The sequence below is a fragment of the Caballeronia sp. INDeC2 genome, assembly GCF_023631325.1.
GTDB lineage: Bacteria > Pseudomonadota > Gammaproteobacteria > Burkholderiales > Burkholderiaceae > Caballeronia.
This window is the reverse complement of record NZ_JALQDG010000042.1, coordinates 171,243-399,094: the sequence shown is the minus strand read 5'-3', so window position 1 is coordinate 399,094 and position 227,852 is coordinate 171,243. Positions and strand designations below refer to the sequence as shown.

209 protein-coding genes and 4 pseudogenes (1 of these 213 only partly in view) are annotated in these 227,852 nt (G+C 65.0%); 129 read left to right on the top strand and 84 right to left on the bottom strand.

The genetic code is table 11. The features are described 5' to 3' along the window. Together NCS28_RS29045 and prpB are read right to left on the bottom strand one after the other, a co-directional pair. Positions 1-116, bottom strand: a pseudogene (locus NCS28_RS29045) (2-methylcitrate synthase); the annotation flags it as partial. Positions 117-139: 23 nt separating this feature from the next. After that, positions 140-1,027 (bottom strand): methylisocitrate lyase, encoded by an 888-nt coding sequence (gene prpB, locus NCS28_RS29040; RefSeq protein ID WP_250517227.1) that lies wholly within the window; start codon positions 1,025-1,027, stop codon positions 140-142. 188 nt (positions 1,028-1,215) lie between these two features. Between prpB and prpR the strand changes: the two genes are divergently transcribed. Next, positions 1,216-3,162 carry a propionate catabolism operon regulatory protein PrpR gene (prpR, locus tag NCS28_RS29035; RefSeq protein WP_250517226.1) on the top strand — a complete coding sequence of 649 codons (1,947 nt, stop codon included), beginning with the start codon at positions 1,216-1,218 and terminating at the stop codon, positions 3,160-3,162. Here the strand turns inward: prpR and NCS28_RS29030 are convergent. Together NCS28_RS29030 and NCS28_RS29025 are read right to left on the bottom strand one after the other, a co-directional pair. Beyond that, the gene (locus NCS28_RS29030) at positions 3,146-4,942 is read right to left on the bottom strand and encodes an ABC transporter transmembrane domain-containing protein (protein ID WP_250517225.1); all 1,797 of its coding nucleotides are present in this window, start codon (positions 4,940-4,942) and stop codon (positions 3,146-3,148) included. The two genes, prpR and NCS28_RS29030, sit on opposite strands and share 17 nt — an antisense overlap. A gap of 50 nt (positions 4,943-4,992) precedes the next feature. After that, positions 4,993-5,943: a helix-turn-helix domain-containing protein gene (locus NCS28_RS29025; protein ID WP_250517224.1), complete on the bottom strand. Its 951-nt coding sequence runs from the start codon at positions 5,941-5,943 to the stop codon at positions 4,993-4,995. A gap of 93 nt (positions 5,944-6,036) precedes the next feature. Between NCS28_RS29025 and NCS28_RS29020 the strand changes: the two genes are divergently transcribed. Beyond that, the gene (locus NCS28_RS29020; RefSeq protein ID WP_250517223.1) at positions 6,037-7,284 is read left to right on the top strand and encodes a DUF1479 domain-containing protein; all 1,248 of its coding nucleotides are present in this window, start codon (positions 6,037-6,039) and stop codon (positions 7,282-7,284) included. A 19-nt stretch (positions 7,285-7,303) separates the two neighbouring features. Here the strand turns inward: NCS28_RS29020 and NCS28_RS29015 are convergent, their stop codons facing one another. Both NCS28_RS29015 and NCS28_RS33275 read right to left on the bottom strand, forming a co-directional pair. Beyond that, on the bottom strand, positions 7,304-7,750 hold the full coding sequence (locus tag NCS28_RS29015) for a YjjA family protein (RefSeq protein ID WP_250517222.1): 447 nt from the start codon (positions 7,748-7,750) through the stop codon (positions 7,304-7,306). Between the two features lie 97 nt (positions 7,751-7,847). Further along, positions 7,848-7,973: a hypothetical protein gene (locus NCS28_RS33275; protein ID WP_284506308.1), complete on the bottom strand. Its 126-nt coding sequence runs from the start codon at positions 7,971-7,973 to the stop codon at positions 7,848-7,850. Between the two features lie 344 nt (positions 7,974-8,317). Here NCS28_RS33275 and NCS28_RS29010 point away from each other — a divergent pair, with 344 nt between their 5' ends. Next, on the top strand, positions 8,318-8,899 hold the full coding sequence (locus NCS28_RS29010) for a hypothetical protein (protein ID WP_250517221.1): 582 nt from the start codon (positions 8,318-8,320) through the stop codon (positions 8,897-8,899). Between the two features lie 5 nt (positions 8,900-8,904). Here the strand turns inward: NCS28_RS29010 and NCS28_RS29005 are convergent, their stop codons facing one another. The 5 genes from NCS28_RS29005 to NCS28_RS28985 all read right to left on the bottom strand — a co-directional run bounded on the left by NCS28_RS29005 (position 8,905) and on the right by NCS28_RS28985 (position 13,582). Further along, positions 8,905-10,242, bottom strand: a complete 1,338-nt coding sequence (locus tag NCS28_RS29005) for a type II toxin-antitoxin system HipA family toxin (RefSeq protein WP_250517247.1) — start codon at positions 10,240-10,242, stop codon at positions 8,905-8,907. After that, positions 10,242-10,601 (bottom strand): helix-turn-helix domain-containing protein, encoded by a 360-nt coding sequence (locus NCS28_RS29000; protein ID WP_250517220.1) that lies wholly within the window; start codon positions 10,599-10,601, stop codon positions 10,242-10,244. The genes NCS28_RS29005 and NCS28_RS29000 overlap by 1 nt, the downstream gene beginning before the upstream one ends. A 126-nt stretch (positions 10,602-10,727) precedes the next feature. Continuing rightward, positions 10,728-11,315, bottom strand: coding sequence for a HutD/Ves family protein (locus NCS28_RS28995; RefSeq protein WP_250517219.1), 588 nt, complete (start codon positions 11,313-11,315; stop codon positions 10,728-10,730). After that, positions 11,312-12,241: an agmatinase gene (locus tag NCS28_RS28990; RefSeq protein WP_250517218.1), complete on the bottom strand. Its 930-nt coding sequence runs from the start codon at positions 12,239-12,241 to the stop codon at positions 11,312-11,314. The genes NCS28_RS28995 and NCS28_RS28990 overlap by 4 nt, the downstream gene beginning before the upstream one ends. Before the next feature lie 39 nt (positions 12,242-12,280). Next, positions 12,281-13,582, bottom strand: coding sequence for an MFS transporter (locus NCS28_RS28985; protein WP_250517217.1), 1,302 nt, complete (start codon positions 13,580-13,582; stop codon positions 12,281-12,283). A 158-nt stretch (positions 13,583-13,740) separates the two neighbouring features. On the opposite strand from NCS28_RS28985, the gene NCS28_RS28980 reads away from it, so the two are divergent. Next, complete coding sequence (locus tag NCS28_RS28980) at positions 13,741-14,670, top strand: LysR family transcriptional regulator (RefSeq protein WP_250517216.1); 930 nt, start codon at positions 13,741-13,743, stop codon at positions 14,668-14,670. A gap of 14 nt (positions 14,671-14,684) precedes the next feature. Here NCS28_RS28980 and NCS28_RS28975 read toward each other — a convergent pair whose 3' ends face one another. The 3 genes from NCS28_RS28975 to NCS28_RS28965 all read right to left on the bottom strand — a co-directional run bounded on the left by NCS28_RS28975 (position 14,685) and on the right by NCS28_RS28965 (position 18,094). Further along, positions 14,685-16,169, bottom strand: coding sequence for an aldehyde dehydrogenase family protein (locus NCS28_RS28975; RefSeq protein WP_250517215.1), 1,485 nt, complete (start codon positions 16,167-16,169; stop codon positions 14,685-14,687). Between the two features lie 2 nt (positions 16,170-16,171). After that, the gene (gene speB / locus NCS28_RS28970) at positions 16,172-17,137 is read right to left on the bottom strand and encodes an agmatinase (RefSeq protein WP_250517214.1); all 966 of its coding nucleotides are present in this window, start codon (positions 17,135-17,137) and stop codon (positions 16,172-16,174) included. Positions 17,138-17,248: 111 nt separating this feature from the next. Beyond that, a complete protein-coding gene (locus tag NCS28_RS28965; protein WP_250517213.1) occupies positions 17,249-18,094 on the bottom strand; it encodes a LuxR C-terminal-related transcriptional regulator in 846 nt (281 codons plus the stop codon). Between the two features lie 201 nt (positions 18,095-18,295). Here NCS28_RS28965 and NCS28_RS28960 point away from each other — a divergent pair, with 201 nt between their 5' ends. The 5 genes from NCS28_RS28960 to NCS28_RS28940 all read left to right on the top strand — a co-directional run bounded on the left by NCS28_RS28960 (position 18,296) and on the right by NCS28_RS28940 (position 23,988). Continuing rightward, complete coding sequence (locus NCS28_RS28960) at positions 18,296-18,643, top strand: cupin domain-containing protein (protein WP_250517212.1); 348 nt, start codon at positions 18,296-18,298, stop codon at positions 18,641-18,643. Positions 18,644-18,800: 157 nt separating this feature from the next. After that, positions 18,801-20,150: an NAD(P)/FAD-dependent oxidoreductase gene (locus NCS28_RS28955; protein ID WP_250517246.1), complete on the top strand. Its 1,350-nt coding sequence runs from the start codon at positions 18,801-18,803 to the stop codon at positions 20,148-20,150. Between the two features lie 15 nt (positions 20,151-20,165). Further along, positions 20,166-21,119: a LysR family transcriptional regulator gene (locus tag NCS28_RS28950; RefSeq protein ID WP_250517211.1), complete on the top strand. Its 954-nt coding sequence runs from the start codon at positions 20,166-20,168 to the stop codon at positions 21,117-21,119. Between the two features lie 154 nt (positions 21,120-21,273). Next, positions 21,274-22,794 (top strand): purine-cytosine permease family protein, encoded by a 1,521-nt coding sequence (locus tag NCS28_RS28945; RefSeq protein ID WP_250517210.1) that lies wholly within the window; start codon positions 21,274-21,276, stop codon positions 22,792-22,794. Positions 22,795-22,851: 57 nt separating this feature from the next. Continuing rightward, positions 22,852-23,988 carry a porin gene (locus tag NCS28_RS28940; protein WP_250517209.1) on the top strand — a complete coding sequence of 379 codons (1,137 nt, stop codon included), beginning with the start codon at positions 22,852-22,854 and terminating at the stop codon, positions 23,986-23,988. A 102-nt stretch (positions 23,989-24,090) separates the two neighbouring features. Here NCS28_RS28940 and NCS28_RS28935 read toward each other — a convergent pair whose 3' ends face one another. Continuing rightward, entirely contained in the window at positions 24,091-24,351 is a 261-nt protein-coding gene (locus NCS28_RS28935; RefSeq protein WP_250517208.1) for a hypothetical protein, read from the bottom strand. 203 nt (positions 24,352-24,554) lie between these two features. Here NCS28_RS28935 and NCS28_RS28930 point away from each other — a divergent pair, with 203 nt between their 5' ends. From NCS28_RS28930 to NCS28_RS28840, 19 genes are all read left to right on the top strand, one after another. Beyond that, positions 24,555-24,872, top strand: coding sequence for a hypothetical protein (locus NCS28_RS28930; RefSeq protein ID WP_250517207.1), 318 nt, complete (start codon positions 24,555-24,557; stop codon positions 24,870-24,872). A 451-nt stretch (positions 24,873-25,323) separates the two neighbouring features. Continuing rightward, entirely contained in the window at positions 25,324-26,010 is a 687-nt protein-coding gene (locus NCS28_RS28925) for a beta-ketoacyl synthase chain length factor (RefSeq protein ID WP_250517206.1), read from the top strand. Next, a complete protein-coding gene (locus NCS28_RS28920) occupies positions 25,997-26,788 on the top strand; it encodes a lysophospholipid acyltransferase family protein (protein WP_250517205.1) in 792 nt (263 codons plus the stop codon). The genes NCS28_RS28925 and NCS28_RS28920 overlap by 14 nt, the downstream gene beginning before the upstream one ends. Beyond that, positions 26,769-27,068 (top strand): phosphopantetheine-binding protein, encoded by a 300-nt coding sequence (locus NCS28_RS28915; protein ID WP_250517204.1) that lies wholly within the window; start codon positions 26,769-26,771, stop codon positions 27,066-27,068. Before NCS28_RS28920 ends, NCS28_RS28915 begins: the two co-directional genes overlap by 20 nt. Positions 27,069-27,070: 2 nt before the next feature. Then, positions 27,071-27,322: an acyl carrier protein gene (locus NCS28_RS28910; protein ID WP_181291158.1), complete on the top strand. Its 252-nt coding sequence runs from the start codon at positions 27,071-27,073 to the stop codon at positions 27,320-27,322. After that, on the top strand, positions 27,319-27,969 hold the full coding sequence (locus tag NCS28_RS28905; RefSeq protein ID WP_250517203.1) for a COG4648 family protein: 651 nt from the start codon (positions 27,319-27,321) through the stop codon (positions 27,967-27,969). Before NCS28_RS28910 ends, NCS28_RS28905 begins: the two co-directional genes overlap by 4 nt. After that, positions 27,966-29,669, top strand: coding sequence for an ApeI family dehydratase (locus tag NCS28_RS28900; protein ID WP_250517202.1), 1,704 nt, complete (start codon positions 27,966-27,968; stop codon positions 29,667-29,669). Before NCS28_RS28905 ends, NCS28_RS28900 begins: the two co-directional genes overlap by 4 nt. Next, entirely contained in the window at positions 29,666-31,417 is a 1,752-nt protein-coding gene (locus tag NCS28_RS28895) for a glycosyltransferase family 2 protein (RefSeq protein ID WP_250517201.1), read from the top strand. Before NCS28_RS28900 ends, NCS28_RS28895 begins: the two co-directional genes overlap by 4 nt. Beyond that, positions 31,404-32,975 (top strand): HAL/PAL/TAL family ammonia-lyase, encoded by a 1,572-nt coding sequence (locus tag NCS28_RS28890; protein ID WP_250517200.1) that lies wholly within the window; start codon positions 31,404-31,406, stop codon positions 32,973-32,975. The genes NCS28_RS28895 and NCS28_RS28890 overlap by 14 nt, the downstream gene beginning before the upstream one ends. After that, positions 32,975-33,412, top strand: a complete 438-nt coding sequence (locus NCS28_RS28885) for an acyl-CoA thioesterase (protein WP_250517199.1) — start codon at positions 32,975-32,977, stop codon at positions 33,410-33,412. Before NCS28_RS28890 ends, NCS28_RS28885 begins: the two co-directional genes overlap by 1 nt. Next, positions 33,400-34,035: an outer membrane lipoprotein carrier protein LolA gene (locus NCS28_RS28880; protein WP_250517198.1), complete on the top strand. Its 636-nt coding sequence runs from the start codon at positions 33,400-33,402 to the stop codon at positions 34,033-34,035. Before NCS28_RS28885 ends, NCS28_RS28880 begins: the two co-directional genes overlap by 13 nt. Continuing rightward, on the top strand, positions 34,032-36,431 hold the full coding sequence (locus tag NCS28_RS28875) for an MMPL family transporter (protein WP_250517197.1): 2,400 nt from the start codon (positions 34,032-34,034) through the stop codon (positions 36,429-36,431). The genes NCS28_RS28880 and NCS28_RS28875 overlap by 4 nt, the downstream gene beginning before the upstream one ends. Continuing rightward, positions 36,428-37,609, top strand: coding sequence for a beta-ketoacyl-[acyl-carrier-protein] synthase family protein (locus NCS28_RS28870; RefSeq protein ID WP_250517196.1), 1,182 nt, complete (start codon positions 36,428-36,430; stop codon positions 37,607-37,609). Before NCS28_RS28875 ends, NCS28_RS28870 begins: the two co-directional genes overlap by 4 nt. A gap of 5 nt (positions 37,610-37,614) precedes the next feature. Next, positions 37,615-38,106 carry a hotdog family protein gene (locus NCS28_RS28865; RefSeq protein ID WP_250517195.1) on the top strand — a complete coding sequence of 164 codons (492 nt, stop codon included), beginning with the start codon at positions 37,615-37,617 and terminating at the stop codon, positions 38,104-38,106. Further along, the gene (locus NCS28_RS28860; protein ID WP_250517194.1) at positions 38,103-38,828 is read left to right on the top strand and encodes a 3-ketoacyl-ACP reductase FabG2; all 726 of its coding nucleotides are present in this window, start codon (positions 38,103-38,105) and stop codon (positions 38,826-38,828) included. Before NCS28_RS28865 ends, NCS28_RS28860 begins: the two co-directional genes overlap by 4 nt. Beyond that, positions 38,828-40,054 (top strand): beta-ketoacyl-ACP synthase, encoded by a 1,227-nt coding sequence (locus NCS28_RS28855; protein ID WP_250517193.1) that lies wholly within the window; start codon positions 38,828-38,830, stop codon positions 40,052-40,054. The genes NCS28_RS28860 and NCS28_RS28855 overlap by 1 nt, the downstream gene beginning before the upstream one ends. Next, entirely contained in the window at positions 40,051-41,274 is a 1,224-nt protein-coding gene (locus tag NCS28_RS28850; protein ID WP_250517192.1) for a beta-ketoacyl-[acyl-carrier-protein] synthase family protein, read from the top strand. The genes NCS28_RS28855 and NCS28_RS28850 overlap by 4 nt, the downstream gene beginning before the upstream one ends. Positions 41,275-41,333: 59 nt before the next feature. Beyond that, entirely contained in the window at positions 41,334-41,759 is a 426-nt protein-coding gene (locus NCS28_RS28845) for a hypothetical protein (RefSeq protein ID WP_250517191.1), read from the top strand. Positions 41,760-41,783: 24 nt separating this feature from the next. Next, complete coding sequence (locus tag NCS28_RS28840; protein ID WP_250517190.1) at positions 41,784-42,218, top strand: excinuclease ABC subunit A; 435 nt, start codon at positions 41,784-41,786, stop codon at positions 42,216-42,218. A 51-nt stretch (positions 42,219-42,269) separates the two neighbouring features. Here the strand turns inward: NCS28_RS28840 and NCS28_RS28835 are convergent, their stop codons facing one another. Beyond that, the gene (locus NCS28_RS28835) at positions 42,270-42,986 is read right to left on the bottom strand and encodes a class I SAM-dependent methyltransferase (protein ID WP_502801246.1); all 717 of its coding nucleotides are present in this window, start codon (positions 42,984-42,986) and stop codon (positions 42,270-42,272) included. Positions 42,987-43,134: 148 nt separating this feature from the next. Between NCS28_RS28835 and NCS28_RS28830 the strand changes: the two are divergent. Next, positions 43,135-44,381: pseudogene (locus tag NCS28_RS28830) on the top strand (NAD(P)/FAD-dependent oxidoreductase). A gap of 10 nt (positions 44,382-44,391) precedes the next feature. On the opposite strand, the gene NCS28_RS28825 reads toward NCS28_RS28830, so the two are convergent. From NCS28_RS28825 to NCS28_RS28815, 3 genes are all read right to left on the bottom strand, one after another. Further along, the gene (locus tag NCS28_RS28825) at positions 44,392-44,856 is read right to left on the bottom strand and encodes a ribonuclease (RefSeq protein ID WP_250517188.1); all 465 of its coding nucleotides are present in this window, start codon (positions 44,854-44,856) and stop codon (positions 44,392-44,394) included. A gap of 126 nt (positions 44,857-44,982) precedes the next feature. Next, positions 44,983-47,310: a M48 family metalloprotease gene (locus NCS28_RS28820; protein WP_250517187.1), complete on the bottom strand. Its 2,328-nt coding sequence runs from the start codon at positions 47,308-47,310 to the stop codon at positions 44,983-44,985. Positions 47,311-47,317: 7 nt separating this feature from the next. Next, positions 47,318-47,797 (bottom strand): hypothetical protein, encoded by a 480-nt coding sequence (locus tag NCS28_RS28815; RefSeq protein WP_250517186.1) that lies wholly within the window; start codon positions 47,795-47,797, stop codon positions 47,318-47,320. A gap of 282 nt (positions 47,798-48,079) precedes the next feature. On the opposite strand from NCS28_RS28815, the gene bluB reads away from it, so the two are divergent. Continuing rightward, a complete protein-coding gene (gene bluB, locus NCS28_RS28810; protein WP_250517185.1) occupies positions 48,080-48,730 on the top strand; it encodes a 5,6-dimethylbenzimidazole synthase in 651 nt (216 codons plus the stop codon). A gap of 21 nt (positions 48,731-48,751) precedes the next feature. Here bluB and NCS28_RS28805 read toward each other — a convergent pair whose 3' ends face one another. The 3 genes from NCS28_RS28805 to NCS28_RS28795 form a co-directional block, all read right to left on the bottom strand. Continuing rightward, the gene (locus NCS28_RS28805; protein WP_250517184.1) at positions 48,752-49,888 is read right to left on the bottom strand and encodes a branched-chain amino acid ABC transporter substrate-binding protein; all 1,137 of its coding nucleotides are present in this window, start codon (positions 49,886-49,888) and stop codon (positions 48,752-48,754) included. Positions 49,889-50,064: 176 nt separating this feature from the next. After that, on the bottom strand, positions 50,065-50,430 hold the full coding sequence (locus tag NCS28_RS28800) for a BON domain-containing protein (protein WP_502801245.1): 366 nt from the start codon (positions 50,428-50,430) through the stop codon (positions 50,065-50,067). 238 nt (positions 50,431-50,668) lie between these two features. Next, complete coding sequence (locus tag NCS28_RS28795) at positions 50,669-50,899, bottom strand: hypothetical protein (protein ID WP_250517183.1); 231 nt, start codon at positions 50,897-50,899, stop codon at positions 50,669-50,671. A 309-nt stretch (positions 50,900-51,208) separates the two neighbouring features. Between NCS28_RS28795 and NCS28_RS28790 the strand changes: the two genes are divergently transcribed. Beyond that, a complete protein-coding gene (locus NCS28_RS28790) occupies positions 51,209-53,071 on the top strand; it encodes a hybrid sensor histidine kinase/response regulator (RefSeq protein WP_250517182.1) in 1,863 nt (620 codons plus the stop codon). On the opposite strand, the gene NCS28_RS28785 is transcribed toward NCS28_RS28790, so the two are convergent. Further along, positions 53,013-53,825, bottom strand: a complete 813-nt coding sequence (locus NCS28_RS28785) for a response regulator (protein ID WP_250517181.1) — start codon at positions 53,823-53,825, stop codon at positions 53,013-53,015. The two genes, NCS28_RS28790 and NCS28_RS28785, sit on opposite strands and share 59 nt — an antisense overlap. Next, the gene (locus tag NCS28_RS28780) at positions 53,822-54,571 is read right to left on the bottom strand and encodes an SDR family oxidoreductase (protein WP_250517180.1); all 750 of its coding nucleotides are present in this window, start codon (positions 54,569-54,571) and stop codon (positions 53,822-53,824) included. Before NCS28_RS28780 ends, NCS28_RS28785 begins: the two co-directional genes overlap by 4 nt. A 149-nt stretch (positions 54,572-54,720) precedes the next feature. On the opposite strand from NCS28_RS28780, the gene NCS28_RS28775 reads away from it, so the two are divergent. After that, a complete protein-coding gene (locus tag NCS28_RS28775) occupies positions 54,721-55,638 on the top strand; it encodes a LysR family transcriptional regulator (protein WP_250517179.1) in 918 nt (305 codons plus the stop codon). Here NCS28_RS28775 and NCS28_RS28770 read toward each other — a convergent pair. The 6 genes from NCS28_RS28770 to NCS28_RS28745 all read right to left on the bottom strand — a co-directional run bounded on the left by NCS28_RS28770 (position 55,635) and on the right by NCS28_RS28745 (position 62,435). Continuing rightward, complete coding sequence (locus NCS28_RS28770; protein WP_250517178.1) at positions 55,635-57,263, bottom strand: FGGY-family carbohydrate kinase; 1,629 nt, start codon at positions 57,261-57,263, stop codon at positions 55,635-55,637. The genes NCS28_RS28775 and NCS28_RS28770 overlap by 4 nt on opposite strands. Positions 57,264-57,326: 63 nt before the next feature. After that, entirely contained in the window at positions 57,327-58,055 is a 729-nt protein-coding gene (locus NCS28_RS28765; protein ID WP_250517177.1) for an SDR family oxidoreductase, read from the bottom strand. A gap of 51 nt (positions 58,056-58,106) precedes the next feature. Further along, a complete protein-coding gene (locus NCS28_RS28760) occupies positions 58,107-59,390 on the bottom strand; it encodes a sugar ABC transporter permease (protein WP_250517176.1) in 1,284 nt (427 codons plus the stop codon). 28 nt (positions 59,391-59,418) lie between these two features. Continuing rightward, positions 59,419-60,222 (bottom strand): ATP-binding cassette domain-containing protein, encoded by an 804-nt coding sequence (locus NCS28_RS28755; protein WP_250517175.1) that lies wholly within the window; start codon positions 60,220-60,222, stop codon positions 59,419-59,421. Between the two features lie 60 nt (positions 60,223-60,282). After that, positions 60,283-61,341, bottom strand: coding sequence for an ABC transporter substrate-binding protein (locus tag NCS28_RS28750; protein WP_250517174.1), 1,059 nt, complete (start codon positions 61,339-61,341; stop codon positions 60,283-60,285). Positions 61,342-61,475: 134 nt separating this feature from the next. Continuing rightward, positions 61,476-62,435, bottom strand: a complete 960-nt coding sequence (locus tag NCS28_RS28745) for an AraC family transcriptional regulator (protein WP_250517173.1) — start codon at positions 62,433-62,435, stop codon at positions 61,476-61,478. 315 nt (positions 62,436-62,750) lie between these two features. On the opposite strand from NCS28_RS28745, the gene leuC (NCS28_RS28740) reads away from it, so the two are divergent. The 9 genes from leuC (NCS28_RS28740) to NCS28_RS28700 are packed head-to-tail and all read left to right on the top strand — an operon-like array spanning position 62,751 to position 71,369. Then, positions 62,751-64,181, top strand: a complete 1,431-nt coding sequence (leuC, locus tag NCS28_RS28740) for a 3-isopropylmalate dehydratase large subunit (RefSeq protein WP_250517172.1) — start codon at positions 62,751-62,753, stop codon at positions 64,179-64,181. Between the two features lies 1 nt (position 64,182). Further along, the gene (leuD, locus tag NCS28_RS28735) at positions 64,183-64,779 is read left to right on the top strand and encodes a 3-isopropylmalate dehydratase small subunit (RefSeq protein WP_250517171.1); all 597 of its coding nucleotides are present in this window, start codon (positions 64,183-64,185) and stop codon (positions 64,777-64,779) included. A gap of 37 nt (positions 64,780-64,816) precedes the next feature. Further along, positions 64,817-65,887: a 3-isopropylmalate dehydrogenase gene (gene leuB / locus NCS28_RS28730; RefSeq protein WP_250517170.1), complete on the top strand. Its 1,071-nt coding sequence runs from the start codon at positions 64,817-64,819 to the stop codon at positions 65,885-65,887. A gap of 60 nt (positions 65,888-65,947) precedes the next feature. Next, entirely contained in the window at positions 65,948-66,973 is a 1,026-nt protein-coding gene (locus tag NCS28_RS28725) for an ABC transporter substrate-binding protein (protein WP_250517169.1), read from the top strand. Further along, on the top strand, positions 66,970-67,824 hold the full coding sequence (locus tag NCS28_RS28720; protein WP_250517168.1) for an ABC transporter ATP-binding protein: 855 nt from the start codon (positions 66,970-66,972) through the stop codon (positions 67,822-67,824). Before NCS28_RS28725 ends, NCS28_RS28720 begins: the two co-directional genes overlap by 4 nt. Next, positions 67,805-68,611, top strand: coding sequence for an ABC transporter permease (locus NCS28_RS28715; RefSeq protein WP_250517167.1), 807 nt, complete (start codon positions 67,805-67,807; stop codon positions 68,609-68,611). Before NCS28_RS28720 ends, NCS28_RS28715 begins: the two co-directional genes overlap by 20 nt. A 17-nt stretch (positions 68,612-68,628) precedes the next feature. Then, the gene (locus NCS28_RS28710) at positions 68,629-69,384 is read left to right on the top strand and encodes an SDR family NAD(P)-dependent oxidoreductase (protein ID WP_250517166.1); all 756 of its coding nucleotides are present in this window, start codon (positions 68,629-68,631) and stop codon (positions 69,382-69,384) included. Positions 69,385-69,397: 13 nt separating this feature from the next. Further along, entirely contained in the window at positions 69,398-70,426 is a 1,029-nt protein-coding gene (locus NCS28_RS28705) for an ABC transporter substrate-binding protein (RefSeq protein WP_250517165.1), read from the top strand. Between the two features lie 19 nt (positions 70,427-70,445). Continuing rightward, complete coding sequence (locus tag NCS28_RS28700; RefSeq protein ID WP_250517164.1) at positions 70,446-71,369, top strand: SMP-30/gluconolactonase/LRE family protein; 924 nt, start codon at positions 70,446-70,448, stop codon at positions 71,367-71,369. On the opposite strand, the gene NCS28_RS28695 is transcribed toward NCS28_RS28700, so the two are convergent. The 13 genes from NCS28_RS28695 to NCS28_RS28635 form a co-directional block, all read right to left on the bottom strand. Next, positions 71,360-72,277, bottom strand: coding sequence for a LysR family transcriptional regulator (locus NCS28_RS28695; protein ID WP_250517163.1), 918 nt, complete (start codon positions 72,275-72,277; stop codon positions 71,360-71,362). The two genes, NCS28_RS28700 and NCS28_RS28695, sit on opposite strands and share 10 nt — an antisense overlap. A 75-nt stretch (positions 72,278-72,352) precedes the next feature. Further along, positions 72,353-73,285, bottom strand: coding sequence for a LysR family transcriptional regulator (locus tag NCS28_RS28690; protein WP_250517162.1), 933 nt, complete (start codon positions 73,283-73,285; stop codon positions 72,353-72,355). A gap of 105 nt (positions 73,286-73,390) precedes the next feature. Next, the gene (locus tag NCS28_RS28685; protein ID WP_250517161.1) at positions 73,391-74,956 is read right to left on the bottom strand and encodes a UbiD family decarboxylase; all 1,566 of its coding nucleotides are present in this window, start codon (positions 74,954-74,956) and stop codon (positions 73,391-73,393) included. 46 nt (positions 74,957-75,002) lie between these two features. Continuing rightward, positions 75,003-75,728 carry an enoyl-CoA hydratase/isomerase family protein gene (locus tag NCS28_RS28680; RefSeq protein ID WP_250517160.1) on the bottom strand — a complete coding sequence of 242 codons (726 nt, stop codon included), beginning with the start codon at positions 75,726-75,728 and terminating at the stop codon, positions 75,003-75,005. Positions 75,729-75,751: 23 nt separating this feature from the next. After that, a complete protein-coding gene (locus NCS28_RS28675) occupies positions 75,752-78,085 on the bottom strand; it encodes a xanthine dehydrogenase family protein molybdopterin-binding subunit (protein WP_250517159.1) in 2,334 nt (777 codons plus the stop codon). Next, the gene (locus tag NCS28_RS28670; RefSeq protein ID WP_250517158.1) at positions 78,082-78,591 is read right to left on the bottom strand and encodes a (2Fe-2S)-binding protein; all 510 of its coding nucleotides are present in this window, start codon (positions 78,589-78,591) and stop codon (positions 78,082-78,084) included. Before NCS28_RS28670 ends, NCS28_RS28675 begins: the two co-directional genes overlap by 4 nt. Positions 78,592-78,603: 12 nt before the next feature. Then, positions 78,604-79,080, bottom strand: a complete 477-nt coding sequence (locus NCS28_RS28665) for an SRPBCC family protein (RefSeq protein WP_250517157.1) — start codon at positions 79,078-79,080, stop codon at positions 78,604-78,606. A 20-nt stretch (positions 79,081-79,100) separates the two neighbouring features. After that, entirely contained in the window at positions 79,101-79,919 is an 819-nt protein-coding gene (locus NCS28_RS28660) for an FAD binding domain-containing protein (protein ID WP_250517156.1), read from the bottom strand. A 24-nt stretch (positions 79,920-79,943) separates the two neighbouring features. Next, complete coding sequence (locus tag NCS28_RS28655; protein ID WP_250517155.1) at positions 79,944-80,711, bottom strand: alpha/beta fold hydrolase; 768 nt, start codon at positions 80,709-80,711, stop codon at positions 79,944-79,946. Next, a complete protein-coding gene (fahA, locus tag NCS28_RS28650) occupies positions 80,708-82,054 on the bottom strand; it encodes a fumarylacetoacetase (RefSeq protein ID WP_250517154.1) in 1,347 nt (448 codons plus the stop codon). Before fahA ends, NCS28_RS28655 begins: the two co-directional genes overlap by 4 nt. Further along, entirely contained in the window at positions 82,051-82,584 is a 534-nt protein-coding gene (locus NCS28_RS28645; protein ID WP_250517153.1) for a VOC family protein, read from the bottom strand. The genes fahA and NCS28_RS28645 overlap by 4 nt, the downstream gene beginning before the upstream one ends. Positions 82,585-82,648: 64 nt before the next feature. Beyond that, the gene (locus NCS28_RS28640) at positions 82,649-83,836 is read right to left on the bottom strand and encodes an FAD-dependent monooxygenase (protein ID WP_250517152.1); all 1,188 of its coding nucleotides are present in this window, start codon (positions 83,834-83,836) and stop codon (positions 82,649-82,651) included. A gap of 194 nt (positions 83,837-84,030) precedes the next feature. After that, entirely contained in the window at positions 84,031-84,609 is a 579-nt protein-coding gene (locus tag NCS28_RS28635) for a UbiX family flavin prenyltransferase (protein WP_250517151.1), read from the bottom strand. Between the two features lie 278 nt (positions 84,610-84,887). Between NCS28_RS28635 and NCS28_RS28630 the strand changes: the two genes are divergently transcribed. From NCS28_RS28630 to NCS28_RS28585, 10 genes are all read left to right on the top strand, one after another. Continuing rightward, positions 84,888-85,979, top strand: coding sequence for a porin (locus NCS28_RS28630; protein ID WP_250517150.1), 1,092 nt, complete (start codon positions 84,888-84,890; stop codon positions 85,977-85,979). A 237-nt stretch (positions 85,980-86,216) separates the two neighbouring features. Next, the gene (locus tag NCS28_RS28625) at positions 86,217-87,602 is read left to right on the top strand and encodes an MFS transporter (RefSeq protein WP_250517149.1); all 1,386 of its coding nucleotides are present in this window, start codon (positions 86,217-86,219) and stop codon (positions 87,600-87,602) included. A 104-nt stretch (positions 87,603-87,706) separates the two neighbouring features. Continuing rightward, positions 87,707-89,134, top strand: coding sequence for a 3-isopropylmalate dehydratase large subunit (gene leuC, locus NCS28_RS28620; RefSeq protein WP_250517148.1), 1,428 nt, complete (start codon positions 87,707-87,709; stop codon positions 89,132-89,134). Beyond that, positions 89,134-89,766 carry a 3-isopropylmalate dehydratase small subunit gene (gene leuD / locus NCS28_RS28615; protein WP_250517147.1) on the top strand — a complete coding sequence of 211 codons (633 nt, stop codon included), beginning with the start codon at positions 89,134-89,136 and terminating at the stop codon, positions 89,764-89,766. Before leuC (NCS28_RS28620) ends, leuD (NCS28_RS28615) begins: the two co-directional genes overlap by 1 nt. A gap of 37 nt (positions 89,767-89,803) precedes the next feature. Continuing rightward, complete coding sequence (locus tag NCS28_RS28610; RefSeq protein WP_250517146.1) at positions 89,804-91,147, top strand: MFS transporter; 1,344 nt, start codon at positions 89,804-89,806, stop codon at positions 91,145-91,147. A gap of 74 nt (positions 91,148-91,221) precedes the next feature. Further along, positions 91,222-92,706: a sensor histidine kinase gene (locus tag NCS28_RS28605; protein ID WP_250517145.1), complete on the top strand. Its 1,485-nt coding sequence runs from the start codon at positions 91,222-91,224 to the stop codon at positions 92,704-92,706. Further along, complete coding sequence (locus NCS28_RS28600; protein ID WP_250517144.1) at positions 92,691-94,061, top strand: sigma-54-dependent transcriptional regulator; 1,371 nt, start codon at positions 92,691-92,693, stop codon at positions 94,059-94,061. The genes NCS28_RS28605 and NCS28_RS28600 overlap by 16 nt, the downstream gene beginning before the upstream one ends. 142 nt (positions 94,062-94,203) lie before the next feature. Continuing rightward, positions 94,204-94,941, top strand: a complete 738-nt coding sequence (locus NCS28_RS28595) for a hypothetical protein (protein ID WP_250517143.1) — start codon at positions 94,204-94,206, stop codon at positions 94,939-94,941. A 51-nt stretch (positions 94,942-94,992) separates the two neighbouring features. Next, on the top strand, positions 94,993-95,544 hold the full coding sequence (locus NCS28_RS28590; protein ID WP_250517142.1) for a hypothetical protein: 552 nt from the start codon (positions 94,993-94,995) through the stop codon (positions 95,542-95,544). A 25-nt stretch (positions 95,545-95,569) separates the two neighbouring features. Then, positions 95,570-96,871 (top strand): MFS transporter, encoded by a 1,302-nt coding sequence (locus NCS28_RS28585; protein ID WP_250517141.1) that lies wholly within the window; start codon positions 95,570-95,572, stop codon positions 96,869-96,871. On the opposite strand, the gene NCS28_RS28580 is transcribed toward NCS28_RS28585, so the two are convergent. Further along, positions 96,868-98,424: a winged helix-turn-helix domain-containing protein gene (locus NCS28_RS28580; RefSeq protein WP_250517140.1), complete on the bottom strand. Its 1,557-nt coding sequence runs from the start codon at positions 98,422-98,424 to the stop codon at positions 96,868-96,870. The two genes, NCS28_RS28585 and NCS28_RS28580, sit on opposite strands and share 4 nt — an antisense overlap. A 169-nt stretch (positions 98,425-98,593) precedes the next feature. On the opposite strand from NCS28_RS28580, the gene cueO reads away from it, so the two are divergent. The 10 genes from cueO to NCS28_RS28530 all read left to right on the top strand — a co-directional run bounded on the left by cueO (position 98,594) and on the right by NCS28_RS28530 (position 109,247). Further along, entirely contained in the window at positions 98,594-100,291 is a 1,698-nt protein-coding gene (cueO, locus tag NCS28_RS28575; RefSeq protein WP_250517139.1) for a multicopper oxidase CueO, read from the top strand. Positions 100,292-100,457: 166 nt separating this feature from the next. Then, complete coding sequence (locus tag NCS28_RS28570) at positions 100,458-101,108, top strand: SDR family NAD(P)-dependent oxidoreductase (protein WP_250517138.1); 651 nt, start codon at positions 100,458-100,460, stop codon at positions 101,106-101,108. A gap of 23 nt (positions 101,109-101,131) precedes the next feature. Beyond that, a complete protein-coding gene (locus NCS28_RS28565) occupies positions 101,132-102,322 on the top strand; it encodes an MFS transporter (protein ID WP_250517137.1) in 1,191 nt (396 codons plus the stop codon). Between the two features lie 38 nt (positions 102,323-102,360). Further along, the gene (locus NCS28_RS28560; protein ID WP_250517136.1) at positions 102,361-102,741 is read left to right on the top strand and encodes a DUF427 domain-containing protein; all 381 of its coding nucleotides are present in this window, start codon (positions 102,361-102,363) and stop codon (positions 102,739-102,741) included. Positions 102,742-102,754: 13 nt separating this feature from the next. Continuing rightward, positions 102,755-103,504 (top strand): SDR family NAD(P)-dependent oxidoreductase, encoded by a 750-nt coding sequence (locus tag NCS28_RS28555; protein ID WP_250517135.1) that lies wholly within the window; start codon positions 102,755-102,757, stop codon positions 103,502-103,504. Between the two features lie 29 nt (positions 103,505-103,533). Next, positions 103,534-104,028, top strand: coding sequence for a DUF3237 domain-containing protein (locus NCS28_RS28550; protein WP_250517134.1), 495 nt, complete (start codon positions 103,534-103,536; stop codon positions 104,026-104,028). Positions 104,029-104,043: 15 nt separating this feature from the next. Continuing rightward, positions 104,044-104,445, top strand: coding sequence for a nuclear transport factor 2 family protein (locus NCS28_RS28545; protein ID WP_250517133.1), 402 nt, complete (start codon positions 104,044-104,046; stop codon positions 104,443-104,445). Positions 104,446-104,584: 139 nt separating this feature from the next. Then, a complete protein-coding gene (locus NCS28_RS28540) occupies positions 104,585-105,448 on the top strand; it encodes an alpha/beta fold hydrolase (RefSeq protein WP_250517132.1) in 864 nt (287 codons plus the stop codon). A 45-nt stretch (positions 105,449-105,493) separates the two neighbouring features. Continuing rightward, complete coding sequence (locus NCS28_RS28535; protein WP_250517131.1) at positions 105,494-106,240, top strand: SDR family NAD(P)-dependent oxidoreductase; 747 nt, start codon at positions 105,494-105,496, stop codon at positions 106,238-106,240. Between the two features lie 196 nt (positions 106,241-106,436). Then, on the top strand, positions 106,437-109,247 hold the full coding sequence (locus NCS28_RS28530) for an ATP-binding protein (protein ID WP_250517130.1): 2,811 nt from the start codon (positions 106,437-106,439) through the stop codon (positions 109,245-109,247). A 9-nt stretch (positions 109,248-109,256) separates the two neighbouring features. Here NCS28_RS28530 and NCS28_RS28525 read toward each other — a convergent pair whose 3' ends face one another. The 3 genes from NCS28_RS28525 to NCS28_RS28515 form a co-directional block, all read right to left on the bottom strand. Then, the gene (locus NCS28_RS28525; protein ID WP_250517129.1) at positions 109,257-109,904 is read right to left on the bottom strand and encodes a glutathione S-transferase family protein; all 648 of its coding nucleotides are present in this window, start codon (positions 109,902-109,904) and stop codon (positions 109,257-109,259) included. Positions 109,905-109,934: 30 nt separating this feature from the next. Next, the gene (locus tag NCS28_RS28520) at positions 109,935-110,681 is read right to left on the bottom strand and encodes an SDR family NAD(P)-dependent oxidoreductase (protein ID WP_250517128.1); all 747 of its coding nucleotides are present in this window, start codon (positions 110,679-110,681) and stop codon (positions 109,935-109,937) included. Positions 110,682-110,871: 190 nt separating this feature from the next. Beyond that, entirely contained in the window at positions 110,872-111,819 is a 948-nt protein-coding gene (locus NCS28_RS28515) for a LysR family transcriptional regulator (RefSeq protein WP_250517127.1), read from the bottom strand. A gap of 184 nt (positions 111,820-112,003) precedes the next feature. On the opposite strand from NCS28_RS28515, the gene NCS28_RS28510 reads away from it, so the two are divergent. Genes NCS28_RS28510 through NCS28_RS28485 form a run of 6 tightly spaced genes read left to right on the top strand, consistent with a single transcriptional unit; the run spans position 112,004 to position 120,132 of the window. Next, a complete protein-coding gene (locus NCS28_RS28510; RefSeq protein WP_250517126.1) occupies positions 112,004-114,049 on the top strand; it encodes a hydantoinase/oxoprolinase family protein in 2,046 nt (681 codons plus the stop codon). A 4-nt stretch (positions 114,050-114,053) separates the two neighbouring features. After that, the gene (locus tag NCS28_RS28505; RefSeq protein ID WP_250517125.1) at positions 114,054-115,799 is read left to right on the top strand and encodes a hydantoinase B/oxoprolinase family protein; all 1,746 of its coding nucleotides are present in this window, start codon (positions 114,054-114,056) and stop codon (positions 115,797-115,799) included. Next, entirely contained in the window at positions 115,796-116,965 is a 1,170-nt protein-coding gene (locus tag NCS28_RS28500) for a CaiB/BaiF CoA transferase family protein (RefSeq protein ID WP_250517124.1), read from the top strand. Before NCS28_RS28505 ends, NCS28_RS28500 begins: the two co-directional genes overlap by 4 nt. Continuing rightward, on the top strand, positions 116,962-117,774 hold the full coding sequence (locus NCS28_RS28495) for an enoyl-CoA hydratase/isomerase family protein (protein ID WP_250517123.1): 813 nt from the start codon (positions 116,962-116,964) through the stop codon (positions 117,772-117,774). The genes NCS28_RS28500 and NCS28_RS28495 overlap by 4 nt, the downstream gene beginning before the upstream one ends. 49 nt (positions 117,775-117,823) lie before the next feature. Next, entirely contained in the window at positions 117,824-119,185 is a 1,362-nt protein-coding gene (locus tag NCS28_RS28490; RefSeq protein WP_250517122.1) for an MFS transporter, read from the top strand. A gap of 11 nt (positions 119,186-119,196) precedes the next feature. Further along, the gene (locus NCS28_RS28485) at positions 119,197-120,132 is read left to right on the top strand and encodes a hydroxymethylglutaryl-CoA lyase (protein ID WP_250517121.1); all 936 of its coding nucleotides are present in this window, start codon (positions 119,197-119,199) and stop codon (positions 120,130-120,132) included. Positions 120,133-120,145: 13 nt separating this feature from the next. Here NCS28_RS28485 and NCS28_RS28480 read toward each other — a convergent pair whose 3' ends face one another. Continuing rightward, positions 120,146-120,895 (bottom strand): alpha/beta fold hydrolase, encoded by a 750-nt coding sequence (locus NCS28_RS28480; protein ID WP_250517120.1) that lies wholly within the window; start codon positions 120,893-120,895, stop codon positions 120,146-120,148. A gap of 246 nt (positions 120,896-121,141) precedes the next feature. On the opposite strand from NCS28_RS28480, the gene NCS28_RS28475 reads away from it, so the two are divergent. Together NCS28_RS28475 and NCS28_RS28470 are read left to right on the top strand one after the other, a co-directional pair. Further along, on the top strand, positions 121,142-122,503 hold the full coding sequence (locus tag NCS28_RS28475; protein WP_250517119.1) for an MFS transporter: 1,362 nt from the start codon (positions 121,142-121,144) through the stop codon (positions 122,501-122,503). A 31-nt stretch (positions 122,504-122,534) separates the two neighbouring features. After that, positions 122,535-123,524: a D-2-hydroxyacid dehydrogenase family protein gene (locus NCS28_RS28470; RefSeq protein WP_250517118.1), complete on the top strand. Its 990-nt coding sequence runs from the start codon at positions 122,535-122,537 to the stop codon at positions 123,522-123,524. Here NCS28_RS28470 and NCS28_RS28465 read toward each other — a convergent pair. The 8 genes from NCS28_RS28465 to NCS28_RS28430 form a co-directional block, all read right to left on the bottom strand. Further along, the gene (locus tag NCS28_RS28465) at positions 123,508-124,242 is read right to left on the bottom strand and encodes a maleate cis-trans isomerase family protein (RefSeq protein WP_250517117.1); all 735 of its coding nucleotides are present in this window, start codon (positions 124,240-124,242) and stop codon (positions 123,508-123,510) included. The two genes, NCS28_RS28470 and NCS28_RS28465, sit on opposite strands and share 17 nt — an antisense overlap. Positions 124,243-124,308: 66 nt before the next feature. Then, positions 124,309-125,688, bottom strand: a complete 1,380-nt coding sequence (locus NCS28_RS28460) for an isoxanthopterin deaminase (protein WP_502801250.1) — start codon at positions 125,686-125,688, stop codon at positions 124,309-124,311. A gap of 30 nt (positions 125,689-125,718) precedes the next feature. Continuing rightward, positions 125,719-127,059, bottom strand: a complete 1,341-nt coding sequence (locus tag NCS28_RS28455) for a nucleobase:cation symporter-2 family protein (RefSeq protein ID WP_250517115.1) — start codon at positions 127,057-127,059, stop codon at positions 125,719-125,721. 39 nt (positions 127,060-127,098) lie between these two features. After that, positions 127,099-128,151: a CobW family GTP-binding protein gene (locus NCS28_RS28450; RefSeq protein WP_250517114.1), complete on the bottom strand. Its 1,053-nt coding sequence runs from the start codon at positions 128,149-128,151 to the stop codon at positions 127,099-127,101. A 21-nt stretch (positions 128,152-128,172) separates the two neighbouring features. Further along, entirely contained in the window at positions 128,173-128,745 is a 573-nt protein-coding gene (locus NCS28_RS28445) for a UbiX family flavin prenyltransferase (protein WP_250517113.1), read from the bottom strand. Next, positions 128,742-130,127: a UbiD family decarboxylase gene (locus tag NCS28_RS28440; RefSeq protein ID WP_250517112.1), complete on the bottom strand. Its 1,386-nt coding sequence runs from the start codon at positions 130,125-130,127 to the stop codon at positions 128,742-128,744. The genes NCS28_RS28445 and NCS28_RS28440 overlap by 4 nt, the downstream gene beginning before the upstream one ends. A gap of 55 nt (positions 130,128-130,182) precedes the next feature. Next, positions 130,183-131,115 (bottom strand): amidohydrolase family protein, encoded by a 933-nt coding sequence (locus NCS28_RS28435; RefSeq protein WP_250517111.1) that lies wholly within the window; start codon positions 131,113-131,115, stop codon positions 130,183-130,185. Then, complete coding sequence (locus NCS28_RS28430) at positions 131,115-132,047, bottom strand: amidohydrolase family protein (protein ID WP_250517244.1); 933 nt, start codon at positions 132,045-132,047, stop codon at positions 131,115-131,117. Before NCS28_RS28430 ends, NCS28_RS28435 begins: the two co-directional genes overlap by 1 nt. Positions 132,048-132,290: 243 nt before the next feature. Between NCS28_RS28430 and NCS28_RS28425 the strand changes: the two genes are divergently transcribed. Then, positions 132,291-133,184 carry a LysR substrate-binding domain-containing protein gene (locus NCS28_RS28425; protein WP_250517110.1) on the top strand — a complete coding sequence of 298 codons (894 nt, stop codon included), beginning with the start codon at positions 132,291-132,293 and terminating at the stop codon, positions 133,182-133,184. Here the strand turns inward: NCS28_RS28425 and NCS28_RS28420 are convergent. Continuing rightward, positions 133,162-134,067 (bottom strand): LysR substrate-binding domain-containing protein, encoded by a 906-nt coding sequence (locus NCS28_RS28420; protein WP_250517109.1) that lies wholly within the window; start codon positions 134,065-134,067, stop codon positions 133,162-133,164. The two genes, NCS28_RS28425 and NCS28_RS28420, sit on opposite strands and share 23 nt — an antisense overlap. 106 nt (positions 134,068-134,173) lie before the next feature. Between NCS28_RS28420 and NCS28_RS28415 the strand changes: the two genes are divergently transcribed. Together NCS28_RS28415 and NCS28_RS28410 are read left to right on the top strand one after the other, a co-directional pair. Beyond that, positions 134,174-134,629, top strand: coding sequence for a (2Fe-2S)-binding protein (locus NCS28_RS28415; RefSeq protein ID WP_250517108.1), 456 nt, complete (start codon positions 134,174-134,176; stop codon positions 134,627-134,629). Further along, positions 134,630-136,843 carry a xanthine dehydrogenase family protein molybdopterin-binding subunit gene (locus NCS28_RS28410; RefSeq protein WP_250517107.1) on the top strand — a complete coding sequence of 738 codons (2,214 nt, stop codon included), beginning with the start codon at positions 134,630-134,632 and terminating at the stop codon, positions 136,841-136,843. A 7-nt stretch (positions 136,844-136,850) separates the two neighbouring features. Here the strand turns inward: NCS28_RS28410 and NCS28_RS28405 are convergent, their stop codons facing one another. Further along, a complete protein-coding gene (locus NCS28_RS28405; protein ID WP_250517106.1) occupies positions 136,851-137,876 on the bottom strand; it encodes an AraC family transcriptional regulator in 1,026 nt (341 codons plus the stop codon). A 141-nt stretch (positions 137,877-138,017) separates the two neighbouring features. Between NCS28_RS28405 and kce the strand changes: the two genes are divergently transcribed. The 5 genes from kce (at position 138,018) to NCS28_RS28380 (ending at position 142,943) form a co-directional block, all read left to right on the top strand. Further along, positions 138,018-138,956: a 3,5-dioxohexanoate:acetyl-CoA acetone transferase gene (gene kce, locus NCS28_RS28400; RefSeq protein ID WP_250517105.1), complete on the top strand. Its 939-nt coding sequence runs from the start codon at positions 138,018-138,020 to the stop codon at positions 138,954-138,956. Between the two features lie 47 nt (positions 138,957-139,003). Further along, complete coding sequence (locus tag NCS28_RS28395; protein ID WP_250517104.1) at positions 139,004-140,347, top strand: MFS transporter; 1,344 nt, start codon at positions 139,004-139,006, stop codon at positions 140,345-140,347. An 11-nt stretch (positions 140,348-140,358) separates the two neighbouring features. Next, positions 140,359-141,099: a 3-oxoacyl-[acyl-carrier-protein] reductase gene (gene fabG, locus NCS28_RS28390; RefSeq protein ID WP_250517243.1), complete on the top strand. Its 741-nt coding sequence runs from the start codon at positions 140,359-140,361 to the stop codon at positions 141,097-141,099. Positions 141,100-141,238: 139 nt separating this feature from the next. After that, a complete protein-coding gene (locus NCS28_RS28385) occupies positions 141,239-141,505 on the top strand; it encodes a hypothetical protein (protein WP_250517103.1) in 267 nt (88 codons plus the stop codon). 238 nt (positions 141,506-141,743) lie between these two features. Beyond that, positions 141,744-142,943, top strand: a complete 1,200-nt coding sequence (locus NCS28_RS28380; RefSeq protein WP_250517102.1) for an MFS transporter — start codon at positions 141,744-141,746, stop codon at positions 142,941-142,943. Positions 142,944-143,008: 65 nt separating this feature from the next. Here NCS28_RS28380 and NCS28_RS28375 read toward each other — a convergent pair whose 3' ends face one another. The 5 genes from NCS28_RS28375 to NCS28_RS28355 form a co-directional block, all read right to left on the bottom strand. Then, positions 143,009-143,401: a hypothetical protein gene (locus tag NCS28_RS28375; protein ID WP_250517101.1), complete on the bottom strand. Its 393-nt coding sequence runs from the start codon at positions 143,399-143,401 to the stop codon at positions 143,009-143,011. Between the two features lie 62 nt (positions 143,402-143,463). Beyond that, positions 143,464-144,132: an RraA family protein gene (locus tag NCS28_RS28370; protein WP_250517100.1), complete on the bottom strand. Its 669-nt coding sequence runs from the start codon at positions 144,130-144,132 to the stop codon at positions 143,464-143,466. After that, positions 144,129-145,169, bottom strand: a complete 1,041-nt coding sequence (locus NCS28_RS28365) for an amidohydrolase family protein (protein ID WP_250517099.1) — start codon at positions 145,167-145,169, stop codon at positions 144,129-144,131. Before NCS28_RS28365 ends, NCS28_RS28370 begins: the two co-directional genes overlap by 4 nt. A 30-nt stretch (positions 145,170-145,199) precedes the next feature. After that, the gene (locus NCS28_RS28360; protein ID WP_250517098.1) at positions 145,200-146,558 is read right to left on the bottom strand and encodes an MFS transporter; all 1,359 of its coding nucleotides are present in this window, start codon (positions 146,556-146,558) and stop codon (positions 145,200-145,202) included. Positions 146,559-146,744: 186 nt separating this feature from the next. Further along, a complete protein-coding gene (locus NCS28_RS28355) occupies positions 146,745-147,644 on the bottom strand; it encodes a LysR family transcriptional regulator (RefSeq protein ID WP_250517097.1) in 900 nt (299 codons plus the stop codon). 150 nt (positions 147,645-147,794) lie between these two features. On the opposite strand from NCS28_RS28355, the gene NCS28_RS28350 reads away from it, so the two are divergent. Then, entirely contained in the window at positions 147,795-148,922 is a 1,128-nt protein-coding gene (locus NCS28_RS28350) for a pyridoxal-phosphate-dependent aminotransferase family protein (RefSeq protein ID WP_250517096.1), read from the top strand. A gap of 403 nt (positions 148,923-149,325) precedes the next feature. Here the strand turns inward: NCS28_RS28350 and NCS28_RS28345 are convergent, their stop codons facing one another. Continuing rightward, positions 149,326-150,537, bottom strand: coding sequence for an MFS transporter (locus NCS28_RS28345; protein WP_502801243.1), 1,212 nt, complete (start codon positions 150,535-150,537; stop codon positions 149,326-149,328). Between the two features lie 124 nt (positions 150,538-150,661). Here NCS28_RS28345 and NCS28_RS28340 point away from each other — a divergent pair, with 124 nt between their 5' ends. Then, the gene (locus NCS28_RS28340) at positions 150,662-151,609 is read left to right on the top strand and encodes a LysR substrate-binding domain-containing protein (protein WP_250517094.1); all 948 of its coding nucleotides are present in this window, start codon (positions 150,662-150,664) and stop codon (positions 151,607-151,609) included. Between the two features lie 101 nt (positions 151,610-151,710). Here NCS28_RS28340 and NCS28_RS28335 read toward each other — a convergent pair whose 3' ends face one another. After that, complete coding sequence (locus NCS28_RS28335) at positions 151,711-151,932, bottom strand: hypothetical protein (RefSeq protein ID WP_250517093.1); 222 nt, start codon at positions 151,930-151,932, stop codon at positions 151,711-151,713. Between the two features lie 82 nt (positions 151,933-152,014). Then, positions 152,015-152,614: a hypothetical protein gene (locus NCS28_RS28330; RefSeq protein WP_250517092.1), complete on the bottom strand. Its 600-nt coding sequence runs from the start codon at positions 152,612-152,614 to the stop codon at positions 152,015-152,017. A gap of 172 nt (positions 152,615-152,786) precedes the next feature. Between NCS28_RS28330 and NCS28_RS28325 the strand changes: the two genes are divergently transcribed. The 15 genes from NCS28_RS28325 (at position 152,787) to tagF (ending at position 173,245) form a co-directional block, all read left to right on the top strand. Continuing rightward, the gene (locus NCS28_RS28325) at positions 152,787-153,290 is read left to right on the top strand and encodes a DUF3455 domain-containing protein (RefSeq protein WP_250517091.1); all 504 of its coding nucleotides are present in this window, start codon (positions 152,787-152,789) and stop codon (positions 153,288-153,290) included. A 153-nt stretch (positions 153,291-153,443) separates the two neighbouring features. After that, positions 153,444-154,469: a type VI secretion system protein TssA gene (tssA, locus tag NCS28_RS28320; RefSeq protein WP_250517090.1), complete on the top strand. Its 1,026-nt coding sequence runs from the start codon at positions 153,444-153,446 to the stop codon at positions 154,467-154,469. A 44-nt stretch (positions 154,470-154,513) separates the two neighbouring features. Beyond that, on the top strand, positions 154,514-155,032 hold the full coding sequence (gene tssB / locus NCS28_RS28315) for a type VI secretion system contractile sheath small subunit (protein WP_250517089.1): 519 nt from the start codon (positions 154,514-154,516) through the stop codon (positions 155,030-155,032). A gap of 10 nt (positions 155,033-155,042) precedes the next feature. Further along, entirely contained in the window at positions 155,043-156,551 is a 1,509-nt protein-coding gene (gene tssC, locus NCS28_RS28310) for a type VI secretion system contractile sheath large subunit (protein ID WP_250517088.1), read from the top strand. A gap of 51 nt (positions 156,552-156,602) precedes the next feature. After that, a complete protein-coding gene (locus tag NCS28_RS28305) occupies positions 156,603-157,094 on the top strand; it encodes an Hcp family type VI secretion system effector (RefSeq protein ID WP_250517087.1) in 492 nt (163 codons plus the stop codon). 7 nt (positions 157,095-157,101) lie between these two features. Then, a complete protein-coding gene (tssE, locus tag NCS28_RS28300; protein WP_250517086.1) occupies positions 157,102-157,611 on the top strand; it encodes a type VI secretion system baseplate subunit TssE in 510 nt (169 codons plus the stop codon). Next, complete coding sequence (gene tssF / locus NCS28_RS28295; RefSeq protein ID WP_250517085.1) at positions 157,608-159,461, top strand: type VI secretion system baseplate subunit TssF; 1,854 nt, start codon at positions 157,608-157,610, stop codon at positions 159,459-159,461. The genes tssE and tssF overlap by 4 nt, the downstream gene beginning before the upstream one ends. Continuing rightward, positions 159,446-160,462 (top strand): type VI secretion system baseplate subunit TssG, encoded by a 1,017-nt coding sequence (gene tssG, locus NCS28_RS28290; protein WP_250517084.1) that lies wholly within the window; start codon positions 159,446-159,448, stop codon positions 160,460-160,462. Before tssF ends, tssG begins: the two co-directional genes overlap by 16 nt. Positions 160,463-160,466: 4 nt before the next feature. Then, positions 160,467-163,073 carry a type VI secretion system ATPase TssH gene (tssH, locus tag NCS28_RS28285; protein ID WP_250517083.1) on the top strand — a complete coding sequence of 869 codons (2,607 nt, stop codon included), beginning with the start codon at positions 160,467-160,469 and terminating at the stop codon, positions 163,071-163,073. Next, on the top strand, positions 163,060-165,033 hold the full coding sequence (locus NCS28_RS28280) for a type VI secretion system Vgr family protein (protein WP_250517082.1): 1,974 nt from the start codon (positions 163,060-163,062) through the stop codon (positions 165,031-165,033). Before tssH ends, NCS28_RS28280 begins: the two co-directional genes overlap by 14 nt. A 9-nt stretch (positions 165,034-165,042) precedes the next feature. Continuing rightward, the gene (gene tagH, locus NCS28_RS28275; protein ID WP_250517081.1) at positions 165,043-166,446 is read left to right on the top strand and encodes a type VI secretion system-associated FHA domain protein TagH; all 1,404 of its coding nucleotides are present in this window, start codon (positions 165,043-165,045) and stop codon (positions 166,444-166,446) included. 8 nt (positions 166,447-166,454) lie between these two features. Further along, complete coding sequence (tssK, locus tag NCS28_RS28270; protein ID WP_250517080.1) at positions 166,455-167,810, top strand: type VI secretion system baseplate subunit TssK; 1,356 nt, start codon at positions 166,455-166,457, stop codon at positions 167,808-167,810. Between the two features lie 28 nt (positions 167,811-167,838). Next, positions 167,839-169,176, top strand: a complete 1,338-nt coding sequence (gene tssL, locus NCS28_RS28265) for a type VI secretion system protein TssL, long form (protein WP_250517079.1) — start codon at positions 167,839-167,841, stop codon at positions 169,174-169,176. Continuing rightward, a complete protein-coding gene (gene tssM, locus NCS28_RS28260) occupies positions 169,173-172,700 on the top strand; it encodes a type VI secretion system membrane subunit TssM (protein WP_250517078.1) in 3,528 nt (1,175 codons plus the stop codon). Before tssL ends, tssM begins: the two co-directional genes overlap by 4 nt. Further along, positions 172,697-173,245 carry a type VI secretion system-associated protein TagF gene (gene tagF, locus NCS28_RS28255; protein WP_250517077.1) on the top strand — a complete coding sequence of 183 codons (549 nt, stop codon included), beginning with the start codon at positions 172,697-172,699 and terminating at the stop codon, positions 173,243-173,245. Before tssM ends, tagF begins: the two co-directional genes overlap by 4 nt. On the opposite strand, the gene NCS28_RS28250 is transcribed toward tagF, so the two are convergent. The 7 genes from NCS28_RS28250 to NCS28_RS28220 form a co-directional block, all read right to left on the bottom strand. Further along, complete coding sequence (locus tag NCS28_RS28250; protein WP_250517076.1) at positions 173,242-174,603, bottom strand: serine/threonine-protein kinase; 1,362 nt, start codon at positions 174,601-174,603, stop codon at positions 173,242-173,244. The two genes, tagF and NCS28_RS28250, sit on opposite strands and share 4 nt — an antisense overlap. Before the next feature lie 3 nt (positions 174,604-174,606). Then, positions 174,607-175,500: a Tll0287-like and HAMP domain-containing protein gene (locus NCS28_RS28245; protein WP_250517075.1), complete on the bottom strand. Its 894-nt coding sequence runs from the start codon at positions 175,498-175,500 to the stop codon at positions 174,607-174,609. Positions 175,501-175,518: 18 nt separating this feature from the next. Then, on the bottom strand, positions 175,519-176,361 hold the full coding sequence (locus NCS28_RS28240; RefSeq protein ID WP_250517074.1) for a hypothetical protein: 843 nt from the start codon (positions 176,359-176,361) through the stop codon (positions 175,519-175,521). A gap of 107 nt (positions 176,362-176,468) precedes the next feature. Beyond that, positions 176,469-177,419 (bottom strand): anti-sigma factor, encoded by a 951-nt coding sequence (locus NCS28_RS28235; protein ID WP_250517073.1) that lies wholly within the window; start codon positions 177,417-177,419, stop codon positions 176,469-176,471. A gap of 159 nt (positions 177,420-177,578) precedes the next feature. After that, a complete protein-coding gene (locus tag NCS28_RS28230; RefSeq protein WP_250517072.1) occupies positions 177,579-178,487 on the bottom strand; it encodes an anti-sigma factor in 909 nt (302 codons plus the stop codon). Beyond that, positions 178,484-179,029, bottom strand: a complete 546-nt coding sequence (locus NCS28_RS28225; RefSeq protein WP_250517071.1) for an RNA polymerase sigma factor — start codon at positions 179,027-179,029, stop codon at positions 178,484-178,486. The genes NCS28_RS28230 and NCS28_RS28225 overlap by 4 nt, the downstream gene beginning before the upstream one ends. 167 nt (positions 179,030-179,196) lie before the next feature. After that, positions 179,197-180,267 (bottom strand): catalase family peroxidase, encoded by a 1,071-nt coding sequence (locus NCS28_RS28220; RefSeq protein ID WP_250517070.1) that lies wholly within the window; start codon positions 180,265-180,267, stop codon positions 179,197-179,199. A 170-nt stretch (positions 180,268-180,437) separates the two neighbouring features. Here NCS28_RS28220 and NCS28_RS28215 point away from each other — a divergent pair, with 170 nt between their 5' ends. The 3 genes from NCS28_RS28215 (at position 180,438) to NCS28_RS28200 (ending at position 183,019) form a co-directional block, all read left to right on the top strand. Continuing rightward, a complete protein-coding gene (locus NCS28_RS28215) occupies positions 180,438-181,739 on the top strand; it encodes a hypothetical protein (RefSeq protein ID WP_250517069.1) in 1,302 nt (433 codons plus the stop codon). A 19-nt stretch (positions 181,740-181,758) separates the two neighbouring features. Further along, entirely contained in the window at positions 181,759-182,499 is a 741-nt protein-coding gene (locus tag NCS28_RS28210) for a hypothetical protein (RefSeq protein WP_250517068.1), read from the top strand. 214 nt (positions 182,500-182,713) lie between these two features. Further along, complete coding sequence (locus NCS28_RS28200; protein ID WP_250517067.1) at positions 182,714-183,019, top strand: NAD-binding protein; 306 nt, start codon at positions 182,714-182,716, stop codon at positions 183,017-183,019. Here the strand turns inward: NCS28_RS28200 and NCS28_RS28195 are convergent. The 4 genes from NCS28_RS28195 to NCS28_RS28180 all read right to left on the bottom strand — a co-directional run bounded on the left by NCS28_RS28195 (position 182,984) and on the right by NCS28_RS28180 (position 186,833). Continuing rightward, positions 182,984-183,241, bottom strand: a complete 258-nt coding sequence (locus NCS28_RS28195) for a DUF3072 domain-containing protein (protein WP_250517066.1) — start codon at positions 183,239-183,241, stop codon at positions 182,984-182,986. The genes NCS28_RS28200 and NCS28_RS28195 overlap by 36 nt on opposite strands. Positions 183,242-183,415: 174 nt before the next feature. Beyond that, positions 183,416-184,738, bottom strand: a complete 1,323-nt coding sequence (locus NCS28_RS28190) for an MFS transporter (RefSeq protein ID WP_250517065.1) — start codon at positions 184,736-184,738, stop codon at positions 183,416-183,418. Between the two features lie 88 nt (positions 184,739-184,826). Next, positions 184,827-185,807: a 4-hydroxythreonine-4-phosphate dehydrogenase PdxA gene (locus tag NCS28_RS28185; RefSeq protein WP_250517064.1), complete on the bottom strand. Its 981-nt coding sequence runs from the start codon at positions 185,805-185,807 to the stop codon at positions 184,827-184,829. Positions 185,808-185,903: 96 nt separating this feature from the next. Further along, positions 185,904-186,833, bottom strand: a complete 930-nt coding sequence (locus tag NCS28_RS28180) for a LysR family transcriptional regulator (protein ID WP_250517063.1) — start codon at positions 186,831-186,833, stop codon at positions 185,904-185,906. Between the two features lie 173 nt (positions 186,834-187,006). Here NCS28_RS28180 and NCS28_RS28175 point away from each other — a divergent pair, with 173 nt between their 5' ends. From NCS28_RS28175 to NCS28_RS28155, 5 genes are all read left to right on the top strand, one after another. Beyond that, entirely contained in the window at positions 187,007-188,092 is a 1,086-nt protein-coding gene (locus NCS28_RS28175) for a tartrate dehydrogenase (RefSeq protein WP_250517062.1), read from the top strand. Next, a complete protein-coding gene (locus NCS28_RS28170; protein WP_250517061.1) occupies positions 188,089-188,883 on the top strand; it encodes an enoyl-CoA hydratase/isomerase family protein in 795 nt (264 codons plus the stop codon). The genes NCS28_RS28175 and NCS28_RS28170 overlap by 4 nt, the downstream gene beginning before the upstream one ends. Before the next feature lie 247 nt (positions 188,884-189,130). Continuing rightward, positions 189,131-190,150, top strand: a complete 1,020-nt coding sequence (locus NCS28_RS28165) for a TRAP transporter substrate-binding protein (RefSeq protein ID WP_250517060.1) — start codon at positions 189,131-189,133, stop codon at positions 190,148-190,150. After that, positions 190,150-192,036, top strand: a complete 1,887-nt coding sequence (locus NCS28_RS28160) for a TRAP transporter large permease (RefSeq protein WP_250517059.1) — start codon at positions 190,150-190,152, stop codon at positions 192,034-192,036. The genes NCS28_RS28165 and NCS28_RS28160 overlap by 1 nt, the downstream gene beginning before the upstream one ends. After that, the gene (locus tag NCS28_RS28155; RefSeq protein WP_250517058.1) at positions 192,033-192,941 is read left to right on the top strand and encodes an amidohydrolase family protein; all 909 of its coding nucleotides are present in this window, start codon (positions 192,033-192,035) and stop codon (positions 192,939-192,941) included. Before NCS28_RS28160 ends, NCS28_RS28155 begins: the two co-directional genes overlap by 4 nt. A gap of 2 nt (positions 192,942-192,943) precedes the next feature. Here the strand turns inward: NCS28_RS28155 and NCS28_RS28150 are convergent, their stop codons facing one another. Further along, complete coding sequence (locus NCS28_RS28150) at positions 192,944-193,768, bottom strand: FadR/GntR family transcriptional regulator (RefSeq protein ID WP_250517057.1); 825 nt, start codon at positions 193,766-193,768, stop codon at positions 192,944-192,946. Between the two features lie 169 nt (positions 193,769-193,937). Between NCS28_RS28150 and NCS28_RS28145 the strand changes: the two genes are divergently transcribed. From NCS28_RS28145 to NCS28_RS33270, 8 genes and pseudogenes are all read left to right on the top strand, one after another. Continuing rightward, positions 193,938-194,822, top strand: a complete 885-nt coding sequence (locus NCS28_RS28145) for an NAD(P)-dependent oxidoreductase (protein ID WP_250517056.1) — start codon at positions 193,938-193,940, stop codon at positions 194,820-194,822. Continuing rightward, positions 194,822-195,763, top strand: coding sequence for an amidohydrolase family protein (locus NCS28_RS28140; protein ID WP_250517242.1), 942 nt, complete (start codon positions 194,822-194,824; stop codon positions 195,761-195,763). Before NCS28_RS28145 ends, NCS28_RS28140 begins: the two co-directional genes overlap by 1 nt. A gap of 49 nt (positions 195,764-195,812) precedes the next feature. Beyond that, positions 195,813-197,114 (top strand): MFS transporter, encoded by a 1,302-nt coding sequence (locus NCS28_RS28135; RefSeq protein ID WP_250517055.1) that lies wholly within the window; start codon positions 195,813-195,815, stop codon positions 197,112-197,114. A gap of 30 nt (positions 197,115-197,144) precedes the next feature. Beyond that, positions 197,145-198,350: a CaiB/BaiF CoA transferase family protein gene (locus NCS28_RS28130; RefSeq protein ID WP_250517054.1), complete on the top strand. Its 1,206-nt coding sequence runs from the start codon at positions 197,145-197,147 to the stop codon at positions 198,348-198,350. Between the two features lie 34 nt (positions 198,351-198,384). Then, positions 198,385-199,857 carry an NAD-dependent succinate-semialdehyde dehydrogenase gene (locus NCS28_RS28125; RefSeq protein WP_250517053.1) on the top strand — a complete coding sequence of 491 codons (1,473 nt, stop codon included), beginning with the start codon at positions 198,385-198,387 and terminating at the stop codon, positions 199,855-199,857. Then, complete coding sequence (locus NCS28_RS28120; RefSeq protein WP_250517052.1) at positions 199,854-200,795, top strand: LysR family transcriptional regulator; 942 nt, start codon at positions 199,854-199,856, stop codon at positions 200,793-200,795. Before NCS28_RS28125 ends, NCS28_RS28120 begins: the two co-directional genes overlap by 4 nt. Positions 200,796-201,718: 923 nt before the next feature. After that, positions 201,719-201,841: pseudogene (locus NCS28_RS33565) on the top strand (IS110 family transposase); the annotation flags it as partial. 4 nt (positions 201,842-201,845) lie between these two features. Continuing rightward, positions 201,846-201,986, top strand: a pseudogene (locus NCS28_RS33270) (IclR family transcriptional regulator domain-containing protein); the annotation flags it as partial. Between the two features lie 126 nt (positions 201,987-202,112). Here the strand turns inward: NCS28_RS33270 and NCS28_RS28110 are convergent. From NCS28_RS28110 to NCS28_RS28095, 4 genes are all read right to left on the bottom strand, one after another. After that, positions 202,113-203,567, bottom strand: a complete 1,455-nt coding sequence (locus NCS28_RS28110) for an NAD(P)-binding domain-containing protein (RefSeq protein WP_250517051.1) — start codon at positions 203,565-203,567, stop codon at positions 202,113-202,115. Between the two features lie 100 nt (positions 203,568-203,667). After that, positions 203,668-204,702 (bottom strand): ABC transporter substrate-binding protein, encoded by a 1,035-nt coding sequence (locus NCS28_RS28105; protein WP_250517050.1) that lies wholly within the window; start codon positions 204,700-204,702, stop codon positions 203,668-203,670. 42 nt (positions 204,703-204,744) lie between these two features. Next, entirely contained in the window at positions 204,745-205,554 is an 810-nt protein-coding gene (locus NCS28_RS28100; RefSeq protein WP_250517049.1) for an ABC transporter ATP-binding protein, read from the bottom strand. Further along, positions 205,548-206,573 carry an ABC transporter permease gene (locus NCS28_RS28095; RefSeq protein WP_250517048.1) on the bottom strand — a complete coding sequence of 342 codons (1,026 nt, stop codon included), beginning with the start codon at positions 206,571-206,573 and terminating at the stop codon, positions 205,548-205,550. The genes NCS28_RS28100 and NCS28_RS28095 overlap by 7 nt, the downstream gene beginning before the upstream one ends. Before the next feature lie 353 nt (positions 206,574-206,926). Between NCS28_RS28095 and NCS28_RS28090 the strand changes: the two genes are divergently transcribed. The 18 genes from NCS28_RS28090 to NCS28_RS28005 all read left to right on the top strand — a co-directional run bounded on the left by NCS28_RS28090 (position 206,927) and on the right by NCS28_RS28005 (position 224,684). Continuing rightward, positions 206,927-208,447, top strand: coding sequence for an ABC transporter substrate-binding protein (locus NCS28_RS28090; RefSeq protein ID WP_250517047.1), 1,521 nt, complete (start codon positions 206,927-206,929; stop codon positions 208,445-208,447). A 3-nt stretch (positions 208,448-208,450) separates the two neighbouring features. Continuing rightward, the gene (locus NCS28_RS28085; protein ID WP_250517046.1) at positions 208,451-209,371 is read left to right on the top strand and encodes an ABC transporter permease; all 921 of its coding nucleotides are present in this window, start codon (positions 208,451-208,453) and stop codon (positions 209,369-209,371) included. Beyond that, a complete protein-coding gene (locus tag NCS28_RS28080; protein ID WP_250517045.1) occupies positions 209,368-210,168 on the top strand; it encodes an ABC transporter permease in 801 nt (266 codons plus the stop codon). Before NCS28_RS28085 ends, NCS28_RS28080 begins: the two co-directional genes overlap by 4 nt. Continuing rightward, complete coding sequence (locus NCS28_RS28075) at positions 210,165-211,160, top strand: ABC transporter ATP-binding protein (RefSeq protein WP_250517044.1); 996 nt, start codon at positions 210,165-210,167, stop codon at positions 211,158-211,160. The genes NCS28_RS28080 and NCS28_RS28075 overlap by 4 nt, the downstream gene beginning before the upstream one ends. Beyond that, positions 211,157-212,122, top strand: a complete 966-nt coding sequence (locus tag NCS28_RS28070) for an ABC transporter ATP-binding protein (RefSeq protein WP_250517043.1) — start codon at positions 211,157-211,159, stop codon at positions 212,120-212,122. The genes NCS28_RS28075 and NCS28_RS28070 overlap by 4 nt, the downstream gene beginning before the upstream one ends. Positions 212,123-212,125: 3 nt before the next feature. Then, a complete protein-coding gene (locus NCS28_RS28065) occupies positions 212,126-213,517 on the top strand; it encodes an LLM class flavin-dependent oxidoreductase (RefSeq protein ID WP_250517042.1) in 1,392 nt (463 codons plus the stop codon). Further along, on the top strand, positions 213,510-214,349 hold the full coding sequence (locus tag NCS28_RS28060; protein WP_250517041.1) for a TauD/TfdA dioxygenase family protein: 840 nt from the start codon (positions 213,510-213,512) through the stop codon (positions 214,347-214,349). Before NCS28_RS28065 ends, NCS28_RS28060 begins: the two co-directional genes overlap by 8 nt. Then, positions 214,346-215,716, top strand: coding sequence for an LLM class flavin-dependent oxidoreductase (locus tag NCS28_RS28055; RefSeq protein ID WP_250517040.1), 1,371 nt, complete (start codon positions 214,346-214,348; stop codon positions 215,714-215,716). Before NCS28_RS28060 ends, NCS28_RS28055 begins: the two co-directional genes overlap by 4 nt. 23 nt (positions 215,717-215,739) lie before the next feature. Further along, a complete protein-coding gene (locus NCS28_RS28050; protein ID WP_250517039.1) occupies positions 215,740-216,936 on the top strand; it encodes an acyl-CoA dehydrogenase family protein in 1,197 nt (398 codons plus the stop codon). 128 nt (positions 216,937-217,064) lie between these two features. After that, positions 217,065-218,021 carry an AraC family transcriptional regulator gene (locus NCS28_RS28045; protein ID WP_250517038.1) on the top strand — a complete coding sequence of 319 codons (957 nt, stop codon included), beginning with the start codon at positions 217,065-217,067 and terminating at the stop codon, positions 218,019-218,021. 92 nt (positions 218,022-218,113) lie between these two features. Continuing rightward, complete coding sequence (locus NCS28_RS28040; RefSeq protein ID WP_250517037.1) at positions 218,114-218,680, top strand: carboxymuconolactone decarboxylase family protein; 567 nt, start codon at positions 218,114-218,116, stop codon at positions 218,678-218,680. Then, the gene (locus tag NCS28_RS28035) at positions 218,677-219,756 is read left to right on the top strand and encodes an acyl-CoA dehydrogenase family protein (RefSeq protein WP_250517036.1); all 1,080 of its coding nucleotides are present in this window, start codon (positions 218,677-218,679) and stop codon (positions 219,754-219,756) included. Before NCS28_RS28040 ends, NCS28_RS28035 begins: the two co-directional genes overlap by 4 nt. After that, entirely contained in the window at positions 219,756-220,529 is a 774-nt protein-coding gene (locus tag NCS28_RS28030) for an ABC transporter ATP-binding protein (protein ID WP_250517241.1), read from the top strand. The genes NCS28_RS28035 and NCS28_RS28030 overlap by 1 nt, the downstream gene beginning before the upstream one ends. A gap of 19 nt (positions 220,530-220,548) precedes the next feature. Continuing rightward, positions 220,549-221,739 carry an ABC transporter substrate-binding protein gene (locus NCS28_RS28025; protein ID WP_250517035.1) on the top strand — a complete coding sequence of 397 codons (1,191 nt, stop codon included), beginning with the start codon at positions 220,549-220,551 and terminating at the stop codon, positions 221,737-221,739. Continuing rightward, complete coding sequence (locus NCS28_RS28020) at positions 221,732-222,559, top strand: ABC transporter permease (RefSeq protein WP_502801242.1); 828 nt, start codon at positions 221,732-221,734, stop codon at positions 222,557-222,559. Before NCS28_RS28025 ends, NCS28_RS28020 begins: the two co-directional genes overlap by 8 nt. Positions 222,560-223,262: 703 nt before the next feature. Next, complete coding sequence (locus tag NCS28_RS28015; protein WP_250517239.1) at positions 223,263-224,132, top strand: manganese catalase family protein; 870 nt, start codon at positions 223,263-223,265, stop codon at positions 224,130-224,132. A gap of 74 nt (positions 224,133-224,206) precedes the next feature. Next, positions 224,207-224,461 (top strand): DUF378 domain-containing protein, encoded by a 255-nt coding sequence (locus NCS28_RS28010; protein ID WP_250517034.1) that lies wholly within the window; start codon positions 224,207-224,209, stop codon positions 224,459-224,461. A gap of 19 nt (positions 224,462-224,480) precedes the next feature. Next, on the top strand, positions 224,481-224,684 hold the full coding sequence (locus NCS28_RS28005) for a CsbD family protein (RefSeq protein WP_250517033.1): 204 nt from the start codon (positions 224,481-224,483) through the stop codon (positions 224,682-224,684). A gap of 127 nt (positions 224,685-224,811) precedes the next feature. Here NCS28_RS28005 and NCS28_RS28000 read toward each other — a convergent pair whose 3' ends face one another. Then, positions 224,812-225,765 carry an AraC family transcriptional regulator gene (locus tag NCS28_RS28000; RefSeq protein WP_250517032.1) on the bottom strand — a complete coding sequence of 318 codons (954 nt, stop codon included), beginning with the start codon at positions 225,763-225,765 and terminating at the stop codon, positions 224,812-224,814. Between the two features lie 121 nt (positions 225,766-225,886). On the opposite strand from NCS28_RS28000, the gene NCS28_RS27995 reads away from it, so the two are divergent. Further along, positions 225,887-227,263 carry an NAD-dependent succinate-semialdehyde dehydrogenase gene (locus tag NCS28_RS27995; protein ID WP_250517031.1) on the top strand — a complete coding sequence of 459 codons (1,377 nt, stop codon included), beginning with the start codon at positions 225,887-225,889 and terminating at the stop codon, positions 227,261-227,263. A gap of 20 nt (positions 227,264-227,283) precedes the next feature. Here NCS28_RS27995 and NCS28_RS27990 read toward each other — a convergent pair whose 3' ends face one another. Further along, positions 227,284-227,852: the end of an MFS transporter gene (locus NCS28_RS27990; RefSeq protein WP_250517030.1), read on the bottom strand. Its footprint extends 802 nt past the window's final position; the window shows 569 of its 1,371 coding nt (coding positions 803-1,371); the start codon falls outside the window, past its right edge; its stop codon occupies positions 227,284-227,286.

Below are 227,852 nucleotides of genomic sequence, written 5' to 3'. Positions count from 1 at the left end.
CCCGTTTTGCCGACCGTGCACAGCGCGGTATTGCCCGCCGTCACACCGGACAGCGCGACGGATTTCTTCGGCTTGAATGCGCCTGCGGATGCGGTGCTGTTGTCTGCTTCGCTCATCGATTTCGTCTCCTTCACAAGGGTTATTTCTTTGCGGCAAAAAGCTGATCGAGCTTGTCTTCGTACGCGTGATAGCCCAGATACTTGTACAGATCGGCGCGCGTCTGCATCGTTTCGACGGCGGCCTTTTGCGTGCCGTCGCGCTTGACGGTCTCGTAGAAGTTGAGCGCGGCGGCGTTCATCGCGCGATACGCGCCGCAACAATACAACGCGATATCGACGTTCGCTTCCTTCAGTTCATCGACGGTGAAGAAGGGCGTCGAGCCGAACTCGGTCAGATTCGCGAGGATCGGCACGCACACGGCGGCCTTGAAACGGCGATAGTCGTCGAGCGTCTTCATCGCTTCGGGGAAGATCATGTCGGCGCCCGCTTCGACATAGGCAATCGCGCGCTCGATCGCCGCATCGATGCCTTCTGCGGCGGCGGCATCGGTGCGCGCCATGATGACGAACGATGCGTCGGTGCGCGCATCGACGGCGGCCTTTACGCGATCGACCATCTCGCCGGTCGGCACGACTTCCTTGCCCGGCCGATGCCCGCAGCGCTTCTGCCCAACCTGATCCTCGATGTGCACGGCAGCCACGCCCGCCTTGATGAACGAACGGATCGTGCGCGCGATGTTGAAGGCGCCGCCCCAACCCGTGTCGATGTCGACCATCAGCGGCAGCGAGGACGCGTCGGTGATGCGGCGCGCGTCGATGAGCACGTCTTCCATCGTGCTGATGCCGAGGTCGGGCATGCCGAGCGAGTTGGCGGCCACGCCGCCGCCCGACAGATAGAGCGCCTTGAAGCCGACGGCTTCGGCCATCTTCGCAGCGTACGCGGTGATCGCGCCGACGACTTGCAGCGGGGATTCGTCTCGGACGGCCTGGCGAAAGCGCGCGCCTGCGGTCTGATTTTCGGAACTCACGTTTCGTCTCCTTATGAAGTCGGCCCATTTATGCAAGTTGCTTGCCAAGCCGCGCGCCGGTGTTAAGTCGTTGATTTTGCTGGGCAGGGAATCGGGAATCAAGCGGCGCGCTTTTCACCGCTGAAATACCGGATTTCGAATCTGAAATGGCTGTTGCATACTAACGCGTCATCCAACAGCAGAAAACCATGCAAACGGAAAGCGCGTCGCGCCCGCGCATCTGGGCGGTCGGCATCAGCCGGCTCAGGGCTTTGTTCATCGATATCGCCGGCGCCTATGCCGATCGCGCCGAACTCGATGTCGTCCCGCTCGGCTTCGAAGACGCCGCGAACAGCATCGAAGGCGCGCGCGACGAGCGGCCGGATGTCGTCGTGGCCGGCGGCTCCAACGGCGCATATCTCAAGAATCGCGTGTCGGTGCCGGTCGTCGTGATCAGTCCGACCGGCTTCGACGTGATGCACGCGCTCACGAAGGCGCGGCGCGAGGGCGCGAGCGTCGCGCTCGTCACGCACGGCGACACGCCCGCCGAGATTCGCCGGTTCCTCGCGGCATACGGCATCGACATGATCTGCGAGTCGTATCGCTCGGCGCAGGACGCGGAGAGCCTCGTGCTCGACTTGCGCGATCGCGGCGTCGATGTCGTGGTCGGTCCCGGCCTCGTCGCGGACCTCGCGGCGGAGGCGGGCATGAGCTCGGTATTTCTGTACTCGCGCACGTCCGTCGTCGCCGCGTTCGAGACCGCGCTGGAAGTCGCTCAGGCGATGCGCCGCGAAGTCGCGCGGCGCAATCGGCTCGACAACCTGTTGCAGCATCTTCGCGATGGCGTCGTCGCGGTCGATGCGGGCGGGCGCATCGAAGCGATCAATCGACGGCTCGCCGCCGCGCTCGGCATCGCCGATGCATCGCGCGCGGTCGGCCGGGCGCTGCTCGATGTCGCGCCCGAACTCGACGGCGTATTACCCGTCGCCGACGGCGATGGTTTCGGCGCCGTGCGCGGCGTGAGCTACGCGATTCATCGCGGACCGCTCGCGAGCGACGGCGCGTCGGGCGGAACGATCTTCACGTTTCAGGAATCGCGCGCGGTCGAACGACTCGACAGGACGTTGCGATCGCGGCAGGGCGCGCAGGAATTCGTCGCGCGGTATCGGCTGGAAGATGTCGTCGGCGAGTCGGAATCGATCGAGCGCGTGAGAGCGCTCGTGCGCCGTTACGCGAAATCCGATGCGACCGTGCTGATTCTCGGCGAAAGCGGCACGGGCAAGGAAATGGTCGCGCAGAGCATGCATCGCCTGAGCCGTCGCAAAGACTTTCCATTCGTCGCGATGAACTGCGGCGCCTTCCCCGAAGCGCTGTTGGAAAGCGAGCTGTTCGGCTATGAAGAGGGCGCGTTCACGGGCGCGCGCAAGGGCGGCAAGGCGGGCCTGATCGAAGCGGCGCATCGCGGAACCTTGTTTCTCGACGAGATCGGCGAAATGCCGCCTTCGCTGCAAAGCCGCCTGTTGCGCGTGCTGCAAGAGCGAGAAGTCATCCGCCTCGGATCGACGGAGCCGACGCGCGTCGATATTCGCGTGATCGCCGCGACGCATCGCACACTGGCCGAGGGCGTCGCCGATGGCTCGTTTCGCGCCGACCTGTTTTATCGCATCAACATTCTGAGTGTCGCGCTGCCGCCGTTGCGCGCGCGATCCAGCGACATCCTGCCGTTGGCGGCGGAACTGCTGATGCAGGCCGCGCGGCGCGACAAGGCGCTCGCGCTGCGCGTGCCGAGCCGCGACGATGCGGCGCGCATGCTCGCGCCGCTCGAGCAGGCGCTGCGCCGTTATCCGTGGCCGGGCAATGTTCGCGAGTTGCAGAACATCGTCGAGCGGATTGCCGTGGAGATTCCAGATATGGACAGCGACAAGGACCGGCCCATCGCGTTGACGCTCGACGACTTGCGGGCGATCGCGCCGGAGCTGTTCGAAGTCGAGGCCAAAGCCAGCGCCGATCTCTCGCTGCGCGACTTGAGCCGTTCCGTGGAAGCCGATCAGGTCCGCGCGACGCTTGCCGCGTTCGGAGGCGACCGGGACGCTGTCTGCAAGGCGCTCGGCATCAGCAAAACGACTTTATGGCGCAGGCTCAACGCGAAGTGTTGAAGTCCCTGAATGCGGCAACGGGCTGCTCGCCGAACTGCAAGGCCGCGAGCTGCGCATACAGCGGCGAGCTTTGCAGCAACTCCGCGTGACGGCCTTGCGCGACGATGCGCCCCTGTTCCATGACGACGATCCGGTCGGCCCGTTGCACCGTCGCCAGCCGATGCGCGATGACGAGCGTCGTGCGATTCTGCGCGGCGTTGTCGAGCGCCGTTTGCACGAGTCGTTCGCTTGCTGCGTCGAGCGCGCTGGTCGCTTCGTCGAGCAGCAGGATCGGCGGATCGCGGAGGATCGCCCGCGCGATTGCGATGCGCTGACGCTGGCCGCCCGAGAGCCTCACGCCGCGCTCGCCGAGAAACGTGTCGTAGCTTTGGGGAAGCTGCTCGATGAAACCGTCGGCGGCGGCCATGGCGGCGGCGCGTCGCACTTGCGCGAGCGTGGCGTCGGGCATGCCGTAGCGGATGTTGTCGAAAACGCTTCCCGAGAAGATCACCGAATCCTGCAACACGATGCCGACCGCCCCGCGCAACGTGCCGAACGACATGTGCTGCGTCGCGACACCGTTGATCGAAATGCTTCCGGACTGCGGGTCGTAGAACCGCAGCAGCAATTGAAACAGCGTGGTCTTGCCCGCTCCCGATGGCCCGACGAGCGCGACATGCTCGCCGGGACGGACATGGAGCGAGAACCCGGATAACGTCGCGATGCCCTCGCGCGAGGGATAGGAAAAGCTCACGTCAGCGAAGCGGATGCCTTCGCCGGCGGCCGGCATCGGCAGTGTCGTTGCGGCCTGCGTGACGGGCGAGCGCGCGGCCAGAAGCTGCATGAGCCGTTCGGTTGCGCCGGCGGCGCGCTGCAGATCGCCCCACACTTCCGCGAGCGTGCCGACGGCGCCCGCCGTGAACACGGCGTAGAGGATGAACTGCGACAACTGGCCCGCCGTCATCTGTTTTGCCAACACGGCCTGCGCGCCGAGCCAGAGCACGAAGACGACGGCGGCGAACACGAATACGATGACCACGGCCGTCAACCCGGCGCGGGCACGGATGCGCGTGAGCGCCGTATCGAAGGCGGATTCCACCGCTGCGCCGAAGCGCTGCGCCTCGAACGCTTCCTGCGTATACGACTGCACCGTCGGCATGGCGTTGAGCACTTCGCCCGCCAGCGCGCTCGCGTTCGCGACCTTGTCCTGGCTCGCGCGCGACAGCCGACGAACGCGCCGACCGAAGAAGACGATAGGCACGACGACCACGATCAGCACCGCGATGATGTAGCCGGACAGCACGGGACTCGTCGTCACGAGCATCGCGATGCCGCCTATCGTCAGCAACGCATTGCGCAATCCGAGCGACAGGCTCGTGCCTACGACCGTCTGGATCAGCGTCGTATCGGTGGTGAGGCGCGAGAGGACTTCGCCCGTCTGCGTCGTCTCGAAGAACTGCGGGCTCATGCCCATGATGTGATCGTAGACCGCGCGCCGCATGTCGGCCGTCACGCGCTCGCCCAGCCACGATACCCAATAGAAACGCAGCGCCGTTGCGCCCGCGAGGACGAGCGACACGATGAAAAGCGCAATGAAATAGCGATCGATATGCGACCGGTCTCCGCTCGCGAATCCGCGATCGATGAGATATCTGAAGGCCATCGGCAAAGCCAGCGTCGCGCCCGCCGATGTAACGAGCGCCAGGAACGCGAGCGTCCAGCGCCCGGCATACGGCCGCAGAAAGGGAGCGAGGGAGAAGAGCAGGCCGACGCGCGGCAAGGGGGCTGCTGCTGATGACATGGAATCCTGGCGTGGTGGAGGGCGGTCGATCGCATCGTGCGTCGAACAGATTATCTGCTTGCGGCGGCGGCGTGTTTTTCCAGCGAAGGCGATCGGGTTTCCAGAGACGAGGCATCCTGCAACGCCCGATTCGTCCCGGCAAACTCTCGGCGATACGCCGCCGGCGTGGTGTGCTTCAACGCGCGAAATTGCCTGTTGAAATTCGCGACGTTCGGAAATCCCGATTGCGAAGCGATCACCGAAACCGGCCATGAAGTATCGGAGAGCATACGGCACGCATGACCGATGCGAACGCGATTCAAATATTTGCCGACGCTCTCGCCGAGATGTTGCGCGAAGTAGCGGTTCAACGTTCGCTCCGACAGCGTCGCTGCTTCAGCGAGTTCCCGCAGCGTCAAGCGCTCGGCGAACCGGGCGTCGATGACTCCGAGCGCGCGATTGATACGTTCGGGTTCGTGGCCCGATGGTCGTCCCGCCTGCGCTTTGTCGAACGCGCGGGGCGAGGCGAGCGGCGCGGCGTCCATGTCCGCGAGTTCGCACAGGATGTCGAGCACGGCGCCCAGGCGCGCTCTGGGCGATTGCGACAACAGCGCGCCGAGTCTTCGACTGACGGCCTCACCGGCTTCTTGCGTGAACGCGAGCCCGGACGCCCCTCTGCGCAGAAGCCTCCGCAGCGGTTCGTACTCGGGGCAGCAATCCGCGAGACGCCGTGCCCAATCGCCGCTGAACCAGATCACGATCGCCACTTGCGGCGCGCCTGCGTCGATCGACTTGTTCGACGACCACGTATGCGGCAAATCCGGAGGCACCAGCACGAGGTCGTCGCCTTCGTATTCGACGATCGAATCGCCGATATAGCGCTTTCCGCGACTGTTCATCGTAAGCGTGAGCTCGTACTCCGGATGGTGATGCCATTCGAACGGAATCCGGGGCAGCTTGCGATGGAAAACCCGGATCGAACAACCGGCGTCCATCGTGACGTGTTCGTAAGCGGGCTTCATGTCCGGATGTGCAAATAGATTGTCCGGATTCTATCGCAATGAAAATGGGCTCGCGTCTATGCTGTAGGCACACGAAAACATTGGAGACACGCCGTGGAATCCCTGCACATTGAAGATCTGCCCGCTGCAATTCGCGCGGTGAAGAAGCAGCTTCGCGACAATCTGCCTCGCTACAAGGAAGTGTTTCAGGAGGTCGAGGCCGAAATCAAACGCAAGGCGGACGTGATCGCGGAACTGCGCCGAACCGGGCAGCCGGTGATCCCGGAGATCCGATACGCGGACATCGTGGCGCGCCGAGTCGGAGATGATGCGATGGCCGCGATCAGGGAGCGCGGCGCGTGCGTCGTGCGCGGCGTCTTCAGTGCGCAGCGTGCGGCGGCATGGGACGAGGCGATCGCGCGTTACGTCGACGAGAACCGTCTGGACGAGAAGCTCGCGCATCGGGCGGAAGACAAGTATTTCGGCAATCTCGCATCGGGCAAGCCGCAGATTTACGGCATCTACTGGTCCGGTCCGCAGGTCGAGGCGCGCCAGTCGCCGGAACTCACGCAGACGCGCGCGTTTCTGAACCGGCTGTGGAAATGGGAGAGCGAAGGGCGCGTTCACTTCGATCCCGACCAGGTGCCTGTGTATGCGGATCGGTTGCGCCGGCGGCCGCCCGGCTCCGCGTCGCTGGGGCTTTCTCCTCATTGCGATGGCGGCTCCGTCGAACGATGGCTCGACGACGATTTCCGGCGCGTCTATCGGCATGTGTTCAGCGGCGACTGGCGTCGTTACGACCCGTTCGACGCGGCGTATCGTCCTGATGCGCGCGAGATTCCGTCGCCCGCCGTCTGTTCGATGTTCCGCACCTTCCAAGGCTGGACGGCGCTCACCCCGCAAGGGCCGGGCGACGGCACCTTGCAACTGGTGCCGATCGCCAACGCAATGATCTACGTGCTGCTGCGTGCGCTTCAGGACGATATCGCCGACGACGACCTGTGCGGCGCGACGCCGGGCCGCGCGTTATCGATCAGTTCGACATGGCACGCGCCGTTGCATGCAGCGCTCTCGTCCATTCCGCCGATGCAGGCCGGCGATACCGTCTTCTGGCACAGCGACGTGATTCACGCGGTGGAAGACGAACATCGCGGCAAGGGTTACAGCAACGTGATGTACATCGCGGCGGCGCCCGGCTGCCCAAAGAACGACGAATACCTGAAGCGGCAACTGCCGGCATTCATCGACGGCAAGAGCCCGCCCGACTTTCCGGCCGATAACTTCGAGACGGATTTCGTCGGTCGTCCAACCGAAGACAGTCTGACCGCCCTCGGCAAACGGCAACTCGGATTCGATCTCTGATCCGGCCCGCGCGCGGCGTCTACAGCAGGGATTTTCCCTGCGCGAGAATCTTGTCGCAGACCTGCTTCGTGAGTTGTTCCTTCAAGCCGCCGCCGCTCAGATCGACCTGCTTGCCGTTGCCGCCATCGAGGATTCCCTTGGCGCCGTCGGTGTATCCGCCATCGCTCGACGACGATCCGCCGAGCTTGCTCATGAGCCCGTCCTTGACCGACGATGCGCCGCCGCCGAGATAGTTGTTCTTGATGCAGAACTCGAGCACGCCCGCGACATTGCTCGTGCTGCCGGACGATAGGGAGTCCAGCGACAGACCGCTGCCCATTCCGCCGAGATTGCCGAGTGCGCCGCCTGCCGCGCTGTTCTTGCCTTGATCGAGAAGATTGCCGAGTTGGGCGTGGGTAATCGGGAGGTAAAGCAAGGTCGCGGCCAGCACACCGCCGATCAAGAGGTGACGTTTGCACGAGAGCATGGAGCCTCCTTTTTGTGAGCTTCAACTATAGTTCTTCTGAAGGCTCATGCAGGCGTAACAGGATCGAAAGAATCGGCGGCATTGATGCAGACGACGCTCAGCCCCAGGTGTCGATAACGCGGCTGTCGTCGCGTGCGCCGAAGCCCGCATCCTTTGCGTCGTGATAGCGCGCATTGGGACCGACAGCAGCGGAACGTCCGCGCCACGCGCGCGCTGTGCTCACCGGCGTTGCTCGAAGGCGAGCATCCGTTACGCGCGGTCGCGGACTTGCGGCATCACACGCTCATTCATAGCGAGGGGTGTCTCGTCGGCTGGCGCGACTTCATGCGTCTGCATCGCAAGACGCCGATCGATATTTCGCGCGTGCCGCGCTTCGATCGCTCGGAAGTCGTGGGCGGATTTGCCGAAGGTGAGGAGCTTTCAGGATTGGTTGTTCGGGGAGTTGGATGCGGGGTGAGGAGGAGCAGGCAACTGCAGTCACATCGAGCGCCGTTACGCTAGCGCATACAGAAAAATCATCTATAACTCAATGCAGCTTGGCGCAACGTCTTCCGAGAGGAGGAAACAATGGACCGGCCGACGTACCAGAATGGAGCCGCCTCGTTCGAAGAGTCGAAAGACCGGGATTATGCGGACTGGAAGCGATTGCGCCTCGTTATCGAACACGAGAACACGTTGGTCAACCATCGCCTGACCTGGCTGCTTGGATCGCAAACGGTGTTCTTCGCGGCGCTCGCGTTCACGCTGAAGGACTGGGATGCCACCGCCGTCGCCTTACCGCGCTTGCTGTTCTGGCTGTCGTTCGTCGTGGTGGTCATCGGCAGCTCTACCGCGTTGCTAGTGTGGCGCGGTCTCAGTCATGCGCAGGAGCACATTGCCCGAGTGGATCGTTGGTGGTATGCCGACGACAGGGCAAAGGTCAAGATGTTCATCGATAGAAAAGACACGCGCTTTGACCGCACGGAGCGGCAGCTTCGCTCGAAGGATCGCCTTCCGCTGCATCCGCCACTGCAGCATCAAACCGACAGACGGCTCGACTCCATCTTCAATCCGTACAACATACCGGCCTGCTTCTTACTGATCTGGGCGGCGATCCTCGGGTTTCTTTGCACCGCTCATTGGTGGGGTTCAGTGGTCGGCCTGAAATAGCAGCGTTATTCCGCCCGCACGAGCTTGCGCGCGAGCCGCCGCATCCCATCGAAGATCGAATCCGCAACATCCATCGGGAATTCGCTCGGCAGCAGTGCGGCCACTTCGTCGATGACGTGAGGCGTGCGCGCACCGAGTTCATCGATCATCGTCTCGACTTCAGGCGCGGTCAGCCCCACGCGCGACCCCTGCGCCACCCAATGCCGGCGCTGAATCTCGCCGATCAGATAGTGCACGTTCTTGCCGCGCACGGCCATCGCGAGCCGCACGCGTTTGGCGGCGAACTTGTCGTGTCCTCGGCCGATGACCGGATGCGCCGACAGCACGTCGTAAAGCGGCGTCGATTCGTACTCGTTGCCCGGCAGATGCGCGATGCTGAAGTTCTTCGCGTGGCCATCGGTGGCGGCGAGCAGCCAGAAGATCATCTGCGTCAGAAAGAAGTGACGGCGATCCCGCGCGGCGCGCGTCGATCCGGCGAGCACGTCCATGATTCGCTCGATGCCCGGGCCGCCGTCCGATTCGTACTTGTGCAGCGCGGGCGTACCGGTGGCCTGACACATGTCCTCCTGCGGCAAGCGCAGAATCCACGACTTGTCGCTCGACAATCGGCGATCGAAGCGCTCGACGACCAGCACCTTCTGATCCGCGAACTGGTCCATTTCGCAGCGCGCGATCGGCAGGCCGTAAGCGGCGATGATCTTCGAGCAAAGCCATTCGTTCTCGACCGACGTGCGCATGTCGGCGCGCATGTTGCCGACGAGTCCGAGCGGCAGCTTGAAGATATGCGTGGTCGGCGTGCTGCCTTCGGGCAGAAGCCAGCGCCTGCCGTGACGCAGCAGCGCGGTCTTTTCCTGCGCGCCGGCGATCGACAGGCGCAGATCGTCGACCGGTTCGTGCTGGCCGAGCTGCGGCGCGGATGTCGTCTCGCGCAGGAGACGCGCGATCTGCGATTCGGTCAGCGCGCGGCCCTTGATGCTTTCGAGATCGACGGGCTCTTCGCCGGGCGGCAGCATCTGAATGGCGCCGACGCAATCGCGGCCCAACTGCGCGAGCAACTCGAACGGCGTCGTGCCGCCAGTACGGAAGCGCGTCGCGATGCGGCGGCGGATCGGCTCGCTGTCGGGCAGGAGGTTATCGAAGAAATCCGCGACGACTTGCCCGCGCCATGGCTGATTGCCCGGCGTGAAGGGCAGCGACAGCGATAGCGGCCGGCCCTGCGGATCGGCGATCCACTCGTCGCGATAGACGAGGCGTTCGCCGTTGGCGCCGTTTTCCCAGTAACCGACCGGCAGGCCGTTCATCCACAGGTCGAGTCGTCCCGTTTGCGTGCGGCGCGCCATGATTACCACTGCTCCCGTTTCTTCGTGGCGATGGGCGCGGCGCGCTTGCCCGCCGGTTTGGCGTCGGTCTTTCGCGATGCGCGTCGGGAGCGCGCCGGCGTGGCTTTCGCGGCGGCGGCCGGCGCGTCGGCCTTCGCGGTTTCGGTTGCGGCCCGAGTGAGCGCGAGTTCCACATCGAGCGCGCGCAGAACCTTGAACAAGCGCTCGACGCTCACGGCCGCGGGATTGGCTTCGAGTTGCGCGTAGGTCTGCTGCGTGACGCCGAGACGCGCCGCGACCATCGCTTGCGTCATGCCCGCGGCCTTGCGAAAGCCGAGCAGGATCGGCCTGAGCTGGCTCAGTGTTTTCAGGGAATAGTCCATTACGCGCTCCTACAGGCTCAAGACTGTAAATCGATTTTACAGCTTACAGACTGTTTCGGCAAAAAACAGGCTATATACTGTAAATACGATATACAGATTATCGACTGTAGAGGACTCGCGCCAGTCTCATTCGAGCGGACGGAAATCGACGAGCAATGCCACCGAATCGCTTCCCGTTGCGACAGACGTCGCGCCGAGCGGCTCGATGAAATGCGATTCTTCGAGCACGATCGCGTTGCCGTCTTCGAACGCGATACGCGCCGATCCCTGCGCGACGAACAGCAGACGGCATGTCGGTGCCGGCACGACCCGCGCCCTGCCGACGATCCTCAATTCCGCCGCACCGGCGTCGCGGCGGACCATGACGTTGAAATCCAGCACGGGTCCGTCGAGCAGGCGGCACGCGAGCGGCCGTTCTCCCGCGAACGCAACCGATGAAGAGCGGCCGGCAAGCGTGCGCCACACGGTGTTTGCCGGAATGTCGAGGAGGTCCATGCCCGCCCCGCGCAGAATCGCGAGGATTCGATCGATGCCGGGATAGATCGAGAACGCGCCGTCCGCGTCCACATCGGCGACGCTCACGCGCAGCACGAAGTCATCGGGATTGTCGCGCGCCGGCACGCTGAGCAGCTCGCGCGTCACGCCCTTGCCGTTTTTCCATCGTGTCGGCGCGATGTCGGCGAGGCGTTTGCGCGTGGCGTGCGCCGGATTCATGACGTCATCTTGCGCGCGCCGTGACCGATCACGTTGGTCAGGAGACGCACGATCGTCAACGCGGTGATGTCGCCCACGTCCAGCGCGGGATGATGCTCGACGAAATCGATGCCCGCGAGTTGCGTCTTCACGCACAGATGCTTGAGGATGCCGCGCGCCTGAGGAAACGTCAGTCCGCCCGGCAGAGGCGCGACCACGCCCGGTGCGATGCCCGGATCGAGGCCGTCGACATCGAAGGTCACGAACCACGGCGCGTCGTCGACCAGATGCTTCGTGACGGCCGCGATGCCCTCGTCGTGCACCTCTTCCGCCGGAACCAGCACGTTGCCCGAGCGCAGCGCGTCCTCGACATCGCTCGCGCGCGCACTGCCGCTGCCGCGCAAGCCGACCTGGACGATGCGCCTGACGAACGGCATCTCGCGGATACGCCGCATCGGGCTCGAATACCCGTGCCGCTCGCCATTCACTTCATCGCGGAAATCGAGGTGCGCATCGAACTGCAGCACGTTGAGCGGGCCGCGCGATTCGAAGGCGCGCACGCACAGCGGGGGAATGGAATCGTCGCCGCCGAGCACGATCGGAATCGCGCCGCGCGCGAGCAAGGCCGCGACCGCATCCGTCACGGCCGCCGCGTTGCGCGCGACGTCGAGCGTGCCGGGCACGTTGCCGCAGTCGACGCCCGTCGCGCCCGAGTCGCCGAACAGCGTGCCTTGCAGATCGAAGTCGTAGTGCCCGAGCTGCCGTCCATAGCGAAAGCTCCGCTCGCGGATCTTGTCGGGCGCGTTCGATACGTCGCAATGAAGCAGCGCGGGGCCGTAAGGAATGCCGTAGGGCGCGCCGAGCACGGCGAACGTCGCGGCAACCTTGCTCAAGTCCGGCTCGGCGGGAAAGGCGAGAAACGGAACCTTCGGTGAATCGCAAAGCATGATGACCTCGATGAGAAAGACGATTGCGCGAGCCGTGTATCAGTCGGCGACGACGTGGTCCAGCACGCCGGAACGAATCGGCCCGAGCGCGAAGATATAGATGAGGCATCCGACGAGCGCGACGATCGACGCGGACACGAGACCCGGCGTGAACGAGCCCGTCGCGTCCTTGAGGAAACCGACCACGGCCGGGCTTGCGATGCCCGCGAGATTCGCCACGCAGTTCTGGAATCCGGCGACCGTGCCGGCGACCGAGCGGTCGCCGCGCGCGGATACATCCGCAGGCAGGGCCAGAATGCTCGACGTGGCCACGGAAACGCCGAAGAACGCGATCGACAGGAGCAGCAACGCGAGCCATGCCTGCGTGACGATCCCGGCCAGGCCGATGGTCGCGCTCAACGCCATTCCGACGACGATGCAGGACTTGCGCGCGAAGTTCAGGCCGTAGTGGCTCGCGGCGATGCGGTCGGAGATCCAGCCGCCGAACCACGAGCCGACGAGTCCCGCGAGGCCCGGCAGGATGCCGTAGAAGCCGAGCTGGAGCAGCGTGAAGCCGCGCTCCTTCACGAGATAGGTCGGATACCAGGTGATGAAGAAATAGATCACGTAGCCCTGGCACGCGAAGCCTAGCGACATCGCCCAGACGACTTTCGACGTGAACAGCCGGCCCCACTTGATGCGCACGGCAGGGCGCTTCGCGGTGGGCGCGTTCTCTTCGATATGCCTCGCTTCTGCCTCGTTGACGAAGCGGTTCTGTGCGGGAAACTCGCTCGCCACGATGAGCCACGCGACGACCCACACGAGCCCGATCGCGCCCGTGAAGAGGAACGACGCCTTCCAGCCGTAAGCCGTGATGATCGCGGTGCAGATCGGCAGGGCGATCAGCGTGCCGCCGCGCGCGCCGCAATCGTAGATGCCGGAGGCAAGGCCGCGCTCCGTCGGCGGAAACCAGCGTTCGACGAACTTCGTCGCGGCGGGAAAGGCGCCCGCTTCGCCCACGCCCAGCAAGAATCGCAGGCCGAGCAGCGACGCCGCGCCGCGCGCGAGGCCCGTCGCCATCGTGAATATCGACCACCACACGACGGCGGCGGCGAACACGGCTTTTGCGCCGAGCCTGTCGACGAGCATGCCCGCCGGAATCTGGAACGCCGCGTAGGTCCAGAAGAACGCGCCGAGAATCAGCCCCGATTCGCCCGACGTCAGATGCAATTCCGCATTCATGTACGGCAATGCGACCGAGAGATTCGCGCGATCCATGTAATTGGTGACGATCGCGAGAAACGCGAGGAACACCATGAACCATCTGAATTTCGTGGGCTTTTCAGCCCGTGTGATCGGCATTGTCTGCATCGTTCGTCCCCCGGCTCTTTGCGAGCCTGCTGTCATCCTGTAGGTGCTTGCAATTTCAGCGAAAAACGCGCCGGTCCGCCAATACATCTTCGAGCGCGAGTCGATAACCGCAGGTTATGCTCTGGCGATTGCACGCATCCGGAGTAGACATGGCCAGGCCGACGCTCAACTACCATCAGGTCGAGTTGCTGTACGAGGTGGTGCGCTGCCGGACGCTCACCGCCGCGGCGCAGAACATGCACATCTCGCAGCCCGCTGTGACCAAGCAGTTGAAGGCGCTGGAAGAAAGCCTGGGCGTGAGGCTCTTCAAGCGCGAGAAGGGCCGCCTGCTGCCGACGGCCGAAGCGATTCTGCTGTTCGAGCAGACCGAGCGCGCCAACGCCAGTTTGCGCGCCTTGAACGAACTCGCCGATGGACTGCGCACCGGCACGCTCGGGCGCCTGAGCATCTGCGCCTATCCGGCGATCACGGAACGATTGCTGCCCGAAGCGATTGCCGAGTTTCAGGCGCGCTTTCCGAAAGTCTTCGTGGAGGTTGCGATCGAGAACGCGGAGAAGATGCTCGATCTGGTCGAGAGCCAGCAAGTCGATCTGGGTATCTGCGCGCCATTCCGGGAGATGAAGAACGTCACGGAGCAGCATTTGCTCGATTCGACGATCGTCTGCGCGATGCCATCGGATGATCCGCTCGCGAAGCGGCGCTCGGTGCGTATCGCCGAGCTTCACGATGTCGCGCTGACGACCGTGGGCGCGCTCGAAAGCATCCCTGAATTGCAGGCGCTGCTTGCGTCGGGCGATGCCGGCCGCAGGGTTCATGCGCGCGTGTCGAGTTCCGCGCTTGCCTGCCGAATGGTGCAGTCGAAGGGTCAGCGCGCGATCGTCGAAAGTCTCACGGCGGCGTCGATCGATGCCGAAGGACTGGCGTTCGTTCCGCTCGACACGATCCCGCCGCGCCGGATCGCGATGCTGCGCCCGTCGCTTCGGCCAGGCAGCTCGTTCACCGACGCGTTTTGCGGGATCATCGCGGAACAGGCGCGCAAGCTCGGCGTCGAGATGGGGCGGCGAATGCGGGCGCGTTGATGCCGCGCTCGACGTTATCGGCCTGACGCGATGGTGTGGCGCACTTCCTGATAGCTGCGCAACCCCGCAAGACCGAGTTCGCGCCCGATGCCGCTCAAGCCCAGCCCGCCCCAACACACTTGCGGGAAGATCAATTGCGGCGTGTTGATCCACACGAGCCCCGCACGCAGCGCATTGCGATAGCGCCGTGCGGCGTCGTCATCGCGCGTGACGACCGTCGCCACGAGTCCATAGCGCGTGTCGTTGGCGAGCGCGATGGCTTCGTCGTCGGTTCGGAACGACTTCACACACGCGACCGGCCCGAACACTTCGTCCGTCCACAACACGTTCGCCGCATCCGGCTCGGCGATGACGACGGGCGCCATGAAGAACCCGTCCGCACAGGCGCTGTCGAGCGCGCCGCTGAAAGCGATCGTCGCGCCGTCGGCGATGCCTTGCTCCAGCAGCGCTTTCACGCGCGCACGCTGCGCGCTGGAAACGAGCGGGCCCATCGCGACGTTTTCGGTCCGCGGCGACGCGATCACGAGCGCGCGCACCGCCGCTTCGAAGCCGGCCATGAACTTGCGATAGACATCGTCGTGCACGATGATGCGCGAGGTCGCCGAGCACATCTGCCCCGCGTTCGTGAACGCGCCACTGACCGCGAGCGCGACCGCGTGTTCGATGTCCGCATCGGCCCGCACGATCAACGCGGACTTGCCGCCGAGTTCCAGCGTCACACGCTTCATGTCCTGCGCCGCGGCCTGCATCACTTTGCGGCCGACGGCCGTGCTGCCCGTGAACGAAATCTTTTCGATGAGCGGATGCGCCGCGAGTTGCGCGCCCACTTCGCCGCCGCCGTTCACGAGATTCACGACGCCATCGGGCACGCCCGCCGCCGTCATGATCTCCGCGAGCCCGTGCTCGACCGGCGAGGTGAACTCCGACGGTTTCAACACCACCGTACAACCCGCCGCGAGCGCGGGCGCGATCTTCCACGAGGTCGTGACCATCGGGAAGTTCCACGGCACGATCAGCGCGGCCACGCCGACCGCTTCGTAATGGCGCTCGCCTGTCACGGTGTCATCGGGCAAGGCGAGCGTGTCGGCGGCGAAGAGCGACGTGTCTTCGCACAGGCCCGCGTAGTAATCGAACGTGGCGATGGCGTCGCTGACGTCGGTATCGGCTTCGAGCGGAGGCTTGCCGCTCACTTGCTGCTGCATCGCGCTCAGACGCTCGCGGTCCGTTGCGAGCAGTTCGGCAATCTTGCGCAGCACCGCGCCGCGCGCAGCAGGTGTTCTGTTGCGCCACGCATCGAGCGCGGCGCGCGCCGCACGCACGGCGGCATCGATTTGCGCGGCATAGGCATGTTCCTGCCAGCCGATGACCTCGCCCGTCGACGCGTTATGTATTTCATTGCCCGCTTCCCAGTTCGACGCGCCGTAGCGCGTGCCCGCGATCGTCGCGGCGGGCAGCAAGATCGAGCCGTCTTCGGGATGTCGTTCGAGTCGAGCGGCCATGTTCATCCTCGCGTGTTGGACCGATAGGCGACGCCCGGCATCACGCAGAGCATTTCGAACGCGAGATTGGCGCCGACGAGTGCGGTCGTGCCGGCCTGATCGTAAGGCGGCGATACCTCGACGAGATCCGCACCCACGACGTTGAGCCCCTTCATGCCGCGCACGATTTCGAGGCCTTGCTGCACGGTCAGGCCGCCCACTTCGGGCGTGCCGGTGCCGGGCGCGAACGCGGGATCGAGCCCGTCGACATCGAAACTCAGATAGACGGGTGTGTCGCCCACGCGCGCGCGCACTTCTTCCATGAGCGGCGCGAGCGACCGGTTCCAGCAGGCTTCCGCCTGCACGACGGTGAAACCCTGATCGCGGCACCAGTCGAAGTCGTCGGCGTGATAGCCGGTGCCGCGCAGGCCGATTTGCGTGACCTTGTCGCACTGAAGCAGACCGTCTTCCACCGCGCGGCGAAACGGCGTGCCGTGCGCGATCTTTTCGCCGAACATCGTGTCGTTGACGTCGGCGTGCGCATCGACATGCACCACGGCAACCTTCCCGTACTTCTTGTGCAACGCGCGCAGGATCGGCCACGCGATCGTGTGATCGCCGCCGAGCGTGATCGGACGGCAGCCGTTCGCGACGATCGCGTCGTAGGCCGATTCGATCAAGCGGATCGAATCCTTCAAGTCATAGGGATTGGTGGCGACGTCGCCGATATCGGCCACCTGCAGCGAATCGAAGGGCGCGGCGCGCGTCGCCATGTTGTACGGGCGCAGCAGCACGGATTCCGTGCGGATCTGGCGCGGCCCGAAGCGCGCGCCCGAACGGTTCGACGTGCCGATATCGAGCGGCACGCCGACGAAACACGCGTCGAGGCCTTCGGTGCTGGCCGCTTGCGGCAACCGCATCATGGTCGCGATGCCGCCGAAACGCGGCATGTCGTTGCCGCCGAGCGGCTGGTTGAGTTCGCGCTGCATCGGCATCTCCCGTCATCGTTGTATGGACGGGGCGATGTTAGGCGACGAGACGGCCGCGCAAATCACGAAGTCGAAATGTTCACATCGAGCCGATTCGATGTGAGCGGGGCTTCAGGTGGCCGCGAGACGCGGACAAGCCTGCCCCCACGCGATCAGGTCGCGCTTGGTGCGCACGCCGAGCTTCGCGAACGCGCGCTTCACATACGATTCCGCGGTGCCGATGCGCACGCCGATGATCTCCGCAGCCTCGGGCACCGTGCGGCCCGTGATGAGATGCGTGCAGATTTCGTATTCGCGTTTGGACAGGCGCACGTCGTCGGCGGCGATGCGCGCGTCGAATTGCGCGAGCGGATGCAGGAACGACGTGGGATGCGCGACGCGTTTCGCCGCGCTCGTCGATGCGTGCAATTCCAGCAGCGGAAACAGGAATTCGCTCACGTTGCGAAAGCGGTTCATCTCGGCGAGCGTGAACGGCGGCGCGTCGAGCGCACGTTCGAGCGCGATGGAGTCCTGCGCGTGAGGCGTGCCGCGTGCGAGCACGCATTCATGCGCGATGAGCGCTTCGTCGAAGAGTCGCTGACGAAATTCGCCCGGCGGTATTGCGCCGATATCGCGCACCACGAGCAGCGTGCCGATCTTGCCGCGAATGCCGGCGAAGAGCGGATCGCTGTCGTAGAAGCGGTCGTAGTAGAGCGTCATCACTTCGGCAATCACGCCCGTGTCCATGCCCACGCCGCTGCTGCCGATCCACTCGCAGCGAAAGCCCGTGGGCTTGCTGCGGTCCACGCGCGAGCGCTCGATATGCACGACATTGAGCGGCACGACTTCATTGAGAAGCAGCGTGAGACGCGGCACGAAATCCGGTGTGCCGACAGCTTCGATGACTTTGCCAAGCGTCTTGAACGAGAGCGGGAACTCGGCTTGATCGTGATTGAGCGAAGGTACGTTGAGCAGCATGGCGCGCCGCGAAGAAGAGTCCCTCCGATTGTAGACCATGCGTTATAGCCCTTGCCAGAAGGGGTTTTCTGCACATCTAGGTATTTACCCGTGCCTCGCTAAACGCGGCTTGTCCCCCCTGCGGGGGGGCATACCAGGGCGTCGTGAATCGGTAACTTTGGCGCACCGATTCAATGAAAACCGACGCAACCGAGGACGCATATGAGCAAGCTGATTCAGGACATCGCACCGCTGGGCGAGGGCATTGGGCAGTTCACGAGGCTCGACTACGGCATGGATGAAAGCGACTGGCGCGCGGCCGAAGGCCGAAGCGGCAACTACGTGATCGGCTTCTGGGAAGGCAAGGCCGGCGCCGTCGATTTCCCCGCGACGACCGCCGACGAAGCGGTGTGGCTCGTCGAAGGCAAGGTCGCGCTGACCGACGTGAACGGCGGCCGCAAGGAATTCGCGGCGGGGCAGGGCTATCTGCTGCCCGCAGGTTTCGCGGGCCGCTGGGAAACCATCGAGGACGCGAAGAAGTTCTACGTCGTGCTCGAACCGCAGCAATAACCGTCGCGCGCCGCGCCCGAGGAGGAGACACGTCATGAACGAAAGCGCGCAACTTTTCGAAGCGGACATCGCCACGCCCGCGCACGAGGCGCCGCGCGGCGTGCGTCGCACGTCTGCCGAATTGACCGTCCAGGAAGCGCTGGCCCGCACGCGCCTCATGCCTTACTGGCTCGACAATCCCGCCGAGCCGCCCGCCGAACCGGCACTTGCGACCGATACGCGCGCCGATCTGCTGATCGTCGGCGGCGGCTTCACCGGTCTGTGGGCCGCGGTGCAGGCGAAGGAACAGATGCCCGAGCTCGATGTCGTGCTGATCGAAGCGGGCCGCGTCGCGCATGGCGCATCGGGGCGCGCGGGCGGCATCATCTCGACTTCGGTGATGCACGGCCTGCCCAACGCCGTGCGCGTGTTCCCGGACGATATCGCGCAGCTCGAAGCGTTCGGCCAGCGCAATCTCGACGGCTTCGAGGCGACACTCGAGCGCTACGGCATCGACGCCGACATCGAATGGAACGGCGAGATGACGGTGGCCGTCGATCCCGATCATGTCGATCATCTGCGCGCCGATCACGATCTGCATAAATCGTATGGCCACGACGTCGTGCTGCTCGACGCAGCGGCCACGCGCGAACAACTCGATTCCCCCTTGTTCGCGGGCGCGCTCTGGTCGCGCAATCGCAGCGGCATCGTGCATCCGGCCAAGCTCGCGTGGGGCCTCAAGCGCGCGGCGCTCGAACTCGGCGTGCGCCTCTACGAACACAGTCCGCTGACCGGCGTGACCGATGAAGGCGCGAGCGTCTTCGTTAAAACTCCCGAAGGCAGCGTGCGTGCGACGCGCGTGTTGTTCGGCAGCGGGACCGCGAAAGTGGGCATTCCGGATATCAACCGGCGCGTCTTGCAGGTGCGCGATCACGTGCTCGCGACCGAGCCGCTCACCGACGAACAACTGTCGCGCATCGGCTGGAAGCAGCGTCAGGGCATCTACGACACGCGCACGCAGCTTAACTATTTCCGCCTCACGAAGAACAACAACATCATCTTCGGCGGCCTGGTGAGCTATCACTTCGATGGCGATCCGAATCCGCCGCGCGACCAGAAGCGCGACACGTACTACCGTCTCGCGCAAGCGTTCTACACGACCTTTCCGCAATTGAGCGATGTGCGCTTTTCGCACGCGTGGGGCGGCCCGATCGACTATTGCTCGCGCGGTTCGGTGTTTGCAAAACGCTATCTCGGCGACAAGGCCGTGTTCGTCGCGGGCTATACAGGTTTCGGCGTGGCCGCGAGCCGCTTCGGCGCGTTCATGGGCCTGAACATCCTCTTCGATCGCGACAGCCCCGAGCGCGCGCTCGACATCGCCAATCAGAGTCCGACATACATCCCGCCCGAGCCGGTGCGATGGCTGGCCGCCAAGGTGACTTTCCATGCGTTCGACGGCGCCGATGCCGAAGGCGGCTGGAAGCGCGCGTGGATCAAGGGCATCAAGGCGATGGGCTTCCCGATGTGAGCGCGGCGTAACCCTATGTTCTCCAATACCTCCGATCTCGACCTTCGCCTCGTGCGCGTCTTTCTTGCAGTGGTCGACGCGCGCGGCATCACCGCCGCCGAAGCGACGCTCGGCGTGCGCCAGTCGACCATCAGCTCGCAACTCTCCGCACTCGAAGCGCGCATGGGCTTCCGGCTCTGCGAACGCGGGCGCGGCGGCTTTCGGCTCACGTCGAAAGGCGAGCGTTTCGTGGCATCGGCGCGTGCGCTGATCGCGGCGACATCGCAATTCGTTGCGCAGGTGCGCGATATCGATCGCAAGCTCGTCGGCACGTTGTCGATCGGTTTGATCGGGCAGGCATCGCACGTCGAGAACACGCGGCTCGCCGAAGCCATCGGCACATTTCGCAAGCGCGATCAGGCCGTGCGCTTCGCGATGCACGTGGCGCCGCCGCAGGAGCTCGAAGAAAGCCTCGTGAATCAGCAGCTCGATATCGCGATCGGCTACTTCTGGCATCGCGTCGCGGGGCTGTCGTACAGGCGGCTCTTCAGCGAGCGGCAAGTGATTTGTTGCGGGCGCGGGCATCCGCTCTTTCATGCCGATCCGCACGTGACGTTCGACGATCTGCGCGCGCACGACTGGATTTGGCGCAGCTATCCGGTGCCCGAAGAACTCGCGAGCATTGGCGAGCGCCGGGTGACGGCGATTGCGGACAACATCGACGCGGCCACGGTGCTGATTCTTTCGGGCAGCCATATCGGCTATCTGCCCACGCATCACGCTGAACCGTTCGAGCAGCGCGGCCTGATCCGCGTGCTCGGGCGCAGCGCTTTCGGCTTCGACGTGCCGCTGCATCTCGCGATGAAACGCGGCATGGCCGACAAACCGATCGTACGAGCCTTCTGTGAAGACCTTCTCGACGTCTATGGCATGCGGGCAAGCGAGCGCGAATCTCTCATGGATCAACCTGAACACGCAGTGCAGATGTGAGCGCGGCCGAACATTGGCCGTACGTGATGTGAAGGTTTTGACTACGCAATAGGCCGCGCATTCGAGTGCAGCAGAATGACCGCCGATAACGATAGTGCGTCAGCGGGTGCAATGAAGCGAAGCACCGGACGACGCCTCAAAGGAGCGAGACAACATGGCAGACAACGCGAGTGATAACACCAGCATCACGCAAGTAGAAACATTCGGTTTCGAACGCATTCCCGACGCTTCGCGATACGCGCGGCCGATCGATCTGTTCCGCCTGCTGTTCGGCGGCTGCAACACCTTTTCGACCTCGGTGCTCGGCAGCTTTCCGATTCTCGTGGGGCTTTCGTTCGAGGCGAGCCTTTGGGCCATCGTGCTCGGCGTGCTCGCGGGCACCTGCATTCTCGCGCCGATGAGCCTGTTCGGGCCGCGCAACGGCACGAGCGATCCGGTGTCGTCGGGCGCGCACTTCGGCATTCATGGCCGTATCGTCGGTTCGTTTCTCGCGCTGTTGACCTCGGTCGCGTTCTTCTCGCTCGCGGTGTGGAGTTCGGGCGATGCGCTCGTCGGCGGCGCGCACGACATGGTGGGCCTGCCCGTCAATCCCTGGACGCTCGGCACCGCGTACATGGTGTTCGCCGTGCTCGTGTTGATCGTGTGCATTTACGGATTTCGCTTCATGCTGTGGGTGAACAAGATCGCGGTGTGGGCGGCGAGCCTCATGTTCGTGCTCGGCGCGTTCGCGTTCGCGAAGGCTTTCGACATGCACTACGCGGGCACGCTGCATCATGGCGGCGCGGGCTTCTGGGCCGCGTTCATCGGCGCGGCGCTCGTGGCGCTCAGCAATCCCGTATCGTTTGCATCTACGCTTGGCGACTGGGCGCGCTACATTCCGCGATCGACGCCGCGTCATCGCGTGATGGGCGCCGTGTTCGCCGCGCAGATCGCGACGTTCGTGCCGTTCTTCTTCGGCCTCGCGACCGCGACGATCATTGCGACGAACGCGCCGAGCTACATCGGCTCGAACGATTACGTGGGCGGTCTGCTCGCGGTGTCGCCCCGCTGGTTTCTGCTGCCGATGTGTCTCATCGCGATCATCGGCGGCATGTCGACGGGCACGACCGCGCTTTACGGCACGGGCCTCGACATGTCGAGCATGTTCCCGAAGTACCTCAATCGCGTGCGCGCGACGACGCTGATCGGAACGCTCGCCATCGGCTTCATTTTCGTGGGCCGCTTCGCGTTCAATCTCGTGGAAAGCGTGGCGACGTTCTCGACGCTCATCTGCACGTTCAGTTGCCCGTGGATGGCGATCATGGTGATCGGCTTCGTGCAGCGCGGCGGCTTCTATCTCGCGGACGATCTGCAAGTGTTCAATCGCGGCGGGCGCGGCGGCCACTACTGGTTCACGCATGGCTGGAACTGGCGCGCGATGGGCGCGTGGCTGCCGGCGGCGTTCATCGGTCTCGCGTTCGTGAATCTGCCGGGGCAGTTCGTGGGGCCGCTGGGCGCGCTCGCGGGCGGCTGCGATCTCAGCGTGCCGGTGTCGTTCGCCGTGGGCGCTGTGCTCTATCTGACGATGCTGTGGCGCTTTCCCGAACCCGATGCCGTTCACGGTCCGCAAGGACGACGCCTCGTCGGTGTGGCGCGTGTGCGCGATCTTGCGGGGAATCGCGAACAGGCCGAATGACGCTGCTGCAAAGACATCGAACTCAAATCAATGATTAAAACGCTGGAGACAAGCAGCATGAAATCGAAGATGGCCCTCGCGGTTGCAATGCTGTTCGCGTCCGTTGCGGCACATGCGCAAAGCACGGTGACGTTGTTCGGCGTGCTGGACGAAGGCATCAACTTGACGAGCAACGCAGGTGGAAACAAGGCATGGCAGACATCGAGCGTCGATGTAGTGACAAGCCGCTGGGGCCTGAAAGGAAGCGAAGATCTGGGCGACGGCCTGCATGCGATCTTCGATCTGGAAAGCGGCTTCATGCTCGACAATGGCGCCGCTTATTACAGCGGTCGGCTATTCGGTTATCAATCGTATGTCGGGCTGCAATCGGATACGCTCGGGACGCTCACGTTCGGGCGTCAGTTCGATTCGATCACCGATACCATCGGCCTCATGACGGCGAACGGTTACTGGGGCGGCTATCTGTTTTCGCATCCGCTCGATAACGACAATACCGACGCCACGTTTCACGCGAATAACTCGGTCAAGTTCACGAGCAGCGAATACGGCGGCGTATCGGCGACCGCGCTGTACGGATTCGGCAATCAGGCAGGCGCGTTCGCGGGCAATCGCATGGTCAGCGCCGGGCTGAAGTACAGCTATGCGACCTTCACGATCGGCGCCGTTTATGAAGACCTGTCGGCGCCAGGAACGACATCGACCGGCGCTGTGGCTTCCGACGAAGCGAGTTTCGTCGCAGCGAACCATAAGATCTATGGTATCGGCGCAAGTTATGGCGCAGGACCGGCGACGCTGGGTCTCGTCTATACGCATGTGAACGTGCAACAGCCGGTGTCGTCGCTTTATCTCGGCGATCTCGGCGCGAATAGCGCGAGTCTGCGTTTCGATAACATCGAATTCAACGCGAAGTACGACATTCAAGCGGACTTATCGATTGCGGGCATGTACACGTACACGATGGCGCATCTCAAGCATGGCGTTCTCGATAGCTCGCTGCACTGGAATCAGATCGGCGTGATGGCCCAATACTTCTTGTCGAAGCGCACCGGCGTCTATACGCAACTGGTTTATCAGAAGGTGAGCGGCGGCAATACGGGCACGTCGCTGGATACGGCGTTCATTCCGGGCGCGGCGAGCCCATCGTCGAATTCGCATCAGATGGTCGCGCGAATCGGCATGACGCACGCGTTCTGATCCTCGCACGTGCAAGCGTCTATGCACCGTTACAATCCAGTTTCTCTGGATAAGCGAGGTGCCTATGGAATTGATGCTCGTGACGCTGCGAAAGCCGTGAAGTTATCTGCCGATGGCGCGCGTGATTGACGAGCCGTGTCCGCGTTCGAGTGACTCCGACGTATCGCCTGAATCCGCTTCGGTGATCTTTTCGATCCTCGCGAGCAGGTCGGTTACCGCCGAAAACTGGTGGTGAAGCAGGTGACGGCTTCGCAACAACTGCTCCAGACGTCGACGCCAATACAACAACGGAAGCGCCGAATTCGAAGCGTGCAGAACCGCTTCGACGGCGAGTCGAATGTGGGCAATGTCGGCATCGATCATTCGAAGCTCGAATGCACCAACGATGTTGCGATCACAGGTGTCCATACTTTGTTATCGGCGCGGCGTTATCGCTTCTGAAGCGGAATGAAAGCGCCGAATGTATTGAGCGGTTAACGACCCGGCACGCTGATTGCGACGCTCTTGCTCAAGCAGGCGATATTCGTCTGCGTCCATACTTCAGCCCGACTAAGGAGGGACGGAACATGAGCAAGGCAACCAGCACACTTATCGCGGCGGTGGCCGCACTCACGCTGTCGGCGGGCGCTTATGCACAGAGCGCCGGAGGCTCGAACGGCGCCGGCTCGGCAGGCAGCACGGCCAGCCCGTCGAATCAGGTGAACGGTGCAACGGGCGGCTACGGCACGCCGGGCATGACCAACTCGGACAGCGGCATGGGAACCAGAGCGCCGAACTCGGGTTTGCCGAGCAGCAATAGCAATTCGACGCCGGCAACCACCGCGCCGAGCACGAGCAATAACACGCTGGCAACGCCGAGCGTGAAGTCGCCGGCCGCTCAGTAACGGCTGTAAAAATGACAACATGCGCTCATACGGTCTCCACCACGGAGACCGATGAGCGTTTCAGTTCCGTCAGGTCGATGGCGCGAACCTGTCAGGCTCGTCACAATGACGCGCGTCCCTGGATCCACCGATCTCCCCCCGCATCCCTGCACACTCGCGTGCAATTGCCCTGTCGCGGCAATGAGACGAACCCATCCGAAGCAACCAAATTTGATGTTTTCACGCTTGATGCTCGGTAGAATCGCGCCGAGCCAAAAAAAGACCAACGAGCATTCCGGCGTTTTTACCGTCGCACTCTAAATTATTCTTGCGGCGCGCCGTTAACTTGCTCGCAAGAAAACTAATCATTAGATAGGTACCGGGCGGCTTTGCCGTCGGATGGAGCGCATCCACTCGTGCGGCCGTCGGTCGTCCGAGCCTGAGTACCACGTTTCCCAACGCGAACACCGACATGCCCGATTTCCACTGGACCATTCCGGTTGCTCGCTGGTCCTTCTGGCCTGCCGCCGAATCCGCCGCTCCCGACCTTGGCTTCATCGAGCCGTTGACGCGGCGCCGGCTCAGCACGTTGTCGCGAGCCGCGTTGAAGGTCGCACACGACTGCGGCGCGCATGTGCCCGCCGTGCGTCTGGTATTCGCATCGCGTCACGGCGAACTGCGCCGCACGACCGACATCCTGCACACCATCGACGCGGGCAAGACCGTATCGCCCACATCGTTCAGTCTTTCCGTGCTCAATACGATGACCGGCATCCTCGGCATCGTGCGCGGCGACCGCACCGCGGCCAGCGCGCTTTCGGCGGGCAATGAGAGCCTCGGCTACGCGCTGCTCGAAGCGTATGCGCAATACGCGACGGTCGCATCGACTCCGGTGCTGCTCGTCTTCGCCGACGAACCCGCCGATGCCACATACGGTCCTGTCGAAGACGAAGTGCAAGGCGGCGCGCTCGCGATCCTGCTCGATGCATCCGCGCAAACCGGTCGCCTGGAATGCGCACGCAGCGCACTCGATGACGGTAGCAATACATCATTCGCGTCGCAGATCGCGGCCGTGCAGCACTGCCTCGACACGCGGACCTCGGGCGAATGGCAAGGCAAGGCATTCGCCTGGCAATGGTGCTGGCATGAAGGCGCTTGACTACCACTGGCGCCTCGTCGCGACGGCGCTCGCATTCGCGGCGTTCGGCGTCTGCGGGCTCGGCTTTTCGCTGATCCTGTTTCCGCTCGCATCGATCTGGCCGCATCGCGATTCGAAGCAGCGCATCATCGTCGCGGTCATTCACACGTTCTTTCGTGCGCTCGTCGCCGTGCTCGTGCGCGTCGGCGTGATGAAGCTCGACGTGCGCGGCGCTCGCGCATTGAAGCGCAGCACGCAGCGCGCGGCCATCGTCGTGGCCAATCACCCGACATGGCTCGACGTGATGGTGCTTTTGTCCCTGACGCCGCGCGCATGCTGCGTCGTGAAGAGCGCGCACTGGAGCAATCCGTTCTTCTGGGGCGTGATGCGCGCCGCGGAATACGTGAGCAACGCGGACCCTGTCGAACTCGTCGAAGCGGGCGCGCGGCAACTCACGCGCGGCTACACCATGATCATCTTTCCCGAAGGCACGCGCAGCCCCACACGCAACCGGCTGCATGCGTTCTCACGCGGTTTCGCGCACATGGCGCTGCAATCCGGCGCGCCGATCCTTCCCGTGCTGATGGACTGCAATCCGCCCGCATTCACGAAAGACATGCGCTGGCACGACGTGCCCGAGCGCGCCTTCCACATGCAAGTGAACGTGCTCGACGCCCTGAGCGCCGCCGAGCTCGCCGCGCACGACGAGCCGCCCGCGCTCGCCGCACGCACGGTGACGAGCGCGATCCAGGCCCACATTACCCGGCATCTGATCGACTATGGATTCTTTAAAGCTTGAAATCAAAAGGCTTCTGATCGAGGCCCTCGATCTCGAAGACATGCAGCCCGCCGACATCGACGACGATGCGCCTCTCTTCGAAACCGACGGCGTAGGTCTCGATTCGATCGACGCGCTCGAAATCGGCATCGTGTTGCGCGAACACTATCAACTGAACATCGCGTCCAACGACGAGCGCACGCGAGAGCATTTCCGTTCGATCAACACGCTCGTCGCGCTGGTGGCGAGCCAGCGCGAGCTCGCGCATGTTGCGGACGGCACTACGAAAGAAGGGGAATGACCGTGACCGATAACGAGATCCTTGAGCGCATCCGCGCCATCTTCGAAGAGAACTTCGCGATCGCGCCCGAGCGCGTGACGCCCGAAGCGCATCTGTATGAAGAGCTCGATCTGGACAGCATCGACGCCGTCGATCTTGCGATCAAGCTCCAGGAAATGACGGGCCGCCGCATCAAGCCCGAAGAGTTCAAGTCGGTGCGCACCGTCGCGGACGTGGTCGCCGCCGTCGGATCGCTGCTCGTCGAACAGGAATGATCCAGCCGCCGATCGCGCGTGCGCCGGACGCGCAAGCCGTCGATGCAAAGGCGCGCGGCCGGGCCGCTTTCGTGCTGAACGTCGTGCTCAAGCTCGCCTATCCCGCCGTCATTCTGGCGGCGTGGGTGTGGGACGCGCCGCGCTACGCCGGTTGCCTGCTGTTCGCGCTGATCTGGCTGCAACGCTGCATCGGCACGGGCGTGGTCGGCATGTCGCTGCGCAGGCTCACGCGCGTGGACTGGACCGTGGCGTTCATGCTGAGCTTCGCGTCCGCCGCGATCGTGTGGACCGACAGCGAACGCCTGCTGCATATCTATCCGTCGCTCGTGAACCTCGGCTTGCTGATCGCATTCGGTGCGACGCTCGTGCGCGGTCCGTCGATGATCGAGAAATTCGCGCGCATCGGCACGCCTGATCTGAGCGAAGCGGCCGTGCGCCATACGCGCCGCGTCACGCAAATCTGGTGCGCGTTCTTCATGGCGAACGGTCTGTTCTCGCTTTACACCGCGCTGCATTGGCCGCGCGAGGCATGGTCGCTCTACAACGGCGCGATCTCGTATGCGCTCGTCGGCGTGTTGATCGCGGGCGAGATCGTGTGGCGCTATCTCGTGATCCTGCCGCGCGCGCGGCGGGCGGAGGCGGCATGATCGCGTTGCACGACTTGCTGTGCGCGAACCGCGATGCGCTGACGCCCGTCTGCCGCGACGACCGCGCCGACACCGCTAACCACATCGTCACGCATGCGGCTTTTGTCGCGCGCACGGCCACGCTCGCCTGGTGGCTGCGCGAGCAGAACGAGCGGCGCTATGCGTTGTGCATCGACGATCCGTTGGACTTCGCCTGCGCGCTTTTCGCGCTGTTCGCATGCGGCAAGGAGCCGGTGATTCCCGCGAGTTCGGCGCACGGCTATCTCGCCGATCTCGCCCACGCGTACGACGCCATGCTGACGGACGACGACGTCCGCGCGCTGGCCGCAACGCAAACGTGGAGGCCCGCTGCGCCGTCCATGCCGATCGACCCGCATGCACCGCTCACGCTCTACACGTCGGGCAGCAGCGGCACGCCCAAGCCGATCCACAAGACGCTCGCGCAATTCGACGCCGAAGCGCGCACGCTCGAACGCGAGTGGGGCGCGCTCGTCGGCGACGCGACGATGCTCGCGAGCGTGCCGCATCGGCATATCTACGGGCTCTTGTTCCGCGTGATGTGGCCGCTCGCCGCGGGACGCGCTTTCGATCGCGCGTTGTGCGTGGAACCGAAGCAAGTGCAGTCTCGCATCGATCATTGCGGCGCGAGCGTGATGGTGTCGTCGCCGGCGCAACTCGTGCGCTGGGCCGCGCTCGCCGGCTTTGCGGAACTGACGCCCGCGCCGCGTGTGTTCTTTTCGTCGGGCGGGCCGCTCGCGGCGGACGCGGCGCACGACTACGCGAACGTGTTCGGCGATGCGCCCGTCGAGATTTACGGCAGCACGGAAACCGGCGGCATCGCGTGGCGCAGGCAGAACGAAACGTCGGCATGGCGACCGCTCGATGGCGTCGATGTACGTCGCGCGGATGACGGCGCGCTCGAAGTGCGCTCGCCGCATTTGGGCCATGGCGACTGGCATCGCACCGACGACGCGATTCTCCTCGACGACGACGGCCGTTTTCGCCTGCAAGGCCGCCTCGATCGCGTGATCAAGCTCGACGGCAAGCGCGTGTCGCTGCCCGAGATGGAAGCGCGGCTCGCGCTGCATCCGTATGTGACGCAGGCGTGCGTCGTGCCGCTCGCGGGCGCGTCGCGGGAGCGCGTGGGCGCAGTCGTCGCGTTGAGCGATGCAGGCAGTGCCGCGTTGCGCGACGAAGGACGTGTCGCGCTCGCGAAGTCGCTGCGCCGTCATCTCGCCGCGTATTTCGATGTCGTGCTGCTGCCGCGCCGCTGGCGCTTTCGCATCGCGCTGCCTTTCGACGTGCGCGGCAAACTGCCGGTCGCGGCGGTCACGGCGGCGTTCGGCGCGCGTGCCGAAGGCTTCGAAGTGCTCTCCGAAGCACGCGACGGCGACAGCCTGCGTTACGAGCTGCGCGTGCCGCCCACGCTGGTTCACTTCGGCGGCCACTTCCCGGATCTGCCGATCCTGCCCGGCGTGGTGCAGGTCGATTGGGCGATCCGGCTCGCGTCGGAGCACGTCGGGCGCACGCGCGATACGGCATCGATCGATCGTCTCAAGTTCACGGCGCCCGTGCCGCCCGGCGCGGTGCTCGACCTCGAACTCGCGCACGATGCCGCGCGCCGCCGCGTGCGCTTCGCGTATCGGCTGAACGGGCGCGACTGTTCGTCGGGCGTGGTCGTATATCGGGAGCGCGCATGAGCGGCGCGAACATGCGGACGTGCATCGTCATTCCGATCTACAACCACAAGGACGCGATCGGCGGCACGGTCGCGCGCCTCTGCGTGCACGGCTTGCCGATGTTCGTCGTCGACGATGGCAGCGACGCCGCCACGCAAGCGGTCCTCGCGCAACTCGCCGCGGAGTATGGCGAGCAGATGACGCTGCTGCGCCTGCCCGTCAACGGCGGCAAGGGCGCGGCCGTGATGGCGGGTCTGCGCGCGGCGCGGCGCGCGGGCTACACGCATGCGTTGCAGATAGACGCCGACGGCCAGCACGACGCGAACGACGTGCCGTGCTTCGTCGAGGCCGCGCGCGCCGAGCCGGGCGCGGTGATCCTCGGGCGTCCCGTCTACGATGAAAGCGTGCCGAAGTCGCGTCTCTACGGCCGCTACGTGACGCACGTCTGGGTGTGGATCGAAACGTTGTCGTTCACGATCCGCGATTCGATGTGCGGCTTTCGCCTGTATCCGCTCGATGCGGTCTGCGCGCTGATCGACAGCGTGCGCATCGGCACGCGCATGGACTTCGACATCGAAATTCTCGTGCGTCTGCACTGGCGGCGGCTCGCGTTTCGCACCGTGCCGACGCGCGTCACCTACGCGACCGACGGCGTCTCGCACTTCGACGTGCTGTGGGACAACGTGCGCATCAGCGCGAGCCACACGCGGCTCGTGTGCGGCATGCTGCTGCGTTCGCCGATGCTGCTCGCGCACAAGGCGCTGCCGCGTAAAGCGGCCACCGCCGAACGTGTCGACGCGGGCTGGTGGCGCGTCGCGGAGCGCGGCAGCCGGCTCGGCATGGCGCTGCTCTCGCTCAGTTGCCGTCTGTTCGGCGTGCGCTTCACGGGGCTGTGGCTGCATCCGATCGTCGGCTACTTTCTGATGACGGGACGCGATGCGCGCGACGCGTCGCATCGCTATTTCGCACATCTGGAGCACGCCGCGACGGGCGAGCGCACGCCGCGCCCCGGCTGGCGTTCCGCGTATCGGCAGATGCTCGCGTTCGCGCAGTCGGGGCTGGACAAGCTCGCCGCGTGGTCCGGCCGCATCGCCGAAGACGACGTGATCTTCGACGATCCCGCCGCGTTCGAAACGCTCATCGAAAGCGGGCGCGGCGCGCTCGTGATCGGCGCGCATCTCGGCAATCTGGAAATGTCACGCGCGCTCGCGGTGCGCAACGGCCGCGCGAGGGTGACGGCCATCGTCTATACGGAGCACGCGAAGCGCTTCAACAGCGTGCTCTCGGCGGCGAACGGCGACTTCGCCAGCCGCCTCGTGCAGGTGAGCGACTTCGGCCCCGAGACCGCGATGATGATGAAGGCGCGCATCGACGCGGGCGAGCTGCTCGTGATCGTCGGCGATCGCGTGCCCGCGCACGATTCGGGCCGCACGACGTACGCGCGCTTTCTCGGCGCGAGCGCGCCGTTCGCGCAAGGTCCGTACGTGCTCGCGCATGCGCTCGGCTGTCCCGTGTATCTGTTCTTCTGCCTGAAAGAGCATGACGGGCGGCATCGGCTGTATTTCGAGCCGTTCGCGGAGCGCATCGCGTTGCCGCGCCGCGAGCGCGCGCAGCACATCGCGGCGTGGGCGCAGCGCTACGCGTCGCGTCTCGAACACTATTGCCGCAAGGCGCCCTATCAATGGTTCAACTTTTTCGATTTCTGGGCGCGCCCCGGCAAAACGATGACGGAAGCCGCGGCACCCGGAGGAAACGATGTCCGAGCATGATCTGATCGACGGCCTGCGCGCGCAGACGGTGACTTTCGGCGGCCGGCGGCTGACGATCGAAGAAGTCGTGTCGATCGCCACGCGCCGCACGCCGGTCGCGCTGAATCGCGATCCCGCCTGGCGCGCGCGCATCGAGCGCGGCGCGGACTTCCTGCGCCGCCATCTCGCGGCGGGCAAGACCGTGTACGGCGTGAACACCGGTTACGGCGACGCATGCGTTGTCGATGTGCCTATGGCACTCGTCGAAGCGCTGCCGCTGCAACTCACGCGCTATCACGGCTGCGGCATGGGCGCGTATCTGGACGACGAAGCCACGCTCGCCGTGATCGCCGCGCGGCTCAACTCGCTCGCGTATGGGTTTTCCGGCGTGCGTCTCGTGCTGCTCGAACGCCTCGCGGACCTCATCAACCATCGCGTGTTGCCGCGCATTCCGTCGGAAGGCTCGGTCGGCGCGAGCGGCGATCTGACGCCGCTGTCGTATGTGGCGGCGGCGCTCGTCGGCGAACGCGACGTGTTGTTCGACGGCGACTTGCGCGATGCCTCCGGCGTATGGTCCGCGCTCGGCATCGAGCCGCTCACGCTCGCGCCGAAGGAAGGGCTCGCGCTGATGAACGGCACGGCGGTGATGACCGGCCTCGCGTGTCTCGCATTCGCGCGCGCGCGTCATCTGACGCGTCTGGCAGCGCGCCTCACGGCGCTCTCGACGCTCGCGCTCGACGGCCGCGCCGCGCACTTCGACGCGACGATCTTCGCGGTGAAACCGCATGCGGGACAGGCCGAAGCCGCCGCATGGATCCGCGCCGATCTCGCGGGCCGCGACGACACGCCGGGCCATCGCTTGCAGGATCGCTATTCGATACGCTGCGCGCCGCACGTGATCGGCGTGGCGGCCGACGCGCTCACGTGGATGCGCCGCGACATCGAAAACGAGCTGAACAGCGCGAACGACAATCCGCTGATCGACCCGGACGCCGAGCGCGTGCTGCACGGCGGCAACTTCTACGGCGGCCATATCGCGTTCGCGATGGATGCGCTCAAGACGGCCGTCGCCAATCTCGCGGACCTGATGGATCGCCAGCTCGCCTTGATCGTCGACGACAAGTTCAACAACGGCCTGCCGCGCAATCTGACGGGCGCGACGCCCGCACGCGCGCCGATCAATCACGGCTTCAAGGCCGTGCAGATATCAGCGTCGGCGTGGACCGCCGAGGCGCTCAAGCACACGATGCCCGCAAGCGTGTTCTCGCGCTCGACGGAGGCGCACAACCAGGACAAGGTCAGCATGGGCACGATCGCGGCGCGCGACTGCCTGCGCGTGCTCGAACTGACGGAGCAGGTCGCGGCCGCGCATACGCTCGCCGCCGTGCAGGCGCTGAATCTGCGCTTGCGCATCGATCCGAAGACGCCGGTGCCCGCGCCGTTGCGCGAATTCGCGGCGGCGATCGCGTCGGTGTCGCCGTTCGTCGACGAAGACCGCGCGCTCGAACGCGATCTGCGCGCGCTGACGGCACGCATCGCGGCGTGCGCGCTCGTCGATGCGCACGCGGAGGACGCGTGATGGCCGATGTCATGCCGGCGCGCACGCTCAAGGCGAGCGCGATCGTCGAAGTGCCGTTTCACGATGTCGATGCGATGAACGTGTGCTGGCACGGCCACTATCTCAAGTATTTCGAGGCGGGCCGCTCGGCGCTGCAACGCGCGTTCGACTACGACTATCGCGAGATGCAGGCGTCGGGTTACGTGTGGCCGGTCGTCGAGGCGCATCTGAAATACGTGCGTCCCGCGACTTACGGACAGCGCATCGAAGTGCGCGCCGAACTGCTCGAATACGAGAATCGGCTGAAGATCGGCTATGAACTCGTCGATTGCGAAACGGGCCAGCGTCTGACGAAGGGTTACACGATCCAGGTCGCCGTCGATGCGGCCACGCAGGAATTGCAGTTCCTGTCGCCGCCGGTCGTGTTCGAAAAGCTGGAGCGCGTATGGGCGCGTTAAAGATGTTCCGCGCGGCGCTCATCGCGCTGCTGCTTGCCGCAACGTCCGCGCAGGCCGCGAGCGGCAACACGGCGCTCGTCTCGCAAGTGACGGCCCGCCTCGCGCAGATGAAGGGCGTGCGCGCGCAATTCACGCAGACGCAGACGCTCTCCGCGATGAAGCAACCGCTCGTCAGCACGGGCATGCTCGTGTTTCAGCGCGATCGCGGCGTGATCTGGCGCGTGGACACGCCTTATTCGACGACCTACGTCATCACCGATGCGGGCGTCGCCGAAATCGATGCGAACGGCAGCCGCATCCGCACGAAAAGCGCGCAAGGCATGCGCGGCGTCGCGCAAGTATCGAAGATGATGCGCGCGATGCTCGGCGGCGATATGTCCGCGTTGTACTCGCAATTCGATGTCGATGCACAGGGCTCGCCGTCGGACTGGACGCTAAGCCTCAAGCCGAATCAGCCGCAGCTCGCGCAAGCGATCAAGGGCCTGCACATGACGGGCGGCGCGTATCTTCGCAGCCTGCGGATCGATCTCGCCAACGGCGACGTCACGCGCATCGAGTTCACGAAGAGCGAAGCCGCCGACGATCTGTCGTCCGCCGAGCGCGCATTGCTGGGCATGCCGTGAGACCGACGCCTTCGCTGTGGCGCGTCCGCGCCGTCTGGTTCGCGTTCGCGCTCGTCGTGGCGCTGTATTGCGTGCATCGTTTTTCCGGGCCGTCGCCGCTGGAGACGAACCTGCTCGCGCTCTTGCCCGCGACGGAGGCGAATCCCGTTGCCGAAAAAGCCGTCGATCAACTCGCGGGCGCGCTCGGCGACCGCACGGTGTTCCTCGTGTCGAGCCGGGACGCGGAGCGCGCGAAAGCCGCCGCCCGCCAGTTCGGCGCGGCGCTGAAACAAAGCGGCGCGTTCGCATCGGTGACGGCGGAATTGCCGCCCTTCGATATCGCGCAGATCGGGGCGCTCTACATGCCTCATCGCTTCGGCCTGCTGACGCGCGACGATCGCGACGCGCTCACGCACGCGGCCGGCGGCGCGGCATCGCTGCACGACGCGCTGATGCAGCGCCTCTACAACCCCGTGCGCGGTCCGCTCGCGACGCAGCTCGCCGTCGATCCGTTCGGCTGGCTCGAACGCTGGCTCTCCGACCTGCCGCTCGCGACATCGAATCTCGATCTCGAAGACAACATGCTCGTCGCGCATCGCGGCGACGTGACCAGCGTGCTCGTCGTCACGACGCTGAACGGCTCGGCGTACGAATCGCGCGTGCAGCGCGCGGTGCTGTCGGCGGCGTCGCGGGCGGAGGCGTCGTTGCGGCCGGCCTGGCCCGATGCGTCGGTCGCGCGGGCGGGCGCCGTGTTCTACGCGGAGTCGGCGCGGCGCGCATCGGAACGCGAGGTGCATCTGATCGGCATCGCGTCCGCATGCGGCATCGCGCTCTTGATGCTGTGGGTGTTTCGCTCGCCGCGTCTCCTGCTGCTCGGATTTCTGTCGACGGCGCTCGGCGTCGGCGGCGCGCTCGCCGTCACGATGGCCGTGTTCGGCAAGCTGCATCTGCTGACGCTCGTGTTCGGCGCGAGTCTGATCGGCGAGGCCGTCGATTATTCGATTCAATACTTCGTCGTCTATCTCGGCGCGCCGCGCGACTGGGACGCGAAGCAGGGCGCGCGTTCGGTGCGGCCCGCGCTTTCGGTGGCGCTCGCCACCAGTCTGCTCGGCTATGCGATCCTCGCGTGGGCGCCGTTTCCCGCGCTCAAGCAGATCGCCTGTTTCGCGATGACGGGCATCTGCGTCGCGTTCGCGTCCGTCATGTCGCTGCTGCCCGCCATGTTGCCGAAGGGACCGAAGGCCACGCAGCGGCGTCTCTTCGCGCGCGCGGCCGTGCTACTCGCCCGCTGGCAGCGCGCGATCGGTGCCAGGCGCGTGTGGGCCGTCGCCATCGTGCTCGCCGCCGTGTGCGCACCTGGCTGGACGATGCTCGAGAGCGACGACGACATCCATCTGCTGATCCAGCGCGATCCCGTGCTCGTCGCGCAGGAGAATCAGGTGCGCGACGCGGTCGGCATCGACAACACCGCGCAGTTTTTCGTGGTGCAAGGCGCCACGCAGGAACTCGTGTTGCAGCGCGCGGAAGCGCTCGGCGCGAAGCTCGATGCGCTGCCGGGCGCGCAGTCGGTGGACGGCTGGCGCGCGGCCACGCAGTTCGTGCCGTCGGCGCGGCGTCAGGCCGAGGATCGCGCGCTGCTCGATCGACGCGTCTTCGCTCATCCCGCCGCCTTGCGCGAGATGCTGCTGCAAGCGGGTTTCCGCGACGAGATCGCCGACGCGTGGATCGCCTCGTTCGCGCGCACGGACACGCCGCCGCTCTCGGTCGAGCGCTGGCTCGCGGCGAACTGGTCGAAGCCGTTCGCGCATTTGTGGCTCGGCGCGGTCGATGCGCACGGTCAGCGCGGCTACGCGGCCATCGTGATGCCGCGCCGCGTCACGCCGCAGAATCTGCCCGCGCTGATCGAGACCGCGCGCGCGACCGAAGGCGTCGCGTTCGTCGACAAAGCCGCGAGCGTGTCGAAGCTGTTCGGCGAATATCGCGTCGACAGCGCCTTATGGCTCGGCGGCGCGCTGCTGCTCGTGCTCGTGCTGATGTGTGCGCGCTATCGCGTGTGCGGCGGCATCGCGACGATCCTGCCCGTGCTGCTCGCCATCGGCGTGACGCTCGCGGCGTTCGGCTATGCGCGCGTGCCGCTCACTCTGTTCAACTGCCTCGCGCTGATGCTGGTGCTCGGCGTCGGCGCGAATTACGCGGTGTTCCTGCGCGAAGGATGCATGCGCGACGGCGCGGATATCGGCGCGGTCTGGACGGGCGTGCTGCTGTCGGCGGCGACGACGCTGCTGTCGTTCGGCATGCTCGGCATGAGCGCGATGCCCGCGCTCAGGAGCTTCGGCGTCACGCTGACGCTCGGCATTCTGGTGTCGGTGCTGCTCGCGCCGATGGGCATGCCAACCGATAGGAGAAACCACGCATGACGCTGCCGCCCGTCTATTTGAATGCGCTCGGCATGATCAACGCACTCGGCGACGACACCGATGCGATCGCATCCGCGCTCGCCGCATCGCGATCGCCGGGCATGGGACCGATGCTCATGAAAAACGGCGACGCGTTCGTCGGACGCGTGCTCGCGCCGCTCGACATCGCGCCGCCTGAATCGCTCGCCCGCTTCGATTGCCGCAACAACCGCCTGCTGCTCGCGGCGCTCGAACTCATTCGTCCGGAGATCGAAGCGGCGCGCGAACGCTACGGCTCCGCGCGCATCGGCGTGGTGCTCGGCACGAGCACGTCGGGCGTCGGCGCGGCGGAAGAGGCATTCGCGCATCGCACGAAGACGGGCGCGCTGCCGGCGAGCTTCGACTACGGCCAAATGGAAATCGGCACCGCCGCGCCGTTCGCGGCGGCCGCGTTGAACGTGCAAGGCCCGGCGTTCACGATATCGACCGCGTGCACGTCGAGCGCGAAGGCGTTCGCAGCGGCGCGCCGCCTGCTGCAACTGAATCTGTGCGATGCGCTGATCGTCGGCGGCGTCGATACGCTGTGCGAGCTCACCGTGCAGGGCTTCGCATCGCTCGATTCGGTGAGCGCCGCGCGCACCAATCCGATGAGCCGCAACCGCAACGGCATCAATGTCGGCGAAGGCGCGGCCATGTTCCTGATGACGCGCGACGAGAGCGCCGTGCGTCTCGCCGGCGTGGGCGAATCGAGCGATGCGTATCACGTATCGGCACCCGATCCGAAAGGCGTCGCCGGCGAAATGGCGCTGCGCGCGGCGCTCGCGGATGCCGGCGTGACGGCGGGCGGCATCGGCTACGTGAACATGCACGCGACGGCCACGCGCAAGAACGACGAAATGGAAGCGCATCTGATGGCGCGCGTGTTTCCGGGCGGCGTGCCCGCAAGCGGCACCAAGCCGTTCACGGGCCATCTGCTCGGCGCGGCGGGCGCGACGGAGCTGGGCTTCGCGTGGCTCACGCTCGCGCGCGACGATGTGAGCTTGCCGCTGCATCGCTGGGACGGCGAAGCCGATGCCGCGCTGCCCGTTCTCGATCTCGTCGAGACGCAGCGCCGCCTCGCGCCGTCGGGCACGCGATACGCAATGAGCAATTCGTTCGCATTCGGCGGCAGCAATGTCAGCCTGGTTCTCGCGGGTTGACGACGATGACCATCAACAACACGACCGACACGACCGACACGACCTTTCCCGCGATCGAAGCGATCATTCCTCATCGCGGCACGATGCTGCTGCTGGACGCCGTGACCGCGTGCGACGACGAGACGCTGACCGCGCACGCCACCGTGCGCCCCGACGCGTGGTACGCCAACGAGCACGGCGCGATGCCCGTGTGGATCGGCATCGAACTGATGGCGCAGAGCGTGGCCGCCCACGTTTCGCTGATCGCGATACGCGCGGGCGGGCGCGCGCGTCCCGGCGTGCTGCTCGGCACGCGCAGTTATCAGGCGCATGCGAGCGCGTTCGCAAGCGGCGCGCGACTCGCGATCCGCGTGCGCGAAGTGCTGCGCAGCGAAGAAGGCCACGGCGCGTACGAATGCACGATCGAACACGACGGCGAGCGTTACGCCGATGCCGTCATCAAAGTATTTCAGCCCCATGATTTTCAGACGTTCATCGAAGGGAGCGTGAGCGCATGAGCCGTCGAGTTCTCGTAACGGGCGCGAGCCGTGGTATCGGCCGCGCCATTGCTTATCAACTGGCCGCGGACGGCTTCGCCGTTTCCGTGCATTGCCGCACGGGCCGCGCCGAAGCCGAAGCGGTGACCGCGGGCATCGCCGCGCAGGGCGGATCGGCGCGCGTCGTCCAGTTCGACGTGCGCGAGCGCGCCGCCTGCCGCGCGGCGCTCGAAGCCGACGTCGCCGCGCATGGTCCGTACTACGGCGTCGTGTGCAGCGCGGGCGTGACGCGCGACGCCGCGTTTCCCGCGCTGACTGGCGAAGACTGGGACGTCGTGCTCGAAACGGGCCTCGACGCGTTCTACAACGTGATCCATCCGTTGACGATGCCTATGGTCCGCGCGAAGCAGGGCGGGCGCATCGTGACGATCGCATCGGTGTCGGGCGTGATCGGCAATCGCGGGCAGGTGAACTACAGCGCCGCGAAGGCCGGGCTGATCGGCGCGGCCAAGGCGCTCGCGGTCGAACTCGCGTCGCGCAACGTGACGGTCAACTGCGTCGCGCCGGGGCTGATCGAAACGGGCATGCTCGATAACGTGCCCGTCGAACAGGTGTTGAAGACGGTGCCGATGAACCGCGTGGGCCAGCCGGGCGAAGTGGCCGCCGTCGTCGGCTTTCTGATGTCGGATGCGGCGTCTTATGTAACGCGTCAGGTCATCGGCGTGAACGGCGGGATGATCTGATGAAGCGCGTCGTCATTACGGGCATGGGCGGCGTCACGGCGCTGGGCGATTGCTGGAACGATGTCGAAGCCGCGCTGAAGGCGGGCCGCAACGCGGTGCGCCGCATCGACGAATGGGACTTCTTCGAAGCGCTGCATACGCGCCTCGCATGTCCGCTGCCCGCGTTCAGGCAGCCTGCGGACTGGCCGCGCAAGAAGACGCGTTCGATGGGCCTCGTCTCGATGTACGCGGTGCGCGCGAGCGAACTCGCGCTCGCGGACGCGGGCCTCGCCGGCGACACGTCCATCGGCGACGGGCGCATGGGCGTGGCGTACGGTTCGTCGTCCGGCTCGGTCGCGCCGATACGCGCGTTCGGCACGATGCTCAACACCGGCTCGATGACCGAGGTCACGTCGAACAGCTACGTGCAGATGATGCCGCACACGACCGCCGTCAACGTGAGCCTGTTCTGGGATCTGAAGGGGCGGGTGATTCCGGCGTCGTCGGCGTGCGCGTCGGGCAGCCAGGCGATCGGCTTTGCATACGAAGCCATCGCGACGGGCAAGCAGACGATGATGCTCGCGGGCGGCGCGGAAGAATTGTCGGGACCGGCCGTCGCCGTGTTCGACACGCTCTACGCGACGAGCACGCGCAACGAGGAGCCGCAGCTCACGCCGCGCCCGTTCGATGCGAAACGCGACGGCCTCGTGGTCGGGGAAGGCGCGGCGACGCTCGTGCTCGAAGAATACGAACACGCGAAGGCGCGCGGCGCGACGATTCACGCGGAGATCGTCGGCTTCGGCTGCAACTCGGACGGCGCGCACATCACGCAGCCGACCGCGAGCACGATGGCCCGCGCGATGCAGCTCGCACTGGACGACGCGCGGCTCGATGCGCAGGCGATCGCCTATGTGAACGCGCACGGCACATCGACGGATCGCGGAGATATCGCGGAAAGCCAGGCGACCGCGCAGATCTTCGGCGAGCGCATGCCGATCAGCTCGCTCAAGAGCTTTGTCGGGCACACGCTCGGCGCATGCGGCGCGATTGAGGCGTGGTGGACCATCGAGATGATGAAGCGCAACTGGTTTGCGCCAACGCTCAATCTCACCGAGATCGATCCCGCGTGCGCGCCGCTCGATTACATCAGGGGCGAAGCGCGCGCGATCGACGCCGAATACGCGATGAGCAACAATTTCGCGTTCGGCGGCATCAACACGTCGCTGATTTTCCGGCGCGTTCGATGAGCGGCACGCGGGTCATGCAACGCGTCGTCGTGACGGGCATGGGCATCGTCTCGTGTCTCGGCAATTCGCTCGACGACGTGAGCCGCGCCTTGCGCGAAGGCCGAAGCGGCGTCACGCGCATCGACGCGTGGCGCGAGCGCGGCTTTCATTCGCAGGTTGCGGCGGTCGCGTCGGTGGCCGGCGAGCCGCCGTTCAGCCGCAAGCTGGAGCGCTTCATGGGCGACACGGCGCGCTTCGCGTGTCACGCGGCGCTAAAGGCGATCGACGACGCGCGCCTCGACGACGCGACGCTGCATTCGCCCAAGACGGGCGCGGTGATCGGCTCGGGCGTCGGCGCGATGGCGGAGTATGACTTGGCGATGGCCGCCGTGCGCGCGCATGGCGTCGACCGCGCGCCGCCTTATACGATCCCGCGCGCGATGAGCAGCACGGCGTCGGCGAACGTCGTGCAGGCGTTCGGCATCGAGGGCGTCGCGTATTCGCCATCGTCGGCCTGCACGACATCCGCGCTCGCCATCGGGCAGGCGATGCAGCTCATCCAGACGGGCCGACAGCAGGTCGTGCTCGCGGGCGGCAGCGAAGCGCTGCACGACAACATGACGCTGATGTTCGATGCGATGCACGCGTTGTCGCGCAGCTTCAACGACACGCCCGCGCGCGCTTCGCGTCCCTACGACACCTCGCGCGACGGCTTCGTGATCGGCTCGGGCGCGGGCGTGCTGGTGCTCGAATCGCTCGATCACGCGCTTGAGCGCGGCGCACGCGTCTACGCGGAGTTAACCGGTTTCGGCGAGAGCACCGACCACGCAGGCATGGTGACGCCGCACAGCGAGGGCATCGCGCGCGCGTTGCGGATGGCGCTCGGCGTCGATGCATTGCCCGAGTACATCAACACGCAGGCGCCGTCCACGCCGCTCGGCGATGCCGAAGAACTGCGCGCGTTGCGCGACGTATTCGGCGCGCGCGTGCCGCCGTTTTCATCGACCAAGAGCATGACGGGGCATTCGATCGGCGCATGCGGCGCGCAGGAGGCGATCTATACGCTGCTGATGATGCGCGACGGGTTCATCGCGGGAACGGGGCGCGTCGAGTTTCCTGATCCGCTCGTCGAGGGCATGCCGCTCGTGCAGACCACGCGCGAAGCACGCATCGAGCGTGCGATGTCGGTGTCGTTCGGCTTCGGCGGAAGCTGCGTGAGCCTGATGTTCAACAGGGTTTGAGCGCTGCCTGTCGGCGCGGTTACGGGCTTGAATCGATTAACAAACGGAAGTGAAGAAGAATGAAAACAAAGTTCGTGTCAGGGATCATCGCCGGCATTGTGATTTCGCAAGCCGGATGTACGACGCAGATTCGCTCGCTGCCGGTGCCCGCCGACGTGCAGGCGCAAAACAAGCAAGGCGTGCCGCTGTATTTCGGCGATCAGCCGCATGCGAAAGTGAAGACGCTGATCGAAACCAAGGAAGTTCGCGCGCGGGTCGCACGCGAAATGAGCGGACAGGACGCGACGTGCAATACCGCGCTGAATCAGGCGCTCGCACAGTTGCGCGATTACGCGAGCGCGCATCACGCGAACGCGGTCGTCAACGTGACGACGCGCTTTCAACACACGGAAACGTCGTCGTCGAAGGAGTTCACCTGCGGTTCGAGCAATAACGGCTCGACGATCGCAGTGCGCGGCGATGTCGTTCTGCTCGAAACCGAATAATCACGCAAGCACGAGGTTCGGAACATGAAGCGTCAGATGATGTGCGTAGCGTTGATTGCGGGCTTGATGTCGTCGCAAGCGTTTGCCCGCGATACGGTCGCGAACTATTCCGTCGAATCCGCGCTGAAGAGCGAGAGCGGCAAGGTCGATCCGGACATTGCGCTCTATTTCGCGGGACAGAAACATCCGGGCGTCGCGAAGTCGTTCGGCGAATTCGCGACCAACAAGAAGACCAACGCGTTCAACAAGAGCGATGAAGCGGCGTGCCAGCACGTGTTTCTGTCGGCGGTGCGCGAGTTGCAGGATCGCGTGCGCAAGGAGGGCGGCAACGCGGTCATCAACATCAAGAGCAACTACCGCAATGTCGAGTTCGAAAGCGCGACGCAGTTCAGTTGCGGCGCGGGCGCGATGGTCGCGGGCGTCGCGCTGAAGGGCGAAGTGGTGACGCTGAAGAAGTGAGGCAGAGACGAAAGCGCGGCGCGTTGTTCAGATGCGCGCCTCGCTTCGCACTCAGTTGGTTTTGATGGCCGCGACGTTGACGAGCGTTTCGCGCCGCTTGCCGGGCTTGGGCGTGTAGAGGCCGATACGCTCCAGCAGTCCGAAATCTTTCGCGCGGCTCCACCACAAGTAGGGCAGCGAGACGTTTTGGGAACCGAAGCTGAATCCGCCGTTGCGGATCATGTCGAGATAACCGTCCGCGCTCTTTTGCACGTGCATCGGATGGCGGAACAGCAGGCGGATGACCCACGACTTGATATACGCATCCGTGGATTCGGCGAAGAGCAGCACGCCGCCCGGCTTGAGCACGCGGCGGAACTCGGCGAGCGCGCATTCCTGCTCGACGAGATGATGAAACGTCTGGTGACAGAAGACGATATCGGCGCTCGCGTCGCCGAGTGGCAAATTAGCGCAGTCGCCGTGCAGCACTTCGATGCGCGTCGCCGCTGTGGCAGCATCCTGCTCGCACGCGCGCGCGGCCTTGATGGCGAGGTCGAGCGAGGGCTTGTGAAAGTCGATGCCGACGATGCGTCGCGGCGCAAACGCTTTCGCCAGCAGTCGAAACGAAATACCCTGGCCGCAGCCGACATCGACGATGGTGGGGCGAGCGGGCAGGGGGCCGTCGATCAGGCCTTTGAGGTCATCGATGGCGACGCGCAGCACGTGATGTTCCCACGTATGCGTGCGCAGGAACCAGACGCCGAACGCCGTTTCGGAAACGAACGGCACGCTGGATGATTCGGTGTTCTGCACAATTGAATCCGGTAAAAAAAGTAGTAACTCTTTGATGCGGGGGTGGCTGGATTGTAATCGTTGATTCGGCGCGCGAGCGTCGTATTTGCCCTACGGTTCGAAGCCGTCCTCATGAGAAATAGCAATGAATAAGGAATGTTCGATGAATGCCTCCGTCGATGTCGCGATAATCGGAGCCGGCCCTTCGGGCGCGGTCGCAGCGGCGCTGCTGCGAAAAGCGGGACGGTCGGTGCTCGTGCTCGAACGCAGCACTTTCCGCGCTTCTCGATCGGCGAAAGTCTGCTGCCGCAAAGCATGGCGTATCTCGAAGAAGCGGGCATGTTGCAGGACGTCGTCGAGGCGGGCTTTCAGTACAAGAACGGCGCGCAATTCGTCCATCGCGATCAGGCGGCGGCTTACGATTTCCGCGACAAGCACTCGGACGGCTGGGGCACGACATTCCAGGTCGAGCGCGCGGTGTTCGACGATCTGCTGATTCGCCGCGCGGCGAAGCAGGGCGCCGAAGTGCGCTTCGGCCATTCGGTGCTCGCGATGAAGACGGGCGACGCGCCGGTGCTCGAAGTCGCCGACGAAGCCGGCACGCGATATCAAGTGCATGCGCGCTTCGTGTTCGATGCGAGCGGCTTCGGCCGCGTGCTGCCGCGTCTTTTGAATCTCGAAGCGCCGACGCGCCTGCCGACGCGCGCGGCGATCTTCACGCACGTGCGCGACGGCATTCCGCCCGAAGCGCACGATCGCAACAAGATCACGGTCGCCGTGCATCCCGACCATCGCGATGTGTGGTACTGGATGATTCCGCTCGCGAACGGACGTTCGTCCGTCGGATGTGTCGCGGAAGCGGCGTTTCTCGGTGTGGCGGAAGCGCAGCGCGAGGCGAAGCTACGTGCCCTGATCCGCAGCGAGCCGACGCTGAATCGCTTGATCGGCGATGCGCCTTTTCTGATGCCTGTGCGGCATATCGGCGGTTATTCGGCGAACGTCGAGCGGCTGCATGGTCCGGGTTACGCGCTGCTCGGCAATGCGGGCGAGTTTCTGGACCCCGTGTTTTCTTCGGGCGTGACGATCGCGCTGCGATCCGCGCATCTCGCCGTTCAGACGCTGGAGCGTCAGTTGAAGGGCGAGGCCGTCGATTGGCAGGCGCACTACGATAAGCCGTTGCGCAAGGGCATCGATACGTTCCGCGCGTTCGTCGAAAACTGGTACACGGGGAAACTGCAGGACATCATCTTCGCACGCGAACAGACGCCGGCCATCCGCCGGATGATCGCCGCGGTGCTGGCCGGGTACGCGTGGGACGAGACGAATCCTTATGTCGTCGAACCGGTGCGGCGCTTGAACACACTGCACGAGGTATGCACGCGGCGCGATTGACAGGCAGTCTTTATTCGGCGATGCGCTTGAAGCTGACGTAGTAATCGTCGGTGTAATAGCAGTCGCCGGTCTGCTTGCGCGGTCCGCCGCATACGATTCGGCGCTGTCCGCGATCCGTCGAGCCGGGCGTGCGGACCGTGTACGCGTGGTAATAGCCGCGCGGATGCTTCGGCAGCAAAGAAGAACTGTTACGGAACAGGACGCCGTCCTCGCCGAAAGGGAAGGGGCCGCCCGCTTTGATCAGCCGGAGTGTTTCGGCGGCTTCCCTCGGCAACTGCGCCTTCGTGATGTCGCCCAGCAGGCCCGATGCGGCGGTTGCTGCGCTCGCGCCCTGTACCGGCTGTACCGGCGCCTGGCTCGCGGATGCGCCCGATGCGCCCGATGCATCCGTGGCGCTTTGCGATCCGCCCTTGCCGCATCCGCAGAGGATCGCGCTCGAAGCAACGATGCAGGAGAAAAGCCACGCTTTCTTCACGAAACGGTTCCCCATTCGTTGGCGAGAATTCGACGACACGGATGGATGTAAAGGTATCGCTAATAGCGAAGCGAATCAACGTTCGTCTGGGAATTGGCGCTTTTTGTCGGACAAGCGGCGTCCGAATCAAATGTCCGATATCGACTTGATCCATCCCGCGAGCACCGCGAGAGCGAGCGAGACGATAGCGGCCTTTTGCGCGAACGAAAGACCATGGCGCGGCGCGGCGCCGAGCCACTTCCCGCGCACATTCCCGGCACCCGCGCCCGCCATCGCGCCCGGGAATGTCGCGAGCGACGCCACGCACAGATAGAGCAGAACCGATGTCAGACTCGACTCCAGCGTCGAGTTCGCGTTCAGGTCGATTGTCACCAGCCCGCCGATGCTCATCACGATGCCCGCGACCGACCCGGCGCACAGGCCATAGAGCGCATTGAACGCGCCCGGACGCGACGCGGCCGTGATCGCCGCCAGCGCCGCCACGAGCGCGATGGGCACGATGAGCGCATAGCCGCTGCTGCCCGCGCGCTCCGCGATGCGAAGAAGCGCGGAGAACGGCGCGTGGATCGCAACGCCGACGCCAACGGGCAAGAACGTGCGGTATCTCAGCAGTTCGATCCAGAGACAAAACACGAGCCCGGCGACGATGCCTGTCGATATCGCGCGGGCTGGACGGAATTCGGCGAGACGCAGCGAATGTTCGACATGCGGTTCGGCATCGAGAAACACCCAGCCGGATATGGACCGTTCGCGGCGCGCGCGGCCGAACCATCGCGCGGACCAGGGGAAGAGCCATGCCGCGAGCGCCGCTCCGACCAGCGGCGGCGCAATCATGACGAGCGACGTGTAGAACGTATTGTGCGGCCCGAGCGCCACGAGCGATGCCGACGCAAACGCGCCCCACGCGAACATGCCCGCGACCATCGCGACGGAGATGCCGCCCGTCAGCATCAGCACCGGCAACGGCGAGCTGCTCTTCACGGTCACGTCGACCCACGCGGCCGCCGCGCGCGCGATCCAGTCGGATATCAGCCAGCATCCGATCATCGCGAAGAGGAGGGCGATGACATGAACCTCGAGCAGCGTCGTCGCGGTGTCCACGCCGATGCGAGGCACCGATGCGCCGCCCCAGAGAAACTCCGCGCCGATCAACAACTGGTTCAGGAAGTAGCCGAGCGCGAAGACCGCGCCGCAAGCCGCCGTGCCCTTCACGGGATCGCGGCCGTTCAGCACGGCCGCGTAAGCGCCGCGCCAGATGCCGGTGCTGAGTGCGCCGATCGCGAAGGTCATCACGACGAGCGGCATGACCAGCGTCGCCACGACGGACATGCGCGCGAGCGCGACCGTCGAACCGGCAGGAACGAATCCGATCAACAGACCCTGCGCCGTCTCGATGACGACGCTCGCCGCAAAGCCGATGCCGAGCGCATCCCACTTGCCGAGTCGAAAGAGCGGCGTGGTGTCGACGAGCACGGCGCGACGCGCCTCGCCGCGCGGATGCAGACTCAGCCAGGCAGCCGGGCCACGCGGCGCGGCGGCGCCCATGCGCGCGAGCACGCGATCGACCTGCGCGGCCGATCCATCCCATTGCGACGCCTGCACATCCGCATAGAACTCGCGAACGCGCAGCACCGACGCGCCGGAAAGCAGCACGAGCGCGATCCATAACGCGGTCTTCGCGAGCAGGAACAAGGACTCTTGCCAGACGCGCCCGCCGAACAGCGTGATTCCTATCAGGGGAACGACGCTCACGATGACGAACGCGAGGCAGGCCGAGATCGTCATGAAGGTCTTGTCGATGTCCCGATTGCGAATGTGCGCCAGTTCGTGAAGGATGATCGCGCGAAACGCGGACCGGTCGGCGTAAAAGTAGTGCGCAACGAAGGCGCCGCTCAGCGCGACGTAGTAGTCGCCGCGTCGTCCGAATGTCACGGGCAGACCGTTCGCGAGCGGGTTCCAGACGAAGGAAGGCGGCGGCCTCAATTGCGCTTCTTCGCAAAGGCTGATGAGTGCACCGAAGAGGCCGGGAGGATCGTCCTTGCCGATCGGCGCGAGATGTTCCGTCTTCAGCTTCCAGCGGGGAAAGAACCAGTAGACCAGCGCCCCGAACGCGAGCGTGACGATAACCCCGACGATTTTCCACGCCGATTGCGGCCTGAGCAGCGCCATGCAGGTTGCAACCTGCGCAGCGAATCCCGCGCGCAGTTCCGACGCCGCCAGCACGTCCTGCGCGCGCAGGCTGGATTCGAAGACGTTGGTGACGATGTTCGACGCGCAGGCCGTCAGCGCGTCTCTTCCTTCGAGATGGAAGCTCTCCCAGAAATGCGCGTAAAACTGGCTGCTGATGCAGACGACGAGAACGATCAGCAGATCGAATCGCAGCGTAATGTCAGACGGAAAGGGCAGCGGATTGAGCCGCCGCCGACGCCGCGCCGAGACGTCGATTTCCGGCACGGTGCAATCACTCTTTCGGCAACACGAACTGGGCGACGACGGCATCGGCGAGCCGTTGCGTTTGCGCGGATTCGAGACGCAGGCGTTCGCCGGCCGCGATCACGTGCCGATGGACTTCGCCCAATTGCTCGCTCGTCAACGCGGGTGCGGTGTCGGCATCGGCCTCTTCTCGCCGGAACATCTTCCTGACGAGCGTCGAAACCTCTTCGCCGACGGCGGTTTCCGTCGCCTTGAGCGCAATGCCGCCCAGTATCGGCACGATTTCGGAAACGACCTGAAGGATGAGCGGCGTGATGAGGATCGAGAGCGGATCGGTGCCGAAGCCGAGGGCGGCATCGCGGCCTTTCGAGGCCTTCTTCGCGGCGGCCGGATCGGCGAACCAGGCCGCGCTGACCGTCGTGAAGAGAGGAAGCTCTTGCGGCGCGATTTGCGTCAGGACATCGCGAGACAGGTCGCGGATCAGATCGCGTTCAGCGGCATTGTCCATGAGCCGGCCTCCGACTGGGAATCCGTGGTGTTCGGCTTGAACGTTAGGTTTCGCCCTCGCCGATGTCAAAGGGAATTGCTCTGGATAACGGATTGAGTGGGTGATTTGGCCGAATGGGAAAGGGACCGGTCTTTTCCGAAGAGCCGGTTCCGCTGATCGTACGGCTCGCGGGGACGTGGGCACATATCCCGCTCGGGCCTTGGCTGTAGGCGTTATTCCCGGCGACGACCCGAGCCACCGCAGTATCATGCTTGTCGACAAAGTGAACCTTCACCGATATCCATGGAAAAAGCATTCAGCGAGGCGGATCGCGAAGCGGTCTATCGCGCCATTCACGAGCGTCGCGACATGCGTCACTTCGTGAGCGATCCCGTCGCGCCGCCGGTCATGCAGCGGCTCATCGATGCCGCGCTGCATGCGCCGAGCGTCGGCTTCATGCAGCCCTGGCGCATCTTGCGCATCACGTGTGCGGAGATTCGCACGCAGTTGCGGGATGCTGTCGAGCGCGAACGCCTGCTCACCGCCGATGCCCTCGGCGAACGACGCGATGCGTTCATGCGGCTCAAGGTGGAAGGCTTGCGCGACTGTGCCGAGGTGCTCGTCATGGCGCTGATGAACGGTCGCGAAGCGCATGTATTCGGACGACGCACGCTTCCCGAAATGGACCTCGCTTCGGTGGCTTGTGCGATCCAGAACATGTGGCTCGCCGCGCGCGCCGAAGGACTCGGAATGGGCTGGGTTTCCCTCTTCGATCCGCATGAAGTCGCCGCGCTGTTGAACATGCCGGCCGGCGCGAAACCGGTCGCGATTCTTTGCGTGGGGCATGTGGATCGCTACTACGATGCACCGATGCTCGAGACCGAGCATTGGGCGAAGCGGCGTTCCATCGACGAATGTGTGTTCGAGAATGAATGGCCTTCGCCAAGGGATTAGCAAGCGACCAACGGACCCTCTTCACTTCTCCGCGCCGATGGTCGTCACCGGCTGCCACTTCATCGACTTCACCTGATAGAGCGTCGATGTCGGATTATTCAGGTCTCCGTACTTATCGAACGAAATATGTCCGGTGATTCCGTTGTACTGCATCGTACGCAGCGTCTGCATGAATACGGCAGGCTTCACAGAATTCGCCTGTTTCATCGCGGTGATGGCGAGCCACGCGCAGTCGTAGGCGAAGGGCGCATAGGTCAGCGTTTCCGCGCCGAAGCGTTTCTTGAACTTGTCCGCGAATGCGCGGCCTTCGGGCAATGAATCGACGGGCCGGCCGTATTCCCAGGCCATCGCGCCTTCGGCCGCGCTACCGGCGGAACTGATGAAGACGCTATCGGCGATGCCGCCGCTGCCGACGAACTGTGCGCGTATGCCGAGCTGCTTCATGCGCTTGACGATCAGGCCCGCCTGGGCATCGAGCCCGCCGAAGTAAAGAAGATCGGCGTTGGCAGCCTTGATGTTCGTGAGTTGCGCGTTGAACTCCACGGCTTTGTCGTTGGTGTATTCCTCCGATACGACCTGGCCGCCCGCCGCTTGCACGGCCTTCTTGAATTCTTCGACCGCGCCTTGCCCGAAGGCTGTGCGGTCATCCATCACCGCGATCCGCTTCGCTTTCGTGGTCTTGACCGCATACGTGCCTGCATTGCCGGAGTTCTGCGTGTCGGTCGCGATGATGCGGAACACGTTGTTCAAGCCCTGGCGCGTGATGGCCGGATTCGTCGCCGCCGGATCGATCAGCGGAATGCCCGCGCGCGCGAAGATCGGCGATGAGGGCAACGCCACGCCGGAGTTGTAATAACCGACCACGGCGACGACGCCATCGTCCACGAGCTTCTGCGCCACCTGAACGCCGATGCGCGGATCGCCCTGATCGTCGACGGATGCGAGCTCGAACTGAACCGGCTGTCCCCCGATGTTGATGTGCTGCGCGTTCGCCTCTTCCACAGCGAGACGCACGCCGTTTTCGATGTCCTTGCCATTGGCCGCCCCTAGTCCCGTGAGCGGCGCGGAAACGCCGATACGAACGGTTTGCTGCGCACCGGCGACGAGCGGCGCCACGCAGAGCGCGGCCGCCGCGAAGAGGGAAAGGAGCGTTTTCATGACAGGGCGCTCGTCGAGAGGAATGTCACGCGATGCGGGCCACTATATCGCCGACGTCACGGTTGCAAAAATCATTTGCGGCCGAGCTCGGCTTCGTTTTTTAAGCGATTACGTGAGAATCGGCTGCGCGAAAAGACAGCCGCGCAGCCGATCCCACATGGCGCAGAATGCCTTCGTTACTGCCCGATCTCGCGAATCGTCAACGCGTTCCTCACCGACGTCACTCCAGCCGTCGCCTTGGCGGCCTCGGTCGCCTGATCGATTTGCGCGGCATCGGGGACGGTGCCCGCGAGCGTCACCGCGCCGCCTCTCGCACGCACCGATATGTTCGATGTACTCAAGCCCTTAACCTTGGTCAGGCTCTTGCGCACGTCCCTGGCGAGTTGCCGGTTGGCCGCCTTGGTCGATTTCGCGCTCGGCGCAGCCGATGCCGCCGCTGCGGCGTCGCTGCTCTGCGCATACGCGCTGACGATTCCCGCGTTCATCGATACGGCGACGACGAGGACGCCAGCGGCCATCGCAAGTGGTTTTCGTGTATTCATCGTGAGTCTCCCTTTGACGGAGTTATTAAAAACGCACCGGATAACGGACATTGCCGCACGCGCGGCGGCGAGCCCGGAGGGTGGGGTGCGCTGGGGAGTAAAGATACGCCGATCTGCCAAGTGTTGTCAGATGAGCGTCCGATGGGGGAAAGGCTGCGATGGCGTCGCAATTGGTAAGAGGAGATCAGGCCAGCGGCCTCACGGATATTGAGGCGCCGCTGGCCGGATCGCAGTGCTGTCAGCTTTTCTGGTAAAGCTCCTGCACCTGATTAGCCTGAGGGCTGTTCTGAAACTCGATGAGTTCACGCATAACCTGCTCGCGCGTCTTCTCGCCGACGGCGGCCGGCTGTGCCCCGCCGCTCTGCGTTACGGTTTCCTGTTGATTGTTCGATGACTGCGCCAGGCATGTGCCCGACGTGACGCCTGCCGCCAGCACGAGACCGATGGCAATGGATCGATTGAGTTTCACGAGCGCTCTCCCGGGACGTTTGCAACTTTCGCCATTCATGGCGCGGTGGGTGAGAGTGCGGAAGAAGAGAGCTCGACTCTCGATTCCCGGCGCTGTCGTATGGATTCTCGGTCGCGGCGAATATCGTCGACAGCCACACAGGTAGCGAGCGCGGCCTATCCAGGCGCGAAAGATGTAGGTAGCGGAGCGCTTGCGGGCGCATTTGTATCGTTACATTTGTACATGTGACTTCGAATGGCGTCCTGCTATCCTGTTCGAGTTGCACGCTGCCGTGTCCGCGGACGGCGAATTTCCTGAGCGAGCATCGTCATGAGATCGTCAGGCCTCGGGGTGCGCAAGTTCGTATCGGCGACTCAGGAACGCGCATTCCGGCTGGACTACGCGCGGCGCTTCTCCGGGCAGCGACGACTCGCCATTTCGATCTTCACCGCGTTGTGGATCGTGTTTTCCATCCACGACTTCGGGCGGCTGGACCAATTGGATCCCGCCCATCTGCACCATCACGAACTCATATTCCTCAGAATCGCCGGGACGATCGGCATGGCGGTGCCCGTGCTGTTGTGGACTCCGCGCGCATTGGACGAGCGCTGGGCCGTCCGGCTCTTGAGCGTGTGGACGATCAGTTGCTGGTTCGCCATCCTGAGAATGGTGCAGATCTATCCGGGCGATCTGGCCTGGCGCGAAGCTTACCCGATCCTGACATTTTCCCTCTTCATGATCTTCATGGCCTTCCGGCTTCGGGCGGCTACGGCAGCATGGCTGATCGGGTCTTGCATCGTCGGCTATCTGGTCATGCTCTATTTCAAGCCGACCGGACAGAGCGTCGACGTGCGTCTCGCGATGGTGATCGGGCACGCCACGGTGGTGCCGATGATGTATATCGTCGGCGTGCTCGTCAGCATGCCGCTGGAACGGGCCGCGCGGCGCGAATTCGTGTACCGGCGCAACTTGCGCGCGGCCAAGGCGCGTGTCGAGTCGACATCGCGCGCGATCAACGAGCAGAACAAGCGCATGCAGGAACTGATCAAGGAGAAGGAGCGCTTCTTTTCGTCGGCGTATCACGACATTCAGCAACCGCTCGCCGCGATCAACCTGTTCATCCGCAGCGCCCGAACCAGGATCAGGGACGGACACGCGGTGGAGCGCGACCTCGACGTGATCGAAGAAACCGCGTCGGACATTCTCGGCATGTTCAAGGACATTCAGGACTACAGCGAGCTGGGTTCGTACGTTGCGCGTCTCACGCCGGTCAACGCGCATGAGCTGTTGACCGAAGTCTTCGAGCAATATCGGGAGACCGCTCGCGTGCGCGGAATCGATTTCCGGCTCGCCACGCGGCGCGCGCCCGTGACGTTCATCGAGACCGACCGTTCGCTTTTCAAGCGGGCCGTATCCAATCTCGTATCGAACGCGATCAAGAACACGTCGTCGGGCGGCGTCGTGCTCGGCTGGGTGCGACTGGATGGACGGCTGCGCATCGACGTTCGGGATACAGGAACCGGCATCGCGCCCGCACATCGCGAGGCGATTTTCACCGAGTACTACCAGATCAACAATCCGGGACGCGACCGTTCGAAAGGGCTGGGACTGGGCTTGTCGATCGTGCATCGCGTGACGCGGATTCTGCCGGGACACGGCCTGAGCTTCGCATCGGTCGAAGGTCGCGGATCACGCTTCTCTCTTTACGCGACGGTGTCGGCATCGGTTCCGGCGGACGTGTCGAACGATCAGCGCCGCGACATTCTCGCGCCCGATCTCACCGGCACGTTCATGCTCCTGTGCGACGACGAACCGATCGTCCTCGAAGGCCTGCGGCGTCTCTTTTCGAGCGCGGGCGCGCTCGTGCATGCCGCCGAGTCGATGGCCGGATTCGAAGCCATCCTCGCGGACGATAGCCGCATTCCCGATCTCATCGTCACCGATATCCGCCTGCGCGACGGCGTCACCGGCAAGGATGTCGCCGAGCGCATCAGGCGTCATTTCGCGTGGGCGGGCGTCGTTCCCGTCGCGTTCATCACGGGCGAGCTGTTGTCGAATCGCGTGCTGCGCGACTTCCCCGAACCGTTCGTGCTATTGCGCAAATCGTCCGCGCCGAAAGACTTGCTCGCGGACATCAGCGGCTTCGTTGCCGCTCGACGGAAGCTGAATCCCGCTCTCGCGAAGGATCTGTGACGTGAAGCGTCCCGAGCGTAATGCCCTTGTCCGCGAGCATCACGATGAGTTCCGTGCGCCGACGCAGATTGAAGTGCGCGAGCAGATGACTGATGTATTTGCGCACCGTGATGTCTTCGAGGCCCATCTTCGATGCGATGGCCTTGGAAGGAAGACCGCGTGCGAGCCACGCGAGCGTTTCGTACTCGCGCGGCGTGAGTCCGAGGTCCGTCGCGTTCCAAGAGGCCGCCTTCGCCGAGTCTCGTGCGTGCGCCTCGTCCGTGTCGATCGAACGCTTCAGCCCGGCGATGCTCGTCGCGGGCAGATACACGCCGCCCGAAAGCACCGCAACGATCGCGGCATGCAGCGCTTCGGGCGATGACGATTTCGGCACGTAGCCCATGGCGCGGAGTTGGAGGCATCGGCTGACGGTTTCCACGCTTTCATCGGCCGACACTACGACCACGGGCAAGGACGGCCGCGCGTCTTTCAACTGGACGAGCGCGTCGCAACCGTGCCCGTCCGGAAGTTCGAGATCCAGAAAGACAATGTCCGGCTGCTCGCTCATCGCCAGATCGACGCCTTGCGACAACGTGCTCGCATGCAACAGGTCGGCATCCGGGAAAAGCTCTTTCATCAGCAGTGCGAGACCGGCTCTGAAAAGCTCGTGATCGTCGATGAGCAGCACGCGCATCGCATCGTCTCCCGGCAACACGTGATCGAGCAATGTTACACGCGAGACGCCGCGCTCGCCCATCGGCTGCCGTGTCTTCAAACCTGAGCCATGCCGCCGTCGATGAACAGTTCGATGCCGTTGATGAAGCTCGCCGATCCGGAGGCGAGGAAGGCCACGGCCTTGGCAATTTCCGCGGGTTCGCCGAGGCGGCCGAGCGGCACTTGCGAAGCCAGCGCGTCATACAGACCCTGACGCGCTTCCTCGGGCACGAGACCGCCGAGGCCGGGCGTGCGGATCGGGCCCGGGCTCACGACGTTCACGCGGATGCCGCGGTCTTTCAGATCGAGCGCCCAGGAGCGGGCGAAGTTCCGCACGGCTGCCTTGCTGGCGCTGTACACGCTGAAATTCGCCGTACCGGTGACGGACGTGACGGACGAAGTCAGGATCACCGACGCACCGTCGACCAGCAGCGGCAGCGCCTTCTGCACGGTGAAGAGCACGCCGCGCACGTTCGTGCCGAAGATGCGATCGAAGTGTTCCTCGGTGATCGCGCCGAGCGGCATCATGTCTCCGCCGCCGGCGTTCGCGAACAGGATATCGAGCTCGCCGGCGGTCGCGGCGATCTTCGCATAGACCGCATCGAGATCCGACAGCACGGAAGCGTCGGCGCGGATCGCCGTGGCATCCGGCCCGATGTCGGCGACGGCCGCATCCAGTTCCGCCTGACGACGGCCGGTGATGAAGACACGCGCGCCCTGTTCCGCGAGTTCCTTCGCAGCGGCCAGGCCGATGCCCGTGCTGCCGCCCGTAACCAAGGCGATCTTGCCGTTCAGTTGCTTGCTCATGATTTTCTCCATTTAGGTGATTGAATGTTGCCGCTTTCGCGTTCGGCATGAGTGCACTGTAGCGGCCGTGCATTTATTAATAAATGCCGTAAAATAAAATGACTATCCATACACATGGATAATAAGACGCTGAACCGGCGGGAGCAGACATGGATCAGTTATTGGCGATGCGCGCCTTCGCCCGCGTCGTGGAAGCGGGCAGCTTCACGCGCGCGGCGGATTCGCTGAACGTCCCTAATGCCACGATGAGCAAGCTCGTGCAGGAGCTCGAAGCGCATCTCGGCGTGCGACTCCTGCAAAGAACGACACGGCGCGTCACCGTGACGCCGGAAGGCCAGGATTACTACGCGAAAGCCACGCGCGTGCTGCGTGACCTCGAGGACATCGACTCGTCGTTCACCGTCGCCCGGGGCAGCCCGCGCGGCCATCTGCGGATCGATGTCGGCGGATCGCCCGCAAGGGACGTGCTGATCCCGCTGCTTCCGGATTTCGTCGCGCGTTACCCGGACATCCGAATCGATCTCGGGGTGGCCGATCGTCCGGTGGATCTGATCGGCGACAACGTCGACTGCGTCATCCGCGGCGGACCGTTGGACGATTCGTCGCTCATCGCGCGTCATATCGGCGATGCCGTGATGCTGACCTGCGCCGCGCCGGGCTATCTGAAGCAGTTCGGCGTGCCCGCGTATCCGGAGGAGCTGAAGAACGGACATCGGCTGGTGAGCTACATGTCGCCTCAGAACGGCAGGGCCATGCCATTCCGGTTCGAACGCGACGGCGAGAGGATCGAGATCAAGGTCGAACATCGCATCGGCATCAACGAAAGCAATGCGCATCTGGCGGCGGCCGTCGCGGGGCTCGGCATCATTCAGACGTTCGCCTACGCCGCGCGTTCGGCGCTTCGCGATGGGACGCTCGTCGAAGTGATGAAGAAGTGGCGGCCGCCGCTGTATCCGTTTCATGTCGTGTATCCGCAGAACCGCCACGTGACGCACCGGCTGCGGGTGTTCATCGACTGGCTGCTGGAGCGCTTCCCGGAAAGAGTTCGCGGCACCGGGAAGGGCTAGTCGCCGCGAATCTCCCGCGCGCAACGCTGCAACGCGATGAACGCGCGATACCGCGCCTCGTGCAATTGCGCGAGCTTGCCGCTTGCCGGCGTGTACGACGCCTTGACGCGCGCCATGCCGCTCATCGCCGAGCGAACGTCGTCGAACACGCCGCCCGCGACGGCCCCGAGCATCGCGGCGCCGAGCAGCACGGGTTCCTCGGCTTGCGTGGCGAGCACCGGCTTGCCGGTTGCATCGGCGAGCAGTTGGCGGACGAGATCGAGCCGGCCCGCGCCGCCGCTGATCATCACCCGTTCGATGGGCGCGCCCGCCTGCGCCTGCGCCTCGATGATCTGACGCAGCCCGTATCCGATGCTGCACACGCCCGCGACATACAGCGCAACGAGACTGTCGAGACCGGTTTCCATGCCCAGCCCGGCGATGACCGCGCGCGCGTGCGGATCGGCGAAGGGCGCGCGGTTGCCGAGAAATTCGGGAACGATGTGCAGGCCATCGGCGAGCTTCGCCGCGTCCGACAGGCTCCCGGACGCCTCGGCCGCGAGCCCCGCCAGCATGCCCGGCAGCGATTCGCCGCGTTCTTTTGCGCGGCGCCCGGCATCGGCGGCGGCGGGATGCATCGCGAGCAGGCGCTCGATCGCCGCGCCCGCGACCGACTGGCCGCCTTCGTTGAGCCATGCCTGCGGCACCATCGCGGAGAAGTACGGCCCCCAGACGCCGGGCACGAAGACCGGCTCCGCGGTCGTCGTCATCGTGCACGACGAGGTGCCGAACACATAGGCGAGGCACGACTCCGGATCGCCTTGCGCGCCCACGGTGCCGATGCCGCCCGCATGCGCGTCGATCACGCCCGCGCCGACCGGCGTTCCCGCGACGAGGCCGAGTTCGGCGGCGGCATCGTCGGTGAGTCCGTTGCCGAGTCGCGTGCCCGGTTCGACCACATGCTGGCCGATGCGCGCGAAGCCCTCGTCCGCCAGCGCGCCGAGTCCGATGGTCCGAAAATAGCTGTCGTCCCAGCGTCGTTCATGCGCGAGATACGTCCATTTGCAAGTCACGGTGCAGACCGATCTCGACAGATCGCCGGTCGCGCGCCATGTGAGGAAATCGGTGAGATCGAAGAACTGCCATGCGGCCTCGAAGACTTGCGGGCGATTTTCCAGCAGCCACAGCAGCTTCGGCGTCTCCATTTCCGGCGAGATTCTGCCGCCGACGAACTTCAGCACCGCGTGACCCGTTGTATTGATGCGCTCCGTCTGCTCGAGCGCGCGATGATCCATCCACACGACGATATCGCGTTCCGCCTGCTCCGACGGTCCCACGGGCAGCGGCTTGCCGCCATCGCCCAGCACGACGAGCGAACAGGTCGCATCGAAGCTGATGCCGTCGACGGACTCGGGCGCGATCGACGCCTGCGCGAGCGCTTCCTTCACCGCGTGGCAGACCGCGCGCCAGATTTCACCGCTGGATTGCTCGACAATTGCGCCGCTCTCATGGAACAGCGTGATGTCCTTTTTCGCGGAGGCGGTCATGTTCCCGGCGGCATCGAAAATTCCGGCGCGGGCGCTGCCGGTGCCCACGTCGACGCCGATGACATACCGTTCGCCGGCGCTCGGGTTGCTTGCGTTCATCTCTCGGTCCGTGTTTTGAGTAGGATCATGATGGCACGACTCCGTCGCCGGCCTGAAGTACGTTCACAGGTCGACGCTATTCGGCAGGATCACGAGATCGCGAATGGTTACGTTGCGCGGACGCGTCAGCATGAAGAGCACGGCTTCGGCGACCTCGCGCGGCTGCATCAGACTGCCGGAGGCGAGCGCTTCCTCCATCTTCGCTTTCGGCCAGTCGTCGAGCAGGGCGGTGACGACCGGGCCGGGGGCGACGGCGCCCACACGTACGCCATGCTTCGCGACCTGACGCCGCGTGGTGTGCACGAACGCCTGCACGGCGAACTTGGACGCGGTGTAGATCGGCTCCCACACGACCGGCACGATGCCCGCGATCGAACTGGTGAACAGGATATCGCCCGACTTCTGCGCGACCATGTGCGGCAGCACGGCATGCACCGAACGGAACGCGGCATTGATGTTCAGGTTGAGCATGCGATCCCATTCGTCCGGATTGCCCTCCACGATTTCCCCGCCGATATACGCGCCCGCGTTGGCGTGAAAGATGTCGAGACCGCCCGCGAGATCGAGAATCTTCGGCAGCATCGCCGAGACTTCGGAGGGCTTCAGCAGATCGACGGACAAGGGCAGCGCGTTCGCGCCCAGTTCCGCGCAGCAGGCCGCGAGCCGGTCTTGCGCGCGATCGATCAGCACGACCTTCGCGCCTTGCTCGATCAACACGCGCGCGCATTCGAGCCCGATGCCCGACGCCGCGCCGGTGATGGCGGCCACTTTTCCCGCGATGGATACTGACATTGACGATTCTCCTGTGTGAGTCCGCTCAGTGAGTCCGCTCAGTGAGTCCGCTCACGCGCGGCCGTGCGACACGCGCGATTGACGGGCGAGCGAATCGACGATCACCGCGATGGCCAGCACCGCGCCGGTAATCATGAAACGCAACGAAGAAGACAGATTCAGCAGCGTGAGGCCGCTCGCGATCGACTGGATCACGATGATCCCGAGCACAGCCGAATACGCGCTGCCGCGCCCGCCGAACAGACTGGTCCCGCCGATCACCGCCGCGGCGATGGCGTTCAGGTTGACGTCGCCGGTGCCGGCCTGCTGGCTCGCGGACGCGAGGCGGGCCGCGGTGAGAATGCCGCCGAGCGCCGCGAAACTCGCGCACAGCACGAACGCGCTGGTATAGATGCTCGCGACCTTGATGCCCGCGCGCCGCGCGGCTTCGCGGTTGCCGCCGACGGCGTTCATCGAGCGGCCCCAGCGCGTGCGCGTCAACGCGTAGTCCATGAGCACGGTGAGGCCGAGGAAGACGCCGAACATCAGCGGCACGCCGCGCCCCGTGTTCAGGTACGCAACGACGATCTCCAGAAACACCGTGATCGCAATGGCGCGCGCCAGCAGGCTGCCCATCGAGGGCGCGGAGAGACGCGCGGCCTGACGGCGCGCACGCGTGCGCAGACCGAGCACGAGAATCGTCACGCCGGGCAGCAGCGCCAGCACATGCGAGACGAGCGCGGGGATGATCATCAGTTGCCCGAAGTTCACCATCGTCGTGGAATACGGCAGGTTGATGGAGCCGCTCGCGCCCAGCACGTAGAGCTGCATCCCGAGAATCGCGAGCAGTCCCGCGAGCGTCGAGACGAAGCTCGGCATGCCGAGCCGGTTGAGCAGGAGCGCGTACAGCGCGCCGATCACGCCGCCGACCACGATTGCCGCGACGCATGCGAGCAGCACCGGCCAGCCTTCGTTGACCCACAGCGTGCCGACGAGCGCGGAGGCGAAGCCGCTCATCGACCCAACCGACAAGTCGATTTCGCCGACCAGCAGCACGCAGACGATGCCGAGCGAAATGACGCCGACCGTCGAACAATCGAACAGCAGGTTCACGAGATTGTTCGCCGACAGAAAGACCGGATTCAGACTCGTGAACACCGTCCAGATGATGATGAGACCCGCGATGACCGGCAGCGATCCCAGATCGCCGGAGCGCACGCGGTCGACGAACGCGGAGACGCTTTCGCCGAGGCCGCTCGCGTGCTTCACGCGGACGTCGCTGCGATCGAGCAGGTTGGAGGATTGGGGCGCGCTCTGCGTGTCGGGCGGCGCGCTGCCCGGGGTGTGCTTGCTCATGATCGATCCTTTGACCCGATTTCCTGTTTCATGCGTCCTGTTGAGCCTGACGGCGTCCCGCGCGGCGCGACACGGCGTTCTCGGTCGCGCCGGTGATCGCGGCCACCAGCTCCGCGTTCGACGAATCGGGATAGAAGATGCCGTTGTTGCGGCCGAGCCGCAGCACTACGATCCGGTCCGCGACCGCGCGCACGTCCTCCATGTTGTGGCTGATCATGATGACCGCGTGGCCGCGATCGCGCACGCGCTCGATCAGGTTCAGCACTTCCGCCGTCTGCGCGACGCCGAGCGCGGCGGTCGGCTCGTCGAGCATGATGAGCTTCGGGTCGAGCAGCAGCGAACGCGCGATCGCCACCGTCTGGCGCTGTCCGCCCGAGAGCGAGGCGACCACGTCGCGCACGCTCGGAATGCGCGCCGACAGTTCGTTCAAGAGCGTCCAGGCGCGCACTTCCATCGACACTTCGTCGAGACGCATGGGCGCGAGCTCGCGTCCGAGATAGATGTTGGCGACGACATCCAGGTTCTCGCACAGCGCGAGGTCCTGGAAGACCGTCGCGATGCCCAGGTCCAGCGCCATGCCCGGATCGGAGAGCGTCACTTCCTTGCCGCCGAAGGTGATCGTGCCCGCGCTCGGCTGATGCACGCCCGCGAGAATCTTGACGAGCGTCGATTTGCCCGCGCCGTTGTCGCCGACGAGCGCGACGACTTCGCCGGCATGCACGTCGAGTTCGATGTCCGTGAGCGCCGATACCGCGCCGAAATGCTTCGATACGCCGCGCAGGCTCAGCACCAGCTCGCCGCGCCCGGCGTGTGGAGTGGGGTTTGCATTCATGGTGTTCCTCTTCGGCACGACGGAACCCGATCAGCCGGGTCCCGCCGGTATCAATGTGGCTCAGTGCGTGATGCCGAGCTTCTTGCAGCCGTCCGCATAACGGTCCGTGCAAAGCTCCTTCGCGTTCGCGAAGCCCTTGTCGACCACTTCCGTCTTCAGGTTCTGCGCCGTGATGACGGCGGGCTTGAACAACTGCGTCGGCGTGTTGAAGAGCGAGGTTTCGCCCTTCGGCGGTTGTCCCGAGAGAAACCCGACCGCCGCCCTCGCCGCCGCTGCCGCGACGATCTCGCTCGGCTTGAGGATCGTGTTGTACTGATCGCCCGAGATGATGAGTTGCAGGCCGGCGGTGGTCGCGTCGTTGCCGGTCACGGGCGGCACAGGATTGACGCCGGCTGCCTTGAAGGCCGCGATGGTGCCGCCCGCCGTGCCGTCGTTGGCCGCCACCACGCCGACGATCTGCGAGCTGAAGCGCGTGATCTGCCCGCTGACCCACTGCTGCGCCTTGGGCGGCGCCCACTCCGGCGTGTCGTATTCCGCGAGCGTCTTGTAGCCGCCGCTTTGCAGACCCGTGTGAATGCCCTTCTTGATGAGGCCCGCCGCCGCATCCGTCGGCGAGCCATTCACTTCCAGCACGCCGCCCTTGCTCGTCGCGACGCCCGTCGCCTTGAGATGATCGACGAGCGATGTCGCGATCGCCTTGCCGATGCCTTCGTTGTCGAACGAAACGTAATAGTCCGCGGGCGTCGACGGCACCGGCCGGTCATAAGCGATGACCTTGATCCCCTGACTCTGCGCCATATGAACCAGCGACGCGGCGGCCGTGGAATCGACCGGATCGAGAACGATCACCTTCGCGCCTTGCGCGATCACGGAATTGAACTGCTGCTGCTGCGTCGCGACGGCCGCATTGGCGTTCTGATAGAGCACCTTGCAATCGGGACAGAGCTTCGCCATTTCGGCCTTGAAGCCGGGAAAGTCGTGCTGCTCGTAGCGGGTCGAGGCCTGATCGGGCATCAGGAATGCAACCGTGCCGCTCGGCGCGGCCAGCGTCGGCACGCTGCACGAGAGGCCAAGACTCAGCGCGCCCGCACTGATCAATTGGGTTGAGAGCTTTTTCATCGCGTGTCTCCGTGTTCTTGGGATTTGAATGTCGTACTACGGTGGTTCGCTCGTCGCATGTGCATTGAATTTGTTAGGAATCCTTTTCGGGAGACCGGTTGGCGGATGCCCGACGTCACCTTGTCCGCCGCGCGCTAGGCCACGAATTCCGGCGCTTCGACCGGTTCCGCGCTTGCCGCATTGAGCCGCTGATAGGTGCGCCAGCGCGTCGGCGACATCTGCTTGAGCAACAGGAACTGGCGATTGAAATTCGAAAGATTATTGAAGCCGACCTGATAGCAGATATCGGTGACGCTCATCTCGTCGGACATGAGCAACTGACAAGCGAGATTGATGCGCAGCCGGTTCACGTACTGGACGAACGGCACGCCCGTATGGCGGCGAAAATAGCGCGAGAAGGCGCTCGCGCTTTGTCCCGCGAGCTCCGCCAGCTCGGTCTCGCGCAACTCTTGCGAGAGGTTCTTGCCGATGAAGGACAGCACGTGATTGATGCGCGTCTCGCCGTAACGGTCCGGATCGGCGCGATAGGCGGCGCTCGCAAGCCTCGCCGGTTCCTCGCTCTTCACGAGCAATTCGAACAGCGCCGCCAGGAGCGCGATGCGCCGCATGCCTTGCGCGCCGAGCATCTCGCGCATGATCGGCTCGGCGGCCGCGCCCGTTTCCTGCGTGAAGAGCAGACCCCAGCACGATGCATCGAGCAGCGGCTCCATGCGCCTGAACTCGGGAAACGCCCCGGTCGCACGCGCGACGAAGCCGGCATCGAATTGCAGCACGAGGCAGCGTTCCGCGACGCGCTCGCCGCCCGGGACGTTGCTGACCCAGTTGTGCGGCAGGTTCGATCCGACCATCACGAGATTGCCCGGCGCGAAGTTGCCGATGTGATCGCCGACGAAGTATTTGCCCGTCGTCGCCGTAATGAGATGGATTTCGTACTCGGGGTGAAAGTGCCAGCGCACGGTGCGATACGGATAGCCGTGCGACCACACCTTGAACGACTCGTCGCGCGGGACGGCGACCAGCTCCAGATCGGGCTCGGCCGCTTTGGCGCGACGGGCGTCATCGCTGCGCGCCGTGGTGTCGCGGTGTGCTGTCATCCGTCGTCTCCACTGCTTTTTGTAATGTCGGGCGGCGCGTTTCATCGCGCCTTGCCATGACTGAAAAGTAGCCCTTTCGGTGTCATCTAACCACTGAAAATAACACTGTCGGCTGATACTTTCTTGCATCGGGGTTAGTCCTTAGCGTGCAAAAGTCAACTTTTGTGCAAAGCAGCAGGCTGACGAACGACGCTTTCGACGCGTCCCGTCCGCATCGCGATCGGCGATGGTGCCGTTCCAAAAGACCACGAACAAGCCGCTTCGCTTGGTCCATGATGCTCGCAAAAGACACATAGACGGAGCGAGACGAAGCCCATGCAACCCGACCGGCGAAACGATGGTCCGCGGACTCTTTACGACAAGATCTGGGACAGTCACCGCGTGATGTCGCGCGACGATGGACAGGATCTGCTATTCATCGACCGCCATTTCATTCATGACGTCACCGCGCAATCGTTCGACCTGATGCGTCAGCGCGGTCTCACGCCGCGCTCGCCCGAGCGCATCTTCGGCACGGCGGACCACTACGTGTCCAGCACGGCGAACGACATCGCGGCAGTTACCGACCCCGAGCGGCGCGCGATGATCGAAGCGCTGCAACGCGACGCGGCCGAGTCGCGCATCACCCTGTTCGGCATGGCCGATCCGCGGCGCGGCATCGTGCATGTGGTCGGACCGGAGCAGGGGCTGAGCCTGCCCGGCATGACCGTCGTTTGCGCGGACAGCCACACGTCGACGCACGGCGCGGTCGGCGCGCTGGCGTTCGGCATCGGCGCGACCGAGGTGGCGCACGTGCTCGCCACGCAATGCCTGTGGCAGCGCAAGTCGCGAAACATGCGCGTCACGCTCGACGGCAAGCCGGGACCGGGCGTCACCGCCAAAGACCTGATCCTGGCCGTGATCGCGCGGATCGGCGTGGCCGGGGCAGTCGGCCATGTGATCGAATATGCGGGTTCCGCGATCGCTGGTTTGTCGATGGAAGGGCGGCTGACGCTGTGCAACATGACCATCGAGGCGGGCGCTCGCGCCGGCATGATCGCGCCGGACGAAACCACGTTCGCGTATCTGGCGGGACGCCCCTTCGCACCCGCGGACGAACGCTGGCACCGCGCGATGACGCACTGGCGCACCCTGTTCACCGACCCCGAGGCGAGATTCGATCGCGAGGTGTGGATCGACGTCGCCGGCATCGCCCCGATGGTGACGTGGGGCACCACGCCCGAATACGCCTGCGGCATCGACCGCCGCGTGCCCGATCCCGCGATGCAGCCCGATCCCGATCTGCGCGCCGCGATGACGCGTGCGCTCGACTACATGGGATTGGCACCGAACGAAGCGCTGGAAGGCGTGAGCATCGACAGGGTGTTCATCGGCTCGTGCACAAACGGGCGCATCGAGGATATGCGCAGCGCGGCCGAGGTGGCGCAAGGCCGCCACATCGCGTCCGGCGTCGAGGCGTGGGTGGTGCCCGGCTCGCACGAAGTGCGCAAGCAGGCCGAAGCCGAAGGGCTCGACCGCATATTTCAGCAAGCCGGATTCGAATGGCGCTTCCCCGGCTGTTCGATGTGCCTCGCGACCAACGGCGATATCGCCGCGCCCGGCCAGCGTTGCGCGTCCACTTCGAACCGCAATTTCGTGGGCCGCCAGGGGCCTGGCGTGCGCACGCATCTGATGAGCCCGGCGATGGCCGCCGCCGCCGCGGTGACGGGCCGCCTGACCGATGTGCGCCGCCTGCTCGGAGCCTGACATGGAAAGCCTGACGCATCTCGATGCAGTGGCGGCGCCGATCGCCGCGATCAACTGCGATACCGACCAGATCCTGCCCGCGCGCTTCCTGCAAAAACCCCGCTCCGACGATTTCGGCCAGTTCCTGTTTCGCGCGCTGCGCTTCGGCGCTGACGGCGCGGAACAGCCGGACTTCGTGCTCAACAGGGCGCCGTATCGCGAATCGCGCATCGTCGTCGCGAACCATAACTTCGGCTGTGGCTCGTCGCGCGAGCATGCGGTCTGGGCGTTGTACGACTACGGCTTCCGCGCGGCGATCGCACCGAGCTTCGGCGATATCTTTTTCATCAACTGCCTGAAGAACGGCCTGCTGCCGATCGTGTTGCCGGAGGCCGTCGTCCTGCCGCTGCTGGAGACGCTGTCGGCGAGTCCCGGCAGCCGCATCGCCATCGACTTGCCCGCGCAAACCGCGACCTTGCCCGACGGTTCCTCGCATGCCTTCGACATGGAACCGTTCGCGAAAGAGTGTCTGCTGCGCGGCATGGACGAGATCGACTACACGCTTTCGCATCGCGACCGCATCGACGCGTTCGAGCGCAATCGCGACGAAGCCTTTTGAACGCGCTCTTCCCGACAACGACCAAGGAGAAGTACAGATGAAGATTGCAGTCATGCCCGGTGATGGCATCGGCCCCGAAGTGGTGGCGCAGGCGCTCAAGGTGCTGCAAGTGGTCGCGCCTCAGGCCGAGACCGAGGAAGCGCCCATCGGCGGGGCCGGCATCGAGGCGCACGGCGTGCCGCTGCCCGCGCCGACGCTCGAACTGGCGCGTAAGGCCGATGCCATTCTCTTCGGCGCGGTCGGCGTGGCCGATGAAGCCGGCATTCCCCGCGAACATCGTCCCGGAACCGGGTTGCTGCAGCTGCGCGAAGCGCTGACGCTCTACGCCAACTTCCGCCCGGCCTATATGTTCCCGGAACTCATCGGCGCGTCGACGCTGCGGCCCGAAGTCGTCGACGGGCTGGATATCGTGATCGTGCGTGAGCTGAACGGCGACGCCTATTTCGGCCAGCCGCGCGGCTTCGAGACCAATCAGGCGGGCGAGCGGGTAGGCTTCAACACGATGCGCTATTCCGAATCCGAGGTCGAGCGGGTCGCGCATGCCGCCTTCCGGGCCGCGCGCCGCCGTCATCACAAGCTGTGCTCGGTGGACAAGGCGAACGTGCTGGAGGCTAGCCAGTTGTGGCGCGAGGTCGTCACGCGCGTCGGGCGCGATTACCCGGACGTCGAGCTGAGCCATCTCTTCGTCGACGCTGCCGCGATGATGCTGATGCGCCGCCCCAAACAGTTCGACGTGATCGTCACGGGCAATCTGTTCGGCGATATTCTTTCCGACGCCGCCGCCATGCTGACCGGTTCGATCGGCATGCTGCCTTCGGCCTCGCTCGGCTACGACCGCAAGGGGCTGTACGAGCCGGTGCACGGTTCGGCGCCGGACATCGCCGGCAAGGACGTGGCCAATCCGCTTGCCGCGATCCTGTCGCTGGCGATGATGTTGCGCGAGAGCTTCGAAATGGACGATGCGGCGAGCCGCGTCGAACAGGCCGTGCGCGCGGTGCTGGCCGCGGGCTACCGAACCGCCGATATCGTCCAGGACGGCACGCAACGCCTCGGCACCCGCGACATGGGCGATGCGGTGGTCGAGGCGCTGCGCAAGCAGGCGGGCTAGTCCGCATCGCGGCGCAGTATCGCGGCAACCAGAATATTCCCGGAAAGGGAGGAGACAACCATGAAGCTGAAACTTGCCATCACGTTGTGCGCGGCGTTCGAGCTTGCCTTCGGTGCCGCCGCAGCCGTTGCGAAGGATGTGCCCGAGAAGCCCGAGCTGCATATCGCGGCGGCTTCGACGGGCATCACGTATCTGCCGATGCTCGTCGCGAAGACGCGCGGCTACTTCAAGGACGAAGGACTGGACGTGAGCATCGCCGCATTCTCCGGCGGTTCGAAGACGCTGGAAGCGCTCCTGGGCGGCAGCTCCGACATGGTGGCGGGCGCCTATTCCAACACCATCACCATGGCGACCAAGGGCCAGCATCTGGTGGTGGTGGCGGCGCAAGTCATCTGTCCCGGATGGATCTTCGGCGTGTCGCAGAAACGTCAGGCCGAAGTCAAGTCGCCCAAGGATCTGAAGGGCATGCGCATCGGCGTGAGCGCGCCGGGTTCGAGCACGCACATGGCGGTCAACTACATTCTGCACAAGGCGGGGTTGCAGTCTTCGGACGTGTCGATCATCGGCGTGGGGCAAGCGGCGGGCGCGGTGGCGGCGGTGCGCGCGGGGCAGATCGATGCGCTGATCGTCAACGATCCGAGCGCGACGATCCTCGTCAAGGACGGCAGTCTCAAGCCGCTGGAAAACATGCGCACGGCCGACGGCAACATCAAGGTGTTCGGCTCCGACTACCCCGAATCGAGCCTCTTCGCGACTCAGGACTTCGTCAACAGGAATCCGAAGACGGTGCAGGCCGTCGCCAATGCGATCGTGCGGGCCGAGAAGTGGATCGCCAAGGCCACGCCGCAACAGGTCGCGGACAACGTGCCGCCCGAATTCCTCGGCGACAACAAGGCGCTCTATGCCGAGGCCTTCACGAACAGCCGCCGCTGCATCGCGCAGAACGGCGAGATCACGGCGAAGGGCGCGCAGACCGTGCGCGACGTGCTCGCGGCTTTCGATCCGACCGTGGCGTCCGCCAACATCGACCTCGCCGCGACCTATGACAACCGCTTCGTCAGGAAAGCAGCGGAGATCCAGCCATGAGCGCCGCGACCTTGAGTTTCCCGGTCGATAGCGCAAAGACCGGGCTGCGCGAGGCCCTGCGCTTCGACAACGTGACATGCACCTTCGCGGGCAACGGTAGGAACGCGCAGACCTACACCGCGATTTCCGGCGGGAACCTGTCGATCGGCGACGGCGAGTTCGTGTCGATCGTCGGGCCGACGGGCTGCGGCAAGTCCACGCTGCTGAACGTGGCGGCGGGACTCACGCGGCCCTCGTCGGGCAGCCTGAGCGTGTTCGGCGAGAAGCTGACGAACGGCCTGAACAGGCACGCGGCCTATCTGTTCCAGGTCGACGCGCTGATGCCGTGGAAGACGACCGAAGAGAACATTGCGATGGGTCTCGTCTTCCGCGGCACGCCGCGCGACGAGGCGCTGCGCGTGGCGCACGACTGGCTCGTGCGAGTCGGCCTGAACGGGCACGGCAAGAAGTATCCGCATCAGCTCTCCGGTGGCATGCGCAAGCGCGCGGGCCTCGCGCAAGCGCTAGCGCTGAACCCGCGCATCATCCTGATGGACGAGCCATTCAGCGCGCTCGATATCCAGACCCGGCATCTGATGGAAAACGAGCTGCTGCAACTGTGGTCGTACGACCGCAAATCCGTGATGTTCGTGACGCACGATCTGGAAGAGGCCATCTCGTTGTCGGACCGCGTGATCGTGTTGTCGGCGGGGCCGGGAACGCGACCTATCGCCGAGTTCGAGATCGACCTGGAGCGTCCGCGCGAAATGTCGGAAATCCGCATGACGCAGCGTTTCCTGCAACTGCACACCCAGATCTGGGACGTGCTTCGAGGCGAGGTACTCAAAAGCTATGCGCGCAACCGTGTTTGACCCGAACAATCGATTCACGGTGTTGATCACCCGGCTCGCCATCCTGTTCGGCTTCCTGTTCCTGTGGTGGCTCGGCACCGGCCAGAAATGGCTGTCGCCGTTTTTCTTCGGCGATCCGGTCGGCGTGGCGCTGCGCATCGTCGACTGGTTCGTGACGGGCTCGGTGTTTCGCCATCTCTACACGACGCTGATCGAAACCATGCTGGCGTTCGCGATCGGCACGGCGTTCGGCCTCGCGTGCGGTCTGTGGCTCGCGCTCAATCCGTTCCTGGCCGTGGTGTTCGATCCGTTCATCAAGGCCATGAATTCGATGCCGCGCCTCATCTTCGCGCCGATCTTCGCGCTCTGGTTCGGCCTCGGCATCTGGTCCAAGGTGGCGCTGGGCGTGACGCTGGTGTTCTTCGTGGTGTTCTTCAACGTCTTTCAGGGCGTGCGCGAGGTCAGCCCGACGGTGTTGTCCAACACGCGCATGCTGGGCGCCAATTCGCGCCAGTTGCTGCGGCACGTGTACCTGCCATCGGCGACGAGCTGGGTCTTCTCGAGCCTGCATAACGCGATCGGCATTGCCTTCGTCGGCAGCGTGGTGGGCGAGTACCTGGGATCGGAAAAGGGCGTGGGCTATCTGATTCTGCTGGCCGAGGGCGTGTTCGATATCAACTCGGTGATCGCGGGCATTCTGGTGCTGACCGTGTTCGCCCTGCTGCTCGATACCGCCGTGTCGATGGTCGAGGATCACCTGCTGCGCTGGCGCCCCGTCGCCGGACAGACGGTGGCCGCGAGCGCCTGAACATTGAGGAAACCATCTTGCAGACCAACGCGATCAACCTGAAGGACCGCGTCGCCGTCGTGACGGGCGGCGCACAAGGCATCGGCCTCGCGGTCGGCCATCGGCTGTTGGCCTCCGGTGCGCGGCTCGTGATCTGGGACGTCAATCCCGCGGGCATCGAGCAGGCCCGCGCCGAAGTGCGCGAGCACGATGTGCACTTCGAGCAAGTGGATATCGCCGATTACGCGAGCGTGCAGGCCGCCCTCGCGGGGACGCTGAAAGCGACGGGGCGCATCGATATCCTGATCAACAACGCGGCGATCGTCGGCCCCAACGCCACGTTGATCGACTATCCCGTCGACGTGTGGAAGCAGGTGATCGATATCGACGTCAACGGCACGTTTCACTGCTGCCGCGCGGTGGTGCCGGGCATGATCGGCCAGAACTACGGGCGCATCGTGAATCTGGCTTCGGTCGCGGGCAAGGAAGGCAACCCGAATGCGGCGGCCTATAGCTCGGCGAAAGCTGCCGTCATCGCGATGACGAAGTCGCTCGGCAAGGAGCTGGCGAGCCACGATATCGCCGTCAACTGCGTGACGCCTGCCGTCGCGCGCACGCCCGGCGCCATGGAGCAGTCGCCCGAGCATATTCGCTACATGCTGGGCAAGATCCCGCGCGGCCGTTTTCTCGAACTCGACGAAGCCGCCGCGATGATCGCCTGGCTCGCCAGCGAAGAGAATTCGTTCACGACCGGCGCGGTTTTCGATCTGTCCGGCGGACGCGCGACGTATTGAGGCGGGCCTATCCATGAAGCCGAGAGCGTTTTGGCGTCTGCTGTCGCCGGTACTGGCCGCGTGCGCGGTCGTCGTGAATGCGTCGGCCAACGCCGCGCCCGTGCCGGAGAAACCGAAGCTTCATCTCGCCGCGGCGGGCGTGGGCTTTCCCTATCTGCCGTTCGTCATCGCCGATAGCCGCGGCTATTTCAAACAGGCCGGGCTGGAGGTCGAGATCGGCGTGTTCAGCGGCGGCGCGAAGGCGTTGCAGGCGTTGATGGGCGGCAGCGCCGATATCGTCGCGGGCGCCTATTCCAACACCATCACGATGGCCGCGAAAGGGCAGCAACTGGTCTCGTTCGTGACGCTGGCCTCGTGTCCGGGCTGGGTGTTCGGCGTGACCCGCGCGAGCCACGACAAGGTCAGGACGTATGCCGATCTCAAGGGCAAGCGCATCGGCGTGAGCTCGCCCGGATCGAGCTTTCACATGGGCGTGAACTACCTGTTGAGCAAGTCCGGCGTGAAGCCGGGCGATGTGTCGATCATCGGCGTGGGCTCGTCGGCCGGTGCGATTGCGGCGGCGCGCAGCGGGCAGATCGACGCGCTGATGAGCAACGACCCCGTCGCGACCGTGCTGCAGACGAGCGGCGATCTCTTTCCGCTCGCCGTGATGCGCGATCCGGCCGGCACGCGCGCCACGCTGGGCGGCGATTACCCCGAAGCGGCCATCTACACGACGCGGGCGTTCGCCGCCGGCAATCCAAACACGGTGCAGGCGGTGACGAACGCGATCCTCGAAGCCGAACGCTGGATGGCGCAGGCGACGCCCGAGCAGGTCGCCGCCGCCGTGCCGCCGCAATACGCGCTGGCCGAGAAGGATGTCTTCGCCCGCGCCTACGCCAACATGCGAAGCTGCATTTCGCGCGACGGCCTGATGACCGACGCCGCCGCACATACCGTGCACGATGTGCTCGCCGCCTTCGATCCGGACATCGGCAAAGCGTCGATCGACCTGAAGGCGACTTACGACAATCGCTTCGTCGAAAATGCGGGCAAGCATTGACCAACAACGGGGAGCGACGATGGAAGGCGGCATCCGCATTCTGGCCGAAGGCCTGAAATTTCCCGAAGGGCCGGTGGCGATGTCCGATAGCTCGATCGTGCTCGTGGAAATCGAGCGCGAGACGCTCACGCGCGTGGCCGCCGACGGCACCGCGAGCGTCATCGCGGAAGTGGGCGGCGGGCCGAACGGACTGGCGCTGGGGCCGGACGGCGCGTTCTACATCTGCAACAACGGCGGCTTTCTGTTTCGCACCGTCGCCGGGCTGAACCGCACGAAGCCGGGCGTGCATCCGCGTTACACGAGCGGGCGCATCGAGCGCTTCGATCCGCGCACGGGCGCGCTGACGACGCTGTACGACCGCTGCGGCGATCATCCGCTGTGCGGTCCCAACGACATCGTGTTCGACCACGGCGGCGGCTTCTACTTCACCGACTTCGGCAAGAACCGCCTGCGCGATCGCGATCACGCGGGTCTCTATTACGCGCGCGCCGATGGATCGATGATCGTCGAAGTCGCTTATCCGTTGACCACGGCCAATGGCGTCGGCCTGTCGCCGGACGATAGCGTCGTCTATGTGGCGGAAACCGAGACCGCGCGGCTGTGGGCGTTCGATCTGGACGCGCCGGGGCGGGCGCGCAAGCATCCTTATCCGTCGCCGCACGGCGGGCGTCTGGTGTGCGGGTTGCCCGGTTATCAGCGCTTCGACAGCCTCGCAGTGGATGCGGAGGGCAACATCTGCGTGGCCACGCTCGTCACCGGTTGCATTACCGTGGTCGCGCCATCCGGCGAGGTGCTGCGGCAAGTGATGGTGCCGGACGGCATGGTGACCAACATCTGTTTCGGCGGCGCCGACATGAAGACGGCCTACGTCACGCTGTCGGGCACGGGGCGGCTCGGAACCTTGCCCTGGCCGCAGCCCGGATTGAAGCTGGCTTATTCGTGACGGCCAGGCGCCGGATGCGCGCTCTGGCTCGCGAGCAGGTGCTTGAGAAAGAGTTGAACGGGCGCGGGCAGCGATTCGGCCTCGCGTACGCAGATTTTCCAGTGACGCTCGGCCCAGGTTTCGTCGAGCTGCACCGCAACCAACGGCCCCGAGCTGACGTAGCGCTCGGCATGATGCTCGGGCACGAGGCCGATGCCGAGGCGCGCCTCGACCATGCTGCGCACCGGCTCGAAGCCGTTGACGCGGATCGACAGCTTGAGCGGATGATCGAGATCGGCCGCCGCGCGCAACACCAGCGAATTCAGATAGCTGCCCGCTTGCGGCCCTACCAGCGGATATTCGGCCATTTCACGGAACTTCACTCTATCGGTACGGCTGAGGGGATGATCGGGCGGCATGATCACGACGAGCCGGTCGCTGCGATACGGAAACACCTGCAAGCCGGTCGTCACGGTCGTGCCGCCGAACACGCCGATATCGGCCGTGTTTTCAGCGACGGCGCGGACCACCGCCGGACTGAGGCTTTCCTGAAGATCGATGCGCAGCCCCGGATGCATTTCCAGAAATTCGCGGATGTCATTGGCGATGTACTGAACGATCGTCGAGAGGCTGGCATGTAGCCGGATCTGGCCGCGCACGCCCTCGGCATGATCGAGCAGTTCGCTTTCCATCTGCTGGATATCGCGCAGGAGCACGCGTGCATGCTGCAAGAGGGCGGCGGCCGCGGCCGTCAGTTCCAGTCCCTTGTTGCTGCGCATGAAGAGGGCGGTCTTGAGCGTGTCCTCCAGATGCGACATGCGCTTGCTGAGCGCAGAAGGCGCGATGTTTTCGGCCTCCGCCGCGCGGGCGATGCTGCCCTGCTCGCAGACAGCGACGAACAATTTCAGCGATTGCAGATCGAAACGCATCGACTCTCCGAGTAGCCGTTTCCGGTGGGAAGAGTATGCACGCGGGCCGTTGCGCGTGCAAAGCGATGCCGGGCGTCACTCTTCCTCGTCGATATCCGCGTTGCTCGATCCGGTGGGATCTTCCTTCGCGGCTTCGGTGAACATCGTCGTGAACTGATCGAGTGTGGCGAGCGTGTCGCGCCCGGTTCGCGTGATGCGATAAAACGAAAGCGGTACCTCGGGCCGCAACGCGTCGACGCGCACCTTGTAGCGGTAGCAAATATGTTCGCAGAAGGACGGCATGACGGCGGTGCCGAGCCCTTCCTGCGCCATCGCGATAGCGGTCTGCAAATGACCCACGACGATGCGGCGGCTCACCGTGACTTCCTCTTTCGACAGCGTGGCCTCGATCAGCCGTTGCAGCGGATTGTCCTTCGGCAGCGTGATGAGCGGCTGGTCTTCGAGCGCGGTCCAGCGCATGCCCGAGCCACGCAGCGGCGCGCCAGCTTGCGCGGGCGATACGGCGACGAGCCGCGTCGGGAAGATCGGCGTGCGGTCGATGCCGGAAAGCTGCGAGAAGAACACGCCGAACGCGGCGTCGAGATGGCCTTCCTCGACCATCTGTACGAGCTCGGTCGGATTGCGGTCGACGAGTTCGATCTGTGCGTTCGGATAGACAGTCGAGAAGCGCGCGAGCACCGAAGGCATGAGGCTCGCGGCGATCATCGGCGTGCAGCCGAGCAGCAGCGACGACTGTTTCTGCCGCCCCAGCTCGTTGAGTTCGATGACCGATTTTTCCAGCGACTCGACGATCGCCATTGCGGTGGGATAAAACAGGCGGCCGGCTTCGGTCAGGGAGACCGTGCGCGTGGTGCGCTCGAGCAGCCGGCAATCGAGCTGCGTTTCGAGCTCCCGAATGATCGCGGAAAGCGCCGCCTGGCTGAGATGCATGCTCTGCGCGGTCTTCGTGAAGCTCGACGCATTCGCGACGCCAAGAAAAACCTTGAGTTGCTTGAGGGATAGATTCATCGACGACGGCCGTTTGTTTTTCAGGCGTGGAGCATGCCCGATTCTATCCCGTCCGCAGCGGCGGCTGCTGCACCTCGGGACTTTCCGGTGCGGCAGCCGCGGGCGTCACGCGAGGACGTAGCGGCCTTCTTCGTCCCGTGCGATTGCGCGCCGTTGCGACGTGTCTTCGAGCCAGCGGACCACTTCGCGGCCGTCGCGCGTGCCGGTCGCGGCCATCAGCTCGGAGAAGCGCTTCGGTCCGTCTTCGAGCGCGGCTTCGAGCGATTCGAAGCGCGCGCCGCGATATGCGGGCGGCGTCGGCACGCGATGTTCGAGATCGCGCTCGGCCCCCGGCGCGAGCAACGGCAGCGTGAGATCGAAGCCGGCCTTCGCCGTTTTCGTCGCGCCGAGCAGCGACGGATCGAGCGGCATCGCGCGCAGGCTGTCCTGAAGCACCAAATCGCGATCGGCCTGAAAGCGCGTGGCGAGCGCCCAGTCCATCTGCTCGTCCGAGAACACGTCGATGTCGGGATCGACCACGAAAACATGCTTCACGTTTGCAAGCGACGCGAACACGGCCGCGATCGCGTTGCGCGCTTCGCCCGGCACGCGCTGCTGCATGGCGACGCGCACGTTGAACATGCCGCCGGTGGCCGGGTTCGCATAGACGGCCTTCACTTCGCGCACGGCCGTTTCGAGCGCGCGCCACACCGTTACTTCCGTGCGCAGCGCGGCGAGCTGCGCGGTATCGGTGCGCGCCATCGAGCGTCCGCCGATCGTGCACGTCTGAAAGACCGCATCGCGCCGATGCGTGATCGCGGTCAGATGGAACAGCGGGTTCGTCTTCACGCCGCCGTAATAGCCGAGGAATTCGCCGTACGGGCCTTCGGGATCGGCGTGACCGCGTTCGTCGAGATAGCCTTCGAGGATGAACTCCGCGTCGGCGGGCACGAGCAGATCGTTCGTCACGCACTTGACCACGCCCATCGGCGCGCCGCGCAGGGCGGCGACGAGTTCGAGCTCGTCGGCGGGAATGCGCATGGTCGCGCCGACGTGATCGACCGGATGCGTGCCGACGGCGAACGCGATCGGCGTGCGCTCGCCGCGCTTCGCGTGCCCGATCGCGATCGCCCGCAAATCCGACGGCGCGACGAGATCGATGCCCGCCGTGCGCCGCCCGCGCAGCATCAGGCGGCGAATGCCGACGTTGGTCCAGCCCGTGTCCGGATCGACGGCGAAGTCGATCGACGCCGAGATGTACGGCGCGCCGTCCAGATCGTGCTGAAGATGCACGGGCAGCGCGGTGAAGTCGCACGCGTCGCCGGTGAGCACGACTTGCTGCACGGGCGCTTCCTCGCGGCTCACTTCGACGAGCTTGCCTTTCACGCGCAAGCGTTCGCGCACAGTGTCGAGCAGACGTTGCGGCGTCGTATCGAACGCTTTGGCGAGGCGCGTGCGGCTCGCGGCGACGCTGCCCGCGAGCGAGACTGCGCCGCCCGACGGCCGGCTGAACCACACGGCGCGCGGGTTGCCTTCCATGATGCCGGCGATGTCGGCGAGATCGACGCTCGCGTCATGGCGTTCGAGTTCGCTGTCGTCGAGCGATTCGAGGAAGCGGCGCAGGCGGAAGCGTTCGAGGTCGGGCGCGGGCGTGCCGTCGACGGTCGAGGGAATGGCGGTCTTGGGTCTCAATCTGGGTTCCTTGATGCTTGGATGGTGCGACGCGTTCGCGCCGTCGTCAGAAGCGCGCGGAAAGCGCCGTCGCCGCGAGATGCGCGGCAAAACCGCTCGCGCCGCTCGCCGGCATTTCGGGTGCGAGATGCAGGAACTGCTTCACCGCGCGCAGCGTGACCGCGCTGCAGCCGAGCAGCGTGTCGGCGAGCGCGTCTGCTTCGGCGTCGAGGTTTGCTGCCGGCACGACGCGGCTCACGAGCCCGGCGTGCAGCGCTTCGCTCGCGGACAAGCGCACGCGGCAGAGCACCATGTGCGCGACTGTCTTCAGCGGCACGCGGCCGATCAGCGCCGACATCACGAGCGTCGGCGGAATGTCGCGTTCCATTTCGGGGATCTGGAACACGGCATCGTCCGACGCCAGCGCGATATCGCACACGCCCGCGAGCGCGCAGCCCACGCCGAGCGCATCGCCGCGCACGACCGACACCACGGGCACGCGCACGGCCTTGAGCGCGTCGTAGAGCGCGAGCGGCGGCGCGGCGACCACGCGGCGCAGCGTTTCGGCGGACGGCTTCGCGTCCTTCGGCGGCATCGGCGAAAGGCGGCCCTTGCAGAAGTCGGGGCCGCTCGCGAGGATGCGCACGAGCTTCACATCGTCGTCGAGCGTCGTGATGCATTCGATGATCGTCTCGCTCATCGGCGCGTCGATCAGATTGCCGTTCTCGGGATGGTCGAGGACCACGTCCACGAGCGGACCGTTGCGGCGGATAGCAACGTGAGGGCTTGTCATGCCGGTCTCCTTGTCGAGCGTGTTCATGCGTCGCGGTGAATGAATTCCCACACGACTTTCGGCGTGGCGGGCATTGCGAGTTCGTCGGTGCCGTATTCGCCGAGCGCGTCGGCGAGCGCGTTGAAGATCGTCGCGGTGGCGGGCGTGATGCCGCTTTCGCCGCCGCCCTTCACGCGCAGCGGATTGCCGTGCGTCGGGTCTTCGGTCAGTTCGAGGTTGAGTTGCGGAATCACGCCTGCGCGGGGCATGCCGTAATCCATGTACGAACCGCTCAGCACTTGCCCCGTTTCGCGATCGACATAACAGGTTTCCGACAGCGCCTGGCCGATGCCCTGCGCGAGACCGCCGTGCACCTGGCCTTCGACGATGAGCGGATTGATCGGCTGGCCCACATCGTCGACGGATGTGTAATTGACGAGCTTCACGACCCCCGTGTCCGGGTCCACTTCGAGTTCGCACACGGCCGCGCCCGTCGGATGCGCGGGAACGCGCGTGTTCACTTCGGCTTCCGCATAGAGCTTGCGCGTGGCGCGCTCGCCCGGCAGGCCGTCGCGCGCGATGTGGGCGGCCACGTCGAAGAGGCTGATTTCACGCGATGACGCCGTATCGGCAAACGCGCCGTTCGCGAAGCTCACGTTTTCCGGCGCGACATCGAACAGCTCGGCTGCCACGCGCTTGCCTTGCGCCACGATCTGCGCGGCGGTATCGACGAGCAGCATGCCGCCGAGGCGCATAGAGCGGTCCGAATGACTGCCGCCGCCCACGCTCACGAACGCGGTGTCGCCGGTGCGCAGCGTGATCGACGCGATCGGCACGCCGAGATGCTGCGCGACGACCTGTGCGAACGTCGTTTCGTGACCTTGCCCCGTGGACTGCGTGCCGGACACGATATCGATGCGCCCTTCCGGCAGCACCGTCACTTCGATGCGCTCGCGCGGCGCGCCCACGGGCGACTCGATGTAGTTCGCGAGCCCGATGCCGCGCAGCATGCCGTTCGCACGCGAGGCGGTGCGCCGCGCCTCGAAGCCGTCCCATTGCGCGAGCTCCAGCGCGCGCGCCATGTTGCGCGCGAACTCGCCGCTGTCGTAGGTGAGGCCCATCGGGCTGCGATACGGCAGCTTCTCGTGCGCGATCAGATTGCGGCGGCGGATTTCCGCGCGGTCGAGGCCCAGTTCCGCGGCCGCGAGGTCGAGCATGCGCTCGATCACGTGCGTCGCTTCGGGGCGGCCCGCGCCGCGATAGGGCGCGGTCGGCACGGTGTTCGTCAGCACGGCGCTGATGTGCACGGCGGCGATCGGCACGTCGTAGACGGTCGTCATGATGCGCGTGCCGTTCGACATCGGCACATAGGACACCGTATGCGCGCCGACATTGCCGATCCATTCGTTGTCGATGGCGAGGATGCGGCCATCGCGCGAGAAACCGAAAGTCGCGCGCACGATCTGGTCGCGGCCCTGATAGTCGGAGAGAAACGCTTCGCTGCGATCGCTCGTCCACTTCACGGGCCGGCCGACGCGGCGCGCGGCCCACACGACGGCAAGCTGCTCGACGTAGATGAACGAACGCGGGCCGAAGCCGCCGCCGGTGTCGGGACAGACGACGCGCACCTGCGACGGCGGCACCTTCAGCGCGGCGGCGATGCAGAGCTTTTGCCGCACGGCGCCCTGGCTGCCCGAGATCAGCGTGTAGGCGCCGCTTTCCTGATCGAACACGCCGATCGCGCCGCGCGGCTCCATCTGGCAATTCACGACGCGGCTGTGATGTAACTCCCGCGTGAGGACGAACGGCGCATCCGCGATGATGCGGCGCGCTTCGTCGCGATCGCCGATCTGCGTCTGGAAGCAGACGTTGCGCGACGCGCCGTCCCACAGTTGCGGCGCGCCTTCCTGCATCGCATCGGCTGCATTGACGACCGCGCCGAGCACGTCGTAATCGACGTCGATCATCTCCGTCGCGTTGCGCGCGGCGAGCGCGGTGTCGGCGATCACCATCGCGATCGGCTCGCCGACATAACGCACGCGGTCGATCGGCAGCGGAACATGCAACTGGTTGAAGATCTCGCCGGTCAGCGAAGTGAGGAAGGCTTTCTTCGTGGCATCGACGGCGTCGATGGGATTGGGGATGTGATCGACGCCCTGAAAGCCGTCGTCGAGATAATCCTGACCGACGAGCACCGCGATCACGCCGGGCGCCTCGCGCGCGGCCGATACCTCGACCGAGCGCAGCGCGGCATGCGCGTGCGGGGAGCGCAGGAACGCCGCATGCACCTGGCCTTCGACGCGAAAGTCGTCGGTGTATTGGCCGTTGCCGGTGACGAAGCGCCGGTCTTCGAGGCGCGGAATGGGTTGACCGATCATCGTCCGACGTCCTCCGTGGCGGCATCGTCGAGCGACGGATACATCTCGCGCGCCGCATGACGCACGGCCTCGATGATGTTCACGTAACCCGTGCATCGGCAGATGTTGCCTTCGAGCGCGTGGCAAATGCTCTCTTCGTCGAGCTGGGGCTTCTCGCGCAGATAGAAGCTCGACGACATGATCATGCCCGGCGTGCAGAAGCCGCATTGCAGGCCGTGGCACTGCACGAATGCGTTCTGTACCGGATGCAGCGGTGCGCTCACATCTTCACGCAGCCCTTCGACCGTCGTGACCGTGCCGCCGCTCGCCTGCGCCGCGAGCACCGTGCACGACTTCACCGAGACGCCGTCGAGATGCACCGTGCACGCGCCGCATTGACTCGTGTCGCATCCGACGTGCGTGCCCGTGAGACGCAGCGTTTCGCGCAGGAATTCGACGAGCAGCGTCTGGTCGGGCACCTCTCGCGTCACGTCGACGCCGTTCACCCGTAACTGGATTTCAGCCATGATTCACCTCGCTCACTGTGCGGCGGCGTTGGCGCTTGCGTTTGCATTCGCGCTCATCGTCGCGTTGAAGCGCTTGAAGAATTCCGCCGCGAGCTTGTTCGCCACCGATGTGACGAGGCGTGAGCCGATCTGCGCGAGCTTGCCGCCCACTTGCGCATCGGCGACGTAGGTGAGCAGCGTGCCGCCTTCGTCGGCGTCGGCGAGCGTGACCGTCGCCATCATCTTTCCGAAGCCCGCGATGCCGCCTTCGCCTTGACCCAGAATCTTGTAGCCGTTCGGGCCGTCGCGCTCCGAGAGCAGCAGCGTGCCCTTGAAGCGCGCCTTCACGGGCCCGACCGATGCGATCACGACGGCCCTGTATTCGTCGTCGCTCTGTGCGACGAACTCTTCGCAGCCGGGCACGCATGCCTGCAACACCGCGGCATCGTTCAAGCCCTTCCATACCTGCTCGCGCGAGGCGGCGATGGTCTGCGATCCGGTGAACTCCATGTCTTGTCTCCTGAAAACGTTTAGGCTGGCTGGCGCAGCGGCTGCGCCAGAAGCGCCCGCAATGCGCGGCGCGTGTAGGTTTCGATCAGATGGGCGCGATACGCGGACGAACCGTTGGCGTCGTCGGGCAGCGTGGCGGCATCCATCTTCAGCGGGATGAGCGCGGCTTCGGACAGATCGGCGGCAAGCGCGGCTTCGGCATCGAGCCAGCGGAACACCGACGCGCCCGCGCCCGTCACCGCGACGCGAATCACATCGGCGAACTGCGCGATGAACACGCCGACCACGGCATAACCCGAGGCCGGTTGACGGAACTTCGCATAGGCGGCGCGCAATGGAAGCGGATACTCGAAGCCGGTCACGAGTTCGCCCGGTTCGAGCGCGGTTTCGAAGGTGTCGACGAAGAAATCGTCGGCATCGATGCGGCGTTGCGACGTGAGCACTTGCGCCTTCAGCGCGAGCACGGCGCTCGGATAATCGGCGGCGGGATCGTTGTTCGCGACCGAGCCGCCCATCGTGCCGCGGTTGCGCACTTGCGGATCGGCGATCACGTTCGCGAGTTGCGCGAGCGCGGGAATCGCTTCGATCACTACGTTCGATGCGGCCACTTCCGCATGCTTCGTCAGCGCGCCGATGCGCAGCACGCCGCCTTCGACGCGCACGCCGCGCATCGCCTCGATGCGCGTGAGATCGATCAGATGCGAAGGCGCGGCGAGACGCTGCTTGAGCGTGGGAATCAGCGTCATCCCGCCGGAAAGCGGCTTCGCGTCCTCGTGTTCGCTCAGCAGGCCGAGCGCTTCATCGAGCGAGGACGGGCGCAGGTAAAGGGTTTCGTACATGAAGTCTCCTGCGGCCGGCGGCCGTCAGGCCTGTTTCAGCCAGTTTTCCAATGCTGTCGCGAGCGCGACCGGCACTTCGTACATCGGGTAATGACCCGCGTTCGCGAGCGTTTCGACGCTCGCGCGCGGATACCACGCGAGCCAGGTGCGATGCATCACGTCGGCGGTGAGCGTCGGATCGTGCTCGCCGATGAAGAGCTTCACCGGTGTTTCGTTGCCCCTCACATCGGCGGAAAAATCGCTCGCCGCCCAATGCGGCAGATAGCCCGCGAAGGCGTCCGCGCGCGACTGGCGTTGCGATTCGCGCGCGAGATGCGCGGTGAAACGCGGCGCGAGACGATTGCCCGTCGAGAACGCGATGATCGCCGCGCGCCGTTCGATGTCGTCGACAGCCGCGCGAAACCCGGCGAGGCGCGTTTCGTCCATGCGCGAGCCGCACGCGGGCACCGCGCACACGCCCGCCATGCGATCGATGCGTCCGCGCGCGGCGAGCAACACGCGCTGGATCGCGACGCCGCCCATCGAATGACCGATGAGACTGAACCTGTCCCAGCCGAGATGATCGGCGAGCGCGAGCACGTCTTCCGCGGCTTCCTCGAACGTGAATGCGCCACCGCGTTCGCGCGAGCGGCCGTAGCCGCGATAGTCGAAGAACACGTAGGTGAAGGCGTCCGTATCCAGCGCGGGCACGAGCGGCTGCCAGTCCTCGGCGCTGCCGAACCAGCCGCTCATCGCCAGCACCTTGCGCGGGCCGTGGCCGACCTGCGCGTAGCCGTTGAACGCCTGCGTCATGCCGCGACCTCCATTCGCTGCCACACGAACGCCGGCGCGATCCGACCACGGCATTCGCCGAAGCCGATCGATACCGCGCCCGGCTTCGCCGCGCGTGCGCTCAACACGATCTCGTCGCCGTCTTCGAGCGCGGTGCGGGTTTCGCCGTTGGGCAGGCGAAGCGGATCGCGGCCCGCGTTGGTGAGTTCGGTGAGGCAGGCGCGCGCTTCATCGTCCGCTCCGGAAATCGTGCCGCTGCCGAGCAGATCCCCCGCGCGCAGATTGCAGCCGTTGCTCGTGTGATGCGCGACCATCTGCGCAAACGTCCAATAGAGATTGTCGAGGTGCGTGTGCGTGATGCGCACGTCGGCGGCGCCGGCTTCGCGCAGTTGCCGCGTCGACAGATGCGCGCGCAGTTCGAGATGAAGCCCGCCTTCCTGCTGATCGCGCGCGCCGTGCAGATGCGGCATGACGGGCGGATCGCCGGCGGCGCGCGCAACGGGCGCCTTGCGAAACGGCGCGAGCGCCTCCGACGTGACGATCCACGGCGACACGCTCGAATGAAAGCTCTTGCCGAGAAACGGGCCGAGCACTTGTTCGAACCACTGAATGCTCTTCGCGGACCAGTCGTTGAGCAACGAATAACCGAAGATGTGCGCGTGCGCATCGTCGACGGGAATCGGCTGCGTAAGCGCATTGCCCTCGCCGATCCACGCCGCCAATTCCAGCTCGAAATCGAGCGCGGGCGCGGGGCCGAACACGATCTGCCCGTTCGCATCGCGATACTGGCCGTGCGGACGTCGCACGTCGCCGCCGCTCACGCGCAGCGACGAAGCGCGGCCGTGATACGCGATCGGCAGCGACTTGAACGCGGGCGGCAGCGGATCGGCGAGACCCTTGTAGCGTCCGTGGCGCTCGGTGTGATGAAGCGACGTGAGAAAGTCGGTGTAGTCGCCGACTTCGCACGGCAGACGCAGCTCGAGCGTGTCGATGCGCGGCAGCAGCGCGTCGGCGTGTTGCTGCATGTGCGCGCGCTGCGGCGCGTCGCTCTTCAGCAGATCGGAGAGCGCGGCGCGCAAGGCGCTCGCATAGCGCGGCGGCATTGCCATCAGGCGATTGAGCGTGCCGTCCCGTGTGGCTTCGCAGGCGATCGCCGCATCGCTGCCCGAGGCGAGCAGGCCGCTGTCGGCGAGCGCATGCAGGTCCGCCGCATGTTCGCCAATGGCGACGCCCGCACGCCCGACGCCATCGCGCGCGAACGCGCCGAACGGCAGGTTCTGGATCGGAAAGTCCGCGCCGGTGAGATTCGCCGAGTCGATCCAGCTGCGTCGGGCCGGATCATGAGTCGAGTTGAGCGCGGTCATGCGGCGGGCGTCTCCGCTACGGCGCTTTTGTCTTTGCTGGCCCACGCGTCGAGCGCGGGACGCGCTTCCCGACGATACGATGCGAGCGTTTCGGTCGAGGCGACCGGCACCGTCAGTTCGAGCCGCAAGCCGTTCGGATCGAAGAAATAGATCGAGCGCACGAAGTGATGATCGGTGATGCCGAGCACGTCGATGCCATGATCCACGAGACGCTGCTTCATCGTTTCGAGATCGTCGAGCGTGGCAAGACGCAGCGCGATATGGTTCACCCACGGCGGCGTGTTCGGCGAAGGCAGAGCGGCGGTGTCGTCGCCGAGATCGAAGAACGCGATGTTCGAGCCGTCGGCCATCTCGAAGAACAGATGCACGTACGGGCAATATTCGCCCGTGCTCGGTACGCGGTCGAGGCGGATCAGATGAACCAGCGGCAGGCCGAGGATGTCCTCGTAGAAATGGCGCGTTTCTTCGGCATTGCGGCAACGCCACGCGAAATGATGCAGGCCGCGCACCGGCGGCAGATGGTCGGACATGCTGTGTCTCCTTGATGCGGCTTGGTTCGGCGTGATGCAGCTTGATGAGGCGAGCCGTGCCCGCTCAGACTTCGACGGCGTCGACGTCGTATTCGAACAGCCAGTTGTAGCGCTCTTTCACGCGCTCTTCGCTCCACTCGCGATCGACGTAATCCGCCGCGCCTTGCGCATGCGCGAGCGCGGGATTGTGGAAGCGCTTCGTGTTCGCCGCCGAGCCGCGCACGATGCGCGCGGTGCGCTCGAGGCGCAGCGACTCGTAACGTTCGAGCGCATGCGGCAGATCGTTCGCGTGGCGCGCGATGCAACGCGCGATCAGATAACCGTCTTCGAGCGCCATGCCCGCGCCTTGCGCGAGGAAGGGCAGCGTGGGATGACAGGCGTCGCCGAGCAGCGTGGCGTTGCCCGAAGTCCAGCGCGTCATGGGCTCGCGGATCATGAGCGCCCATTTGTATGGGATGTCGATGGCCGAGATCATCGTGCGCACGTCTTCGTGCCAGCCGTCGAAATCGGCGAGACACTCGTCGATGGTGCCGCGCTCCGACCACGACTCGACTTGCCAGCCGTCGCGCTCCACCGCGCCGACGAAGTTGATGAGCTTGTGCCCGCGCAGCGGGTAGTGGATGACGTGCGCGCCCGGCCCGACCCAGTTGGTGCCGTACGGCGTGCGCAGATGTTCGGGCAGTTTCGTGGCGTCGATCACGCCGCGCCATGCCATCACGCCCGAATAGACCGGCTCGTCCGCGCCGAAGAGCGCGCGGCGCACGCGCGAGTGCACGCCGTCCGCGCCGATCAGCAAATCCGCTTCGAAGGTGGCGCCCGAGACGGTCTGCACTTCGACCCGGCCATCGCGCTGCACGATCGACTCGACCTTGTGATCGAGTTTGATCGCATCGGGACGAAACGCGCGCACCGCATCGACGAGCGCTTCGTGGAGATCCGCGCGATGCACGGTCAGATAGGGAAAGCCGTACACCTCACGCGATGCCGCGCCGAGATCGAAGAGCGGCCAGGTCTGCCCCGTGTTCCAGAGACGCACGCGCTTGCCGGGCGGCTCGCATGCGAGGCTTTCGAGGCGCTCACCGACGCCGATCCGGTAAAGCACGCGCGTGGCGTTCGGGCTCAGTTGCACACCCGCGCCTATTTCTCCCAGGGCTTTCGCCTGTTCGAGAATGGTGACCTCGAAACCTGCTTTTAATAATGCGGCTCCCGCCGTCAAGCCGCCGATACCGGCCCCTGCAATGACGATCTTCATTCGACCTTTCGACCTCTTTCGTATTGACGCTGTCTCTTATCGAGAAGATTTATCATTCGATAGATAAATCTTTTAAATGGGGTTTCGTTTTAAAACGGAACCACTTTAAATGAACGTCATCCGCTAAAGAAGCAAAAGAATTCGAACGAGTTATCGATGAAAATTGTTAATGCGCGAGGGCACGCGCACGAGTCTCACATGCCCCAGCGATGCACGACCGAAGTCTCGATGCCGAAGAGATCGAGCACGCGCCCGATGGTGTGATCGACCATGTCGTCGAGCGATTCGGGGTTCGCGTAGAATGCCGGCACCGGCGGATAGACGATTGCTCCGGCTTCGGTCACGCTCGTCATGCTGCGCAAGTGGCCCAGATGCAGCGGCGTTTCCCGAACCATCAGCACGAGCCGGCGACGCTCCTTGAGCGTGACGTCCGCGGCGCGCGAAAGCAGGCCGCTCGTCACGCCCGTGGCGATTTCCGAGAGCGTGCGGATCGAGCAGGGCGCGACGATCATGCCCATCACAGGGAACGATCCGCTCGAAATGGCCGCGCCGATATCCGTGTTCGGATACGTGACGGTGGCGAGCGCGCGGACATCGGCGACGCTGTAGGGCGACTCGTGCGCGAGCGTGACTTGCGCGGAGCGGCTCATCACCAGATGCGATTCGATGTCGAGCTGCCTGAGCAACTGCAGCAGCCGTACACCGTAGACGACGCCCGACGCGCCGCTGATGCCCACGATCATGCGCCTGGGCTGTACTGCGCTGAAATGCATCTGTGCTCTCCGTTTCAACCGAGATGGAATCAAAACGTCGCGGATGTTAGCACGGCGATTCAATCTCCCGGATAACTTATGAGGCTCTTTTTGAATCGATCGGTAAAGACCCTGAGTGAATATTCAAGATGTTCTATTGCTTGATAAATAAGTCGTGATTCAAAACGCGAATTGAAGTGGTTAAACTCGGTTCCGCATCGGGCAAAGCAGCACTGCGGGATGCAAGAAGCCGGCGCCGACGAGCGACCGGCCAACGATAAAAACATTGGAGACTTCGGTTGAGAACTTGTCTGCTCGTCGGCGGCTGCGCCGCGATATTGACTGGCCCCGCGTGGGCGCAGTCGTCTGTGACGCTGTATGGGAGCATCGATGTCGGCGTCGATTTCGTGTCGAACTCTCAGGGCAAACACCTGTACCAGGAATCGGCCGGCAAGCGTCAGCCGGACCGCTGGGGACTGTTGATCAAGGAGGATCTCGGCGGCGGCAACACGGCGTTCGCGCGGCTCGAATCGGGCTTTCTGACCAACACCGGCGCGCAGATCAACCCGACGAGCTTCTTCAATCGCGACGCCTACGTAGGCCTGTCGAACGATCGCTGGGGCTCGCTCAGCTTCGGAAACATCAACGACTACATCTATCAGTACGTCGGGAGGCTGAACAACTCGGTGCCGGGCATCTCGTCGTACTACACGCCCGGCAATCTCGACGGCCTCGCGAACACGCACGCGCTCAACAACGCCGTGAAGTACGAGACGATCGATTTCCACGGCTTCCAGTTCGGCGCGATGAACGCGTTCGGCAATCAGGCGGGCGATTTCAGCGCCGGGCGTCAATACAGCATCGGCGCGCAGTATTCGGGCGGGGCCGTGAACTTCGGCATCGCGTACACGATGTCCCATAACCGCACCGCCGATGTCTTCGGCACCTTCAGCCTGGGCTCGCTGCTCGGCCAGCCGTTGAGACAGGGCACGATGTTCAACGCCAGCCGATACAGCACACTCGCGGCCGGGGCTTCCGTGAAGATCGGCATCTTCACGCCGCACGTCACGTATTCCGGCGTCAAGCTGCAGAACGCGCAGGGCTCGGCCACGCTGAACAACTATCAGGCGGGCGTGAACACGGAACTTGTCGGCGGCCTGGGCTTTTTCATTCTCGGCGTGTCGGCGGATCACTCGTTGTTCCAGGGCCTCACGATCAACCAGTACAACCTGTTCCTGACCGATTACCTTTCGAAGCGCACACAGGTGTATGCGGGCGTGGGCCTGCAACGCGCTTCGGGTCCCGGCGCGCGCGCGGCGCAATTCGGCTATCAGCCCTCGACGAGCGGCAGCCAGACGGTCGCGCGCATCGGCGTCAACCATCTGTTCTGAAGACATGGAGGCGTCATCGTGCGGTGAAACGGAGTGCAAGCGGCGCGCGAACGGGCGTGCGAGGCGGATTCATCACTTATTTCGATCGCTTCATCGTTTCTTTTTGATTGAGCCGCGCGGGGCCGACTCTTATATTGTCACTCCGGCCACGGCGCCGTCATGAGAGACATTCAGCAGCAGTGCGAGCGGACGCGCCCGAGCGGCGCGTCCGTCCGCACGAGGTAAAACGGGACATACATGCAAGCAGACCGGACTTTCAACATTGCGACATTGATAGAAGAGCAGAAGACGGGACGCTTCGCCGCCGGTCTGCTCTTCTGGTGTTTCCTGATCATGCTGATGGACGGCTACGATCAGACGGCCGTGTCGTTCGCGGCGCCCGCCATCATCAAGGACTGGCACGTCGCGCGCGGCGGATTCGGCCCCGTGTTCGGCGCGGGCCTCTTCGGCACCTTGATCGGCTCGTTCATCTTCGGCTATCTGGGCGACCGGCTCGGCCGAAAGAAGGCGATCATCATCGGCAGTCTGTTCTTCGGCGCGCTGACCTACGCTTCGGTGTGGGTCACGTCGCTTCAGGAGCTGATGCTGCTGCGCTTTCTGGCGGGCATCGGCATGGGCGGCGTGGTGCCGAATTCGGTTGCGCTCGTCGCGGAATATGCGCCGAAGCGCCTGCGCGCCACTTGGGTCACGCTGATGTTCTCGGGCTTTTCCATCGGCGCGGGATCGGGCGGGTTGGTATCGTCGTCGCTGATTCATCGCTTCGGCTGGCCCGTCATGTTCGCGGTCGGCGGCGTCGGCTCGGTGCTCGTCGCGTTGCTGCTGATCTTCATGTTGCCGGAGTCCGCGAAACTGCTCGTGATCCGGCAGCGCGATCCGCAAATGTTGCGCAAGCTCATGACGCGCCTGCGTCCCGAGCTGAAGATTCCCGCCGACGCGCTCTTCGTGGCCGGCGAAGTGCGCGAGAAACAGCGCTTCGTGCTGAAGCTCATCTTCTCAGACGGCCTCGCCGCCATCACACCGCTGCTGTGGATCGTGTTCATCGCGAACTCGATGGCGCTCTATTTCCTGCAGAACTGGCTCCCGATTCTGATGGAAGGCATGGGCATCGATCCGCGCGGCGCGGGGCTCATCACGATGATGTTCTCGGTCGGCGGCGTGATCGGCGGCCTCGTGCTGTGCCGCTTTGTCGATCGTCACGGTGTCGCGGCGATCATTTCGCTGCCCGTCATCGGGCTTCCGGTCGTCGCGGCGCTCGGCCACGGCTCGTCGCAGGGCTGGCTCATGCTCGCCGTGTTCGCCACCGGCTTTTGCGTGGTGGGCGCGCAGTACGGGCTCTATGCGGTGGCCGGCATGATCTATCCGACGTCGTTCCGCTCGGCGGGCGTCGGCAGTGCGATTTCGGTGGGCAAGATTGGCTCGGTGTCCGGGCCCGTCATCGGCGGGCTGCTGCTCTCGATGCACTTGCCCGTCACGCAACTGTTCTATGCGGCCTCGCTGCTGTTCCTCATTGCGGCCGTATTCTCGACGATCCTCGCGCTACTTTACCGCGCGCGCTTCGGCGAACCGCGGACCCCCGCGGCGGCAAGCGAACCGGCGCAAGGTTCGCTGGTACAGGACTCGTAATCACGTAATCAAGTAATCACGCCGCCGCGCGAAGGCGCGGCGGCGTTCCCCGCCTGATCCATCGACGCAAACGCTCGTCGTATAGTTCGGATCGCTAAATATCGATGACGAAAACCCTGTACGACAAAATCTTCGACGCGCACGTCGTTCGCACCGATGCGGACGACACGACGCTGCTTTACATCGATCGTCATCTGCTCAACGAGGTCACGAGCCCTCAGGCGTTCGAGGCGCTGCGGCAGGAATCGCGGCCCGTGTGGCGCGCGAAGTCCAATCTCGCGGTCGCCGATCACAACGTGCCGACCACGGCGCGCGATCTCGGCATCGCCGATCCGGTCTCGCGCATTCAGGTCGAAGCGTTGCGCGATAACTGCGCGCGCAACGGCATCGCGCATCACGGCATGGACGACATGCATCAGGGCATCGTCCACGTCGTCGCGCCCGAGCTCGGCAACACGCTGCCCGGCATGACGATCGTGTGCGGCGATTCGCACACCAGCACACACGGCGCGCTCGGCGCGCTCGCGTTCGGCATCGGCACATCGGAGATCGAGCATGTGCTCGCGACGCAAACGCTCATCACGCGACGCAGCCGCACGATGCGCGTGACCATCGACGGCGAAGTGCCCGCCGGATCCTGCGCCAAAGACATCGCGCTCGCGGTGATCGGCGCGCTCGGCACGGCGGGCGCAACGGGCTATGCGATCGAGTTCGCGGGGCCCGTGGTGCGCGCGTTGTCGATGGAAGGGCGCATGACCCTTTGCAACATGTCGATCGAGGCGGGCGCGCGCGCCGGGCTGATCGCGGTCGACGACACTACGCTCGACTATTGCCGCACACGCCCGCATGCGCCGCGAGGCGAGGCATGGGAACGTGCCGCGCATGCATGGCGTTCCCTGCATTCGGACGACGACGCGCGCTTCGACGCCGAGCATGTGTTCGACGTGTCGGCGCTCGTTCCGCAGGTCACGTGGGGCACGTCGCCGGAGATGGTGACGGGCGTCGATGGCCGCGTACCCGATCCCGACGACGCTACCGATGAAGGGCAGCGCGCCGCATGGACACGCGCGCTCGACTACATGGGCCTCAAAGCGGGCACGCCGATGGAAGCGATTGCCATCGACAAGGTTTTCATCGGCTCGTGCACGAACGGGCGCCTCGAAGATTTGCAGGCTGCCGCGCGCGTGTTGCGTGCCGCGGGCGGGCAGATCGCGCCGAACGTGCGGCTCGCGCTCGCTGTCGCGGGCTCGCAGCAAGTGAAGCGCGCAGCGGAGGCGCAAGGGCTGCACGAGATTTTCATCGCCGCGGGATTCGAATGGCGCGAGCCGGGCTGCTCGATGTGCCTCGCGATGAACGCAGACAGGCTCGAAGCCGGCGAGCGCGTCGCGTCCACGTCGAACCGTAACTTCGAGGGACGGCAGGGCGCGGGCGGCCGCTCGCATCTGGTGAGTCCCGCGATGGCGGCGGCGGCTGCGCTCGTGGGCCGTTTCGTCGACGTGCGCCGCATGCCCGGCTTCGAAGGAGATCGCTGATGGAGCCGCTCGTCTGCCACGCGGGGATCGTCGTGCCGCTCGATCGCGACAACATCGACACCGACGCGATCATGCCCAAGCAGTTCATGAAGTCGATCGCGCGAGCCGGCTTCGGCGCTCATCTCTTCGACGAATGGCGTTATCGCGATCCGGGCTACTACGGCAAGCCCGCGCACGAACGCACGCCGGAGCCGGACTTCGTGCTGAATCAGCCGCGCTACGCGGGCGCTTCGGTGCTGCTTGCGCGGCGCAATTTCGGTTGCGGAAGCTCGCGCGAGCATGCGCCGTGGGCGCTTCATCAATACGGCTTTCGCGTGCTGATCGCGGAGAGCTTCGCGGATATCTTCTTCAACAACTGCTGCAAGAACGGGCTGCTGCCGATCCAGCTCGACGCGGCCACGATCGCGCGCCTGATCGGGACGGTGAACGCATCGCCCGGTTATCGGCTGCGCGTCGATCTGACCACGCAAACGCTGTGTGCGCCGGACGATGAGCGCTGGAGCTTCGACATCGCTCCATCGGCCCGAACGCAGTTGCTCGAAGGACTCGACGAAACCGGCGCGACGCTCGCCCATGCCGACGCCATCCGCGCGTTCGAAGCGGCGCATCTCGCGCGTGCGCCGTGGCTGTAGCGCGATACATCGAACGTCGATAAAAAAGGAGACTGATATGAACCCGGGCACCACCGTCAACGTTTCCGCGCTGATCGAGCGCCAGAAGCTCGGCGGCTTCGCGCTCTTTCTGATCATGTGGTGCTTCCTGATCGTATTGATCGATGGCTACGATCAGGTCGCGGCGGCCTTCGCCGCGCCCGCGCTGATCCATGCGTGGCACACGAACGCGGCGGGCTTCGGGCGCGTGTTCGGCGTGGGACTGTTCGGCGTGCTGGTCGGCTCGCTGTTGCTCGGCTTCAGCGGCGACCGCTTCGGGCGGCGGCTCACGATCATCTACGGCTCGCTCTGGTTCGGCATGCTGACGTTCATGTGCGGCTATGCGGACTCGCTCGAACAGCTCACGCTGCTGCGCTTTCTCGCGGGCATCGGCATGGGCGGCGTGGTGCCGAACACGGTCGCGCTCGTGTCCGAATACGCCCCGAAGGCGCGGCGCGCGACCTGGATCACGCTGATGTTCTCCGGCTTCTCGATCGGCGCGGGCGGCGGCGGGGCGGTCGCTTCGTGGCTGCTGCCGCGCTTCGGCTGGCCCGTGCTGTTCACGCTGGGCGGCGCGGCGGCGATCGTCGTGGCGCTGGCGTCGTTCGCGCTGTTGCCCGAATCGATCCGCTTTCTCGTGATGAACAAGCCCGACGCCCGCGGCATTCGACGCATCGCGCGGCGGCTCGGCGCGCAGGCCGAGGGTGAAGGCGTGCGCTATGTCGTCGATGACGAAACGCGCGTGCGCGTGCGTCCGTCCGCGTTGTTCCAGAACGGGCTCGCCCGGGTGACGCCGCTCCTCTGGGCGATCTTCATCCTCAACTCGCTGGCGCTGCACTTCCTGCAAAACTGGCTGCCGATTCTCTTCAGCATGAGCACGCTCGCGCCCGCCCGCGCGGCGCAGGCAGCGATGATGTTTCCGGTCGGCGGCACCGCCGGCGCTTTGGCATTGAGCCGTTGCGTCGATAGATATGGCGTGCGCGTGATCCTGCTGCTTGCGGTGACCGGTTGTCCCATCGCCGCATCGCTCGGACTGCCGATGCCGACCGCCTGGCTCTTCGCGGCCGTGTTCGCGAGCGGCGTGTGCGTCATCGGCAGCCAGTTCGCGCTGTACGCCGTGTCGGGCATGGTCTATCCGACGACGCTGCGCTCGACGGGCGTCGGCTCGGCAATCGGCATCGGCAAGCTCGGCTCGGTGGCGGGATCGTTGCTCGGCGGCGTGCTGCTGTCGATGCATCTGCCGGTCGCGGATTTGTTCTTCGATCTCGCGGCGGTGTTCGTGTTGATCGCGGTGTTATCCGTCTGGCTTGGCGGCGTGCGGCGACGCGAGCCGCGCATGGGCACGGAGCCGACCTTAATGTGAGGCGATGATCGCGGAGGTGGCGAGAGACTTGCTTCCAGACGCGCCAACCCCTCGAATTGGCGCAAAGAGTCATCATGCCGCGACCGTCGTTCTCCACCCAGCTCTTCGCGCTCTGGATTCTCGTCGCTGTCTTGTGCGGGCTGCTGACGGCGGCCGTGTGGCTCATGCTGACGTCGGCGCTCGGCGAGCGTGTCACGGCGGCGAAGCAACAGGCCGCCGCGGCTTGCACGGCGGTCGCATCGCGCTACGATCTGTCGATGCAGCGCCCCGGCGAGACCAACGTCGATCTCATGCACGCGGTGCTCGATCTCGTGCTGATCCGCACCGATGGCATCGAAGGCGGTTTCTGGAACGACACGGCGTCGGCGGGCGCGCCGCGCGGCTTTCTGGCCTACGCGTTTCCGACCTACGAAGGCAGCGGCGTGAAGCGCGATGTCCCCGAGGCCGAGACGCCGCTCATCCTGCGCACGCTGAGAAAAGCGGGAAGCGCGGGCCGGATGCAGGTCGATGTCGTATCGAGCGGCGCCGATGCCGTGATCGCCGTCGCCTGTCCCGTGCCGCGCCACGCGGGCCTGCTGGCGTGGATGCTCACGCGCGCGCGCCCGCCGCTCGGCGCGTACGGCGAGCGCGCCGCGACCATTCTGGCGGGCGTGCTCGCGATCATCGTCGTGCTGGCGCTTTTTCTGGCCGTGGCGCTGAGGCGCTGGCGACGCAACCTGACGCGGCTGGAGCAGGCGCTCGCACCCGATGGCGGATTCGAGCAGGGCCGGCGGCTCGAACGGCTCGGCGAGCGTGATCTGGACCAGATCGTCGATGCGCTCAATCGCTATGTCGAGCGCGCCGAGCGTCTTCAGCGCGACGCGAACGCGCTCTCCGCGCAACTGGCGCAGGCCGAACGATTCGGCGCGCTCGGCAAGATGGCGGCGCAGATCGCGCACGAGATCCGCAACCCCGCGGGCGCGATGCGTCTCAAGGCGGAAAACGCGCTCGCCGGCGACGGCGCGCGGCGCGAAGCCGCGCTGAAGACGATCATCGAGCAGGTAGGGCGCATCGAGTCTCAGGTGACGAGCCTGCTCGCGCTCACGCAGCCGGTGACGATCGATGTCCGCGCGGTCGATCTGCGCGCGTGGCTCGGCGACATCGTTCATACGCACGAAGCGGGCGCGGCGAAGCGCGGGATCGCGTTGCGCGCGCAGATCGAAACGGGCGCGAGGCAGCCGGTCTTCGATCCCGCGCAAATGGCGCGCGCGCTCGACAATCTGATCGTGAACGCGCTGCGTCATGCGCCGCCGGGCGGCCACGTGACGGTGCGTGCGCGGGGCGCACAATGGACGGAGGGCGAACGGCTCCGGCTCGAAGTGACCGACGACGGACCCGGCGTGAGCGCGGCCGAGCGCGAGCGTATCTTCGAGCCGTTCGTAACGGGCCGGCCCGACGGCTCCGGCCTCGGCTTGGCCGTCGTGCGCGAGATCGCGTCGGCGCATGGGGGCCGCGCCTGTCTCGCGGAGGATTCGAACGTGACGTGTTTCGTGATCGACTTGCCATGGCGACCATACTGATCATCGACGACGACGACGCCTTTCGCGAGGGCCTCGCGGAAACCATGCAGGACCTCGGCCACACGCCGCTCGAAGCACGTTCGGGCGAAGCGGCGCTGGAACGCCTGCGCGAGCGCGGCGCGCCCGACTGCATCTTTCTGGACTTTCGCCTGCCGGGCGCGGACGGTCTCGCCGTGCTCGAATCGCTGCGCGGCATGGCGGGCATGCAGAACGTGCCGGTCGTGATGCTGACCGCGCACGCGACGAGCGACAACACCATCGGCGCGATGCGGCTCGGCGCGTTCGAACATCTGACCAAACCCGTCGGCCGCAATGAGATCGCCACGTTGCTCGCACGCATGCTCGCGGCGTATCCCGATGCGGCCGCGACGCCTGTCTTCTCGGACGAAACGCCGTCGCGCGAGCCGCAACTGCTCGGCGTAAGCGATGCCATGCGCGACGTGCAAAAGCGTCTGGGCCGCGCGGCGGGCACGCACTCGACGGTGCTCATCACCGGCGAGACGGGCACCGGCAAGGAAGTGGCGGCGCAGGTGCTGCATCGCGCGTCGGCGCGCTCGGGCGGGCCGTTCGTCGCCGTGAACTGCGCGGCGATTCCGCCGGAGTTGCTCGAAAGCGATCTCTTCGGGCATGGCAAAGGCGCGTTCACCGGCGCGCATGCGGAGCGGCGAGGGCGCTTCGAGCAGGCGCACGGCGGCACGCTCTTTCTCGATGAGGTCGGCGACATGCCGCTCGCGATGCAGGCCAAGCTGCTGCGCGTGCTTCAGGAACGGCAGGTCACGCCGCTCGGCACGAACCGGCCCGTCGCGGTCGATGTGCGCGTGGTGGCGGCGACGCATCGCGATCTGCCGGCGATGGTCGCGGCGGGAACGTTCCGGCAGGATCTCTTGTACAGGCTGAATGTGATTCCGCTGCACTTGCCGCCCTTGCGCGAGCGCATAGCGGATATCCTGCCGCTCGCGGAGCATTTTCTGTCGACGCTGGCGGCATCGCCGGATGCGGCGCACAAGCGTCTGTCCGCCGATGCGCAGCGCATGCTCGTCACCTTCCATTGGCCCGGTAATGTGCGTGAACTCGCGAACGCGATGGAACGGGCGAGCGCGCTCGCGCCGGGCGCGCTGCTCACGCGCGAGGACTTCGCTTTTCTCTTCGACACGAACGCCAGCGGCAACGACGCGATCCCCGTGAGCCTCGCAGAACTCACGCTCAACGACGCGCTCGCGCAACTCGAACGCGCGCTGATCGCCCGCGCCCTCGCGCTCACCGACGGCAATCGCGCCGAAGCGGCACGCAGGCTCGGCATCAGCCGTCAATCGCTCTATACGCGGCTGGCGAATCTCGGGATGTTCGACGCCTGATCGACTGTCAAGGAATCGGACACCCGGCGTCCGATTCCTTGACACCATCGAGCGCTCATCACGCCGATCCCTTGACCGGCAACGCTTTCGTTCGATGGCATAACCCTTGCAAATCACTTCGCGTCAAGGGAGGAAGTGAATCATGCAGTCGACATCGACGAAGCAAGGTCAACGCAACATCGCCCGCGTAGTGAGCGCGATCAATCTCGTCGCGCTGCTGGCGGCGAGCGCGGATTGCGCTGCTCAGCCTCAACCGCCCGTGGCGCCTCCGCCGCCGGTTGCGGCTGCGGGTTTGCCGCCGCCGCTCGCGGATGACGGAACGCGAGTCACCACACAAGCCACGGTCTCGCGCTTTCTCATCAATCCGGATGGCGACGTCGATGGCTTCCTGACCGGCGACGGCGCGCTCGTTCACTTTCCGCCGCACATGAGCGCGCAGCTCACATCGGCGATACATCCGGGCGACAGCGTCCAGATCGACGGATGGCGCGACGCCGGCGGCAATCTCGAGGCGCAACGCATCACCGATGCGAAGAGCGGCCGGCAACTCGCCGATCAGCCGCCGCTGCCGGGCACGCAGCCGTTGCCGCGTGAGTTGCGCGGCGCGGGGCTGTCACGCCTGAGCGCGCAGGGCCGAGTGGCGCACATCACCACCGGGCCGCGCGGCGAGCCCGACGGCGTGATTCTCGCGGATGGCACCGTCATCAAGCTCACGCCTCCCGTCGCCCAGCAATTCCCGGCGCTCGTCCAGGCGGGCGCGCGCGTCTCGGCGCAAGGCTACGGCACGCGCAACCGGTACGGCACCGCGCTTCAGGCGACGTCGTTCGGTGCGCCGGGCAACCTGACGCGGCTCTATGACCGCGTTGCGCCGAGCCCATGAGAGCATCGCTTCACACACACGTTTCATCGACATCACACAAGGATCAACGACATGCATTGGATCGACCCAGAAAGCCTTCCCGAAACGCGCGGCACGGTGACGCGCTTTCTGCTCAACCCGCACGGCGAAATCGACGGACTCGTGCTCGGCGCGCGGCAAGTTCACTTTCCGCCTCATCTGTCGCGACAGATCGCGCGGCAGGTCGCCGTGGGCGATGCAGTTCGCGTGCGTGGCGTGAAGCCGCGCGGCGCGGACATGATCGCGGCGGTCTCGCTCGTGACGAAGAACGGCAAGCTCATCCTCGACGAAGGCCCGCATCGCGATGGCGAAAAGCATCACAAACCGCACGTCGAACACAAGCCGATGGAAGCGAGCGGCGAAGTCGTGTTGTCGCTCCACGGGCCGAAGGGCGAGTTGCGCGGCGCGTTGCTCGACGATGGCACCTCGCTGCGCATGCCCCCGCATGCCGCCGCCGAACTGGCCGCGTATCTCGCGCCGGGCGCGCACGTGCAGGCGTGGGGGCACGGCATCCGCAACCGTCACGGACGCACGATCGAAGTGGATGAGATCGCCGAGCTGATCGACGCGCCGGTCGCCGGCTGATACGGCGAGAACGCACATCCCCGCCATGAATCCTCTCTACGCGCTCGCAGGACTGAACTTCTTCATGGCCGATGTTCAGGCGGGCATCGGCCCTTTCCTCGGCGTCTTTTTGCAGGCGCACGGTTGGCATCCGGAATCGATCGGCACCGTGATGACACTCGGAGGCATCGCCGGCATGCTCGCGACATCGCCCGCCGGCGCGCTCGTCGATGCGACGCATCACAAGCGCGGCCTCATCGTGGCGGCGGGCATCATGACGACGCTCGCGTCGCTCGTGCTGTGGGTGTCGCACGACTTCCGGATGGTCGCCGCCTCGCAGATCCTCACGGCGGTGACCGGCGCCGCGCTCGGTCCGGCGGTCGCGGGCGTGACGCTCGGCATCGTGCGCGAGCGCGGCTTCGACCGGCAGTTCGCGCGCAATCAAATGGCGAATCACGCGGGCAATGTCGTGGGCGCGGCGCTTTCGGGATGGCTCGGCTGGCGCTTCGGCTTCGGCGCGGTGTTCGCGCTCGCGGGCGCATTCGGCGCGATGACGGTCGTATCGACGTCGCTGATCCGCCGCGATGCGATCGATCACGACAGCGCGCGGGGTCTCGGCGCTTCTTCATCGTCGTCTTCTTCTTCCGAGCATGAGCACGCGAGCGGCTTTCGCATGTTGCTCGCGTGCAGGCCGCTGCTGTTGCTCGCCGCTGCGCTCGCGATGTTCCATCTCGGCAATGCGGCCATGTTGCCGCTCTATGGCCTCGCCGTCGTCGCCGCGCATCAGGGCGATCCGAGCGCGTTCACCGCGCAGACGATCGTGGTCGCGCAACTCGTGATGGTCGGCGCGGCGTTCTTCGCGAACCCCCTGATTCAGCGCACCGGCTACTGGGGCGTCATTCTGATCACCTTCCTTGCGCTGCCGATACGCGGTCTGGTCGCGGCGATGTTCATCACCGCATGGGGCGTGTGGCCCGTGCAGGCGCTCGACGGCATCGGCGCGGGGTTGCAAAGCGTGGCCGTTCCCGCGCTCGTCGTGCGTCTGCTGCAAGGCACCGGGCGCGTGAATGTCGGGCAGGGCGTGGTGATGACGGTGCAGGGTATCGGTGCGGCGCTGAGTCCCGCGCTGGGCGGCACGCTCGCACAGCATTTCGGCTACGTGAGCGCGTTTCTCGCGCTGGGCGCCGTATCGACGGGCTCGCTCGCGCTCTGGCTCTGCTTCGGCGCATCGCTCAAGAAGGCGTGCGGCAATTGCCGCGATTCGGCCAACGAATTTGTCTCGGCAGGGAGAAAGCGAGAGTCAGCGGACGATAGAGCATCGCGGACTGGCATCGTCCGAAAGGCTTAACCTCGATCCGCCGCAATCGAAGGACTCACGCAATCCATCACCGGCTCGCCGCAAGCCGCGAAGGCGTTCAGAAAGCGCTCGACGACTTGCCGATCCCGCATGAACGACAGAAATTCCCTCAGGCTGCCCAGCCAGTCCGGATCGATCCGGCGCAGCCGTGCCAGCGCTTCGTGTGCTTCGTCCATCCGCCCGAGTTCGACGGCAGCGACGACCGTGGAACGCAGGCAGGGCGGAAAATCGGGCAGGTGCGCGGCGGCGCGCCGCAGCTCGGCCGCGGCCTCTTCGCGACGTCCTGTCAGCAGCAGCACGGTACCGAGCGCGGACCGCGGTCCTGCCGCGCTGAAGGGATCGAGCGCGATCGCGGGCTGCAAGGCCAGCAGCGCTTCGGCGGCCTCGCCGCTGATCAGCAGCGCGACCGCGGCCATCGTGCGCGGGCCGATGGCGGACAGGGTACTGAGCCGCACCGCCATCCGCGCGTTCTCGATCGCCGTATCCCACAGCTTCGAACGGGCCAGCGCATAGGCGAAGGCCGCCACCGAGAAGCTGGACCGTGGCTTCAACTCGACCGCCTGGCGCGCGAAATCCAGCGCCCTGTGGCGTTCGGCGGCACGGTCGTGCCCCTCCGCGACATGCACGCGGTTCATCAGGATCATCGCGACGAAGGCATGCGCGATCGCGATCCCCGGATCCATCGCGATGGCGCGCAGGAAGTGCTGTTCCGCCTCGTGCTTTTCGGCCTCTCCGCCGCGGCCGTAGAGCGCGGCGCCCAGCCGGACGTAATCGTAGGATCTGAGGGCTTGCGCCGGTTTCTGCCGCGCGCGGCGCAATCCTTCTCCCATGACGAGCGTTTCCAGCCGCGCGAAGAGGACCGCCAAAGCCTCCTCTCGCCGCTGCGGCGCGGGCAAGGTCAACTGATCGGCCCACACGACGCGGCCGTTGTCCGCCTCTTCCAGCAACAATGAAAGTTCCGGTTCCTCGCCGCCTCGCCGCACCGCGCCGGACAGCCGAAAGCTCTCGGGCGGCAAAGGATGCGTCGCCCGCGTGTGGACCAGAATCGTCTCGGACCGGCTGAAGGTCCGCAGCAGCTCCGCGCCTAGGACGCGGGCAAAGCGCTGCGCCTCGGCATCGTCCGATGCGGGCTCGAGCGCCTCGAACACCAGCAGGTCGCCGTCTGGAGGCACGGCGGCCGACATCGAGGAAAGCGGCGCGAATGCCGAGGCGGGGGCAGTCTCGCGAAGCACTGTCGTCGTCAGCATGTAGCCGCGTCGCGGGACGGTACGCAGCACGGCGGTTGCGCGATCGCCCAGCGCCCGGCGCAGATCGCCCACGCATTGCGTCAGGCTGTCATCGGTCACGGCGAGGTTGGGCCAGAGGGCGTCGAGCAACGCCTCACGCGGATGCAACACGCACGGGCGTTCGAGCAGAAAGAGCAGCAGCGCGAAAGCCTTCGGGCGCAGCATGATCTCGGCCCCGTGCGCATCGCGCAGCGTGCCGCTCGCCGTGTCCAGGGCGAAGTCGTCAAACCGGAGGACTGCGCGATCATCGACACCCATGGCTGAGCTGCTCCCGTTCGTCTCGGCAAATCATATCCGAACGGAATGACGCCGCGATCACGCCGCGATTCGGCGAAAGTTCGGCTGATGTTCGGGACTTTCATTTCGCCGGAACCTAGCCTTGCTGCATTCCGGATGCAGTCGAGGCTCGCCGATGCGATCCGGCTACATGTCGGACAAGCTCGGCCGGGATGACCTGAAGCCAAAGACTGCCGCGCACGTCGTCTCGGATCTGCCGATGAAGCTGCATGACGCGCCGAATACCCTCGACGAATCCCGACGCCGGCATGCCGGCCTTGCCCTGGAAATCACCATGACGCCCATGTCGCGCCGTCAGGCGCTCCAGACCCTCGCCGCGCTCGGCGCGCTGGCGGCGCACCCCGGCTGGGCCACCGGTGCCCGCGTCAGCTTGCCCATCCCGCCGGAGCGCAGGCCGGACGCGCAGGGCGTCATCGCCTTCGACGCCCGCCGCGGCAGCCGTCGCTTCCTGCCGGGCCGGAACACACCGACCTACGGTTATGACGGCGCCTTCCTCGGCCCGGCGCTGCGCGTGCGGCGCGGCCAGGCCGTGACGATCGACTTCATCAACCGTCTGCCCGAGCCGACGACCGTGCATTGGCACGGGCTGATCATTCCCGGCGATGTCGATGGTGGTCCGCACCGGCCCATAGCGCCCGGCGAGCGCTGGCGGCCGACGCTGCCGATAGATCAGCCCGCCGCCACGCTCTGGTTCCATCCGCATTTCTATCCGACCACCGCGGCGCAGGTGATCAAGGGCCTGGCCGGCCTGCTGATCGTCGACGACGAGGACGCGGATCGGCTGGCGCTGCCTTCGCGCTGGGGCATCGACGATATTCCGCTGATCATCCAGGACCGCCGCTTTCGCAGCGACGGCGCTTTCTTCGATGCGATGAACATCGTCACGGCGATCAACGGCTATGTCGGCACCCGGCCGCTCGTCAACGGCGCGAACTATCCCGAGGCGCGCACCGCGCGCGGCTGGGTCCGGCTGCGCGTGCTGGACGGCTCCAATGCGCGCAGCTATCGGCTGAGCGCGTCTGACGGTCGCGCGCTTTTCGTCATCGGCTCGGATGGCGGACTGCTGGAGCGTCCGGTGCAAGTGAACGAGCTCGTCCTGCACGCGGGCGAGCGCTTCGAACTGCTGGTGGATTGCCGCTCGGGCTCGCCGTTCGATCTGGTCGCGCAGCCCGAGGGCGAAGCCGTCATGCGTCTGCCGCCCTTCGACGCGCCGCTGCGCCTGCTGACGATCCGTCCGACGGAAGCGGAAGGAAAGGGCACGCTTCCCGACGTGCTGGCGAGCTTGCCTTCGCTGCCGGCGCAGCCGCCCGCAGTCAGCCAGGCGCTCGTCATGAACATGTTCCGCGACGAGGCCGGCATGATGCCGCTGATGAAAGCCGGCCTGATGATGGGCATGGCGATGCCGGGCCCTGTCGCACCCGAGGTCGTCGCTCGCGTTACGCGGTTGATCGAGGGCGAGCCGGTCTTGCCGATAGCCGAGCAGCTCGCGCTCAACGGCGTCAACGGCAAGTCGTTCGCACTGAGTGAGCCGGGTTTCACGGCGGGCCGCGGCGACCTGCTGCGCTGGCGGGTTTCCGAAGGCGACGACAAGATGCTGCATCCGGTGCACATCCATGGCTGTCAGTTCCGCATCCTGTCCGAGAATGGCCGGCCGCCGCAGCCGCATCGCGCCGGGTGGAAGGACATCGCGCCGATCGCGGATGCGGGCGTAAGCGAATTGCTGCTGAGCTTTCCTCACCCGGCCGCTGCCGACGCGCCCTACATGGCGCATTGCCACATCCTCGAACATGAGGACTCCGGCATGATGGCGCAGTTTACGGTCGCGTAAAGCGCGCTTCTCGATCTCGGCGGCGTCAAGCTGTCCATGCCTCGGAGGTATGGCGGCCAGCCTATAAAGTCTTTCCCCGCGACGGCCGGCGCGGCCTATCTTTCGTGTCCATCGGCGGCGCAACACTGCGCGTCGTCATCGCAAAGACAGGCGAAAGGGAAACGACATGAATGCGCTCGCAGGAAAGACCGCCGTCGTCACGGGCGCTTCGCGCGGCAGCGGCCGCGCCGCCGCTCTTGCGCTGGCGAGAGCCGGGGCGCAGGTCATCGTTCACGACGGTCATGGCGCGAGCGAAGCCGAGACCGTCGTGCGCGAGATACGCGGCATCGGCGGCAGATCCGGTGCGATCGTCGCAGACCTGACGACGCGCGAGGGACCGTACCGGCTCGCACGGCAGGTCCGCGCGATCGTGGGCGACCGTCTCGACATCCTCGTTGCGAGCGCGGGCGTGCCGGCGAACGAGGCCGTCGGCGACATGTCCGTCGACGAGTTCGACCGGCAGATCGCGCTCAACGTCCGTGCGCCGTTTTTTCTCGTCCAGCAGTTGCTTCCCATCATGTGCATGCGAAGCAACGTCACGTTTCTTCTTCTGCCAGCTCGCCGAGCAGCCGGTGAACTTCACGCAGCCGACGCGGCGATCGGCGGCGCGATTCAGACATTGGTCCGGCATCTTGCCTTCGCTCTCGGCGGGCGCGGCATCCGCGTCAACGGAGTCGAGAAAGGCTTCGATGACGTCGGCAGCGTCGTCACATTCCTGGCATCCGATGCGGCGCGCTGGGTCACCGGCGAGGTCGTGCGAATCGATGACCAATCTTAATTACATCCAAAAGGAAAAGAATCATGAACCCGTCCGATAACGGTCGATCCACGTGGCTTGCCGTCCTTTCGGTTGCGTTGAGCGCGACCGTGTTCTGCACGACCGAGTTTCTTCCCGTGGGCCTTTTGCGCTACATCAGCCACGGACTCGCCGTCAGCGAAGGCGCCGCCGGCATCATGGTCAGCGCGCCCGGGTTACTGGCCGCCATCGCCGCGCCGATGGTGACGGTCGCGGTGCGGCGCGTCGATCGGCGGCGCGTGCTCCAGGGCCTGGGGCTCATCCTGGTCGCATCGAATCTCATCGCGATGCTTGCGCCGAATTTTCCCGTCCTCGTTTTCGCGCGCGCGTTGTTCGGTATCGGGATCGGGGGATTCTGGGCGATCGGAGCGGGCCTGGGCGCGAGGCTCGTCGCCGAACGGCATGTCGGGCGCGCGACTTCGCTGATATTCGCGGGCGTATCGCTCGGCATGCTGATCGGCGGTCCCGCTGGCGCGCTCATCGGAGAACTTGCGGGCTGGCGCGCGGCGTTCGGGGCCGCGCTGGCGATGTCGCTCGTCGCGTTGCTCGTGCAAATGGCGGCGCTGCCCGAGCTGCGCGTGATACAGCGCATCGGCGGACGCGACTTGCTTGGCATTCTCGCAACGCGCCCGGGACGAGTCGGCCTCGCGGCGATGACGCTCGCGCTCTGCGGCCAGTTCGCGACCTACACATACGTGACGCCCTTCCTCGCGACGGTCTCCGGTTTCGACGGCAAGACGATCTCGTCGCTGCTGCTCGGTTACACGCTCATCGGCCTTGCCGGCAATTTCATCGGCGGCGCGGGGGCGCAACGCGATGTGCGCACGACGCTGCTCGCCACGATCCTGTTCATCGCGCTTCCGGTGGCGTTGCTGCCCGCGCTCGGCATCCATCGCATCTCGGCGGTCACGGCGCTCGCGGTATGGGGCGTGTCCTACGGTGCAATGCCTGTCGCGCTGCAAATGTGGATGGCGCAAGCCACGCCCGATATGCGCGAGGGCGGCATGGCGCTGTTCGTCGCGGTCTTCCAGATCTCGATCGCGCTCGGCTCGTTCGCAGGCGGCCTGATCGTCGATCGTTACGGCCTCTTCGACGCGATGTACGCCGGCGCCGCGCTGTGCGTGCTCGCGATGCTCACCATCATGCTGTTCGGCCGGTCGGCGCGCTCGTCGGCGGAAACAATCGCTGCGAGCTGACCGCGTGAACGGACCCCACTCATCGGAGGAACATCGTCATGTCCAGAACCATCAAAGTGCCTGACTCCAATCATCCCATCACCATCGAGCGTAATGCTTCGCGCGTGGTGGTCACCGCAGGCGGCAAAGTCATAGCCGATACGCGCGACGCTTTGACCTTGCGCGAAGCCCGCTATCCGGTCGTGCTGTATATCCCGCGAAAGGACGTCGACATGACGCGCCTCGAACGCACGGACCACGCGACGTATTGCCCATACAAGGGGGACTGCGCCTACTATTCGATTCCGTCCGCCGGTGAACGTGGAACGCATGCCGTGTGGACGTATGAGAATCCGTATGACGCCGTGGACGCGATCCGCGATCATCTTGCGTTCTACCCGGAACGTGTGGATTCGATCGAAGAATTCGGTATTAATTAATATGGATGACGAAATGAAAGACACGCCCGTGGTTCTCATTACCGGCGCTCTGTCCGGTATCGGCCGCGCCGCGGCCATCGCGTTCGCCAAGGAAAAGGCCCGCGTGGTCGTTTCCGGCCGCCGTGCCGACGCCGGCCATCGACTCGCCGATGAACTCCGCCTGCTCGGCGCCGAAGCCGAGTTCGTGCAGGCCGACGTGCGCTTCGAAGATCAGGTTCAGGCGCTCATCGAACGGACGGTCTCGCGCTTCGGGCGACTGGACGTCGCGGTGAACGCCGCCGGGACCGAAGGCGAGTCCGCGCCCGTCGTCGAGCAGACGATCGAGCGCTACGCCGCCGTCTTCGATGCCAATGTGCTCGGCACGTTGCTCGCGATGAAGCACGAGCTTCGCGCGATGTCGTCGCAAGGAAGCGGCAGCATCGTCAACGTGTCCTCGACAATGGGCATTCGCGGCGCAGCCAACCTTTCCCTCTACACCGCGAGCAAGCACGCCGTGGAAGGACTCACGAAGTCCGCCGCGCTCGAAGCCGCGCCGCTCGGCGTGCGCGTCAATGCGGTCGCGCCGGGGCCGGTCGAGACCGACATGCTCGAGCGCCTGACCGCGTCGCAGGAACGCAAGGCCGCCATGCTCGCGACCGTTCCGCTCAAGCGCGCGGGCACGCCGGATGAGATCGCAGACGCGATCGTCTTCGTCGCATCGGCGAAGTCGAGCTTCATGACCGGCGAAGTGCTGCGTGTCAACGGCGGAAGGACGGCCGCCTGACCGATCCCGACTCTGACGAGGTGAACGACATGGCAACACCGCTTTTCGAAGATCTTCCGCCCGCCTTGCAGCGCGTGCAGGCGCGGCCCCTGTTCGTGCTTCGTCTCGACGTGAAGCCGATCGTCACGGTCGGCGATACGCCCGGGCCGTTCCGCCGCATCGGCATCGTGCCGTCCGGCACGTTCGCCGGAGAGCGGCTTGCGGGCGCCGTGCTCGACGGCAGCAGCGACTGGCAAACGGTGCGCAGCGACGGCAGCACCATGCTCGACGTGCGGCTCGTGCTGCGAACCGGCGACGGCGTCGCCATTCCGATGTCGTATCGCGGCATCCGCCACGGCCCCGCCGACGTGATGCAGCGATTGGACAAAGGCGAGGCCGTCGATCCGGCGCACTACTACTTCCGCATCAACCCGATTTTCGAAGCGCCGAAGGGCCGCTACGAATGGCTGAACCGCGTGCTTGCGGTCGGTATCGGCCATCGCTTTCCAGACGGCCCGGTATATAGCGTGTTCGAAGTTCTTTGAACGGTGGAGACCGACATGAACGACACATCTTCGGAGCGCAACAAGGCGCTGCTGCTTGAAGCCTTCGACACGCTCTTCAACAAGCGGGACTACGCAGCCGCGGCCCGGTTCTGGTCCGAGCATTACATTCAGCACAGCGCGCACATCGCGCCCGGACGCAATGGCCTGTTCGATCTGATCCGCACGTTGCCCGATACCTTGCGCTATGAAAACCAGCTCGTGGTGGCGGAAGGCGACTACGTGATCGCGCATGGCCGCTTCTCCGGCAACGGGCGCGCGGCGGCGTGGATCGCGGCCGATATCGTTCGATTCGAAAACGGGAAGCTGGCCGAGCATTGGGACGTATTGCAGGACGAGGCAACGGAGCTGCAATCCGCCAGCGGCCTGCCGATGTTCGGCGACCGGTTTCCTGACTGACCTACGCGCGGCCGGGCCATGCCTGTCATGCATGGGGAGCTGCCCCGAAAGTCTTTTTCAAGCGTGTGCGATGCGCCTACATTGAGCATCAGCAGGCAACGCATCAGCGAATGCCGCCACACATCAAAGGATGACAGCCATGACCCGCCATACCCATCAGACAGCACCCACGCAGTACCTCGAAGCGAACGGCATCCGTTTCGCCTATCGCCGGTTCGGCAATCCGCAGGGCGTGCCGCTCGTCATGAACATTCATTTCACCGGAACGATGGATCACTGGGATCCAGCTGTCACCGACGGTCTCGCTCAAGATCGCGAAGTGATCCTGTTCAACAACGCGGGCATCTCCAGCAGCTCGGGCACGGTGCCTGAATCGATCGAAGACATGGCGGCGAACGCGGCGGCCTTCATCGATGCACTGGATCTGAAACAGGTCGACGTGCTCGGCTTCTCGATGGGCGGTCTCATCGCGCAGCAACTCGCGATCACGAGACCTCAACTGGTGCGCAGACTGATTCTCGTCGGCACCGGTCCGCGTAGCGGCGAAGGCATGGCTTCGCTGACTCCGGAAGCACAGGAGATCTTCGGCGTGACTTATGACGAGCCCGACCATTTGTGGCTGCGCGTGCACTTTACGCCCTCCGACGCGAGCCAGGCAGCGGGCCGCGCGTTCCTCGAACGGTTTCGTCTGCGCAAGGAAAACCGCGATCCCGAAGCGAACGACAAGGTCGCGCCTGCGCAACTGGCGGCGCTCGCCAAGTGGGGCGCCGCGGGCGAAAACCCGTATGCCTATCTTGAAGCCATCACGCAGCCGACGCTCGTCGTGAACGGCGACGACGACGTGATCATCTACTCGATCAACTCGTGGATCCTGCAGCAGCACATACCCGATGCCCAGTTGATCATCTATCCGGATGCCAACCACGGCTCGCTTTATCAGTATCCCGAGCGCTTCGTCGCGCATGTCGCGCAGTTTCTCTCGGAACGTCCGGCTCGAGTCTGAGCGCGAGCGCCGGCGTCCTCGTCAATCATCCTCAGGAGTTCGATCATGACCAGTCTGACTGGAAAAACCGCGCTCGTCACGGGCGCTTCTCGCGGCATCGGCCGGGCCATCGCGTTGGCACTGGGCAAGGCCGGCGCGCGCGTGCTCGTTCACTTCAGCAGCGCCGAAGACGCCGCGGATTCGGTCGTCGAGGCGATTCGCGCAGTGGGTGGCAGCGCCGACAAGGTAGCGGCCGACCTTCGGGCCGCGGACGGCCCGCACGAGCTTGCGAAACGGGTACGTGCGCTGGCCGGCGACCGCCTGGATGTTCTGATCGCGAACGCGGGCATTTCCAAAGCGGCCACCATCGAAGAAACGACCGTCGAAGATTTCGATAACCTTTTCGCGGTCAACGTGCGCGCGCCATATTTTCTCGTGCAGCAATTGCTGCCGATGTTCGGCGAAGGCAGCAGCGTCGTGTTGCTTTCGTCGCTTGCGGCACGCAGCGCCGTCGACAATCTTTCGGCCTACGCGGCAACCAAAGGCGCGATCGATACGCTCGTGCGGCACTTCGCATCCACGCTCGGCGAGCGCGGCATTCGTGTCAACGCGATTGCGCCGGGCGTCGTGGAAACGGACATGTCGAACTTCGCGAAAACCGACGCGGGCCGCGACTTCACGCTCGGCATTCAGGCGCTCAAGCGTGTGGCCCAGCCTGACGACATCGCCGGGGCCGCGGTTTTCCTGGCGTCGGATCTAGCGCGCTGGGTGACGGGCGATACGTTGCGCGTCGATGGCGGCTCGAAACTGTGACATCGGCGCAAAGCGGCGGTACGTGCTGAAATGCGCTGAAACGTGCTGATGTCACGGCAGCGGGAAGTCGCGCCCCATCGTTGCATCGCAGGCCCGGCGGTACAATCGGATGCGCGCTGAACCGGTGACTGCGAAGCGGGCGCACCGGATTCACGCGCGATCCCGGTTGTCCGCACCTCGTCACGAGGAGGCCCGAATGAACGCGTTCGTGCAGCATCACGATGACTTCGCTTTCGGGGCAACGATCGTCGCGCCGCGCCGCCGCGAGATGTTGCATCGAGGAATCAGGGTCGATATCGGCGAGCGGGCGTTCGACCTGCTTCTCTTTCTGATCGAGTCGCGCGGTTCCGTTCTGAGCAAGGACGAGATCATCGCGAGCGTGTGGCACGACCGCGTCGTCGAAAACAATACGGTCGAAGCTCAGGTTTGCGCGCTTCGCCGGGCGCTCGGCGACGATCGGGCGGCGATACGCACGGTCACGGGGCGCGGATACCAGTTCACCGCGGAGCCGCTCCCGCCGGCGACGAAACCGCATGAGCCGACCGCCGCACGAGCGGACGGTCCGTTCTTTCCGGGTTCGCGATTGCCCGCCGCGATCAGTCCTCTCATCGGCCAGGAAGCGGCTGTGCGCGAGATTTGCCTTGGCTTGCAGACGCATCGTCTGGTCACGCTCGTGGGAACCGGGGGCGTGGGAAAGACGCGGCTCGCGCTCGAAGCCGCACGTCGGTCGGCGCATCTTTTTGCCGATGGCGCATTCGTCGCTGAACTCGCGGCCACTACATCGACAGACCATATTCCGACGACCATTGCCGTCGCGCTCGGTTTTCCTCCGGGCGACGGAACGCCCACGCTCGACCGGCTCGCGCCGAGCCTGATGTCGCGGCATCTGCTGCTCGTTCTCGACAACTGCGAGCATCTGATAGACGGCGCCGCGACGATCGCCGAACGGCTGCTGCATATCGCCCCGCACGCGACCGTGCTGGCGACGAGCCGCGAGCCGCTGCGCATCGACGGGGAACTGCTGTATCGCGTTCCGTCGCTCGACGTGCCGCCGGACGACGATTGCGACGGCGCGCTCGACTATAGCGCGGTGCGTCTCTTCGACGAGCGCGTGAGTTCGCGCGCCGCCAGTCTGGATGCACGTGCGGCGTTGCGGTTGAAATCGCAAATTTGCCGACAGCTCGACGGCATTCCGCTCGCGCTGGAACTTGCCGCGGCTTGCGTGCCGGCGTTCGGTCTGCAAGGTGTGGCCGAGCGGCTCGGGAATCGCTTCCAGATTCTCACGCACGGCGCGCGCACCGCGCTTCCGAGGCAGCAGACGCTGCGCGCCACGCTCGACTGGAGCTATGGCCTTTTGTCCGATGAACAGCGATCGGTGCTGAATCGGCTGAGTCTTTTCGCAGGGACGTTCACGCTGGCATCCGCGCAGGAAATGGCCAGTTGCGCGGCGCTTTCGCCGGACGCGGTGGTCGCGGCCTTGATGCAGCTCGTCGACAAGTCGCTTGTTTCGGTGGCTTCGGGTGGCGGCAATGTGCGGTATCGGCTGCTCGAATCGACGCGCGCGTACGCTCGGGAAGAACTTCGCGCGAGCGGTGCGATGCGAGAATGGTCGAGGCGGCACGCAAGCTACTTCCTCGAAATCTTCCGGGCCGCCGAGCGGCAGACGGAAGCGCGCGCCGATGTCGACTGGAAAAACGCGTATGTGCCGCATCTGGACGACCTTCGCGCCGCGATGCTGTGGTGCTTCAGCGCCGATGGCGACATGCCGCTGGCAGTCGAACTTACCGTCGCCGGCATACCGTTTCTGATGCATCTGGCGTTGCTTCAGGAGTGTCTGGGCAACGTGGACAAGGCGCTCGAATGGCTGTCGATCGAAGGCGATCCGCTCGGCGAGCGGCAGATGAAGTTGCATGCCGCGCGAGGGATGTGCCTGCTCTGCCATACGGTCGCAGACAGCACCAGCGATGCCTTCGAATCGACCGTTGACATTGCGGCGCGTGTCGGTGACGCGGGCTATCAACTGCTCGGCATGTGGGGGCGCTGGATGTGCCACTACCTGAACGGCGAATATGCGCGGGCCATCCCGCTTGCTCATCGTTTCAACGAACTCGCGTCGAAGTCACCTTCCAGATGCGATCATCTCGCCGCCTATCGTCTGAACGGCATGTCGCGTCTTTTCGGCGGCGATCTCGAGGGCGCGCTGGTGAACCTGCAACGCGCATCGAGCGATCCTTCGCCGCTGACGCGCGCGCAACGAATGCGCTTTCTGTACGACGAAAAGATGCTCTCTCACGCATCGCTCGCGCTCACGCTGTGGTTCATGGGAAAGGCGGATGAGGCGCGGCAGGCCGCACGCCAGTCGCTCGACGATGCGCGCGAGTTCGATCATCCGGTCTCCATCTGTTATGCGCTGAGCGAAGCCGTGTGCACGCTGGCCGTCTTGTGCGGCGACGATGCCGCGCTCGACGAGGCCGTCGCGTCTCTCGCGATGGAAACGCGCCGTCATAGCATCTCGACGTGGCGCGCGCGCACGCAGATGTGGCAAGGGCTGCTCGACCTGCGCGCGGGCGACACTGCCGCGTTCGCCCGGACCATCTCTCCGGCGATGACGAACATCGGTTCGAAGCGCTTCTATGTGTCGCTGTCGCCGTACATCACGGCGCTGGCCGAGTCGTTGTGCAGGCGGGGCATGATCGCCGAGGCGGCCGAAGTCATCGATACATCGCTGACACGCGCGATCCGAACCGACGACCGGTGCGCGCTGCCCGAGCTATGGCGAGCGAAGGCGGAGATACTGATCGCGATCCGCGGCGACGAAGCGATACCGTCGGCCGAATCGATTCTGACCGACGCCCTTCAGATGGCCGCGCAACACGGCTTCGTTGCGTGGCAGTCGCGTTGCGCGTTGAGCCTCGCGAGGCTCAGGCACATGAAAGGCGACGCGCAAGCCGCGCTGGAGGCTATCTTTCCCATGACGCGGCCGTGCGCAAACGCACGGCATCGGTGATGACGTTCATCACGCCTTCGACGATGCACGCGCCGACACCTTGTCATACCACGCCTGCAGCGCATGGAATCCCGCGGGAATGCCGAGCTTCATGCCGCCCGCCGCGAAGTCGATCGTCACGAGCGTCGTGATGTCCGCCACCGAGAACGCATCGCCCGCGACGAACGGCACGGTCTTGAGGCGGTCATTGAAATCGGCGAAGAAGTTCGCGACGCGCAACTTGCTGCGCTCGACAATCTCCGGAATCTGCTCGTACCCATGCGGACCGGACAGCGCCCGGCCTTTCAGCCCCGCAACGGCGTTCCTGACGCCTTCCATCACCGCCGAGAATCCGTCCAGTTCGGCACGCCGCTCCCACATCGTGACGAGCGCCTTCGACGCAGGCGTCGTGCCCAGCAACGCGGGCGTATCAGGATAGGCCTCTTCGATGTAGCGCCAGATTGCCGGGACTTCGCCGATCGCGGTGCCGTCGCGCAGCACGAGCGTGGGGATTTGCCGGCGCGGATTGATTGCGATGTAGGCGTCGGAAAATTGCTCTTTCGCGCCGAGGTCCACCGCTTTCGTTGGAAACTCGATGCCCTTCTCGGCGAGGAAGATGCGCACCCTGCGAGAGTTGGGGGAAGCCTTGGATTCGAAGAAAGTGAGATCGGTGTTCATAGTCGGTTATCCAGAAACGTCGTCGTAAGTTCAGCCCGCGGTCTTGCCGCCGTCGACGGTAAGAATCTGCCCCGTCACGAACGCAGCACCTTCGTTCGCCAGATAGAGCACGGCAGCGGCGATGTCCTCGGGATTGCCGATGCGCGCGAGCGGCACCGTTGCGGCCAGCGCGGCCTTGTTCTCCGGCGTGCTCGTGAAACGGTCCAGCATGCCGGTGTCGGTCGGCCCGGGCGCGACGGCATTGACGCGAACGCCCGCCGACGCGACTTCGAGTGCGGCGGATTTCGTGATGCCTTCCACGGCGTGCTTGCTTCCCGCGTACACCGACGCGAACGCCGCGCCTTCGTGACCGTAGGTCGACGAGATGTTGACGATGCTGCCCGCCTGCTGCGCGGTCATCACGCGCAGTTCGTGCTTGAGACTCAGCAACGTGCCGAGCACGTTGGTGTCGAAGGTATCGGCGTAGCTCTCGGCGGTCTGCTCGACTATCGGTCCGGGACGGCCTTCCGTGCCCGCGTTGTTGACCGCGATATCGAGCCGGCCGAAGCGGGCAACGGTTTCATCGACGAGGCGACGCACGTCTTCGTCGCGGCGCACGTCGGCCTGCACGAAGAACGCTTGCGCGCCCGCTTCGCGCAGCTCGGCTTCGAGCGCCTCGCCCTGTGCGGCGCGGCGGCCCGATACGACGAGACGCGCGCCCGAGCGCGCGAATGCGAACGCGGTTGCACGGCCGATGCCCGTGAGTGCCCCGGTGATAAGGACAACGGAATTGTTCATTTGAAGCTCCGAGAGAATGGATTCGTGTGAAATGCAGCCGGATTGCTCCGGCTGATGCACGCAGATTAGCGGTTTGATCTCTGGACGGGAAAGACTTTCGAGGCTGGCGTCCATGCCTCAAAGGCATGGTCTTGAAGGAGAGGACGCCAGCGAAGCATGAAACGCGTCGGTGGCTATGTCGACTTGAACGTCATTGCAGCCGAAGCTGCTCGTCCCGCTTCTGCTTGCATAGCTCGATGAACCGCTGCACCGGCGCGGTCGCCGTGGCCCCGCGACGCGTTGCGATGCCGTACGGCGCCCCGCGTCGTTCGATTCGAATCGGCAGCACGGCCATCATTCCATGCACCTGGAAGTATTGCGCGACCTTCAACGGCATCAGCGCGACGGTGCCCGCGCTCGCGCGCAGCAACGACAACGTGGCGAACGTCGATGACGTCTCGATGGCGTAACGCGGGAACGGAACCTCGGCGTCGTCGAAGAGTTGTTCGAGCAGGGAGCGCATCGGCAGGGCGGCTTGCGGAACGATCCACGGGTTATCGGCGAGTTCGGCAAGCGACAGACGCTCGACGTTCGCCAGCGGATCGGCGCCGTCGACCACCAGACACACTTCCTCCACTTCGAGAGGAATGAAATCGTAAGCTTCCGGATGGACGCTGATGCTCGGCCGCCCGATGACAAGATCCAGCAGACGCTGATCGAGCATCGATAACAGGCGCGCGCTATTGTCCTCCCAGACCTCGACGGACACGTCCGGCTGCACTTCGCGCAAAGAGCGCAGGATGGGCGCGAGCCATTCGGGCATGGAGCCCATCACGGCGCCGATGGCGAGCATGCCGCCGCCGCCGCGCATGATGGCCGCCAGTTCGTCGCGCAGCGCACCGATCTCGGAACGCACCGCCCGCGCATGACGGATGACGCAGCGTCCGAGTTCGTTCGGCACGATGCCCCGCGGCGATCGCGCGAACAGCTCCGCGCCGAACATCGCCTCGATTTCGCGCAGGGACTTGGTCGTCGCGGGCTGCGAGAGCGACACCTGCTGCGCCGCCTTGCGCAATGACCCGTGGTCGTCCAGCGCGATCAGGAGCGCGACGTGATTGCCGCGCAGCCGCCTCAATATCGCATCGATACTGGTTATCACCGATATAACTCCAACGTCTCACCTGATCGGAAGGTTTCATTATCTGGCCGCACCGATGCCTCTTTAAACTGGTTTCGTCGATGTTCGTCGCAGCCCGGCGCTCGACAGCGCGGCTCGATCATGCCGGAATACACGCGGCGTGAGCAAGCGAACCGGAAATCACGCATCACAGGAGAGAGGCAAATTGAAAAGAATCGGACTCGATGTCGGCGGCACCTTCACCGATGTCGTGATGGTGGACGATGAGACAGGGCGCATCTGGTCGACCAAGGTGCCGACAACGCCGAAGGATCGCGTCATCGGCACCATCGAAGGCTTCCGCAAGATTCTCGAACTGTCGGGCACCGACAGCGCCGACGTTTCGTTCCTCGGCCACGGCACGACGATGGCGACCAACATGGTCGTCGAAGGCACCGGCGCGAAGACCGCGCTCGTCACCACGCGCGGCTTTCGCGACATCCTCGAACTGAGGCGCGTCTCGCGCCACGATCGCGCCGATCTCTACGATCTGCTGTTCGACAATCCGCGTCCGCTCGTCGAGCGCCGCTGGCGGCTCGAAGTGAACGAGCGTCTGCGCCATGACGGCAGCGTCGAAACGCCGCTCGATCACGCGCAGCTCGAAGCGCTCGCCGATCAGATTCGCGCGTCGGATGTCGAAGCCGTCGCCGTGTGCTTTCTGCATGCGCACGTCAATCCGCAGCACGAACGCGAAGCCGTCGAAACCCTGCGCCGCCTGTTGCCGGATCATTTCGTCTGCGCATCGCACGAAGTGAACCCCGAGTCGATGGAATACGAGCGCGCCAGCTCGACGGTCATCAACGCGATGCTCGGCCCGGTCTGCGGACGCTATATCGGCCGGCTCATCAGTGCGCTGGCGCAACACGGCTTCGCGGGCGAGTTCCTCTTCATGCAGTCGAACGGCGGTCTCGCTGGTCCGGCGATGGTAGCGGACAAGCCCATCGTGTTGCTCGAATCGGGGCCGGCGGGCGGCGTCTCGGCGGCGATCCGCAACTGCGAGAAGAGCGAACTGAAGAACGCGATTCTCGGCGACATGGGCGGCACGACCTTCGACGTCTCGCTGATCCGCGACTTCCGCCCCGAGCTGCGCAACAAGAGTCTGCTGCATACCTATACGGTGCGTTCGCCCAGCATCGACATCGATTCGGTCGGCGCGGGCGGCGGCTCGATCGTATGGATCGACGCGGGCGGCGGCGTGCGCATCGGACCGGAGAGCGCGGGCGCCGATCCCGGTCCCGCGTGCTACGGACGCGGCGGCACGCGCCCGACCGTCACGGACTGCAATCTGGTGCTCGGCTATATCGATCCCGACAGCTTTCTCGGCGGCGAATTCAAGCTCGATGCGCAGGCGGCATGGCGCGTCGTCGACGAAGTCATCGCCCGGCCGCTCGGCGTCTCCGTGCCCGAAGCCGCGCAAGTCGTGCGCTCGGTGGCCAACGCGCTGATGGCTCAGGCCATCCGCATCATGACGGTCGAACGCGGCTACGATCCGCGCGAGTTCTCGTACATCTGCTACGGCGGCGCGGGACCGGTGCATGCGGTCGATCTGGCGCACGAAATGGGCATCCGGCGCGTGGTGATCCCGCCGCTGCCGGGTCTCTTCAGCGCGTTCGGCATGACGGTCGCGGATCAGCAATACGACTATCAGCGTCCGCTCGAAAGCGATCTCGCGATGATCGACGACGCGGCCCTGCACACCGCGCTCGAAGAACTGACCGCGCAAGGCATGGACGAGTTGCGGCGTCACGGCGTGCAGGCGCAGAACGTGAAGGTCGTGCGCCTCGCCGATTGCCGCTACGCGGGCCAGCCCGACGTCATCACCGTGGAAGTGCAGGGCGATGCGCAAGGCATCCGCGCGGCGCTCGCGCAAGCCTTCGAGGACGCGCACTTGCGGCAATGGAACTTCATCAGCAAGGACAAGCCTGTGGTGGTCGCGAACGTGCGCCTGCAAATCGTGGCGACGACCGGCTGGCGCGGCTGTGTCGCGAGCGCGGACGGCGGCGAACTGCCGAAGCCGGTGCGCACCCGCGAAGTGTATTTCGATGACCGCGCGCGCACGCTGCCGGTGTTCGCGCGCACGCAGATCCCGGTCGGCGCGACCATCCAGGGGCCCGCGGTCATCGAGGAACACAGCAGTTGCGCCGTGCTGAAGGCGTCGCATGTCGCGCGCGTCGATCCCGATCTCAACCTCGTCATCGAACTGGCAGCCTGAATTCATGGACATCGTTACTTACGAAATCATTCGCAGCAGTCTCTTCGCGGTCGCGCGTGAAATGAAGATCGCGATGATGCGCACCGCCGGCAGTCCGCTCATGCACGCGAGCGGCGATTCGTCGGCGGCCATTTTCGACGCGGACATGCAACTCGTCGCGCAAGGCAACGACATTCCGACGATGCTCGGCTCGGCCGTCATCTCGACGCGCGTGTCGGTGGAAGCGGTCGGCCGCGACAATTTGCGTCCCGGAGACGTCATTGTCAGCAACGACGCCTACGTGGGCGGCGGCAATCATCAGCCCGACGTGCAGTTCACGCGGCCCGTGTTCGCGGACGGCAAGATCGTCGCCTTCGTGATGACGCGCGGCCACTGGACGGATATCGGCGGTCAGTCGCCGGGCAGCTATACCGTCACGACGTGGGACGTGTTCGCCGAAGGCATCCGCATTCCGCCGGTGTTTCTCTATCGCAACGACGAGCCGGTGCAGGACATGCTCAACCTGCTCACGCGAAACAGCCGCAACGCGCACGAACTGCTGCTCGACATTCAGGCTCAATACGCGGGCACCTTCGTGGGCGACCGGCGCATCGGCGAACTGGTCGCGAAGTACGGCGCCGACGCGCTGCGCGACGTGATGAGCCAGAGCCTCGATCACTCGGAGAAGCTGATTCGCGCGGAGATCGCGCGCATTCCCGATGGCGTCTACGAAGCGGAAGAGTATCTCGATCCGATCGAAGCGCCGGGCTGGAAGCAGGAGCGTCCGCTGCTCAAGGTGAAGATCACCAAGACGGGCGATCAGATCACTTTCGATTACACCGGCACCGGCCCGCAGGCACGCGGCGGCATCAACTGTCCGCTATCGGTGACGTGCAACAGCACCTGGTTCACCGTGAAGGCGCTGACCGATCCCGGCATCCCGATCAACCAGGGCTGCTATCGGCCGGTGACGATCATCGCGCCCGAAGGCAGCGTGCTGAACTGCCGCTATCCGGCGTCGGTGGTGTCGGGCAACACGGAGACCTCGCCGCGCGTGATCGATCTGCTGCTCAAGGCGCTCGCACCCGCGGTGCCGGAGCGCATCACCGGACAAAGCAACTGCGCGTCGTGCGCGGGCATTTTCAGCGGACGCGATACCGATGCGGCGCGCGTCGCCCGCACCGGCCAGGAATTCGTCACCATGCACGACGTCCACGCGGGCGGCATGGGCGCGCGCGCCGGCAAGGACGGCGTGAGCGGCGTGCGCGTCTACGTGGGCAACGCGGGCAGCCAGTCAGTCGAGATGATCGAAGCGACGTCGCCGCTGATGGTCGAGGAATGGTCGCTCGTCACCGACAGCGGCGGCGCGGGCCGGCGGCGCGGCGGGCTGACGTCGCGGCGCGTGTATCGCGTCGAATATGACGAAGCCACGTTCACCGTCTCCGGCGAACGCGGACGTTCGGCGCCCGAAGGCCACTTCGGCGGCCAGCCGGGCACGCGCTTCCAGTGCGTCGTCGAGCGCGCGGACGGCAGCGAGCACAAGGTCGCGGCAAAGGGCGGGCAGACGGTCGTGTATCGCGGCGATCGCGTGACGGTGCAGCCCGCGGGCAGCGGCGGCTACGGCGATCCGCGCGAACGCGAGCAATCGCGCATCGATGCCGATGTCGCCGATGGCTACATCAGCGCGGATGCGGCGGCGCGACTCTACGGGCAACGCGATGCGGCGCCGGAGCAAGCGGCCGACGCGCCGTTCGAAGTGGCGGCGCAATGAGCACGCATGAAACCATGAGCCAGCCTTTGCCGCTCGCGGGTGTGTGCGTGATCGAGATCGGTCACAGTCTCGCCGCGCCATACGCCGGCATGATCCTCGGTTCGCTCGGCGCGGAGGTCATCAAGATCGAAAGCGCGGAGCACGGCGATTACGCGCGCGACTGGGGCCCGCCCTTCGTCGATGGCGCGGCCGCGCTCTTTCATGCGGTGAATCACGGCAAGCAGAGCATCGCGATGTCGCTGTCGAATCCCGATGAAGCCCAGGCGTTGCGCGAGCTGATCGCGCGCCGCGCCGATGTCGTGTTGCAGAACCTGAAGGCGGGCGGCACGGAGAAATACGGCCTCGGCGGCGAACAGATGCTGCGCATGAAGCCGTCGCTCGTGTACTGCAATCTCGGCGCGTTCGGCACGGCGGGACCGCTGCGCGACAAGCCCGGCTACGATCCGCTCGTGCAGGCGCTGTCCGGTCTGATGAGCTTCCTCGGCCAGCCGGGCGAGCCGTTGTCGCGCATTCCGGTGTCGGTGAACGACATGGGCACGGGGCTATGGGCCGCGATAGGCGTGCTCGCCGCGCTCTTCAGACGTCAGGCGACGGGCGCGGGCGAAGTCGTGTCGGTGTCGCTGTACGAGACGGCGATCAGCTGGGCGGGCATCCAGATCGCCGACTATCTCGCCTCGGGCGTGTTGCCGGGGCGCTGGGGATCGGGGACGGCCGCGATCGTGCCGCATCAGGCCTTTGAATGCGCGGACGGCACCATCATGGTCGCCGCGGGCAACGACCGCTTGTTCCATCGTCTGTGCGGCGTGCTCGGCATCCCCGCGCTCGCCGACGACGCGCGCTTCGTCACCAACGGCGCGCGCGTGAGCAACCGCGTCGAGCTGATCGACCTGCTACATGCCGAGTTCCGCAAGCACGGCACCGCGTATTGGCTCGATGCGCTCGACAAGGCCGGCATTCCGTGCGGGCCGATCCAGACCATCGATCAGGTCGTGAAGCACGAGCAGACCAAGGCGCTCGATCTGCTGCGCACCACCGACGACGGCGCGGCCACGGTCGTCGGCGTGCCGATCTCGTTCGGCGGCGTGCGGCCCGCGCACACGGGCGTGACGCCCAAGCTCGGCGAACATAATCATCTGCTGGCGAAGACGCCACTGGAGACATCTTGAAACTTGCATCGCAACTGGTCGGCGCGCTCGACACGCTGACGCTCGAAGAAATCGACGAACAGATCCTCATCGTCAAGCTCGACCGCCCGGAAGTATCGAACGCGATCAGCACGACGATGGGCGAGGAAATCATCCGCCTATTCGGCGCGCTCGAAGCGGACCCGGCGCTGTATCGCTGCGTGATCCTCACGGGCGCGGGCGAGCGCGCGTTTTGCGGCGGCGCGGACCTCAAGCAGCGCGAAGGCATGACCGACGAGCAATTCGGCGTGCAGCACTACCTGTTCGAACGCATGAACCGCGCGATCACCTATTGCCCGGTGCCGATCATCTGCGCGGCGAACGGTTCGGCGGTCGCGGGCGGACTGGAACTGCTGCTCGCCTGCGACTTCGCGTATGCGAGCGCAAACGCGGTATTCGGCTTCACCGAAGTCAAACGCGGCATCATGCCGGGCGGCGGCGGAACGCAACAACTGCCGCGCACCATCGGCATGCGGCGCGCGAAGGAGCTGATTCTGCGCGGCGCGAAGTTCACGGCGCAGGAAGCGCTCGCGTGGGGCGTCGTCAACCGGCTGTGCGAGCCGGGGCGCGTGCTCGCCGATGCCATCGACGCCGCGCGCGACATCTGCACGAGCGCGCCGCTCTCGGTCGCGCAGGCGAAGAAGGCGATCGACCTCGGCATGCAGGGCGACCTGCGCACCGGGCTGTATCTGGAAATCGAAGCGTATAACCGGCTGATTCCGACCGAGGATCGTCTCGAAGGCATCAGCGCCTACAACGAAAAACGCTCGCCCCGATTCAAAGGCCGCTAACCCCGACAGCACGGCCGACCCAAAACCGGACTCACCGGAGGAGACAGACATGACACCCGACATCGGCAGCTTCGACAGGCCAACCGCCGAAGCGACGTACGCCAAAATCACGCGCAGGCTGATACCGTTCCTGTTCCTGTGCTACGTGTTCGCGTTCCTCGATCGCATCAACATCGGCATCGCGCAACTCGACATGAAGCACGACGTGGGCTTCAGCGATCTCACCTACAGCATCGGCGCGGGCATCTTCTTTCTCGGCTACGTGCTGATGGAAGTGCCCAGCAATCTGCTGCTCGCGCGCATCGGCGTCAAACGCACCTTCTCGCGCATCATGATTCTGTGGGGCTTGATCGCGGCGGGCACGGCGTTCGTCACGCTGCCTTCGCATCTCTACACCGTGCGCTTCTTTCTCGGGCTCGCGGAGGCCGGGCTGTATCCCGGCGTGATCTTCTATCTCACGCGCTGGTATCCGGTCGAGCGGCGCGCCAAGGTCATCGCCATCTTCACCTGCGCGACCGGCATCGCGGGCCTGTTCGGCGGGCCGTTGTCGGGCGCGCTGATGACGTACTTCAACGGCTACTTCGGCTTGCACGGCTGGCAGTGGATGTTCATCGTGCAAGGCTTGCCCGCGAGCGTGCTCGGCGTGGCCGCGTTCTTCTTTCTCGATGACGGCCCGCAGCAGGCGAAGTGGCTCACCGAGAACGAGAAGGCCGTCGTGCTCGCCGACATTCGCAAGAGTTCGAGCGTGTCGAGCAAGCACGCGGAGCACACCTTCGCCCGCGCGCTGAAGGATTTTCGCGTCTACGTGATGGGCTTCGTGTGGTTCACGCAGATCGCGGGCGTGTTCGCGATCGGCTTCTGGCTGCCGACGCTCATCAAGAGCGCAGGCGTGTCGAGCGCGTTGCAGATCGGCTGCTATTCGGCGATTCCGTATTTCGTGAGCTGGGTCGCGCTCATCATGCTCAACCGTCATTCGGATCGCACGATGGAACGGCGCTGGCATTGCGCCGTCGCGATGGTGTTCGGCGCAGCCGGCCTCGTCGTCGCGGCCTTCACGACGGGCAATCTGGCGCTGTCGCTTGCGGCGTTGTCGGTGGCGACGGCGGGCATCCTCGCGCCCAATCCGCTGATCTGGGCGATCTCGACCGATTACATTCGCGGCAGCGGCGCGGCGGGCGGCGTCGCGGTGATCAATTGCGTGGGGCTGCTCGGCGGTTTCGTGAGCCCGATGATCATCGGCTCGATCAAGACGATGACCAACAGCATGGTCGGCGGTCTCGGCGCGATCGCGCTCCTGATGGTGCTCGGCGCCATCGCGGCGGTGGTGCTCGCACCGAAGACATCGGCCGCAGTGGCCGGCGTCGGCCACACGGACGAAGGCAACGATGCAGTCGCGGACGCGACGATCTGATGGGAGCAGACATGATCGAAAGAGATGTGCAGATACGGGAAGTCGGCTTGCGCGATGGCCTGCAGATGGTGCGCACGATACTCACGAGCGAGCAGAAGCTCGAATGGTGCGCGCGTCTGGTCGATGCAGGCGTGACCGATATCGAAGTGACCTCGTTCGTGCCGCCGAAAGTCGTGCCGCAATTCGCGGACGCGGTCGAGGTTGCGGCGGGCGCGCTCGCTATCGAGGGGCTTCATGCCGCGGCGCTGGTGCCGAACCTGAAGGGCGCGCAACGCGCATTCGACGTGGGATTGAGCAAGGTGCATTACGTGCTGTCCGCGAGCAACGAGCACAACCTGAAGAACGTGCGGCGCAGTACGGCGGAGTCGGTGGAGGACTTCGTGCGCATCGCGGCGGCGCGCGACGAACTGGGCCGCGACGTGATGCTCGGCGCGGGCGTGGCGACCGCGTTCGGCTGCACGATCGCGGGCGAGGTCGACGAAAGCATCGTGCTCGGGCTCGTCGAATCGCTGATGGAAGCCGGCGCGCAGGAGATCACCATTGCCGATACGGTCGGCTACGCGAATCCCGCGCAAGTGCGTGCGCTCATGAAACGGGTCCTGGCGCTTACGGGGCCGTTGCCCGTGGCCTGCCATTTCCACGATACGCGTGGTCTCGGCCTCGCCAATGTGACGGCCGCGCTCGATGCCGGCGTGCGTGCGTTCGATGCATCGCTCGGCGGCCTCGGCGGCTGTCCGTTCGCGCCCAACGCGACGGGCAACATCAATACCGAGGACACGGTGTTCATGCTCGAAGCGCAAGGGCTGCGCACGGGCATCGATATCGACCGGCTGCTGGCGATTCGCGAGACGATCGCCGGATGGCTGCCCGGCGAGCCGTTCACGGGCGCGATCGCTCGCGCGGGATTGCCAAGGACTTTCGTACATCGGGAGGCGATCGCGGCGTGAGCCGCTTGCCGGGCTAGGGCTGGGACGCTGCTGCGAGCCGTTCGAGCAGATCGGCGAGCAGGGTGGGCGCGAGCACCATCGCGTCGTGGCCTGTGTCGATGCTCTCCCAGCCCCAGCCCGGGTGTTGCGACCGGACACGCTCGCGCACGGGCGCAAGCGTGTCGTACGAAGGATTCGCGCAATGCACGTAGGTGCAAGGCAGCCTGTTGCCGAGCGGATGTTCGAGCACGAGCGGCGTGGTGTACGTCGCGAGCGGATGCGGCGTGAGCCGCCGACGCACCCAGTCCGCACGCGGATGATCGTCCGGTATGCCGGTGCCCTTCAACCCGTTGACGGGCATCCCGAGCGACTGGCCGCTCGCCCGCACCGATGCCATGCGCTCGTCGACGACGCTCGCGGGCAGGATATCGAACGCGCATTGGCCGTTCTCTACGAGCAGGCTGTCGAGAAAGACGAGCTTGCGCAGCGCGTGGGGAATGCGATCGGCGACGCCCGATGCAACGAGACCGCCATAGCTGTGGCCGACCAATACGACATCGTTCAATTCTTCCGCTTCGATGACATTGACGATATCGGCGATATTCACATCCAGCGACGTGACCGATGCAAGCAGATGGTGGCGTTCACCGAGCCCGGTCATCGTCGGCGCCACGACGCGATGGCCGCGCGCGATCAATTCCTCGGCGACGGATCGCCAGACCCAGCCGCCGTGCCATGCGCCGTGGATGAGGACGAAGTTGTTCTTCCGTGTGCTGCCTTTCAAGTCGGTCTCCTGATGAATTCATACGAGAAAGAACGAATGACACATGCCCGATGAATCGTCGCAGAGATAAAGCCGCTACGCAACCGCTGATTCTGGTTATCACCGATATAACCCGCGCGTCTCACCTGATCTGTACTTTTCATTATCTTCGCGCATCGATTCTTCTTAGACTGGCGAAGCATGTTGGGGATGGAGCAGAAGTGCGTCGATCACGTTAGCCCACGCCGTAAAACATGGAGACAGCGAGTGAACGAGTCCGTTCTAAATTCCGATCCGGCGTCAGCCGATGCGCTTCAATCCGGCTCCACTCCAAGCGCGCATGAGCGAGCGCTCTACTTGCGAGTCACGCTGCGCATCGTGCCCTTGCTCTTCGTGTGTTACGTCGTCGCGTTCCTGGATCGCATCAATGTCGGCTTCGCAAAGCTTCAGATGCAGGACGCGCTCGGCTTCAGCGATAGCGTGTATGGTCTGGGCGCGGGCATCTTCTTTCTCTCGTACTGCTTGCTGGAAGTGCCGAGCGCGATGCTGCTGAGGCGCATGGGCGCGAAAAGAACCATCGCGCGCATCATGATCTGCTGGGGAATCGTCGGGGCATGCTCGGCGTTCGTGACGAACGTCACGCAGTTTTATATCGTGCGTTTGCTGCTCGGCGTATTCGAGGCGGGCTTCTTCCCCGGCGTGATTTTCTACCTGAGCTCGTGGTTTCCGGAAAGAAGGCGCGGCGTGATCATCGCGTGCTTCATGGTGGGCTTTCCGGTCGCGGGTCTCGTCGGCGGCCCGGTCTCCGGATGGGCGATGACGAGTCTTGCTCATGTCGCCAATCTCGCCGGATGGCAATGGCTTTATATCGTCGAGGCGTTGCCGGCGGTCGTGCTCGGTCTGGTCACGTTATTCCTGCTGGACGATAACATCGACAAGGCGAAGTGGCTCACCGAAGCGGAGAAGAACGTGCTTCGTCAGGGCTTCGAAGTGGAGATGGAGCGCAAGCGCCGGGCCGGGCACAACGGTCATGCGAAGCTCGCCGAGGCGCTTTCGGATCCCAAGGTCTATATGCTTGCGTTCATCGATTTCGCCTTTGTCTGCGGAACCTATTCGGTGACGTTCTGGCTTCCGACCGTCATGAAAGACTCGGGCATTACGAATCTCTCTTTGCTCGGATGGCTTGCCGTCATACCATACGGCATGGGCGCGATTGGCATGGTCGCGATCAGCCGAAGCTCGGATCGAATGCTCGAGCGGCGTTGGCATGCGGCTATCGCGGGTATCGTCGGCGCTGTCGCCTTGTTGCTCGTATCGCATCCGACGAACTCTCCCGCCCTGACCGTCACGCTGCTGACGATCGCGTGCGTGGGTATCTTCGCGACGAACGTGCTTATCTGGTCGCTGGCGGCGGATTACCTGAACGGGTCGCCGGCGGCAGCGACGAGCATCGCTTTCGTCAACTGCATCGGCTTGCTGAGCGGCTTTTGCAGTCCCTTCGTCATCGGATGGCTCAAGACCGCGACGGGAACGCTCGTCAGCGGCCTTTACGTGATGACGGCCATACTCGTGTCGGGCATTCTCGTCATGCTGCTCGGCTTCAGACGTCATACGGAAGCGCGGCGTTGATCCGCACCTCGACAGGAACCGGTCAAGACATATGCATAACATTGCCATTCTCGATGATTTCCAGAACACCGCGCTCCGATTCGGAGACTGGAACAGCTTGTGCGAACACGCCGACATCACCGTCTTCACGAACACGATCAGTGACGAGAACGAGTTGGTCGAACGTCTGCGTCCTTACGACATTCTTTGCGTGATGCGCGAGCGCACCTGGTTCACTCGAAGTGTCCTGTCGAAGCTGCCGAATCTGAAGTTGCTGGCGAGCACGGGGCCGTGGAACGCGGCCATCGATATCGAAGCAGCGCATGCACTGGGCATCACGGTATGCGGGACCGCGTCATCGCCGACGGCCGCGGCGGAACTCGCCTGGGCGCTCATTCTCGCCGCGACGCGGCACATCCCGAGCGAAGTCGCATCGTTCAGGAAGGGAGGCTGGCAAGTGTCGGTCGGCGGTGACTTGCATGGCAAAACCATCGGCCTTCTGGGTCTGGGTTACACCGGCGGCGCGACCGCGCGAGTCGCGCAGGCGTTCGGCATGCGCACGATCGCATGGAGCCAGAACATGACGCCGGAGTCGGCCGCGAAGTTCGGCGCATGTTATGTCTCCAAGGAAGAATTGCTCGCCACGAGCGACATTCTTTCGATTCACGTACGGCTTTCAGACCGCACACGCAATCTCATCGACGCGAAAGAGCTCGCGATGATGCAGCCGCACGCGCTGCTGGTCAACACGGCGCGCGGACCGATCGTCAATGAAAAGGCGCTGATCGATGCGCTGCGCGAAGAACGGATAGCGGCCGCCGCGCTCGATGTTTTCGATCAGGAGCCGTTGCCCGCAGATCATCCATTCCGATCGATGGACAATGTGATCGCGACATCGCACATCGGCTATGTCACCGACGAGTCTTATCGCATCTATTACGGCGAGTCGGTCGAAAACATTCGAGCGTGGATCGCGGGTGCGCCTGTCCGCGTGCTGACGCCCGCGAAACGCGAAATCAGTTACATCACTCAAGGCGCATAGCGAAGAGCGTTCCCCATTCCAATAGCGGCGACGTATCCACATCGAGCATGCGGAGCGCTTTCCACACGACCGTCGCGACCGTGTCGTAAGCGGGAATGCCCGTATCGCGCTCGAACGATTGCGCGAGATGCGCCGCATGCAGATTCGTGCAGAACGTCGTCACTGCATCGGGACGGGCGAAGGCGGCTTCGCGCATCATGTCGGTGAGAAGCGTGTCGGGCACTTCGGCGAAGCTGAAATTCTCCCTCAGTCCCAGATGCCGTTCCGCCACGCACTCGATCCCGATGTTCTCGTAGTTGCGGATGATGCGCGTCTGCACGTCGTCGATATAGGGCGACACGAGAGCAAGCCGGCGCACGCCCGTCTTTACGAGAATCTCGTTCAACGCCAGCACCGATGTCGTTGCGGGAATGCCGGTCGCTTCAGTCAACTGTCGGCATAGCGCCTCGTCGCGCTCGAAGCCCAGCCAGCCCGCCGACGTGCCGCTCCAGCCGATTACATCGACGCGCGCATCGGCGAGTTGCTTCGCGGCGTCGAGAATGCGATTGACGTCGAACTGGCCGAGCGCCTGATTCGTCAGGCTGATCTCCGTCACGGTGAAGCGCGCGAAGTGCGCGCTTACGTGGGGCAGCGCGCTTAGCATCGCGCAGGTGATTGGTTCGAGTGCCGTGTTGGAGGAGGGCGTCAGAATGCCGATCCTCGATCGGTTCGTTTGCATGGTTACGCCTCTCTGGTGTGTGTTAGGGACGTTTGTTTAGGGCCATGAAGAATCGCCTAACGTGCTTTAGTCCGCCAGCAAGACTTTCACCCCCTCAGCGGCCTCACGACGCAAAGCATCGAGATCAAGGCCCGGAATCACGCCCTCATCGACGACCACACGCCCGTTCACGATGTTGTAGCGCACGCTCGCGGGCTCTCCCGCCGTCACCGGCGCCACCGCGAGATCGTGAAAGCCGTAGAAGCGCGGATCGTCGATGTCGTACAGCACGAGATCCGCGGCCTTGCCGACTTGGATCGAGCCGACCGCATCGAGGCCGAGCACGCCCGCGCCGCCCGCGCTGCCCCAATGAATGGTCTCTTCGACGGTTGTCGCCGACGCGCCCTGCGCCGCGCGATGCACGAGCCACGCGAAATGCGCCTCGTTGATCATGCTGCCCGATTCGTTCGACGCGACGCCATCCACCGCGAGCGACATCGGCACGCCCGCCGCGGCCATCGCCGGCGCGGGCGCGATGCCGCTGCCGAGTCGCGCGTTGCTGACAGGGCAGTGCGAGCAGCCGCTACCCGTTTCGGCGAGCATGGCGATTTCGCTCGCTTCGAGATGCACGAGATGCGCGAACCATACATCGGGCCCGAGCCATTCATGATCGGCGACGAACTCGACCGGCAGCTTGTCGAAGCGCTCGCGGCAAAAATCGACATAGCGCCGCGTCTCCGACAGGTGCGTATGCATGCGCAGACCCATGCCGCGCGCCGCACGCGCGATTTCGGGCAGCAGCGCGGGCGGCAGCGAGAAGGTCGGTGTCGTCGGTGCGACGACGACGCGGCGCATCGATGCCGCGTGCGCATCGTGATAGCGTGCCTTCAGACGTTCGATATCGGCGAGCATCTGATCGAGCGTCTCGGGTTTGAGCGCGACCTTCGAGAAGCCCGGATGATCGCCCGCCGCCTGTAACGCACCGCCGCGGCATAGCACGAAGCGCAGGCCGAACGACGCCGCTTCGTCGAAGAGCAGATCGCCGGTCTCGGTAGTGCCATCCGCGTGATAAAGATAGTGATGATCCGCGCACGTCGTCACACCCGACAAGAGCAGCTCGGCCATGCCGAGGCGTGCGGCGACGCGCGCGAGGTCCGGCGTGAAGCGCGCGAGTCGCGGATACGGCACGGCCGCGAGCCATTCCTGCAAGTCCGCGTTGATGCCGGAAGGCACCGCCTTGAGCAGATTCTGGAACAGATGATGATGCGTGTTCACCCAGCCGGGATAGACGATGCACGCGCTCGCATCGATGACGCGCTCATCGTCGCGTGCTTCGAGATTCGGGGCGATAGTCTCGATGATGCCGTTGCGAATACGAATGTCGACCTGGCCGAGACGCGCGTCATCGCCGCGCAAGCCGCTCATCACCGCGACGGGATTCCTGATCAGCAGCGCTTCGTTTTTCATGTTCATGAAGAGTTGTCCTGTCATCACGTTTTACTCGCGCACCATGCTGTGCGCGGGCACGTCGTCTTCTTCGTGCGCGCCGTTGAGCACGGCGTTCAGTACGACCGATACGAGGCATGCGAGCACGACGCCGCTGTGCACGAAGGGCTGCGTCCACTCCGGCATCTGCTTGAAGACTTGCGGGGCCATCACGGGAATGAGCGCGGTCGCGATCGTGAAGCCGACGATCAGCACGTTGTAGCGATTGCGCTCGAAGTCCACTTTGGAGAGCGTCTGCACGCCCGCCGCGACCACGACGCCGAACATCGCGACACCCGCGCCCCCGAGCGCAGCCGCGGGCGTCGCGGCCACGACCGCGCCGATCTTCGGCACCAGCGCGACGACGCACATGAGCACGCCGCTCACCGCGACGACCCATCGGCTGCGCACGCCGGTCAGAATGACGAGGCCGACGTTCTCCATGAACGCGATGAACGGAAACGCGGCGAACATGCCGGCGATCGCGCTCGCGAGACCGTTCGCGCGCATGCCGCGCACGGCGTCTTCCTCGCTGATGTTCTTGTCGACGATATCGCCGATCGCGACGAAGAGCCCCATCGACTCGACCATCTGCACGACCATGACGACGATCATGGTCAGCACGGGCACCACGGAGAACACGGGCATGCCGAAGTGAAACGGCAGCGGCATCGTGAACCAGGGCGCGCTGGCGACGCTGCCGAAGTCGCCCATGCCGAGCGCGCACGCCAGCACGCTGCCCGCGACGAGACCGATCAACACCGACAGGTTGCGCAGGAACGCATTGGCGAAGCGGTTGACGGCGAGAATGACCAGCGCGACGAAGAGCGCGACGCACAGGAAGGGCAGCGCGCCGAAGTGCTGACGCGCGTTCTCGCCGCCGCCCGCCCATTGATACGCGACGGGAAAGAGTTGCAGTCCGATCACGGTGACGATGCAGCCGGTCACGACAGGCGGAAAGAAGCGCCGCAGACGTCCGACGAGCGGCGCGGCGAACATCGTGAACACGCCCGCGCCGATCACCGCGCCGCACACGCCCGCGAAGCCGACGCCCGGACTCATGCCGATCGCGATGACCGGCCCCACGCTGCTGAACGCGACACCTTGCAGAATCGGCAGGCGCACGCCGAACTTCCAGATGCCGACGGTCTGCAGCACCGTCGAGATGCCCGAGCAGAAGAGCGCCGTGCTGATGAGCACGGTGGTGTCGGCGGGCGACATCTTCAATGCGGATGCGACGATCAACGGCACGGCAATCGCGCCGATATAAGCGACGAGCATGTGCTGCAGGCCGAGCGTGATCATCTGCCGCTTGGGCAGGACGCGATCGACGGGGTGTTGGTCGGGGTTCATCACGTGTCTCCTGATTATCGTTGTCGGCGGGGGTGTTCGTTACGCCGCGATCGGAACGGCAAGGCAGGCATGGAAGCGTTCGGTCAACGCGGCGCGGTCGAGCTCGCGCCCGATGAACACGATGCGGCTCGAACGCGGCTCGCAGCCCCAGGCCTGCGCCGCACGCAGTTCGATGATGTCGTGCACGCCTTGCAGCACGTATCGATACGGCTGTCCTTTCACCGCGAAGATGCCCTTCATGCGGAAGAGGTTCGTCGCGTCCGATGCGCGCATTTCGGCGAGCCATGTCTGAAGCGCGTCGAGATCGATATCCGCATCGACTTCGATGCCGACAGACGTCACGCTTTCATCGTGATGGTGATCGTCGTGATCTTCATGGTGATGGTCGTGGTCGTGGCGATCGTGCGCGTCGTCCGCTTCGACGAGTTGCTGCGCGAACTCGTTCGCGCCCACGCCGAGAATCCTGCGCAGATCGATCCGTGCATAGCTCGACTCGACGATCTCAGCCGTCGCGTTGAGTCCGCGAAGCCGCTCTTTCAACGACGCGATATCCTGCGGCGTCACGAGATCCACCTTGTTGACGACGATGCGATCCGCGCACACGATCTGATCGACGGCCTGATTGTCCCGGCCATCGAGCACGAGATCGTCGAGATGCGCGGCGATGTGCTTCGCATCGACCATTGTCACGACGGCGTCGAGCGTCACGCGTTGCGCGATCGGATCGCCGATGAAAAAGGTCTGCGCGACCGGATACGGATCGGCAAGCCCGCTCGTCTCGACGATGATGTGATCGAGCCGCTCGGGCCGCTCCACGAGCATTCTCACGATGCGCACGAGGTCCTCGCGCACCGCGCCGACGCAGCATACACAGCCATTGGTCATTTCATAGATTTCTTCGGTCGATTCGAGCACGAGTCCGCCATCGATGCCGACTTCGCCGAACTCGTTCTCGATCACCGCGATCTTGTGGCCGTGCTTCTCGCGCAGGATGTAGTTGAGCAGCGTCGTTTTGCCAGCGCCGAGAAAGCCCGTCAGCACCGTGACGGGAATCTTGTCGAACGTGTTGTGCGTGGTGTGGATATGAGTCATCGCTTGTCTCCTTTGAGTCAGTCAGGCTTCGTGTTGCTTCCAGCGCCGAACCACATTGCAATCCAGACCGAACAGATCGAGCACGCGGCCGAGCGTGTGGTCGATCATCTGGTCGAGTGAAGCGGGGCGCGCATAGAACGCGGGCACCGGCGGCGCGACGATCCCGCCCATCTCGGTGACGGCGATCATGTTGCGCAGATGCGCCAGCGTGTACGGCGTTTCGCGTGCCAGCAGCACGAGCGGGCGGCGCTCCTTGAGCGTGACGTCGGCGGCGCGCGAGATGAGGCTCGATGAAATGCCGCTTGCGATCTCCGCGAGCGTCTTCATCGAACAGGGCGCGACGATCATGCCCAGCGTGCGGAACGATCCGCTGGAAATGGCGGCGGCCATGTCGTCGCATCGATACGTGACGCTTGCGAGCGCGCTGACATCGGCGAGCTTGTAGTCGGTCTCGTGCGCCATCGTCAGGAGCGCGCTGCGCGAGATGGTCAGATGCGTTTCGATATCGAGTTCGCGCAGCAATTCGAGCAGGCGCACGCCGTACGCGAAACCCGACGCGCCGCTGATGCCCACCGCGATGCGTCGCGTGCTCATCGCGCGGCTCCTTGCAAGATGTCCGTTGCGCGCCGCATGGCGTCTTCGCCGATGCGCGCGCGTATGCCGTCGAAACGCGAGCCGCGCGTCGCGTCGATACCCATGCGCGACGTGGTGCCGTCCACGGACGAAGAAGGATCGAGCGGACTGCCCGGCAAGCCGCCGACGATGAATACGTCCTCGTGCGGCTGCGCATGCGCGGCCATCGCCCAGAGCACCTGCGAGTCGTCCGTGATGTCGATGTCGCTATCGACGGCGACGACATGCTTGAGATACGGATCCCAGCCGAGCAGCGCGAGCATGATCTGACGCGCTTCGCCATCGCGTGTCTGATTCAGCGCGACGTAACAGTGGAAGTGCGTGCCCGAGTTCGGGTAGTGCAGCGCCGTGACCGAAGGAAAACGCGCCTTCAGCTTCTCGCTCATTTCGGCCTCGCGCGGCAGGCGGGCGAGCGTGAGATGCTCGGCATACGGACCGCCGACGACATCGATGAGCCACGCATCGCGACGGCGCATCATCGTGTCGACGTGCAGTACGTTGTTGGTCGAACGATCCGATGAATAGCCCGTGAACTCGCCGAACGGACCTTCTTCGGCGCGCGCATCGGGATCGATCGCGCCTTCCAGCACGAACTCCGCGGCTGCGGGCACGCCGATGCCGTGACGCGGCGTGCGCACGAGCTCCAGCGGCGCACCGAAGAGTCCACCGGCAATGGCGCGCTCATCGAAGCCGAATGGCACACGCGAGGCCGCCGCGAGCATGAACAACGGATGCGCGCCGACGACCATCGCGACCTTCAGCGTGTCGCCGCGCGCCTTCGCCGTTTGCAGCATGCGCCACAGGTGGCCGCGCGAATGCAGGCTCGTCGCGAGCGCGTTCTTCGCATGCAGCATCGAACGGTGATAGCTGAGATTGGCGATGCCAGTCACCGGGTCTTCCGCGACGATCACCGCGTTGGTGATGTACGGGCCGCGATCGGTGGCGAAGTGGCGGATCATCGGCAGGCGCGTGAGATCGACTGCATCGCCTTCGATCACTTCATCGAGCACGGGGCCGCTCGCGACATGCACCGGCGCGATCGGTGCGTTCGCGCACAGCTGATATGCGTCGAAGAGACCCGGCGCATCGACGTCGAACAAGCGGGCGATACGCTCGCGCGAGGCGAAGAAGTTCGTCGCCAAAGGCGTGCCGATGCCATCGACGTTCTCGCACACGATCATCGGATGCTGTCCGCGCGATGCGAGCGCCGCGACGATCGCGGTGACGTCCTGATCGGCGGACAGGCGCTGCGTAAGCGTCAGCACATCGTCCGGATACTGCTCGCGATACGCGTGCGCAAAGCAATGAAAGTCCTGCGTGGCGCGAAAGATGTTATCGGCCATCGTGAGCTCCGTCGAAAGGAAGAAGGGGCGCGTGAACAACCGCGCCCGCGTGATGTCAGGCTGTCTGCGCGGCTTCGTCGCTCTTCACATACGTGGCCTTCAATCGCTTCTCCGCCTCGGCAAGATCCTTCGGTGGCTTCGTCGGTTCGATGCCGACCAGCCGCGCGATGTTGTTGCCCATATAGTCTTCCAGGCCGTCCTCGTCGAGATCCATGCCCTGCGGTGCGGGACCGCACAACATCTCCAGCTCGCGCAGCCACATGCCCGGCTCGTTCGGCGGCGAATCGGTGCCGAACACGATCTTGTTGCGCGGCAATTCGCGCGCAAACTCGACGATGCGCGACTGATAGCACCAGCCCGACTCGCAATAGACGTTGGGCGTATCCATCGCCATCCAGAAGGCTTCGAACGAGTAATTGCCGCCGGTTTGAATCCCGAAGTGACCGATGATGAAATTCACCATAGGGAATTCGCGGATGATGGGATAGAACTGCGTCGGAATCGTGTACGGGCCGTCGCCGGTATGGATCAGCACGACGACGCCTAGCTCGGCGCACTTCTTCATCGCCGGACGCAGCCAGTCGAGCGCGCGATCCGGCCGATAGCCGTGCATGTTCGCGTGCAGCTTGAGCATCTTGAAGCCGTATTCCTTCACATGAAACTCGAGCTCCGCCGCGCCGTTCTCCGGACCCCAGCGCGGGTTGTACGTGAAGTTGCCGATGAAGCGGTCCGGATACTTTTGCGTAAGCTCGGCGATATACGACATGTAATCGCGGATGCCTTCACGACCGCGCCGGTTGCCGTCGCGATACCCGGTGTTGCCGGGCGGCGGCTGAATGAAGCCCATGTCGATGCGTCGCGGCTTGCCGTTGATGATGTACGGGCCGTCCATCATCTTCAGCAGACGCTCGCCGGTGAAAGGCTCGCCCGTATGCCGCCAGGCTTCGTCGACGAGATTGGTCGGATGCAGATGGGTATCGATGATCATCAGCGCGCTCCTGCGTAGTCTGCTTCTTTGTATTGGTCGAGATAGGCCCGGGCTTCTTCCACGGTCCTAGGCGGCGCGCTCGGTTCGATGCCGAGCATGCGCGCGAGGTTGTTGCCGAGATAGTCCTCGAGCGTGTCTTCGTCGAGATTGAGGCCCTGCGGCGGCTCGTGGCAGAGCACTTCGAGCAGGCGCAGCCACATGCCCGGCTCGTTGGGCGGCGTGTCCGAGCCGTAGAGGATCTTGTGCGTGGGCAATACCTTCGCGAACTCGACGATGCGCGATTGCAGACACCAGCTCGATTCGCAATAGACGTTCGGCGTATCGAGCGCCATCTGATACGGCTCGAAGCAATACACGCCACCGGTCTGCACGCCGAAGTGCGCCATGATGAACGGCACCGACGGAAACTCGCGGATCAGCGGATACCACTCGCTCGGAATGCTGTACGGACCGTCGCCGGTATGCAGCTTCACGATGAGCCCGAGGTCCGCGCATTTGCGCAACGCGGGGCGCAGCCAGTCGAGCGCGCGGTCCGGGCGATACGCATGCATGTTCGCCTGCAACTGCACCATCCTGAAGCCGTGTTCCTTCGCATAGAACTCGATCGCGTCGGCGCCGTTCTGCGGGCCGCAGCGCGGGTTATAGACGAAGCAGCCGAGCAGGCGTTCGGGATACGTCTGCGTCATCTCGACGGTGTACGCCATATAGTCGTCGATCGACTCGCGGCCGCTCTTCACGCCGTCGGTCCACGTATAGATGGTGTTGCCTTGCGGCGGTTGAATAAAGGCTTTGTCGATACGGCGCGGCTTGCCGTTGATGATGTACGGTCCGTCCATCACTTCGATCAGGCGCTCGCCTGAGAAGGGATCGCCGTCGTGCCGCCAGGCGAGGTCGACGAGATTGGTCGGATAACAGCTCGTGTCGATGATCATGGTCTCGATCTCCTTGAGGGGAACTGGCTTGTCCAGTTGCCGGATCGCGGGCAGGCGCGTCGATGGAACGAAAGCTCTTGCGAGCTTGCCCATGCAGCCTTTTGCAAGACGCGTCGTGATTGCGTCTTCCCCTCGCCGGCATCGAGTGTCACACTGACGTGCACTGCTGCTTGCGATGCAGTCTCACAAGTTATGCACGCTCTGTACAATATTTTTTGACCACGACCTTGATACGTTGGCGATATGGACATGCGGCTTTTGCGGTACTTCGCGGTGCTCGCCGATGAACTGCATTTCGGCCGCGCGGCCGCGCGCCTGCACATTTCGCAGCCGCCGCTGAGTCAGCAGATCCGCATCCTCGAAGAGGAGATGGGCACAGCGCTGTTCTTGCGCTCGCAACATCGCGTCGAGCTCACCGAGGCAGGGAAAACACTGAAGGAACAGGCGCCGCTGATCTTCGCGCAGTTCGAGCGCGCGATCGATCTCACGCGTTGCGCGGGACGCGGCGAAGTGGGAAGCCTTGAGATCGGCGTCATCAGCTCGGCGATGGTCGAGCCCATTCCACGCGCGCTCGGCGTGTTCGCACGCAAGCATCCTCAAGTGAGATGGACACTGCACGAGATGACGCCCGCCGCGCAGATTCAGGCGTTGAAAGAGCGCCGGCTCGATGTGTGTTTCTTTCGCGTGTCGCACGAAGATCCGGAGATCGTGAGCGAAGTCGTGCTGCGCGAACCCGCCGTGGTCGCGCTCCCGCTGACGCACCCGTTCGCGTCACGCAAGGAGATCGCGCTGCGCGAACTCGAAGCCGAGCGCTTCCTGTCGTTCGGTTTGCTGCAGTCGCAACTCGCGCGGTTTCTGCGCGACTGTTGTGTCGACGCGGGGTTCACGCCGCGCATCGAGCAGGAAGTCGTTGAACTGCACACGCTGCTATGTCTCTTGCGCGAGGGGCTTGGCGTGGCGCTCTTGCCGGCGTCGGCGGAGCAGTTGTCGGGAGGTGGTGTCGCCTTCGTGCCGCTCGCCGCGCCGCGTCCGGAAGTGTCGCTGCATGCGCGTTATCGCGCGGAAACGCCGTCGCCGGTGCTGGCGCGGTTTCTCGATACGGTGCGCGAAGTCGTCAGCGCCGATCGCGCGCGTTGACCGTTTGCGCGACGAGCGCGCGTATCGCATCGACGAGCGGCGCCACGCGTGCCGATTTCTCGCGCGGCCACACGGCGTATAGGTTGTAGTGCGTCGGGATCTCGACCTGCGTGAGTTCGATCAGCCTGCCGTCGCGTTGCGCATCGGCGGCGAGCAGGCCACGCGCGAGCCCGACGCCCACGCCCGCGCTCGCGGCCGCGATCAAGCCCGCTGCGTTGTCGAAGACGGCGACCGCATGCGGTTCCACCTCCGGCAGACCCGCGGCGGCGAGCCACGGTATCCATGAACGTTTCGTGTAGCCGAGCAAAGGCAGCGCGAGCACGTGTTGCGGCGCAAGCGGCACCGCGAGTCCGCGCGCGTTCAGCAATGCGGGCGAACCCATGACCGTCAGACGATCGCCGCATATCAGCGCATTCTCTAAGCCGTCCCATTCGCCATAGCCGTAACGCAGCGCGAGATCCACGCGCTCGAACGCGCTGCGGTCGTGGCGCGGCGCGGACAGCACGGTCAGCGATGTACCCGTCAACGCGCTGAGCAACGCGGGCAGCCGCGCGACGAGCCAGCTTTGCGCGAGTTCGGGATCGACGTCGAGCGTGATCGACTGCTTCACCGCGCGCTCCTTCACCGACGACAACGCACGATCGATTTGCTCGAAGCCGTCGCCGAGTTGATTGGCGAAGAGCGCGCCCGCGTCGGTGAGCACTACGCGCGCGCCTTCGCGCACGAAAAGCGGCTGGCCGACGAACTCTTCGAGCGTGCGGATCTGCTGGCTGATCGCGCTATGCGTGAGCGACAACTGACGCGCCGCGCTCGAAAAGCTGCCGGCGCGCGCGGCCTGCAAAAAGGCCTGCATCGACTGAATCGAAGGATAGCGCTTCAGCATGGGTGTTAGCCGGGCTTACGGATGATCAAAGAAATCGTCGCTGGCGTTCCTCTGCGGCGACTTCCCATAATGGCCGCAAACACGAACGACATTCAGGAGACAGCGCATGATCGAAATCATCGTCAACGACGCGCGGCACTCGCTCGACAATGTACCGGAAGACATGCCTTTGTTGTGGGTGCTGCGCGATTCGATGGGTCTGACAGGCACGAAATTCGGCTGCGGCGGCGGCTTTTGCGGCGCGTGCACGGTGCATCTGGACGGCGAAGCGGTGCGCTCGTGCCTGTTGCCGATCGCGGCCGTGGCGGGCCGGCGCATCACGACGATCGAAGGGCTTTCGAAGGACTGTGATCATCCGTTGCAGCGCGCGTGGATCGCGGAAGACGTGCCGCAATGCGGCTACTGTCAGTCGGGGCAATTGATGCAGGCGGCCGCGTTTCTGAAGGGCAAGACGTCCGTCAGCGACGACGCCATCACAGCCGCGATGTCCGGCAACATCTGCCGCTGCGGAACGTATGCGCGCATTCGCCGGGCGATCAAACGCGCGGCAGCGGAGGCCTGAATGCGAATCGAACATCGCGCGGCGCGCCGCCGTTTCATGCAGCAAGGGTCCGCGTTGCTGGTATCGGGGCTCGCGATCGGCATTCGGCTGCCCGATGCATTCGCGAAGAACGGCGATCCACATCCACGCGACGGAGAATTCGAGCCGAACGCATGGGTGCGCGTGCTGCCTGACGATACGATCAAGCTCGTCGTTCACAAGCACGATTCGGGCACCGGCACGCGCACCGCGCTTGCCGCGATGGTCGCGGAAGAACTGGACGTCGATCCGTTTCGCATCGACGTGATCACGCCCGAGAACCCGTTCTATGCGGATTACATTCATCCTCTGTGGAAGGTGTTTTCGACGGGCGGAAGCACGAGCGTGTCGCTCGAATTCGATCGCTTGCGGCATGCGGGCGCGACCGCTCGCGCGATGCTGATCGCGGCCGCCGCGAAGCAGTGGAACGTGCCGCCGTCCGCATGTTCCACCGACGATGGCTTCGTGATCGACAAGGCGAGCGGCGCGCGTGCGAGCTACGGATCGCTTTCCACCGTCGCCGCGACCTTGCCCGTGCCGAAAGACGTTCCGCTGAAGGATCCGTTGCAGTTCAAATATATCGGCAAGCTGCGCAAGAAGCGCGATGCTGCGCAGAAGGTGTGCGGCGCGTTCGCATACAGCATCGACGTGCGCTTGCCCGGCATGCTGGTCGCGGTCGTCACGCGCGCGCCCGTGATCGATGCGCGCGTGCGCAGCGTCGACGCCAAAGCGGCGCTCGCCGTGCCCGGTGTGCGTCAGGTGTTGCAGATACCAGGCCGCCCCGATGTGCTCGGCGGCAATCAGGCGGGCGTGGCCGTGCTCGCCGACGATTACTGGTCCGCGCACAAGGGGCGGGCGGCGTTGCGCGTCGAATGGGAAGACAGTCCGTTCGAAAGCCTCGACAGCCGCGATCTGCCCGCGCGTCAGGCCGCATGGCTCGACGATCCCGCCGCGCGCGTCGTGCCGACCGTGAGGAACGGCGACGCCGAATCCATCTTGAAGCGCGGCTCGCGCGTGATCGAGGCGTCGTACTCGATGCCTTACAAGGCGCAGAATCCGCTCGAACCCATCAACGTGACGGCCTGGGCGAAGGACGGCGGCATTGCATATTGGGGCGGCCTGCAGGTGCCGTCGACGGCACAGGAGGCGGCGGAAGTGATCGGCCGCATTCCGGCGAATCGCGTCGTGCTGCATGAGCTGGTTTCGGGCGGCAGCTTCGGTGCGCGCGAATCGAAATACTGGCTTTTCGAAGTCACGTGGCTCGCGTTGCAAACCGGCCAGCCGGTCAAGCTGATGAACAGCCGCGAAGACGAAATGCGCGCGCTCTTTTATCACTCGGCGAGCCATCATCGTGCGAGGGCCGTGCTCGATTCGCGAGGCAATCTCTCGGCGTTGCAACTGCGCGCGGTGATGCCCGCATCGCCCGAGCAATGGGAGCCGGGTTATTTCGATCGACCCGATCGCATGGACTACAGCACCACGGAAGCCATCAGCAAGTTCGAGTTCGCCTATGGCGCGCCGCATGCGGACATCGGCTGGGTGCGTCACGAAACGGGCGTGCCGACGGGCTGGTATCGCGCGGTGAGTTATATCCCGAACGTGTTCGCGGTCGAGTCGTTCATGGACGAAGCGGCGCATGCGGGGCGTCGCGATCCGGTCGATTTTCGGATCGCGCATATGAAGGAGGCGCGGCATGCCGCCTTGCTGCGCGAGGCGGCGACGCGAGCCGGCTGGGGCAAGCCGCTGCCGCGCGGCACCGCGCTCGGCGTTGCGACGAACCGTGCATACGGCAGCTATATCGCGGTGATCGCGCGCGTGACGCGCCGTGGCGAAGGCGTCGTGATCGACAAGCTCACATGCGTGGCCGACTGCGGGCTCGCGGTGTCGCCGGGCGGCGTCGAAGAGCAGTTGTACGGCGGATTGATGTGGGGACTGGGACACGCGCTCGCGGATCGCATCGATATCCGCAGCGGTCAGGTCCGGCAAAGCAATTTCGATTCGTATCGCGTGATGCGCATGAACGACATGCCCGACATCGACATCCACATCGTGCAGGGCGATCCGTCCAAGCCTGGCGGTGTGGGCGAGTTGTCGAGTCCATCGGTTGCACCGGCGATCGGCAATGCCGTGTTCAGGCTGACGGGCAAGCGCCTGCGAGAAACGCCATTCGATTTGCGTCAGGTCGTTCGAACCTGAGATGCTTTCAATGACGTAGTTCTTCGGCGCCTTTTCCCGTCCAGCGCTTGAGCGCGCGACGGAAATTCGCGGCATCGCTGAAGCCGAGCAGCATTGCCACGTCCTCGGTACTCATCTTCGTCGTCTTCAGGTATTCGAGCGCGAGCGAGCGTTTGACATCATCCACGATGGCCTGAAACGACGAGCCTTCTTCGTCCAGTCGCCGCCTCAAGGTGCGCGACGTGAGATGCATCGACTTCGCGACGCTCTCCATGTCGGGAAACGATCCGGGTGTGGCCATCAGGCATTGGTACACCTCGCCCGAGACGCCGCTCGATGTCTTCGCCTGTCCGATCAATCGATCGCAAGTCTCTTGCAACATGGCCGTGGTAAGCGGGTGAGCGAGTTGCGGTTTGCGGTCGAGGATCGCGCTGTCGTAGATCAACTCGCATTGCGCCTGACCGAAGAGACATTCGCATCCGAGATAGTCCGGGTAGATATCCGCGTGCGCGGGCGCGGGATACGAGAAGCACGCTTTCACCGGCGGACATACGCCGCCGGCGACGTCCTGAAGATGCGTCACGTGCTGCGTGTATTGCTGCTCGATGATGAACTCGCGCAATTCGCGCGACGGGCTCGACGTGAACGCATCGGGGAAGGTCCAGACCATGCGATCCGGATACTCCGTCCATTCGATTGCGACGGTCGGCGTCGCGAGCCGGTGATACTTCACGCCGAGTTTGAAGTAGTCGCGCAACGATAAACACGACATGAGCGCGTAGCCATACATGCCGTAGGCGGACAGATGCAATTTGCGTCCGACCATGAACGGGGTAGCCGGATCGCAGCCCAGCGACACGGCGTTTCTGCAGACGGTTGCGTACTGCCCGACGGACGTGAGGACGGACGCGTCTTGCAGTTCGCCGACCGTGACGCCCGAGCCGCTCAGGCTATCTTCGGGCGCGATGCCTTGCTCCGCCAGCACCTCGACAAGCGCGGCGATCTTGTAAGGCGCGAACATGCGTTCGTTTAGCGGAGGGCGAATGGTGGCCATGTTTTCTGTTGTCCTCTGAGGACTCGCGAGTGTCCGGAAAAGACCTTTTCTCGAAGATGCTACCTCAATAAGATTTGAGTCACAAGGCGTCACTCCGTGCAAGAAGGGCGCTGAAAGCAAATGGAGACGAGGATTTTCCCGATGAGCGATTCAAGCCGCAAGGTCATCATTTCGTGCGCTGTCACCGGCGCCACTCACGTCCCGACGATGTCGGAGCATCTGCCCATAACGCCCGCGCAAATCCGCGATCAGGCGATCGATGCCGCTCGAGCGGGAGCGGCGATCATCCATCTTCACGCACGCGATCCTAACGACGGCCGTCCTACGCCGAACCCCGATATCTTCCGCGAATTCGTACCCGCTATCGCAGCGGCAACGGATGCGGTCATCAACATCACGACAGGCGGCAGCACGCGCATGACGCTGGAAGAGCGGCTCGCCTATCCGTTGCAGGCGGCGCCCGAGATGTGTTCCCTCAACATGGGGTCGATGAACTTCTCGATCCATCCGCTTGCGAGCAAGGTATCGTCGTGGCGCTATGAATGGGAAAAGGGTTATGTCGAAGGCATGGAAGACATGATCTTCCGCAACACCTTCAAGGACATCAAGCGCATTCTTCTCGAACTCGGCGGTCGAGGCACTCGCTTCGAATTCGAATGTTATGACCTTGGACATCTCTACAATCTCGCGCATTTCGTCGATCAGGGTTTGATCAAGCCGCCGTTCTTCATTCAGTCGGTATTCGGCATTCTCGGTGGAATGGGCGCGGACCCGGAGAACATGACCGTGATGCGCGCAACCGCCGATCGCCTGTTCGGGCGCGAGAACTATCACTTTTCCGTGCTGGGTGCGGGCCGTCACCAGATGCCGCTCGTCACGATGAGCGCGATTCTCGGCGGCAACGTGCGCGTCGGGCTGGAAGACAGCGTGTATATCGCGAAAGGCGTGAAGGCCGAGTCGAACGCGCAGCAAGTGAGCAAGATACGTCGAATTCTCGAAGAACTGTCGTTTGAAATAGCGACGCCGGACGACGCGCGCGCCATGCTGGGATTGAAGGGGCGCGACAAGGTTACACCGTAAGACTTTCGATATTCGTAGACAGGGCGCAGACCCATCCCGGAGACAAAATGAACATCATCGATAACCTCGACAAGCTGCATCGCATCGCGACTCAGAAAGCGATGCGGCGGCTCATTCCACTCATGTGCGCGATCTACTTCATGTCGTTTCTGGATCGCACGAACGTCGCGTTGGCGAAAGCACAATTGGCAATCGACGTGGGCATCAGTGCCGCCGCGTATGGATTGGGTTCGGGCATCTTCTTCATCGGCTATGCGTTGCTCGAAGTGCCCAGCAATCTCGCTGCGCATAGAATCGGGCCGCGTCGATGGATTGCCAGAATCGCGGTGACTTGGGGCATTCTCTCCACCGCGATGATGTTCGTGCAAGGCGAGTGGTCGTTTTATGTTCTGCGGGTGTTGTTGGGTATCGCAGAAGCCGGGCTTTTTCCTGCGCTCATGTATATGGTCACGCTGTGGTTCGCACCGAACGACAAGCCTGTCGTCGTGGGCTGGATCTATATTGCGCCGGCGCTTGCTCTGATGCTCGGCAGTCCGCTCGGCGGTGCGCTGATGCAGATGAACGGCATCGGTGGCCTGCATGGCTGGCAGTGGATGTTCATGATCGAAGGCATTCCCAGCGTGCTGGTCGGCGTTCTGCTTTTCTTCAAGATGCCGGAGCGCCCACGCGACGCTCGCTGGCTGTCTTCTGAAGAAGCTCAGGCGCTGGAATTACGCGCAGCCGCGGACGCGCAAGGGCATCCGGAGCTCACGTCTTCCGACTGGATGGCGGCGTTGAAGCGTCCCACGACCGTGCTGATGGGCCTGATCTATTTCCTCAATCAAGTGGCGTTTGTGGGGCTCTACTTTTTCGCGCCCTCGATGATTCAGCAGATGCATGTCGAGTCGCCGCTTCTCGTCGGGGTGCTTGCCGCGAGCGTCGGGCTTGGCTTCCTGTTGGGCGTGCTTATTCTTCCGCGGATTCATCGGCGTTATGGCAATGACTGCGCGTACCTGGGCATTCTCACGGTAGGACTCATTGCAGGCGCGTGCGCGTTTATCGCCACGTCGAATCCTGCGGCACGCATGGTGCTTCTGGCGGTGACGGCCTTCTTTGCCGGGGGCGTGTTGCCATCGTACTGGGCCATTGCAATGAAGCGCCTTCACGGCATTCAGGCGGCGGCGGGGCTTGCGTTCATCAACACGATCGGATTGATCGGCGGGTTCGTCGGACCTTATCTGTTTGGATTGGCTGAAACCGTGACGGGTCGTAGCGATTCCGGCTTCTACATCATTCTCGTGGCGTCGTTGCTCGGCCTGCTGCTCGTGCCAGTGTTCGCAAGGGCGATTCGCCGCGAGACCGAAGCATCGCACTCGCTTGGAAACGGCAGTGCGGCCGAAATGCATTCTTGAACGAGGACAAGATGAGATTAAAGGGAAAGGTCGCACTGGTTACGGGCGCGGGGCAGGGAATCGGCGCGGCTACCGCTCGCAAGTTCGCGCAGGAAGGTGCGGCGGTTGTCGTGTGCGATGTGAATGAGTCATCGCTCAAGGAAGTGACCGAGGCTTGCCGGAAAGCGGGTGGGGAAACGGCGGGATATTGCATCGACATGACCGACCCGCGCGGCGTCGACGAGTTGGTCGCGAGCGTCATCAAGCGCTTCGGTCGAATCGACGTGCTTGTGAATAATGCAGGCATCACGCGCGACGCACGTCTTCAGAAGATGACCCTCGATCAATTCGATGCGGTGATCGACGTGAATCTGCGAGCTGTCTTTCATGCTAGCCAGGCCGTCGTGGAAGGGATGGTCGCGCGAGGCTCGGGCGTGATTCTGAATGCGAGTTCGGTCGTGGGTATCTATGGGAATTTTGGGCAGACTAACTATGCTGCGTCCAAGTTCGGTGTGATCGGATTCACGAAGACATGGAGCCGGGAACTGGGGCCGAAGGGCGTTCGCGTCAATGCGGTGGCGCCGGGGTTTATCGATACGTCGATTCTGTCGACGATACCCGAAGACGTACTGCGCAAGATGCGTGAACAGGTGCCGCTGGGCCGCCTCGGTGCGCCGGAAGAGGTCGCGAACGTCTACGCGTTTCTTGCCAGCGACGAGGCGAGTTATATCAATGGTGCGGTGATCGAAGTGTCTGGGGGTATGACGCTTTAAAGGCACGCCGCAGTGTGGTTCGCTTCAGGCATTCGTCGCGAAGGGTCAGCTATCGCGATGGCGTCGACATGCCAAGCCAAGCCGGCGACCTTGGCATGTGCATTGCTCATTAACGAGTTCAAGAGAACGGAGACTGGTCATGAGCAGCGATCGTTTGGAAGGACCGGGCAGCACCGATAAGCCGCTCGGCGACGCAGGCAGCGGAGCAAGCGGTGGTGGCTCTCTGGGGAATCAGACAGGACCGGGCGCCGCCACAGGCGGCGATCCCGCCCAGGGAGTGCGTCAGCCGGCTTCCGGAGAGGACGAAGAGCGTCTTGCGCAACACCGGTCGAAACAAGAAGTTTCACCTGAGTCAGGCAACAATACCGAGGCACCCGGCAAAGACGACGCGCTCGAAAAAAAGTGACAACGAACGACATCGACATGACGGGGCTAGCGCGCTGATACAACCCGCATCGCCCTTCCTATGCCCGATGCGCTCGCAGTTCAGCGATCACGACAACGCGTAACAGGGCGCTTCCGGCTGAACCTGGGCGCGCTGCCGCTGCCGCTGCTTCACCGCTTCCGGTCACGACGCTTGAAGTGAAGAGCTTCAATACGCGAAGAAACATGGTGTAACGCAATCGATGCACCCGACAAGCGTGATGCGCACCAAAGGTTTCTTACCGCTCTGGACGGCCGGCGCGGTCTCAACCTCGATGATGTGGCTGGAAATGCTCGCAGCCGCGCTGTTCACCTTTAAGGCTACGAATTCGGCTGTAGCGGTTGCGGTCGTTTCCGCGTGCCGAAGTCTTCCGCTGCTTTTGAGCGGCGCGGTCATGGGCGTCGTCGCGGATGCAATGGATTGCAAGAAAATAGTTTTTTTCGGGTTGTTGCTGGCGAGCGCTTCGTCGGGGACAGTGGGCGTCTTGTCTTTCCTCGGGGTTCTGTCGACATGGCACCTTTGCGCTGCCGCGCTCGTGAGCGGTGTCGTCTATGCCACCGAGATGCCTGCGCGTCGGCGCATGATTGCAGAGACAGCAGGTACGGCGATGGCCTCTCGCGCGGTCGCTATCGACAGCATGACCAACTTCGCGACGCGATGTATCGGGCCTCTGCTTGGAGGCTTGATCTACGGAGCACTCGGCGTCTCGACATCCTATTTCCTCTCCGCAACGGCGTCGCTTTGCGCCGCGGCGTGCATCTTTCGACTTTCGACCGTGCAGGCGCCGTCCGGGCGACTCTCCCTCAACCGGATCCGCAACGACCTCCAGGAAGCGTGGCAATACGCGCTCGACAGTAAAACAATCATGGCGCTCTTGATCGTGACGACAATCACGAACCTGTGCGGTTATAGCTATAACGTTCTACTGACACCTCTCGGAACGGAGACATTCAGCCTGTCAGCCACGATGATCGGCGTGCTTTCTTCGGCGGAGCCTGCAGGATCCTTTGTCGCCGGCGCGATCATCGGAAGCGCTCGTCTACGAGGGAGGTCCTTTGTCTGGTTGATAACCGGGTCGAGTGTGTTTTTCCTGGCTATTGCGGTTGCCGGGTTCGCAAGTTCTTTCCCATGCTCGCTGGTCTCGTTGCTCGTCATTCTCTTCATCGGTGGCTTCGGTAGCGCCGCCTACAACATACATCAGACGACTATCGTGATCGAGTCCGTGCCCGGCATTATGCGCAGTCGCGTCTTCGGTCTGGTCACTGTCGGTATCGGATGTTGGCCGCTCGGAACCCTGTTAGCAGGCCTGCTTGCAACAGTGCTCGGACCGACCGGAGCGCTGATCGCGTTGGGCATTACAGGTATCGCTGGCAACAGCGTTCTGACACTTCGAGCGGTTAAGGAGAGGTCGCTTCGGTAGAAAGGCCGGAGTGTCGCTCGTGCAGCCTTCAGCCGTCGGCCTGATGAAGAGCTAAAAAGAAATACTCACAGAGACACGTCTTCGATCAGACTCGAACGCACCGCGCGAATCCGGCGATCGACGAAATAACCGCCACCTTCCGTATAGCGCAAATACAGCCGCCCGCAGTCTGAACATTCCCACACGCTGCAGCGGTTGTACGGAAAGTAGCGTGGCGCGATAGGCGCATCGGCCGACCAGTAATTCATCTTGCCGGGCAGATATTCGGCAAACGTCGGCTCTGAGTGGTGCTCTGAAACCAGCGTGCCGATCTCGCGGAACTGCGTTTCGTCGAGGGAAAGTGGCTGGGATTGCCAGCCATCTAACGGCGTTTTCGTGCACGTGCAAGCACCGGGAGCCTTGGCTTCGGCGCCTCGTGCGAGTTCGATCAGTGCGGCGGTGTCCAGATAGTCGGGCATGAGCGATGTAGTCGAAGGCGGACGCGCCATGATGCGCGCATCCGCAACGGTTCAGCAAGCCGTCAACCGTTCATCATGCGATCGCGCTGCGGCACGACCCACGATCGATCGAAATGGCCTTCCGCGATCGACTTCAGCGCCGCCGCTTCCTTCGCCGCCTGCTTGCGCGCGCCCTCGATCACCGCTTCGACATCCGCGGGCGCGATCGCAAGCACGCCGTCTTCGTCGCCGACGACGATATCGCCCGGATGTACCACCATCCCGCCCACCGTCACCGGCACGTTGATCTCTCCCGGCCCGTTCTTGTACGGCCCGCGATGCGTCACGCCGCGCGCGTACACCGGAAAGTCGCGCTGGCTCAATTCGCCGACATCGCGGATCGCGCCGTCGATCACGAGGCCCTGCACGCCGAGGCTTTCGGCGAAGCTCGCCATGATGTCGCCCATCAGCGCCTGCGTGAGTTCTCCCGCGCCATCGATGACGAGCACGTCGCCCGGCCGGCAAAAGTCGAATGCGCGATGAATCGCGAGATTGTCGCCGCCGCGCGTGCGCACGGTGACCGCGGTTCCGGCCATCGGCTTCGGCCGATGAAAAGGCCGCAGGCCGGTCGCGCCGCTCGCGCGGGCCATGTTGTCGCTCAAAAGCGATACCGCGAGTTCGCGCAGGGCGGCGAGCGTCGCGGCGCTCGCCTGGGGCGCGGATTCGTATTCGCGCCATCCGGCCGGATTCATGTCGTTGCTCCTTGAGTCGAGTGTTGTCGTGCGAGTTGCGCGGACAGGCGCCCGTAGACCGCGCGCGCGTTGTCCTCGTAGATGCGCTGGCGATCGGCGTCGCTGAGCCATTCGATCGCGTCGATATAACGGCGCGTGTCGTCGAAGTAATGGCCGGTTTCGGGATCGATGCCCTGCACCGCGCCGATCGTCTCCGATGCAAACAGAATGTTCTTCGCAGGAATCACCTTCGCGAGCAGTTCGGCGCCCGGCTGGTGATACACGCAGGTATCGAAGAAAACGTTCTTCAGCAAATACTCGGTGAGCAGCGGCCGCTTCATGTCCTGCGCGAGTCCGCGATAACGTCCCCAGTGATACGGCACCGCGCCGCCGCCGTGCGGAATGATGAACTTGAGCGTCGGGAAATCGGCGAACAGATTGGCCTGCAGCAACTGCATGAATGCGGACGTGTCGCCGTTGATGTAATGCGCGCCGGTCACATGAAAGTTCGGATTGCACGACGACGACACGTGGATCATCGCGGGCACGTCGAGCTCGACCATCGCTTCATAGAGCGGATACCACGAGCGGTCGGTGAGCGGCAGCCCCGACCAGTGACCGCCCGACGGATCCGGATTCAGATTGCAGCCGATGAAACCGAGTTCCTCCACGCAGCGCCGCAACTCGGCGATGCAGTTCTCCGGCGGCACGCCCGGCGCCTGCGGCAACTGGCAGACGCCGATGAAGTTGCGCGGAAAGAGCTCGCACACGCGATGCACGAGGTCGTTGCATTCTGCCGACCATACCGCGTTGGCATCGGCGGTGGCGAGGTGATGGCCCATGCCGGCGGCGCGCGGCGAGAAGATCGTGAGATCGGTGCCGCGCTCGCGCTGGATGCGAAGCTGCCCGCCTTCGATGCTCTCGCGGATTTCATCGTCGGAAATCGCGGGGCGCGGCGGCGGCGCTGCGCCGTCCTTCAGCGCGGCGATCTGCTGCATGCGCCACGATTCGTGCTGGGGCGGCGAGGTGGTGTAGTGGCCGTGACAATCGATGATCATGCGTGACTTCCGTATCGTTGATGGCGGGATTCAGGTGCGCGTGGCGGGGTCCGCGGTGGTGTCCGCGGTGGTGCCCGCGGTGGTGCCCGCATTGGGCAGCGCGTCGGATTCGTCGTCGGCGGGCTTCACACGCATCACGAGCGCGATGATCGTCGCGATGACGAGAAACGCCGCGATCGTCAGCAACGCGAGCTTGAAGTTTCCCGTCGCGCTGCGCACGAGGCCGATGCTCCACGGCCCGACCAGCCCGCCGAACTGCGCGATGGTATTGATGAGCGCGATCGTCGCCGCGCCCGCCGCGCCCGTCCTGAACGACGAAGCGAGGCTCCAGAACAGCGGATTGCCCGCGTAGATGAAGAGACCGGTCACGCACAGCAGCGCGTAAGCGATGACGGGATTCGGCGCATACGCGCTACCGGCGATCGCGACGGCGCTCATGCCGTAGACGAACGCGAGATGCTTCTTGCGGTCGCCGGTGCGGTCCGAGCTGCGGCTGATGACGAACGTGCCCAGCACGCCCAGGAGCGGCGGCGCGGCCGAAAGAAAGCCGACTTCGATATTGCTCAGATGACCGAGACTCTTGACGATCTGCGGCAGCCATAGAAAGAGGCCGTAGATGCCGACCAGCGCGCAGCCGAACAGACACGCGAGACTCCACACGCGGATGTCGCCCGCCACGCGCAACAGCGGAAAATGCGTCTTGCCGCCTACGGCTTCGCGCTCGGCCGCGAGCGTCGTTTCGAGCCATTGCTTTTCGTTATCGGCGAGCCAGTCGGCGTCGGCGGGCCGCTCCGTCATGATGCGCAGCGTGAGCAGCCCGAGGAGCATCGCCGGAATGCCTTCGAGGATGAACATCCATTGCCATCCTTGCAGGCCCAGTATGCCGTTGGCGTAGGTCATCAGCGCGGTCGAGATCGGGCCGCCGAGCACCGCGGAAAACGATCCGGCGATGATGTAGCCGCCCACCGCGCGCGCCCGGTAGCGCACCGGGAACCACTTCGTCAGGTAGACGGCGACGCCCGGCAGGAAACCCGCTTCCATCACGCCGAGCAGAAAACGCAGGACGTAGAAGCTCTTGTCGTCGAAGACGAACGCAGTGGCGGCCGCCACCGCGCCCCACGTGAGCAGGATGCGCGCGATCCAGCGGCGCGCGCCCACGCGATGCAGCAGCAAATTGCTCGGCACTTCGAGCACCATGTAGCCGACGAAAAAGATGCTGCCCGCGAAGCCGAACACGGCGGGCGAGAAGCCGAGCGCCCGATTCATGTCGAGCGCCGCGAAACCGATGTTGATGCGGTCGAGATAGTTGAAGAACATCATCGCGAAGAGCAGGGGCATGAGCCGCCCGTACACCTTTCGCATGGTCGCCGCTTCGTTGAATGGGGTCATGCCGTCTCCGCGTTTCTTTCGAGGATGCGAGGGCTCTGCGGCCCTGCTTTACAAACGGCCTTCGCCGTCTGTGTGCTCAGGCGGGACACGCGCAAGGGCGGCCCGCTCCAGAGCACTAGAGCCGATGATAAGAAGCGTGACGGCCCGCGTCCAAGACGCGTTCCTTATTCTTCTATAAGGCGATGCTTATAGTGCGGCGTCTTTGAGAGGCGCGGGAAGGCAGCGGAGAAAGGCGCGCAGATGAGCGGAGTCGTCGTCCGAGCGAAAGGTCGCGGCAAGCGTGGACCATAGCGTCGCGCCCGGGCCCTCGAGCGGACGAAACACGACGTCCGCGCGACCGTGCCGCGCAACCGACTCGCCGACGAAGGTCACGCCGAGGCCCGCCGCGACGAGCGCGATCGCCGTCTGGATCTCGTACGCCTGATGCGCGACGAACGGCGTCACGCCTGCATCGCGATACAGCGACTGCACGGTGCGCTTGAACTGCGCATTCTGATGCTTGGGATACAGGATCAGCGGCGTATCTTCGAGTTCGGCGATACGCACTTTCTTCTTTCCCGCCAGCGGATGATCGGGCGCGAGGACCGCCACGATATGCTCGCGCAGCATCGGATAAGACATGCAGCCGTGGATGTCGAGCGGCTGGCGTCCGATCCCGACGTGAATGCGCATGTCGCGCAGTGCATCGGTCTGCTCTTCGGTCAACATCTCGAACAGCTTGAGTTCGACTTCCGGATACGAGTGATGGAACGCCTTCAGCGCGGGCGGCAGGATGCTGTACATCGCTGATCGCGTGAAGCCGATCGACAGCCACCCGCGCCGCCCGATGCCGATTTCCTGCGCACCGAGACTCGCCTGTTCCCAGGAGCCCAGAATCTGACGCGCTTCGGTGCAGAGATAATGGCCCGCTTCGGTAAGCCGCAGCGGCCGCCTCGCGCGATCGACGAGCTGAGTGCCGAGCCGCTCTTCGAGCAGCCGGATTTGCTGGCTCAGTGCCGGTTGCGCGATATGCAGGCGCTCGGCCGCGCGGCTGAAGTTCAGTTCTTCGGCAAGAATGACGAAGCACTGCAAAGACCTGAAATTCATGTCGACGTTCCTGCGAGAGTGGGGAGTTCGCCCCTTGCGGCTCGGGGACTCATGATGTCATATGCGAGATGGTCTCGGCCGATACCGCTGCGGGCGGCTTTCGTTAGAATGAGCTTTCGATTCGCTCATCCGTCCATACCGGAGGCCAACGTGCCAGGATTACTTCCCCATGTCGACAGCGAGGGCCTCCTCGAATATTCCGTCGTCTACACCGACCGTTCCATCAATCATATGTCGCGACTCTTTCAGGGAGTCATGCACGATATTTCCGCCGCCCTGAAAAAAGTCTACAACGCGAAGTCGGTCGTTATCGTCCCGGGCAGCGGGACTTTCGGCATGGAAGCCGTTGCGCGGCAGTTCGGGACGAACAAGAAATGTCTGGTCATCCGCAATGGATGGTTCAGTTTCCGCTGGTCGCAAATCTTCGACATGGGCGGGATCCCGTCTGAATCGCTGGTGTTGAAGGCACGTCCTTTCGAACAGGGAAGACAGGCCGCCTATGTACCGCCTCCGATCGAAGAAGTGATCGCTGCGATCGAGGAAAACAAGCCGGATCTGGTCTTTGCGCCGCATGTCGAAACCGCATCCGGGATGATGCTGCCCGATGCCTATCTACGCGCCGTGTCCGACGCCGTACATGCCGTCGGCGGCATGTTCGTACTGGATTGCATCGCCTCCGGTGCGGTTTGGGTGGATATGGAGGCCAGTGGTATCGACGTCCTGATCAGCGCACCGCAAAAGGGATGGAGCGCGCCACCGTGCTGCGCACTGGTCATGCTCGGTCCTCTCGCCCGCGAAAGAATCGACTCGACGACCAGCACCAGTTTCGCGTGCGATCTTCGCAAATGGCTGCAGATCATGGAAGCCTACGAGAAGGGCGGTTTCGCGTACCACGCGACGATGCCCACGGACAGCCTCGCGACGCTGCGTGACGTCATGAAGGAAGCCGAGGCATACGGCTTCGACAAGGTGAGAGCGGAGCAGCTCGAACTCGGCGAGCGCATACGGGCACTTCTGACCGGGGCAGGTTTCAAAAGCGTGGCGGCCGAAGGCTTTCAGGCTCCGGGTGTCGTGGTCTGTTACACGGACGACGACGGCATACGATCGGGAAAGAAATTCGCCGACGCCGGCTTGCAAATCGCGCCCGGCGTTCCGCTTCAATGCGACGAGCCTGAAGATTTCAAGACCTTTCGCATCGGGTTATTCGGCCTGGATAAGCTACATGACGTCGAAGGCACGGTCGCCAGGTTCGCCAACGCGCTGGACACTTTTCTTTAGGAGTCTTTCTGTAGGGGCGACTTTCGATCGCATCGGCAGGATGACCTCGGAAGCTGCCGAGCGAGCTACGCGCACGATTGAATTGGCTTTTGCTGCGCCGTAAAGGAATTGCCGTTGCGAGCAAAGAAAGCCGGCCTACTTCGAATATGTCGTGAACACGAAATCCGCGCTAGCTCGCAATTTCGCGTGGCAAGCAAAGCAGCTATTGACGATTTTCAAACGCGGATTAGCCTTGCCGTTCTCGAACTGCCCGCAACGCCATCCGCCCTATTGGCGTAACGCCTGGACTCCTTTACCTCGATCTGAACATTGGTGCCTCCTCCGGCGACGAAAGATTGTTCGCGGCCCGGGGCGCCGTGGCATGCCAATCGGTGACAGGACGCGGCAACGCCCTCGGCCGGACTCACAGCGTGCGCAGACGAGGACGAAGAGCGAGCGCCAGCGGAAAAATGGCCATCGCCGTTGCTGCTGTCGCGATCGTGGCGCCGTGTACGCCGAATCGGTCGCCCAGAAAACCATAGACAACCGGAGCGATGGCCCCCGAAGCAATGGTGCCCGTATAGAAGAGCGCAAACGCCCGCTCGGTGCGCTCGATCGAAGTCAGTTCGGGCACCGTTCCATAAAGCACGGACGATGTGCCGTTGAGCATCACGCCGAGCAGCGGCAACACGATCATGGCGGGCGTCAGCGGCAGGACGATCACCGCAAGAATCAGCGCTGCCGTCGCGCCTTCGGTCGCGAGCACGGTTCCGATCACGCCTGCGCGTGCGCCAATCCACCCGCAAACGAACTTGCCGGCCGCGCCGCCCATGAAGACGAGGGCGAGCGCGGTGCCCATCATGGGTTGCGAAATGCCTTTCGCTCGCAAGAGAAAGGGCAGGAAAGTCAACAAGCCCATGCGCACGGCCGTGTCGAGCACGCCGATTGTGAGCAGCAGGGAGAAGCCCGAGCGCGAGCCGTTGCCGCCTAGTTCCGACGTTTCCTCGATGCGAGATTCGCCCTTCGGCATCGACGGGAGAAAAAGTGCAATCACCGCCGCCAGTAAAACGCCCAGGGCCGATATGGCCCAAAGCGCATGACGCCACGGCATGATGGTGATCAATAGAGAGATCGCTGCCGGAAGTGCGGATTTGCCGAGATCGCCTGAAAAATTGTAGACGCTGAGGGGTCCCCGGGCGTTGCGTCCATACACGCGCGACACTGCACCCGACGCCAGGGGATGTTGCGTGCTGGAGCCACTGCCCGAGATGGCGAGCGCGATGCATAAGCCCACCAGCGTTCCGGACATGCCAGCGATGGCATAGCCCAACGCAGCCATCAACGTGCCGAAGGCGAGCGTCGCGCGCGTGCCCAAGGTGCGGGCAAGACGTCCCGCGGGAAGTTGAAGCGTCGCCATCGTGCCCGCATAGATGCCGCGCAACATGGCCAGTGCGCCGTAACTGAGACCGAAGTCCGCCTGCCACACAGGAAGCAGGGCATAGATCATGTCCGTGTAACCGTCGTGCAGCGCGTGCGCCATGCACGAGACCCACAATACGCGCGTGCGCGAAACGGAGGGCGATCGACCGGGTTCATCGGCTACACCCGTCGAAGAGGAGAAAGAAAAGAGTCTCATGGTTCAACCGCTATCGTCGAAGCGACAGTCCGAAAAATGGTTCACGGGGCCCTCATAGTCTAGGTTCCATCAAGACTTGCCACCACTGACGTAAAATTGACTCAGACGGGAGAAAAAGTCACCTATGGACATTGGCAAGGACGCTGAAAAGCTGCCCCCTCTCAATGCGTTGCGGCACTTCGAGGCGGTCGCGCGCCTGGGAAGTTTCGCGGCGGCGGCGAGTGATCTGCACGTCACGCACTGGGCCGTCGGCAAACAGATTCGCTTGCTGGAAGACTGGTTCGGCGTTGCGCTCTTCGAGCGCCGCTCGCGCGGCGTCGTGCCGACAGACGAAGGCGCGGCCCTGCTCAACGATGTCAGAGGCGCATTCGCGCGTCTAAGCAGTTCAGTCACCCGATTGCGGCAAGAACCCATCACGCGCCGTATCACGGGTGTCGTGCGCGTGAACGCGCTGGCGAGCTTCGCTTTGTGCTGGCTGATACCGCGTCTCGCGGATTTCCAGGCGCGCTATCCAGACATCGATGTGCGACTCTCGACGACCTCACGCAGATTGCGCTACGTCGGCAACGCTTTCGATATCGGCCTGCGCTCGGGCCCCGAGGATGCAGCAGGACTTATATCGACGACGCTGATGCCTGACTTCCGGCTGCCCGCTTGCAGTCCTTTGGTGCTGCTCAGTCACCCGATCAGGACGGTCGCCGATTTGCGGAATCACACGCTCCTTCACTCCACGAGCACGCGCATGGCATGGTCCGACTGGCTTCGCGATGCCGGCGCACCTGGCCTGCAGGGCGCCCGTCATCTCGACTTCGATCACGTCTATCTTCAACTGGGCGCTGCGGTAGAAGGCCTCGGCGTGACGCTGGCGTCGCTGCCGCTCATCGAGCGGGAGATTGCAGCGGGGCGCCTCGTGTGTCCGATATCGGAGCCTGCATGGCGAGGACCCGACTACACCCTGGTCGTCAACACGGAGCGTGCCGACGAGCCCGCGATCATCGCTTTCAAGCGTTGGATTCTCTCAAGGGCAACGCAGGGTCTGGAGGCGCCGGATCAAACCCGACTGCGGCCTTGAGGGCAGGGCACAAACGCCGTACCTGATCAGAAGCATTCGACCGGCATACCTTCAGGCTCGAGCCAATTGGTTGAAGGAACCGCATCGAGCTCCATGACGCATCACTGAATCACATCCGACGGCACGCCCGTTCGATACCACGTCTGCACCGGTTTGCCGATGCCGAAGCCCGGCGTATATCCCTTCGGATTGTCTTCCCAATGACAGGCGAGTGTCCCGTTCGGCCCGACGAAACTGGACACCTTGTTCTTCGGGAAGTCGTAGATCGCACTGCTGGATCCCGCCGAGGCACAATCCCAGCTTCCCGCTTCCAGATCGCTCATCGGTGCCCCGTGCGCAACTGAAAACGCCAGCGTTCGAGATTGTCCGGATGATCCACCGTCGCCTTCTGAATCTCGCCGCGTATCAGGTGACGGATCGTGAGTTGCCCTTGTTGCGTTTCCAGAATCTGTACGCAGCGGACGCGCTCGGCGTGACCCGAGAACCCGAGATCGAAGTAGATGACGCGCCGGCGCGTGTCGCCTGTGACGAGGCTGTCGCCTCCGCCGCCGCCCGAGCCGCCGCGAATGCCATCGACGGAATGTCGCGAATGGCGAGGTTCCACGCGAAGCCGTTGCGCGCGATCCATTGCTTCGCTTGCGCATCGGACTGGAGCGCTTTGAGTTCGGCGGGCGGATGGTTGGTGTCGTCGGTCGCCATCAGGTAGCGCAACGAATGCCATATCCTGAAAGTCTTCGAGTCGGGCTTATGCTCGTACATGTCTCGCGCGTTCTCGCCGACGAAACGCCACGCCTGCGCGGCGGTGTCGTAATCGAACCATTCGATGCGCTCGTTCCATTGCAGCACCGGACATTCGATGTCCTCGCCCGACAGGCGGCCGAGCATGCGCGGCCTCACCTCGACGCGAAAGCTCAGATCGAAGTGATGTCCCGCCGGCTCGGTCGTCAGACGCCCGCCGGCCATGCTGATGCGCTCGTAGGGAATCGACAGGTTGGAGATGGTCATTCTGGCCTTCATCGTTGTTTCACTCGCGAGAATTAACAGTCAATCGGAAACAGTCAGCCGGCGCGAACTATTCCATCGAACGCATGGAATAGTCCGCCGTGGTCGGGTGTTGTGAAAGAGCGGTCCGATCCGCATTCGCCCAACGACTCAAGCACAAGCAGGGAGCATCGCCATGATTGGCCCGACATTCCGAACGCGTCTTTCGATAGCAGCGGGTGTGGTGCTGGCGATGACCGCGTGGTCCGCGCAAGCGGAATCGATCGAGCCGCCCGACGCGCGCGCGAGCTTCAGCGCGAGCGCAGCCGGCGTGCAGATCTACGCCTGCGAATACGACGCAAACCACGTGCTCGGCTGGACGTTCAGGCAACCGCGCGCGACCTTGTTCGACGATCACGGCGTCGCGGTGATCGAGCATTCGGCGGGGCCATCGTGGGAAGCGCGAGACGGCAGCCGCATCGAAGGACGCGTTCTTGTGCAAACCCCTAGCGACGCGCCCGGCAGCGTGCCGCAACTTCTGCTTCGGGCGCGCTCGACTGGCGCACCGGGGCAGCTTTCCCCGGTGCGCTACGTGCAGCGTGTGAAAACGATGGGCGGTGCGAAGCCGTCGGCGCCGTGCACGGTGGAGCACGAATCGGGAAGCTCGCCGTATATCGCCACATACGTGTTCTATCAATAGCGGCCGACAGGTCACGCCGACACCGGCGTGGCTCGCCGAAAAGATAATTAGTAGTGCGACTCTAAATCAAAGCAAGGAATAAAGACGCTCTTCGGATGTTTTGAAAAGCGAGAGATACGTCAATCGTTTGCTTCACGTTCCATTGAAACCGTCATGTCGACTGAACTCACCGCACATCAGGACTGGAATGCATGGCTCGCTCCGCTAGGCGACGACGCGCCGTGCGGCCCCGATCTGGAATACGACGCGCAATTCCGCGAACTTGAGGAAGCGGTTTGCGGACGCCCCGAGGCCGAATACGGCGACACGCTGGTGGCCGCCGTGCCGCCGGACTGGAAAGCGGCGGATGCCATTGGCACGGCGTTGATGGCGCGCACTCGCGACTTGCGCGTGATCGTGCATCTGTCGCGGGCGCGGCTGGCGCTGGAAGGCTTCGAGAGCATCGCGGGCGGACTCGCGTTGAGTGCCGCGTTGCTCGAAGGCGAGTGGGATCACACGCATCCGCAAGTCGATCGCAGCGACGAAGATCCGACCGCGCGCATCAACGCGCTTGCTTCATGGGTCGATCCGCGCGGCATCCTTGCCGATCTCGCGGATGCGCCGCTCGCGGATCGCGGCTCGACGATCACGCTGCGCGAATGGTCGTATGCGAACGGCGACGCAATCGCGCCGCAAGGCCGCACGGTCATGAGCGTCGCGGAAATCGAAGCGGCGCTCGCGGCATCGGCGGGGCAAAGGCATCGCACGAAAGCCGCGCTCGATGCCGCGCTGGCGCACGCAACGTCGATCGAAGAAATCATGAGCGCGCGCGTCGGCGCGCAACGCGCTCCCGACTTCGGCGCACTCAAGAACATGCTGCAAAAGGCATCGTCCCTGCTGCGAGCGCCCGTGAGCGAAGAGACCGCAGCGCAGCCGCAAGCGGTCGAAGCGAACGCATCGCCCGTAGCCGCATCGAGCGACGTCATCGGAAGCCGTGCGGACGTTGCGGTGGCGCTGGAGCGCATCTGCGCGTACTACGCGCGCCACGAGCCCGCGAGCCCCGTGCCGTTGTTGCTCGATCGAGCGCGCAGCCTCATCGACAAGTCGTTCGTCGACTTGATGAAAGACCTCGCGCCGGAAGGACTCGCGCAACTCACTCAGGTGATCGGTGCGTCAGCCGTCGAACCGGCGGCCGAGTGACCGGCGCCGCACCGCATCGCTTTTTCAACCAGGAGAAACGTCAGATGGCCAAGGAGAGCAGTCAGAAATTCATCGCGCGCAATCGTGCGCCGCGTGTGCAGATCGAGTACGACGTCGAAGTCTATGGCTCGGAGAAGAAGGTCAATCTTCCGTTCGTCATGGGCGTGCTGTCCGATCTCTCGGGACAGCCGCAAGAAGATTTGCCGCCCGTCGCGGATCGCAAGTTTCTCGAGATCGATATCGATAACTTCGACGAACGCCTGCGCTCGATGAAGCCGCGCGTCGCGATGCAAGTGGACAACACACTGACCGGCGAGGGCAAGATCGGCGTCGACATGACCTTCGAAAGCATGGACGACTTCGAGCCCGCCGCGATCGCGCGCAAGGTCGGACCGCTCGCGAAGTTGCTGGAAGCGCGCAGTCAGTTGCGCAACCTGCTGACCTACATGGACGGCAAGACCGACGCCGAAAAGCTCGTCGCGCAACTGCTCGACGACCCCGCGCTGCTGAACGCGCTCGCGGCCGCGCCGAAGCCCGAAGGCGTTGCGTCCGACTCTGAATAAAGGAACCACGATGGCAGACACCAACCTCGATCGATCCGCAGAAACACAGCAAGCGGAAGCGCAGGAAGCCGACGCATCCGGCGAGTTCCAGCGGCTCTTGCAAAAGGCGTTTCGTCCGCGTTCGGACAAGGCGCGCGAAGCGGTGGAAAGCGCCGTGCGCACGCTCGCGGAGCAAGCGCTGCTCGATACGCATCGCGTCTCCGACGATGCGCTCTCGACTATCGAGGCGCTGATTGCGCGCATCGATGAAAAGCTCAGCGCGCAGATCAACGTGATCCTGCACGCGGAGCCCTTCCAGAAACTCGAAAGCGCATGGCGCGGCCTGCATTACCTCGTCACCAATACCGAGAGCGACGAGAGCCTCAAGCTGCGCGTGATGAACATATCGAAGGCGGATCTGCATCGGTCGCTGCGCAAGTACAAGGGCGTTGCGTGGGATCAGAGTCCGCTCTTCAAGCGGCTCTACGAAGAGGAATACGGCCAGTTCGGCGGCGAGCCGTACGGCGCGCTGGTGGCCGATTACTACTTCGACAACAGCGCCCCCGACGTGGACTTCCTCACGCAGATTGGGCGGATTTCAGCGGCGGCGCATGCGCCGTTCATCGCGGGCGCCGATCCCGCGGTGATGCTGATGGACTCGTGGCAGGAGCTGGCGAATCCGCGCGATCTGACGAAGATCTTCCAGACGCCCGAGCATGCCGCGTGGCGCTCGCTGCGCGACTCCGAGGACTCGCGCTACATCGGTCTCGCGATGCCGCGCTTTCTCGCGCGCACGCCGTACGGCGCGAAGACGAGCCCGGTCGAGGAATTCGACTTCGAGGAAGACACCGCGGGCACCGACGCATCGAAATACGCATGGTCGAACGCCGCGTATGCAATGGCCGCCAACATCAACCGCTCGTTCAAGAACTGGGGCTGGTGCTCGCGCATTCGCGGCGTCGAGTCGGGCGGTGCGGTGGAGAACCTGCCGGTCCACGCGTTTCCGACCGACGACGGGGGCGTGGACATGAAGTGCCCGACCGAAATCGCCATCAGCGACCGGCGCGAGGCCGAGCTCGCGAAGAACGGCTTCATGCCGCTCGTGCACAAGAAGAACTCCGACTTCGCGGCTTTCATCGGCGCGCAGTCGCTCAACAAGCCGATCGAATACGAAGACCCGGACGCGACCGCAAACGCGAATCTCGCCGCGCGTCTGCCGTATCTGTTCGCGTGCAGCCGCTTTGCGCACTACCTCAAGTGCATCGCGCGCGACAAGCTCGGCAGCTTCAAGGAAAAGGACGACATGCAGCGCTGGCTGCAGGACTGGATTCTCCAGTACGTCGACGGCGATCCCGCCAACTCGTCCGAAGAGACCAAGGCGCGCCGGCCGCTCGCCGCGGCGGAAGTCGTGGTGGAAGAGGTGGAGGGCAATCCTGGCTATTGCACGTCGAAGTTCTTTCTGCGCCCGCACTACCAGCTCGAAGGACTCACCGTGTCGTTGCGGCTCGTCTCCAAGCTGCCGTCTGCGAAAGCGGCCTGAAGCACCTGATTGATTCACGCGTCATCCAACACTCATCGATAAGGAAACGTCATGGCAGTCGATATTTTTCTGAAGCTGGACACGGTCAAGGGCGAATCGCTCGATTCGAAGCACAAGGACGAGATCGACGTGCTCTCGTGGAGCTGGGGCCTGTCGCAATCGGGCACGATGCACCTCGGCACGGGCGGCGGCGGCGGCAAGGTCGCGGTGCACGATCTCTCGGTCACGAAGTACACGGATCGCGCGACGCCCTCGATCATCACCGCATGCTCGACCGGCAAGCACTTCCCGACCGGCAAGCTGACCGTGCGCAAGGCGGGCGGCACCAAGCCGCTCGAGTACTACACGATCGAGCTGGAGAAGGTGCTCGTCACGAACTACTCGACGGGCGGCTCGGACGGCGAGGACCGCTTCACCGAAACGGTGACGCTCAACTTCGAGAAGTTCCACGTCACGTATCAGCAGCAGGACCCCACCACCGGTTCGGCGCAAGGCGGCGTGGTCGAAAGCAAGTGGAACATCCCCGCCAACGCGACCGCGTGAGCCGGCCATGCGCATGAGACAAGCGGATCGCCTTCAGCCCTCGCTGCTCGATCGTCTAACCGATCACGCACCCGACGCCACGCGCGAAGGACGCGAGCAGCGGGCCGGCTCGGCGCGCGCGCAACGCACGAGCGTGATGCGCGATCTCGGCTGGCTGCTCAATGCGCAGGGCATCGCATCGGCGCAGGACATCGCGCGCTATCCGTGCGTGGCGGATTCGGTGCTCAACTTCGGCTTCGCGGATCTCGCGGGCAAGAGCGCGTCGAATCTCGACGTCGCGCGCATCGAACGAATGATGATGGACGCCATCGGTGCGTTCGAGCCGCGCATCGTGCCGGGAACGTTGCGCGTGCGCGCGATCCGGTCCGATGACGCGGCCATTCAGCACAACGCGCTCGCGTTCATGATCGAAGGCGATCTGCATGCGCATCCGGTTCCGGAGCGGCTCTACCTGCGCACCGAACTGGATCTCGAAGCCGGCAAGGCCAACGTGTACGAAGGGACGTTGCAGCGATGAATCCCGATCTCCTCCAGTACTACAGCCGCGAATTGCAGCACGTCCGCGAAATGGGCGGCGAGTTCGCGAAGGCGTTCCCGAAGATCGCGGGACGGCTCGGTCTCGAAGGCTTCGACTGCGCCGATCCGTATGTCGAGCGTTTGCTCGAAGGCTTCGGCTTTCTGGCGGCGCGCGTGCAGATGAAGATCGACGCGGAGTTTCCGCGCTTCACGCAACATCTGGCCGAGCTCGTGTATCCGCATTACCTCGCGCCGACGCCCGCCATGACCGTCGTGCAGGTGCAGCCCGACATGACGCATCCCGCGCTGGCGGAGGGCGTCGCGGTGCCGCGCGGCACGGCCCTTCATGGCAGGCTCGACGGCGAGCGCTCCACCCGTTGCGAGTTTCGCACCGCGCATGCGCTGACCTTGTCGCCCATCGAACTGGTGGAGGCGCGGCTCTTCACGCATAGCGGTGCGTTGCAGGGCGTGCAGGCGCCGCTGCCGCGCGGCGTGAAAGCGGCCTTGCGCATGAAGTTGCGCGCGATCGGCGAGCGCAAGATCCGCGACATCGCGTTCGATCATCTGCCGATCCATCTGCGCGGCAACGACGGCATCGCCGCGAAGCTCTATGAATTGCTGATCGGCTCGACGCTCGGCATCGCCACGCGCGATGCGGTGCTGCCGTCATGGTCCTTGCGTCCGCTCGGCTTCTCCGATGACGAAGCGCTCCTGCCCGTGAGCGAGCAATCGTTTCCGGGCTACCGCTTGCTGCAGGAGTATTTCGGGTGCCCGCAGCGCTTCATGTTCGTCGGCATCGACGGCCTTCGTGCGCATTTCGCGCGCTGCGACAGCAACGAGATCGAGCTGATCGTGCTGCTCTCGAAAGCCGATGTCGCGCTCGAACAACTCGTCGATCATGCCAACTTTGCGCTGCATTGCACGCCCGCTATCAATCTGTTTGCGCGGCGCGCGGATCGCATTGCGGTGACAGGTGAGCAGTTCGAGCATCACGTCGTCGTGGATCGCACGCGGCCGCGCGACTTCGAGGTGTATCGCGTGCAGGGCGTGACGGGCCATCGTGCGGGCGGCGGCGCGGAGATCGCGTTTGAACCGTTCTATCGCATGCGCGATCTCGGCGCCGACGATGCCGATGCCGCGTTCTATCAAGTGCGGCGCGAAAAGCGTCTGCCGTCCGCGCGCGAGGAGGAGCGTGGCGCGCGTTCGTCGTACGCGGGCAGTGAAACATGGATCGCGCTGGTGGACACGCGTGAAGCGCCGTACGCGGACGATCTGCATCAACTCGGCATCAGCGTGCTGTGCACCAATCGCGACCTGACGATCACGATGCCGCTCGGACGCGGCGAGACCGACTTCACGCTGGAACTGGAAGCGCCCGTGTCGAGCGTGCGATGCGTCGCGCCGCCGAGCCGCCCGTTGCCTTCGCATGCGCAAGGCGCGGTTGCGTGGCGCTTGCTGAGCCATCTGTCGCTCAACTACGCATCGCTCGTCGACGATCGCGACGGCAGCGGCGCACGCGCCATGCGCGATCTGCTCGCGCTCTATGCGCCCGAAGGCGATAGCGCGGCGGCAAGACAGATCGAAGGCCTGCGCTCGATCCGCTCGCGCGCCGTCACGCGCCGGCTGCCGTCGCGCGGACCGATCGTGTTCGGACGCGGCCTCGCGCTCGACGTGCTGCTGGACGAAAGCGGCTTCGAAGGCGCGAGCGCGTTTTTGTTCGGCGCGGTGCTCGCGCGCTTCTTCGAGCAATACGTGTCGCTGAATTCCTTCACCGAAACCATCGTGTCGTCGACCAGGCGCGGTGAGATCATGCGCTGGGCGCCGGGGAGCGGGCAATGCCGGACGCTGTGACGCTCTTCGAACGCTTCTCGGCCGACGCCAACCGCTTCGACTTCTTCCAGGCGGTGCGGCTCGTCGAATGCGCGCATCCGATGCTGCCGCGCATGGGCGCGTCGATGCGTCCGCGCGATGACGCGGTGCGCTTCGCTCAGGAGCCGGAGCTGATCTTTTTCCCGACGACGCTCCAGCACTTCACGAACACGCAAGAGACCGCGCCGAAGCTCGCCGTCAACTTTTTCGGCCTGCTCGGCCCGAACGGCCCGATGCCCACGCATCTGACCGAATACGTGCGGGATCGCGCGCGCAATGCGGGCGATCCGACCTTCGCGCGCTTTCTCGATGTGTTCCATCACCGCATGGCGTCGCTGTTCTATCGCGCGTGGGCGGCGGGGCAGCCCGTCGTGAGTCTCGATCGCGATGACGACGACCGTATGTCCGGTTATGTCGGCAGCGTCTTCGGCCTCAACGAAGCGTCATTGCGCGATCGCGATTCCGTGCCCGATTTCGCCAAGCTGCATTTCGCCGGCCTGCTCGCGGGACCGACGCGCCACGCCGCCGGATTGCGGCTCGTGCTGGCGCGTTACTTCGGCTTGCCGGTGCGGATCGCGCAGAACGTCGGGCACTGGATGGACCTGCCCGCGCGCTCGCTGACACGCCTCGGCGCACGCGATGAAAGCGCGCGCATGGGCGTCGGCACGACGCTCGGCGCGCGCGTGTTCGATCGTCAGCACAAGTTCCGCGTCGTGCTCGGCCCGCTTTCGATGCGCGATTACGAGCGTTTCCTGCCGGACGGCGCGAGCCTCACGCGTCTCGTCGACTGGGTTCGTCTCTACGTGCGCGATCCGCTCGACTGGGACGTGAACCTGCAATTGCAGCGCGCGGACGTGCCGTGTCTCACGCTCGGGCGGCATCGGCGTCTCGGCTACACGACGTGGCTGCACGCGCGCGACGCCACGCACGACGCCACGCAACTCACGCTGCGTCCGCTCGCCTCATCTCACGCAAAGGACTAGATCAATGGCAGACATCAGCCGCGCCGTCATGTTCGGCAAACTCGACACGCTCAGCTTCCGCGCGATGGAAAGCGCGACCACGTTCTGCCGTTTGCGCGGCAATCCGTATGTCGAGGTCGCGCACTGGCTGCATCAGGTGTTGCAGTTGCCCGACTCGGATCTGCATCGCGTGATCCGGCATGCTGGAATCGAGCCCGCCGTGCTCGCGCGCGATCTGACCGAGGCGCTCGACCGCCTGCCGCGCGGGGCGTCGTCCGTCACGGATATTTCGTCGCAACTGGAGGAAGCCGTCGAGCGCGGCTGGGTACATGCGTCGCTGCTCTTCGATGCGCAAAAGGTGCGCAGCGCGCATGTGCTCGTCGGTATGTTGCAAACGCCGGCGTTGCGCAATGCGTTGCGCGGCATCTCGCGCGAGTTCGACCGTGTGAAGGCTAACGACCTGATCGACGCCTTCGCCGACGTGTTCGACGGCTCGCCGGGAGCATCGGGCGCGCTCGCGCAAGAGCATGCGCCAGCGAGCGCCGCAACGTATCGCACGGACGACGCCTTGCAGCGCTTCACCGTCGATCTCACGGAAGACGCGCGTTCCGGCAAGCTCGATCCGGTCGTCGGCCGCGACGAGGAAATCCGCCAGGTCGTCGACATCCTCATGCGCCGCCGTCAGAACAACCCGATTCTCACGGGCGAGGCGGGCGTCGGCAAGACTGCGGTGGTGGAAGGACTCGCGTTGCGCATCGTGGCGGGCGACGTGCCCCCCGCGTTGCGCCACGTGAGCCTGCGCACGCTCGACGTCGCGCTGTTGCAGGCGGGCGCCAGCATGAAAGGCGAATTCGAAGCGCGCCTGCGTCAGGTGCTGGAAGCGGTGCAGACGGCGGACAAACCCGTGATTCTCTTCATCGACGAAGCGCACACGCTGGTCGGCGCGGGCGGCGCGGCGGGCACCGGCGACGCGGCCAATCTGCTCAAGCCGGCGCTCGCGCGCGGCGCCGTGCGCACCATCGCGGCGACGACGTGGTCGGAGTATCGGCGGCACATCGAGAAAGATCCGGCGCTCACGCGGCGCTTTCAGGTCGTGCAGGTGCGCGAACCCGACGAAGCGCGCGCCGTCGCGATGATGCGCGGCGTCGCGTCCGCGCTCGAAGCGCATCACGGCGTGCAGATTCTCGACGAAGCGATCGAGGCCGCGGTGACGCTCTCGCATCGCTATCTGCCCGCGCGGCAGTTGCCCGACAAATCCGTCAGCCTGCTCGATACCGCGTGCGCCCGCGTCGCGGTGAGCCAGCACGCGACGCCGCCCGCCGTCGACGACGCGCAACGCCGTATCGAAGCGCTCGACACGGAGCTCGAAGTCATCGTGCGCGAGGCGGCCATCGGCATCGATACGGCGGAGCGTCATGCGGCGGCGTCGGCGGCGCTGGAGCAGGCGCGTACGGGCCTTGCCGAACTGGAAGCACGCTGGCGCATCGAGCGCGACATGGTGCGGGACATCCTCGCGCGCCGCAATGCGCTGCGCGAGAACGCGCCCGACGCCGATCTCGGCGCACTGCGCGAACGCCAGGCCCGGCTTGCCGAGCATCAGGGCGAAGCGCCGTTGATCCTGCCGGGCGTCGATCGTCACGCGGTCGCCGCGGTCGTGCAGGACTGGACGGGCGTGCCCGTGCTCAACATGCTGAAGAACGAGATCGGCAACGTGTTGCATCTGGACGAACTGCTCGATCGCCGCATCATCGGTCAGCAGCACGCCACACGCATGATCGCGCGGCGCGTGCAGACCTCGCGCGCCGGCCTGGACGATCCGGACAAGCCCGTCGGCGTGTTTCTGCTCGCGGGGACATCGGGCGTCGGCAAGACGGAAACGGCGCTGGCGCTCGCCGAGGCGCTATACGGCGGCGAGCAGAATCTCATCACCATCAACATGAGCGAGTATCAGGAAGCGCATACGGTGTCGCTCCTGAAGGGCGCGCCGCCGGGTTATGTGGGCTTCGGGGAGGGCGGCGTGCTGACCGAGGCGGTGCGCCGCCGTCCGCATAGCGTCGTGCTGCTCGATGAAGTCGAGAAGGCCCATCCCGACGTGCACGAACTGTTCTTTCAGGTCTTCGACAAAGGCCGCATGGACGACAGCGAAGGGCGCTCCATCGACTTTCGCAACACGCTGATCCTGCTGACGACCAACGCGGGCACCGAATGCATCGCCGAACTGTGCCGCGATCCGCGCGCGCCCGCGCCGATGGACGTGATCGAACGCGAACTGCATGCGCAGTTGCTGCGCACGTTCCCGCCCGCGCTGCTCGGACGCATGGTGACGATTCCCTATTACCCGCTCTCCGACACCATGCTGCAAGCGATCATCCGCCTGCAACTGCAACGCGTGAGCGAGCGCGTGAAGAGCACGCATCGCGTGCCGTTCACCTATGACGATGACGTCGTCGCGCAGATCGCATTGCGCTGCACGCGGCTCGAAAGCGGCGGCCGCATGATCGACGCGATTCTCACCAACAGCGTGCTGCCGCGCATCAGCACGGAGTATCTGTCGCGCGTGATGGACGGCAAGACGCTGGCGCGTGTGCACGTGGGCATCGCCGGCGAGGAGTTCAGCTATGCCTTCGACTGAGCGCCACGTCCGCATGCGCTGCGCGCCGCTCGGCGACGATGCCGTGTTCATGCGCATGTCCGCGAGCGAAGCGCTCGGACGTCTGAGCCGCTTCGAGATCGCGTTTCTCTCGACGCGCAACGACATCGATCCGGGCACGGCGCTCGGGCACAACCTGTCCGTCACGCTCGATTACCCGGCGGGCGGCTCGCGCGAGTTCAACGGCATCGTAACGACGCTGCGTCTGCTGATTCCCGGCGACACCACGAAGAACCGCATGGCGCGTTACGAGGCCGTCGTGCATCCGCGAATGTGGCTGCTCACGCGCGCGATGCACCGGCGCTTCTTTTATCAGCGCACGGTGCCGCAGATCGTGTCGAAGGTGCTCGAATCGTACGACATCGATTTTCGTAACGCGTGCACCGCGAGCTATGCGCCGCTCGATCATTGCGTGCAGTATCGCGAAACCGATTTCGACTTCGTCAGCCGACTGATGGAGCGCGAAGGCATCCACTATTTCTTCGAGCACGGGGGCGGCAAACACACGCTCGTGCTCGCGGATTCGGGCGCGGTGCATCGTCCCATCGCGCATTACGAAACCGTGCCGTTTCAGGCGTGGGATGGACCGGAGCAGGACGAGGAATGCGTGTATCGATGGGTCTCGGGCGCGACGCTCGAAACCGGCCGCTACGAAGTCAACGACTACGACTTCGAGAAGGCGCAAGTCAGCAACAGCGAAGGGCTCGTGTCGCGCGCGACGCGCAGCGCGCCTTACGATCCGCCGCGCTATCTGATGCAGGAGCATCTGACCGGGCATCTCAAAGCGGGCGACGGCGAGCGTCTCGCGCGCATCAACGTCGAGATTCACCGCACGCGCAACGACGCGATCGAAGGTCGCGCCACCGCGCGCGGCATCGCGGCGGGCGGCCTGTTCCGCCTTCGGGATCATCCGGGCAGCAAGCAGAACCGGCAGTATCTGGTGACCGAGAATCACGCGGAGGTCGTATCGGATGCCTACGTTTCGTCGAACGATCCGACGCAGCCGATCTTCGATTGCAGCTTCAGGGCCATTCGCAGCGACAACACGTTCCGCTCGCCGCGCACGACGCCCGCTCCGCGCGTCGCGGGTCCGCAGACGGCGGTCGTCATCGGCCCGCCCGGTGAAGAGATTCTCACCGACCAGTATGGCCGCGTGAAAGTGCGGTTCCACTGGGAACAGCTCACGCAGACCGACAGCGCCGGTCCGCTCGATCGCTGCTGGGTGCGCGTCGCGCAGGGTTGGGCGAACCGGCGCTGGGGCGCGATGGTCCTGCCGCGCATCGGACAGGAAGTGCTGGTCGAGTTCATCGAAGGTGACCCGGACCGACCCGTCATCACCGGCGCGGTCTACAACTCGACCAACATGCCGCCGTACGAACTGCCCGCGCAGAGCGCGGTGTCCACGTTCAAGAGCCAGTCCACCAAGGGCGGCAACGGCTACAACGAAGTGCGCTTCGACGACAGCAAGGGCGGCGAGCAGATGTTCTTCCACGCCGAGCGCGATCACGAAACCTGGATCAAGCACGACGCGCTGATGAGCGTTTCGGGCGAGCGCCACGTGAGCATCGGCGGCGGCGAATTCCGCGCGACGCGAGGGGCCCGCAACGATTCCGTCATGGGCGACAGCACTTCGCGCGTGCTCGGCCGCGTATCGGCGGCGAGCATGACGACGCACGACCAGTTCGTCGGCGAGGCGTATTCGCTCGACGCGGGCGCGGCCGTGCGCATCAAGGCGGGCGCGGCGGTGGAGATCGAGGCGAGCGCGACCATCGCGTTGCGCGCGGGGGCGTCGTACATCCTGATCGGTCCGGAGACCATCGAGATGTCGAGCTTCCCGATTCCGCTCGGCCCGGGCGTGCCGCCGGTGCCCCTCGCCGTTCCCCCCGCGCCGCCGGCGCCGCCCCGCGATGCCGACGACGGCACGCGCGGTGGCCGCAAATAGGAGAGCACGATGACTTTGACGCTGACAGTGCAGGGCAAGGATAGCGACCTGCCGCGCACGGTGGACATCGAGGAAAGCGCCACCATCGGCCGCGCGCCGGATTGCACGCTGGTGCTGGACGATGCGCAACGCGGCATCTCACGCATTCAGGCGCGCATCGAGCGGCGCGGCGACGCGTATGTGCTCGTCGATGCGGGCAGCAATCCGACGCTGCTGAACGACGAGGCGCTGGACGGGTCGCGCGAGGCGGCCTTGGCGCACGAGGACCGCATCAGAATCGGGGCTTACACGCTGGTCGTATCGACGCAAACCGGGCACGCGATCGACCAGACGCTGATGACGCAACCCGCGCCGCACACGCTGCCGCCCGTCGCGAGCCTGCCGGAGACGCCGGAATTCGAGGCGCCGCCATCCGCGCCGCTCATCCCCGACGACTGGAACGCGCCGCACGATCGCTCGATGCAGCGGGCGAAGCCTGTGCAGAAGGAAGACGACTCACCGTTCACGCCCGATCCGCTCGCGGCGAGCCCGCTCTTGCGCGAGCCGGGAGACTTCGGCGGCGAGGCGAATCAGGCGCTGATGGACGCGCTGAGCGCGGGCGATCCGTTGCGCGATGCGGGCGCAGGCGGCAAACGCCGTGCGGCCGAGCCGTCGCGCAGTCTCGAGCACGTGTCGCCGGAGCGCGCGATGTCGGCGATCCCCGAGCCTGCACATGACGAACCGGCCGATACGCGCAGTGCTTCGAGCGCTCCCTCTGCGGACATGCGAAGCGCGGCGCGTCACGACGCGAATCCGCGCAAGCCGCCGCAATCGCACGAGCGCGACGACACGCTCGGCGCGCTGATCCAGGGCCTCGGTATCGATCCCGCCGATGTCGCGCACATCGGCGCAACGGACCTCGCGCGCCTCGCCGGCTCGATGCTGCGCGAGGCCACGCAAGGCACGATGTCCGTCCTCCGTGCCCGCGCGCTGACCAAACGCGAGGGCCGCATGGCGATGACGATGATCGAGGAGCGGGACAACAACCCGCTCAAGTTCTTCCCCGATGCCGACCGCGCATTGACGCAAATGCTCGGCGCACGCGGGCGTGGCTATCTCCCGCCGCAAGAAGCCCTGCGCGCCGCGTTCAGCGACATCCAGGCGCACGAACTCGCGCTCATCGCCGGCATGCGCGCCGCGCTCGACGAAGCGATGGCGCGCATGGACCCCGCCGTGATCGAACGCTCGCTCGATGCGCCGAGCCGTCTCGACGCCATCGTCGGCAATCACAAGGCGCGGCTGTGGCAACGCTTCGTCAAGACCTGGGATCAGGTGTCGCGCGATGCGGGCGACGACTTCCAGCAACGCATCGGCGAACCGTTCGGCCGTGCGTATCAGGCGCAGCTCGACGCGCTGCAATCCCGCAAAGGCTGAGTCACATCATGTACTGGAACAACAAGGTCATCTGGTCGGAGGGCATGTTCCTCCAGCCGCAACATCTCCAGCAGCACGACCGTCATGTCGAAGCGCTGCTCGAAGGCCGCGCGGGCGGTTTGCGCCCCTATGCGTGGGGCTTCACGAAGCTGGAAATCGACGAGGCATTGCTCAAGCTCGGCAAGCTCGCGTTGCGCGCGGCTTCGGGCGTGCTGCCCGACGGCACGCCGTTCGACCTGCCCGCCGGCGACGATCTGCCCGAGCCGCTCGACATTCCCGAGAACGCGGCGAATGTCACGGTGATGCTCGCGCTGCCGGTGCGCCGTCCGGGTGCGCCGGAATCGGGCGGCGACGAACACGCCGACGATCTCGCGCGCTATCGCGCGGGCGACTTCGAAGTCCACGACAGCAACGACGCCGATGCGCTCCCGACGCTCCTGCAAGTGGGCAAGCTGCGTCTGCGCCTCGCGCTCGCGCCGGATGTCGCGCATGCGCACGCCTGCGCGGGCGTGGCGCATGTGGTCGAACGCAGAAGCGACGGCCGCGTCGTGCTCGACGACGACTACTGCGCGCCGTGCCTCGATTATCGCGTCGCGGGAAGGCTCGCGCGTTTCTCGACGGAGCTGGGCGGTCTGTTGCAGCAGCGCGGCGAAGCCCTCGCGGGACGGCTCGCGCAGCCCGAGGGCGCGGGAATGGCCGAGATCGCGGATTTTCTGCTGCTGCAGATCGTCAATCGCGCGCAACCGCTGATCGCGCATTTCGGCGCGATCAGCGGGCTGCACCCCGAGGCGTTCTACCGGACGTGCGTTGCGCTGGCGGGCGAGCTCGCCACCTTCAGCCAGGCCGGACGAAGACCGCCCTCGTTTCCCGCGTACCGGCATGAACGGCTGAAGGAGAGTTTCGAGCCGGTCATCGTCGCGTTGCGGCTCGCGTTGTCCCGCGTGGCCGATCCGCAGGTCGTGTCGATTCCGATCGAGGAACGCCGCTATGGCCTGCGCGTCGCGCTCGTCAACGACCGCTCGCTGTTCGGCGGCGCGACCTTCGTGCTCGCGGTGCGCGCGAACGTGCCGACCGACGCGCTGCTCTCCGCGTTCGGCAGTCAGGTCAAGATCGGCAGCATCGAAAAAATCCGCGATCTCGTGAATCTGCAGTTGCCGGGCATCGCGCTGCGCGCGCTCGCGGTCGCGCCGCGCCAGTTGCCGTTCCACGCGGGCTACAGCTACTTCGAACTCGACGACAGGAACGAAGCGTGGTCTTCGCTCGCATCGTCGGCGGGCATGGCGCTGCACGTCGCGGGCGAATTCCCCGGTCTCGCGATGGAGCTCTGGGCCATTCGTCATCAAGTCAATGAAGCGGGTCGATGAAGCCGTGCCGCTCAAAGGAAGTCTTCCCATGACCAACGAATCCAATCCGCCGCTCGACGACGCAGCGTTCCTCGATGCGGCGCGCACCATCCGCATGCCGACGCCGGGCCGCAAGCGCGAGCGTATTGCCGAATCCGAGCCGAATCGGAAAACGCCGAACGTGGAAGCGCTCGCGCCGCTCGACGCATCGATCGCGGCGCGCAATCCACTGCTGCGCGCGGCCAATCCGTTGCTCGAACTCGCGCTGCCGCTGCGGCGTCTCGCGAGTCACCCGGACCTCGACGCCTTGCGCACGCAGTTGATCCGGATGGTGCGCAAGTTCGAAGCCGATGGCCGCGCGTTCGGCGTGCCCGATGCGCGGCTCGGCCCGGCGCGCTATTGCCTGTGCACCTTCATCGACGAAGCCATCGCGGCGACGCCCTGGGGCGCGGGCGTGTGGGGCCGTCGCAGCCTGCTCGTCACGTTTCACAACGAGGCGTCGGGCGGCGAGCGGCTGTTCGTGATCCTGCAACGGCTGGCCCAGACGCCGGCGGTCGATATCGACATGCTCGAACTGATCTATGTGATGCTCGCGCTCGGCTTCGACGGGCGTTATCGCCTCATCGAAGGCGGCAAGCGGCAGCTCGACGAGATCCGCGAACGGCTCGAACAGATGATCCGCGCGCAACGCGGCGCGGCGGAGCGCGCGCTCTCGCCGCACTGGCGGCCCGCCGAACGCGAACGCAAACGGCTGCTCGGTTTTCTGCCGCTGTGGGTCGCGCTGGCGCTCGCGGCCGTCGTGCTGATGACGGCGAGCCTCGTGCTCGGGCTGCGCATCAACGCGTTCTCCGATCCGGTGTTCGCCGCGATGCGTTCGATTCGCGTCGCGCCCGCGCCGGTACTTGCCGCGAAGACGCAGGCGGCGCCCAAGCTCGCGTCCGCGCTGAGCGGCTTTCTCGCGCCGGAGATCGCGCAAGGGCTCGTCACGGTCGGCGAGTCGGCGGACCGCACGAGCGTCACCCTCAACAACACCGCGAGCGGCACGCAGATTTTCGCGTCCGGCAGCGCCGATCTCGATGCGCATTTCGTGCCGCTCGTACAACGCATCGGCGAGGCATTGCGCGACAAGCCGGGCAATGTCGTCGTGATCGGGCATACGGACGACCAGCGCATCGTGTCGGCGCGCTTTGCGTCGAACGTCGCGCTGTCGCAGGCGCGCGCGGACACCGTGCGCGCGATGCTCGCCGCGAAGCTGCCCGATCCGGCGCGCATCACCGCGGAAGGACGCGGCGACACGGAGCCGGTCGCATCGAACGGCGACGCCGCCGGGCGCGCGCGCAATCGCCGCGTGACCATCGACATTCTTTCGCCGGGAGCCGCGCCATGAAGTGGATCGATGCCTTGAAGAAGCCTGCCGTCGTCTCGTTCGCGGGCGTGCTCGCGCTGGCGGCGCTCGTGTGGTTCTACGGGCCGCTCGTCGCGTTCGACGGCCGCGCGCCGCTGGAGCGTCCCGCGCACCGCTGGCTCGCCGTCGCGCTCGTCTTCGCGTGCTGGGCGCTCTATTGGGGCGTGCGTGTCGCGAAGACGCGCATTGCCGGATCGCAGTTCGTGCAGGGCCTCGTCGCGGACGCGCTCGACCCCGCCAGACGCGCGCCCGACCCCGCGCGCAAGGCCGCCGACGCCGATCTCGTCGCGCTGCGCACGCGCTTCGAGGACGCGCTGAAGACGCTGCGCGAGACCCATGGCGCATCGGGACGAGGCGTGCGCGCGTGGCTTCCGTGGCTTTCGCCGCGCCGCGAGACGCTCTACGATCTGCCGTGGTACATGTTCGTCGGCGCGCCCGGCGCGGGCAAGACCACCGCGCTCGCGCACTCGGGCCTGCGCTTTCCGCTCGCGGACCGGCTCGGCGCGCAGGCCGTGAGCGGCGTCGGCGGCACGCGCAATTGCGACTGGTGGTTCACGGACGACGCCGTGCTGCTCGACACGGCAGGTCGCTTCACGACGCAAGACAGCCACGAACGAGCCGACCGTGGCGCGTGGCTCGGCTTTCTCGGCCTGCTGCGCAAGTATCGTCCGCGCCGTCCGCTCGACGGCGTGATGGCGGTCGTATCCGCCGCCGATCTGCTGCAACAGTCCGACGAGGCGCGCGCCGCGCATGCGGTGACGATCCGTGAGCGTCTTGCCGAATTGAACCACGAGCTCGGCGTGCGCCTGCCGGTGTACGTGATCGTCACCAAGAGCGACATGCTCGCGGGCTTCTCCGAATACTTCGACGACTTCGGCCGCGACGAGCGCGAGCAAGTGTGGGGCGTGACATTCCCGCTCGCATCGGAGACGAACGCGCCCGAAGGCGATACGCCGATCGCGCGTTTTCCCGCCGAGTTCCGCCTGCTGCATGGGCAATTGCAGGACCGCGTGCTGCAGCGCATGCAGCAGGAAACCGACGTGCGCCGCCGCGCGCTGATCTACTCGTTTCCGCAGCAGTTCGCGGGTATCGAGCACGCGTTGCAGCGTTTTCTCGAAGACGCGTTCGGCGACTCGCGATTCGCGCGCGCCGCGTTGCTGCGCGGCGTCTACTTCACGAGCGGCACGCAGAGCGGCCGTCCGCTCGACCGCATGATGAGCGCGATGGCCGCCACGCTCGGCCTGCGCCGCGAAGTCGTGATGGCGGATGCATCGAGCGGGCGCGCGTACTTCGTCAAGCGCTTGCTGCGCGACGTGATCTTCGCGGAGCAGGGCATCGCGGGCAGCGATCCGCGTGCAGAGCGGCGGCGTTCGCGCATGCAGCGAGCGGCGATCGGCGCGATCGGCGTGCTGCTGGCGGCGGGTCTGATCGGCCTCGTCGCGAGCGATCGCGCGAACCGCCGTTTCGTCGATGAAAGCCGTCAGCAGATTGCCGCGGTCGCGCAGCGCGCGAAGCAGACCAGCGCGGGCGATACGCCGCTCGCGGTGCTGCCGCTGCTCGACGCGGCGCGCGAATTGCCCGGCGGCGAAGCGGAGCGCGTCTCGCGCGATGCGCCGTGGTGGACGAGCCTCGGTCTCGATCAGCGCGAAAAGCTCGGCCTGGAGGCGCAGCGTCTGTATGAGCGTCTCTTGCGGCAGACCTTGCTGCCGGTGGTCGTGCAGCGCATGGAGGATCAGTTGCGCCACGCCAATGCGGAAGATCCCGCCACGCTCTACGAATCGCTGCGCGCGTATCTGATGCTCGGCGATCCGTCGCATTTCGATCCGGACGCGTTGCAGGTCTGGGCAATGCGCACATGGCGCGACGGCTCCATGAAAAACGCCAGCGACACGCAGCGCGCGAACGTCGAACGTCATTTGCAGGCGCTGTTCCGGCGCGGTCAGTTCGATTCGAACCTGCCGCTCGATCAAAGCCTGATCGCGCAGGCGCGCGCCGTCCTCGATCGCGTGCCGCTCGCGCAGCGGCTCGACGGACGCATCCGGCAGCAGCTCGCGCAGCAGCGTTTGCCGGCGTTCAGCGTCGCGAAGGCGGCGGGGCCGAGCGGGCAGATCGTATTCGTGAGAAAGAGCGGCGCGCCGCTCACGCAGGGCATCGACGGGGCCTATACGCGTGAAGGCTTCGAGGCGTTCGCGCGGCTGCGCGAAGGCGCGCTCGCCAATCTCACGAAGGATGACTGGGTGCTGGGCAACGGACAGTCGCGCGAGGATCCACAGAATGCGCAGAACGCCGACACGCTGCGCGCCGCGCTCACGAGGCTCTACAGCGAGGAAGCCATTCGCGAGTGGGATGCGCTGCTCGCGGATATCGGCGTCGTGCCGTTCACCGCGCCGGACGAGGGCGCGCGTGTCGCCAATCTGCTCGGCTCGCCGAATTCGCCGCTGCGCGCGCTGATTCAGGCCATCGCGCGCGAGACGACTCTAACGCCGCCTGCCGCGCAGCCCGGCAAGCTCGATACGATCAAGCAGAGCATAGGCGTCGATACGGATCGGCCCGCCGCGCCCACGCTCGTCGATACGCACTTTCAGGCGCTGCACGATCTTGCGGGCGCACCGCTCGACGACATCATCAATGCGCTGAAAGATGCGGCATCGACCTTGCAGGCGGAAGACACCGCGCGCAAGCAGTCGCTGCCGCTGCCCGCCACAGGTCCGCTCGATCGTCTCAAGCTGATGTCGCAGAACGCGCCCGCGCCGGTCGCGGCGGTGCTGCAAGGCGTCGCGGGCAACGCCGATACCGTGCAGATCCAGAGCCAGCGCGCGCAGTTGCAGTCGCTGTGGGCGTCGACGGTCGCGCCCGCGTGCAGGCAGGCGCTCGACGGCCGCTATCCGCTCGCGAAGAACTCGACGCGCGATGCCGCGCCCGACGACTTCGCGCGCGTGCTCGCGCCGGGCGGCCTGATCGACGCGTTCTTTCAGAAGAACCTGCAGAACCGCATCGACACGTCGGGCGCGGTGTGGAAATGGCGTCCGGAAGCGAAGGCGCTCGGTATTCCCGACGATGTCCCCGTGCAGTTCCAGCGCGCGGCGATGCTGCGCGATGCGCTGTTTCGCGACGGCGGGCGCGACGTCTCCGTGCGCTTCTCGGCCAAAGTGGCGTCGCTCGATCCGTCGGTGAAGCGCTTCATGCTCGATGTCGACGGCACGCAGCTCACCGCGTCGAGCGACGCGCCGAACGCCACCGCCGCGTTCCAGTGGCCGAGCGGCAAGGGCACGGGGCAGGCGCACGTCGAGCTCGATCCCGCGAACGGCGCGACGCCGCGCGCGGACGGACCGTGGGCGCTGTTTCGTCTCTTCGACAATGTGCGCATTCAGCAGGCCGGTCAGCCCGACCACTTCACGGCATCGTTCGATGGCGGCAAGGTCGCGCTCGCGCTCGTCGCCGGCAGCGTGAACAACCCGTTCCGCGCGGGCGTGCTCAATGCCTTTCGTTGCCCGGCTTCGCTATGAACGTGAGAGATCGAATCGGCGCGGGCTTTTATGGAAAGGTGCGCACGCATGGGGATTTCGTCGGTCGCGGCCTGTCCGATGTATTCGTCGAACGCTGGGACGCGTGGCTGCAACACGGCTTGCTCGCCGCGCGCAAACGTCATCCGGACGACTGGCTCGAACGCTATCTCGCGATGCCCGTGTGGCGCTTTTGCGCGAGTGCTTCCGTCGTGGATGAATGTGCGTGCGCGGGCGTGCTCATGCCGGGCATCGATGCCGTGGGGCGCTATTTTCCGTTCGTGATCGCGCAACGCATCGACGGCGAATCGCGCCCGGGCGCTTCATCGTGGCACGACGAAGCCTGCGCGCTCGCGCTCTCGACGCTCGCGCCGTCGTTTTCGCTCACCGTATTCGAGAAGCAACTAACCGTCTTGCGCACGCAACCCTTTTACTCGGTGCATTACGACGGCGGCAGCGCATGGTGGACAGGGCGAGACGAGACGCATGTGCACGAAGGCGCGCTCGATGCGGGTCTCTTCCTGCATCTGCTCGACGATGCGGATTAATCGCCCTCGATGCTCCCTTCGATGTCCCATTCGCGCCGCAACGCTTCGCGATGCTGCTGCGGCACCGCATCCAGCAGACGCGCATAGAAGGTCGGCAGATCGTTCGCGTTCGCGGCCGCGCGACGCGCGACGATACGCGCGATCGGACCGAGATACGACGTGAGACGCGCTGCGGCCTCGCTCACGCTTTCGGTGCTGATCTTCTGCGCTGCAATCGAACGCGATGAGCCGGCGGCGGAGCGCATCAGGAACGCATCGAAATCGCGGCGTGCGTCGTCGTTGGGCAAGTGCGCGGCGAGGCGTTCGCGCAACGTGTCGATATCCGGGGCATTGGCGCACGCGCGCCGCATCAGCAGCGATGCAACCGGTCCGACGTGGCTCGCCAGGCGTTTCTCCAGTTGCTCGATCAACGCGTGCGGCAGCGGGGCGGAAGCGGGCGGCGCATCGAGCGTCGCGCTCGGGAGGGCATGAGCGAGCACGGTGCGTTCGGCGTCGTCGTGCGCATAGGCGGCGAGCGCGGCAAGCAGCGCGTCGCGCCATTCGCGCGCCGAGCGATAGCGCGCATCGGGGCGCTTCGCCATGCCCCTCATCACCAGCTCGTCGACGCAAGCAGGCAAATCCGGCGCGATCGTCGTCGGCGCGGGCGGCGTGTCGTCGAGAATCTTGCGCATCACCGCGCCCGGCGTTCCCGAAAACGGGCAGACGCCCGTGAGCATCTCGTAGAGCACGACGGCGGCGGAGAAAAGATCCGAGCGCGCATCGAGCGCATCGCCGGTGAACTGCTCCGGCGACATGTAGCTCGGCGTGCCGAGCAGCGTGCCCGTCTGCGTGAGCGCCGACGTATCGAGATGCGCGATGCCGAAGTCCGCGATCTTGCATTCGCCGCGCGGCGCGATCAGCAGATTGGCCGGCTTGATGTCGCGATGGACGATGCCCGCATCGTGCGCGTAATCGAGCGCGTCGAGCAGTTGCGCGAACCAGCGCAGCGCGCTCATCGCATCCTTCGCGTTCATGCGCGTTCCCGCGCGCGCCTGTTGCGCCAGGCGCGCGGCGAGGCTTGCGCCGCGCACGTATTCCATCGTGATGAACGCGATGTCGCCGGCCTCGCCGTAATCGTAGATCGCGACGATGTTCGGATGCACGAGACGCCCCGCCGCGCGCGCTTCGTTCAGAAAACGCGCGGTCAGCTCGTGCGCGGCGGCATCGTCCTTCGATTCGCGATGGATCGTCTTGATCGCCACGCGCCGCTCGATGCGCGGATCGAACGCCAGATAGACGACGCCCATCGCGCCGCGCCCGAGCACGCGCTCGACGACGTAGCGGCCGAGCGTCGCGGGTACGTCGCCGGTGGAGGACATCGGCTAGGCCTGCTCTTCGTCGAGGATACGGAAGGCTTCGACGAGACTCGTCTGCATCCGCCCGAACGACACGGCAAGCGATGCGATCTCGTCGGAGCCGCCGGTCGGCAGGATGGCGGTGTCGAGCTTGCCGAGGCTCATTTCGTCGGCGGCGTGCGACAGCGAGCGGATCGGCCGCGTGACGAGCACGTGCACCATCACGTTCATCACGATCAGCACGACCGCGAACACGCCCGTCAGCGAAAGCATGAACGTGCGCCACACCGCCCGGCCGCGCGCGATGGGCTGCGCCATCGGCACCGACACGAACTCCGCGCCGATCACTTCGTTCATGGTCCAGCCGAAGCCGTTCGCCGTGCCGTACTTCTCGATGACGGTGGCGGGCGCGGCGCTCGGCGTGCTGTGACACTGCATGCACGCGGCGTCGGTGATGCGGCTCGGGCGCGCGAGATAGAGCGCACGGCCGCCGGGTGCATCGCGTTCGCCGGACATGAGCTTAAGTTGCGGATGATCGTGCAGATGACGGATCACGTCGGCTTCCCAGTCGGTCGGGCGGTCGCGCGGGTTGGTCGGATTGAGCATCGTCGACTTGTAGGAGAAATTGGGGAAGTCCTTCTCCAGCAGGTCGAGCATTTCGATGGCCGAGAAGGCGGGAATCGACTCGGGCACGAAGCAGTATTTGATCTGCGTCGCGAGCAGCGGCGTGATGTGCGCCGCCGTGTAGTTCTGCATCGACGAGGCCGCGCTCGCGAGGATGTTCGCGTCATGCACGGTTTCCTCCATCGCCTGCTGTTGCAGGAGGCGATCGGAGACTGCGCCGATCGCGGCCAGCGCGAGCGCGAAGACGACGAGAAAGACGAGGTTGAACTTGACGCTGAGCGAGAGTCTGAGCTTCATGGCGATGACGGATCGTGCTTATGGATAGCGCGCGCGGCGAACGCCGGAACGCGTCGGCGGATAGAGCAGGGCGCGCCAGTCGGGCAGCGCTTTCAGATGCGTGCCTATGTCGCGGCGGAACGCGGCGTCGGCGAGGCGCGAACGGAAGCGCGCGGGAAAGGTCTTGCGCGCGGGCAGCGTGCTGACGAGCCACGGCGCGATGTCGTCGTAGGTCACGGCGCGCGACGGCGTCGTGCTCGCCGGAGGCACCGGGCGCGCGAGCGGCTGCAATGCGTCGCGAAACGGCACGGGCATGGCCGCGATGAACGCATCCGGCGGACGCGCCGACCGTTGCAGGCGTGCGCGCGCATCGATGCTCGCGAAGCGGCCGTCGGCGATCGTGGCGGGCGGCTTTGCCGCGAAGCTTTGCGCGCCTGTTTCGCTGAAGATGTCGATGGCGTCGTCGCGCGTGGCGACGATCGCCGCCGCGTTCGCGCCGATGTCGATGGCCCCGCGCTCCGTATCGACGCGCGGCGTGACGGGTGTCGTCGCGCAGGACGGCGGCGCGCACGCCGCGGCGGCGATCTTGAGCCAGCCTCGAAGCAGCGCGACATGCGCGTCGGCGGTGAGCATCGCCCGCGTCTGCGGACCGAGTGCGGCGAGCGTGCCGTGCTCGTCCTGCAGATGCACCACGCCGTCGCCCGATTCGAGCAGATCGCCGTCGCGCAGACGGTCGCCCGCATGCGCCGCGCTCACGTTCGCGCCACGCACCACGGCGACGGGCGCATCGGCGCGCGCGAGCGTCCAGTCCGCGTGCGCCGGCGACGTCAGCGTCAGCGCGATCGAGAGTGCCGTTATCCAGAGGTGCGATCGATGAACCATGCTCTGCTGCCGGGTGAAGAAGCGTTCGAACCCGGCGAATGCCGGTCTCTTCAACTCAACAGCCGGGCGGCGCGATTATTCCGTGCTTATGCCGTGCTTATGCCGTGTTATTGCGCCGACGCGAGCATGGCGCGCGATTGAACGAGAAGCCCGTCGGGCACGCCGCCGATCGAGCCGAAGAGCGGCGCGGCGTCGCCGTCCGCGATATGACGCGCGAGCGCGTCGAGGCCCGCGCCGCCCGCTGCGCCGATGAGCGCGTAGCCTATTTCGGCGCGCCGCCATGTGACGACGTCCATCGACGCGATCGCATGGCTCGCGGGGCGCGCGTCGGGTTGCGGCTCGCGCATCATGCAGAGCGCAACGGGATCGCCGCGCTCGGGCAGATAGACGATCTGCACGAGCGGACGGCCATTGAAGCGCAGCCGCTGCACGCGCTTGAAGGCGAGGCCGTAGGCGCGCAGATCGGGGACGCTCATGGCCAGCGCGTCGTCCTGGTGAATCCGTGAGACGGTCTTTTTCGACGAGGCGGGGTCCGCTTCGACGCTCGCGAGCGTGTCGCGGCTGTAGAGCTGCTGATAGCGCGCGGCGGCTTCGACCCACGGCGCGGCGGCATCGGCGCCATCCGTCGTCGAAGCGATGCCGATGCGCGCGTCGTCCCGATCGAAGTGCAACGCGAGTCCGCAGACGAGCGCGCCCGCAACGAACGCCGCCGCGAGCCAACCGGATCCGACGGTCCTGCGCGCGTCGTTGGTCCGGGAACGCGGCACGTCGAGGCCGGCGTCGTTTGCGCACACGCGGCGCGCCATGCCGTGCGCCGAGGACGCATCGAGCCGTGCGGCGTGCACGATGCCGTCGACCATCCGTTCGAGCGAGGGCGGCACCGGCGGCAGACGCTGCCCGGCGAACGCCTGCGCGTAAGGCAGACGCGACGCGGCGAGCCACCTGGCACGCAATGCCGCATCGGGCGATGCGGCGAGCTTGCGCTCGACCGCCTCGCGTTCATGCGTGGACAGCGCGCCGTCCACATAGGCCAGCAGTTCGATGTCGTCCGAATTCATAAGGCCGTCCGGCGCTGTTCGCGGCTTATTGTGCAGCGCTCTGTGCCGCGCTGTCCGTCAAGGCCCGAAGCGCGGCGCGCACTCCCGGAACACCAGGGAGCCATTCACATAACACTCGTGCGTCGTGTTTATTCCCTTCGCTAAACGCTGTACCGCGCGTTATCCGGTTTGCTCTTCCGCTGGCGCGGCCTTGCTGAAAAGCGGCGCCATGTCGGCATCGGCAATGCGCTTGCCGAGCGCGCCCAGATCCACGTCGCCCGACTGGCCGATCAGCGCGTAGCTCAGTTCGCCCTGCCGCCAGGTGGCGACGTCCATTGCATCGACCGTGCGGGAAGCGACGCTCTGGTCCGGGCGCGTGTCCTTCATCACGCATAGTGCGATCGGTGGCCCTTTCTGCGGCAGATAGACGATCTGCACCAGCGGCTTGTTGTTGAAGCGTAGCCGCTGCACGGACTTGAAGGTGAGTCCCGCGCTGCTCAGGTCGGGCACGCGCAGCGCCAGCCGGTCGTCGCGACGAATGTCGTCGACGACCTTCGCCGCGAGGGCGGGATCGTCCTGGCGATAGCCGACCGTCTCGCGTGTATAGAGTTTCTGGTAGCCGACGGCCGCGGCGACCCACGGCGAGACATCGGCGCTGGCCATTTGCGCGCCGCCCGCGTTCGGGTGCCCCGGGGCGAACAGCGACCCGACATGCACGAACTGGCCGACCATGAACGCGCCCGCCACGCAAGCCGCCGCGAGCCACACGGGCACGCCGCGCAGGCGCGAGCGCACCGGCGCCGTGACGTTCGCCGATGCCTTCTCGCTTGCCGGCATCGACGGTTCGTTGGCGCCGCCGGCACGATGCGCGCGCACCATCTCGTCGATATCGAGCCGCAGCGACGCCGGCACGGGCGGCAAGGACTGCTGCGCGAACGCGTCCGCGTAATCGACTTTCGATGCCCGCAATAGCGCGAGCTTCTTGCGCGCCTCGGCGGATTCGCGCAGCTGCGCTTCGACCGCCTCACGCTCCTCGGAAGAGAGGCCGCCGTCGACATAGGCGAGGAGTTGAGCGTCGTCGGCCATCATGCGAATGAATCCTTGTGAGTCTGAGCGGGGCGGGGCTTTTGCGTCTCCTGCCCGAACATGGCGCCGACCGACTGGCGCGCGCGCGAGAGCCGGCTCATGACCGTGCCGATGGGAATGTCCAGCACGTCGGCGGCTTGCTGATAGGTCAGTCCCTCGACCGCGACGAGCAACATGACGACGCGCTGCGCCTCCGGCAGACGCTCGATCGCCTCGACGATCTGGCCGTGCATGAGCTGCGTTTCCGGGCTTTTATCGACGGGGTCGGGAAGATTTTCGAGGAAGTCGTCGTCCCATTCGAAGCTCGCGCGCTTGCGCACGCTGCGGGCGCGCAACTCGTTGATCCAGGTGGAATGGACGATGGAATACATCCAGCTAAGCGGCGCCGTATCGGGCTGAAGCTGATGCGCACGCTCGAGTCCGCGCAGGCAGGCGCGCTGCACGAGGTCTTCCGCGTCGTGCCGGTCGCCCGATAGCCGAAGCGCGAATGCCCATAGGCGCGGCAGCATTTCGGGAAGCATGCCGGGCAGGTCTGCACCGCTCATTTAAACGTATCTCTCCATGATCCCCGTGCGGACCCATGCCGCGCATGCTGTCGCGATCGTGGTCGATCGTCTCTTTGTCGGCATCGGCGCGAGGTACGGACCACAAAGTTTAACTTGGGATGAAACACTTTGCCGAAACCCTTTATTCCGCGGGTTTTGGGCTTTTTTCAACGCGCCTTTGCGTGCGCCTGCTCGCTGGCGCGTCGCGAGGACGATTCGGCATAAGCGGCGGAGCGGGCGGCGAGCAGCGGGTCGTCGGATGGGGCGATGCCCGGGGGGAGCACGACGGGATCGAAGTTGATATCGCGGCACGCGCCGTCGATCTGCGCCTCGGCATGCGTGATGACCAGCGCGCCCGCGTCCACGCGATGCAGTTCGCGCTCGGGCGGCCAGGCGCGCGTCGCGTCGTCGGCCGGATCGCCGGGGACGGCGGGCGTGAGCATCAACCTCCAGCTCACAGGACCTTTTTGCAGCCGTGATCTCAGACCGTGGGCGAGGAAATCGGGGTCGTGAGCGGAATTCGCGCGCGCGGCCGAGGGTGCGTAGGGCGTCCACGGCGCCACGCTCCAGCGCACGAAGCGCGTATCGCCATGGGCATTCGTGAAGCGGAACGCGTTGATGCTGTAGTAGGTCGCGTCATGAAACGCCGATGAAGGCGGATGACTCGCGAGCCAGTCGCGCAGCGCATTCGTTTCGGGATGACGCGCGAAGAAGGCATCGAGCTTCGCGGGATCGGGACGGCCGGTGCGCGCGTCGGGCCGCATCGCTTCCATTTGCTCGTACACCGCCTGCGGCGTGCGCACCGCGAACACCGGCGCGGAGTTCATGCCGGTGCGCCATTCTTCGCCGTCGCTCATTTCGAAGCGCAGCGCGAAGCTGCGCACGGTGGTGAGCGCATCGTCCTCGGAAGGATTGCCGCCGGGGGCGGAAAAGCGGCCGATCAACGGCGTGCGCCGTCCGCGTTCGAACACGCTCGCGCGCGACAGCGCCAGGCCATTGCCGTTGCTGTCGAAATAGCCGCTCACGCAGATGCCTTTCGCATGATTGCGGCGGAAGCCGGGATGCTTTCCGCCCGCGCCCTCGAACGCATCGATGAGCCGCGCGGCGGACAGCGCGGGCATCGCGCCGGGCAGACGGATCCATCCCGCAACCCACGCGAACGACGCGACCAGAGCCGCGAGCGTCATCGCGATGCAGGCATATCGAAGAAGGAGCTGCGCGTGCCGGAGTGGAGACATGAGGCCGTCGAGGTCCGAGGCGACGATGCGTCGAATCGAAAAGTTGAGCAGTATAGGACAGCTCTTCGCGCATTGCTCGTCACACGTAGAGGCGTCGACCGATGGAATAAGCGAGGTTGCTTCGGTGTTCTGAATGCAGGGCGATTCCAAATCGGGCACGGAGGACACGCATGCACACAAAGATTCTTCAATGCGGTTACATGTCGGGCGACACCTACGCGGCTTCGGCGCTTCTTGCCGCCGATCCCGGCGTGCGGATCATCCTGCTCATCGACAAGAGCGCGACCGGTCAGTATGCCGACAGGAGCACGCAGATCAAAAGAATCTACGAGGACACGGGCGTGATGGGACAGGTCATCGAGATCGACATTTCCGGACGTGCGCGGATCGAAGCCGTCTGGCAAGGGGTCAAGGCGAAAAAATACGGGAGCACCGCGCGGACGAACGTCTTGCACGACGAGCGCACGAACACGGTGCTTCAGGAACTCGAAGACGTACTTCCTCGCGATAGATTGCCTGAATCGATTTCGTACGTAACGGGTGCGCTCGCGAACTGCTGGTGCGACGAGACGAGCAGCGCCATTGCGCGCGCATGGGGCGCAACCAAGCTGCCGGACGAACAACAGAAGCTCGTCAGAGCCTTCATGTCCAGAACGTTCAACCTCGCGGCACCGCCGGCGAACATCGTCGCGCTCTGGAGCCGTCAGAGCGGCAAGCGCGGCGGCGCGCACCCGGAGCTCGATTCGAGCTTCACAGGCATCCGGCAACTGGCGGAAGAATTCACGCAACGCGCTCCCCGTGCGACGGTGCTGCTCTGCGGCGACGAGCGCAACGACAAGATGAAGACGATCGCCTCGGAGATGCCTCAGGTGTTCAGCATGGCCGACTTGTGGAAGGACCCGGACTGGGTTAAAGGATTCGGCGATCAAACGTTCCTCGCGCAACTGGCCTTCTTTCAGTTTCTGCGGGAGAGCAGCAACGTGATCCATATCGGCATGCGCAGCGGCATGCTCGAACCGATGGCCCTGCTCGGCATGCAGGTGTTCTATCTCGAGGACGCGGGTTCATCGTCCGGCAAACGCATGCTCGCCTTCGTCAAACACGGCATCACCTATGAGCGTGTAGAGATCCAGTGCCCGCCGGGCCTCGTCGGTTACGTCGCCTGGCGGGACAGGCGATTTCTTTTGAGCCAGGCGGAACGACGCCTCGAGCAAGAGGCGAACCGCGTGCAGCGCAACGCGCAATTTCAGAGAAGCATTCGCACGCTAGGCTGGTCCCGCGACGAAGCCAATCGCGCGGCAAGGCGCCTTGCCAAAGCCCAGATCGGTAGTCACGACGCGGAGCAATATCGCGATTATTCGCCGGACTTGCTGCGCGGTCTGAAGAACGAGCTGGCAAATCTGCGCGGCTTTACGTCCGGGGACGTACAGAAGATCAGCCGCCATGTGATAAACGCGTTCGCGCAAAACTGATCATTCAATTTCCATCATCATGGCGCACGGAATCAACCGATATTTCCTTCAGGACACGAAGTCGTTCATTCAGTCCAACTACCTCACCACCGCCGGCGTGTTCCAGGCGCCCGACGGCACGACGAAAGTCGACCTCGCGCGCGAGGAGGGCATCGAGCCCAGCGTGGTGCGCATCGTGCCGCGCGAGCAGATGGTCGATGATGAGCCCATTCGCGCTCACTGGTTGCCGCAAGGCGGACATTGCGATATCCCGATCATCGGCGGCGAGAAGAACTTTGTGTTCACGCCCGATTTCTCGGGCTGCTCGCTGCTCGTGGATCAGCGCGACGCGACCACGTACCGCGTGTATCACGTGACGGGCGGCAGCCAGTACTTCAGCCGCGAATACGAGACGAGGCGCCGCGCGAGCGATCGCCTCGCAGGCGCGATGACGTACGAGTTCTACGGCATGGCGGGCGCGCCGCGCGCCGTGATGTTCATGAAGTTCGAGGAGAACCGCTGGTGGATCTACTACCAGTCGCAGACGGGCGCAGGTTACGGCTTGTCGGCCAATGGCAAGGTCGTGCGCGTGCAGGGGTCGCCACTGAAAGATTCGATACGGCTCGCCGGACGCATGCCCGTCGCGCGACCCGAGCGCGAAGTGCCGCTCTATACCGGCGACAGACTGTGCGACGGCAAGCTCGTGATCCCCGAGGCAGACCGCGGCATGAAGCGCGACGGCAGACGTCGCGACCTCATGACCGAGATGTGGACGTACTGATCGAGGTACCGAAAAGCAAACGCTCGCACGGCTCGACTCGCCCAGACATCCCTGATCGTCGAGCGTATGCGATGCTGCCGCCGCTTCCTCGACGAGCGCGGCATTCTGCTGAGTCACCGGATCCATCTGCGCGATCGCCTGACTCAACTGCTCGATGTCGCGCTCTATCCGTTCGAAGCCGCCGCGATCTGGTTCATGATGTCGCGCACTTTCGATGCGGCGTGCAGGACTTCGGACATCGTCAGGTGTATTCGACAACATCGCCAATGCGAACTATGAACCGGGCTTCAAGGCGACGCCCGGGTTGAAGGACTTGCGGCTCGCATCCGAAGCGGCCACGGACGCGGGCCGCACGCTGCCCATTCTCGCCGCGGTGCATCGGCAAATGAGCCAAACGCTCGCGGCAGGCATGGGCGCGAAAGACTCGTCGGCGATGGCGAAATACACGATCGAATCACCACCTCGCGCAGGCCCGCGCGCGGTATCAGTCTTTCCTGCCGCGCCCGGTCTTCGCCTGTAGTTCGTCGATCCTGCGCGATGCATCGGCCTTGGTCAGCGATCCGTCGAAAGGCTCCTTGGCTTCCTCGCATAGAGTCTTGAGGTAGGACGCCTGTGCGCCTGTCATGGGCTCGTCGCCCGTGGTCCAGTCATCCGGATTCTTCTCAGCGTTCGATGTCGGATGAGATTTGGGGTTGTCATCGCTGGTGTCCGGGGCGTCGTTATCGGCAGGTCGGTTCGTCATGGCGTTTTCTCCTGGAGGTTTCTCCTGGGGCCGCAATGATCATGCCGTGAAGAGATTGCCGGTGGGAGCGAACGCTGCTTTCTCCTGGGAATCGGACCGGCGGGACGTCATGGGTATCGCCGCCGGGCTCGCCGGAAGGTCTCGCGGCGTGCATACCACCCGAAACGACCCTCTTCAGGCCGAACTTCTCGCGCTTGCGGATGCATCACCTTCGATGTCACGCGGCGTAGCCCGCTCATCGATCGAGCGGTCCGGACGAATTCTGAGCGTCATCAACGCGCCCAGCAGCAAGAACAGAAGCGAGCCGACGAACGGCAGACTCCAGTTGCCGGTGGCATCGATCACCACGCCGAACACGACCGGCGAGATGATGGTCGCAAGGGCGGCGCCCGTGTTGAGCATGCCGCTCGCGGTGCCGGCGTGCAGCGGCGCGACATCCATCGGCACGGCCCAGATCGGTCCGACCGTCAGTTCCAGCATGAAGAACGCGCCGGACAGGCACGTCGTCGCGACTGTCAGGTCGCGGCTCATCATCACCGGAATCATGAAGACGAGCGCGCCGAGCAGACTGAATGCGATCACACCCTGACGCGCGAGCTTGAGACTTCCGGTGCGCTTGAGCACGCGATCGCTGAGAAAACCGCCGGTCACGTCGCCGACGACACCGGCCAGAAACACACCCGAGGCGAAAATCGCCGAATCCTTCAGATTGAGCCCGTACCCGTGCAGGAAGAACAGGGGGACCCAGCTGAAGAACAAGGTGTTGCTCCACACCTGACAGAAGTACACGAAGATGGTCGGCGACATGCGGCTCAGAAGTCGCCGCCAGGGCGTGCCTCCCTGCGCGTGCGCGGCGCCGGCGCTCACCGGCAGCAACGCGAGTTCGGCATCGTTGATGCGTCGATGTTCGCGCGGATCGTCGCGGTAATAGCCGATCCACACGACGATCCACACTGCCGTCATCACTCCCACGATCACGAACGACAGCCGCCACGAGTACAGCGTCGCGAGCAGCGCGATGAGTGTGGGCGCGACCGCGTTGCCAAGCCGCGACGACGAGTGCGTGATGCCCTGCACGAATCCCCGGTCCTTCATCTGGAACCAGTTGGCGATGGCACGCGCCTGCGCGGGCAGCGCCGCACCTTCGCCGACGCCGAGCAAAAGGCGCGCGGCGCATAGCGACGCGAGCCCGCCGACCATGCCCGTCGCAATGGTCGCGATCACCCAGATCGAGCCGCAAACCAGGAGCGTTCGACGCGCACCCATGCGATCGGCGAGCCAACCGCCGATGATCTGAAAGATCGCGTAGGTATAGCCGAACGCCGAGAACGCGACGCCGAGCGTGGTGTTCGACAAGCCGAGTTCCGCCTTGATGGGACCGGCGGCTGCCGCGAGATTCACGCGATCGAGATACAGGATGAACGACATCGCGCAGAGCAGCGCCAGCACGTACTTCTGAACATGCGTGCGCGGTGCGCGCAGCGAGGGTGAATTCATGTCTCCTCCAGATGCGATGGCCGTGACGGCGCCTTTCGCGCCGCCGGTCCTTTGTTCAACTTGGAAGTGCGCCTGTCCGACGCGTGTGTCAGGCGGCCGCGGTCTGCTTCGAATGAGCCATCCGGCAGGCGAGGTCGAAGGCGCGGGCCATCGCGGTGCCGCTTGCGCGGCCCAGTCCGACGATGTCGTACGCGGTGCCATGGGCGGGCGTCGTCACGGGAATCGGCAGACCGCCTTCCACGGTCACGCCGACCTCGAAGCCGAGCAGCTTGGTCGCGATCTGCCCCTGGTCGTGATACATCGTGACGATGCCGTCGAGCTCGCCGGCGCGGGCGCGCAGGAAGATCGTGTCGGCGGGATAAGGCCCGGACGATGCGAACCCGCGCGCGGCGGCGAGGCGCATGCCCGGCTCGATGATGTCGGTCTCCTCGCTGCCGTAGTTGCCGTGATCGCCGTTGTGCGGATTGAGTCCGCACACGCCGATGCGCGGCGCCGCCACGCCCGACGCGCGCAGCGCCGCGGCGAGCATGCCGATGGCCTCCGCGACGGCTTCGGGCGACAGTCGCGCGGCCACTTCCCGCAGCGGAACATGAGAGGTCACGCGCGCCGTCCAGAGCGGATCGAGCACGTTGAGTTCGCCGCACACGCCGCGATGGTCCAGCAGCTTCGCGAACCAGCGCATCTCGTCTTCTTCCTGCATGCCGCCGGCGCGCAGCGCGCTCTTGTTGAGCGGGCCGAAGCACACGGCATCCGCGCGCCCTTCGACGACATGCCGCACGGCGAGACGGAGCGAATCGAGCATGAAGCGGCCGCTTGCCTCGGTGATGACGCCCGGCTCGAACACGGCGTCGCTGCCCGCCCATGCCGGGATGGCAAGCCATTCATCGGCCTGCGGGACCGGCACGCCGGCCGAGGCGGCGCCGCGCGCGAGCGCATCGCGGTTACCGATGAGCGTGACATGCGCGCGTTGGCGCGTGGCGGGATCGGCCAGCAGTCGGGCGATGATTTCCGCGCCGATGCCGGCGGGGTCGCCGATGCTGAGCGCAATGCGTACGGATGTCGAGGTCATGGAACTCCGGCGATGACGGTGGAAACGCTCCGCCTCGTGCGGGCGGAATGCCCTTAAGTTAAGGACAAACCCATCCGAACGCCATCGCTCATTGGCTTATGCAGGTTTCGTGTTTTGCGAAACCGGCTGCGCCAGCAGCTCCAGCACGGCGAGCGTCGACGACGACAGCTCGTCGGTCGGCAGGTGACACAGCAACATCTGCCGCACTGGCCAGTCTCCTTCGATCGGCAGGATACGGAAGCGCTCGCCCGTGGCGAGCACGCGTGCCACGCCCGCCGGCATGACGCCGATGCCGACGCCGGCCGCAACCATCGCCGTCATGCTGTCGAAGCTGCCGACGCGGATGCGCATGTGCAGCGTGCGGTCCATCTGACTGGCGAGCCGGCTGAGCGCGATCGAGATGGCCGAGCCCTCGGTGAGGCCGATCACGTCGCAGTCGAGCAGATCCGCCGCGCGCACTTCGGCATGCGTCGCAAGCGCATGACCGACGGTCGTCAGCACGACGAGCCGATCCTCGCGATAACGCTGCGTCGGCAGATCGAGCCGCCCGAGCGACGCCTCGTAGATGCCGATGTCGACGGTGCCGCGCGTGAGCGCCTGCATGACGCCGTGACTGTTCGCCTCCTGGAGATCGATGTCGATGCCCGGGTGCGTCGCATGGCAGCGCTGCACGTCCTCGGCGAGAAACTGCAGCACCGCCGACGTGCACGCCGCGATCTTCACGACACCGCGCGCGCCCTGGCGGAACGCGGCCGCATCTTCGTGCATGCGCTCCGCCGTATGGATCATGCTGCGGGCGTGGGCGAGCAGCGCGCGGCCGGCGTCGGTGAGCGTCATGCCGTGCGGACGGCGCTCGAACAGCGCGACGCCGAACTGCGTCTCCATCTCGCTGATGCGGCGCGACGCAGCCGCGGGCGCCAGCGCGAGCCGCTCGGCCGCCTTGGTGATTGCGCCCAGTTCCGCGGTCGCCTCGAAGAGACGCAGCGTCTTCAGATCGAACTGGATGCGGTGGGGACGACGCGTCAAGGTGGCTTGGTCGAGGGAAAGGGTAATGCCGATTCTAGCGCGAGCCGTTCGAATCGCCGTTGGCCGATTATTCACACTTCGTGCAGAATCGCTTCACGCTCATGCAGTCGAACCGTGCGCAAACGGCGTCTAGAATGGCCAGCATCGAATACACAAACAAGGAGACGAGCCGCATGACCAAGACCTATCGAATCGCCGTGATTCCGGGTGACGGTATCGGTGTCGAAGTGATGCCCGAAGCGCTGCGTGCGCTCGACACCGCGAGCCGCCGCTTCGGCATCGCGCTCGAATACGAGCATATCGAATGGGCTAGCTGCGATTACTACCTCGCGCACGGCCAAATGATGCCGGACGACTGGAAACCGCGCCTGCAGGCCTGCGACGCGATCCTGTTCGGCGCGGTGGGCTGGCCCGCGAAAGTGCCGGATCACATCTCGCTATGGGGCTCGCTGCTCAAGTTCCGCCGCGAGTTCGACCAGTACATCAATCTGCGGCCCGCGCGCCTGTTCGACGGCGTGCCTTCTCCGTTGGCGAAACGAAAGGCAGGCGACATCGATTTCATGATCGTCCGGGAAAATACCGAAGGCGAATATTCGTCGGTGGGTGGCGTGATGTTCGAGGGCACCGAGCGCGAGTTCGTCTCGCAGACGTCGATCTTCACGCGCAAGGGCGCGGAGCGCGTGCTGAAGTTCGCGTTCGAGCTGGCGCAGCGCCGCGACAAGACGCTGACCGTCGCGACGAAAAGCAACGGCATCTCGATCAGCATGCCCTGGTGGGACGCACGCGCCGCCGAAATCGCCACGCAGTATCCCGACGTCACGTGGGACAAGCAGCACATCGACATTCTGTGTGCGCGCTTCGTGCTCCATCCGGATCGTTTCGACGTGGTCGTGGCGACGAATCTGTTCGGCGACATCCTCTCCGATCTCGGTCCCGCCTGCACGGGAACGATCGGCATCGCGCCTTCCGCGAACATGAATCCGGAGCGCACGTTTCCGTCGCTGTTCGAGCCGGTTCACGGGTCGGCGCCGGATATCGCCGGCAAGGGCATCGCCAATCCGATCGCGATGATCTGGTCCGCCGCGATGATGCTCGAGTTTCTCGGCGAACGAGCGGCGCACGACGCGATACTCGACGCCATCCAGGATGTCCTGAAGCACGGTCCGCACACCGGGGATCTCGGCGGCACGGCCGGCACGAAGGAAGTGGGCGACGCGGTCGTCGCGCGCATCGGCTGCACGACAGAGGAAACGGCATGATCCAAAAAGACGAAAGCGGCGACGGCGCGGTCCATCTCGAGATCGAAGGCGCGGCGGCCCATGTGACCTTCGATCGCGTGGAAGCGCACAACGCGATGACCTGGCACATGTACGAGCAGCTCGAAGCGATCTGCGAGCGCCTCGCCGGCGAGCGGGACGTGCGCGTGGTCACGTTTCGCGGCGCGGGCGGCAAGGCCTTCGTCGCGGGCACCGACATTCGCCAGTTCGGCGCGTTCAAGGACGGCGAGGACGGCGTGACCTACGAGCATCGCATCGAGCGCATTCTCGGCAAAGTCGACGCATTGCCGATGCCCACGCTCGCCATCGTCGATGGCTGGTGCGTCGGCGGCGGACTGGCGATCGCCGCGTGCTGCGATCTGCGCATCGCAACACCCGGCGCGAAGTTCGGCGTGCCGATCGCGCGCACGCTCGGCAATTGCCTCGCCATCGGCAACACGGCGCGCCTCGTCGCGGAGTTCGGCATCGGGCGCACCAAGCGCATGCTGGTACTGGGCGATATGTTGAACGTCGACGACGCGATCGCCGCAGGCTTTGTGTTCGAGCGCTGTGAGCCCGATCAGCTCGATGCGCGCGCGGCCGCGCACGTCGATCGTCTCGCGCGAAACGCGCCGGTCACGATGCGCGTGACGAAGCAGTCCATCTCGCGCATTCTCGCCGCACTGCCTTTGCAGGGCGACGATCTGGTCCGTCAATGCTACGGCAGCCGCGACTTCCACGAAGGCGTCGCGGCATTCACGCAGAAGCGTCCGCCGGCCTGGACGGGCGAGTGACAGCGGGCGGCGCTCCCCGCGCCGCCATTCGATCCGAGCAAGACATCAGCGCGCTGGCCGCCCGGTCCGCGCGCTTTTGCACGTCTGCGATTTGCGGCTCATCGCATGGCGGCTACGGGAAATACCGGAGATTTGCCGTACCAACTTATATGATAACTTCGTCATACAACATTGCGGATGGCAAAACGCCGGCCGAATCGTGTTCCTGGCCGGCAACCTGAATCGCACGACAAAAGACGGAGACGACATGCAACCAGTGACGCGGCGCAGCTTCCTCAAGACGGTTTCAGCGGCGACGGCCGCCGGGGCCATGACGGGATGGTCGGGACGGGCGAGCGCGGCCGAGTTCCGGCTCAAGTACGCCAACTTCCAGCCGGTCACGCATCCGATGACCGTGCGCATCAAGGAGACGGCGCAGAAGATTCGCGAGGAATCGAACGGGCGCATCGAACTGCAGGTGTTTCCCAACGCGCAACTGGGCTCGGATGTCAGCATGTTCTCGCAGTTGCGCGCGGGTTCGATCGACTTCCTGACCTACTCGCCGCTCTCGCTCGGCGTGATGGTGCCGGACGCGCAGATCAGCGGCGTGGGCTTCGCGTTTCCGAACTACGACGCCATCTGGAAGGCGATGGACGGCGATCTCGGCGCATATGTGCGGCAGAAGATCGGCGCGACGCCGCTGTTCGCATTCGAGAATATCTTCGACGGCGGCTATCGCCAGATCACGACCAGCACCCGTCAGATCACTCAGCCGGACCAGCTCAAGGACCTGAAGATACGCGTGCCGTCGAGCCCGCTGTGGACCTCCGTGTTTCGCGCCTTTGGCGCTTCACCGACGACCCTGAGTCTCGAAGAGGTGTATTCGGCGCTGCAAACGCACGTCGTCGACGGACAGGAAAACCCGCTCGTGCTGATCGACACGACGCGCTTCTACGAGGTGCAGAAGTACTGCGCCCTCACGAATCACATGTGGGACGGTTTCTGGTTCCTCGGCAACACGGCCAACTTCCGGAAGCTCCCGCCCGATATGCAGGAGATCGTGCGGCGCAACGTGAATGCGGCCGCGTTGAAGGAACGCGCCGACGTCAAGGCACTGAACGATTCGCTGATCACGCAGCTCAAGGCGCGCGGCCTGCAGTTCAACGAAGTCGATCATGCCGCCTTCCGCGACCGCCTGAAAAGCGCAGGCTTCTACGCCGACTGGAAGAAGCGCTTCGGCGACACGCTGTGGGCCAAGCTCGAACAATATGCCGGAAGGATCGGCTGATGCAGAGCGCCGTCTATAAGGAGGGCGAGGCGGCCCGGCATCCGCTGCGGCGCGCGCTCGCCAGCGTGAGCCGCGCCGCGATGCGTCTGGCCGGCGCGCTGGCCGCGCTGCTGGTGGTGGCCGAGACGGTCATTCTGTTCGCCGGCGTGGTCGCGCGCTACGCGCTCAACGCGCCGCTCGTGTGGTCGGACGAACTCGCGTCGATCCTCTTTGTCTGGCTCGCGATGCTCGGCGCGGCGCTCGCGCTCGAACGCGGCGAACATATGGCGATGACCGCACTCGTGAGCCGCCTGCCCGCGCGCTGGCAAACCTGGTGCCGCACGGTCGCCGCGATGCTCGTGTGCGTGTTCGTCGGGCTGATCATCGTGCCGGCGATCGGTCACGCGCAAGCCGACATGGCGATCACGACTTCGGCGCTGGAGATTCCGGTGGGACTGCGCACGGCGGCGTTGCCTGCCGGCGCGATCCTGATGCTGATCGCCTCGCTCGCTGTGCTGGTGCGCGAAAGTTCGATGCGTCAATTGGCGCTGGCGTTCGCCGTGCTCGGCGCGATCGGTGCGGCGCTCTGGTTGGCGCGCGACCCGCTCGCGGCGATGGGGAACTACAACCTGCTGGTGTTCTTCGTGCTTCTGCTCGGCGCCGCGATCGCCGCGGGCATTCCTATCGCGTTCGCGTTCGGCGTGGCGACCGTCACGTATCTGAATCTGGCGGCCGGCATCGACGTGAGCATCGTCGTGAATCGCATGGACGAAGGCATGTCGCAGATGATCCTGCTCGCGGTGCCGCTCTTCGTGCTGCTGGGCGCGCTGCTCGATCTTTCGGGGCTGGCGCGCGCGCTGATCGAATTCATGGCGTCGCTGATCGGGCATCTGCGCGGCGGCCTGCAGTTCGTCTTGCTGGTCGTGATGTTCCTCGTTTCGGGGGTATCGGGATCGAAGGTCGCCGACATGGCGGCCGTAGCGCCGGCGTTGTTTCCGGAAATGAAGGAGCGCGGCTGCGATTCGCGCGGACTCGTTGCGCTGCTGGTCGGCTCGGCCGCGATGACCGAGACGATTCCGCCAAGCATCGTGCTCATCACGATCGGCGCGGTGTGCGGCATCTCCATCACCGCGTTGTTCACCGGCGGCCTGCTGCCCGCGTGCGTCGCGAGTCTGGCGATTGCCGCCGTCGTGTGGTTCAAGACGCGTTCCGAGCCGAAGAGCGTGTTCCGGCGCGCGCCGCCGCGCGAGATCGCGCGTGCTTTCGTCGCCGCGCTGCCTGCGCTCGCGCTGCCGGTGTTGATCCGCTCCGCGGTGGTCGAAGGCGTCGCGACGGCGACCGAAGTGGCGACCGTGGGCGTCGCGTACACGATCGTCGCGGGGCTCGCCTTGCATGTGGTGCGGCGGCATATCGACTTCCGCCGGCTCTATCCGATCCTCGTCGAGACGGCGAGTCTCTCGGGTGCGATTCTCTTCACCATCGGCATGGCGACGGCGATGTCGTGGGCGCTCACGCAGTCGGGATTCTCGGCATCGCTCGCGGCGTTGATGGAAAGCGTGCCCGGCGGGCGCATCGGCTTTCTGGCGATCTCGATCGTCGTGTTCCTCGTGCTCGGCAGTGTGCTCGAAGGCATCCCGGCGGTCGTGCTGTTCGGTCCGCTGCTGTTTCCCGTGGCGCGCGCGCTCGGCATCGGCGACGTGCATTACGCGATCGTCGTCGTGCTGTGCATGGGCGTCGGGCTGTTCGCGCCGCCGTTCGGTGTCGGTTTCTATGCGGCGTGCATGATCGGCAAGACCTCGCCCGACGGCGTGATGCGCGGCGTCGTTCCCTACCTGGTCGCGCTGCTGCTGGTGATCGTGGTCGTAGCCTTCGTACCGTGGATTTCGAGCGGTTTCCTTCCCTCATGACGATGACCGATTTGCAGCTCATTCCGATCTTCGATGCCCATCAGCACTTCTGGGACACGCGACTGAACACCTATCCGTGGCTGTGCGGCGAGACGATCGCCAACTTCCGCTATGGCGACTATCGCGCGATTCGCCAGCCGTACCAGCCGGCGGACTACCGGCGCGACACGAAGCGATTCCGGCACGCGGGCAGTGTGTACATCGAGGCGGAATGGGATCCGCGCGATCCGCTCGGCGAGATGGATTACATCGCGCGGTTGCGGGAGCAGGACGGCCTGCCGAGCGTCGCGGTGGGGCAGGCGTGGCTCGATCGCCCGGATCTCGACGCGACGCTCGCGGGACTCATGCGTCATGACTTCGTGCGCGGCATCCGTCACAAGCCGCGCGGCAATGCCGCGCCGGGCATGAGCGAACCGGGCGGCATGGCCGACGCGAAATGGCGCGCCGGGTATGCGCGGCTTGCGCACTACGGCTTGCACTTCGAGTTGCAGACGCCGTGGTGGCATCTGCACGAGGCGGCCGCGCTGGCGAACGATTTTCCGCACACGCGCATCGTGCTCAATCACACCGGCTTGCCCGCCGACCGCAGCGCCGCGATGCTCGCCGCCTGGCGCGAGGCCATGGCCGCGCTCGCGCAGTGCCCGAACGTGCATGTCAAGATTTCAGGGCTGGGACAGCGAGGCGTGCCGTGGACGGCGCAAGCGAACGGCTGGGTCGTGCGCGCCACGATCGAGCTGTTCGGCCCGCAACGCTGCATGTTCGCGAGCAATTTTCCGGTCGACAGCCTGTGCGCCACGTTCGACGAAATCTACGACGGCTTTTTCGACATCGTGCAGGACATGAGCGAGGCCGACCGGCGCCGTCTCTTTCACGACAATGCCGTGGCGTTTTACGCGCCGCGTTGAGTTCAGTCCTTGGGGTGGCGGGGACGCTTTTCGATGACCGTGTCGAGCCGCGCGCGCGACAGACGCTGCGCGGTGGCGCCGCGGTCGCCGCTCCAGAAGCTGCGATCGACCTGCTGGATGCGTGTGGCCGTGCGCTGCATGTGCGCGTAGGCGGCGAGGCGCGCGGCGTCGGGATCGCGTGCATCGATGGCCGCGGCAATGGCTTCGTGTTCCGCGCGCACGTCGGCCGCGAGGTCGGCGCGGCGCGCTTCGTTGGTGCGCGTGATACGGATCGCGTCCTGCAGCGCGTGGGTCAGCATCGACAACAGTTCGGTGAAATAGGGATTGCCCGCCGCACGCGAAATGGCCAGATGGAATTCGAGGTCCGCCTCGACGCCGTCGCCGCCTTCCGCCACCGCGCGATCGATGGCCTTCAGCGCGCGACGAATGACGGTCATCTGCGCGGCCGTGCGGCGCTCGGCGGCGAGCGCCGCCATTTCGGCCTCGATGCCGCGTCGCAATTCGAGCATGCGCACGACGCCCGCCGCCGGATTGGCTTCGTCACGCGCGAGGCGAAACACCTGCGCCGACTTCGGATCGAGCACGATGGTGCCGCTGCCCTGACGCGTATCCACGAGGCCTTCGGACTTCAGCCGCGAAATGGCCTCGCGCACCACGGTTCGGCTCACGCCGTATTGCTCGGTCATGAACTTTTCGGTGGGCAGACGCGCATTTACCGGGTAATGGCCGCTGCGGATCTGGTCTGTCAGCAGCCGCGTGACGCGGTCGGCGAGGGTGGGCTCGTCGTTGCTCGTGCCGCTTTCGCGCATCAGCTTGGCGTGTTGCATGGTCAGGGGAGGTGAGTTCGGTTCGTTCGATCATAGCATCGTAAGCTAAATTCGCTTGACAAATGTGTCATATAAATTTGTACTACAACCTGCGCGAGACGGCCGGCTCCGAACGATAGCCGAAGCGGCCGGCTCACATGCATAGATAAACTCGAACGAAGGAGATGGCATGCAGAAGATTGGCGTGATCGGGGTAGGCATGATGGGACACGGTATCGCAAGCAACATCCGCAAACACGGCTACGCGCTGAGTCTGCTGGAACATCCGGGCAACCAGCCGCTGGATGCGCTGTACGCCGCCGGTGCGACCAGCACGGCGGACATCGAGGCGCTGGCCGCCTCGGTGGACGTGCTGATCCTGTGCGTGACGGGCACGCCGCAGGTGGAAGACGTGCTGTTCGAGCGCGGCGTGCTCGAAGCGTTGCGCCCCGGCACGATCGTCATCGACTGTTCGACGGCCATTCCCGCCTCTACGCTGCGCATCGCCGACGCGGTGCAGCGCGCGGGCGCGCGCTTCCTCGACGCGCCGATGACGCGCACGCCGAAAGAAGCCGCCGAAGGCCGCATCAACCTGATCGTCGGCGGCGGACGCGCGGTCTTCGACGAATGCCTGCCGCTCTTGCAGAGCTTTGCGGAAAACATCGTCCATGCGGGCGAGGCCTCGTCGGGGCATCGGCTGAAGCTGCTGCACAACTTCGTATCGCTGGGATTCTCGGCCGTGCTGGCGGAAGCCGCCGCATGCGCGAGCCGCGCGGGCGTCGATCCGCAAGTGCTCGTCAGCGTGCTCGCAGCGGGCGGCGGCGACGGCGTCGTATTCAAGCGGCTGCGCCCGTTCATCGAGTCGGCCGACAGTTCGGGGTTCCGCTTCTCGATGTCGAACGCGCTCAAGGACATGAGCTACTACGTTGCGATGACGGGCGAAGTCGGTGCGGCGCACACGGCTGCGAGCGCGGTGCGCGAGATCTATCAGCAGGCCGTGACCGAGGGCGGCGAACAGACGCCGGTGCCGGAACTGATCGCGCTCCTGGCCGGCGACGTCGAGCAGGCTGCGTGATGCGGACCGAGGATGCGCCGCGCAATGCGCTCGGTTTCGATCTGCCGATCCTCGATGCGCATCATCATTTCTTCGATCTGTCCGACGGGCGCTATCCGTGGCTGACCGATGCGTACAACCCGAGCTTTTTTCTCGGCGATTACCGCGCGATCTGCCGAAACTTCCTGCCTCACGACTATCGCGCGGCGACGGCTGGCTTCGACGTGATCGGCACCGTGCACATGGAAGCGGAGCGCGCCCGCAGCGAGCAGACGCGGGAGAACGATTTTCTCGCGCGCCTGCAGGCAAGCGAAGGCCTGCCGTGCGCGGCGGTCGCGCACGTCTACTTCACGCAGGACGACTGCGCGCAAGTGCTGGCGGCGCACGCCGGCCATCCGCTCGTGCGCGGCGTGCGCTCGAAGCCGGTCACCGCGCCAGACGCGTCGTCGAGCGTGCGTGGCGAGCCGGGCACGATGCAGGACGACAAGTGGTTGAGCGGCCTTGCGCTGCTGGCGCGCTTCGGATTGTCGTGGGATCTGCGCGTGCCGTACTGGCATCTCGAAGAAGCCGCGCAAGTGGTGCGCGGCATTCCGGACACGACCGTCGTGCTGAACCATCTCGGCCTGCCGCTGGATCGCTCGGACACGGGGCTGGCAGTATGGCGACGCGGCATGAAGGCCCTAGCCGATTGCCCGAACGTGCACCTCAAGGTCTCGGAACTGGGCCTGAAGGGCGGTGTGTGGGACAGCGCAAGCAACCGGCGCGTGGTGCGCGAGGCGGTCGACCTGTTCGGTTACGAGCGTTCGATGTTCGCGAGCAACCTGCCGGTCGGGAGTCTCTCGGCGAGCTTCGCGCAGATGATCGCCGATGTCACCGGCGCCTTGCCCGACGCAGACGAAACGCAACTGCGCGCGTTGTTCGCCGGAACGTGCCGGCGCGTTTATCGGGTGAACGCGGCATGAACCGAACCCGCCCGAACACATGACCATAACGATGGATCAGGAGACGAACATGCAGCCAATCGACGAAAACCGGCTCTTCCGGAAGATATCCATGCGGATTCTCCCGGTGCTGATGCTGGCGTTTTTCTTTTCCTATGTGAACCGGGTGAACGTGGGCTTCGCCAAGCTGCAGATGGCGAGCGACCTGCATTTCAGCGACGCGGTCTATGGCTTCGGCGCGGGCATCTTTTTCGTCGGCTACTTCCTCCTGGAAGTGCCGAGCAACATCATCCTGCACAAGGTGGGCGCGCGGCGCTGGATCTCGCGCATCATGCTGACGTGGGGCCTGCTCTCGTGCGCGACGATCTTCGTCAAGACGCCGATGCAGTTCTACGTCATGCGCTTTCTGCTCGGCCTCGCCGAAGCGGGCTTCATTCCGGGCGCGATCTACTACATGAGCCAGTGGTACCCGGGCGCGCGGCGCAGCCGGGCGTGGGGCGTGTTCTACGTGGCGCTCGCGTCCTCGGGGCTGTTCGGCAGCCTCGTGTCGGGCGCGATCCTGCATTACATGAGCGATGTCGGCGGACTGCGCGGGTGGCAATGGCTGATTCTTTGCGAAGGCATTCCGACCGTACTGCTAGGCATGTACATCTGGTTCCGTATGAACGACAGCATCGCCAAGGCGACGTGGCTCTCGGATGACGAAAAGCGTCATCTGCAGGGCGTGCTCGCCAGCGAGAACCGGCACAAGCTCGAAACCGGCTTCGGCGCGCTGCTCGCGAGCGGCCGTATGTGGGCGCTGATCGCCATCTACTTCGGCTTCACGATGGGCCTCTACGCGATCAGCTTCTGGATGCCGACGCTGGTGCAGCGCATGGGCGTGAAGGACGCGCTGAGCATCGGCCTGCTGACGGCGATCCCGAGCGCCTGCGCGATCGTCGCGATGGTGCTGATGGGCCTGAGTTCGAGCCGCCGCAACGACCTGCGCTGGCACCTGACGATCGCGTACGTCACGGCGGCCGTGGGCTTCGCGCTGTGCGTGGTCTGGCAGCGCCAGCCGGCGCTCGGCGTGTTCGCGCTCTGTGTCGCCAACATGGGCGTGTACTCGATTCCCGCGCTGTTCTGGGGCTTGCCGACGGCGCTCCTGACGGGCGTCACGGCTGCCGCGGGCATCGCGCTCATCAACGCGATCGCTAATCTGGCCGGCTTCATCGCGCCGTATCTCATCGGCTATCTGAACACCGTAACGGGGCGCACCGACGTGGCGCTGATCGTCGTCGGCGCGACGCTCGCGTTCGGCGCGGCGCTGGTGCTCGTCGTCACACGCGAACGCAGACTCGCCGCGGGCGGCGTCGATCGTCGCGCGGCCTGAAACATCGAATCGACTGACAAGGAGAGAGACATGGCAGGACCTTTGAGCGGAATGCGCGTGATCGAGCTGGCGCACATCATGTCGGGCCCGGTGTGCGGGATGATGCTCGCCGACATGGGCGCGGAAGTCATCAAAGTGGAGAAGATTCCGCACGGGGACGATTCGCGCCGCTTCTCGCCGATGCTCGACAACGGCGAATCGGCGTCGTTCATGATCGTCAACCGCAACAAGCGGGGCATCGGCCTGAACCTCAAGACCGAAGGCGCGCGCGAGGTGCTGCGCAAGCTGCTGCAAAGCGCCGACGTCGTCACGGAAAACTATCGCGAAGGCACGATGGAGAAGTTCGGCCTCGGCTACGAGACGCTGAAGGAACTGAATCCGGGCCTCATCTATTGCTGCATTTCCGGCTTCGGCCGTACCGGGCCGTGGGCGAGCAAGGGCGGCTTCGACCTGATCGCGCAGGGCATGAGCGGCATGATGAGCCTGACCGGCGAGGAAGGCCGCCCGCCCGTCAAGGCCGGCTCGCCGGTCGCCGATATCAACGCGGGCATCCTGGCGGCGCTCGGCATCTCGGCGGCATACACGCACAAGCTCAAGACGGGGGAAGGGCAGATCGTCGATACATCGCTGTTCGAGGCCGCGCTGCAGCAGATGTACTGGCCCGCCGCGAGCTGGTTCGCGCAGGGCACGCTGCCGAAGAAGATGGGCTCGGCCAACTCGACGAGCGCGCCGTATCAGGTGTTCGCGTCGAAGGACGGATGGATCAATATCGGCGCGGCGAATCAGAGCAACTACGAGCGCCTGCTGTCGGTGCTCGACATGCCGCAGCTCGCCGCCGATGCCCGCTTCGCCGACAACGCCGGGCGCATGGCCAATCGCGACGAACTCGTGCGTCTCTTGACCGAACGCCTCGTCACGCGCACGACGGACGAATGGATCCGCGCGTTCGACGAAGTCGGCCTGCCCGCAGGCCCGGTGCTCGACGTCGCGCAGGCGCTGGAGCATCCGCAGGCCCAGGCGCGCGGCATGGTGGTCGAATCGCACCATCCGCTCGCGGGCGACGTGAAGGGGCTGGGCCTGCCGATCCGCTTCTCGGGCGGCAATGCGTCGCAATCGGGCCGCGCCGCGCCGTTGCTCGGCCAGCATACCCGCGAAGTGCTTCGCGAGATCGGCTATGCCGACGGCCAGATCGACGCGATGCACGACATCGGCACTATCTTCGCGCGCGGCGACTGAACGCGCGCGCCGCTCTTATATCAAGGAATCCCGCATGTTTCTCGAACTGACGCGACCGGAGCTCGTCTGCACGGGCAATCTGATCGATGGACGATGGACCGGCGCGGCCGAAGGCGCACGCTATCCGGTGACGAATCCGGCCAACGGCGAGTGCTTCGCCGAGGCCGCCGACAGCTCGCTCGCCGATGCACGCGCCGCCACCGACGCCGCGGCGCGCGCGTTGCCCGGCTGGCGCGGCACGCTGCCGCGCGAGCGCGCCGCCTTTCTGCGCCGCTGGCACGGCCTGATCCTCGCGAATCTGGAAGATCTCGCGCGCATCATGTCGACCGAGCAGGGCAAGCCGCTGGCCGAGGCGCGCGGCGAGGTGCGCTATGGCGCGTCCTATGTGGAATGGTTCGCGGAGGAAGCGCCGCGCGTGTACGGCGACCTCATTCCGGAGCAGCAGCGAGGCAAGCGCATGATCGCGGTGAAGGAGCCGATCGGCATCGTGGCGGCCATTACGCCGTGGAATTTCCCGCTGGCGATGATCGCGCGCAAGATCGCGCCCGCGCTGGCGGTCGGCTGCACGGTGGTCGCGAAGCCCGCCGAGGACACGCCGCTCACTGCGCTCGCCCTCGCGCGGCTTGCGCAAGAAGCCGGTTTGCCCGACGGAGTGCTCAACATGATAACCGCGTCGCGCGAGCGGGGCGTGTCGGCGGTCGCCGACTGGCTCGCCGACGCGCGCGTGCGCAAGATCACCTTCACCGGCTCGACGGCGGTCGGCAAACATCTCGCGCGCGCGTCGGCGGACACGTTGAAGAAGCTGTCGCTCGAACTCGGCGGCAACGCGCCGTTCATCGTGTTCGACGACGCCGACGTCGATGCGGCCATCACGGGGCTCATGGCTTCGAAATTCCGTAACGGCGGCCAGACGTGCGTATGCCCGAACCGCGTCTACGTTCAGGCGGGCGTCTACGATGCGTTCGCGCGCAAACTCGGCGAGCGCGTCGAGGCGCTGAAGGTCGGGCCCGCCACGGACGAAGCCGCGCAGATCGGTCCGATGATCAATGCGCGCGCCGTCGACAAGATCGCGCGCCATGTCGACGATGCCCTGTCGCACGGCGCGCGCGTGCTGACCGGCGGCCGCCGGCTCGACGCCCTCGGGCCGAACTATTACGCGCCGACCGTCCTCCTCGATGCGAACGACCGCATGGCCGTGTGCTGTGAGGAGACTTTCGGACCCGTCGTGCCGCTGTTCCGCTTCGAGCGGGAGGAAGACGTGATCCGCGCGGCCAACGACACGCCGTACGGCCTCGCCGCGTACTTCTACACGCGCGACGCGCGACGTATTCATCGTGTGTCCGCGCAACTCGAGGCGGGCGTGATCGGCGCGAACGAAGGCGCGGTATCGAGCGAGGCGGCGCCGTTCGGCGGGGTGAAGGAGTCGGGTTACGGTCGCGAAGGGTCGCGCTACGGGCTCGACGATTATCTGTCGGTCAAATACGTCTGCGAAGGTGGACTCGATTGAATCGGCAGTTCGATCTGAACGATCTGCGGGTGTTTCATGTCGTGGCGCAAAAGGCCAGCTTTTCGGCGGCCGCCGATTTCCTGGCTGTTTCACCGGCGTACGTGAGCAAACGCATCCAGCTTCTCGAGAGTGCGCTGGATGCGCCGCTTTTGTTCCGTTCGACGCGGCGCGTCGCGCTGACCGAAGCCGGCGAGCGGCTCTACCGGCGCGCTCAGCAGTTGCTCGACGACGTGGATCAGCTGGTGGACGATGTGTCCGGCGTCAGGCATGCCCCGCGCGGCATGGTGCGCATCTCCAGCAGCTTCGGCTTCGGGCGGCAAGTGGTCGCGCCCTTGCTGGCGCGCTTCGTAGAAAGCCATCCGGGACTGAACGTGCGGCTCGACTTGTTCGATCGCATCGTCGATGTCGCGGCCGAAGGCTACGACCTCGATATCCGCGTCGGCGACGCTATCGCGCCGCACCTGATCGCGAGGCGTCTCGCCACCAATCACCGCATTCTGTGCGCATCGCCGGCGTATCTGCGCGCGCGTGGCGTACCGCAGAGTGTCGCCGAGTTGCAGACACACGAATGCCTTTGCATCAAGGAGCGCGATCATCCGTTCGGCATGTGGCGTTTCGTCGTCGACGGCGAGCACGCGTGCGTCAGGGTAAGCGGCGCTCTGGCGTCCAACGACGGCGAAGCGGCGGTGCAATGGGCGCAGGCCGGGCGAGGCATCGTGCTGCGCTCGATCTGGAACGTGCGTCCTTATCTCGATGATGGTCGCCTGGTTCAGGTATTGCCGGACGTGACGCAAGCCGCCGACGTTTGGGCGGTGTATCCCTCGCGGCTCGCGACGTCGGCGCGGGTGAAAGCGTGCGTCGAGTTTTTGGAGGCGGCGTTCGACGGGGTCGATTGGGCCGCTTCATCAGGCGCGCGCAAGACGGCGGTACAGCGTTGATGGCATGCAATCATTCGTCGCGTTGGGGCAATAAGGTGATGCTTGCTGCCGAACTTGCGCCTGTCCTCGAGCTGGCCACGTCGGCGCAATTCGGCCAGCATCGCTTCGTGGATGCGTTGCCGGGCACTTGCCTTCTGCCATGCGTCGAGTCGAACGAAAACACCAGTGCGCCTTCATTTTGTGCTTGGCCCCAAGGCAAAACTCTGCCGGCGAAGCCAGGCAATTCCGGGCGCGCCAGACGGGGCGATCGGCTGTCAACTTCCGCACCCTCACGGTCAATTTCGCAGAGTAAGCGGAGTCGACCGTGACCGCGCTTCCTCAAAAAGAGCGTTCGCCTGACGTCGAATCTTGCGGCTCGTGGTGAGTTACGTGAGATCCGGCAGATGGACGGGACCGCTGCTGTGATGGCGGCCCCGAGTTCGTCCACATTAAAGGCAGCGCCTGTCTCGAAAAGAACTACGACTTCATTAACTGCGTCCGACTTAACCCCGACAGCGGCAATTCGATTTGAGCGAATCTCTTCTGAGATGCCAAGCACAGCGCTCTCTTTATCTTGCGGGTAGTGATTCACACCGGAAACGATGATCAGATATAGGTCCGTTTCGATTGCGCTTCACGGCCCCTTAGTGGCGATTTAATTGGACATAATACAAATTAGCGAAGTTTTGGCATGTTGCGGCTTTATCCTAATGTCGTGTTCTGGCTATTTACAGATGTCGGGTTTTTAACCGGTGGCAAGCTGGCGACTGTTCGTCAGCGGGAGTCCGCCATGTCACCGAACCCACCTGTGAGCTTGACCATGCGCGAATGGGAGAGACTGACGGTCATTGAGGCGTAAGTCCAAACGGGTTCACAGCCAGGACGCGCGGCTGAGCCGCCTAGGCTGACGGGACGCCACATCGAGCGGCTGGTGGCGCGCTATCGTGCGACCGTTCGTCGAGTCGAACAAGAATGATGCTGCCGATGCCGAGCATCTGGGAGGAGCCCCGCGCCCTGGCATGCGATTTGTGTCGGATCGCGCGCTTTCCGACGCATCGCGAGTTCGTCAACATGCCGATCAGCATGCGATTGCCGGTTCATTGCACGGCGACGGGCCGCGCCATCCTCTCGCGTCTGCCCGACTCCACCGCTCGCGGTCTGTTCGAAGCCTGCGAGCGTGTGCCCTGTACGTCGGAGACCGTGACCGATCTCGCGGTGATGCGGGATAGCCCGCGCCGCGCGCCGGTTTCGCTGCAAGCAGTGCGTGCCTACAGAGACCTTCGAGCGCGTTGGAAGCGGTCACTCGAATTCGTACCGCACTACAACCCTGACGCGCGCTCATCCCGCCGATTCGACATCCCGCTCGCGATATACGCGCGGCTCGAAAATCGACGCGTCGAAATCCGCCGGCACATCGGCGCTCATGCGGGCCTCATGTGCTTCGATATCTTCGAGAAAGAGATCCCGGCTGATGCGGCGCACGACGGCCGGAATATCGCGCTTCATGCACGGCACGTCGCCCACCGGCACGCCGCGGCTCACGAAGCCCGCCGGGTTGAACACATGGATGTTCCCGAGAAACGGCGCCGCGCCCGGCTCCTTCTCCAGATATTCGAGCGCGTCGCCGAGATAAGGATGCGCGCCCAGCGCATCGTCGCGTTCGTCCGGCGCGGGCTGATATCGATCGCGCCAGAGCAACACATGATCGGCGATGCGCGCAAGCTCGGGCCGCGCGTGCAGATCGACTGCGTAGCCGGTTCCCGCGATCACGAAGTCGAATTCGAAGCCGCCGTCGGCTGCGCGAGCCTGGACGCGGCCATGCGCGAGCGCCGCTTCATGCCACGGCGCACCCAGATGCAGATGGAAGTTGGCGAAGCGCGCGGCGCGCTCGACCGCATCGGCGGGCGCGGTCGAGCCGGCGCGCCTGAAGCGCAGCGCCTGACGCCAGCGCACCGCGTCGGGCAACGCGGGAAAGTTGTCGTAGGCGCCAGGATAGGCCCGCGCGCGGCTCACCGGCACCGAGGGCAGATCGGCGCGCCGCACGAACAGATGCACATCGCGCGCACCGGCTTCGAGTGCGGTCGCCGCCGCGTCGAAAGCCGAGGCAGCGCCGCCGATCACCGCAATGGACTTGCCCGCGAGCGCGGCGAAGTCGATCGCCTCCGACGTATGCGCGAGATGGCTCGACGGCAGCGCCGTGAGCGGCGGCACGATGTTCGGCCTGCCGTTGCCCGCGACGCCGTTGCCGAGAATGATCTTGCGCGCGGTTTCCACGCGTGTCTCGACGCCGCGCTCCGTGCGGATCGTCAGATGCAGCCGGAAGTGCGCGCCGGCCGGCTCGATCAGCGTGAGCGTCGTGCCATAGCGGACCGTGATGCCGAGAAACTGCCGATACCACGCGAGATACTCCGCCCATTGCGCGCGCCCGATGCGTTCGATATCCGCATACGATGCCGTACCGTGACGCGCCTCGTGCCACGCCTGGAAGCCCAGCCCGGGCAGACCCGCTTCCGGCCCGGGAAGGATCTTCGGCGTGCGCAGACGGTTCATCCGCGCATAGGTGGTCCACACGCCCGCGCGCGTCTCATCGGGCGCGGCGTCGATCACGCTCACCCTGCCGATACCCGCGCGCCGCAGCGCGAACGCGAACGCCGCGCCCGTTTGTCCACCGCCGACGATCAGCACGTTGTGATCGATGCCCGGCCGTCCGACGACCCAGTCCTCGGGGTCGGGGCCGATGAGACGCAAGGTTTCGCGCGCGTGCTGGTCGTGCAAAGCAGACGATTGACTCATGAACGGGGCATCCGGTGAAGTGTGTCGAACGATCGAGTATTGGCGGCGCGCGCCTCGTCGCAAACGAATGATTCGTGCTTTCCAATTACGTCGCGATGCATCAGGCGAGCACGTCGGAAAACACGCGATTGGCGAAGCGGCCCGAGTCCGTGCCCGCGTTGATCACGCCGACCGTCTTCAGATCGTCGGCATACAGCGCGATCTCCTTTCTGAACGCGTCGCCCACCGGATGATGGTGATGCGTATGGCTTTTCAGCATCGCCGCGAGTTGAGAGACGTTCGCGCTCGGCGCATTGGGCGCGAAGATGGCGGCGGCTTCCTCGGGATGATCGGCGGTCCATTCGGTGGCTTCGAGCAGCGCCTGCGTCAACGCCTGGGCGGTCGCGCGATCCTTGCGCACCAGCGTGCCGCGCACGCCCAGCACGCAGCACACGCGGCTCGCATACTCGCCGCACAGATTGTTCGATACCTCGTTCAGATGATCCGATTCGCGCAGCGTCCAGATGGTCGGATCGCCGTCGGCGATCGCCTGCACCTCGCCCTTCTTCAGCGCTTCGCCGAGCAGCGGCGCGGGATACTGACGCCAGTGCACGTCGTTCTCCGGATCGATGTTGATCTTCTTGAACGTGATGGCGAAGAAATTCTTCGCCGGGCTCGCCATGTCGCTCACGCCGATGGTGCGGCCCTTCAGCCCCTGCAGATCGACGATGCCCGATTGCTTAGTCGCCAGTATCCGCATGCAGCCGCCGTGGATGCCTGCTGTCAGCTTCACGTCGAAGCCCTGCTCCAGCGGCTTGATCCAGCGCAGCGCCATGCCCACGCCCGCATCCGACTTGCCGGTGGCGATGGCTTCGAGCAACTGGTCGGTCGAGCCCGCGAAGTTGATGAGCTCCACGTCCAGCCCGTGCTTGCGAAAGAAGCCCTGCTTCACCGCGACCGGCACCGGCGCGGTGCAGATGCCGCCCGCGTTCCAGGAGAGCTTGAGCGGCTTGAGCGCCTCGTCGGCTGCGGCGCGCGTGCCCGGCAGGCCGAAACTCGCGGACGCGAGCGCGATGCCGCCCGCGCTCCATGCGGTCTTTCTGAGCCATGCGCGGCGCGCGGGATGGGCGAGCGAAGTGTCGTCGTTGTGGTTCATCGCAGACTTCCTTTTTGTTGTCGATAGGTCATCGGACGGCGCTCATGCGGCGAGCCCGAGGCGCGCGAGCACTTCGCGCCGCAGCGCGACGAGCTTCGGATCGTCGCGGTGACGCGGATACGGCAGGTCGTTGCGCACTTCGGAGACGATGCGCGCCGGCCGCTCCGACAACACGATCACGCGATTCGCCACGAAGAGCGCCTCTTCGACGTCGTGCGTGACGAGCAGCACGGAAAAACTCGCGCGCTGCCAGAGCCGCACGAGCTCGCCCTGCATGCGAATGCGCGTGAGCGAATCGAGCTTGCCGAACGGCTCGTCGAGCACGAGCAGACGCGGATCGTTGACGAGCGCGCGAGCCAGCGCCGCGCGCTGCGCCATGCCGCCCGACAGTTGATGCGGATGGGCATCCGCGAACGCCGACAGGCCGACCAATTCCAGCGCCGCGTCGATGCGCGCGTTCACCTCACGGCGCGCTTCCTTCGGCCTGAGCGCGCCTTGCGCCTGCGGTCCGAGACCGACGTTCTCGCGCACCGTGCGCCAGGGAAACAGCGTCGGGTCCTGAAACACGACGACGCGCGACGGATCGGGGCCTTCGATCGGCATGCCATCGGCGCGCAATGCGCCCTTCGACGGCGCATCGAGGCCCGCGACGAGCCGCAGCAGGGTCGACTTGCCGCATCCGCTCGGCCCGAGGAGCGCGACGAACTCGCCGGGCTCGACCGTCAGGCTGATGTCGTCGAGAACCGGCAGCCTGTCGCCTTTCAGCGCGAACGCATGGCTGACATGATTCACTTCGATGCGCGCTCCTTCTTCCCGAAGCGCGGGCGCGGCCGCACGCAGCGTACTCACCATTTGAGAACTCCCTTCTGCCAGCCGAGCAGGCGGTCGCGCAGCCGGAACAGCAGCGTGATGAGCCCCGAGCACATGATGGCCATGACGAGCAGCGCGGCGTACATGTTCGAGTAGGCGGCCCAGCCCTGCGCCCATTGCAGATACCAGCCGAGACCGGCTTTCACGCCCATCATTTCCGCGACGATCAGCACGGAGAACGACGCGCCCAGCCCCATGAACAAGCCGACGAACACGTTAGGGAGCGCGGCCGGAATCGCCACGCGCAGAATGAGGAACGACGGCCGCGCGCCGAGCGTGCGCGCCACGTCGTAGAACGCCTTGTTCACGCCGGCGACGCCTGACCACGTGAGCACGGCCACGGGAAACGCCGTCGCCAGCGCGATCAGGAAGACGCTCGCGGAGAAGCTCGACGGAAAGAAGAAGAACGCGAGCGGCAGCCACGCGGTGGCGGGCAGCGGCCCGATCAGTCTCAACACCGGATGCAGCCAGTAACCGACCGCGCGCGACCAGCCGATCGACACGCCCGCGACGAATCCCGTCAGCGCGCCGATCGCATAGCCGTAGGCGAGCAGCACGAACGAATGGCCGACGCTCGCGGCGAGGCGCGGCGTATCGTCCAAAAAGACGCCGATGAGCGCCTGGGGCGGCGCGAAGAACGGCCGCGGCAGCCATTCGAGCTGCGCCGTCGCCGCTTCCCATGCGCTGATGGCGACCGCGAGCGCGAGCAGCCAGGGCGTGGCGTCGAGCCAGCGCGCAGCGAACCGCGCGCGCCTCAGACCGCCCGCGAACAGCAGCGCGCAGGCGAGCCCCAGAACGAGCTCGAGAATCAGCAGTTCGCGCGTGTAAGGCCAGTCGTCGAGCGCGGGCCACCATCGCGTGAGCGCGGCGGCGCCGAACCAGGCGAGCGCGGCAAGTGCGGCGACGCGGGTCTTGCCCTGCGCGGCCGATGGACTCGGCGCCGCATCGTCATGCTGCTGCCCGATGCCGGTTGCATCGAGTGTTTGCGTGCGTGTGGACATGAGAGATGGCGTTGATTAAGGAAATGGAAAGGCGCGGCCGCCCCGATCCGCAAGAGCGTAACGAGCGGCACGCACGAAGTGAATCGATCGTTTCGACTTTGGATATGCGCACACCGTCTAGATGCTTAGCATGACGACGCAAGTGCTTCATGACTGGCGCTTGAATCGACGTGAGCGCGGCCTTGATATCGATATATGTTTTGCTCGTTTCGAATTCGGGCGCGCGCGCGTCATCATCTCCAATTCATAAGCAGGCTTCCCTAACTAGACGAGGGTGCTCCCTCGCCCGGCACTCAGACCAACCTATGCGCACCTTTTCGTCAGTCCTTCGCGGACTGGTTTTCGCCGCCGCCTTGTCCGGCGCTTTCATCGAACCGGCACGCGCCGCGAGCGCCGCGCCTGCCGTCGATCGCGATACTGTCGTGATCGGCGTCGAAAAGGAGTTCTATAACCTCGACGGTCTCGTCGCCGTGAGCGGCGATTCGCTGCGCTACGGCTGGCAGATCTACGACACGCTCTACGGCTTCGATCTCAAGGGCAATCTCGTGCCGCGCCTCGCGACGAGCGTGACCGTCTCGCCCGATGCGCGCGTGTTCACCTACAAGCTGCGTCCCAACGTCAAGTTCCATAACGGTGCGACGCTCAGCTCGCGCGACGTGAAGGCATCGCTCGAACATGTGCTCGATCCGCGCAGCAAGAGCACGCGCCGTCCGTTCTTTGCGCCGGTGGTCGATTCGGTCGAAACGCCCGACGATCTCACCGTCGTCTTCAAACTGAAGCAGCCCGACGGCGCGTTCGCCAACAAGGTCGCGGGCTATCTCTACATCATTCCGGCCGACTATCTCGCGAGCCTGCCGAATCCCGATGCATTCGCGCAGAAGCCGGTCTCGCTCGGGCCGTACAAGTTCAAGTCGCTCGCGCCGGGCGGCAGCGAGCTCGTGCTCGAACGCTTCGACGATTACTGGGGCGAGAAGCCGCACGTGAAGACGCTGATCTTCCGCGCGATCACGGAACCGGCGAGCCGCGTCAACGCCGTGCTGCGCGGCGAAGTCGATCTGTCGGTCGCGCTGCCGTTCTCGGATTACGCGCGGCTCAAGAAAGAAAACGGCCTAGACGTGATCGAAAGCCGCGTCGCGTCGCCGGTCTATGTGCGCGTGTACACCACCGACAAGAACTCGCCCTTCTCCAACGTCCAGGTGCGCCAGGCGCTCAGCTACGCGCTCGACACCAACGCGATCATCAAGAGCGTGCTGTACGGCGTGGGCGAGCCGCTCGGCACGATGATCTCGAACTACTATCCGTACGGCGCGGACCGCTCGATCAAGCCGTATCCATACGATCCCGCAAAGGCGCGCGCCCTGCTTGCGCAAGCGGGCTACCCGAAGGGCTTCGAGACCACGCTCAACATTCAGGGCGACATGCCGCAAGGCGTGGCGGAGGCGATCGCGGCGTACTGGGGACAAGTGGGCGTGAAGGTCAAGCTCAATCGCCTGACCTATGCCACGTTCCAGCGCCTGAACAACACGCACACCTCCGGCCCGCTCGCGCTGAGCCAGTTCACCAACGCGCTGTATGACCCGGTGCATCCGGTCGGCGGCGCGTTCGCATCTGAGGGAAGCTGGTCCGATTATTCGAACCCGAAAGTCGATGCGCTGCTCGCCGACGTCTCCCGCGTCAGCGATACGAAGCAGCGCGGCGAAGTGTTTCAGAAGATCGGCCGCGAGCTGCATGACGATGCCGCCGCGTTCTTCATCTCCGAGTTCACCTACGTGTATGCGAAGAAGAAGGCGCTGCAATGGCAGCCGCAACAAGGCGGCGGCTTCCTCAATTTCCGCACGATCCAGTGGGCGCCGCAAACGGTGGCCGGGAGCTGAGCGATGCCCGTCTATGTTCTGCGCCGCGTCGGCTCGGCACTGCTCACCGTCTGGCTGATGTCGGTGCTGATCTTCGTGCTGGTGCGCATGGTGGGCGATCCGGCCTATCTGCTTATGCCGCCCGAGGCGACGGAGGCAGATCGTCAGCTCTTTCGTGAGCAACTAGGCCTCGCCGATCCTGTCCCGCTGCAATACGCGCGCTTTCTTTCGGGGATGCTGCGCGGCGACATGGGCAACTCGTTTCACTTCGGCGCGCCCGCGCTCTCGATGGCGCTCAGCCGGCTCGCATCGAGTCTCTTGCTGGTCGGCATTTCGCTGACGCTGGCCCTGGCCGTCGGCCTTTCGCTGGGCGTGGCGTCGGCGGTGCGAAGAGGAACGTGGCTCGACCGGTTTGCGTCGATTTTCGCGGTGCTCGGGCAGGCCGCGCCGCCCTTCTTCGTCGCGTTGCTGCTGATCCGCCTCTTCTCGGTGCAATGGGGCTGGCTGCCGACCGGCGGCCACGGCTCCTGGCGTCATCTGATCCTGCCGGTGTGCGCGCTCGCGTGGTATTCGGCCGCGGGCATCGCCCGGCTCACGCGCGCGAATATGCTCACCGTGCTCGAAGCCGATTACATCCGCATGGCGCGCATCAAGGGGCTGCCCGCGCACGTGGTGATCGGCACGCATGCGCTGCGCAATGCGGCGCTGCCGATCGTCGCGTTCACCGCTTCGCAGTTCGGCGTGCTGATCGGCGGCGCGGTCGCCATCGAAACGGTATTCTCGTGGCCCGGCTTCGGCAGCCTGATGGTCGAAGCCATCAGCACGCTCGATTTCACCGTGGTGCAGGCCGCCGTGATCGTGTCGGTGCTGCTGTTCGTCTCGATTAATCTCGCGGTCGACGTGCTCTATGCGCTCGTCGATCCGCGCATCCGGTATCAGCGATGAGCACGCGATCCCTTCTTTTCGGCGGCCTGCTCGTCGCAATCGTCGCGGCCTCGGCGTTCGCGCCCGTGCTGTCGAACGTCGATCCGAACGCGATCGATCTGTCGGCCACATTTCAGTCGCCGACGTGGCACCACTGGTTCGGAACTGATCAAATGGGCCGCGACGTCTTCACGCGCACGCTCTACGGCGGGCGCATCTCGCTCGCCATCGCGTTCTGCGCCGCGTTGCTCGCGGGCTTCTTCGGCGCGATCGCGGGCCTGTTGTCCGCGTATATCGGCGGACGTTTCGATGCCGCGCTCATGCGCATCGTCGATGCGCAATACGCGTTGCCGCCCGTCTTTCTCGCGATGCTGATCGTCGGCATCTGCGGGCCGAGCATGACGAACATCGTGATCGTGGTGACGCTCGCGAACTGGGGACGCTTCGCGCGCATCATCCGCGCCGAGGCGCTGAGCCTGCGTGAGCGCGACTTCATCCTGATCGCGAAGCTCGCCGGCGCGACGCCGCTGCATGTCGTGCTGCGCCATCTGCTGCCGAACGTGCGCAATACCTTCGCCGTGCTGCTGACGCTCGACATCGGTCTCGTGATCTTCATGGAAGCGGCGCTGAGCTTCGTGGGCCTCGGCGTGCAGCCGCCCGATCCATCGTGGGGCGGCATGATCGCGGAAGGCCGCAACTATCTCGACACCGCATGGTGGCTCTCGGCGCTGCCGGGGCTCGTGCTGATCGCGACCGTGTTGTCGAGCAATCGCATCGGCGAGTCGCTGCAACGCGGCGATGAAGGAGTGTCGCGATGAGCGTATTGACCGTTCACGATCTCGTCGTCGAAACGCAGAACGCGCGGCTCGTCGATGGCGTCGGCTTCGCCGTGCGCGCCGGCCGCACGCTCGGGCTCGTCGGCGAATCCGGTTCGGGCAAGAGCGTGACGTGTCTGTCGGTGCTGGGCTTGCCGCCGCGCGGCGTGCGCGTCACAGCCGGCCGCATTCTGCTCGATGGCGACGACCTGCGCGCGAAGACGCCCGCAGAACTGAACGCGCTGCGCGGACGCGAGATCGGCATGATCCTTCAGGATCCGATGACCTCGCTCAACCCGCTGCTCACCATCGGCCGGCAGATCACCGAGATGTTCCGCTATCGCGACGGCGTCACGAGTCGAACGCAACGCGAGGCGCGCGCCATCGAACTGCTGCGGCGCGTGCGCATTCCCGCGCCGGAGAGCCGCCTGAACAGCTATCCGCATCAATTCAGCGGCGGCATGCGCCAGCGCGTGGCCATCGCGATGAACCTTGCGTGCAATCCGCGCCTGCTGATCGCCGACGAACCCACGACCGCGCTCGACATCACCGTGCGGCTGCAGATTCTCGATCTTCTGCGCGAAGTGCAGGCCGAGCGCGGCACCGCGATCGTGCTCGTCACGCACGACCTGCATCTCGTGCGCCGCTATTGCGACGATGTCGCGGTGATGTATGCGGGCCGCATCATCGAGCAAGGGCCGGTCGAGGACGTGTTCGCGCGGCCGCGCCATCCCTACACGAAAGGCCTGCTCGGCGCGGTGCCGCGTCTGCGCGGCCTGCAACATCGGCTGACCGTCATTCCGGGTCAGCCGCCCTTGGCCGGAAGCATCGCGCAAGGATGCCGCTTCGCGCCGCGTTGCCCGCGCGCACAAGCCGATTGTCTGAGCGCGTATCCGGCGACGCGCGCGATCGACATGCATCGCGGCGTCGCGTGCTGGCATCCGGAGCCGGACGAGCAGACGGCCGACTCTCTTCTCGCGACGGCGGCATCATGAGCGCACTCGAAGTATCGAACATCGGGCGCGCCTTTCCCGTGCGCGGCGACCTCTTCGCCAGGCCCAAACCGCTGCGCGCGGTGGAGGACGCCTCTTTCGCGCTGCCGCGCGGCGGCACCTTCGGGCTCGTCGGCGAATCGGGATCGGGCAAGTCGACGCTCGCGAAAATCATCCTCGGCGCGGACGAGCCGACGCGCGGCGAAGTGCGCTTCGGCGAGCGCGTGTTCGGCAAGACCGTGCGCGACGCCGACCGGCGCTGGCGGCAACGCGCGGTGCAAGCCGTGCTGCAAGACCCGTTCGGCTCGCTCGATCCACAGATGAACATAGGCGACATCGTGCTCGAACCGTTGCGCATCCAGAAAAGCGGCTTCGCGCGCGAGGCCCTGCACAAGCGGCTCGATGAACTGCTCGCGCAAGTCGGCTTGCCTGTGGAGTTCAAGCGCCGCCGTCCGGGCGAACTGAGCGGCGGCCAGCGCCAGCGCGTGGCGATCGCGCGCGCGCTCGTACTCGAGCCGGACATTCTCGTGCTCGATGAACCGGTCTCCGCGCTCGACGTATCCATTCAGGCGCAAGTCCTCAACCTGCTCAAGGATCTTCAGGATGCGCTCGGCTTGAGCTATCTGCTGATCTCGCACGATCTCGCCGTGGTCGCGTTCATGAGCAGCCATATCGGCGTGCTCTATCTCGGCCGCTTCATGGAGCAAGGCACGCGCGAGGACATCGTGGAGCGCGCCGCGCATCCGTACACGCACGCGCTGATCGCCGCTTCCGAACCGGATGCGCACGACGTGCAGGCAATCGGCGGAGAAATTCCGTCGCCGCTCGCGCCGCCCGCCGGATGCGTCTTTCATACGCGCTGCCCCGCCGCGCGCGATGTCTGCCGCGTCGATACGCCGCCCGAGCGACGCCTGTCGGCAACACATCGCGTGGCCTGTCATTTCCCGATCACATCGAAGGCTTGAGCCATGTCAAAAGAGATTCGCATCAACGCGTTCCTGGCCTTTGCGCCGACGCATCTGTCGCCCGGACTATGGGCGCATCCGCGCGACCGCGCGCTCGACTACAACTCGCTGTCGCTGTGGACCGATCTCGCGCGCACGGCCGAGCGCGGCGGCTACGATGCGCTCTTCTTCGCCGATGGCATCAGCCAGTACGACGTCTACGGCGGATCGAACGCCGCCGGCGTACGCTGGGGCCTGCAATTTCCGCGTCTCGATCCGCTGCTGCTCGTCTCCGCGATGGCGCAGGTTACCGAGCATCTGGGTTTCGCGGTGACGAGCAGCGTGAGCTACGAGGCGCCGTTCCTCTTTGCGCGACGCATGTCGACGCTCGATCATCTGACGCGCGGGCGCATCGGCTGGAACATCGTGACGAGCTTCGGGCAGAGCGGCTCGCGCGCGATCGGCCAGCCCGATGCGCGGCCGCACGACGAGCGCTACGACCTCGCGGACGAGTACATGGAGATCGTCTATCGGCTGTGGGAAGAGAGCTGGGAAGACGGCGCGGCGGTGCGCGACCGCGAGGCGCGCGTGTTCGCGGACCCGCAGCGGGTGCATGAGATCCGCCATGAAGGCCGCTTCTTCTCGGTGCAGGGCACGCATTATTCGGAGCCTTCGCCGCAGCGCACGCCGCTGCTCTATCAGGCGGGCACGTCCAATCGCGGCAAGGATTTCGCCGCGCGTCACGCCGAATGCGTGTTCCTGAGTTCGCCGACCGCGCATCTGGTGGCGCGCGATGTCGCCGACGTGCGCGCACGCGCTGCCGCGCGCGGGCGCGATCCCGCGTCGGTGCTGTTCTTTTCGCTCGCGACCGTGATCGTCGCGCCGACCGCCGAGGAAGCGCAGGCGAAATGGCAGGACATCCAGCGCCACGTGAGCCTCGAAGGCGCGCTCGCGCTGTTCTCGCGCTGGAGCGGCATCGATCTGTCGAAGTACAGCCCCGACGATCCGCTGCGCTACGTGAAGAGCGAAGGCATGCAATCGGCCATCGAAGCCTTCACCGTCGCCGACCCCGAACGCGTGTGGACCATCGGCGAACTGGCGATCTTCAATGCGATCGGCGGCAAGGGCCCGGTGTTCATCGGCTCGCCCGCCGAAGTCGCGGATGCGCTCGAAAGCTGGAAAGCGCAGACCGGCGTCGATGGCTTCAATCTCAGTCACGCGCTCTTGCCCGGCACGCACGAGGATTTCGTCGATCTCGTGGTGCCCGAACTGCGGCGTCGCGGGGTCTACAAGCCGGCCTATCGCGCGGGCACGTTGCGCGAAAAGCTCTATGGCGAAGGTCATGCGCACCTGTCCGCGCCGCATCCCGCCGCCGCGCATCGCGCTGCGTCCATCGAGGAACACGATCATGCTTGATACCGCATACGAAACCATCACCGTGCAGCCGCTGACGCGCCATATCGGCGCGCTGATCGGCGGGATCGATCTGACGCGGCCGCTCGCGCCCGAACAGGTGAGCGACGTGCGCCGCGCATTGCTCGCGCATCAGGTCGTCTTCTTTCGCGACCAGCCGATCACGCTCGACCAGCATCTCGCGCTCGGCCGTTACTTCGGCACGCTGCACGTTCATCCGAACAGCCCCGGCCCGGACGGTTATCCCGAGATCCTGACGATTCATAGCGATGCGACCACGAAGCGCGTCGCGGGCGACCGCTGGCATTCCGACGTTTCATGCGACGAAGCGCCGCCGCTCGGCAGCATCCTGCATCTGCACACGCTACCGGCGCACGGCGGCGACACGCTCTTTTCCAGCGCTTATGCGGTGTATGAATCGCTGTCGCCGGGGTTTCGAACGTATCTCGAAGGGCTGACCGCGACGCACGACGGCGAGCCGACTTATCGGCAACGCAACCGCCTGCGCGGCATCGACGATAGCGGCAAGACATTCCCCAAAGCTTCGCATCCGGTCGTTCGCACGCATCCGGAAACGAGGCGCAAAGGCATCTTCGTCAACTCGAATTTCACGACGCATATCGACGGCGTGCCCGCCGCCGAAAGCGAAGGCATCCTGCGCCTGCTGTACGAACGCTTCGCGTCGCCCGAATTTCAGGTGCGCTTTCGCTGGGAGCCGCATTCCATCGCCTTCTGGGACAACCGCGCCGTGCAGCATCTGGCCGTGTGGGATTACTACCCGGAAGTGCGCTCGGGCTATCGCGTAACGATCAACGGGGACAAGCCTTTCCTATGAGCACGCCAAAGCAAATTCGGGTCAACGCGTTCGCGCTGCACAGCCCGGTGCATCATTCGCCGGGCATGTGGCGGCATCCGCGCGACCGCTCGCTGGAGTACAACACGCTCGACTACTGGGTCGATCTGGCGAAGACGCTGGAGCGCGGGCTCATCGATTCTCTCTTCATGGCCGACAGCATCGGCGTGAACGATGTGTACGGCGGCAGCATCGACACGGCGTTGCGTCACGGCGCGCAAGTGCCCAAGCAAGACCCTGTGATGGCGCTCTCCGCGATGGCCTGGGCGACGCGCGATCTCGGCCTGTGCGTGACGAGCAACGCCAACCACGAGCCGCCTTACGTGTTCGCGCGCCGCATGTCGACGCTCGATCATCTGACGCGCGGGCGCATCGGCTGGAACATCGTGACGGGCTTCGCGCAGAGCAGCGTGAAAGTGCTAGGCAAGGACGGCATCGCCTCGCGCGACGAGCGCTACGACATCGCCGACGAATATATGGACGTCGTCTACAAGCTGTGGGAAAGCAGTTGGGAAGACGGCGCGAGCGTGCGCGATACGGCCACGGGCATCTTCGCCGATCCGTCGAAGGTGCATCGCGTCGAACATGAGGGCAAGTATTTCAGGGTGCAGGGCATCCATATGACGGAGCCTTCGCCGCAGCGCACGCCGGTGCTCTTTCAGGCGGGCTCGTCGGCGCGCGGGCAGCGCTTTGCGGGACGTCACGCCGAGGGCATCTATCTGAGCGGGCCGAGCAAGAAGGTGCTCACGCCGGTCGTGTCGGGCACGCGCGCCGAAGCGGTGAAAGCCGGCCGCGATGCGCGCGATATCCAGTTCTTCACGATGGCGACCGTCATCACCGGCCGCACGTCGAAGGAGGCGCGCGACAAGTACGAGGACTATCGCCGCTACGTCACGCCCGAGGCCGCGCTCGCGATGTTCTCGGGTTGGACCGGCATCGACTTTTCGACCTACGACCCCGACGAGCCGATCCGCTACATGCAGCTCGACGCCGGCACGTCCTCCGCGCTCGAAGGCTTCACGAAGCTCGATCCGGAGCGCGTGTGGACGGTGCGCGAACTCGCGCTGCACAACGCGATCGGCGGGCGCGGGCCGGTGTTCGTCGGCGCGCCGGATGAAGTGGCGAACGCGCTCGAAGAGTGGGTCGATGAAACGGATATCGACGGCTTCAACCTGAGCTATGCGGTCACGCCCGAAGCCTATGAGGATTTCGCGGATTTCATCGTGCCCGAGTTGCAGGCGCGCGGCCGCTACAAGACGGCCTACGCGCCGGGCACCTTGCGCGAAAAGCTCGGCGGCGCGGGCGGACGCCTGAACGATCGCCATCCCGGCGCGGCCTTTCGACGATAACTTTTCTTTTGCAGATACCGATCATGAGCACGACCCCGTATCACGAAGCACTGGCCGCCCTTCCCGCGCTGGCCGCTGAAATCGGCGTCGACGCCGCGCAGCGCGAAGTGCGCCGCGTATTGCCGTTCCCGGCCTTCGACGCATTCCGCCGCTCCGGTCTCGGCGCGTTGCGCATTCCTGTCGAGCGCGGCGGTCTCGGCGGCACGCTCGAAGATGCGATTCACGTCGTCACGACGCTCGCCGCCGCCGAGTCCAACGTCGCGCATGCGCTGCGCGTGCATTTCGACGTGGTCGAATCGCTGCGGCTCGCACCGCGCACGCCCTTCCACGACCGGCAGATTCGCCGCATCGTCGAAGGGGCGCTGTTCGGCGGGGCATCGGGCGAACAGGGCACGGCGCGCGCGGGCGAGATCGAGACCGTGCTGCGGCGCGAAGGCGACCACTTTCGCGTGACGGGCAAGAAGTACTACACGACGGGCACCGCATATGCCGATTTCGTTCGCACCAATCTCGTCGATGAAGACGGCAAAGGCGTCACCGCGATCATCCCGGTGCGCGCCGAAGGCGTCCAGGTGCTGGACGACTGGGACGGCATGGGCCAGCGCATGACCGCGAGCGGCAGCACGGTGTTCGACAACGTCCGGGTCGAAGCGAACGAAGTGACCGAAAAAGGTTACGGCTCGCTCGCCGGACGGCACGGCGGTGCGTATCGCCAGTTGCATCTGGTGGCGGTGGCGGCGGGCATCGTGCGCAGCATCGTCGCCGATGCGCGCGCTTACGTGACCGCGCATGGCCGCCCCGTTCTGCACTCCGACGCGACGAGCGCGCGCGAGGACGTCTTCATTCAGCAGGTCGTCGGGGAGTTGTCGGCGCTGAGCCATACCATCGACGTGCTGGTGCGCGAGAACGCGCGCACGCTCGACCTTTCATCGAACGCGATCCTGCATGGCGACGCAAACGCGGATGAGCTCGTGCTGCAAAGCGCGCTCGCCACGGCGCGCACGCAGATCGTCGTCGGCAGGCTCGCCTTGCAGGCGGGCGAGCGGCTCTTCGATGCAGGCGGCGCATCGGCGACCTCGCGCAAGCACAACTTCGACCGCCACTGGCGCAATCTGCGCACGATCTTCAGCCACAACCCGCTGCATCACAAGGCCAAGGTGATCGGCGACTATGTGCTCAATGGCGTGAAGACGCATCTGGTGGAGGGCCGCACGTTCTGAGCGCGGCCACGCCGCGCGCCATATCACCGAAACGCATATGCATCGCAGGAAGGCTTGTTTTGCGGGCGCGCCGCGCGACGATAAGCTGACGGCTTGCCCGTCGAATTCTCCCGCCTCGCGAACTCATCATGCCGACATCCGCCGAACAAGCCGCCGACTGGCTGCTCTCGGGACTCGAACTGCGCAGCACGCTCTTTCACGTAGGGCGGTACTGCGGCGCGTATCGCGCGTCGACGGCGGGTCATCAGCGCGCGAGCTTCCATCTCATTCTGGAAGGCGCGTGCTGGCTGCATCTTCCCGCGAAGCCCGGACGGGCGGCGAGCGTCACGCGCCTCGTCGCGGGCGACGCCGTGTTCCTGATGCGCGACATGGCGCATTGCCTTTCGCCCGACCCCGCCGCGCCCGGCCGCGACGGCTTCGCGGTGCGCATCGGCGCGATGACGCCGCTCGATGCGTCGCCCGCATCGGCCGATGGCGTGGCGCTCGCCTGCGGCTTCTTCGAGTTCCGCTCCGATCTCGGCGATGCGATCAACGGGCTGCTGCCCGATCACATCGTCGCGCGTCACGACGATGCGCGGCTCGCGGGCGCGCGTGCAACCTTCGATCTGATCCGCGCCGAAGCCGCGCGCACGAACGACGCACCCTCGCCGCTCATCAATCGTCTGACCGACGTGTTGTTCTTCTACGCACTGCGCGCGGTCGCGAGCGCGGACGATTTCGCCCCGGGCCTGTGGAGCGTTATGCGGCGCGCGGAATTCGCGCCGCTCGTCAGCGCGATCATCGAGAAGCCTGGCGACGACTGGAGCACGCATGCGATGGCGGCGTTCTGCCACATGTCGCGGGCGCGCTTCTGCAAGCAGTTCGCCGAAGTCTGCGGACAGCCGCCCGCGCAGTTTCTCGCGCTGCTGCGCATGAAGGTCGCGGCCGAAATGCTGAGGCAAGGCGCATCGACCGTGAACGCGGCCGAATACGTCGGCTACCAGTCCGAATCCGCCTTCGCACAGGCGTTCAAGCGCATCACCGGCCTGCAACCGGGCGCGTGCCGCCGCGAAGGCGCGGGCGCGCCTGAAACGCGCGTGCACTGAGTCGAGACGAATCCGCAGGAACGAGAGACGCTGACGCATTGCCCGGTCATGCCGCGCCGCCGACAATGAAGCTTTCTTCGTTCGAGGATGTCATGAGCCGCCTGCCCCTGCAAACCATCGAAAGCGCGCCTGAAGCAAGCCGTCCCTTCCTGCAAAAGTCGCTGGCCGCCAACGGCTTTCTGCCCAATCTCGTGGCCGCGCTCGCGAATGCGCCGGTGGCGCTCGAAACGTACTTGACCGTCGGCGAGATCAACGGGAGAGGCGGCCTCACGCTGGCGGAACGCGAAGTCGTGCAGATCACCGCCGCCGCCATCCACGGCTGCGGGTTCTGCGTCGCGGGCCATACCGCCGTCGCGCTGAAGAAAGCTCAGTTGCCCGAAGCGCTCGTCGACGAGATCCGCGCGCAAGGCACGCTGTCCGATGCGCGGCTCGACGCCGTCGCAAGCTTCACGCGCGCGGTCATCGCGACGCGCGGCGCCGTCTCCGACGATACATTCGCGGCCTTCCAATCCGCAGGCTTCACCGACGCGAATGCGCTCGAAGTCATTCTTGGCGTGAGCCTCGCGACGCTCTGCAACTTCGCCAACAACCTCGCGCGCAACGATCTGAATCCGCAGCTCGAAGCGTATCGCTGGGAACCGAAGGCGCAGCCCGCATGAACGCGCCCGATTCTTTCGACTCGCTCGCCGCCTGGCTCGACCTCCATGCCGAGTCGCTCGACGCGGACGCGTCACGCGCGTCGGACGTGCTGCCGCAACTCGTGCGCGGGCGCGCGGTCGGCGTGGGCGTGCCCGAGGCGCTTGGCGGTGCGGGCGGCACGATCGCCGATGCCATCGACACGGTAGCGGCCGTCGCGCAACGTTCGCTGACGGCGGCCTTCGTGCTGTGGGGACATCGCACGTTCATCGAGTACGTTCTTCAGAGCGACAACCACGCGTTGCGCGGACACGTGTTGCCGCGTCTGCTGAACGGCGAGATCGCCGGCGCGACGGGCCTCTCGAATGCGATGAAGTATCTGTCGAACATCGAAGCGTTGCAAATGCACGCGACGCGCCACGCCGACGGCTTTTCGCTGAGCGGCGGCCTGCCCTGGATCACGAACCTGCGGCGCGAGGGGTTCATCGCGGCGGCGGCGTTCGATCACGACGACGGCGCGCCGCCTTCCATCTTCGCGATCGCCCACGATGCGCCGGGCGTCGCACGCAGCGGCGATCTCGATCTGATCGGCCTGCGCGCGAGCAACACGGCGGCGCTGACGGTGAACGGCACGGTACTCGACGAACGTCACCGCCTCACCGCCGATGCACGCAACTGGCTGCTTCGCGTGCGCCCCGCGTTCCTCGGACTGCAATGCGGCATGTCCGTCGGGCTTGCGCAGGGCGCGCTGCTGGCGACGGCTCAGGCGGGCGCGTCGTCGCGTGAATCGATCCGCGCGGAGACCGAGGCGCTCGAAGCAGCGCTCGCGGGACAGCGCGTCGCGTTGAAGCAGGGCGTCCTCGACGGAACCTTCTTCGAGCGCCCCTCCGCGCTCTTCGAACTGCGCATCGCGCTCGTCGATACGGTCACGCGCGCGCTCTCGCTCGAAGTGCAGGCGAGCGGCGGACGCGGCTATCTGCGCAATCAGGGCGGCACCGCGCGGCGCGTGCGCGAGGCGTCGTTCATTCCGATCGTCACGCCGAGCCTCGTTCAGTTGAAAGCCCAGCTCGCGCAGCAACGCCTCGCGAGCGCCGCGTGATGCGGTCCGACACGCGAGGCGCGCACATCGACGTGAGCGGCGTCACGCTGCGCTATGCGACGCGCAGCGTGCTCAACGGCATCGATCTGAGCGTCGCGCCGGGCGAACTGGTCGCGCTGCTCGGGCCGAGCGGATGCGGCAAGTCATCGCTGCTGCGCATCATCGCCGGCCTGACGCGGCCGGGTGCGGGCAACGTGCGCATTGATGGCGAGGCGGTCACGGGTCCGCGCTCGGACGTCGCGCTCGCGTTTCAGGACCCGTGCCTGCTGCCGTGGCTCACGGTCGAGCGCAATGTCGCGTTCGGGCTGACTTTCGCGCGGCAGCCGCATCTCGCGCGGGCGAGCCGCAAGGTGCGCGTGACGGATGCGCTCGAAGCGGTCGGCCTCGAACATGCGCGGGGCTGGCTGCCCGCGCAACTGAGCGGCGGCATGGCGCAGCGCGCGGCGCTCGCGCGCAGTCTTGCGCGAGAGCCGCGCGCCCTCCTGCTCGACGAGCCGTTCGGCGCGCTCGACGAAGTCACGCGCGCGGACATGCAGCAATTGCTGATCGACGCGATCCGGCGCACCGGCGCGTGCGCGTTGCTGGTCACGCACGACATCGACGAGGCGCTCGTCGTCTCCGATCACATCGTGCTGCTCGGCAATCGCGGCACGCTCGTCGGGCGCTGGTCGGTGAACCTGCCGCATCCCAGACAGACGCAGATTCGATCGCTCGGCGAGCTGCGCATTTCAATCCTTCAGGCGCTGCAGAACTCGATATCAGAGGCCGCCTGAATCAGCGGGGACGAATTCGATGTGCTCATTACCGATGTCACGGCGCGAATGGCTCAAGCTCGCGTCGCTCTTCACCGTCGCGGGCGCGGCGCCGCTTCTGAAGTCATTCGATGCGCGCGCCGCCGCCGAGCCGGACGCGCCCGTGCGCATCGGCTATCTGCCGATCACCGACGCGACGCCGCTGCTCGTCGCGCACAACAACGGTTATTTCGAAGCGGCCGGCATCACGGCCGAGAAGCCGACGCTCTTGCGCAGTTGGGCGCAGCTCGTCGAAGCCTTCCTGTCCGGGCAGGTCAATGTCGTGCATCTGCTCTCGCCGATGACCGTCTGGGCGCGCTACGGCAGCAAGGCGCCCGCGAAGGTCGTCGCGTGGAATCACGTGAACGGTTCGGCGCTGACGGTCGCGCCGGACGTCGATACGCTCGCGGATCTCGGCGGCAAGACGGTGGCCGTGCCGTTCTGGTATTCGGTCCACAACGTCGTGCTGCAGGACATGCTGCGCGCGCAGGGTCTCACGCCCGTGCTCAAGCGCACGAGCGCGCCGGGGCCGAAGGAAGTCAACCTGATCGTGATGCCGCCCTCCGACATGCCCCCCGCGCTGGCCGCGAAGCAGATCGCGGGCTATATCGTCGCGGAGCCTTTCAATGCCGCCGCCGAGCAACTGAACGTCGGCCGCGTGCTGCGCTTCACCGGCGACGTCTGGCGCGATCACGCGTGCTGCGTGATCTTCATGCACGAGCAGGATCTGACGCAACGCGCGGCGTGGTCGCAGAAGGTCGTGGATGCGATCGTGAAGGCGCAACTGTGGACGCGCGCGCATCCTGAAGACGCGGCGAAGCTGCTATCGAAGGAAGGCGCGAATCGCTATACGCCGCACGCGTCGCAACTCCTCGCGCGCGTGCTCGCGCCGCAGGCAGGCGACCAGGGCCGCTATCTCGGCGACCGCGCGATCCAGCATGCGGACTGGCATTCGAAGCGCATCGACTTTCAGCCCTACCCTTATCCGAGCTATACGGAAGAACTCGTGCGCCGTCTCAAGGCGACGCAGGTGGACGGCGCGAACGGCTTCATCGCGTCGCTGGATCCGGCGAAGGTCGCCGCCGAACTCGTCGACGACCGCTTCGTGAAGAAGAGCATCGAAGCCGCGGGCGGCATGGCCGCGTTCGGGCAGAGCGCGGGCTACGCGCGCAAGGAGACGATCCTTGTCTAGCGTGCTCGTTCGACCGGCGTCCGTCGCGCAAGAGCGCAGGCCGCGTGCGCGCTCCCCTTGGCGTGGCGTGGTGCTGGGCGTCGCGGGACTCGTCGTGACGATCGGCGTCTGGTGGCTGGCCGTCGCGCTGCTCGCGGGACACAACGCGCTCGCCGCGCAATTCGCGCCGCTGCGCGCTTGGCAGGCGCTGCCCGCGCTCATCACCGAAGACCGCCTCGCCGATCATGTCGCGACGAGCCTCAGGCGCATCGCCGTGGGACTTGGCTGGGCGCTCGTCGTCGGCGTGCCGCTGGGCTTCGCCATCGGCCGCATCCGCTGGCTGGAGCAGGCGCTCTCGCCGACGCTGCAATTCCTGCGCATGATCTCGCCGCTCTCGTGGATGCCGATCGCGGTGATGTCGCTTGGCGTCGGCGATCACGCCGTGTACTTCCTGCTCGCGTTCGCCGCGGTATGGCCGCTCGTGATGAGCACGGCAGCGGGCGTCGCGCATCTCGACCGCCGCTGGATCCAGCTCGGCGAAAGTCTTGCGGCGACCCGCGCCGAAATGCTCTGGCACATCTACGTGCCGGGTATCGCCGCGCATGTGCTCACGGGCGCGCGGCTCGCCATCGGCATTCTGTGGATCGTGCTGGTGCCGGCGGAGATGCTCGGCGTGAGCGCGGGTCTCGGCTATCTGATTCTGGATACGCGCGACCGCCTCGCGTATTCCGAGTTGACTGCCGTCATTCTCGTGATCGGCGCGCTCGGATTCGCGCTGGATCTGGCTGCGCGCGTGGTTGCGGCCCGTTTGCGCGGGGGTGCGCCAGTGCGCGAAGACTGAGGCGGTTCGTATACGCGAGGCGAGGCACTTCGCGTTCGACGCAAATGCATTGACCGACGATACAAATTAACGCGTTGTCGCTGCAAGCGTTGATAGCCGGTACGAGCCGTGAGTCGAGCCAACGCGACGATCCAGCGCCGCGCCTTGTCGGAGATGACACGGCGCGCCCAACAGTCTTCCGATCAGACTTCCGGCCGCCATGATCCCGCCACTCGACCAGTCGATGGACGGTGGAGCGGTGATTCGTTCGCGTCGCGCTCAGCCGTCCTCCAAGCATCCGCTACATTTGGAATGGCAGATTTTGCTAGGTTGTCCGAGCTAATAATCGAGCGCCACGTACATGTCGACGTTGAGCAAATCATGGACGCGTCGCTAGTCCGGATGCGAGACCAACCGAGCGTTACCTGGTGGACTTCGACACCAGGCTTTAATTCGATAATCAGGCCGGGTTACTTCGCCGTGGGCACGGCCGTTGCGCTGAACGATGAACACTGTGGACCCGTACCCGTATGTATCAGCGCAGGTGCGCGGTTCGTCCCAGTCATCTCGCCAGCGCGACACTCGCGCTGAGGCCCGCGGCCACCTACTGCAAGTGACGTCTTCGACGCTCCTCTCAGCAGCCTCGGGATCCAAACAATACGACTCCAGTTTATCGCGCTGTCCCAAGGCGAGGAATCCGATCGTCCCTGCAAAGGAGCCAGATATGTTCGTTCACAATAAGCGTCTGCAATACACCGTCCGCGTTGCCACGCCCAATCCGGGCCTGGCCAATCTACTGCTTGAACAGTTCGGCGGGCCACAAGGCGAGCTTGCCGCGGCATGCCGCTATTTCACTCAAGCCGTCTCTGAAGACGATCCGGGCCGCAAGGATCTTCTCTTCGATATCGCAACCGAAGAGCTGAGTCATCTCGAAGTGATCGGATCGATCGTCGCCATGCTGAACAAGGGCGCCAAGGGGCAACTCGCCGAGGGCGTCGAGCAAGAGGCAGAACTCTATCGTTCGCTCACAGGCGCCGGCAATGATTCGCACATCACGTCGATTCTGTACGGCGGCGGCCCTTCGCTGACCAACTCGGCAGGCGTGCCCTGGACGGCAGCGTACATCGATACGATCGGAGAGCCGACCGCCGATCTGCGTTCGAATATCGCCGCCGAGGCCCGGGCGAAGATCGTCTACGAGCGGCTTATAAACGTCACGGAGGATCCGGGCATCAAAGACGCGCTCGGCTTTCTCATGACGCGCGAGATTGCGCATCAGAAGTCCTTTGAGAAAGCGCTGCACTCCATTCAGCCGAACTTCCCGCAAGGCAAATTGCCGGGTAATCCGGAATTCACGAGCGTGTACTTCAACATGTCGAAGGGCGACGACGCTCGCGGCCCGTGGAACGAAGGCGGCGATTGGCAATTCGTCGAAGACCCGCAGCCCGCTGTCGATGGCGGCGACGGAACAGCTACCGTCACGGTGTCCGAAGAAGACGTGCGGACGCTGCAGTCGATGGCTTCGCGCACCGCATCCGATCCAACCGCCGATCCGACCACCGGCGCAGATCTCGGCGCTGGAAAGGCCGCTTGACCGCGGCAAGAAGTGTTTGTCCGGAACCGCGCTCGGGCGCGGTCCAATCCACGTAATTCACGAGGACTTTAGCCATGCAAACTGTTACATCGAAAGGAACCGTATCGGTTCATCGCAATCCGATTGATTGGGTTGCAGGCGCATTGGTGATCATCGGCGCTATCAACTGGGGCCTGGTCGGACTGATTCAGCTCGACCTTGTCGCGACGATATTCGGAGCAGGCTCAGTGCTCGCGCGCATCGTCTACGTGCTGGTCGGGATTGCCGGCATTTATATGCTCGTGCGGGCGTTCATCACGCCGCGCGATCACGCACTCGCGCAGCACTAACGAGCGCCAGGAGGCGCATATGAACAGCGACCAGAAAGAAGGTATCAAAGAACAGATCAAGGGCTGGGCGGATACTGCAATCGGTACTGTGACGGGAAACGAAGATCGCAAGCTGAAAGGCGATGTCGAGATCACGAATGGCGCCAATCGAAAAGACTATGGCGACCAGAAGGACAACATCGAAAAGGGGGTTGAAGACCCCGGCGAGCCGACGAACCAGTGAAGACAATTGGTCGTTCTTCACGCTGCATGGAGCTGCGGAGACCTGTCCGTTTTGTTGGATAGGCTCCGCTTCATCACGCTGTGCGGCGAATTCGTTTCACGGCGTTGGCACCGTCTATTACCGACGCTCAATGCGACGACACATACACCGCACCGGTATCTGCATCCGGCATTGCAAACATCCGCTTCATACGCAAGATCTCCTGCGAAGGCGTGCCCCCAAATAGCCGCTTGAACTCCCGGCTGAATTGCGACGGACTTTCATATCCGACCTGTGCGCTCGCCGCAGCCGCAGTCATGCCTTGTCTCGCCATTAAAAGACGCGCCTGATGAAGCCGCGTCGACTTGAGGTACTGCAAGGGCGATGTATTCGTCGTGGTTCTGAAATGCGCATGGAACGAAGGAACGCTCATCCGCGCTTCGGACGCAAGGTCTTCGATCGACAAAGGCTCTGCGTAGCTCGAATGAATCTTCCTGAGCGCCTTCGATATACGCCCGAAATTACCTTGCCGGTTCAATGCCGCCCGCATCGATCCGCCCTGCTCGCCGATGAACACGCGAAAATAGATCTCGCGAACGAGCGCCTCGCCAAGTATCGTAATTTCCAGCGGATTGCGCATTGCGCGCAGCAAGCGCAGAACCGAATCGCCGAGCGCGACATCCAGCTTTGTCGTTGCCATGCCACGCGGTTCTTTCGGCACGAAGCCGCTTCGCTCGCCGATCTGCATGAGCATTTCCGCCGCCAATCCCATGTCGAGACGCAGATAGATTGCTAGCAAGGGTTCCGTCTCGCTTGCATCCGTTTCCATCGAGAAAGGCAACGGCAACGATACGACCAGATAATGCTGCGCGTCGTAGTGGTATACCGTGTCGCCGAGAAAGCCTCTCTTTCTTCCCTGACACACGATGACGATGCCCGGCTCGTACAACACCGGCGTTCGTGTGAGCGACCGGTTCGAGCGCAGCAGACGTATATCGCGCATCGGCGTCAGGTTGTAGCCTTCCGACGGCGCCAGTTCGAGCATGAGCGCGATCATCTCGGCGCGCACGCGCGTCAATGCTTCCTCTTCCACACTTCCCATACTCTCAGCCTCTGTCATAGGATCAGGCAAGGTTTTCAGAAGATCATGCGTTCGCATAACCTCGCGCGAACCATAGCATTCGATCACGCCAATCGATTCATCCACGAAAGGAGAGATCAGCATGATCGATGTGTTCAATCCCGCGGACGGCACGCTCGTCGGCCGTGCGCCATTGCATTCCGCAGTTGAAGTCAGCGCCGCGATAGATCGCACTTGCGCGGCCTTCCCCGCCTGGTCGCGCACGCTCGCGAAACAGCGCAGCGAACTGCTGCGCAAATGGTTCGATCTCGTCAGCGCGGACAAGCGCGCCTTCGCCGAATTGCTGTGTCTGGAGAACGGTAAGTGCGTCGCCGAAGCGCTCGGCGAAATCGACTACGGGCTCGGCTTCATCGAGTGGTATGCGGAAGAAGCCAAACGCGTGTATGGCGACACCATTCCCACGCATGCAAGCGATGCCGTCGTGCTCGTCACGAAAGAGCCGGTCGGTCCGGTCGCGGCCATCACACCGTGGAATTTTCCGTTCATGATGATCACGCGTAAGGTGGCAACCGCACTCGCGGCCGGATGCACGGTCATCATCAAGCCGGCTGAGCAAACGCCGCTCACCGCGTACAAGCTGCTCGAATACGCGCGCACGGCGGGCATTCCGGAGGGCGTCTTCGAAATGGTGACGGGCGATCCCGTCGGCATCGGCGAACGCTTCACGAACGATCCGCGCATCAGGAAGATCTCGTTCACCGGATCGACGGCCATTGGAAAGTTGCTCGCGCAGCGAAGCGCCGGCACGCTCAAGAAGATGACGATGGAGTTGGGCGGCAACGCACCCTTCATCGTGTTCGACGATGCCGATCTCGATGCAGTCGCACGCGGGCTCGTCGCCGCCAAGCTGCGCAACGCCGGGCAGGTTTGCATCTCGCCGAACCGCATCTATGTACAGTCGGGCGTGCACGACCGGCTCGTCGCGCGCATCAAGGAACTGGTCGATGAGATTCCCGTCGATCAGGGCTTGCAAGAGCGGTTCGTCGTGGGTCCGCTCATCAATCGGAAGGCGCTCGACAAGGTTGCCCAACTCGTGGACGACGCCAAGGCGCACGGCGCGAAAGTCGTGCTCGGCGGCAGCACGCACGCGCGGGGCGAACTCTTCTACGCGCCCACGATCCTCACGGATCTGACCGACGACATGCGAATCCGCTCGACCGAAATCTTCGGGCCCGTCTTTCCGATCTATCGCTTCGACACGGAGGATGAAGTCATCGCGCGCAGCAACGACACGGCGTACGGTCTCGTCGCCTACGCGTGGACGCGCGATCTCGGGCGCTCGTTCCGGCTGTCGCGCAATATCGAATCGGGCATGGTGATACTGAACTCCGGCTCCGTGGGCACGGCATCGGTGCCCTTCGGCGGAGTCAAGGAATCGGGCTACGGGCGCGAAGGCAGTCATTACGGCATCGAGGAATATGTGCACGTCAAATACACGCTGATGGCCGGCCTCGCCTGACCTCCGAAAGCGAGCCCGACTCAGCGCGTGGTCACTGCTTCAGCGGCGGGATGCGCCGGCATTCCGCCGCCGTGCGCGCTTCTCATGCGCGCATCCTGCTTCAGGCCCCAGACCCACGTCACGACGAGACAAGGCAGCAGCGAAGCGATCGAGTAGCCGACTCCCGCGAGCGTATTGCCCGTCAGATTGACGAGCGACAGACTGATCAATGGCAGGAACCCGCCGAAGACCACATTGCCGAGTTGTTGCGCGAGGCCGAAGCCGGTCGTGCGGCTCTGCGGCGGAAAGCTTTCGGCGACGAACGCGGGCAGCGGCGCCATGATCATCGCGGTGAGCACGGCAAGCACGGCGATCAAGAGCGAGACCGAGATCCATTGCGACGACACCACGCCCGCCCTGATGCCCGCGAACACCGGATAAGCCGCCGCGATCCACATGACGATGCCGATCAACATCACGCGCGCGCGCCCGACGGCATCCGATAACTTGCCGAACACCGGATACAGCGGCGCGGCAATCAGGATGCCCACGCCGAGACACAGGTTCGCCTGCATCGGTTCGACCTTGAGGACGTTCTGCAAGAAATAGA

What these genes read in the sequence shown, in the direction of transcription:
- NCS28_RS28925 (WP_250517206.1), top strand. Translation starts at nt 25,324, where the DNA reads ATGCCCGATTTCCACTGGACCATTCCGGTTGCTCGCTGGTCCTTCTGG.
- NCS28_RS28885 (WP_250517199.1), top strand. Translation starts at nt 32,975, where the DNA reads ATGGCCGATGTCATGCCGGCGCGCACGCTCAAGGCGAGCGCGATCGTC.
- NCS28_RS28890 (WP_250517200.1), top strand. Translation starts at nt 31,404, where the DNA reads ATGTCCGAGCATGATCTGATCGACGGCCTGCGCGCGCAGACGGTGACT.
- NCS28_RS28080 (WP_250517045.1), top strand. Translation starts at nt 209,368, where the DNA reads ATGAGCACGCGATCCCTTCTTTTCGGCGGCCTGCTCGTCGCAATCGTC.
- NCS28_RS28895 (WP_250517201.1), top strand. Translation starts at nt 29,666, where the DNA reads ATGAGCGGCGCGAACATGCGGACGTGCATCGTCATTCCGATCTACAAC.
- NCS28_RS28140 (WP_250517242.1), top strand. Translation starts at nt 194,822, where the DNA reads ATGCGGACCGAGGATGCGCCGCGCAATGCGCTCGGTTTCGATCTGCCG.
- NCS28_RS28385 (WP_250517103.1), top strand. Translation starts at nt 141,239, where the DNA reads ATGAGCAGCGATCGTTTGGAAGGACCGGGCAGCACCGATAAGCCGCTC.
- NCS28_RS28725 (WP_250517169.1), top strand. Translation starts at nt 65,948, where the DNA reads ATGAAGCTGAAACTTGCCATCACGTTGTGCGCGGCGTTCGAGCTTGCC.
- NCS28_RS28100 (WP_250517049.1), bottom strand. Translation starts at nt 205,554, where the DNA reads ATGGTGAGTACGCTGCGTGCGGCCGCGCCCGCGCTTCGGGAAGAAGGA.
- NCS28_RS28015 (WP_250517239.1), top strand. Translation starts at nt 223,263, where the DNA reads ATGTTCGTTCACAATAAGCGTCTGCAATACACCGTCCGCGTTGCCACG.
- NCS28_RS28600 (WP_250517144.1), top strand. Translation starts at nt 92,691, where the DNA reads ATGGCGACCATACTGATCATCGACGACGACGACGCCTTTCGCGAGGGC.
- NCS28_RS28075 (WP_250517044.1), top strand. Translation starts at nt 210,165, where the DNA reads ATGAGCGTATTGACCGTTCACGATCTCGTCGTCGAAACGCAGAACGCG.
- tssC (WP_250517088.1), top strand. Translation starts at nt 155,043, where the DNA reads ATGGCAGACACCAACCTCGATCGATCCGCAGAAACACAGCAAGCGGAA.
- NCS28_RS28815 (WP_250517186.1), bottom strand. Translation starts at nt 47,797, where the DNA reads ATGGACAATGCCGCTGAACGCGATCTGATCCGCGACCTGTCTCGCGAT.
- NCS28_RS28060 (WP_250517041.1), top strand. Translation starts at nt 213,510, where the DNA reads ATGCTTGATACCGCATACGAAACCATCACCGTGCAGCCGCTGACGCGC.
- NCS28_RS28490 (WP_250517122.1), top strand. Translation starts at nt 117,824, where the DNA reads ATGACACCCGACATCGGCAGCTTCGACAGGCCAACCGCCGAAGCGACG.
- NCS28_RS28550 (WP_250517134.1), top strand. Translation starts at nt 103,534, where the DNA reads ATGGCAACACCGCTTTTCGAAGATCTTCCGCCCGCCTTGCAGCGCGTG.
- NCS28_RS28485 (WP_250517121.1), top strand. Translation starts at nt 119,197, where the DNA reads ATGATCGAAAGAGATGTGCAGATACGGGAAGTCGGCTTGCGCGATGGC.
- NCS28_RS28545 (WP_250517133.1), top strand. Translation starts at nt 104,044, where the DNA reads ATGAACGACACATCTTCGGAGCGCAACAAGGCGCTGCTGCTTGAAGCC.
- NCS28_RS28790 (WP_250517182.1), top strand. Translation starts at nt 51,209, where the DNA reads ATGAGATCGTCAGGCCTCGGGGTGCGCAAGTTCGTATCGGCGACTCAG.
- NCS28_RS28995 (WP_250517219.1), bottom strand. Translation starts at nt 11,315, where the DNA reads ATGAATCCGGCGCACGCCACGCGCAAACGCCTCGCCGACATCGCGCCG.
- NCS28_RS28990 (WP_250517218.1), bottom strand. Translation starts at nt 12,241, where the DNA reads ATGCTTTGCGATTCACCGAAGGTTCCGTTTCTCGCCTTTCCCGCCGAG.
- NCS28_RS28375 (WP_250517101.1), bottom strand. Translation starts at nt 143,401, where the DNA reads ATGCCCGACTATCTGGACACCGCCGCACTGATCGAACTCGCACGAGGC.
- NCS28_RS28580 (WP_250517140.1), bottom strand. Translation starts at nt 98,424, where the DNA reads ATGGGTGTCGATGATCGCGCAGTCCTCCGGTTTGACGACTTCGCCCTG.
- fahA (WP_250517154.1), bottom strand. Translation starts at nt 82,054, where the DNA reads ATGACCGCGCTCAACTCGACTCATGATCCGGCCCGACGCAGCTGGATC.
- NCS28_RS28365 (WP_250517099.1), bottom strand. Translation starts at nt 145,169, where the DNA reads ATGATCATCGATTGTCACGGCCACTACACCACCTCGCCGCCCCAGCAC.
- NCS28_RS28085 (WP_250517046.1), top strand. Translation starts at nt 208,451, where the DNA reads ATGCCCGTCTATGTTCTGCGCCGCGTCGGCTCGGCACTGCTCACCGTC.
- speB (WP_250517214.1), bottom strand. Translation starts at nt 17,137, where the DNA reads ATGCAGCGCGAACTCAACCAGCCGCTCGGCGGCAACGACATGCCGCGT.
- NCS28_RS28680 (WP_250517160.1), bottom strand. Translation starts at nt 75,728, where the DNA reads ATGACAAGCCCTCACGTTGCTATCCGCCGCAACGGTCCGCTCGTGGAC.
- NCS28_RS28540 (WP_250517132.1), top strand. Translation starts at nt 104,585, where the DNA reads ATGACCCGCCATACCCATCAGACAGCACCCACGCAGTACCTCGAAGCG.
- NCS28_RS28005 (WP_250517033.1), top strand. Translation starts at nt 224,481, where the DNA reads ATGAACAGCGACCAGAAAGAAGGTATCAAAGAACAGATCAAGGGCTGG.
- NCS28_RS28805 (WP_250517184.1), bottom strand. Translation starts at nt 49,888, where the DNA reads ATGAAAACGCTCCTTTCCCTCTTCGCGGCGGCCGCGCTCTGCGTGGCG.
- NCS28_RS28055 (WP_250517040.1), top strand. Translation starts at nt 214,346, where the DNA reads ATGAGCACGCCAAAGCAAATTCGGGTCAACGCGTTCGCGCTGCACAGC.
- NCS28_RS28935 (WP_250517208.1), bottom strand. Translation starts at nt 24,351, where the DNA reads ATGATCGATGCCGACATTGCCCACATTCGACTCGCCGTCGAAGCGGTT.
- NCS28_RS28050 (WP_250517039.1), top strand. Translation starts at nt 215,740, where the DNA reads ATGAGCACGACCCCGTATCACGAAGCACTGGCCGCCCTTCCCGCGCTG.
- NCS28_RS28445 (WP_250517113.1), bottom strand. Translation starts at nt 128,745, where the DNA reads ATGAGCACGCGACGCATCGCGGTGGGCATCAGCGGCGCGTCGGGTTTC.
- NCS28_RS28130 (WP_250517054.1), top strand. Translation starts at nt 197,145, where the DNA reads ATGGCAGGACCTTTGAGCGGAATGCGCGTGATCGAGCTGGCGCACATC.
- NCS28_RS28775 (WP_250517179.1), top strand. Translation starts at nt 54,721, where the DNA reads ATGGATCAGTTATTGGCGATGCGCGCCTTCGCCCGCGTCGTGGAAGCG.
- NCS28_RS28665 (WP_250517157.1), bottom strand. Translation starts at nt 79,080, where the DNA reads ATGGAGTTCACCGGATCGCAGACCATCGCCGCCTCGCGCGAGCAGGTA.
- NCS28_RS28110 (WP_250517051.1), bottom strand. Translation starts at nt 203,567, where the DNA reads ATGAGTCAATCGTCTGCTTTGCACGACCAGCACGCGCGCGAAACCTTG.
- NCS28_RS28430 (WP_250517244.1), bottom strand. Translation starts at nt 132,047, where the DNA reads ATGATCATCGACACGAGCTGTTATCCGACCAATCTCGTCGACCTCGCC.
- NCS28_RS28770 (WP_250517178.1), bottom strand. Translation starts at nt 57,263, where the DNA reads ATGAACGCAAGCAACCCGAGCGCCGGCGAACGGTATGTCATCGGCGTC.
- tssL (WP_250517079.1), top strand. Translation starts at nt 167,839, where the DNA reads ATGACCAACGAATCCAATCCGCCGCTCGACGACGCAGCGTTCCTCGAT.
- NCS28_RS28095 (WP_250517048.1), bottom strand. Translation starts at nt 206,573, where the DNA reads ATGTCCACACGCACGCAAACACTCGATGCAACCGGCATCGGGCAGCAG.
- NCS28_RS28530 (WP_250517130.1), top strand. Translation starts at nt 106,437, where the DNA reads ATGAACGCGTTCGTGCAGCATCACGATGACTTCGCTTTCGGGGCAACG.
- NCS28_RS28160 (WP_250517059.1), top strand. Translation starts at nt 190,150, where the DNA reads ATGCAGAGCGCCGTCTATAAGGAGGGCGAGGCGGCCCGGCATCCGCTG.
- NCS28_RS28000 (WP_250517032.1), bottom strand. Translation starts at nt 225,765, where the DNA reads ATGGGAAGTGTGGAAGAGGAAGCATTGACGCGCGTGCGCGCCGAGATG.
- NCS28_RS28455 (WP_250517115.1), bottom strand. Translation starts at nt 127,059, where the DNA reads ATGAACCCCGACCAACACCCCGTCGATCGCGTCCTGCCCAAGCGGCAG.
- NCS28_RS28920 (WP_250517205.1), top strand. Translation starts at nt 25,997, where the DNA reads ATGAAGGCGCTTGACTACCACTGGCGCCTCGTCGCGACGGCGCTCGCA.
- NCS28_RS28230 (WP_250517072.1), bottom strand. Translation starts at nt 178,487, where the DNA reads ATGATGGCCGACGACGCTCAACTCCTCGCCTATGTCGACGGCGGCCTC.
- NCS28_RS28155 (WP_250517058.1), top strand. Translation starts at nt 192,033, where the DNA reads ATGACGATGACCGATTTGCAGCTCATTCCGATCTTCGATGCCCATCAG.
- tssH (WP_250517083.1), top strand. Translation starts at nt 160,467, where the DNA reads ATGGCAGACATCAGCCGCGCCGTCATGTTCGGCAAACTCGACACGCTC.
- NCS28_RS28380 (WP_250517102.1), top strand. Translation starts at nt 141,744, where the DNA reads ATGCGCACCAAAGGTTTCTTACCGCTCTGGACGGCCGGCGCGGTCTCA.
- NCS28_RS28705 (WP_250517165.1), top strand. Translation starts at nt 69,398, where the DNA reads ATGAAGCCGAGAGCGTTTTGGCGTCTGCTGTCGCCGGTACTGGCCGCG.
- NCS28_RS28660 (WP_250517156.1), bottom strand. Translation starts at nt 79,919, where the DNA reads ATGTACGAAACCCTTTACCTGCGCCCGTCCTCGCTCGATGAAGCGCTC.
- NCS28_RS28440 (WP_250517112.1), bottom strand. Translation starts at nt 130,127, where the DNA reads ATGGCCGATAACATCTTTCGCGCCACGCAGGACTTTCATTGCTTTGCG.
- tssB (WP_250517089.1), top strand. Translation starts at nt 154,514, where the DNA reads ATGGCCAAGGAGAGCAGTCAGAAATTCATCGCGCGCAATCGTGCGCCG.
- NCS28_RS28560 (WP_250517136.1), top strand. Translation starts at nt 102,361, where the DNA reads ATGTCCAGAACCATCAAAGTGCCTGACTCCAATCATCCCATCACCATC.
- NCS28_RS28860 (WP_250517194.1), top strand. Translation starts at nt 38,103, where the DNA reads ATGAGCCGTCGAGTTCTCGTAACGGGCGCGAGCCGTGGTATCGGCCGC.
- fabG (WP_250517243.1), top strand. Translation starts at nt 140,359, where the DNA reads ATGAGATTAAAGGGAAAGGTCGCACTGGTTACGGGCGCGGGGCAGGGA.
- tssE (WP_250517086.1), top strand. Translation starts at nt 157,102, where the DNA reads ATGCGCATGAGACAAGCGGATCGCCTTCAGCCCTCGCTGCTCGATCGT.
- NCS28_RS28190 (WP_250517065.1), bottom strand. Translation starts at nt 184,738, where the DNA reads ATGAATTCACCCTCGCTGCGCGCACCGCGCACGCATGTTCAGAAGTAC.
- NCS28_RS28070 (WP_250517043.1), top strand. Translation starts at nt 211,157, where the DNA reads ATGAGCGCACTCGAAGTATCGAACATCGGGCGCGCCTTTCCCGTGCGC.
- NCS28_RS28520 (WP_250517128.1), bottom strand. Translation starts at nt 110,681, where the DNA reads ATGAACAATTCCGTTGTCCTTATCACCGGGGCACTCACGGGCATCGGC.
- NCS28_RS28535 (WP_250517131.1), top strand. Translation starts at nt 105,494, where the DNA reads ATGACCAGTCTGACTGGAAAAACCGCGCTCGTCACGGGCGCTTCTCGC.
- NCS28_RS28010 (WP_250517034.1), top strand. Translation starts at nt 224,207, where the DNA reads ATGCAAACTGTTACATCGAAAGGAACCGTATCGGTTCATCGCAATCCG.
- NCS28_RS29010 (WP_250517221.1), top strand. Translation starts at nt 8,318, where the DNA reads ATGGACCGGCCGACGTACCAGAATGGAGCCGCCTCGTTCGAAGAGTCG.
- NCS28_RS28065 (WP_250517042.1), top strand. Translation starts at nt 212,126, where the DNA reads ATGTCAAAAGAGATTCGCATCAACGCGTTCCTGGCCTTTGCGCCGACG.
- tssG (WP_250517084.1), top strand. Translation starts at nt 159,446, where the DNA reads ATGCCGGACGCTGTGACGCTCTTCGAACGCTTCTCGGCCGACGCCAAC.
- NCS28_RS28325 (WP_250517091.1), top strand. Translation starts at nt 152,787, where the DNA reads ATGATTGGCCCGACATTCCGAACGCGTCTTTCGATAGCAGCGGGTGTG.
- NCS28_RS28305 (WP_250517087.1), top strand. Translation starts at nt 156,603, where the DNA reads ATGGCAGTCGATATTTTTCTGAAGCTGGACACGGTCAAGGGCGAATCG.
- NCS28_RS28360 (WP_250517098.1), bottom strand. Translation starts at nt 146,558, where the DNA reads ATGACCCCATTCAACGAAGCGGCGACCATGCGAAAGGTGTACGGGCGG.
- tssF (WP_250517085.1), top strand. Translation starts at nt 157,608, where the DNA reads ATGAATCCCGATCTCCTCCAGTACTACAGCCGCGAATTGCAGCACGTC.
- NCS28_RS28655 (WP_250517155.1), bottom strand. Translation starts at nt 80,711, where the DNA reads ATGACGCAGGCGTTCAACGGCTACGCGCAGGTCGGCCACGGCCCGCGC.
- NCS28_RS28605 (WP_250517145.1), top strand. Translation starts at nt 91,222, where the DNA reads ATGCCGCGACCGTCGTTCTCCACCCAGCTCTTCGCGCTCTGGATTCTC.
- NCS28_RS28525 (WP_250517129.1), bottom strand. Translation starts at nt 109,904, where the DNA reads ATGAACACCGATCTCACTTTCTTCGAATCCAAGGCTTCCCCCAACTCT.
- NCS28_RS27995 (WP_250517031.1), top strand. Translation starts at nt 225,887, where the DNA reads ATGATCGATGTGTTCAATCCCGCGGACGGCACGCTCGTCGGCCGTGCG.
- NCS28_RS28355 (WP_250517097.1), bottom strand. Translation starts at nt 147,644, where the DNA reads ATGAATTTCAGGTCTTTGCAGTGCTTCGTCATTCTTGCCGAAGAACTG.
- NCS28_RS28855 (WP_250517193.1), top strand. Translation starts at nt 38,828, where the DNA reads ATGAAGCGCGTCGTCATTACGGGCATGGGCGGCGTCACGGCGCTGGGC.
- NCS28_RS28635 (WP_250517151.1), bottom strand. Translation starts at nt 84,609, where the DNA reads ATGCATTTCAGCGCAGTACAGCCCAGGCGCATGATCGTGGGCATCAGC.
- NCS28_RS28700 (WP_250517164.1), top strand. Translation starts at nt 70,446, where the DNA reads ATGGAAGGCGGCATCCGCATTCTGGCCGAAGGCCTGAAATTTCCCGAA.
- NCS28_RS28030 (WP_250517241.1), top strand. Translation starts at nt 219,756, where the DNA reads ATGCGGTCCGACACGCGAGGCGCGCACATCGACGTGAGCGGCGTCACG.
- NCS28_RS28200 (WP_250517067.1), top strand. Translation starts at nt 182,714, where the DNA reads ATGCGGCGTGCAGGACTTCGGACATCGTCAGGTGTATTCGACAACATC.
- tagH (WP_250517081.1), top strand. Translation starts at nt 165,043, where the DNA reads ATGACTTTGACGCTGACAGTGCAGGGCAAGGATAGCGACCTGCCGCGC.
- NCS28_RS28585 (WP_250517141.1), top strand. Translation starts at nt 95,570, where the DNA reads ATGAATCCTCTCTACGCGCTCGCAGGACTGAACTTCTTCATGGCCGAT.
- NCS28_RS28150 (WP_250517057.1), bottom strand. Translation starts at nt 193,768, where the DNA reads ATGCAACACGCCAAGCTGATGCGCGAAAGCGGCACGAGCAACGACGAG.
- NCS28_RS28845 (WP_250517191.1), top strand. Translation starts at nt 41,334, where the DNA reads ATGAAAACAAAGTTCGTGTCAGGGATCATCGCCGGCATTGTGATTTCG.
- NCS28_RS28960 (WP_250517212.1), top strand. Translation starts at nt 18,296, where the DNA reads ATGAGCAAGCTGATTCAGGACATCGCACCGCTGGGCGAGGGCATTGGG.
- NCS28_RS28345 (WP_502801243.1), bottom strand. Translation starts at nt 150,537, where the DNA reads ATGAGACTCTTTTCTTTCTCCTCTTCGACGGGTGTAGCCGATGAACCC.
- leuD (WP_250517171.1), top strand. Translation starts at nt 64,183, where the DNA reads ATGGAAAGCCTGACGCATCTCGATGCAGTGGCGGCGCCGATCGCCGCG.
- NCS28_RS28415 (WP_250517108.1), top strand. Translation starts at nt 134,174, where the DNA reads ATGATCGAAATCATCGTCAACGACGCGCGGCACTCGCTCGACAATGTA.
- NCS28_RS29000 (WP_250517220.1), bottom strand. Translation starts at nt 10,601, where the DNA reads ATGGACTATTCCCTGAAAACACTGAGCCAGCTCAGGCCGATCCTGCTC.
- leuC (WP_250517148.1), top strand. Translation starts at nt 87,707, where the DNA reads ATGACGAAAACCCTGTACGACAAAATCTTCGACGCGCACGTCGTTCGC.
- NCS28_RS28370 (WP_250517100.1), bottom strand. Translation starts at nt 144,132, where the DNA reads ATGAATCCGGCCGGATGGCGCGAATACGAATCCGCGCCCCAGGCGAGC.
- NCS28_RS29030 (WP_250517225.1), bottom strand. Translation starts at nt 4,942, where the DNA reads ATGTCATCAGCAGCAGCCCCCTTGCCGCGCGTCGGCCTGCTCTTCTCC.
- NCS28_RS28760 (WP_250517176.1), bottom strand. Translation starts at nt 59,390, where the DNA reads ATGAGCAAGCACACCCCGGGCAGCGCGCCGCCCGACACGCAGAGCGCG.
- NCS28_RS28750 (WP_250517174.1), bottom strand. Translation starts at nt 61,341, where the DNA reads ATGAAAAAGCTCTCAACCCAATTGATCAGTGCGGGCGCGCTGAGTCTT.
- NCS28_RS28870 (WP_250517196.1), top strand. Translation starts at nt 36,428, where the DNA reads ATGACGCTGCCGCCCGTCTATTTGAATGCGCTCGGCATGATCAACGCA.
- NCS28_RS28565 (WP_250517137.1), top strand. Translation starts at nt 101,132, where the DNA reads ATGAACCCGTCCGATAACGGTCGATCCACGTGGCTTGCCGTCCTTTCG.
- NCS28_RS28640 (WP_250517152.1), bottom strand. Translation starts at nt 83,836, where the DNA reads ATGAAGATCGTCATTGCAGGGGCCGGTATCGGCGGCTTGACGGCGGGA.
- NCS28_RS28720 (WP_250517168.1), top strand. Translation starts at nt 66,970, where the DNA reads ATGAGCGCCGCGACCTTGAGTTTCCCGGTCGATAGCGCAAAGACCGGG.
- NCS28_RS28465 (WP_250517117.1), bottom strand. Translation starts at nt 124,242, where the DNA reads ATGCAAACGAACCGATCGAGGATCGGCATTCTGACGCCCTCCTCCAAC.
- NCS28_RS28715 (WP_250517167.1), top strand. Translation starts at nt 67,805, where the DNA reads ATGCGCGCAACCGTGTTTGACCCGAACAATCGATTCACGGTGTTGATC.
- NCS28_RS28625 (WP_250517149.1), top strand. Translation starts at nt 86,217, where the DNA reads ATGCAAGCAGACCGGACTTTCAACATTGCGACATTGATAGAAGAGCAG.
- NCS28_RS28980 (WP_250517216.1), top strand. Translation starts at nt 13,741, where the DNA reads ATGGCCAGGCCGACGCTCAACTACCATCAGGTCGAGTTGCTGTACGAG.
- NCS28_RS28395 (WP_250517104.1), top strand. Translation starts at nt 139,004, where the DNA reads ATGAACATCATCGATAACCTCGACAAGCTGCATCGCATCGCGACTCAG.
- NCS28_RS28185 (WP_250517064.1), bottom strand. Translation starts at nt 185,807, where the DNA reads ATGACCTCGACATCCGTACGCATTGCGCTCAGCATCGGCGACCCCGCC.
- NCS28_RS28210 (WP_250517068.1), top strand. Translation starts at nt 181,759, where the DNA reads ATGGCGCACGGAATCAACCGATATTTCCTTCAGGACACGAAGTCGTTC.
- NCS28_RS28755 (WP_250517175.1), bottom strand. Translation starts at nt 60,222, where the DNA reads ATGAATGCAAACCCCACTCCACACGCCGGGCGCGGCGAGCTGGTGCTG.
- NCS28_RS28330 (WP_250517092.1), bottom strand. Translation starts at nt 152,614, where the DNA reads ATGACCATCTCCAACCTGTCGATTCCCTACGAGCGCATCAGCATGGCC.
- NCS28_RS28250 (WP_250517076.1), bottom strand. Translation starts at nt 174,603, where the DNA reads ATGTCCTCCACCGGCGACGTACCCGCGACGCTCGGCCGCTACGTCGTC.
- NCS28_RS28135 (WP_250517055.1), top strand. Translation starts at nt 195,813, where the DNA reads ATGCAGCCAATCGACGAAAACCGGCTCTTCCGGAAGATATCCATGCGG.
- NCS28_RS28900 (WP_250517202.1), top strand. Translation starts at nt 27,966, where the DNA reads ATGATCGCGTTGCACGACTTGCTGTGCGCGAACCGCGATGCGCTGACG.
- NCS28_RS28245 (WP_250517075.1), bottom strand. Translation starts at nt 175,500, where the DNA reads ATGAAGCTCAGACTCTCGCTCAGCGTCAAGTTCAACCTCGTCTTTCTC.
- cueO (WP_250517139.1), top strand. Translation starts at nt 98,594, where the DNA reads ATGTCGGACAAGCTCGGCCGGGATGACCTGAAGCCAAAGACTGCCGCG.
- NCS28_RS28695 (WP_250517163.1), bottom strand. Translation starts at nt 72,277, where the DNA reads ATGCGTTTCGATCTGCAATCGCTGAAATTGTTCGTCGCTGTCTGCGAG.
- NCS28_RS28170 (WP_250517061.1), top strand. Translation starts at nt 188,089, where the DNA reads ATGATCCAAAAAGACGAAAGCGGCGACGGCGCGGTCCATCTCGAGATC.
- NCS28_RS28555 (WP_250517135.1), top strand. Translation starts at nt 102,755, where the DNA reads ATGAAAGACACGCCCGTGGTTCTCATTACCGGCGCTCTGTCCGGTATC.
- NCS28_RS28405 (WP_250517106.1), bottom strand. Translation starts at nt 137,876, where the DNA reads ATGGCCACCATTCGCCCTCCGCTAAACGAACGCATGTTCGCGCCTTAC.
- NCS28_RS28025 (WP_250517035.1), top strand. Translation starts at nt 220,549, where the DNA reads ATGTGCTCATTACCGATGTCACGGCGCGAATGGCTCAAGCTCGCGTCG.
- NCS28_RS28125 (WP_250517053.1), top strand. Translation starts at nt 198,385, where the DNA reads ATGTTTCTCGAACTGACGCGACCGGAGCTCGTCTGCACGGGCAATCTG.
- NCS28_RS28420 (WP_250517109.1), bottom strand. Translation starts at nt 134,067, where the DNA reads ATGCTGAAGCGCTATCCTTCGATTCAGTCGATGCAGGCCTTTTTGCAG.
- NCS28_RS28505 (WP_250517125.1), top strand. Translation starts at nt 114,054, where the DNA reads ATGGACATCGTTACTTACGAAATCATTCGCAGCAGTCTCTTCGCGGTC.
- NCS28_RS28595 (WP_250517143.1), top strand. Translation starts at nt 94,204, where the DNA reads ATGCAGTCGACATCGACGAAGCAAGGTCAACGCAACATCGCCCGCGTA.
- NCS28_RS28145 (WP_250517056.1), top strand. Translation starts at nt 193,938, where the DNA reads ATGCAGAAGATTGGCGTGATCGGGGTAGGCATGATGGGACACGGTATC.
- NCS28_RS28800 (WP_502801245.1), bottom strand. Translation starts at nt 50,430, where the DNA reads ATGAATACACGAAAACCACTTGCGATGGCCGCTGGCGTCCTCGTCGTC.
- NCS28_RS28435 (WP_250517111.1), bottom strand. Translation starts at nt 131,115, where the DNA reads ATGATCATCGATACCCATCTGCATCCGACCAATCTCGTCGACGAAGCC.
- NCS28_RS28235 (WP_250517073.1), bottom strand. Translation starts at nt 177,419, where the DNA reads ATGAATTCGGACGACATCGAACTGCTGGCCTATGTGGACGGCGCGCTG.
- tssA (WP_250517090.1), top strand. Translation starts at nt 153,444, where the DNA reads ATGTCGACTGAACTCACCGCACATCAGGACTGGAATGCATGGCTCGCT.
- NCS28_RS28905 (WP_250517203.1), top strand. Translation starts at nt 27,319, where the DNA reads ATGATCCAGCCGCCGATCGCGCGTGCGCCGGACGCGCAAGCCGTCGAT.
- NCS28_RS28335 (WP_250517093.1), bottom strand. Translation starts at nt 151,932, where the DNA reads ATGAGCGATCTGGAAGCGGGAAGCTGGGATTGTGCCTCGGCGGGATCC.
- NCS28_RS28675 (WP_250517159.1), bottom strand. Translation starts at nt 78,085, where the DNA reads ATGATCGGTCAACCCATTCCGCGCCTCGAAGACCGGCGCTTCGTCACC.
- NCS28_RS28045 (WP_250517038.1), top strand. Translation starts at nt 217,065, where the DNA reads ATGCCGACATCCGCCGAACAAGCCGCCGACTGGCTGCTCTCGGGACTC.
- NCS28_RS28225 (WP_250517071.1), bottom strand. Translation starts at nt 179,029, where the DNA reads ATGAGCGGTGCAGACCTGCCCGGCATGCTTCCCGAAATGCTGCCGCGC.
- NCS28_RS28975 (WP_250517215.1), bottom strand. Translation starts at nt 16,169, where the DNA reads ATGGCCGCTCGACTCGAACGACATCCCGAAGACGGCTCGATCTTGCTG.
- NCS28_RS28865 (WP_250517195.1), top strand. Translation starts at nt 37,615, where the DNA reads ATGACCATCAACAACACGACCGACACGACCGACACGACCTTTCCCGCG.
- tagF (WP_250517077.1), top strand. Translation starts at nt 172,697, where the DNA reads ATGAACGTGAGAGATCGAATCGGCGCGGGCTTTTATGGAAAGGTGCGC.
- NCS28_RS28175 (WP_250517062.1), top strand. Translation starts at nt 187,007, where the DNA reads ATGACCAAGACCTATCGAATCGCCGTGATTCCGGGTGACGGTATCGGT.
- NCS28_RS28610 (WP_250517146.1), top strand. Translation starts at nt 89,804, where the DNA reads ATGAACCCGGGCACCACCGTCAACGTTTCCGCGCTGATCGAGCGCCAG.
- tssM (WP_250517078.1), top strand. Translation starts at nt 169,173, where the DNA reads ATGAAGTGGATCGATGCCTTGAAGAAGCCTGCCGTCGTCTCGTTCGCG.
- tssK (WP_250517080.1), top strand. Translation starts at nt 166,455, where the DNA reads ATGTACTGGAACAACAAGGTCATCTGGTCGGAGGGCATGTTCCTCCAG.
- NCS28_RS28220 (WP_250517070.1), bottom strand. Translation starts at nt 180,267, where the DNA reads ATGTCTCCACTCCGGCACGCGCAGCTCCTTCTTCGATATGCCTGCATC.
- NCS28_RS28280 (WP_250517082.1), top strand. Translation starts at nt 163,060, where the DNA reads ATGCCTTCGACTGAGCGCCACGTCCGCATGCGCTGCGCGCCGCTCGGC.
- NCS28_RS28940 (WP_250517209.1), top strand. Translation starts at nt 22,852, where the DNA reads ATGAAATCGAAGATGGCCCTCGCGGTTGCAATGCTGTTCGCGTCCGTT.
- NCS28_RS28780 (WP_250517180.1), bottom strand. Translation starts at nt 54,571, where the DNA reads ATGAGCAAGCAACTGAACGGCAAGATCGCCTTGGTTACGGGCGGCAGC.
- NCS28_RS28840 (WP_250517190.1), top strand. Translation starts at nt 41,784, where the DNA reads ATGAAGCGTCAGATGATGTGCGTAGCGTTGATTGCGGGCTTGATGTCG.
- NCS28_RS28105 (WP_250517050.1), bottom strand. Translation starts at nt 204,702, where the DNA reads ATGAACCACAACGACGACACTTCGCTCGCCCATCCCGCGCGCCGCGCA.
- kce (WP_250517105.1), top strand. Translation starts at nt 138,018, where the DNA reads ATGAGCGATTCAAGCCGCAAGGTCATCATTTCGTGCGCTGTCACCGGC.
- NCS28_RS29025 (WP_250517224.1), bottom strand. Translation starts at nt 5,943, where the DNA reads ATGAAGCCCGCTTACGAACACGTCACGATGGACGCCGGTTGTTCGATC.
- NCS28_RS28645 (WP_250517153.1), bottom strand. Translation starts at nt 82,584, where the DNA reads ATGTCCGACCATCTGCCGCCGGTGCGCGGCCTGCATCATTTCGCGTGG.
- leuC (WP_250517172.1), top strand. Translation starts at nt 62,751, where the DNA reads ATGCAACCCGACCGGCGAAACGATGGTCCGCGGACTCTTTACGACAAG.
- NCS28_RS28955 (WP_250517246.1), top strand. Translation starts at nt 18,801, where the DNA reads ATGCCTTACTGGCTCGACAATCCCGCCGAGCCGCCCGCCGAACCGGCA.
- NCS28_RS29015 (WP_250517222.1), bottom strand. Translation starts at nt 7,750, where the DNA reads ATGCTCTCGTGCAAACGTCACCTCTTGATCGGCGGTGTGCTGGCCGCG.
- NCS28_RS28035 (WP_250517036.1), top strand. Translation starts at nt 218,677, where the DNA reads ATGAACGCGCCCGATTCTTTCGACTCGCTCGCCGCCTGGCTCGACCTC.
- bluB (WP_250517185.1), top strand. Translation starts at nt 48,080, where the DNA reads ATGGAAAAAGCATTCAGCGAGGCGGATCGCGAAGCGGTCTATCGCGCC.
- NCS28_RS28765 (WP_250517177.1), bottom strand. Translation starts at nt 58,055, where the DNA reads ATGTCAGTATCCATCGCGGGAAAAGTGGCCGCCATCACCGGCGCGGCG.
- NCS28_RS28965 (WP_250517213.1), bottom strand. Translation starts at nt 18,094, where the DNA reads ATGCTGCTCAACGTACCTTCGCTCAATCACGATCAAGCCGAGTTCCCG.
- NCS28_RS28165 (WP_250517060.1), top strand. Translation starts at nt 189,131, where the DNA reads ATGCAACCAGTGACGCGGCGCAGCTTCCTCAAGACGGTTTCAGCGGCG.
- NCS28_RS28945 (WP_250517210.1), top strand. Translation starts at nt 21,274, where the DNA reads ATGGCAGACAACGCGAGTGATAACACCAGCATCACGCAAGTAGAAACA.
- NCS28_RS28590 (WP_250517142.1), top strand. Translation starts at nt 94,993, where the DNA reads ATGCATTGGATCGACCCAGAAAGCCTTCCCGAAACGCGCGGCACGGTG.
- NCS28_RS28930 (WP_250517207.1), top strand. Translation starts at nt 24,555, where the DNA reads ATGAGCAAGGCAACCAGCACACTTATCGCGGCGGTGGCCGCACTCACG.
- NCS28_RS28670 (WP_250517158.1), bottom strand. Translation starts at nt 78,591, where the DNA reads ATGGCTGAAATCCAGTTACGGGTGAACGGCGTCGACGTGACGCGAGAG.
- NCS28_RS28460 (WP_502801250.1), bottom strand. Translation starts at nt 125,688, where the DNA reads ATGAAAAACGAAGCGCTGCTGATCAGGAATCCCGTCGCGGTGATGAGC.
- leuB (WP_250517170.1), top strand. Translation starts at nt 64,817, where the DNA reads ATGAAGATTGCAGTCATGCCCGGTGATGGCATCGGCCCCGAAGTGGTG.
- NCS28_RS28450 (WP_250517114.1), bottom strand. Translation starts at nt 128,151, where the DNA reads ATGACTCATATCCACACCACGCACAACACGTTCGACAAGATTCCCGTC.
- prpR (WP_250517226.1), top strand. Translation starts at nt 1,216, where the DNA reads ATGCAAACGGAAAGCGCGTCGCGCCCGCGCATCTGGGCGGTCGGCATC.
- NCS28_RS28690 (WP_250517162.1), bottom strand. Translation starts at nt 73,285, where the DNA reads ATGAATCTATCCCTCAAGCAACTCAAGGTTTTTCTTGGCGTCGCGAAT.
- NCS28_RS28570 (WP_250517138.1), top strand. Translation starts at nt 100,458, where the DNA reads ATGAATGCGCTCGCAGGAAAGACCGCCGTCGTCACGGGCGCTTCGCGC.
- NCS28_RS28500 (WP_250517124.1), top strand. Translation starts at nt 115,796, where the DNA reads ATGAGCACGCATGAAACCATGAGCCAGCCTTTGCCGCTCGCGGGTGTG.
- NCS28_RS28950 (WP_250517211.1), top strand. Translation starts at nt 20,166, where the DNA reads ATGTTCTCCAATACCTCCGATCTCGACCTTCGCCTCGTGCGCGTCTTT.
- NCS28_RS28850 (WP_250517192.1), top strand. Translation starts at nt 40,051, where the DNA reads ATGAGCGGCACGCGGGTCATGCAACGCGTCGTCGTGACGGGCATGGGC.
- NCS28_RS28470 (WP_250517118.1), top strand. Translation starts at nt 122,535, where the DNA reads ATGCATAACATTGCCATTCTCGATGATTTCCAGAACACCGCGCTCCGA.
- NCS28_RS28880 (WP_250517198.1), top strand. Translation starts at nt 33,400, where the DNA reads ATGGGCGCGTTAAAGATGTTCCGCGCGGCGCTCATCGCGCTGCTGCTT.
- NCS28_RS28195 (WP_250517066.1), bottom strand. Translation starts at nt 183,241, where the DNA reads ATGACGAACCGACCTGCCGATAACGACGCCCCGGACACCAGCGATGAC.
- NCS28_RS28215 (WP_250517069.1), top strand. Translation starts at nt 180,438, where the DNA reads ATGCACACAAAGATTCTTCAATGCGGTTACATGTCGGGCGACACCTAC.
- NCS28_RS28340 (WP_250517094.1), top strand. Translation starts at nt 150,662, where the DNA reads ATGGACATTGGCAAGGACGCTGAAAAGCTGCCCCCTCTCAATGCGTTG.
- NCS28_RS28040 (WP_250517037.1), top strand. Translation starts at nt 218,114, where the DNA reads ATGAGCCGCCTGCCCCTGCAAACCATCGAAAGCGCGCCTGAAGCAAGC.
- NCS28_RS28915 (WP_250517204.1), top strand. Translation starts at nt 26,769, where the DNA reads ATGGATTCTTTAAAGCTTGAAATCAAAAGGCTTCTGATCGAGGCCCTC.
- NCS28_RS28425 (WP_250517110.1), top strand. Translation starts at nt 132,291, where the DNA reads ATGGACATGCGGCTTTTGCGGTACTTCGCGGTGCTCGCCGATGAACTG.
- NCS28_RS28985 (WP_250517217.1), bottom strand. Translation starts at nt 13,582, where the DNA reads ATGCCGATCACACGGGCTGAAAAGCCCACGAAATTCAGATGGTTCATG.
- NCS28_RS28410 (WP_250517107.1), top strand. Translation starts at nt 134,630, where the DNA reads ATGCGAATCGAACATCGCGCGGCGCGCCGCCGTTTCATGCAGCAAGGG.
- NCS28_RS28745 (WP_250517173.1), bottom strand. Translation starts at nt 62,435, where the DNA reads ATGACAGCACACCGCGACACCACGGCGCGCAGCGATGACGCCCGTCGC.
- leuD (WP_250517147.1), top strand. Translation starts at nt 89,134, where the DNA reads ATGGAGCCGCTCGTCTGCCACGCGGGGATCGTCGTGCCGCTCGATCGC.
- NCS28_RS28240 (WP_250517074.1), bottom strand. Translation starts at nt 176,361, where the DNA reads ATGGTTCATCGATCGCACCTCTGGATAACGGCACTCTCGATCGCGCTG.